Genomic DNA, 230,686 nt, shown 5'->3' with positions numbered 1-230,686 from the left:
ACACCGACACCCCCTGGGTGAACTTGGTGTTATCGGTCATCTGCCAGGCCCAGGTACCGGAAGCATAGCCCAGCGGCTGAGTATCATTATCGCCATCGGTATACTCGTCATAGCGCACGCCCGGACCAAATTCAAAGCGCAGGCTGTGAACCGGACCGTTCAGGATCTGACGACCATAACCCGCGGTTAAAACGTCGCGTTGTTGATAGCCATTATAGCGATCGGTCAACCAGCTGGCCTGGCCAAACACGTAGTTGCTGTCGGTCAGGTTGTAGCGACTACGGCCACCAACCGCGTATTTTTCGGAGGAGCGCTGATCGTTGGATGACGTGTTGCTGGCATTACCCCACAGCGACCATGCCGTCGTATCGCCGTACCAGGTCAACGTAGAATCCGCGGTCATTGAAGAACTTTTCGTATTTCCGGACTGCGCCAGATAACCGGCGTTAACCGCACCTTCGAAAGGTTTTTTGGCAGTGGAAGGGTCATCCATAACAGTAAAAACGGAATCATCGGCCAATGCGTGCGCAGACGCAAAGAGCCCCCCCGCCAGCAATGCCGCTGCGGGTACTGTCTTCAAAAGCTTCATTTAATTTAGAGTCCGTACAACAAAAAGAGAGACCCAGCTGGTCCCGGAAACTTTCGCAAGGATCGCTATACGCGTCATCCTTCAGGCTACTTCTTTGTTGGCGTCACTAAGACATCCCCCACACAGCATGAACTGTGCTTTCGTGGGATGGCTTCCCTCGCCGCCTCGACGCATCTTGAATGATTTTTGTATCTTGCAGGTCCAATGAAAGGCAAAGAATTATAAAAAAGCACGATTAACATAGCAATCAATTACTATTTCATTTTTTGAATAAGACAGCTCTTAGAACAATTTTTATTTCATAAAGATAAAAATAAAAAGCTCTTTACAAATCGCGACCGGCAATGGCTTCCCCTTCCCGCTAAGAAGTGCCATGCTTAAAAACAGAACAGCTTAACCCGTATCATGGAGGAAATTAGATGACCAAAATCTATACGCTAACGCTGGCTCCCTCACTCGATAGCGCAACGCTGACCCCGCAAATGTATCCCGAAGGAAAACTCCGCTGCAGCGCACCGATTTTCGAACCCGGCGGCGGCGGTATCAACGTCGCACGTGCCATCACCTTTCTCGGTGGTGAAGCAACGGCCATTTACCCGGCCGGTGGCGCCACCGGCGAACATCTTACGGCGCTGCTCACCGCAGAACAGGTCCCGGTTGAGCCTGTCGAGGCGCAAGACTGGACGCGACAAAATCTGCATGTCCACGTAGGCGCCAGCGGCGAACAATATCGCTTCGTGATGCCTGGTGCCGCCTTAACGGAAGAGGAGTTCCGTCGCCTCGAAGAAAAGGTTCTGGCGATCGAGACCGGCTCACTGCTGGTCGTAAGCGGCAGCCTGCCGCCTGGCATCGGCGTTGACAACCTGACTCAGTTAGTCAAAAGCGCACAGCGTCACGGACTTCGCTGCATCATTGATAGTTCGGGCGAGGCGCTGGCCGCCGCTCTTGATGTCGGGAATATTGAGCTCGTCAAGCCTAACCAAAAAGAGCTGAGTGCTCTGGTGGGGCGCGATCTGAGCCAGCCGGATGACGTTCGACGCGCGGCGGAGGAGCTGATTCGTTCGGGTAAGGTCCGCCGGGTTGTGGTCTCACTCGGCCCGCAGGGTGCGCTGGGCGTTGATGCCAGCGGCAGTGTACAGGTCGTGCCGCCGCCGATGAAAAGCCAAAGTACCGTTGGCGCCGGCGACAGCATGGTCGGCGCAATGACCCTGCGCCTGGCGGAAGATGCCAGTCTGGAGGATATGGTCCGCTTCGGCGTCGCCGCCGGTAGCGCCGCCACCATTAACCAGGGTACCCGTCTGTGCTCGTTGGAAAACACGCACAAAATCTACACTTACCTGTGTGGTCGCTAGTTCTCCTTCCCTCTGCTGGCGCAGAGGGAGTCGCCAAATCATCATCATGGTCTATGCTGAAAATTCCATGGATTACAACAGGGTGAAAAATGAGCACAGAAATTGTTACCCGCGTCGTCACGGTTAACTTTCAGGAAGAGACGCTGACCGAAATTAACGAGCTAAGTAATCATCTCACCCGCGCAGGATTTACTCTTGTGCTGAATGATGAAAACGGCAAGGTCCATGAACTGGGTACCAATACCTTTGGCCTGATTTCCGCGCAAAGCGCCGACGAGGTCAAAGCGCTTAGCGCCGGATTGGCGGAAACGGCGCTGGGTCGCCCCGTCGACGTTACCGTCACCACATTTGCTGAGTGGTTGAAAGCTCAATAAGTGCGATTCGTGCAACGGAGCGCGCCAGTTGTGCGTCAGTTCGAATTTTACACCGGGGTTATGGGCTAACCTTATGAAATGGTGGAAAACAAGGGGAGAGACAGCATGTGGCAAGCTATCAGCACGTTGTTAAGCGACTGGCATTCCGAAGCAGCTGAAATCGAACTCCGCAACGAACTGCCCGGCGGTGAAATTCATGCGGCCTGGCATTTACGTTTCGGCGGTCGGGACTACTTTGTTAAATGTGATGAGCGTGAACTTCTGCCTATCTTTACCGCTGAAGCAGACCAGCTTGAGCTGCTGTCACGGAGTAAAACCGTTAGCGTTCCGCAGGTTTATGCGGTTGGCAGCGATCGCGACTACAGTTTCCTGGTAATGGAATATCTGCCCCCTCGCCCGCTGGACGCGCACAACGCCTTCTTACTCGGTCAGCATATTGCACATCTGCATCAGTGGAGCGATCAGCCGCAGTTTGGTCTGGATTTTGATAACGACCTTTCCACCACGCCGCAGCCCAACGCCTGGCAGCGCCGCTGGTCGACTTTCTTTGCCGAACAGCGTATCGGCTGGCAGCTGGAGCTGGCTGCCGAAAAAGGGCTCAGCTTCGGCGATATCGACAGCATCGTCGATAATGTGCAGCAGCGCCTGAGCAATCACCAGCCTCAACCGTCATTGCTGCATGGTGATTTGTGGTCGGGGAACTGCGCGCTAGGCCCGAACGGCCCCTATATCTTCGATCCCGCCTGTTACTGGGGAGACCGAGAGTGCGATCTGGCGATGCTGCCGCTGCACCCTGAACAGCCGCCGCAGATCTACGATGGCTACCAGTCGATATCGCCGCTGCCCTCTGGTTTCCTTGATCGTCAGCCGGTTTATCAGCTCTACACGTTGTTAAACCGGGCGATCTTGTTCGGCGGGCAGCATCTGGTGACGGCGCAGAAAGCGCTGGATGCGGTCTTAATGGAAAAGGCCCCATAAGGGGCCTGATGACAACACGGTTAGCTAATCTCTACGCCTTTCAGACGGAATTTGATCGTCATGGTGACGCCAGTTCCCGGCTTGCCCGCTTCGTAGCGCCATTTGCGCAGCGCATTTTTTACATCGCGTTCAAACATATTGGCGGGCTGCGCGGAGAGAATCTCGACGTTATCCACTCGCCCATCCGGCGTGACATCAAACTTGACGCGTACAGAACCTTCGATACGCAGCGCCTGGGCACGTGTCGGATACGCCGGCTGGTTGCGGCTTATCGCCCGCGGGCCGCTCGGCGCGGTCAGGGTCGGTTTTGCCGTTGCCGGTGCGGAGTTCGGCTGCGTACGTGCTGGCGCCGTATTGGTCGTTTCGAACGGTGAAGCCACGCGCGTTTCCGCCGGTTTCACATCCCGCTTCGGTTGCTCAACCTTCTTCTCCGGCTTCGGTTTAGGCTTAGGCTTAGGCTTCGGTTTGGGTTCGGGCTTGTGAATCACCACCGGCGCTTCTTTTGGTGGCTCCGGCTCCGGCACCACTTCCGGTTCAGGCTCCGGTTCAACAACGGGTTCCACTACCGGCTGTGCCGCCTGAGGCGGTTCGAGATCTGCCGGCGCAACCATCGTAATTTCGATCGGTTGCGAGGGAGAGGGCCGTTCAATAACCTGATGTACCGAGGTATAAAGCAACCCCGCCACAACGGCACCGTGGATAGCCACGGACAGCAGCGTCGGCCACGGGAAGCGGCGAGGTAAATCAAGGGTCATTGCGCTCATAGTCGTTTCTGTTGAAAAATGATGCCCCGATTTTAAATGCAAATAGCAATCATATTCAATAAGCCTTGTTATCTTGCATCAAAATTTGCCCCGTTTTGTGGGAAAAAACGTCTGAAGCATGGCATTTTAAGTCGGTACGCATCTTTACATTGCAGTCAACGGCGGATTCACTTAACGTGATTCGCCTGTTTATTGATAAGGAGCCTTGCCGTGCTTTACGTTATCTACGCTGAAGACATTGCCGATTCTCTGGAAAAGCGCTTGTCGGTACGTCCCGCCCACCTGGCACGTTTGCAGCTATTACAAGATGAAGGTCGCCTGTTGACCGCCGGGCCAATGCCTGCCGTCGACAGTAATGAGCCTGGCGCCGCCGGGTTTACTGGCTCAACGGTCATTGCGGAGTTCGAATCGCTGGAAGTCGCCAAAGCATGGGCAAATGATGACCCTTACATCGCGGCTGGCGTGTACCAGAACGTCTCCGTGAAGCCTTATAAGAAAGTATTCTGAGACCGTCCGACGCTAAAATAACAGAGGCACCGTAAACGGTGCCTTTTATATCAGTACTCAGTGAAGACAAACAGCAGGGAACCACGTTGTCGTTTCACCAGTTCCTTCCTGATGGAGAGGATGCGCATGTTGCGGCGCGATTGGGCTTCCAGCCAGCGGGACTTGCGGCGACTCACCTGTCTTAGCATGCGCCAGCGCCCTACTTCCGTTCTACTACGCTTCATTGCTACTACTCTACAAGTGAAAAACAGACCACATTATAAACCCATGAATCTGGCTGACCAACGCTTTCGCTGCGTTTTTATTTGCCAGATGGATGTTGATGCGTAAACTCATGACATAGAGTTATTCAAAAGGATTTTTCATCTATGACAACCTTTTACACGGTGGTGAACTGGCTGGTCATCCTCGGTTACTGGTTACTCATCGCCGGTGTAACATTACGCATTCTGATGAAACGGCGCGCCGTACCTTCAGCAATGGCGTGGTTGCTGATTATCTATATTCTTCCGCTGGTGGGGATTATCGCCTATCTCTCATTTGGCGAGCTGCATCTGGGTAAACGTCGTGCGGAACGGGCCCGGGCGATGTGGCCCTCCACCGCCAAATGGCTTAACGATCTCAAAGCCTGCAAACATATTTTTGCCGAGGATAACAGCCCGGTTGCCGAGTCGCTGTTTAAGCTCTGCGAACGGCGTCAGGGGATCGCCGGCGTTAAGGGCAATCAGCTTCAGCTGCTGACCGAGTCTGATGACGTGATGCAGGCGCTGATGCGCGATATCCAGCTGGCGCGGCACAATATTGAGATGGTGTTTTACATCTGGCAACCGGGCGGCATGGCCGATAAGGTCGCGGAATCCTTAATGGCGGCGGCGCGACGCGGCGTTCACTGCCGCCTGATGCTCGATTCCGCCGGCAGCGTCGCCTTTTTCCGCAGCCCGTGGGCAGCCATGATGCGGAACGCCGGCATCGAGGTGGTCGAAGCACTGAAGGTCAACCTGATGCGTGTTTTTCTGCGCCGCATGGATCTGCGCCAGCACCGCAAAATGGTGATGATTGATAACTATATTGCCTATACCGGCAGTATGAACATGGTCGACCCGCGCTTCTTTAAACAGGATTCCGGCGTCGGGCAGTGGATTGATCTGATGGCGCGTATGGAAGGCCCGGTCGCCACGGCGATGGGCATCGTCTACTCCTGCGACTGGGAGATTGAAACCGGCAAACGTATTTTACCGCCGCCGCCGGACCTCAATATTATGCCCTTTGAAGAAGCCAGCGGACACACGATTCATACCATTGCCTCTGGCCCCGGATTCCCGGAAGATCTGATTCATCAGGCGCTCCTCACCGCCGCCTATTCCGCCAAAGAACATCTGATCATGACCACCCCGTACTTCGTGCCCAGCGACGATCTGCTGCATGCGATCTGCACCGCGGCGCAACGCGGGGTCGACGTCAGCATTATCCTGCCGCGCAAGAATGATTCGCTGCTGGTTGGCTGGGCCAGTCGGGCCTTCTTTACCGAGCTGCTGGCGGCCGGGGTTAAAATTTATCAGTTTGAAGGCGGCCTGCTGCATACCAAAAGCGTACTGGTCGACGGCGAGCTCAGCCTGGTCGGTACCGTGAATCTCGATATGCGCAGCCTGTGGCTGAATTTCGAAATCACGCTGGTCATTGACGACGTCGGATTCGGCGGCGATCTAGCGGCCGTTCAGGACGATTATATTTCCCGTTCGCGCCTGCTGGACGCCCGGCTGTGGTTAAAACGACCGCTCTGGCAGCGGATCACCGAGCGACTGTTTTACTTCTTCAGTCCGTTGCTGTAAAACGTGCCAATCAGATGTTTAACGGGTAGCAATCATGGATATGGATTTAAACAATCGCCTGACCGAAGACGAAACGCTTGAACAAGCTTATGACATCTTCCTGGAGCTGGCTGTCGACAACCTCGATCCGGCGGATGTCATTCTGTTTAACCTGCAGTTTGAAGAACGCGGCGGCGCCGAGCTGTTTGACCCTGCGCCGGACTGGGAAGAGCATGTCGATTATGACCTCAACCCGGACTTTTTCGCCGAAGTCGTGATTGGTCTTGCCGATACCGATGGCGGCGAAATTAACGATATCTTTGCGCGCATTCTGCTGTGCCGCGAAAAAGACCATAAGCTGTGCCATATTCTGTGGCGTGAATAAGCGTCCCCCATACTGAACCACAAAAAAACGGCAGAGGGTCACCACACCGCCTGCCGTTTTATTTTTGTTCCCTGACTATTCCGCTAATTCACTGCCGCAGGCGTTGCAAAAACGCGCATTTTTATCATGAGCGGCGTGCTGACAGTTTGGACACGCGCGCGCGCGGCGATGTTGTAATGCGCTGGTCATATGCGTGGTGATAAGTCCGGTCGGAATGGCGATAATGGAATAACCGATTAAGATCAGAACCGAGGCCAGAATTCTGCCAATCGGCGTATGCGGCGTAATATCGCCATACCCGACCGTCGTAATAGTCACAATCGCCCAGTAGACCGACGCATTTAAGGTGGTAAACCCATATTGCGGCCCTTCAATCAGGTACATCAGCGATCCAAAGATAACCATCACGATGGCAATAAAGGAATAAAAGAGGATCAGCTGATGGCGGGCGCTGACGATAGCCGCCCAGAAAATATTCAATGACGGCATAAAGCGCAGCAGTTTAAGAATACGCAGGCAGCGAATCGCCCGCATCGCCCGCCACGCAAAGACATAATTAAGCCCCATCTCCGGCCACATCCACATCACATAGAGCGGCAGGATGGTGGCTAAATCTATCACCCCCCAAAAGCTGAAAATATAGCTAAGGGGTTTCGGCCAGCTGATAATACGCAGGAAATATTCGAGGGTAAAAACAGCGGTGACAAACAGCTCCAGCCAGACAAAAACATGCCATTCATCAAACGTCAGGTGATATTGCGTGCCAAGACCGGACTCAATAAAAATCACCAGCACGCTCAAGAGCGCAAAAATACCGCACAGACCTTCAAATCGTCGTCCGGAACGACGAGTTTGATCGAAGAGTAGATGATACAGCCGCTGGCGAGCGGCGTGAAAATGAACAGCCACGTTTAACCTCGCAAAAAAAAGGGCTGACCTACGTCAGCCCCAGAGATTATAACGGGTCTACCTTCAGGCAGGAAACCGCATGTCGGAAACTCCCCTCCAGCACCGGCCGCGTTTTCGCACATTCTGGCCCGGCGATGGGACAACGCGTACGGAAAACGCACCCCGACGGCGGGTTAATCGGCGACGGCAGCTCCCCTTCCAGCAGCTGTATGGTTTTGTTCTTTTCCAGATCCGGGTCTGGAATCGGCACCGCGGACATCAGCGCTTTGGTATAGGGGTGCAGCGGATTATGGTACACCTCATCATAAGTGCCCAGCTCCACCGCATGGCCCAGATACATCACCAGAACGCGATCGGAAATATGCTTCACCACCGCCAGATCGTGAGCGATAAAGATCAGCGACAGCCCCATTTCGCGCTGCAGCTGCTGCAGCAGGTTAACAACCTGCGCCTGAATCGATACGTCCAGCGCCGAGACCGGCTCATCGCAGATGATCAGCTTCGGCTCAAGGATCAGCGCACGGGCGATACCGATACGCTGGCACTGGCCGCCGGAAAACTCGTGCGGATAGCGGTTAATCAGGTTCGGCAGCAGCCCCACTTTCATCATCATCGCTTTCACGCGGTCACGCACTTCCTGACGCGACATTTTTGGATGATAGGTGCGCAGTGGCTCGGCAATAATTTCGCCGATAGTCATACGCGGATTGAGCGAAGCCAGCGGATCCTGGAAAATCATCTGGATATCGCTGCGAACATCGCGCCACTCTTCCTGCTTCATGCCTAACAGATCTTTGCCAAGCCAGGCGACTTTGCCGTCGGTCGCCTTCACCAGACCAATAATCGCCCGGGCAAAAGTCGATTTGCCGCAGCCGGATTCCCCGACCACGCCCAGCGTTTCGCCCTCGTAGAGACGCAGCGTGACGCCATCCACCGCTTTCAGCGTTTTGGCCGGCTGCCAGAACCACTGCTTGCCATCTTTAATATCAAAGTGGACTTTCAGATCGGCAATTTCGAGCAGGACTTTTCTTTGTTCCGTAACGGCGTTCATAGCAGATCCCCTACCGGTTGAAAGCAGGCGCGCAGGCGGCCCGGTGCAAACTCCTCCAGAGGTGGAGCACTATGACAAATCTCCATCGCGTGCGGGCAACGCGGCTGGAACGGGCAGCCTTTCGGCAGACGCAGCAGGTTTGGCGGATTACCCGGGATGGTCAACAGCGACTCGCCCTCGGCGTCCAGACGCGGAACCGCGTTCAGCAAGCCTATCGAGTACGGATGCGAAGGATGATAAAAGACATCCCGCGCCATGCCGTATTCCATGGTTCGCCCGGCATACATCACCAGCACTTTGTCGCAGATCCCGGCGACGACCCCAAGATCGTGGGTAATCATAATGATCGCCGTATTGAACTCGCGCTTAAGCTCATTCAACAGGGTCATGATTTGCGCCTGAACCGTGACATCCAGTGCGGTTGTCGGCTCATCGGCAATCAGCAGTTTAGGCCGGCACAGCAGCGCCATCGCAATCATCACGCGCTGGCGCATCCCGCCGGAGAATTCGTGAGGATACATTTTCATGCGCTTACGCGCTTCCGGCATTTTAACCGCATCCAGCATCTTCACCGACTCTTCAAAGGCTTCGGCTTTTCCCAGACCTTTATGCAGCATCAGGACTTCCATCAGCTGTTCACCCACCCGCATATACGGGTTCAGGGAGGTCATCGGGTCCTGGAATATCATTGAAATTTGTTCGGCGCGAAGCTTATTCAGATCGCGCTCCGGCAGATTGAGAATCTGGCGGCCGTTAAACAGAGCCGACCCGCCAATCTGACCGTTGGAGGCCAACAGGCCCATCAAAGCAAACGCGGTTTGCGACTTACCGGAACCCGATTCGCCGACGATACCCAGCGTTTCCCCGGCACGCAGGTTAAAATTGAGGTCGTTCACCGCCGTGACATCGCCATCCGGCGTTTTGAACGTGACGCGGAGATCTTTGACATCCAGCAGCAGGCCGGATTGTTGCTGTGCCTGCGGCGCTTTTGCCGTTTCAATTGTGCTCATGACGGCGCTCCTTAGCGATCTTTCGGGTCGAGGGCATCACGCAGGCCATCGCCGATAAAGTTAAAACAGAACAGCGTAATCACCAGGAACCCCGCTGGAAACAGCAGCAGCCACGGCGACACTTCCATAGAGTTCGCGCCATCGCTGAGCAGTGCACCCCAGCTGCTCAGGGGTTCCTGAGTCCCCAGGCCAAGGAAGCTTAAGAAGGATTCAAACAGGATCATGCTCGGCACCAGCAGAGAGGCGTACACCACCACCACGCCCAGTACGTTAGGCACGATATGCCGAACCACAATACTGAATGTTGAGACGCCGCCGACCTGCGCCGCTTCGATAAACTCTTTGCGCTTCAGGCTCAGCGTCTGGCCGCGAACAATACGCGCCATATCCAGCCAGGAGACCATACCGATGGCAACGAAAATCAGCAGGATGTTCTGGCCAAAGAAGGTGACGAGCAGGATAACGAAGAACATGAACGGGAAGGAGTTGAGGATCTCCAGCAGACGCATCATCACGGAGTCGATTTTGCCGCCCAGGTAGCCGGAAAGTGAACCGTAGAGTGTCCCAAGAACCACCGCCACCAGCGCCGCAGCCACCCCGACCATCAGCGAGATACGCCCGCCGATAGCGACACGCACCAGCAGGTCGCGGCCGGAAGAGTCAGTACCAAAATAGTGGCCGGACGTCATGTCCGGCGCACTGGACATCATGCCCCAGTCGGTATCGAAGTAGGAGAACTGCGAAACCATCGGCGCAATAGTCACGAACAGCGCGATAATCACCAGCACAATCAGGCTGGCAACAGCGGCACGGTTATGCATAAAGCGACGGCGGGCGTCCTGCCATAAACTACGTCCTTCGACTTCCAGCTTTTCACTGAAGTTTTCCAACGCCTCGTTGCTTTTCTTACTTAACATCATGGCGAACTCCAGCCTCAATAGCGAATCTTCGGATCGATAACGGCGTACAGCACGTCAACAATCGCGTTAAACAGAATAGTCAGCGCACCGACCAGAATGGTCAGGCTCAGCACCAGCGAATAGTCGCGGTTAAGCGCGCCATTCACAAACAGCTGACCAATACCCGGAAGACCGTAGATCGTTTCGATAACCATTGAGCCGGTGATAATCCCCACGAATGCTGGCCCCATATAAGAAAGAACCGGCAGCAGCGCGGGTTTCAGCGCATGACGTAAAATGATGCGCCGCATCGGCAGCCCTTTGGCTCGCGCGGTGCGGATAAAGTTAGAATGCAGGACCTCAATCATTGAACCGCGGGTAATACGCGCGATACTGGCGATATAGGCTAACGATAAGGCCACCATCGGCAGAATCATAAATTTCAGCGCCCCGCCGTTCCAGCCGCCGCCGGGCAGCCAGTGCAGCGTGATGGCGAATATCATCACCAGCAGCGGCGCAACCACGAAACTGGGTATCACCACGCCGGTCATTGCCACCCCCATGACCGCATAATCCCATTTCGTATTCTGCTTCAGGGCCGCAATAACCCCTGCCGTCACGCCGAGAACTACCGCCAACAGGAAGGCGGCCAGCCCTAATTTAGCGGAGACCGGGAAGCTCGACGCCACCAGATCGTTTACCGAATAGTCTTTATATTTAAAAGAGGGACCGAAATCACCGTGCGCCAGCTGCTTCAGATAATTGAAGTACTGGGTCATGATGGGGTCGTTTAAATGGTATTTGGCTTCAATATTCGCCATCACTTCTGGCGGCAGCGTGCGTTCACCGGTAAATGGACTTCCCGGCGCAAGACGCATCATGAAGAAAGAGATCGTAATAAGAATAAATAGCGTCGGAATCGCTTCCAGACAGCGACGAAAAATAAATTTTAACATTGCCCGTACCTTCTGGCCTGTGCCTATCGAGTGCGATGAATTCAGACACGGTGGGGCAAGCGTCGCCTGCCCCACGTATTGCCATTAATGTTTGATAATATAAAGGTTTTTAACGTAGATATTATCTAACGGGTCTTTACCGGTATAGCCACCCACCCACGGTTTAACCAGACGGGCGTTGACGTAATAGAAGACCGGCACGATCACAGAATCTTTATCGAGCTGCTGTTCTGCTTGCGCATACAGATCGGCACGCTTCGCGTCATCATTCGTTTGTAATGTTTCGGCGATGATTTTATCGAAAGCCGGGCTCTTATAATGAGAGGTGTTATTTGAGCTGTCGCTCAGCATCGTATTCAGGAATGAGGTCGGTTCGTTGTAATCCGCACACCAGCCGGCACGCGCCACGTCGAAGGTCCCCTGATGACGATTATCGAGGAAGGTTTTCCATTCCTGATTTTCCAGCTTGACGTTAGCACCCAGGTTTTTCTTCCAGATGGACGCCACGGCAATAGCCAGTTTTTTATGCAGATCGGAAGTGTTATACAGTAAATTAAAGGTCAGCGGTTTATCGGCGGTATATCCGGCTTCCGCCAGCAGTTTTTTCGCTTCTTCGTTACGCTTGTCCTGAGACCAGGTAAACCACTCTGGTTTGACAACCTTCATGCCATCGGTATACGGCGGTGTATAGCTATAGGCCGGCAGGTCGCCCTGATTCTTCACTTTATTAACGATAATATCGCGATCCAGCGCCATTTTCAGCGCGGTACGAACGCGGGCGTCGGTAAACGGTGCTTTCTGGTTATTAATTTCGTAGTAATAGGTGCAGAGATACGGGTCAACATGGACTTCTTGCGGGATCTCTTTTTTCAGCTTCTGGAACAGTTCAATCGGCATGTTGTTATAGGTCATGTCGATTTCGCCGCTGCGGTAGCGGTTAACGTCAGTCACTTCGGAAGAAATCGGCAGGTAGGTCACCTGATTAATGACGGTCTTCGCGTTATCCCAGTATTGCGGATTGCGCTCAAGCACAATACGTTCGTTAACGACCCAGTCTTTCAGCTTATAAGCGCCGTTGGTCACGATATTGGCAGGCTGGGTCCATTTCTCGCCGTATTTTTCGATAGCGGCTTTTGGCACCGGAGAAACGGATGGGTGAACGAGGAGTTTATAGAAATAAGGAACCGGTTCGCTCAGCGTCACTTCGAAGGTTTTATCATCAATCGCTTTGACGCCCAGATCGGTGATCGGCTTTTTGCCCGCGATAATGTCATCAACGTTCAGCAGGTGGCCATATTGCAGGTAGCTTGCGTAAGGTGAAGCGGTTTTCGGATCCGCCAGACGCTGCCAGCTATAAACGAAATCTTGCGCGGTAACCGGCGTGCCATCGGACCATTTGGCATCTTTGCGCAGATGGAAGGTCCAGACTTTAAAATCTTTATTATCCCAGGATTCTGCGGCCCCAGGGATCGGATGGCCTTGAATATCGCCAATCACTAACCCTTCAAACAAATCGCGGTTAATGTTGGATTCCGGAACGCCTTCAATTTTATGCGGGTCCAGGGATTGCACTTCTGCGCCGTTATTACGTACCAGCGATTGTTTATCCGCCAGCTGCACCCCTGCAGGTACATCCGCTGCCATGGCAACATTCGCGGTAATTAGCGCAGACAAAATCCCCGCGGCTACCAGACTTTTTTTGGTGATGATGGTCATTGTGTTGTTACTCCATTCATTATAATTACTGGCTATTTAACCAGCCTGTTTTTTTCCCCTTACGGGATTCTGTACAGTGCAGGAGTTTATGCTGCTGTCAGACGTTACTGCTTGCTATCACCGACTTATTTATTACGGCCGCTCAAACGGCGACCTTGGCGTCGATTCTTTTATCCCCTGTGGCGGGGCGTTTTCAGCCGTAATGAGTTATTTAATAATAATTCTCATTTACGTGTATTATTCAGTTAGCGATCACGGCGGAAAGTACCAAAAGGCCATCTCATCCGCCAATGCAATTTGCAAATATGTTACCGGATTCTCTTTTATGGTTTTCTCTGCGCCGCTATCTTGCCCTGTCTTTCGGCGTGAAAATCATTAAAGAATTTAGTTTTCATACAGATACTGTCAACAGCCCGTTATGGGTGTCCCATAACCACGCGAAGATGCATTTTTGTACGAAAATTTAACAATCGGTTATTATTTAGCACATTCATCTGCCCCGGTTATGAAATTACTAATATCATTTCAATTATGCGACGGCAAGCACCAGAGAATGATGTGAAGAAAATAACAGTGGCGGAGGGGGGATAAAAAGAGAGGAGACGTTCGATAATTTGCACAACAATTTGATAAATAAGAATATTTAAAGGTATTACAGAAAGCTATCTTGTACCGCCTTTTCCGCTTTATGGATATGTTTTGCTAATAATGAAGCAAACGCGGAGCGCTGGGCTCCGCATCGCGCAGGCTCGTTTAACTCACCAGGCCGGGAAACAGCGCTTTTATTCCGGTGACGATAAACTCAATCCCCAGCGCCATCAGCAACAGCCCCATAATACGCGTGATGACGTTGATGCCGGTCTGCCCTAACAGGCGCACCAGCCATGGCGCCATGCGGAAAATCCCCCAGCAGCATAAGGCAAACAGGGCAATGGCAAGGGAGAACCCTAAAAGGTAGGTTACCGTGTGGTAGCGCGTTCCCCAGACGATAGTCGAGCTGATTGCGCCCGGCCCTGCCATCAGCGGCAGCGCCAACGGCACGACGCCAATACTTTCACGAATTGCGGTTTCCGATTTTTCCTGCTTGTTTTGTTTGTCCTCGCCGAGTTTGCCGCTGATCATCGACATCGCAATCGTCACGACCAGGATCCCGCCGGCAATACGGAATGAATCAATAGAGATGCCGAAAATTTGCAAAATCGAGTCACCGAGAAACAGCGACGTCAGCAGAATGATGGCGACCGAAAGATTCGCCGTCAGGTTGGTCTTATTGCGGATCACCGCCGTCTGATAACTGGTCATACTAATGAAGACCGGGATGATGCCTACCGGGTTAACCAGCGCAAATAACCCGATGAAAAACTTGAAGTAGGTTGAAAAATCAAACAACGGTAGAGTCACAGTGCGCTCCGCAGCATCATTAAAAATGGCTGTTGACAGTTAGCCACATAAAATATTCGCGCAGAAGATACGCTTTTTAGCAGCATAATTCATCTCAAATATACGTATAGCGGCGACAAAATGGCATGTTATATATTTGTTTCCCCCGGTTACTTATTCACTTAGTTTGCATACCAATTATTACACTTGATTTGACCGGTCAAAAAACAGACTGCTGAAAGGTGTCAGCTTCGCGCAAACTTGATCTAAATCACGTAAATTATACTCAGAAGTGAGTAACCTTGTTGACACCAAAAGAGTGCAGCATAGCGGTACCTGAGAATCAAAAAGATCAAGCTTCTTTAGTAAATCAATGAAGCCAGCGGCGCCAGAAACGGCACCTTAACATTTAGATGCAAGCTGTTAACAGCCTGTCTATACTGTCGAATCGAGCTACTGATTTACTAAAAAAGTTTAACATTATCAGGAGAGCATTATGGCTGTTACTAATGTCGCTGAACTTAACGCACTCGTAGAGCGCGTAAAAAAAGCCCAGCGTGAATATGCCAGTTTCACTCAAGAACAAGTTGATAAGATCTTCCGTGCCGCCGCTTTGGCCGCCGCAGATGCTCGAATCCCTCTCGCAAAAATGGCCGTAGCCGAATCTGGCATGGGCATTGTCGAAGACAAGGTTATCAAAAACCACTTCGCTTCCGAATATATCTATAACGCATATAAAGATGAAAAGACCTGCGGTGTTCTCTCTGAAGACGACACTTTCGGGACTATCACCATCGCCGAACCTATCGGTATTATCTGCGGTATCGTTCCGACGACTAACCCGACTTCCACAGCAATCTTCAAATCACTGATCAGCCTGAAGACGCGTAACGCGATCATCTTCTCTCCACATCCGCGTGCGAAAGATGCGACCAACAAAGCGGCAGATATCGTGCTGCAGGCCGCTATCGCTGCAGGCGCACCGAAAGATCTGATCGGTTGGATCGACCAGCCTTCCGTTGAGCTGTCTAACGCGCTGATGCATCACCCTGACATTAACCTGATCCTCGCGACCGGCGGTCCAGGCATGGTTAAAGCAGCCTATAGCTCCGGTAAACCGGCTATCGGCGTGGGTGCAGGTAACACTCCGGTTGTTATTGATGAAACTGCAGACGTTAAGCGCGCGGTCGCTTCCGTACTGATGTCTAAAACCTTTGATAACGGCGTTATCTGTGCGTCTGAGCAGTCAGTCGTTGTTGTTGACTCTGTCTATGACGCCGTTCGCGAGCGTTTCGCCAGCCACGGCGGCTACCTGCTGCAGGGCAAAGAGCTGAAAGCCGTTCAGGACATCATCCTGAAAAATGGCGCACTGAACGCGGCAATCGTAGGTCAGCCGGCATACAAAATTGCTGAACTGGCAGGCTTCACCGTTCCGGCTACCACCAAGATTCTGATTGGTGAAGTGACCGACGTTGATGAAAGCGAGCCGTTTGCTCACGAAAAACTGTCTCCGACGCTGGCGATGTACCGCGCGAAGAACTTCGAAGATGCTGTTGATAAAGCTGAAAAACTGGTTGCGATGGGCGGTATCGGTCATACCTCTTGCCTGTACACCGACCAGGACAACCAGCCGGCTCGCGTTGCCTACTTCGGCCAGATGATGAAAACCGCACGTATCCTGATTAACACCCCGGCTTCTCAGGGTGGTATCGGTGACCTGTACAACTTTAAACTCGCGCCTTCCCTGACTCTGGGTTGTGGTTCCTGGGGTGGTAACTCCATCTCTGAAAACGTTGGTCCGAAACACCTGATCAACAAGAAAACCGTTGCTAAGCGAGCTGAAAACATGTTGTGGCACAAACTTCCGAAATCTATCTACTTCCGTCGTGGCTCACTGCCAATCGCACTGGATGAAGTGATTACTGATGGTCACAAACGCGCGCTGATTGTGACTGACCGCTTCCTGTTCAACAACGGTTATGCAGACCAGATCACCTCCGTGCTGAAGGCATCCGGCGTTGAGACTGAAGTCTTCTTCGAAGTTGAAGCTGACCCGACCCTGAGCGTAGTACGTAAAGGTGCGGATCTGGCTAACTCCTTCAAGCCGGACGTTATCATCGCCCTGGGCGGTGGTTCCCCGATGGATGCCGCGAAAATCATGTGGGTAATGTACGAACATCCGGAAACCCACTTCGAAGACCTGGCGCTGCGCTTTATGGACATCCGTAAACGTATCTACAAGTTCCCGAAAATGGGCGTGAAAGCGAAGATGATCGCCGTCACCACCACTTCCGGTACCGGTTCTGAAGTTACGCCATTCGCCGTTGTTACCGACGATGCAACGGGTCAGAAATATCCGCTGGCTGACTACGCGCTGACTCCGGATGTCGCGATTGTTGATGCTAACCTCGTGATGGATATGCCGAAGTCCCTGTGTGCTTTCGGTGGTCTTGACGCCGTGACTCACGCCCTGGAAGCCTATGTTTCCGTACTGGCATCTGAGTTCTCCGACGGCCAGGCTCTGCAGGCGCTGAAACTGCTGAAAGAGTACCTGCCAGCGTCCTACCACGAAGGTTCTAAGAACCCGGTAGCACGTGAACGTGTGCACAGTGCAGCAACTATCGCCGGTATCGCGTTTGCTAACGCCTTCCTCGGCGTATGTCACTCCATGGCGCACAAACTGGGTTCTCAGTTCCACATTCCGCACGGCCTGGCTAACGCCCTGCTGATTTGTAACGTGATTCGTTACAACGCGAATGACAACCCGACCAAGCAGACTGCATTCAGCCAGTACGACCGTCCGCAGGCACGCCGTCGCTACGCTGAAATCGCGGACCACCTGGGTCTGAGCGCACCGGGCGACCGTACCGCAGCGAAAATTGAAAAACTGCTGGCATGGCTGGAAAGCCTGAAGGCTGAACTGGGTATTCCTAAGTCTATCCGTGAAGCCGGCGTACAGGAAGCTGACTTCCTGGCCCACGTTGACAAGCTGTCTGAAGATGCATTCGATGACCAGTGCACCGGCGCTAACCCGCGCTATCCGCTGATTGCCGAGCTGAAACAGATTCTGCTGGATACCTTCTACGGTAACGAGTTCAGCGAAGGTGAAACTGCCGCGAAGAAAGAGACCGCAGCAGCGCCAAAAGCCGATAAAAAAGCGAAGAAATCTGCTTAATCGACTCTGATAACGCTGGTAAAAGCCCCATCTCCGGATGGGGCTTTTTTTTATCTCATTCCGGTAGAGCATGACCGGATAAGCGATCGCAAACGCTTTTTCCTGACGCGCATTGCGGCCTGGATATCTACGCTAACGCTGTTGGCGGTTTGTTTTCGGCGGCACGGCAGCCTGGTCAGGCTCATTACGCCCTCATGCCGTTGATACCCGGTCAGGAGAAGCCCGTCGCGGAGAATCGTCAGCAGCAGGCGTGCCAGGCATAACCCGTTCCGGGGAAAGGTCAGGACATCGGTTCACAGTAAAGAGACGCAGCAGGCGCCATACAGGCGCCTGGGTGGGGAATGATGTGGACGATTAGCAGGGGCGATGTTTACTCTGCACCCGGGTCAGCGAGCCTTCACTTAACGCCTCTTTATAATGTTTACGGCAGACGGAAACATAGCGCTCATTCCCGCCAATCACGACCTGCTCGCCTTCATTATATGGCCGACCTTCCTGATCGAGACGCAGCACCATGCTCGCTTTACGTCCGCAGAAGCAGATCGTTTTTAATTCAACCAGCTTATCGGACCACGCTAATAAATATTGACTGCCAATAAACAACTCGCCACGGAAATCCGTACGCAGGCCGTAACACAACACCGGAATATCCAGCCGATCGACGACTTCAGACAATTCATGTACCTGCTCGCGGGTCAGAAACTGACTCTCATCCACCAGGACACAATGAACAGGCTGTTGCGCATGCTCGGCCGCAATATCGCTAAAGAGCGAGGTCTGAGGGTTAAACAGGCGGGCTGGCGAGGAGAGACCAATTCTTGAACTGACCTTACCTGAACCAAAGCGGTCATCAATCTCGGCGGTATAAACCAGGGCACGCATGCCTCGCTCTTGGTAATTGTATGACGACTGTAACAAAGCGGTCGACTTACCTGCATTCATTGCAGAATAGTAGAAATAAAGTTGAGCCATCGGCTGCATCACCCCAATCAATGTGTTTTATCGCGGCAAAATTGTAGCATATTTTCCCGTGCTATCCCCCCTTTCAGCATGGGTATAGCGGCATACGCTATGTCCGTCCCCCCTGCTGATAGATTACGCTTTTTTAATTGAATGCAGGTGCCGGCAATTTGTACAGCCCCCCTGGCTGGCGCCCGGCGATTGTCCTTTTGTGCGAATCGTAGCATGAGCCAACCCGCTATAACGTTTTTTGCTCACCAGATTATATTAAAGATTGCCGTTACTAATACGCTAATACTCAAGAGGGATATTTATCCCTGCAAAGTATAATTTTACTCCCGGCCAGCAGAGAAAAGCATACTATCTCAGGGTTTTAGCGCAGGATTCGGGTCAGGCTATAAGCAAAAAAGATGTGAAGTCGCACGTAGAATTTAACTTAAATTAATTAATTGCTGCGACAAATAACAAGTAATTTTGAATTCCTTACATTCTCCCCTATTGCACATCCGATTATATCGCTCTATTATTAGTCCAACAAACCACCCCACAATATAAGTTTGAGATTACTACAATGAGCGAAGCACTTAAAATTTTGAACAACATCCGTACTCTTCGTGCGCAGGCAAGAGAATGCACCCTTGAAACGCTAGAAGAAATGCTGGAAAAATTAGAAGTTGTCGTTAACGAACGTCGCGAAGAAGAAAGCGCTGCAGCTGCAGAAATTGAAGAGCGTACTCGTAAACTGCAACAATACCGTGAAATGCTGATTGCAGATGGTATTGACCCGAACGAACTGCTGAGCACCATGGCGGCAGTCAAAGCGGGTACTAAAGCTAAACGCGCTGCGCGTCCGGCTAAATACAGCTACGTTGATGAAAACGGCGAAACCAAAACCTGGACAGGTCAAGGTCGCACCCCGGCAGTGATCAAAAAAGCCATGGACGAGCAGGGTAAAACCCTGGACGATTTCCTGCTGTAATCGAGCATCTGTATTTGAAAAATCCCGCTTCGGCGGGATTTTTTTTATCTGCCGCCCGGCGATATAAAAAAACCGGGAAACGAAATTCGCTCCCGGTTTATCATTAAGCAGAAAACGATTACTTAGCTACTGCTTTTTCCAGCCAGGCTTTAAAATCTGCGCCGAGGGATTTATGGCGCACGCCATATTCCACAAACGCCTGCATATAGCCCAGTTTATTACCGCAGTCGTGGCTCTTACCTTTCATATGATAGGCTTCAACGGTCTCTTTCTCGATCAGCATGTCGATCGCATCGGTCAGCTGGATTTCATCCCCGGCTCCCGGAGGTGTTTTTGCCAGCAGCGGCCAAATGTCTGCGCTCAGCACATAGCGACCGACGACAGCAAGGTTAGACGGCGCCACATCGGCTTTCGGCTTCTCAACCACACCCACCATCGGGACGCTTTCGCCCGGCTGCAGGGATTCGCCTTTGCAGTCGACAACGCCATAGGCGGTAACATCAGCAACCGGCTCAACCATAATCTGGCTGGATCCTGTTTCATCAAAACGGGCGATCATTTCGGCCAGGTTATCACGGGAAAGATCCGACTCAAATTCATCCAGAATAACGTCTGGCAGAATAACCGCGACCGGCTCGTCACCCACCACCGGATGCGCGCACAGTACCGCATGACCCAGACCTTTAGCCAGCCCCTGACGGACCTGCATAATGGTGACATGCGGCGGACAAATAGACTGAACCTCTTCCAGAAGCTGACGTTTAACACGTTTTTCCAGCATCGCTTCCAGTTCAAAACTGGTATCGAAATGGTTTTCGATAGAGTTTTTAGACGAATGGGTCACCAGAACAATTTCAGTAATTCCGGCTGCGATGCATTCGTTAACAACGTACTGAATTAAAGGCTTATCTACCAGTGGCAGCATTTCTTTCGGAATAGCCTTGGTGGCGGGTAGCATCCTGGTACCTAATCCCGCAACCGGGATAACAGCTTTTCTTACTTTAGAATTAAGGGCAGCCATTGAAATCTCCTGGACTGTTCGTTTTTTAAACTTTTCGTTAATAATAACGTGTCGAGTATATCAGTCCACTCAGGCAAACCTGGTCTGAAAAGGTTTGTGTTCCCTCGAATTAGGACTTTACTTATAAAACGCAATGATAGTACCACCGCAAAAGATTACCCGGTAATCCTACCAGCTTAAAAAAACCGGTAATTGTTCATTCCGCAGACAACATCAGTCGCAAACGCCCTCCGGCCCCCCAAATTTGGCACTGCCATGATGCGCAGCGCTGGCTAATTTGGTTGAGATAAGCGTTACCCAATGTCCCTAACGGAACGCCATTGCTAATCTGAATTTGATGTTCTCCGGTATTGAGTGTGCCATTCAGACCTGCGGATACCAATATCAAATTTTTCAGACCGCTATGGTAATAACCCACCAGCAATGGAAACTGCCCAGGTAAATTGGCCTGACGGAGTAATTGGTTAACCTGTTTTAACAGGCTCCCCATTTCCGGCAGGCGCTGCCCCTGATGGGCCAGCTGCTCCTGAAGCAATCCATTAAACAAAGCCCGCAGCAACAGCGCCGCAAGCACCCCATTATCTCCTGCTCGTGTGACATCCAGACAATAGAATGCCAGATCATTTTCCGATAATGGCGCAATATCGAGCACCAGACCGGGTTTATCCGCCGACACCAGCTGACGATAATGGATACGGCACTTCGAAATTTCTTGCTGTACGGGAGGCTGAAGCTCCTGCAGTAGCCTTGACGCTGCGGTAGGGTCGCTAACCAGCGCATCCCAGTCCTCAAACAACCGCTCTTCTTCCTCAACCCGCGAGTTGAACATATTGGGATACAGACAGGCATACACCGTTTCCCGCAGGCGGTTGAAATCTTTTACCGGCTTTAGCAACACATCCTGGACGCCAAGGCGCAACGCTTTGGCAATGTCGGCCATATTTTCCGTTGCCGAAATCATCAGAATCGGCAGCTTTTCGCCCCGGTTGCGCAGCTGCTCCACCAGCTCAAGACCATTCATTCGCGGCATAGAGATGTCGCAAATCATCAGGTCGGGTTTGGACTCGGCCATTTTCTGGAGTGCTTCCACGCCATCCCCCGCCTGAACCGTTGTCGCGCCCAGTGAGGTTAGCCAGGAGTGCAAGAGCGAGCGGAAAACGGCTTCGTCTTCAACTATCAGAATCAGTTTTCCCGCCAATGGCTGCGTCATGATCTCTCCTCTGGCTGACGATAGTTAAATAGTGGCATGCAATTCACACTATCGCCTGTCAGAATTTACTTAAGTCCTGGTTAAATGGCGTCACACCGCGGTGCGCACCAAGGGTAGTAGCTCATCCATCTTCTTTTCAACCGCCTGATGTCCGGCAGCAATCGCCTCCCCGGCACGATGAAAATCAAGCGTGGATATTTGTGGGCAAAAAGGCTGTAGCAGAATATCGGGAGGATCGCCCGCCATACGATTGCGTTTCAGGCGATTTTCCAGCACCTGAATAGAGGTCGACATAATCTCCATCGCCGTTGGCGTCGCCGCGCGGCGGGAGGTCATTCCGCTCAGACGCGCGCGAATCCTCGCATGCCAGGAAAAATCTTTGTCTTCTTCAGGCTGAGGTTTTTCAATTGACCACAAATCCTGCTGCATCAGGTGCGCATCGTGCTGTAAGTCGACGGCAATCACGATATCCGCCCCCAGCGCGCGCGCCAGGGAAACCGGAACGGGGTTGACCACCGCGCCATCGACCAGCCAGTAGCCATTATGCATAACCGGTGACATCAGGCCCGGCATGCTGCAGGAGGCGCGCACGGCCTGGTGCAGATCGCCCTCGGTAAACCACAGTTCGCGCCCGGTGCTTAAATTAGTCGCCACCGCAGCAAAGCGACGGTCGCAGCGCTCAATATCGGAGACGGGCAATACCTGTCGAAAGCGGTTGAATACGCGCTCACCGCGCAGCAGTCCACCGCGACGCCAGGAAAGATCCATCAATCGCAGCACGTCCCAGTTGCTAAAAGAGGAGACCCATTTCTCAAGGACCGGAAGCCGGTTGCAGGCAAAGGCGGCCCCCACCAGCGCACCGATTGAACATCCTGCGACGATATCAATTTCAATGCCCGCGCGCTGTAGCGCTTTAATCGTCCCGATATGCGACCATCCGCGGGCAGCTCCCGCCCCTAACGCCAGACCAATTTTAAGCTTTCTCATTATGACCGGTATACTTCCTTCCACTCCGAGCATGGCATCATTGCCACAGCTCAGTTAACATAAAACACTTTGGCGCCGATGCGCCGTGATTCTTTTTCCATGGAGGCCGATTTGTCGCCATTATGCCCTTGTGGCAGCGCTCTGGAGTATAGCTCATGTTGTCAGCGATATCTGAGCGGCTCGCTGCCCGCACCGGATCCCTCACAGCTGATGCGATCCCGCTACAGCGCGTTTGTCATGAAGGATGCCGATTACCTGATCGCCACCTGGCACCCTTCCTGCCAGCCGCAGCACTTCCGGGACGATCTGGAACAGGGGTTCGCTAAAACGCAATGGCAAGGCTTAACCGTATTTGCTACCGATGAAGGCCGTCACCCCGACGAGGGTTTCGTCAGTTTCATCGCGCGATATCACGACGATAACCGCCCCGGCGCGATTATTGAACGTTCCAGATTCTTAAAAGAAAATGGACGGTGGTATTATATCGACGGCACACGACCGCTGATTGGTCGTAACGACCCCTGCCCTTGCGGTTCAGGTAAAAAATTTAAAAAATGCTGCGGCCAGTAAAGCTGACGCCGGCAATAGCAAACACTACAGGATTTTCCTCGCGATGCATTCATTACAACGTAAAGTACTACGCACCATTTGCCCTGACCAGAAAGGACTCATCGCGCGTATCACGAATATTTGTTACAAGCACGAGCTGAATATCGTGCAGAACAACGAGTTTGTCGATCACCGTACCGGTCGCTTCTTTATGCGTACCGAACTGGAAGGTATTTTTAATGATGCCATTCTGCTCGCCGACCTTGATAGCGCGCTGCCGGAAGGCTCTATACGCGAACTGACGCCCGCCGGCCGCCGTCGCGTGGTGATCCTGGTCACCAAAGAAGCGCACTGTCTGGGCGATCTGCTGATGAAAGCCAACTATGGCGGCCTGGATGTTGAGATTGCGGCCGTCATCGGCAATCATGAAACCCTGCGCTCGCTGGTCGAACGTTTTGATATCCCGTTCCAGCTGGTCAGTCACGAAGGGCTGACGCGCGAAGAACACGACAAGCTGATGGGCGATGCCATTGAATCTTACGCGCCGGATTATGTGGTGCTGGCGAAGTATATGCGCGTTCTGACGCCGGAATTCGTTTCCCGCTTCCCGAACCAGATTATCAACATTCATCACTCCTTCCTGCCAGCCTTTATTGGCGCCCGTCCTTATCATCAGGCCTATGAGCGCGGCGTGAAGATCATCGGCGCTACCGCCCACTACGTTAATGACAACCTGGATGAAGGCCCGATCATTATGCAGGATGTTATTCATGTCGATCACACCTATACGGCGGAAGATATGATGCGAGCGGGCCGCGATGTGGAAAAGAATGTGCTGAGCCGCGCGCTGTATCAGGTTCTGGCCCAGCGCGTGTTTGTTTACGGCAACCGAACGATTATTCTTTAATCGATAATGAAATGAACTGGTTAGCATTGCGTCTTTACGCGTAAATTTCAGGCAACCAGTTTAATTTTATCAACGGAAAGCTTTACAGGGGCGCATCATTTGATATGATGCGCCCCGCTTCCCCAGAAGGAAGCAGGCCAGTATTAAGCATTGCCCCGTGGTGGGGTTCCCGAGCGGCCAAAGGGAGCAGACTGTAAATCTGCCGTCATCGACTTCGAAGGTTCGAATCCTTCCCCCACCACCATTATTCACCACAGCAACGTGGTAACCCCGGTAGGCCTTTGCGAGGTTTGCACTTATCGGGAAGGGTGAGGCGCGAAGCGATAAATAATCCTTCAACCACCATCAAAAGTATTACGCTCAAGTAGTTCATACCCCTGGCGGGGTTCCCGAGCGGCCAAAGGGAGCAGACTGTAAATCTGCCGTCATCGACTTCGAAGGTTCGAATCCTTCCCCCGCCACCATCGCTTTCCTGCGACTTATTCATTATATCCATCTCGTTTGCACCATATTCTGCCCGTGCAGGGAAGGATGAGAAGCTTCGACCAGGTTCGATTCGAGCGCAGCGAGAAAGCGTTGCCGCAGGCAACGACCCGAAGGGTGAGGCGCGAAGCGACGAATAATCCTTCCCCCGCCACCATCGCTTTCCTGCGACTTATTCATTATATCCCTCTCGTTTGCACCATATTCTGCCCGTGCAGGGAAGGATGAGAAGCTTCGACCAGGTTCGATTCGAGCGCAGCGAGAAAGCGTTGCCGCAGGCAACGACCCGAAGGGTGAGGCGCGAAGCGACGAATAATCCTTCCCCCGCCACCATCACTTTCCTGCGACTTATTCATTATATCCATCTCGTTTGCACCATATTCTGCCCGTGCAGGGAAGGATGAGAAGCTTCGACCAGGTTCGATTCGAGCGCAGCGAGAAAGCGTTGCCGCAGGCAACGACCCGAAGGGTGAGGCGCGAAGCGACGAATAATCCTTCCCCCGCCACCATCGCTTTCCTGAGACTTATTCATTATATCCCTCTCGTTTGCACCATATTCTGCTCTGCAGGGAAGGATGAGAAGCTTCGACCAGGTTCGATTCGAGCGCAGCGAGAAAGCGTTGCCGCAGGCAACGACCCGAAGGGTGAGGCGCGAAGCGACGAATAATCCTTCCCCCGCCACCATCACTTTCCTGCGACTTCTTCGTTATACCCATCTCGTTTGCACTATATTCTGCCCGTATGGGAATTAGCTCCGCATCAAGCGAAACGGTTAACACATTGATGCTGCTATTCAGGTGACGTTACATCGGCGGCAGACGGCGGGTTACCGGCGAGCTTTTTACTATCGAAGTATTACACTGGGCATGCTCGGCCAGACCATCCAGCAGGGTATCAAGCTGCGCAATATCCCGCACCACCAGGCGCATCACAAAGCAATCCTCGCCCGTGACCTTGTCACATTCAATGCATTCTGGCATTGCCTGGATATATTTATCGACCTTCTGCAGCAAGCCCGGTAGCGGTCTGACGCGAACCAGCGCCTGTAGGGTATAACCGAGCGCCGCAAGGTTAACCCGGGCGCCGTATCCCTGAATCACCCCGCGCTCCTCCAGTCGCTTCACCCGCTCTGCGGTACTGGGTGACGTCAATCCCACCCGCGCGCTCAACACCTTGAGCGATATACGCGCATCTTCTGCCAGACAGGCCAGAATGGCGCGATCGATATTATCAATTAAGTGTTCCATTCGTTTTACCTGATAAATAAAAGCAATACTCGTCTTTTACCTTAGATCATGCATGTCAACCTGTCAGCAGATTAACGACAATATCGGCATCATCACGGAGGTAGAAAAATGGCACATACAGTAACGGGCGTCTGGCAAATGAGTCTGGCGATGATCATTTCGGGTTCGATCGGCGCCTTCGTTTTACTCTCCGGCTTGCCGGTTATCGATGTGGTCTTCTGGCGTTGCCTGATTGGCGCCCTGACCTTACTGGGGTTTATCTCTTTCAGCCGACAGCCGTTCAGCCAGCTCACGCGGCTAACGCTACTGCTGGCGATCCTCGGTGGCATCGCGCTGGTCATTAACTGGCTGCTGCTGTTTGCCGCTTACGCCCGAATTTCGATTGGCATGGCTACCGTGGTGTATAACACTCAGCCGTTTATGCTGGTACTGATGGGAATGCTGACAGGCGAGCGGGTGACGCTGATTAAATGGGGCTGGCTAACGTTGGCTTTTTTCGGCGTGGTCGTCCTGCTCTCCAGCGAGCTGATGCAGGCTCATGGTAGCCAGCTGGCTACGGGTATTGCGCTGGCCCTTGGCGCCGCCTTTTTCTACGCCTTGACTGCGATGATCGCCCGCAAGCTGCGTCCGCTTCCGCCTCAGCATATCGCCTTTATTCAGGTTATCGTCGGGACAATCATGCTGCTACCGCTGGTTCACGCCCCCGATTTCACCGCCGCGTTCCCCTGGCATTACCTGCTGATTCTGGGCATTGTGCATACCGGCATTATGTACCAGCTGCTCTATAGCGCGATTCAGAAACTGCCGACGCCCATAACCGGTACGCTCTCCTTTATCTATCCGCTTGTGGCGATGGTTGTCGATTATCTGCTCTTCCATCATGCGCTGACGCCGGTGCAGTTGGTCGGAGGCCTGCTGATTCTGTTTGCGGCGGCGGGAAATAATCTCGGCTGGGGCGACAGGCTGGCGTCTGGCCACAAAAAACCCCGCCAGAGCGGGGTATAATTCTGCCGGACCGGGCGATCAGCGGCGGGCGCGGACTATCTGATATCTGCGCGTCAGGTATTCTACCGGCACGCTCCAGATATGTACCAGACGGGAGAACGGGAACAGCAGGAACAGCGTCATCCCCAGCACCAGGTGCATACGGAAAATAAAGGCGACGCCGTCCAGGTGTGCGGACGCCCCGCCGTGGAACGTCACCACGGACTGTGCCCAGTTCACCAGCTTCATCATTTCGCTGCCATCCATATGCTGGGCGGAGAACGGAATAGTCAGCAGGCCCAGCGCACACTGGAGAATCAGCACGGAGAGCACCAGAATATCGGCACCGGTCGTGGTTGCCCGTACGCGCGGGCTGAACAGACGACGTTTCAGCAACAGCACGCCCCCCACCAGACACATCACGCCGGAGGCGCCGCCGGCAAACATCGCCATTTTCTGCTTCACTTCCAGCGGCAGCCACGCTTCATACATCCAGTGCGGCGTCAGCATCCCAAGGAAGTGTCCGGCGAAAATCCCCAGAATCCCGATGTGGAACAGGTTAGACGCCAGATTCATCCCTTTGCGATCCAGCATCTGACTGGAGGCGGCGCGCCAGGTGTACTGTCCGTAATCGTAGCGCAGCCAGCTCCCAATCAGGAACACCGCTCCGGCAATGTAGGGATAGATGTCAAAGAAGAACATATTCAGGAAGTGCATTATTGCTGTCCTCCGTTAGAGATATTCAAATATTGCGGGGCCACGGCTCCGGCAAAACGACGCTGGTGAGCGGCGATATCGGACTCACCGCAGCCTTGATCGGCAAAGAATTTCACCTGTTCTTCTTCCCAGACGGCATCCAGCGCCTGCGGCGTATCGTCACGCGCTTCATCAGCGATTTTTTCCGCAACTTTCGCTTCATCTAGCGCACTGTTTGCCAGCTTCAGCAGCTGTTCAAACAGAACGGCATAGCGGCTTTCACGCTGCTGCAGACGCGCGCAAAGCAGCGCCAGAATCGGCGCGATATCCTGCAGACCGCCAATGGCTTCGCTCTCCGGCAGCTGCGCGAGATATTCCAGATACAGCGGCAGATGATCGGGCAGCTCGCGGCTGTCGAGCACCAGACCGTGCTGCTCATACTGGTTCAGCAGATCGACCATCGCCTGCCCGCGGTCGCGAGATTCGCCGTGCACGTGCTCAAACAGCAGCAGCGAGGTTGCGCGCCCCCGGTCAAACAGTTCGCTGTAGGCGGCCTGGGCATCCAGCAGATCCTGCGCGGTTAAATCACGCAGGAAGACGCCCAGGGCCTGGGCATCCGCTTTTTCCAGTTTCTCTGACGTAGCCAGAACGTCGAAGAGTTCATTTTGATGCTGCCATAAGTCCGCATCCGGGTACTCAAGCAGACGTGAAACAACCACGAGTTCGATCATGCGTGCGGCTCCGTTTTGCTGGTCACATCCACGGCATCGATGCGGCGGCTGTTGAACAGGTTGAAGGACGAATCAGACCCGTGACAGCCGTCACCGAAGCTAAAGCCACAGCCGCTTTTCTCCGGGAAGGCTTCGCGCGCCAGCTCACGATGGCTGCTCGGCACCACGAAACGGTCTTCGTAGTTGGCAATCGCCAGATAGCGGTACATCTCCTGCGCCTGCGCTTCGGTCAGCCCGACCTCTTCCAGCGCCCGCGTATCGATAACCCCATCGACGGTTTCCGTACGTTTGAAGTGACGCATCGCCAGCATGCGTTTCAGCGCCAACAGCACCGGCTGGGTATCGCCTGCGGTCAGCAGGTTGGCCAGATACTGGACCGGGATACGCAGGCTTTCGACATCCGGCAGGATGCCGTTGCTGCCCAGTTCCCCCGCATCGGCGGCGGACTGGATCGGCGACAGAGGCGGCACATACCAGACCATCGGCAGCGTGCGATATTCCGGGTGCAGCGGCAGAGCCAGCTTCCAGTCCATCGCCATTTTATAGACCGGCGATTTTTGCGCCGCATCAATGACGCTCAGCGGAATGCCGTCTTTCTGCGCCTGCTCAATCACTTTCGGATCGTGCGGATCGAGGAACACGTCCAGCTGACGCTGGTACAGGTCTTTCTCGTTCTCGGTGCTGGCCGCCTGCTCAATCGCATCCGCGTCGTACAGCAGCACGCCAAGGTAACGAATACGCCCGACGCACGTCTCAGAGCAGACCGTCGGCTGACCCGCTTCAATACGCGGGTAGCAGAAGATACATTTCTCGGATTTGCCGCTCTTCCAGTTGAAGTAGATCTTCTTGTACGGGCAGCCGGTAATACACATCCGCCAGCCGCGGCATTTGTCCTGATCGATCAGCACAATGCCGTCTTCTTCACGTTTGTAGATAGCGCCGCTCGGGCACGTTGCCACGCACGCCGGGTTGAGGCAGTGCTCGCACAGGCGCGGCAGATACATCATGAAGGTGTTTTCGAACTGGCCGTACATCGCTTTCTGCATGTTCTCGAAGTTTTTGTCTTTCGACAGCTTCTCGAACTCACCGCCCAGATCGTCTTCCCAGTTCGGGCCTTTCTCGATCTTGTCCATCCGCTGACCGGTAATCAGCGAGCGCGGACGCGCGATGGGCTGCGCCTTGCTGTCTGCCGGCGCGTTGTGCAGCGTCTGGTAGTCAAAATCAAACGGCTCGTAGTAATCGTCCAGACCCGGCAGATGCGGGTTAGCAAAGATTTTACCCAGCAGCAGCGCTTTGTTACCCATGCGCGGCACCAGCTTGCCGTTGATCTTACGGATCCAGCCGCCCTTCCATTTTTCCTGATCTTCCCAGTTGGTCGGGAAGCCGGTACCGGGCTTGGTTTCAACGTTGTTGAACCACGCGTACTCGGTTCCTTCACGGCTGGTCCAGACGTTTTTGCAGGTCACTGAGCAGGTATGACAGCCGATGCATTTATCGAGATTCAGCACCATGCCGACTTGTGAACGAATTTTCATTTTACGCTCTCCTGTACCTGGTCATTGCCTTCGCCATCCAGCCAGTTAATGTTCTTCATCTTACGGACTACTACGAACTCATCGCGGTTAGAACCGACGGTGCCATAGTAGTTAAAGCCATATGCCAGGTGCGCATAGCCACCGATCATATGGGTCGGTTTCGGCGTAATACGCGTCACCGAGTTATGAATACCGCCGCGCTGCCCGGTAATTTCTGACCCCGGCAGGTTTACGATACGTTCCTGCGCGTGGTACATCATGGTCATCCCGGCCGGCACACGCTGGCTCACTACCGCTCGTGCGGTCAGCGCGCCGTTGTTGTTGAAAACTTCAATCCAGTCGTTGTCTTCAACCCCAATCTCTTTGGCATCTTCTTCGCTCATCCAGACGACCGGCCCACCGCGACCTAAAGTCAGCATCAGCAGGTTGTCGCTGTAGGTGGAGTGAATGCCCCATTTCTGGTGCGGCGTGAGGAAGTTCAGCGCCTTCTCCGGGTTGCCGTTGGACTTCTCTCCCATCACCGATTTCACCGAGCGGGTGTCGATCGGCGGACGGTACACCAGCAGGCTTTCACCGAAGTCGCGCATCCACTGATGATCCTGATAGAGGGACTGGCGACCAGAAAGCGTACGCCACGGAATCAGCTCATGAACGTTGGTATAACCGGCGTTGTAGGAGACATGCTCGTCTTCCAGGCCAGACCAGGTCGGGCTGGAGATAATCTTGCGCGGCTGCGCCTGAATATCACGGAAGCGGATCTTCTCGTCTTCTTTGTTGAGCGCCAGGTGAGTATGGTCGCGACCGGTAAATTCGCTCAGCGCCGCCCAGGCTTTCACCGCCACCTGGCCATTGGTTTCCGGCGCCAGCGTGAGGATCATTTCTGCCGCGTCAATCGCCGTATCCAGCATCGGCTGGCCTTTTGCCGGGCCGTCCGCCTTGGTGTAGTTGAGCTTACGCAGCAGGTCCATTTCACTCTGGGTGTTCCAGGCGATACCTTTGCCCCCGTTACCGATTTTCTCCATCAGCGGACCGATAGAGGTGAAGCGTTCATAGGTCGCCGGGTAGTCGCGCTCAACCGGAATGATATGCGGCGCGGTTTTACCGGGAATCAAGTCGCACTCGCCTTTTTTCCAGTCCTTGACGTCCAGCGGCTGCGCCAGTTCGGCGGCGGAGTCGTGCTGAATAGGCAGCGTAACCACGTCGGTTTCTTTACCCAGATGACCGACGCAGACTTCGGAGAATTTCCTCGCGATGCCTTTGTAGATTTCCCAATCGCTTTTCGATTCCCAGGCCGGGTCGACGGCGGCAGACAGCGGGTGAATAAACGGATGCATATCCGAGGTATTCATGTCGTCTTTTTCGTACCAGGTGGCGGTCGGCAGCACGATGTCAGAATAGAGACAGGTGCTCGACAGACGGAAGTCCAGCGTCACCACCAGATCCAGTTTGCCGTCGAGGCCGTTATCCCGCCACTCCACCTCTTCCGGCTTCACGCCGCCCTGCTTGCCCAGATCCAGCCCCTGAATACCGTGCTCGGTACCCAGCAGGTACTTCAGCATGTACTCGTGGCCTTTACCGGAGGAGCCCAGCAGGTTGGAACGCCAGATAAACAGGTTGCGCGGATGGTTTTTGCCGTTTTCCGGCTGCTCCGCCGCAAAGCGAATCGAGCCTTCTTTCAGGGATTTAACGGTGTAATCCACCGCGCTCATGCCAGCTTTTTTCGCCGCATCGGCAATGCGCAGCGGGTTGGTGCCCAGCTGAGGCGCCGACGGTAACCAGCCCATGCGTTCCGCGCGTACGTTGAAGTCCAGCATGTGGCCGCTGTAGCGCGACTTGTCCGCCAGCGGCGACAGCAGCTCCTGCGCGGTGACGGTTTCATAACGCCACTGGCTGGAGTGGTTATAGAAGTAAGAGGTGCTGTTCATGTGACGCGCCGGACGCTGCCAGTCGAGTGCAAACGCCAGCGGCTGCCAGCCGGTCTGCGGACGCAGTTTTTCCTGGCCCACGTAGTGCGCCCAACCGCCGCCGCTCTGGCCGACGCAGCCGCAGAAGACCAGCATGTTGATCAGACCACGATAATTCATATCGAGGTGGTACCAGTGGTTCAGACCGGCACCGACAATGATCATCGAACGACCGTGGGTCTTATCAGCGTTATCGGCAAATTCACGCGCGGTACGAATGATGTGCGCGCGGGAGACGCCGGTAATTTTTTCAGCCCACGCCGGGGTATACGCTTTAAGATCGTCGTAGCTGGTTGCGCAGTTTTCATCGTTGAGGCCGCGATCCAGACCGTAGTTGGCCATGGTCAGATCGTAGACGGTAGTCACCAGCGCGGTGGTGCCATCCGCCAGCTGCAGGCGTTTCACCGGCAGCTTGTGCAGCAGAATGTTTTCCAGTTCAACGCTGGCGAAGTGTTCGGTGCCGTCACCGCCGAAGTACGGGAAGCCAACCTGCGCCACATCGTCGTGGCTGCCGAGCAGGCTCAGGCGCAGTTCAACCTCTTCGCCGGTGGTACCGTTACGCTGCTCAAGGTTCCATTTCCCTTTTTCACCCCAGCGATAGCCGATAGAGCCGTTCGGCGCCATCATTTCACCTTTTTCATCAAAGGCGACGGTTTTCCATTCCGGATGTTCTTCCTGGCCCAGACCATCCACCAGGTCGGCCGCGCGCAGCATGCGGCCCGCGGCGTAATAGCCGTCTCGCTCTTCCAGCATCACCAACATCGGCATATCGCTGTAACGGCGAACGTAGTCGGTGAAATACTGGCTCGGTTTATCGAGGTGGAATTCGCGGAGCATGACGTGGCCCATCGCCAGCGCCATCGCCGCATCGGTGCCCTGCTTCGGCGCCAGCCACAGGTCGCACAGCTTGGCGATCTCGGCGTAGTCCGGAGTAATCGCCACGGTCTTGGTGCCTTTATAGCGAACTTCGGTGAAGAAGTGCGCGTCCGGCGTACGGGTCTGCGGTACGTTGGAGCCCCAGGCGATAATGTAGCTGGAGTTATACCAGTCGGCTGATTCAGGGACGTCGGTCTGCTCGCCCCAGGTCTGCGGGGAGGCCGGCGGCAGATCGCAGTACCAGTCATAGAAGCTGAGACAGGTGCCGCCAATCAGCGACAGATAGCGCGCGCCGGAGGCATAGGAGACCATCGACATCGCCGGGATTGGCGAGAAGCCGGCCACGCGGTCCGGGCCGTAGGTTTTGACGGTGTAGACGTTAGAAGCCGCGATCAGCTCATTCACTTCCTGCCAGGAGGAACGAACGAAACCGCCGCGCCCACGCGCCTGTTTGAAGCTTTTGGCTTTATCGGCGTCTTCAATAATGGATGCCCAGGCATGCACCGGATCTGAATGCTGCGCTTTCGCTTCGCGCCACATTTTCATCAGCCGTTTGCGCATCAGCGGATACTTCAGACGGTTGGCGCTGTAGAGATACCAGGAGTAGCTGGCGCCACGCGGGCAGCCGCGAGGCTCGTGGTTTGGCATATCCGGGCGAGTACGCGGATAGTCGGTCTGCTGGGTTTCCCAGGTGACGAGACCGTTTTTAACGTAAATCTTCCAGCTGCATGAGCCGGTGCAGTTTACCCCGTGAGTGGAGCGCACAATTTTGTCATGCTGCCAGCGCTGGCGGTATCCATCCTCCCAGTCCCGGTTGGTTTTTAGAAGCTGGCCATGCCCATCGGCAAAGGTTTCACCCTTCTGTTTGAAGTAGCGAAACCGGTCCAGGAATTTACTCATCGGGTTTCTCCTGTTTGGAGCCTGACGGCTCTCTGATAAATCGACATTGCTGGATTTGCAGCGAAGGTAACGCTATGAAAGAGGGAGAGAATTGATAACGATCAATGCGATAGGGCTTATAAATAGCCCCTCAAGCGACAAATACCTCCGAAGTGGTAGCATTTTCTATTTTTTATCTTTATGTTTTTTAAGGAATTTAATGAAAAATGAGCGATTGTTGTACGCCTGTGGCGTGCGCCAGGGTATTAAGGGGTAGATACCCCTGTCGGCGGGTTGAATTCAGTCCTGACGACATAAAAAAGGGGCGCAATATACATTGCGCCCCGTGAGCAAACAGAGATGGCTTAAGACTTCTGCTTACGACCGTAAACCGCCCAGGTAATCAGAACGCAGGCGACATAGAAGACGAAAAAGATCTTCATGGCGCCAGCCGGAGAACCGGTTAGTTCCAGAGAAATACCAAACGCTTTCGGGATAAAGAACCCGCCGATAGCGCCGATGGCAGAGATAAAGCCCAGCGCTGCCGCCGTATCCGTTGCGGCTTCACGCATCGCCTGCTCTTCATTACCGCCCTGCGCTTTTACGCGTTCCATCGTCATTTTACGGAAGATAACCGAAATCATCTGGAAGGTAGACGCGCTGCCCAGACCGGCGGTCAGGAACAGCACCATAAACACGCCGAAGAAGGCAATGAAGCTGCCGCCGACGCCATTCGTTGGCAGCGTCAGGAACAGCAGGCCGCTGAAGATAGCCATCACCACAAAGTTCACCAGCGTGACGCGGGTACCGCCCAGACGGTCAGAGATAGCCCCGCCCATCGAACGCGCCAGCGCGCCGATAAACGGCCCGAAGAAGGCAAAGTGCAGAATCTGAACATCCGGGAACTGGGTTTTCGACAGCATCGCAAAGCCCGCCGAGAAGCCGATGAATGAGCCAAAAGTGGCCAGATAGAGCAGCGCCATAACCCACAGATGGGCGCGCTTCAGTACCGGCAGCTGCTCGCTCAACGATGCCTTCGACGCCGACAGATCGTTCATAAAGAACCACGCCGCCAGGGTGAAGATAATCAGGAACGGCACCCAGATCCACGCCGCGTTTTCCAGATACAGCATGGAACCGTCCGGCTGCTCGCTGCCCGTACCGCCAAAGACGGCGAAAATAGACAGTGAAACCACCAGCGGGGCAACCAGCTGCATCACGCTGACGCCCATATTGCCAAGGCCGCCGTTAAGACCGAGGGCGCCGCCCTGCTTCTGTTTCGGGAAGAAGAAGCTGATGTTGGCCATGCTGGAAGCAAAGTTCGCCCCGGCAAAACCGCAAAGCAGAGAGATGATCACAAAGACGCTGAACGGCGTAGAGGTATCCTGCACCGCGAAGCCCAGCCACACGCAGGGGACGATCATGATCCCGGTACTGAAGGCGGTCCAGCGACGGCCACCAAACAGCGGAACCATAAAGGCATAGGGAACACGCAATAACGCCCCGGAGAGCGCCGGCAGCGCGGTCAACATAAACAGCTGGTCGGTCGAGAACTGGAAGCCGACCTTATTCAGATTGACCGCCACCGCGCTGAACAACATCCAGACGCAAAACGCCAGCAGCAGACAGGGAACGGAGATCCACAAATTCCGGCTTGCAACGCGGTGGCCGCGCTGCTGCCAGAACTCGGGATCTTCAGGACGCCAGTCGGTGATGACTGAAGTACTGGCCTTCTCCGGTAGGGAAGATTGACTCATAAATACCTCTGATTATTCATATATCCTGCCGCTACCTTAGGGGTTACAGAGGGCGGTAAGTTGATATAAATCAAAGGAAAAGTGGTCATTAAATTGTTTAAAAAAAGCCCATCACCCGAAGTGAGTAGCCATTTTCGCTAAAAAAAGTGTGGTTTTTCACATGGCTGCCGGGTTTAAGCCATCGTCTCCCGCAAACCTACCCACCACCGACAATTAAGGGGTAATCCCTTATGGGTATGGGTATACTCCATGGGATATCCGAGAATAGACGCCACTCCCGGATGGTTTGCCGGTCAGGAGCCACGCACGCTATGTTAAAACGTCTTTTTACCCCGCTTACGTTAGTGAATCAACTGGCGTTAATCGTGCTGCTATCGACAGCGATTGGCGTCGCAGGAATCGGTATCTCTGCCCGTCTGGTACACGGCGTACAGGGCAGCGCACACGCGATCAATAAAGCCGGTTCGCTGAGAATGCAAAGCTATCGTCTGCTGGCGGCAATCCCGCTCACCGAGGGCGATAGCAAGCTGCTCGACGACATGAACGCCACCGTCTTCAGCGAAGAGCTGCAGAATGCCGCCCTCAGAGACGGCCAGGATAGCCAGCTTAAAGCGCTACAGCAGTACTGGCAGCTGGAACTGGCGCCGGGGATGAAACATGCGCAGAATCAGGCTACCGTCGCCACGGATGTCGCCAGCTTTGTCGACCGGATAGACCACCTGGTCACCTCTTTTGATCACACCACCGAGCAGCGCATCCGCTACGTCGTCTGGCTGCAGCGGGTGATGGCTATCGGCATGGCGCTGCTGTTTCTGTTCACTATCGTCTGGCTGCGGGCCCGTCTGCTGCGCCCGTGGAAACAGCTGCTGGCCATGGCCCGGGCGGTCAGCCATCGTGATTTTACCCAACGCGTCCATATCAGCGGCCGCAATGAGATGGCCAGCCTCGGTATGGCGCTTAACAACATGTCAAAAGAGCTGGCGGAAAGCTATTCGGTACTCGAACGACGAGTACAGGAAAAAACCGCCGGCCTGGAGCAGAAAAATGAAATCCTCGCCTTTTTGTGGCAGGCCAACCGTCGTCTGCACTCCAGCGCCCCGCTTTGTGAACGTATTTCACCGGTGCTCAACGGCCTGCAGGGGCTGACGCTGCTGCGTGATATTGAGGTGCGGGTGTACGACTTCGAAGATGAGGACAATCATCAGGAGTTCGCCTGTCACTCAGACTTAGAGTGCGATGACAAAGGCTGCTATTTATGTCCGCGCGATCTGCCGCCGCTGCCGGATGCCGGCACCACGCTGAAATGGCGGCTGTCCGATGCCCACAACCAGTACGGGATCCTGCTGGCGACGTTGCCCGTAGGCCGTCACCTGAGTCACGATCAGCAGCAGCTGGTCGATACGTTAGTCGAGCAGCTAACCTCCACGCTGGCGCTCGACAGACACCAGGAGCATCAGCAGCAGCTGATCGTGATGGAGGAGCGCGCCACCATCGCCCGCGAGCTGCACGACTCCATCGCCCAATCGCTCTCCTGTATGAAAATGCAGGTCAGCTGTTTACAAATGCAGGGCGAAAACCTGCCGGAAGAGAGCCGCCAGCTGCTGGGCCAGATTCGCAATGAGCTGAATACGTCGTGGGCACAGCTGCGTGAACTGCTGACGACCTTCCGCCTGCAATTAACCGAACCAGGACTGCGCCCGGCGCTGGAGTCCAGCTGCCAGGAGTATAGCGCCCATTTTGGCTTTACCGTCCAGCTTGATTACCAGCTACCGCCGCGCTTTGTCCCGTCTCATCAGGCTATTCACGTCCTGCAAATCGCTCGTGAGGCGCTGAGCAATGCGCTGAAGCACGCGCAGGCGACCGAAGTGACCGTGACCGTTTCGCTACGGGACAACCAGGTACGGCTGGTGGTTGCAGACAACGGCCGCGGCGTGCCCGATCAGGCGGAACGAAGCAACCATTACGGCTTAATTATCATGCGGGATCGCGCCCAGAGTTTGCGCGGAGACTGTCAGGTTCGTCGCCGGGAAAACGGCGGTACCGAAGTGGTCGTCACTTTTATCCCGGAAAAATCGTTTTCAATCCAATAAGGAGAACCCTATGAGTCAACAGGAACGGGCCACCATCCTTCTCATTGACGATCATCCGATGCTGCGCACCGGCGTCAAACAGCTGGTCAGTATGGCCAGCGATATTCAGGTTATTGGCGAGGCCAGCAACGGTGAACAAGGTATCGCCCTCGCGGAGACGCTGGACCCCGATCTGATCCTGCTGGATCTCAACATGCCCGGCATGAACGGTCTGGAAACCCTCGATAAGCTGCGTGAAAAGTCGCTCTCCGGCCGAATCGTGGTATTCAGCGTCTCTAACCACGAAGAAGATGTGGTCACCGCCCTCAAACGCGGCGCTGACGGCTACCTGCTGAAAGACATGGAGCCAGAAGATCTCTTAAAAGCATTGCAGCAGGCCGCGGCAGGCGAGATGGTCCTCAGCGAAGCGCTCACGCCGGTGCTGGCAGCCAGCCTGCGCGCCAACCGCGCCACCTCAGACCGCGATATCAGCCAGCTGACGCCGCGCGAGCGGGATATTCTCAAGCTCATCGCCCAGGGGCTGCCGAACAAAATGATCGCCCGTCGTCTGGAGATAACCGAGAGTACCGTGAAGGTGCACGTTAAGCATATGCTGAAGAAAATGAAGCTGAAATCACGTGTTGAAGCGGCGGTATGGGTACACCAGGAGCGGATTTTCTAAGGAGTATCCCGCCAGGTGACGCCGTCGGCCGAGAATTTGACCAGCGGCTCGGTCAGCGCCAGCGCGATCTCATTGGATGAAACGCGCTGACCCGTTTTGTCTTCCACGACCACCGACAGATGCCACAGATTGGTCGCTCCCGGCTCGCTGTTCCAGGCCGGAAGAATCACGCTCCAGCCGTCCGGGCTGCGGGTATCCACGGGAGACGTTAAGCTCAGCGACTGCGTATCGCCTTGCCATTTCAGCGACTTTATCCCATGCAGGCTACGAATTTGCAGCTTCAGCTGAACCGTCTCCCCCGGCTGTAAATCCCACGGCGGCGTCGCCAGGTAGACCGACAGCGATTTACGCTGACGATACTCGACCACCGGTAAATGATCGCGCTCCGGGCTGTCGTAACGACTGCCGCGCAAGGAGCGGCTGACCGCCACCTCATCGGCCGCCAGCTGCTGTTTAAGCGGCACGCCAAAACGGTAGTTCAGATTCAGTCCGACGTTGTTTTGACTGAGCCCGCTTTCGCCCTGCTTATGTTTTGCGGTCATAGTCACTAACGGCACGGGGGTATAGTTCAGCCCCACCGACACCGCCACCGGGTTACGGTAGCCGGTACCGGAATGGAACAGGTCGACGCTATCGCCAAAGTACTGCTCGACGCTGACGCTGGTATTAATATGCTGATAGAACGGTAGCCGCGCCTGGGCGGTGACATCGTAGCCGCTTGCCATCCGCTGTTCCTGGGTCAGGCTTTCGCCCTGCTGCCAGCTCCCGACGGGATGGTAATAGTTGGCCGACAGGCGCAAATATTCGCCCCAGGCTTCGGCACCAAGGCTGCCTCGCGCCATGTTTTCACCCAGCACTTTGTCGTAGAACGAGTTATAGCCCAGCAGCCAGTCGCCCGTTCGCCAGCGCTGTCCCAGACCGATGTTCCCCACCAGATCGTTTTCCCGCCGGGTGACGGAATACTGATTCCAGGTCAGGTAATCGCCGTTATCCTGCAGCGGGATAAACCAGCTGCCCTGACTGCCGGTGAAGTTGCCTTCTTTATCCACCCGCAGATCGACATTGGCATTGCCCCACGGCGAGAGCCAGTTTTCCAGCTGATGACTCAGCTCATTGCCAAGCTTGCCGATGGCCATCATTCGCGCCTGTTCGCCGGTCGTCAGGCCATTATCGCTCATGCTGGCCTCACCAAACTTTTTCGCGACTTCGGCAAAATGGCGGGCGTCGTCATCCACCTGCGGCGCAATCCCCAGATCCGGCAGCGCCGCCTGTTTTTCACTGAACGCCGTATTTCCCTGCAGGGCACGAGCAGGAACGCCTGCCAGCAGCAGGAGTATTGAAAGGAGTGGGGTCACGCGGTACGACACAGGCATTAAATCGGTTACATTGGCTCACGTAGGATAATGACAGTCTTTAAGTTTACCGTTTTTTTCCCTCTCCCGTAGCCCCAAAGGCAATTCCAGGAATAACCCGAACCTCATGCCCGTATCTGCTCCTCTGCCAGCAGCGCTTTGAGCTCGGGAATACAAGAGCCGCAGTTGGTACCGCATTTCAGCACCTTGCCCAGTTCGCCGACCGTGCGGCAACCGCTGGCGATGGCCTCACCAATCGCGCGTTCACCAATGCTCATGCAGCTGCAGACAATCCGCCCCGCAGGGGCTGCTTCGCCGCTTTTTCTCCCGCCGAGCAGCGCGTGCCGCTGCTCGGGCGTCTGCGGCGGAGAGTGAAACGCATCGGCGATCCACCCGGCATCGATTTGCGGCTCGCCAGGATTGCTCCACCAGCCCAACATCAGCCTTCCCTCATGCCAGGCCAGCAGGCTCCATACTGCCCCGGCCTGCGCGGTTTGTATCTGCCACTCCTGCTGACGACACCAGTCGGTTAGCCATCCCTGCGGAGGGTGTTCTCCGGCTAAAGAGAGATGGTTTACCGCCAGCGCGGCCCGCCGACGCCAGTGGACCGCGACCGGCAGCGGAACCGGCTGGCGACAAAATAGTTCACCGTGCCAGGCGGGACGCCAGGGTGCAATCGCCACCGCCACCTGTTTGCTTTCCGGCTGTCCGGACCAGGGATCCGTTACCGCCGACAGCAGGTCGTTGACCCGCCCCCGTCGGGCAAACTGATTATTCCAGTGCATCGGCACAAACAGCGAGCCGGGACGCTGCCCGCGGCTGACCACCGTTTTGGCTACCATCACTCCATTGCGCGACCAGATTCGCGCCAGTTCTCCCTCGCGCAGCTGCAGGCGTCGGGCATCCGCTGGCGCGATCTCCACGATCGGTTCGGCAATATGCTGCATCAGGCGCGGCACGCTACCGGTACGGGTCATAGTGTGCCACTGATCGCGAATGCGGCCGCTATTGAGGATCAGCGGATAAAAGGCGTCGGTCGCGGCACGCGTGGCCTGGGGCGTCACCGGCACCATGCGCAATTTGCCATCGCCGTGCCAGCCCTGCTGTAAATCAAGACCGCTGCCGCTGCGGCTGACCGGCCAGCGAACCGGCGCCAGGTTGTCCCACGCCTCACGGCTGAGATCCGCCAGCCCACCGATATCGAACGCCCGCTGGCCGTTATTTTCAAACCCCGAAAGCGCGGCATGCTCGCTAAAGACTTCGTGCGGATGGCGCCAGGCAAAGGCGGCGCCAAAGCCGAGCTGTTCGGCCATGCGCGCGATTATCCACCAATCGGCTTTGGCTTCCCCCGGGGGCGGCAGAAAGCTGCGCTGACGGGAAATACGGCGTTCCGAGTTGGTGACGGTGCCATTTTTTTCTCCCCACGCCAGCGCCGGGAAACGGATATGGGCAAACGCTGCCGTATCCGTCCGGGCGCTCACTTCGGAAACGATCACCAGCGGACAGCCGGCCAGCGCCTGGCTGACGGCAAGGCTGTCCGGCAGCGACACCACCGGATTGGTGCCCATAATCCACACCGCTTTCACCTCACCGCGGCCAATGGCGGCAAACAGGTCCACCGCCGTCAGTCCCGGCGTCTGCGCCAGCCGTTCGCTGCCCCAAAAGCGCGACAGCCGGTGCAGATCCTGCGGCTCAAAATTCATATGGGCGGCCAGCATCGTCGCCAGGCCGCCCACCTCGCGGCCGCCCATCGCATTTGGCTGTCCGGTCAGCGAAAACGGCCCGCAGCCCGAACGCCCGTACTTCCCGCTGGCGAGGTGGACGTTAATAATGGCATTACACTTGTCGCTACCGCTGGCCGACTGATTGATCCCCATGGTGTAGAGCGTTATCGCCCGCGGCGCAGCGATGAAATCACGATAGAACCCGGCGACCTGCTCCATGTCCAGCCCGCAGAATTCGGCCACCTGTGCCGTGTCCCAGGCTGCAGCGGCGGCCAGCGCCTGCGCCTGGTCGCGAAAATCGCCCGTCAGCGCACCGGCCTCGGCAATGGCGTTCAGTAAACCGACAAACAGCCCGCCATCGCTGCCGGGCGCAACCGCCAGGTGGCTATCGGCGATATCGCAGGTGGCGGTTCGACGCGGATCAATCACCACCACTTTCATCCGCGGATTATCACGTTTCGCCTGAACCAGCCGCTGATAGAGCACCGGATGCGCCCAGGCGGCGTTCGAGCCCACCAGCACCACCAGATCGCTGCTTTCCACGTCCTCATAGCTGCACGGCACCACGTCGGCGCCAAAGGCGCGCTTATATCCGGTCACCGCCGAGGACATACAGAGCCGGGAATTGGTATCGATATTGGCGGCGCCGATAAATCCCTTCATCAGTTTATTCGCCGCGTAGTAGTCCTCGGTGAGCAGCTGTCCGGAGGCGTAAAACGCCACCGCCTGCGGCCCGTGTTGCTCAATGATTTGCCGCAGCCGGCTACCGGCAACCGTCAGCGCCCGTGACCAGCTGACAGGTTCCCCCTCCAGCTCAGGCCTCAGCAATCGCCCCTCCAGGCCAGTGGTTTCGCCGAGCGCCGCGCCCTTTACGCACAGGCGTCCCAGGTTTGCCGGATGGTGCTCATCGCCGCGCACGCTGACCTGGCCATTTTCCTCCCTTCGTGCCAGCACGCCGCAGCCGACGCCGCAATAGGGACAGGTGGTGCGTATTTCATCCATCAGGAGGCCTCCGCACGCGCCAGCAGAAGCTGGTTCCCGACCCACACCGTGCCGTTTTCGATCTTCACCGGCCAGGCGCGGACCATCGGTTCACCGCCATCGCAGGGACGCCCGTCGCGCAGCCGGATACGATGTTTATACAGCGGCGAAATGACCATCGGCTCCCCGCCGGCATCGCCCAGCATACCGCGCGACAGCACGTTGGCGTCGCTACCGGGCTCCAGGTTGTCGAGGGCATAAACCTGTTCGCCAAAACGAAACAGCGCAATCTGCCGTTCGCCCAGCCGCGCGCCGATCCCGGCCTGGGCGGGAATCGCCGCCAGTTCGCAAATGGCCTGCCATGGCCGGGTCGACACCTCACCTTCGCGGCGTACCGGCGCGATGACCGGCTGAGGCTGACCGCGCAACATTTGCCGCTGCACGGCCTCATCCGGCCGATCGCTGTTAACATAGGAACGGAACAGCGCCAGCCGCTGCGGATCGTTCAGAGTGGTCTGCCATTCACACTGGTAGCTCGCCACCACCCGCGCCATCTCCTGCTCCAGCTCTTCGCCAATCCCGAGGCTGTCTTCCAGGATCACCTCGCGCAGGTAGTCGATTCCGCCTTCGAGGTTATCCATCCAGGTGCTGGTTCGCTGCAGCCGGTCGGCAGTGCGAATATAGAACATCAGCAGCCGATCAACCGTGCGGATCAGCGTCGCGCCGTCGAGGTCGCTGGCAAACAGATCGCCATGTCGCGGCTTCATCCCGCCGTTGCCGCAGACGTAAAGATTCCAGCCTTTTTCCGTGGCAATCACCCCGATATCTTTCCCCTGCGCCTCGGCGCATTCGCGAGTACAACCGGAGACCGCCATTTTGATCTTGTGCGGCGCACGCAATCCTTTGTAACGATGTTCAAGGGTGACCGCCAGCGCCGTCGAGTCCTGAACGCCGTAGCGACACCAGGTCGAGCCGACGCAGGATTTCACCGTTCGCAGCGACTTGCCGTAGGCGTGACCGGTTTCAAAGCCGGCCTCCGCCAGCTCGCGCCAGATAGCCGGCAGCTCTTCGAGCCGGGCGCCAAACAGATCGATACGCTGGCCACCGGTAATTTTGCTGTACAGCTGGTAGCGTTTGGCAATTTGTCCGATGGCAATCAGTCCGTCCGGCGTCACTTCGCCTGCCGCCATACGCGGGACCACTGAATAGGTGCCATCTTTCTGAATATTGGCGAAGTAGCGGTCATTGGTATCCTGCAGCGGTAAATGCGCCGGTTTCAGCAGATACTCATTCCAGCAGGAGGCCAGAACTGAAGCCACCAGCGGCTTACAGATTTCGCAGCCGTGTCCCTGACCGTAACGACTAATCAGCTGATCAAAGGTGTGGATATGATTCACGCGCACGAGGTGATAGATCTCCTGACGCGACCACGGAAAGTGTTCGCAGATATCTTTTTTCACTTCCACGCCCTGCGCCGAGAGCTGATATTCCATCACCTGCTTGACCAGCGCGCTGCATCCACCGCAACCGGTCGCCGCCCGGGTACAGCTTTTTATCGCCGGGATATCGCTGGCGCCCGCGCTGACCGCCCGGCAGATATCACCTTTAGTGACGTTGTGGCACGAGCAGATCTGCGCGCTGTCCGGCAGCGCCGCTACCCCCAGCGCTTTTGGCGCGCTCCCCTCCTGCACCGGCAGAATCAGGCTTTCCGGGCGCGCGGGCAGCGCCATCGCGTTCAACATCATTTGCAGCAGCGTGGCGTAATCGCTGGCATCGCCCACCAGCACGCCGCCCAGCAGCGTTTTGTTCTGCTGGCAGACGACAATTTTCTTGTAGATTTGCCCCGGACCATCCGTCCACTGGTAGCTCTGGCTACCGGGCGTGCGTCCCTGGGCGTCGCCGAAAGAGGCTACATCGATGCCCAGCAGCTTCAGTTTGGTGCTCATATCGGCGCCGCTGAAGCTCGCCTCTTCTCCAGCCAACATTGCCGCCGCCGTTCTCGCCATCTGGTAGCCCGGCGCCACCAGGCCATAGATTTTGTCCTGCCACAGGGCACATTCGCCAATCGCCAGCACCTGCGGATCGGAGGTGCGGCACTGATTGTCGATGACGATCCCGCCGCGCTCTCCTACCGTCAGTCCGCTGCCGCGCGCCAGCGTATCCTGCGGACGAATCCCGGCGGAAAAGACCACCATGTCGGTAGCCAGCGATCCGCCATCGGCAAAGTTCAGCACCAGGCCATTATCACCGCGCGCAATACTCTGAGTCGTCTTGCTGGTATGGACACCGACGCCAATATCATTGATTTTCTCCCGCAGCATCGCGGCGCCCGGGCTATCCAGCTGGACCGCCATCAGATTCGGCGCAAACTCCACCACGTGGGTTTCCAGCCCCAGCTGTCTGAGCGCGTTGGCGGCCTCCAGCCCCAGCAGCCCGCCGCCAATCACCACCCCGCGTTTTGCGCTGCTGGCGCAGGCGGCAATACGGTCGAGGTCGTCGAGGGTGCGGTAGACGAAACAGCCCTCCAGATCGTGGCCCGGCACCGGCGGAACGAATGGATATGAGCCGGTCGCCAGCACCAGTTTATCCCAGTGGGTTTCATGGCCGCAGGTATCGCGTACCACCCGCGCTTCACGGTCAATGGCCGTAATCGTCTCGGACAGCCGCAGTTCAATTCCGTGCCGGGCGAAGAAATCGCCGTCCACCAGCGACAGCGATTCCGCGCTACGACCGGCAAAATATTCTGATAAATGCACCCGGTCGTAGGCGGCGTAACGCTCTTCGCCAAACACCACGATCCGAAACTGTTGATGCAGGTTACGGCTGACGCATTGCTCGAGAAAATGGTGGCCGACCATGCCGTGTCCGACCAGCACCAAAACAGGTTTTGTCATAGAAAATTCACCTGCAGCGCGCGGCTGCGTTGAAGAAGGATCAAAAAGCCAGTCTGGCTGCGCGGGGGTAGCCAGCAGCGCGGTGAGCGGCGCGGCATTTGCGCAGTCGCCCAGCAGCAAAACAGCCTGAAGTTTGCCGTCGCGGACCAGCAGACGGCGGTAGTGGCGGGCCAGCGGGTCCCAGCTGGTCCAGATCTCATCGTGGTCGCTGGCCTGCGGATCGCCGGCGCTGAACAGCGCGATGCCGGTGACTTTCAGGCGGGTACCGCTATCCTGCCAGTGAAAATCCGCCTCCGGCGTGCCGCATAGCCGCCCGGCCAGCACCTCAGCCTGGCGCAGACAGGGCGCCACCAGTCCCCAGGTCTGGCCGTCAATTTCGCAGCATTCGCCAAGAGCGCTAACCCCCGGCAGCGCGGTCGCCAGCTGACGGTCCACGATAATGCCGCGCCGACAGGCCAGGCCGCTTCGCTGCGCCAGCTGAATGTTGGGGCGCACGCCGGTCGCCAGCACTACGCGACTGGCGGCAAACGCCCGGCCATCCTCCAGCACAACCTCATGCTCGCGAATCGCGGCAATCCCGCAGCCGGTGACGCACTGGATCCCTCGCTCCTCGAGCTGTTGCTGTAGCTGCTGACCGGCAAAGGCATCGGTTTGCTGTTCCATCAGTCGGTCGCCGCGATGCAGCAAAGTGACATTGTCACCATGACGTCGTAACGCAGCCGCAGCCTCGACGCCGAGCACCCCACCGCCGATCACGACCGCCGGGCCGCCGGTTGCCAGAATGGCGGCCACATCGGCAAAGGTGCGAAATGCGTAGACGTGCGGCAGCGCCACACCGGGCAGCGGCGGGATGAAAGCCTGTGAACCGGTGGCGAAAATCAGCTCATCCCAGGAGAGCTCGCCGCGGGTGGTGCGTAGCGTTCGCGTCGTCATCTCCACCGCCAGCACCGATTCATCGCTGCGTACCGTCACGCCGTGCTGGTGATACCACTCCTCTGGCAGCAGCCGCGTTTGCGCCAGCGTTTTTTCCCCACCCAGTACCGGTGACAGCTGGATACGGTTATAGGCCTGCCAGGGTTCATCCCCGATAATCACTATCTGAAATTTGTCGCCCCCCCGCGCCACCAGCGTCTCCGCCAGCCGGGTGGCCGCCATACCATTGCCGATAATCACCAGTCGCCGCTTCATCGCCGCCCCTTACGCCGCCTTCGGCTGTTTTTCGTAGAGGAAATGGAGAATCTGCTGACGCAGGTGGTGATAACGGCTGTCATCCGCCAGCTGAACACGATTACGCGGCCGGGGCAGGTCGATAGCGAGAATCTCGCCCACCGTCGCCGCCGGGCCGTTGGTCATCATCATGACGCGGTCAGAGAGCAGCACCGCCTCATCAACATCATGGGTAATCATCACGATGGTGGTGTTCAGCGCCTGCTGAATCTGCATCACCGCATCCTGCAAATGGGCGCGGGTCAAGGCATCGAGCGCGCCAAACGGTTCATCCAGCAGCAGCACCTTCGGCTTCATCGCCAGCGCTCTGGCAATCCCTACCCGCTGCTTCATGCCGCCGGAGATCTCCCCCGGACGCTTGTGCAGCGCATGACCCATTTGCACCCGCTCAAGGTTGTGTTCGATCCACGCCTTGCGCTCGGCTTTGCTCATGGTGCGGCGAAAAACCTGGTCGACCGCCAGCGCCACGTTGTCAAAGCAGGTCAGCCACGGCAGCAGGGAGTGGTTCTGGAAGACTACCGCGCGCTCGGGACCCGGCCCGGCGATTTCGCGGTTATCACACAGCAGTCCGCCTTCCGTGGGTAAGGTAATGCCGGCAATCAGGTTCAGCAGCGTGGATTTACCGCATCCTGAGTGGCCAATCAGGCTCACGGTCTCCCCTTCATAAATGTCGAAAGAGACGTTTTGCAGGGCCAGAAATTCGCCGCTGGCGGTATGGAAGCGCTGGCTGACGGCCTGCACCTGAATTAATGGTTTCATAGCGATTCTCCTATTTTTCTTGCCAGCTGAAGCGACGAGCGATCAACATCAGCCCCTGCTCCAGCAGCAGGCCGACGACGCCGATAATGACGATGGCGATGATGATGTTTTCCACGTTGAGATTGTTCCATTCATTCCAGATCCAGAAGCCGATCCCCAGGCCGCCGGTCAGCATTTCAGCAGCGACGATCACCAGCCAGGCAATGCCAATAGAGAGACGCACGCCGGTCAGCACCGCGGGCAGCACGGCCGGGAAGAGAATGCGCCGCATCACCGTCCACTCCGACAGCTGTAAAACGCGAGCCACGTTGAGATAATCCTGCGGAATGCGGCGTACCCCTTCGGCAGTGTTAATCACCATTGGCCAGATAGAGCAGATAAAAATGGTCCAGCTCGACGCCGGCTCCGCCTTCTGGAACAGCAGCAGGCCAATAGGCAGCCACGCCAGCGGACTGACCGGGCGCAGCAGCGCAATCAGCGGATTAAACATGCGGGCAAAGAACAGCGAGCGGCCAATCAAAAAGCCCAGCGGGATCCCCACCAGCGCCGCCAGCCCAAAGCCCACCGCCACCCGCTGCAGTGACGCCAACACGTTCCAGCCGATGCCCATGTCGTTCGGCCCGTCCTGATAGAAAGGATCGGCAAACAGGGTCAGCGCGGAATCGAGCGTACTCAGCGGCGTCGGAAAGCCCTTGCCGTTGATCGCCGCCAGCTGCCAGCAGAGCAACAGCAGCCCCAGCCCGAGCAGGGGTGGCAGGAGCCGCTGTACGGTTTCACGTAGCCAGCGCCTGAGGGGCGGCGTCGGACGTCGGACCTGTACCGGTGGCAGGACAATCACTTCGCCCGGCGTTTTTTCTGTGGCAATAACAGGTTGCGTACTGTGCGCGTGTTTCATTTCATGCCCCCTTACGTTGAATCGCGAAGCCGCGGGCGTAACCTTCCGGATCGGCCCCCGTCCAGACCGTACCGTCTATTAATGTGCTGCTGCGCATGAGCGCAGCCGGCGTAGAGATGCCGCCCACCGCCTGCGCCGCCTCTTTCCAGACGTCAATGCGGTTGATGCGCCCGGCCACCGCCTGATAATCCGGGGCCGTTTTTAGTAATCCCCAGCGGCGGAACTGGGTTAAAAACCACATTCCGTCCGACAGCCAGGGAAAACTCACCTCTCCCTGGTCGTAAAAGCGAATCGGGTGTGCGTCCTGCCAGCGCTGTCCCAGCCCGTTGTCGTACTCCCCGAGCATTCGTCCGGTGAGATACTGCTCTTTGGTATTCAGCCAGGCGCGTTTTGCCAGAATGCGCGCCGTCTCTCGTTTGTTCTCTTCCGAGGCGTCAATCCAGCGCGCCGCATCCAGCACCGCCGCGACCAGCGCGCGGGCGGTGTTCGGATTGCGTTCGACCCATTCGCTGCGGGTGCCGAGAATTTTTTCCGGGTGTTCCGGCCAGATGGCCTGCGAAGTGGCTGCGGTAAAACCGATACGGTCGTTGATCGCCCGCGCGTTCCACGGTTCGCCGACGCAAAAACCAACCATGTTGCCGATACGCATGTTCATCACCATTTGCGGCGGCGGCACCACCACGGTGCGTACGTCCGTAAACGGGTCGATGCCACCGCTGGCCAGCCAGTAATAGAGCCACATCGCGTGCGTCCCGGTGGGAAAGGTGTGGGCAAAGGTGTAGCTGCCCGGCGCGCGCTGGCCGATCAGCCGTTTCACCCCCCCGAGGTCGGTCACCCCTTTCTCCCGCAGGTCGCTGGAGAGCGTAATCGCCTGGCCATTGCGGTTGAGGGTCATCAGGTTTGCCATTGCGTGCGGCTTGCCGGCGATCCCCAGTTCGAGGCCATACAGCAGGCCGTAGAGAATGTGTGCCGCATCGAGTTCACCGGCGATCAGTTTGTCGCGCACCGCCGCCCAGCTGGCTTCTTTGGTCGGTACCAGGGTAATGCCATATTTTTTATCGAACCCTTTCAGCGACGCGATCGCGATCGGCGCGCAGTCCGTCAGCGGAATAAATCCGACTCGTACGGTAGATTGCTCCGGCTTATCGGATCCTGCCGCCCATGCGCTCTGCATCACGCCGGGCAACAACATCGCCCCGCCCAGCGCGGCGCCTGCCTGTAAAAAATGCCGTCGTGAAATCGAAAATTTATCGCCCATACCCGCTCCAGAACACGCAAAAAAAAAGCGCCCGACAGTGCTGATGCACTGCAGGACGCCTTTATCCATGGACACACAAACCGCCGTTGGCCTGTTGCCCAAAATTGTTTACTGAACGATTTAACGCATTAACCGTTGTCTGCAGGATATTGCAAAACAGATGCCAATGTTCACAGAGGCGGTGTCAGGCCGTTTTCCGCTGTGCGCCGGGCGGCTTCCCGCCGCTCATTGCACCGCTGACAGGCAGCCGCTGCCCAACCATCGTGCATCTACTCCTTTGGGGTTATGGACCACAACGCCTTTACCGTCAGCAGCGCGCGGGCGATTTCCACCATCCTCTGATTCTTATCCATTGCCATTTTCCGCAACGCCTGCCAGGCCTGCTCTTCCTGCATTCCCTGATGAACCATCAGCACGCTTTTCGCTTTTTCAATCAGCTTGCGCTCTTCGAGCGTATCTTTTAGCGAGGCCAGTTGCCCGGAGAGCTGCTGGAGTTCAAAGGCCTGCTGGCGAACCAGCGGCAGCAGCTGTTTATCGAGACGGCGCGCGATGCCGTCGTCACCCTCTTCCTCCGGCCAGCTGGCGGGCGGCGCTTCGCCGCTGAGCAGGTTATCGGCGACGCTCAGCAGGTCGTCAATCAGCCGCTCTTCCAGACCTCGCATCTGCTCCAGACGCTGCGTCTGGGCGCAAAACCAACGCAGCGCCGTCTCCCCCTCATCTGCCGGGGGCTGTCGGGTACAGGCGATCCGCCGCAGCTGCTCAATTTCCAGACTGGCCTGGCACTGGGTCATAAACAGCGCAGTCTGCGGCGCCTCCGCCAGCGCCTGGAAGCTGTCAAAACAGGGCTGCTGACCATCGATTCTGTCCACCAGCAGCTGGCGGAGCTCATCGCTAAACTGGCCGCGGGCAAAGCCGGATGCCCCCAGCGCGCGCTCCTGCCCCACCAGCTCTTTCCCCTGCATAAAGCTGTAGAGCGCCACCATGCGCCCGGCAATTTGCGGGTCGTCAATGCTGTCGTTGAGCTGCGGGACAATATTTAATAAGTGGCGGATAATGCGACTAAACTGGTTTGTCGCCTCTTCGGCGATGATAGCGCGGCCGCGCACAGCGTGGCGCAGCGTCAGCAACTGCTCCAGGTACCAGAGCGCGCTGGCAATCCGCCAGCATAGCGCGCCGCTGGCGCACTCCCGCACCGCTTCCAGCGCCTCGCGAAAGGCGATAAGCTGCTCATCCACCAGTGCCGAGCCCGCCCGGCACTCCGCGGCATAGAGCCGTCCAGCGGAGCAGAGCCAAAGGTTGGACGCACCGCGTTCGCACTGTAGCATGTGTACCAGCGCGCTTATCCGGCTTGCCAGCGTACCCTGCTGCGCCAGCTGGCGTAGCTGCTCTTTTTGCAGCTGCCGCGCGCGGTGAAACCACCTGTTGGCCTCAGGCGTGATGCCAGCCGTATTATTCATACCCCCTCCCGGGTCAACGCTTTATACTTTAACCACAAGCAATAACCGTGCCTTATACCAAGGAGTCCTTATGCAAAGTATTGTGATTATCGCCAACGGTGCTGCCTACGGTAGCGAATCGCTGTTTAATAGCCTGCGCCTGGCGATTGCCCTGCGCGAACAGCAGTCTGAACTCGATCTGAAGCTGTTTTTAATGTCTGACGCGGTGACGGCAGGCCTGCGCGGACAAAAGCCGGCGGAAGGCTATAACATTCAGCAAATGCTGGAGATCCTCACCGCCCAGAATGTCCCGGTGAAATTGTGCAAAACCTGCGCCGACGGCCGCGGGATCACCGCGCTGCCGCTGATTGACGGCGTGGAGATTGGCACTCTGGTGGAGCTGGCGCAGTGGACGCTGGCGGCCGATAAAATCCTGACCTTCTGAAGAAAGGGCCTCTGGCGGGATTTAATATCACCGAGGCAGCGTTTGTTAATCAAAAAACTAAGTCAGCTGAATGCTTTCAGGCACAACATCATTTTTGTTTAATCTTTATCCCTTTTTTTGATCAAAATCAGCATTCGTCTGCTCCCCATTTGGTGTTATGCCATGAGTAAAGTGTGAACAATATCACGCGCGGGATTGAGCAGGCAGGATGCTGTAGACAGACAACAACGGGGTAGATAAATGGCGATGGTTAAAGCAAGTTTGATGTTGTTTGGCGGTGATACGCTGGTGGTTCGTTGTTCTGAACGCTGCCATATTCACCTGATGAGCGCGAAGGCTGCCGGCGACAGCCATGCGGATATTCTGAGCGTCCAGGATCGCGACAGCGCCTATCTGACCGTGCCGTATAACGGCACCTGGAACGTACTGATCGATAGCCACAGCCAGTCACTGGAGCACTCCATTAGCTACGTTCCCGCCTGATATCACCTGCCCGGGATAGCCCGGGCATTTTTCAGGCCAGCCCCGGCTGGCTGTTTTCTCCCAGCAGCGTCCGTACCGTCCCGACCAGATCGTCAAGACAATCATCGTGCATACCGAGTTTGCGTAGCTCCTGATCCAGAGAGAACAGGTACTGGGCATTGGTGCCGAGCGGCCCGCTGGCTTTAGCGATCAGCGGCGCAATGACCTGGGCGCGGGTATCCGGTTCGAACAGCGGATGACGAGGATCCATAATAAACACCAGCGCGTTCACCGTCCGCCCGTCATCGAGCTCCAGCTTACACCAGGTCGGCAGATAGCACCCGGTGATCATCTCCCGCTTCCACAGCAGCGTCAGCTCCTCTTCCAGCGTCTCATCAGGGAGTCGATAGGCCACGCCGGTGGTACGCCCGCCCTCTTTCAGCGCCAGCATGCGCCCCGGCTGGCAGGCGCTGCCGCGCCCGGCGGTCAGCCGCAGGCAGAAGGCGCGGTGCCAGCCCGGAAGCGTACCGGTACAGGTTTCGCGATACTCAAGAGCCGGGTTCCACATCAGCGAACCGTAGCCAAAAATCCATACTGAGCCAGCATCCGGACGACAGGCCAGCGTTGCCGCCAGGGAAGCGGCCCGTTGCTCTGCCGACCAGAGAAGCGATTCCTCAATAGCACCAAACGCCGTCTTACAATCCGCATTGATTAAGAAATCACGAGTTAACACTTTCTACTACCTCCGCCACTGCCCGCTTCCCGGCGATTATCTGATGGCATCCGTGAAATATTGCCGAATTATTATCCAGCTTTCATCGACAATAAGCAATGAACGACACGCTGGCAAGGCGCGGAGCAGCAGATGAGGCAGCAGAAACGATTATTTTTTCTTATGCCACTTATCATCGTCTCCTTTTTGATAGTCATTCTTGACCGCCGCCCAGGCGACCTTATGCGCCGTCTCTTCACGGCTGGCGTCGTCCCGCCGGTCCGCCTGGTGCTTATACTGCTCCCAGGCGCTATTAAACGCTTCTTTATAGATCTCCTGGGCATGCGCCGGCAACACGTGCCGGACGCTATCGGGTAGCGCTTGTTTACTGCGATAAGGCATATGCACCTCCGGATGGTGGTAAAAAGATAAGTCTGGGACGCTAATTCCGGGTTTTCAAGGCGGGATATAATCCAGAAGCATTTTTAGTAATTGTCTGAATAATAAATACAAAATCGCAATAATGATAAGTTATGACAATCTCAAGGCATTAGTTACCAATAGCCGTAAATTTAAGTAAAAAAACAATTCAGATAGCAAAATGTCTGTTATTTTATCTACTTACGGTATCTATAATTATAACACCTGCATAAATGGAGATGGTTCATGACGCATGTACATGAGGCGGTGAAAACCCGCCACAAGGAGACATCGCTTGTTTTCCCGATTCTGGCGCTGGCGGTGCTTATCTTCTTCGGAAGTAGTCAGTCACTGCCAGCGGTCATTGGCATTAACATTCTGGCCTTAGTGGGTATTCTGTGTAGCGCATTCAGCGTTGTACGCCACGCGGACGTTCTCGCCCACCGCCTCGGCGAGCCGTACGGTTCGTTAATTTTAAGTCTTTCCGTGGTGATTCTTGAAGTCAGCCTGATTTCTGCATTAATGGCCACCGGCGACGCAGCCCCGACGCTGATGCGCGATACGCTCTATTCAATCATTATGATTGTCACCGGTGGCCTGGTCGGCTTTGCTCTGCTACTGGGCGGACGTAAATTCGCCACCCAGTACATGAATTTGTTTGGTATTAAGCAGTATCTCATCGCCCTGTTTCCGCTGGCGATTATTGTGCTGGTCTTTCCGATGGCGCTACCGGGCGCGAATTTCAGCACCGGGCAGGCGCTGCTGGTTGCGCTGATTTCCGCCGCCATGTACGGCGTATTTCTGTTGATTCAGACCAAAACGCACCAGAGCCTGTTTATTTATGAGCATGAAGACGACGGCGACGACGACGACCCGCATCACGGCAAACCGTCCGCCCACAGCAGCGCCTGGCACACCGCGTGGCTGTTAATTCACCTGGTCGCGGTTATCGCGGTCACTAAGATGAACGCGAACCCGCTGGAGACGCTGCTGACCAGCATGAACGCGCCGGTGGCCTTTACCGGTTTCCTGGTCGCGCTGCTGATTCTCTCGCCGGAAGGACTCGGTGCATTGAAAGCGGTACTCAACAATCAGGTGCAGCGCGCGATGAACCTGTTCTTCGGTTCGGTGCTGGCGACGATTTCGCTGACCGTGCCGGTGGTCACCTTAATCGCCTTCTTAACCGGCAATGAGCTGCAATTCGGGCTTGGCGCACCGGAAATGATTGTGATGGTCGCCTCGCTGCTGTTGTGCCAGATCTCCTTCTCTACCGGGCGCACCAATGTGCTGAACGGCGCCGCGCACCTGGCGCTCTTCGCCGCTTATCTGATGACCATTTTTGCCTGACCGCTCTTCCCCGGCGTCGACCGGGGAGAGTTCTGCGCCGTTACTGGCGCATAAAAAAAGCCTGCCGGTTTTACAACGGGCAGGCTTTTCGCGTTCAGAAGCGATGAATTAGTTGCTGGTATCCAGCTCTTCAAAGTTCTTCACCAGATCGTCAATTGCTTTGATCTGCTTCAGGAATGGCTCCAGTTTAGCCAGCGGCAGCGCGGACGGGCCGTCGCATTTCGCATGTTCCGGGTCCGGATGCGCTTCGAGGAACAGGCCTGCCAGGCCCGTTGCCATACCGGCGCGCGCCAGCTCGGTCACCTGAGCACGACGACCGCTGGACGCGGCGCCAAACGGGTCGCGGCACTGCAGCGCGTGGGTCACGTCGAAGATAACCGGCGAGTTGTTAGACACTTTCTTCATCACCCCAAAGCCCAGCATGTCGACAACCAGGTTGTCATAGCCGAAGTTCGCCCCGCGATCGCAGAGGATAACTTTGTCGTTACCGCCTTCGATAAACTTGTCGACGATGTTACCCATCTGGCCCGGGCTGACAAACTGCGGTTTCTTCACGTTGATCACCGCGCCGGTTTTTGCCATCGCTTCGACCAGGTCGGTCTGGCGCGCCAGGAATGCCGGCAGCTGGATAACGTCAACCACGTCGGCAACCGGCTGCGCCTGGCTTGCTTCATGAACGTCGGTGATGATTTTCACGCCGAAGGTCTGCTTCAGCTCCTGGAAAATTTTCATCCCTTCTTCCAGACCCGGACCACGATAGGAGTGAATGGAAGAACGGTTGGCTTTATCAAAAGAGGCTTTGAACACGTAAGGAATGCCCAGCTTCTGCGTGACGGTCACATAGTGTTCGCAGATGCGCATCGCGAGATCGCGGGATTCCAGCACGTTCATCCCACCAAACAGGACGAAAGGCAGGTCGTTTGCTACGTTGATATCACCAATGCTAACCACTTTTTGTTTCATAAGATCGCCTTATCAGGGTGTAACCGGATTCATTCCAGATTAGTGAAGAGTAATTTGTTTATGCGAAATGGTGTTAATTTGCGCGCGGATCATTTCGCTGATCGGGTCCTCCGGACACTGTTCGACGAAATAGTTCAGGTCCAGCAGCGCAACATGATCGCACTCAAGCTGGGCGTAGATCAGCCCGCGATCGCGGATCTCATACGGATCCTCCGGATTAAACTGCAGCAGCGCTTCGCTGGCGCGCAGGGCCAGCTCCATCTGCCGCTCTTCCATCAGCGCCGATTTTAAGGTGTCGAGCAGCTTGTGGATCACTTCGGCGTTATCCGCCTCGTCGAGATCCTCGTTGAACAGCTCGGCAACCGGGCTAATATTGCCCTTCAGCCAGACTTCCAGCGTGTGTTCGTTGAGCGTTTCACCGTTGAACGGGTTAATCAGCCACATCTCTTCGCTGGTTTCCGGGTCGGCGCGCAGCAGCAGCTGCGTCGGGAAGATAACCGGGACCAGCGGCAGCGACAGGCGCTGAGCAATCCACAGGACGATAGCGCCTAATGACGCCGCGCTCCCCTGACGATTAATCAGGACTTTGTCGATCCACAAAGCATCAGACAGCCGGTAAACGCCGTGGGAATCGCGAAAGCCCCACTCATGGTAGAACAGCTCCAGCAGCCGCTCCAGCTGACGCTCCTGATCCCAGGAAGAGGCAATTTCCTCCTGCGCCAGACCCAGCAGCCGCTCCAGTTCATCCTGCACATAGTGCGTCGGAAAATCGTCGCGGATTAATTCAGAAATGAGGACCATGCCATCGCACAATGGCGCTTTATTAAATTCGAAATCAGCTAATGACCTCATGACTTACCCCAGTAACGGTGTTCTTGTAATGGCGAGTTGTATGATGATGAACAACACCACCAAAGCCAGCAGAAAGGCAATAAACCGGCTCTGCTGGCTGCGCGGGCGACGACGGCCCAGCGCGATAAAACCCAATGCGATGTAAATAATAACGCCAAACAGCTTTTCAGTCAGCCATGAGCCGTCTTCAGTGAAAGGCAGATAGTGCGTTATGGCCATTAATCCTGCGCCGCTCAGAAATAACAGCGTGTCGCTGCAGTGCGGCGCAATGCGCACCCAGCGCTGGTTCAGCCGGGCATTGCCGCTGTAGGTCCACCAGTAGCGTAAGGTAAATAAACTGACGGAAACCACCACACACGCTATATGCAGATACAGCACCGCGCTAAACAGATTCATATGCCCGCTTTCTCCATGCCGGAAAATCGCCCTGTCGTCAGGCGATCGTTATCGCCGTAGTCACGGCAGGTCGTCACATCGTGGTAACCCGCTTCCCGGAACAGCGCCCGTACCGCGTCCCCCTGCTTCCAGCCGTGTTCCAGCAGCATCACGCCGTCGGAGGTCAGGAAACGGCGCCCTTCCCGGATGATATGCGCGAGGTCGGCAAGGCCGTTATCGGCAGCAACCAGCGCCGTTTTTGGCTCAAAACGAACATCGCCCTGCTCAAGATGCGGATCGGTTTCGTCGATATAGGGCGGGTTGCTGACAATCATGGTGAACCGCTGCCCGGCCAGCGCGCTGAACCAGTGGCTTTGCAGGACGCTAACGTTCGTGATGGCAAGGCGCTCGGCGTTACGCGCGGCTAATGCCGCCGCATCGGGCATGAAATCCACCGCCGTGACCTGGCAGTCCGGGCGTTCACTGGCCAACGCCAGGGCGATCGCGCCGGTGCCGGTACCTAAATCCAGAATCCGGCACGGCGTGGCCGGCAGCCGCGCCAGCGCCTGCTCGACGAGGCATTCGGTATCCGGGCGCGGAATGAGCGTTGCGGGGGAAACCAGCAGCGGCAGCGACCAGAACTCACGCTCGCCCACCAGATGGGCCACCGGCTCGCCGCGCTGGCGGCGGCTCAGCAGCGCCTCCAGCTGCGCCTGCTGTTCCAGCGTCAGCACCGTCTCACCGAAGGCGAGGAGCCAGGTCCGCGCCCTGCCGGTGACGTGCCCTAACAGGATCTCGGCGTCGCGTCGCGGGCTTTCACTCGCGCTCAGTCGGGCAATCGCCTGCGCCAGCCACTGTTGAAAGGTCATCATTCCTGCTCGGAAAGCGCTGCCAGCTGATCGGCCTGATATTCCTGAACAATCGGCTCAATCAGCATATCCAGTTTCCCTTCCATCGCTTCGTCCAGACGGTAGAGGGTCAGGTTGATGCGGTGGTCGGTCACGCGGCCCTGCGGGAAGTTATAGGTGCGGTTGCGATCGCTGCGATCGCCGCTGCCCAGCAGGTTACGACGGGTTGACGCTTCCGCCTGCTGACGCTTAGCGATTTCCGCCGCGCGAATACGCGCGCCGAGCACCGACAGCGCTTTGGCTTTGTTTTTGTGCTGCGAACGCTCGTCCTGGCACTCCACCACTATCCCGGTCGGTAAGTGGGTAATACGGATCGCCGAATCGGTGGTGTTAACGTGCTGACCGCCGGCCCCGGAGGAGCGGAAAGTATCAATACGCAAATCGCCCGGGTTGATATCCGGCATTTCGGCTTCCGGCAGCTCCGGCATCACCGCCACGGTACAGGCGGAGGTGTGAATACGCCCCTGGGATTCGGTGGCCGGCACGCGCTGTACGCGATGACCGCCGGACTCAAATTTCAGACGACCATACACGCCATCGCCGCTGATTTTGGCAATCACCTCTTTATAACCGCCATGTTCGCCTTCGTTGGCGCTCATGATCTCCACGCGCCAGCGGCGGGATTCGGCGTAACGGCTGTACATACGGAACAGATCGCCGGCAAACAGCGCCGCTTCATCACCGCCGGTACCGGCGCGGACTTCGACAAAGGCGTTGCGTTCATCATCCGGATCCTTCGGCAGCAGCAGCACCTGCAGCTGTTGCTCCATCTCCTCGCTTTTCGCTTTCGCGTCGCGCAGTTCTTCCTGCGCCATTTCGCGCATTTCCGCATCGTCGAGCATCATCTGTGCAGTTTCGATATCGTCCTGCACCTGGCGCCATTCGGTATAGCAGCGCGCCACGTCGCTCAGCTGCGCATATTCCCGCGACAGCGCGCGGAATCGATCCTGATCGGCGATGGTCGCAGCATCACCCAGCAGCGCCTGAACTTCCTCATGGCGTTCGTACAGAGCTTCCAGTTTGGCAACAATAGAAGGCTTCATAGGCGTGAATTCACCCTGTCCTGAAAAAAGAGAAATGTGCGCTATTCCAGCCCGAGGCTGTTGCGCAGAATATGCAGGCGTTCATCATCCCCGTCACGGGCTGCCTGCTGAAGAGATTTGGTTGGTGCGTGGATCAGGCGATTGGTCAGTTTACGCGCCAGATCCTGCATGATTTCCTGCGCATCGCCGCCCTGCTCCAGCGCAGCCAGCGCTTTCGCCGTCAGCTCCTCACGGACCTGCTCGGACTGGGAACGATATTCGCGGATAGTCTCGCTGGCGCTCTGGGCACGCAGCCAGGCCATAAATTCGCTGGTTTCCTGCTCGACGATCGTTTCCGCCTGTACCGCCGCGGCTTTACGCTGCGCCAGGTTATGCTGAATGATGTTTTGCAGGTCGTCCACGCTGTACAGATAGGCGTTCGCCAGCTTACCCACTTCGGGTTCGACATCGCGAGGCACCGCGATATCAACCAGCAGCATCGGCTGATTACGCCGCGCCTTCAGCGCACGCTCCACCATCCCCTTGCCGATAATCGGCAGCGGGCTGGCGGTCGAACTAATAATAATGTCGGCCTCTTTCAGCCGCTCGTCGATATCGCTCAGGGCGATAACCTCGGCACCGACCTCCTCGGCCAGAGCCTGCGCGCGCTCGCGGGTACGGTTAGCAATCACCATGTTGCGCACGTTGTGTTCACGCAGATGACGCGCCACCAGTTCGATGGTTTCCCCGGCGCCGACCAGCAGCACCGTCACGCTTGAAAGGGATTCGAAGATTTGTCGCGCCAGGGTACAGGCGGCGAAAGCCACGGAAACCGCGCTGGCGCCGATATCGGTTTCGGTCCGCACGCGTTTTGCCACCGAGAACGACTTCTGGAACATCCGCTCCAGTTCGCTGACGTTGAGGTGACCGCGGCTGGAATCGGCGAAGGCTTTTTTGACCTGCCCCAGAATCTGCGGTTCGCCGAGCACCAGCGAATCGAGGCCGCTGGCGACGCGCATCAGGTGGCTGACCGCATCATTATCCTGGTGCCAGTACAGGCTTTTACGCAGGTCTTCTTCATTAAGATGGTGGTAATCACACAGCCAGCGGATGAGCGCTTCCTGCAGATTATCCTGTTCTTCAACGCTGAGATACAGCTCCGTGCGGTTACAGGTCGACAGCACCACACCGCCCTGCACCATTGGCTGAGCCAGCAAGCTCTCCAGCGCCTTATCGAGCGTGTCCGGCGAAAACGTTACGCGTTCTCGCAGCGCGACCGGGGCTGTTTTGTGATTAATGCCAAGAGCTAAAAGGGTCATTGTGAGGGAGTAGTACCAGCGTTGCTAAGGTTAGTCTGAGCGCATCATACAGGATGCGCGGAATCAATAAAAGAGACGCTCCCCTTTTGGAGTAATAGGCATCGGGCTTAAAAGCCATTAACGGTAATTTTTTGATTTCAGACAATTTGAACGTAGACGCTATCGCCGGGCAACGCTAGCATTAAGGGTTATAATTGTAACCCGCTACACAAATCGTGTGCGTACCACCCCGTCGCCGGATTTCACTGTAGACATCAAGGATTTGTCATCATTATGAATCGACTGCTCCGCCTGTTACCGCTGGCAAGCCTGGTCCTGACCGCCTGTACACTCACCGCCCCGAAAGGCCCTGGCAAAAGCCCTGACTCTCCTCAGTGGCGTCAGCACCAGCAGGATGTCCGCAATCTGAGCCAGTACCAGACCCGCGGCGCCTTCGCTTACCTCTCCGATGAACAAAAAGTTTACGCCCGCTTCTTCTGGCAGCAAACCGGCCAGGATCGCTATCGCCTGCTGCTGACCAACCCGTTAGGCAGCACCGAACTGTCGCTGACCGCCCAGCCGGGCAGCGTGACGCTGATCGATAACAAGGGCCAGACCTATACGGCGACCGATGCCGAAGAGATGATTGGCCGCCTGACCGGGATGCCGATTCCGCTAAACAGCCTGCGCCAGTGGATCGTCGGCCTGCCGGGCGATGCCACCGACTACTCGCTTGACGATAAATACCGCCTGAGCGAACTGAACTATACCCAGAACGGCAAAACCTGGCACGTCACCTACGGCGGCTATACCAGCGATACCCAGCCATCGCTGCCGGCCAACATGGAGCTGAATAACGGCAGTCAGCGTATCAAGCTGAAAATGGATAACTGGATTGTGAAATGATGACCCGCTGGCCCTCTCCTGCAAAGCTGAACCTGTTTTTGTACATCACTGGACAGCGCGCCGATGGTTATCACACCCTGCAGACGCTGTTTCAGTTCCTTGACTATGGCGATACCTTAACGATCGAACCGCGTCATGACGGCGCGCTGCGCCTGCTGACGCCGGTTGTCGGCGTAGCCGATGAAGAGAATCTGATTATTCGCGCCGCAAGGCTGCTGATGCAGGCGGCGACGGCATCCGGACAGCTTCCTCCCGGTAGCGGCGCCGATATCAGCATCGACAAGCGTCTGCCGATGGGCGGCGGTCTGGGCGGCGGCTCGTCCAACGCCGCGACGGTACTGGTGGCGCTGAATCATCTGTGGGGCTGTGGTTTGTCGGAAGAGCAACTGGCGACGCTGGGGCTGAGTCTTGGCGCCGATGTGCCGGTATTCGTGCGCGGCCACGCCGCCTTTGCCGAGGGCATTGGTGAGATCCTGACGCCGGTCGAACCGCCAGAAAAGTGGTACCTGGTCGCTCATCCCGGAGTCAGTATTCCGACGCCGACCATTTTCCGCGACCCCGAGCTACCACGAAACACCCCGGTAAGGTCAATAAGTACGTTACTAAAATGTGAATTTCGCAATGATTGCGAGGTTATCGCAAGAAAACGTTTTCGCGAGGTTGATGCGGCGCTTTCCTGGCTGTTAGAATATGCGCCGTCGCGCCTGACAGGCACAGGAGCCTGTGTCTTTGCTGAATTTGACACCGAATCTGCCGCTCGTCAGGTGCTGGAGCAAGCCCCGGAATGGCTACAAGGCTTTGTAGCGCGAGGAGTTAATATCTCCCCGCTCAAGCTAGCCCTACCCAGGTAGTTCTGCTTTTTTGCACGAATTACCTTAGTACGCCGGGCAAATTGAGTAACGGTGACAACGTCACCCTGTTCCAGACGTTGCATCGTTCTCTTTAAATACACCGCCTGGATAGAAGAGTGCCGCCCGCACGGTTTCTGGCGCTTTTCATCCACCACTGGACGCATGCCTGAGGTTCTTCTCGTGCCTGATATGAAGCTTTTTGCTGGTAACGCCACCCCGGAACTAGCACAACGTATTGCCAACCGCCTGTACACTTCTCTTGGCGACGCCGCTGTAGGTCGTTTTAGCGACGGCGAAGTCAGCGTACAAATCAATGAAAACGTACGCGGTGGTGATATTTTCATCATCCAGTCCACTTGTGCTCCCACCAACGACAACCTGATGGAACTGGTTGTTATGGTTGATGCTCTGCGTCGCGCTTCGGCGGGTCGTATCACCGCTGTTATCCCTTATTTCGGCTATGCTCGTCAGGACCGTCGTGTGCGTTCTGCGCGTGTGCCGATTACCGCGAAAGTGGTTGCCGATTTCCTGTCCAGCGTTGGCGTTGACCGCGTACTGACCGTTGACCTGCATGCAGAACAGATCCAGGGCTTCTTCGACGTTCCGGTTGATAACGTATTCGGCAGCCCTATTCTGCTGGAAGATATGCTGCAGCTGAACCTGGATAACCCGATCGTGGTTTCTCCGGACATCGGCGGCGTGGTGCGTGCTCGCGCTATCGCCAAACTGCTGAACGATACCGATATGGCTATCATCGACAAACGCCGTCCGCGCGCTAACGTTTCTCAGGTGATGCACATCATCGGTGACGTTGCCGGCCGCGACTGCGTGATGGTTGACGATATGATCGATACCGGCGGCACGCTGTGTAAAGCAGCTGAAGCGCTGAAAGAGCGTGGTGCGAAACGCGTATTTGCCTACGCCACTCACCCGATCTTCTCCGGCAATGCTATCCAGAACATTAAAAACTCTGTGATTGATGAATTCGTCGTCTGCGATACTATTCCGCTGGCGCCGGAAATCAAAGCGCTGGAAAAAGTGCGTACGCTGACGCTGTCTGGCATGCTGGCAGAAGCGATTCGTCGTATCAGCAACGAAGAATCTATCTCTGCTATGTTCGAACATTAATCGAGCCCGGCCAAAAAACCCGCTGCGGCGGGTTTTTTTGTCTCTTAAACCAATTTGTATGACCATTGCCTCCTTCACCTGCCATTTAGTTGACAGATGATGCGCTCATGGATGAAACATTATTGTGAACAGATTATTTTCCTCACATGTGATGCCTTTCCGCGCCCTCATCGATGCTTGCTGGAAAGAAAAATACACGCTAGCCCGTTTCACCCGCGATCTGATCGCCGGGATCACGGTCGGGATTATTGCCATTCCTCTGGCAATGGCGTTGGCTATTGGCAGCGGTGTCGCGCCGCAGTATGGACTTTATACTGCCGCCGTCGCCGGGATTATTATCGCCCTCACCGGCGGCTCGCGCTTTAGCGTATCCGGGCCAACCGCCGCCTTTGTGGTGATCCTCTATCCGGTGTCACAGCAGTTTGGCCTGGCCGGACTGCTGGTGGCGACGTTGATGTCCGGGGTCTTTTTAATTCTTTTCGGCCTCGCCCGCTTTGGCCGGTTAATTGAATATATTCCGCTATCCGTTACCCTCGGGTTTACCTCCGGTATTGGTATCACTATCGGTACCATGCAGATAAAAGATTTTCTTGGTCTGCAGATGGCGCACGTTCCCGAGCACTATCTGCAGAAAGTCGCCGCCCTGGTCATGGCGCTGCCGACGGCTAATCCTGGCGATGCGGCGATTGGCGTTGTCACCCTTGGCACGCTGATCCTGTGGCCGCGTCTGGGGATCCGCCTGCCCGGCCACCTGCCTGCGCTGCTGGCGGGCTGTGCGGTGATGGCAATCGTCAATCTTATGGGGGGCCACGTCGCGACTATCGGCTCTCAGTTCCACTATATTCTGGCTGACGGTAGCCAGGGTAACGGGATCCCGCAGCTGCTGCCGCAGCTGGTGCTGCCGTGGGATATGCCTGGCTCCGATTTTACGCTCAGCTGGGCGTCACTACAGGCGCTGCTGCCGGCGGCCTTCTCGATGGCGATGCTCGGCGCGATTGAATCACTGCTGTGTGCGGTGGTCCTCGACGGGATGACCGGCACGAAGCACAAAGCCAACAGCGAACTGATAGGCCAGGGTCTCGGCAATATCATCGCCCCTTTCTTTGGCGGTATTACTGCCACCGCCGCCATTGCCCGTTCAGCGGCTAACGTCCGCGCCGGCGCAACATCGCCGGTATCCGCCGTGATTCATGCGCTGCTGGTCATTATGGCGCTGCTGGTGCTGGCGCCGCTGCTCTCCTGGCTTCCGCTGTCTGCGATGGCGGCGCTGCTGCTGATGGTAGCGTGGAATATGAGCGAAGCGCACAAGGTGGTGAATTTGCTGCGCTACGCGCCGAAGGACGACATCGTGGTGATGCTGATGTGCATGTCGCTGACCGTACTGTTTGATATGGTCATCGCTATCAGCGTCGGTATCGTGCTGGCCTCGCTGCTATTTATGCGCCGCATTGCGCGCATGACCCATCTGGCGCCGGTCAATGTTGATGTGCCCGACGACGTGCTGGTCCTGCGGGTTATCGGCCCCCTCTTCTTTGCCGCTGCCGAAGGGCTGTTTAACGATCTGGAGACGCGGATTGCCGGTAAGCGGATCGTGGTCCTGAAGTGTGATGCGGTGCCGGTACTGGATGCCGGCGGACTGGATGCCTTCCAGCGTTTCGTCAACAAACTGCCGGAAGGCTGTGAACTGCGCGTCTCGAATCTCGAGTTTCAGCCGCTGCGCACCCTGGCACGGGCGGGCGTTCAGCCGATTCCAGGGCGCCTGAGCTTCTATCCCGACCGTGCTGCCGCTCTGGCAGACATTTAACTTAACTACCGTGACGCGGGCGAGCTCGCCTGCGTCATCATCACGCCAATCGCCTGCTGGAGCCAGCCGAGCACCTCAGGCGTCATCCAGGTCCCTTTCATCAGATGCGGTTCGCGCTCCATCGCCAGGCGGAATTTCTGCTGGGTGTGAGGATGGGTTCCGGCATAGGACTGAAACAACGCCAGCCACTGCCTGGCCAGCGCCTGCCCCGCTGGAGAAGCCGGGTCGCAATGCTCGCGACAGGCCTCGTGCAGCGCCGTCACCAGCGCAGGCCACTCCATCAGTCGATCAAAATAGTGCGCGCGAGTGAAAGCCAGCTCATCAGCATTCAGATAACGCGCCCAGATAGCCAGCTTACTCTCGGCAAAAGCGCGGGTAATGTAGTCCACAACATCCACGGTGATTCCGGTTTGCTCGCGCATTTGCGGTTCAGCGACGTGCATTTCATTCAGGCGGGTGAGAAACTCCGGCCGCCCGGCCGTATCCAGCTCCAGGCGCGCCATCCAGCGGGTCGCCAGCGCCATGGCCCGCGGATCGTCCGCCGGACACGCCTCGGCAAGCAACTGGCGAACTTCCGTCACCAGCGCCAGCCAGATCTGGTTGCGCTGCTGATCCTGCTCCGCAAACGGCAGCGCCTGTAATTCCTGGGGACTAAACCAACGATCGTACATTTTCATTAACTCCAGCGTCTGTAGCCAGGACTCCAGGTCAGGCTCGTTACCGCATGCCAGCTCATCGCGCAGCTGAACCAGCCGTTCGCGCAGCGTGGAGACCGCGCGCAGCTGTTTATCCAGCGTCGAGATCTGCTGTACCAGCAGGTCCGACAGGGAAAACGAGTCCTGGTCAAGGTAGTCCTTGATAGTAGCGAGCTCCAGCCCGGTCTGCGTCAGCGCCTTAATCATATGCAGACGCTGAACCGCCGCCAGGTTATAGAGCCGGTAACCCGCCGTGCTTCTGGCCGACGGCATCAGCAGCCCCGTTTGTTCATAGTGATGTAGCGTGCGGACGGTCATTCCGGCACGTCTCGCCAGTTCACCCACCTGAATTAACATAACTGCTCCTGTTGTTCGACCATAGCGCCACTCTGCCGCCTGACGTTACGTCAGGGTCAAGTGTTAAAGAGAGGGTATTTTATCGTGAAGGCGTAACCCGGGCAGCAAATGCGTTGTTCTGAAGAAAAGAGGCGACGCGATAATAAAACAGCCAGCTACCGGGTGGGCAGCTGGCTGCAGATGAACAGTTTATGTAAGCGCACCCGCCGCGAGACGGCCGGGGCGAGGAACCGGTTTAGCTATGGCGGTGCTGATCGCGACGGCAGCGTTTATCGTAATGGCGGACCCACCAGTATCTGTCGCTAACCTGTTCATGCCCGCCAACGCGCGCCCCTGCGAGCCAGAGAACGGCGCCGACAAAAATACTTAATATCGCGCCATGAGCGAAGAACTGCGGCAGGTCAAGCTGCGGAAGCTGGTTTAAAATAGAGTAACCAACGCCAACAACCATGACGACCAATCCTAAACCCATCAGTACATTACCGAGTAACGAAGCGTTTCTGCGTTTCATATGTCACCTCCGGAACCTTGGGCTACCTGGGAATATCCCCAAAACTTATAGGTCTAGTATAGACAATGGGGATAAGGTTGATTGCGTCGGTGATCACATTAGTTAATATCAAATCAACAAAAACTTACAAATAACTTACTGAACAACATCAAATTCTAATGGTTCATAAGGGTAATTATCTCTTTCCCCGCCGTTGTGGCGGCAGAATTTTGTCAACCGCCTCGGCAAACAGTACACTACGCGCCAGAGAACGACCCAAGCAGGATAGAAAAGTGACGATAAAACTGATTGTCGGCCTGGCAAACCCCGGCGCAGAATACGCGGCGACCCGGCACAATGCTGGCGCCTGGTACGTAGATTTACTGGCTGACCGCCATCGCGCCCCGCTGCGCGAAGAGAGCAAATTCTTCGGCTACACTTCACGGATTAACCTTGCCGGCGAAGATGTCCGCCTGTTGGTCCCGACCACCTTTATGAACCTCAGCGGCAAAGCCGTGGCGGCCATTGCCACCTTCTACCGCATTAATCCGGATGAGATTCTGGTGGCGCACGATGAGCTGGATCTGCCGCCCGGGGTGGCAAAATTTAAGCTCGGCGGCGGCCACGGCGGCCACAACGGTCTGAAAGATATCATCAGCAAGCTGGGCAATAACCCCAACTTTCATCGCTTACGTGTCGGAATCGGCCATCCGGGCGATAAAAACAAAGTTGTCGGCTTTGTGCTGGGTAAACCGCCGGCGAGCGAACAGAAACTGATTGATGAAGCCGTGGACGAAGCGGCGCGTTGCACCGAGGTGTGGCTGAAAGAAGGTCTCACCAAAGCGACCAACCGTTTACACGCTTTTAAAGCGCAATAACCGGTCGACGTGCGGAATTTTTGCCGCGCACCGTGTATAATAGGCAAAGCTATTTACTTTTCTGCAATCTGTTCACTGTAACGGGTTGATTATCCAAAGATTAAGGTGATTTAAATCATGGGATTCAAATGCGGTATCGTCGGTTTGCCCAACGTCGGCAAATCCACCCTGTTCAATGCGCTCACCAAAGCGGGTATTGAAGCGGCCAACTTCCCCTTCTGTACCATTGAGCCGAACACCGGTGTCGTGCCGATGCCCGATCCGCGTCTGGACAAGCTGGCTGAAATCGTCAAACCACAGCGCATTCTGCCGACCACCATGGAATTCGTCGACATCGCGGGCCTGGTGAAAGGCGCGTCCAAAGGCGAAGGTCTGGGTAACCAGTTCCTGACCAACATCCGTGAAACCGAAGCTATCGGTCACGTGGTGCGCTGCTTCGAGAACGACAACATCATCCACGTGAATAACAAAGTGGATCCGGCAGACGACATCGATGTGATCAACACCGAGCTGGCGCTTTCCGACCTCGATACCTGCGAACGCGCGATTCACCGCGTACAGAAGAAAGCTAAAGGCGGCGATAAAGACGCGAAAGCCGAGCTGGCGGCGCTGGAAAAATGCCTGCCGCAGCTGGAAAACGCCGGCATGCTGCGCGCGCTGAAAAACCTGACCGAAGAAGACAAGGCCGCTATCAAATACCTGAGCTTCCTGACGCTGAAGCCGACCATGTACATCGCTAACGTCAATGAAGACGGTTTTGAGAACAACCCGTACCTCGATAAAGTTCGTGAGATCGCCGCAGCTGAAGGCTCCGTAGTGGTCGCCGTGTGCGCTGCTGTCGAGTCTGATATCGCTGAACTGGACGATGCCGACCGCGATGAGTTCATGGCCGAGCTGGGTCTTGAAGAGCCGGGCCTGAACCGCGTGATCCGTGCCGGTTACGAGCTGCTGAACCTGCAGACCTACTTTACCGCGGGCGTCAAAGAAGTTCGCGCGTGGACTATCCCTGTGGGCGCGACCGCTCCGCAGGCGGCAGGTAAAATCCACACCGACTTCGAAAAAGGCTTTATCCGCGCCCAGACCATCGCCTATGAAGACTTTATCACTTACAAAGGTGAGCAAGGGGCAAAAGAAGCCGGCAAGATGCGCGCCGAAGGGAAAGACTACATCGTTAAAGATGGCGACGTCATGAACTTCCTGTTCAACGTCTAATCGTTTTTGTTGTCTCGTGAGATTTCATTGAATCTCATAGCGATTAAAAAACCTTATAAAATCCACGCCATTGCGTGGATTTTTTTATTTTCATCGCACCGGCACATTACATGAAAGCGCGGCAGAAATATGAGCATACGCGCAAGCCAGTCGTGGTGGGAGCCAACCCGATTCAAGCCAGCGTTGACTGAGATAATCCGGCTCTGTCGTCTGGAAAGCGTCACCACGCCGCAGGTGAAAACCCCCGATCCTGCCCTGCCGCTGGAGCGGAGGCCCGGAATACGGGAGCATATCGGTGACTATCAACACAGGCATCAGTTAAACAAAGGGGTAGCCCCGAACAGGGGCCACCCCGGCTATGGCCGGTCCGGAACTATCTCCGGATGAAATTAGTAAGTGTGAAAATATTGCTGAATGAGCTGCGGATTTTTAGTTTGGGTCAGTGCCGTCATCAGCAAAATTCGCGCTTTTGCCGGGTTAAGCGAATCGGACACCAGTCCAGGCTGGCCGTCATCAACCGGAACAACACCGCTCCCCGTACGTGAGGCGCGAACAACCACGATACCGGCTTTTTCCGCCTTTTTGATTCCCGCAGCACTGCGTACAGAGACCGACCCCGCGCCGGTGCCTGCATAAATAATACCGTCTACATGATGCGCAATCGCCGCGTCGTACATATATTCAGGGTCGTCCTGATAGCCGTAGATAATGACCACTTTTGGCAATGCGTTAAGGTTACGCACATCAAATACCGAGCGTACAGTGTGAATTTTATCAACACGGGTTTCAAACTGCGGTTTACCGCTCACCATCACCCCGAGATACCCCTCTTCCGGCGCTTTGAAGGTATCCAGTGTCGTGGCATTGGTTTTGGTGACAAAACGGGCGGCGCCGATGCGATCGTTAAGAACCACCATCACTCCGCGTCCTTTCGCCTCCGGGTCAGCCGCTACAGTCACCGCTTCCAGCAGATTCATCGGGCCATCCGCGCTGATTGCCGTTGCCGGACGCATCGCGGCCGTAAACACCACCGGCTTGTTGCTTTTTACGGTCAGGTTAAGGAAGTAAGGCGTCTCATCAAGGGTGTCCGTTCCGTGGGTAATCACGACCCCATCCACATCATCGCGGGCCAACAGCTCGTTGACGCGTTTTGATAGCTTGAGGATTATCTCGCTGGTCATATTTTCACTGCCAATGTTTGCCAGCTGCTCTCCATCAACGCGAGCCACTTTACTCATCTCAGGCACGGCATTAATCAACGTCTGTACGCCAATTGCTCCGGCTTTATATCCTGTAGTCTGAGTATTACTCGCCGCCGAGCCGGCGATGGTACCGCCAGTAGCAAGGATTACAATATGCGGCAGATGCGTCTCACTTAACGCGAAAGTACTTATTGTCAGCAATGCCATTGCCAGTAATGCGCTAAATTTCATATTTACTCATCCCAAAAAGATAAAATTAAAATTCACCAGGTACTATTGCAAAAGGCTTGCCAGGAGGAATTTTCTTTTTATCTGCAGATATGATTAACTTTCAGGCAAAAAAAGGGATTTTAATCATTTTGCGCACACTGCTGGTGCAGCGATGAACGAAAAGCGGGCATAAAAACTCACCATCCGGCCCAATTCACTTATCTCATCGTACAGCGCTTACCTTTACCAGCAGGTTAGCTGCGGCAGCTAAGATTTCAGCGGCAGATCGGTTGTTTTCAGTAAAGACCAAACGAAATAAAAATGCTCGCTCCTGCTTCTTTGCAGGTGGTGTGTATATTACCCACGGACAATCACGCATCTTTATCCACACTTAGCGCCAGCGCGCGGGTATCCTCCAGCACCTGTAACCGACTGTTCAGCGCCTCGTTGATAGATCGGTACGCCTTACTGCCCAGCGCCAGGCGAAACGGCGGCGCTTCCCCACTCGCGGCATCGATGATGGCAGCGACGGTTTTTGACGCATCGCCGTTAATAGCGAGAGTTCCCTGCGCCAGACCGCGACGCACTTCGCCGGCGGGCGTGTTGTCATAACAAGCCATCGGCGAAGCCGTATCCAGTCCGCCCGCAAAATTCGTCGCCGTCGGGCCGGGCTCGGCAATCATAAAATCGATGCCAAAAGGCGCCACTTCCTGGGCGACGGATTCAATAAATCCTTCAATCCCCCATTTGGTAGCGTGATAAAGGCTGAAATTCGGCCAGGCAATCTGCCCGCCTTCTGACGATATCTGCACAATACGTCCGCCTCCCTGCCGACGCAGAGCGGGTAACGCGGCCCGAATAAGCTGAATCGGGCCGATGAGATTGGTGGCAATCTGCCGGTCAATCTGGGCATCGCTCACCTCTTCCGCCGCGCCGAAGAGCCCGTATCCCGCATTACTGACCAGCACATCGATACGCCCGGCGAAGTCGAATGCCTGCTGCACCGTCCGGCGTACAGCGTCAGTATCCGTAACGTCCAGCAGCAGGATATGAAGCCGCCCATTGTATTGCGCCTGCAGATCATCCAGCGCGCCGGATTTGCGTAGGGTAGCAATCACTTTGTCGCCCCGTGCCAGCAGGCGCTCCGTCATCAGGCGTCCGAGACCGGTTGAAGTACCGGTAATTAACCAGGTTTTGCTGCTCATCGTTATCCTCCAGAAAAGTCTTTAACTCGCCGATACAGGATATGGCATGATGATTAGCACGATAAGACTCAACAAATGGCATGAAGAGGTGAAATGAAATCACCAGTTAAAACCCCGACGCTTTCCGATCTGAAAGCCTTTATCGCCGTAGCGGAACAGCGTAGTTTTCGTCGTGCAGCCGATTTTTCCGGCGTGACTCGTTCCACGTTAAGCCATGCCATTCGCGGGCTGGAATCGCGTCTGGGCGTCCGTCTGTTACATCGCACCACCCGCAGCGTGGCGCTGACCGAGGCCGGAGAGGCGCTGCTGCGGCGCATTTCACCGCACCTCAACGGGCTGGAACAAGCGCTGGAAGAGATCGCCGATACCCAAGGACAGGCCGTGGGCACGCTGCGTATCAATGGCGGAGAGGAAGCTATTCACCTGCTGCTGCAGACAATTGTGCCGGACTATATGACACGGTATCCCGGCGTGTCGCTGGATCTGGTGGTAGATGGCCGGCTGGTAGATATTGTCGCCGAAGGTTTTGATGCGGGGATCCGTCTGGCGGAAGACGTCCCTGCGGATATGGTGGCCGTGCGTTTTGGCGAAGATGTGCGGTTTCTGGCGGTGGCGTCGCCGTCGTACCTGCGCCAGCATCCTGCTCCCGCGAGCCCGGACGATCTGGCCCACCATCAGTGCATTCGCCAGCGTTTACCCAGCGGTAAACGCTACCGCTGGGAGTTTTCCCGCCACGGTCAAAGCATCCTGCTGGATGTGCCCGGAACGCTGACGCTAAACAGTTCGCCGCTGATGGTAGACGCCGCGATCAACGGTCTGGGGATCGCGTATGTCCCGGATGTACACGCCCGCGCAGCGCTGGCGGATGGCCGACTGGTCACCGTACTTGAGCCATGGTGCCCGCCGATTCCGGGTTTGTGCCTCTGGTTTCCGGCCAACCGACATATGCCCGCCAGCCTGCGCGCACTGATCGATCTCATTAAAGAGCGGAACCGATTTTCATTGCCGCGAGGGCAAGCGGGCGGTGACCTTGATTTCAAAACGGAAGCCATATAGCCAGCTCACGCCGACGCCCGTCAGCGTCGGCCAGGGGGCATCTCCCCAGTATTCCGGCAACACCTTCCAGAGCGTGTCGAGAGTCGATTGCGCATCGACCAGATAGATGGTGACATCAACCACATCGGCAAACGTACAATCTGCGGCCGCCAGCACCGCATTAAGGTTATCGAACGCCCGGCGGATCTCCTGCTCCAGCCCGGGTTCCGCTGAACCATCTTCCCGACTTCCTACCTGACCGGAAACAAACAGAAAATCGCCGGATTTAACCGCCGGAGAGTAACGGTTCTGCTCATACAGCGCCTGCTGCCCGGCGGGGAATACGATATCTTCTGGCTTTCTCATCTTTTATCCTGCTCTGACCTGTAAGGGTTCAGGGATGATAAGCGCCAGCATCTGCTGGCGCTATGCCCGCAAACTGGCATGAGCCGGTGAATATTTTTCACCTGGAGAGGGTAACGGTGGCTCATTGCGGAATGGCAACAAAACCCATGCCGGGCAGACAGGATAAGTTGAAACCGCTCATCTGACCGCAACAACGCCGGGCAGTGGCAGGACGTTAACCCGCAACGGCGGAGCGAACAGATCGGGAACACATGCCGCGACAGCACAGTAGGGGCACGCAATGCCTTCAGCGTAGAAACTATCACCTGGCCTCAGCACCGCCAGCGCCTCACGCATACCAGAATTCCGGTCCCGACCCGTATCAGGGTCAGAGACCATCGCTGGCGCGATGCCCCCCTGCACTTTTTTGTCCGCAATAAAAGAGTACCGCAACGAAATCCTGACTTAGCACAAGCATAGCCAGCTTCTTATTCACCCCCCCATGACACAATACGCTCTCTTTTTACATCCGGCATTTGCCTCCCCGCAATCCGCCCAACGGATAAGGTAATCGAAAGATGGCGAGCTATTTCTTTTCTCTTCCTGACGTCTATTTTGGTGAAAACGCAATTCAAACCTTGCGTCGGCTGAACCATAAAAAGGTGGCGATTGTGACCGACAGCTTTATGGTGAGCTCCGGTAAAACACGCGACCTGATTAATGAAATGCCGCAGGCCTGCGTCTCTATTTTTAGCGAGGTGAAACCCGACCCGAGCGTGGAGATCCTGCACGCCGGCGCCGCACAGTTTAAAAGTTTTAAACCGCAGGTCATTATCGCGCTGGGCGGCGGCTCCGCTCTTGATGCCGCTAAAGGGATCAAGGTTACGCTGGAAGAGTTCCTCCCCGGCCACGCCATAGAACTTATCGCCATTCCGACCACCAGCGGTTCCGGTTCCGAAGTCACCTCCTACGCCATCATCTCCGATCCGCAAAACGGCCGAAAATATCCGCTGATTGCCGATGAACTGATCCCGGACTGCGCCATCCTTGACCCAAACCTGGTTCTCTCGGTTCCTCGTCAGGTCGCGGTGGATACCGGCATGGACGTCCTGACCCACGCCATTGAGGCGCTGGTTTCGACGGGGGCCAATGATTTTAGCGACGCGCTCGCCGAGAAAGCCATTGCGCTGGTCTGGCAACACCTGCCCGACGTTTTTAGCGATGAGAATAATATTGCGGCGCGGGGCCATATGCACAACGCCTCCTGCATGGCCGGCATGGCGTTTAATTCGGCGGGGCTGGGATTAGTGCACGGTATGGCGCACGCTATCGGCGGGATGTTGCATATCCCACACGGCAAAATTAACGCTATGCTGCTGCCGTTGATTATTGAGCACAATGCCCGCCACGCCCCGCACGCGCGGATGAGATACCTGAAATGCGCCGCCATTATGGGCATCCAGGCCGCCACGCCGGAGCAAACTCTGCGCGCGCTAATCGGCAGCATTCGCGATATGAATCACCATTTTGGTATTCCCGCCACACTGCAGGCGCTGGGAAAAGACCGGACGGCTGTGGAATCCCTGCGTCAGGCGCTGATCGCGGCGACCTTAGGGGATGGCTGCACGCAAACCAATCCCTGCCAGCCCCGCGCCGCTGATGTAGACCGCTTGCTGACCGCCATCGCCGGCTAAATCTGGACAAGATTGTCCTGCGCCCGGCGGACCGTCAAAAAAGTCCTGCGCAACAGCAAAAAGGCCAACGCGGGACTGAATATGCTTGTATCGCTCCTTTCATCACTTTCAGGTTGTTGACGCTATGAATGACACCCAGCAGCAAGCCGAATTAATCACCCGGGAAATTCTTCAGGAACTCAAGTCCCGTGGCCCCGGGGCGGCGGCCGGTGCCCCACTCGCCGCACAGACGTTGCGTATCCCCGTTGGCATCTCTAACCGCCACGTTCATCTGAGCCGGGAAGATATGGACATTCTGTTTGGCTATGGCACCACCCTCACCCGCATGAAGGCGGTCAAACAGCCGGGCCAGTATGCCGCCGAAGAGACGGTGACTCTGCGCGGACCAAAAGGGGAGCTGACCAGAGTACGCGTCCTTGGCCCGCTGCGCAGCGCCACCCAGGTTGAAATCTCCGTCTCCGACAGCTTTATCCTCGGCGTCAAAGCCCCCTTAAGAATGTCCGGCGATCTACAGGACTCGCCGGGGATCGAGATTATTGGCCCGCGCGGACGGGTCAGCAAAACGGATGGCGCTATTGTCGCCTGGCGCCATATTCATATTTCGCCCGCCGACGCCGAGCGCCACGCCCTGCGCGACGGGATGGAGATTGACGTGCGTATCGACGGCTATCGCGGCGGCATTCTCAGCCACGTGGTGGTCCGGGTGAGCGCGGATGCGGTGCTGGAAATGCATGTTGATGTTGAGGAGGCCAACGGCTTTGGCTTGCGTAACGGCGACTGCGTCCAGCGCGCGTTTGCGGAACGCCACCATGACTAACAGCACAGCAACCAGGCGGCTGAACGCATTGGCGGAGCTGGTCAGCCTGGGCGGATGCCGCGCCTGGGCAGGCGCGCTGAAAGTGGGTGTCGATCCGGGCACGGCCAATATCGCCGTGGTTGTGCTGGATGAAAACGATAACCCCGTCGCCGGCATCAGCCATCCTTCACGGGCGGTGAAAGACGGCGTGGTGGTGGATTTCCTGACCGCCAGCCGGGTGGTGAGCGGGCTGAAAACAGCGCTCGAAGAGCGCCTCGGATGCCCCCTCACCCGCGCGGCGACGGCCATCCCGCCGGGAATCACCGCCGGGAACACCAAAGTGATCGTCAATATGGTGGAGGCCGCCGGACTGGAGGTGACCGACGTGGTTGATGAACCGGTAGCCGCCGCGCTGGCCTTAAACATTCGCCACGGCGCAGTGGTTGATGTGGGCGGCGGGACAACCGGGATCAGCATTCTGCGCGACGGCAACGTGATTTTCAGCGCCGATGAGCCGACCGGAGGCAACCATATGACCCTGGTACTCGCGGGCGCCCTGGGCATGCCTTTTGCCGAAGCGGAAGCGTTGAAAAAGTGTCCGGAGGAGGAAGAACAGATCTTTACCGTGGTCCGTCCGGTGGCTGAAAAGATGGCTCATCTGGTCGCCGGCTGGCTGGCGGGCTATCCGGTCGAAGACATTTACCTGGTCGGAGGCGCCAGCAGCTTCCGCCAGTTTGCCGACGTTTTTCGCCACGCCACCGGCAAACGGGTCATTCAGGCGCAGCAGCCGCTGCTGGTGACGCCGCTTGGCATCGCCATGCGCAGCCGCTGAGGAGAACCACAATGGATGCACAGCAACTCTCACACCGGCTCGACAGCCTCATTGCAGACCTGCTGGCTCAACGCCGGCGGCGCCTGCAAGACCACGGCAAGGTTATGCGCGTGGTATTAAGCGGCGAGGATCTCGCCACGCTCCCGACGACGCTGGATTGTCTGACGGCGCTGAACCGGCGCGGCTATCTCCTGGTGATGACCTTTTCCCATAGCGCCATCCAGGCGTCGTTGCACTCCACCTGCATGGAGGCTCTGGCGCATCGCGATGTTGAGGCGCTGTGCGACGACCGGGATCCCTGCCCGACAGAAGAGACGTTCAGCGGCCTGTATCTGCCCTCGCTGTCCACCAACAGCCTGAGCAAAATCGCCTTAGGTATTCGCGATAACCGGGTGTGTCGCTGGGTTTTTCACGCCCTGAGTCTGGCCAGGCCCATCATCGTCACGCTCAATACCGAATGCCGGGATGACGCCGCCAGCCAGCTCCCCCCGGCATTGCGGGCACGGCTGGCCGGTTACGCCGCCACTCTCGGGGAGTATGGCATCACGATTATCGGCCGCCCCACGGCGAACCCGGCACAGAGGCCGACGGCGCCCGGCGGTAAACCGCTGATCACGCTCAGCGATGTGCGCCAGCACCCCGCAGGCGCGGTCCTGTCCGTTGGACACCGGACGCTCATCACTCCCGCCGCACGCGATGAAATTCGCGACCGCGGTATTGTCATGGTGCAGAGCCACCAGGAGGAAATATGTATCTGGCAAAAGTAACCGGGGCACTGGTGTCGACGACCAAACATGCTTCGCTCAATGGCGCAAAGCTGCTGATTGTCGCCCGCCTGGATGAACACTATCAGCCCACCGGCACGGCGCAGGTCGCCGTCGATTTTGTCGGCGCCGGAAACGGGGAAACGGTCATCGTCACCACCGGTAGCTCCGCGCGGATGACCACCAGCAAAGAGCACTCGGTGATTGATGCTGCCGTAGTCGGCATTGTTGACTCGCTCGATCTTAACGGCCAGTAAGCGCCACGGAGGAAAAACATGCACACCCCCCCGAACGCCGAACTGGATCGCCGTATCAACGCGGCCATTTCGCGTCAGTTAGCGCCGTCTCCGGCCTCGCTGACGCTGACGGACGCGGCATTACTGGCGCACTGTGCCATCGATGCCGCGAACAACGCGAATGTGCCCATTGTTTTTAGCCTGGTGGATACCCACGGCCTGCAGCGCTACTTCGTTAGTCAGGATAACGCCCTGCTCATCAGCCATACGCTGGCCACGCAAAAAGCATGGACCGCCGTGGCGCTCAGGATGCCGACCCACCGACTCGCGGCCGACGTATTACCTGGCGCCAGCCTGTACGGCTTGTCGCATACGCAAGGTCTTTGCTGCTTTGGCGGTGGGCTGCCCTGCTGGTCGGCCGGCGTGCTGCTCGGCGGTATCGGCATCAGCGGCGGGAGCGTCGAGGAAGATATCGCGATTGCCACGCAGACTCTGGCGCGCTTCAGCCGCGAGCGATTTTTGCTCACACCATTCAATGAATCTCTCTAAAAAACGGATACAGACAGGGGTCATCATGTCGTCAGCATCACTGGTTCTGGTTATTAACTGTGGTTCATCTTCTCTCAAGTTCTCCGTCATCCCGCGCAATCAGGAGACCCCGGTGCTCTCCGGGCTGGCCGAAAAGCTGGGGCTACACCAGGCCTGCATTACCTTTAACGATGCGCAAGGGAAGACGACCAGCGGGTTGCCTGACGGTGCCAGCCATACCTGCGCGCTGGAGGCGCTGTTCGCCCGGCTCGCAGAGCAGGGGCTGCTGCCGCAGGTCTGCGCCATCGGTCATCGGGTGGCGCACGGCGGGAATGATTTCAAACATTCGGTGCGGCTCACGGCGTCGGTCATCGAGCGTATCCGTGAACTGTCGGCGCTGGCGCCGCTGCACAATCCCGCCAACCTGATTGGCATTGAAGCCGCCATGGCGCTGTTACCCGCGCTGCCGCAGGTGGCGGTGTTTGATACCGCCTTTCATCAGACGCTACCGCCGGAAGCCTATACCTATGCCATCCCGCTGGAGTATTTACACCAGCATCAGGTCAGACGCTATGGCTTCCACGGCACCTCCCATCGCTTTATCGCCGCCGAAGCCGTCGCGCGCCTGGGTCTCAACCCCGCTAACCACGGCCTGCTTATTGCCCATCTCGGCAATGGCTCGTCAGTCTGCGCGGTGAAAAACGGGCAGAGTGTCGACACTTCGATGGGCATGACGCCGCTTGAAGGGCTGGTGATGGGAACGCGCTGCGGCGATCTGGATTTTGGCGCCGCGGCCTATATTGCCCGCTGCACCGGACAGACTATCGAATCACTTTACAAGATGGTCAATAACGAGGCGGGATTGTTCGGTCTGTCGGGTCTTTCCAGCGATTGCCGCACGTTACAAGAGGCGCGCGACAACGGCGATCCCCGGGCCACCCTCGCGATTGATGTCATGGTTCACCGGCTTGCCCGCCACCTTGGCGCCCATCTCGCTTCGCTGCATCGCTTTGACGCGCTGATCTTTACCGGCGGCATCGGGGAAAACTCGGCGCTGATCCGCGAGCTGACCGCCGAACGGCTGGCGATATTTGGCGTGCAGCTTGACGCCGCGCGCAATGCGCAAATGTTTGCCGGCCGGCAGGGCATTATCTCGCGCCCCGGCTCACCGATTGTGGCGGTCATTCCCACCAATGAAGAGCGGATGATTGCCGAGGATGCGGCCGCGCTTGCCCCCTTGCTGGAAGGCGCGGCCTGAGCGCGTCCTGAAAGTAGTCATACGGGGAGGATTTTATTGTCCAGCTGAAAACGGGAAAACAAGAAAGTCTCTCTGCCGGGCAAAACATTTTGTCTCTGACGCAATAACATCGTAGTGCATGAATTTATTAAGTCTATGAACTCAACCTTTATCGGTTAATTCATAACTTGCTTTTACTCTCACCTGGAAATATTGAGGTCGTTATGCAACAAGAAGCATTAGGTATGGTTGAAACAAAAGGTCTGGTTTCCGCAATTGAAGCCGCAGATACCATGGTTAAATCCGCTAACGTCACCCTGGTCGGTTATGAAAAAATTGGTTCCGGGTTGGTTACCGTCATGGTGCGCGGCGACGTCGGCGCAGTCAAAGCGGCAACGGACGCAGGCTCAGCGGCGGCAGGTAAAGTCGGTGAACTGGTCTCCGTACATGTGATTCCGCGCCCACATATTGAAGTGGAAAAAATCCTGCCGAAAGCTGTCAGTTAATAAAGCCAGAGGATACCGACCATGAGAGATAATCTTGTTGAGCAGATTATATCTGAAGTAATGCACAAACAGACTGATGATCGCGCAAATAATAAAACGCCGGCCAGCTTTATCGGTTGCGGTTTAACTGAATTTGTCGGAACGGCCCTCGGGCATACCATTGGATTAGTTATTGCCAATGTTGATCATCAATTACATGAAGTCATGAATATCGACAAGAAATATCGCTCCATCGGTATTCTTGGCGCCCGGACCGGGGCCGGTCCGCATATATTTGCCGCGGATGAGGCCATTAAAGCCACCAACAGTGAAATTCTCTCTATTGAGCTGGCTCGCGATACCGAGGGCGGCGGTGGGCATGGTTGCCTGATCATTTTCGGCGCCTCCGATGTCTCCGATGTTCGTCGCGCGGTTGAAGTCGCGTTGGGCGAAATTCAACGCACCATGGGCGATGTTTATGGCTCGCCGGCCGGTCATCTGGAGTTCCAGTACACCGCCCGCGCCAGCAGCGCGCTCAATAAAGCCTTCGGTGCCCCGCTGGGTAAATCTTTCGGCATGACCTGCGCTTCACCGGCGGCGATTGGCGTGGTAGTCGCCGACGCCGCAGCCAAAGCCGCCGTCATCGAGCCGGTGGGTTACGCCAGCCCGGCGCACGGCACCAGCTTCAGTAACGAAGTGATCTTCACGTTTGCCGGTGATTCCGGCGCGGTACGCCAGGCGGTCATCGCCGCCAGAGACGTCGGGAAACAGCTGCTGGCTACGCTCGATCCGGCGCCGATCAAATCGACCACGACGCCGTACATTTGATGGTGGCACCCACGAGCGAAGCGAAGTAAGGAAGATACAGCATGAACGATCTTGATATTACTCAGGCCGTCTCCCGCGTGCTGAGTAAATATACCAAAACGACGGCACCAGCGCCCGAACAGCCTGCGCCGGCAGCCGCCACACCGTTCGATCGCGGCAGCATCGACGCGATTGTGGCCAGCGTACTGGCAAGCCAGGCCGGAGCCGCTCCCGCAGCGCCTGTCGACGGGAGCGCCGGTGACGGTGTTTTTGCCACCATGGATGCCGCGATTACCGCGGCACAGCAGGCGTACATCCAGTATCGCCACTGCTCAATGCAGGATCGCGCCCGCTTTGTTGACGGCATTCGCCAGTTTTTCCTGCAGGAAGAGATTTTGCACGCGCTCTCGACCATGGCGGTGGAAGAGACCGGAATGGGAAATTATGCCGACAAGATGGTGAAAAACCGCGTTGCCGCGCAAAAAACCCCAGGAGTTGAAGATCTCATCACCGCCGCAATCAGCGGAGATGGCGGCCTGACGCTGACCGAATACTCCGCCTATGGCGTCATTGGTTCGATCACCCCGACCACCAATCCGACCGAGACCATTATCAACAATACTCTCGGTATGCTGGCCGCCGGCAACGCCGTGGTCTTTAGCCCGCATCCGCGTTCGCGCCAGGTGTCGTTGTACTGTGTCACGCTAATCAATCAACAGCTGGCCCGACTTGGCGCCCCCGCCAGTCTGGTGGTCACGGTCGCCAGCCCGTCGATTGACAACACCAATGCCTTAATCGGCGACGCGCGTATCAATATGCTGGTCGCCACCGGCGGGCCGGCGATAGTGAAAACCGTGATGTCGTCCGGTAAGAAAGCGATTGGCGCCGGCGCGGGCAATCCTCCCGTTGTGGTTGATGAAACCGCCAATATCGAGAAAGCCGCCCGCGATATCATCAACGGCTGCAGCTTCGATAACAACCTCCCCTGCGTGGCGGAAAAAGAGGTCATTGTCGTCAATGAAGTGGCGGACTATCTCATCCACTGCATGAAAAAAAGCGGCGCCTGGCTGCTGTGCGACAAACAACATATTCAGCAGTTACAGGCGCTGGTGCTGAATGAAAAAGGAAACGGCCCGAGTACCGCATTGGTGGGGAAAGATGCGCGCTACATTCTGCAGCAAATCGGTATCAGCGTGCCGGAGGAGATCAAAGTTATCCTGATTGAAACCGAACGTGACCATCCATTCGTGCTGCACGAACTTATGATGCCGGTTTTGCCGGTGGTCAGAGTGGAGAACGTCGATGAAGCGATCGATCTGGCGGTGAAAGTTGAACATGGTCATCGTCACACGGCCATGATGCACTCTACCAACGTTGAAAAACTGACCAAAATGGCGCGGCTGATCCAGACCACTATTTTTGTCAAAAATGGCCCGTCATATGCCGGGTTGGGCGTTGGCGGCGAAGGACATGCGACATTTACCATTGCCGGTCCGACCGGTGAAGGCCTGACCTCAGCACGCTCCTACGCCAGGCACCGTCGCTGCGTGATGGTTGAAGCGCTCAATATTCGTTGACTGAAGCAGGATGGCTGACTCGATCATGAAAAAACGCATTATCAACGCGCCGACGCCGGAAACGCTCGCCATGCTGAAAAGGCGGATGCCTTCGGAATCTCGCAACCGGCTGGAAAGTATCCGCATCGACGCTATCGGGTTGATTATGTTGCCGGTACCGGATCTGTACTTTTACGCCGATCTGGCAAGTAAAAGCGCACATGTTGCGGTATCGGAGATCTTTGGCAGCTGTCCGCAGCATATCACGACGCTGGCGCTGTTCGGCGAGATCGCCGCAGTGAATGAAGCCATGCGTATTATTGAGGATGATGACAGTACGTTCTGAGAGTTCGCTTATGAAAAGAATTTTGCTTCTGGCAGGCGATTTCTCTGAAGACTATGAAGTCATGGTGCCATGGCAGGCATTAAGCATGTTAGGTTTCAGAGTGGATGTGGTGTGCCCCGGGAAACGCTGTGGGGAATATATAAAGACCGCGATTCATGATTTTGAGGGCGATCAAACCTATAGCGAAAAACCGGGCCATCTGTTCCGCTTAACCGCCTCTTTTGATGAAGTCAGGATACAGGAATATTGTGGAATATATCTTGCCGGCGGCCGCGCTCCGGAATATTTACGTCTCAACCGGATGGTATTAAATATCATCCACTGCGCCAATAATATTGCGCTACCGATTGCCGCTATATGTCATGGACCACAAATTCTGGTTGCTGCCGGCATATTAAAAGGCAAAACGCTGACGGGATATTTCACCTTAAAGCCTGAAGTTGAAATGGCTGGCGGCATCTGGGTGAGCGCCGCAGACCACGAGGCGGTACATGACGGCAATCTTGTCACCGCGACGACCTGGATGGCGCACCCGGAAATATTACGTCAATTTATTAGTTTAATCGGCAGCAACACTATTAGCTAGCGTACCCGGCCCTACCGTCAGGTAAAAAAACTCAGGTGTGGAAAAACCCCACGCTTATATCATTTCGGGAGTTATTGTATGTTAGAGAAAGGCTTTACTCATCCGACCGATCGTGTAGTAAGACTCAAAAATATGATTCTGCATGCTAAACCGTATGTAGAATCTGAACGTGCGGTGCTGGCAACCGAGGCATATAAAGAAAATGAGCAGCTTCCCGCTATTATGCGGCGGGCAAAAGTCGTTGAGAAAATATTTAACGAACTGCCGGTCACTATTCGCCCTGACGAGTTAATCGTCGGCGCCGTCACGATTAATCCACGTTCGACAGAAATTTGTCCTGAATTCTCTTATGACTGGGTCGAAAAAGAGTTCGACACCATGGCGCACCGCGTTGCCGACCCGTTCATCATTGAGAAAAAAACCGCCGATGAGCTCCACCAGGCCTTTAAATACTGGCCGGGTAAAACCACCAGTTCGCTCGCCGCCTCCTATATGTCCGAAGGGACAAAAGAGAGCATGGGCAACGGCGTTTTCACCGTCGGCAACTACTTCTTCGGCGGTGTCGGACACGTCAGCGTCGACTATGGCAAGGTACTGAAAATCGGCTTTCGCGGGATCATCGATGAAGTCACCCGCGCGCTGGAGAAACTCGATCGCAGCACCCCCGATTACATCAAAAAAGAGCAGTTCTACAACGCCGTTATTCTGAGCTATCAGGCGGCAATCAATTTCGCCCATCGCTACGCGCAGGAAGCCTCGCGCCTTGCCCGTGAAGAACGCGACCCAACCCGTCAGCGCGAGCTGGAACAGATTGCCAGCAACTGTACCCGCGTGCCGGAATATGGCGCGACAACCTTCTGGGAAGCCTGCCAGACCTTCTGGTTTATTCAGAGCATGCTGCAGATTGAATCCAGCGGCCACTCAATTTCTCCCGGCCGTTTCGATCAGTACATGTATCCGTATCTGGCGGCAGATACCGCCATCAGCAGCGAATTTGCCCAGGAGCTGGTGGACTGCTGCTGGATCAAGCTAAACGATATCAACAAAACCCGCGATGAGGTTTCTGCCCAGGCCTTCGCCGGCTACGCCGTGTTCCAGAACCTGTGCGTCGGCGGTCAGACGGAAGACGGCCGTGATGCCACCAACCCGTTAACCTACATGTGCATGGAAGCCACGGCCCACGTGCGTTTGCCGCAGCCCTCTTTCTCGATTCGCGTCTGGCAAGGCACGCCGGATGAGTTTCTCTATCGCGCCTGCGAGCTGGTCCGTCTGGGACTTGGCGTACCGGCCATGTACAACGATGAAGTGATTATCCCGGCGCTGCAAAACCGCGGCGTCTCGCTGCATGATGCCCGCGACTATTGCATCATTGGCTGCGTGGAGCCGCAGGCGCCACATCGCACCGAAGGCTGGCACGACGCGGCGTTCTTCAACGTCGCGAAGGTCCTGGAGATTACCCTTAACAACGGCCGCTCAGGAAACAAACAGCTTGGCCCGATGACCGGTGAGATGACCCAGTACACCGGCATGGATGACTTCTATGCGGCCTTCAAAAAACAGATGGCGCACTTTGTGCACCAGCTGGTCGAAGCGTGCAACAGCGTCGACATCGCCCACGGCGAACGCTGCCCTCTGCCGTTCCTGTCCGCTCTGGTCGATGACTGCATTGGCCGTGGTAAATCCCTGCAGGAAGGCGGCGCGATTTACAACTTTACCGGCCCGCAGGCGTTCGGCATTGCCGATACCGGCGACTCCGTCTACGCCATCCAAAAACAGGTGTTTGAGGATCGCCGCCTGACGCTCCAGGAACTGAAGGGCGCGCTGGATGCCAACTTCGGCTACCCGGTCGGCGGCACCGCGCATAGCGCGGCGGCAAAATCCTCTCTCGGCGAGCAGGATATTTACGAAGTGGTCAAACGCATTATCGACCGGCACGGCTCGCTGAACCCGGCAGAGATAAAAAACGAAGTCTATCGTCAGCTCGCCAGCGCCAGTCCGGCCCCATCGGCAGGCAATCCGCGTTATGAAGAGATTCGCCATATTCTGGAAAATACGCCGTGTTTCGGTAACGACATCGACGACGTGGATCTTGTCGCCCGTCAATGCGCGCTGATCTACTGTCAGGAAGTGGAGAAGTACACCAACCCACGCGGCGGACGTTTCCAGGCCGGTATCTATCCGGTGTCGGCGAACGTGCTGTTTGGTAAAGATGTGAGCGCCCTGCCGGACGGTCGCCTGGCGAAAGAGCCGCTTGCCGACGGCGTATCGCCGCGCCAGGGGAAAGATACCCTCGGCCCGACCGCCGCAGCCAACTCGGTAGCCAAACTGGATCACTTTATCGCCTCGAACGGAACGCTCTACAACCAGAAATTCCTGCCCTCCTCGCTGGCGGGGGAAAAGGGTCTGCGAAACTTTGGCGGTCTGGTGCGTAACTACTTCGATAAGAAAGGGATGCACGTACAGTTTAACGTTATCGATCGCAACACGTTGCTGGAGGCGCAGAAAAATCCGCAGCAGCATCAGGACCTGGTGGTTCGCGTTGCGGGCTATAGCGCGCAGTTCGTGGTACTGGCGAAAGAAGTCCAGGATGACATCATCAGCCGCACCGAACAGCAATTCTGATTTTGCCTGACCTGCCAGGGCCATACGGCAACGTATGGCCCTTTATCAGACCCGATTTTAGCGGCTGACTTGCTGTTGCCTGGTGGTCGCTTTGTTGACGAGTGATGTTATGAACAGAGTCGAATACGATACCGAAGGCGTGTTATTCAATATTCAACGCTACTCCCTGCATGATGGCCCCGGCATCCGCACGATCCCCTTTTTTAAAGGCTGTCCGCTGGCCTGTAAGTGGTGCAGCAACCCGGAATCACAGCGCCCGCAGCCCGAGTTAATCTATAAAAAAAGCGACTGTATCCGCTGCGGAAAATGCGTGGAGGTCTGTCCGCAGCGGGCGCTCTCTCCGGGCAATCCGTTCTTTATCGACCGCGAACGCTGTATTCAGTGCGGCCAATGCACCGCGGTTTGCCCGACTCAGGCGCTGGAAATGAAAGGCAAACGCATGACCGTCAGCGAGGTGATCCGTGAGCTGCAGAAAGAGGAGAACTTATTTCGGCGCTCCGGCGGCGGAATTACCCTCTCAGGCGGTGAACCGCTGGCGCAGCCGGTGTTTGCTCGCGAGCTCCTGAAAGCCTGTAAGGCCAAAGGCTGGCACACGGCGATGGAAACGACGGGAATGACCAGCAAAGCGGTGATTGAGGACGTCTTTCCGTGGGTCGATCTGGCATTAACGGATATTAAGGCCGTGAACCCAACTATTCATCAACTTAATACGGGTGTTGATAACCGTACGATTCTGGAAAACCTGATTCGGATCTCCTTTATCACTCACGTTATTGTGCGCATCCCGGTGATTCCCGGCGTTAACGACAGCCCGGAGGAGATTCGCAGCATTGCTGAATTTGCCCGCCTGATGTCTGGAGTGGACACGATTCATCTACTGCCTTATCACACCTTTGGCGAAAATAAATATACCCTGCTGGGCCGTATTTATCCCATGGGCGATGCCGGTTCGCACTCCGAAGACAAAATGGCCAGCCTGAAAAAAATCGTTGAATCGATGGGATTTCATTGCCATATCGGCGGCTAATCCTGACAACACAAAAAAAAGATTTCGCGCTCTTATCCCTTGTACCCCAATCGTTAAGAGATGGCATAGCGCATCGCTTAATACAGGAAAAAAACTATGAGTGACTCTCGTGAATCAGTAACCGGACAGTGTATTGCAGAATTTCTTGGTACCGGATTGTTTATGTTTTTCGGCACCAGCGTGCTGTGTGCGGCAAAACTGGCCGGCGCCAGCTTCGGTCTTTGGGAAATCTGCATTGTGTGGGGGCTGGGTATTGCGCTGGCGGTCTACCTGACGGCAGGGATCTCCGGCGCTCATCTTAACCCGGCGGTCACCATCGCCTTATGGATGTTCGCCCGCTTTGAGGCGAAGAAAGTGGCGCCTTATATCCTGGCGCAAATGGCCGGCGCATTTTGCGGTGCCGCTCTGACCTATCTGCTGTACCACAATCTGTTCGCCGACTATGAACAGGCCCACCAGATGGTGCGCGGCAGCCAGGACAGCCTGTATCTGGCCAGCATCTTTTCGACCTATCCGGCGGCAAGCATCAGCGTCTGGCTCGCGGCGCTGGTGGAAATTGTCATTACTTCGATGCTGATTGGCTTGATTATGGCGCTGACCGACGATGGCAACGGGGTGCCAAAAGGGCCGCTTGCGCCGCTGCTGATCGGCCTGCTGGTGGCAGTCATCGGCGCGGCGACCGCCCCGCTAACCGGATTTGCCATGAACCCGGCTCGCGATTTTGGTCCAAAACTGTTTACGTTTCTGAACGGCTGGGGCTCCGTCGCCATGACCGGTGGCAGAGAGATTCCCTACTTCCTCGTACCTTTGATTGCGCCGGTCATCGGTGGAATCCTGGGCGCGGCGATCTACCGCTACGGTATCGGGCGCCATCTCCCCGCCGCCAAAGCCGCCGCGGAGACGGTGAGTCATCCGCTATCCTGATTGACCCGACGCGCCCGCACTCCGCCAGCGCAACACATTGTGGCGGAGTGCTCCACAAACGCCCCTTTTCTGCTCGTGTCACCTGCTGCTCCTCCCCCCAGGCACCTCATCCGATTCTTAGCCGCGCATCCGGGCAGAGCCCGGTTGCTCATCTCTCGCTCGCGTCATCTCCTGGCGCGCAGCAACAAAAAAGCCACCTGCAGGTTAATGCCGATCGTTTAAGGGTCAGCTGACCGATCCGGCAGAGGGGTAAGTATCCGCCATTTCAAAGAGATGGCCGGTTTTTTATGCGGCGCTGTCAGGTTTTCAACACGTCTGCAGGCGAGGCAGCCCTCAAGGTCGCGGTTAAGCCAGAGGTTTCGTATTTTCGCGCCAGCCACCGTTTACCGGTATCGTCCTGGCCTGCGATAAAGCAAAAAAATGCGGGTCACCTTGACGTGACCCGCATTAACCCGCAGGTGGCTTAACTGAAATGACAGCGGCTAGCGCCGGGTGTTCTTCGCCCGGGTCCGTGCCGTTTTTTTCTCCTCCTGAGTAGCCTGAACCGCCGACTCATTCTGAGGTTCAGCCTCTGCGCCCACCGGCTGAACCAGCGCCGGGTCAGGTTCCGCCGCCAGCGACGCCGGCAACTCAACGCCCGGGCTCTCCTCAAAAGCCAGGCAGGAGGCGGACTGTGCGGGAGACGTAATATTGACCACCGCTATCGTCGCGTCAGGAACTTCCGCGGCGGCAGGGAGGCATTCGGCGGCAGGCGCTGTCGGTTCAGGAGGCGTGCCGCACGTTTGTGATGAGGCAATCAGGCTATCAATCCCGGTTGCGGTACGCGCAATGACTTTCCAGGCGTAGACCTGCCCGACCCGGCTAGCGGCGGCAACCCCGGCGGAGACGGCGGCGTTCATGGCGCCAACCTCACCGGTTAATTTGATGGTCACCAGCCCGCTGCCCTTGGTCAGCTCATAGCCAACCAGTTCGACATTCGCCGATTTTATTGCGGCATCAGCGGCCTCTACCGCCACCGTTAAGCCAACGGTTTCAATTAAGCCTAAGCTCTGCCCGGACATATCTCTCTCCTGTTATTTTTCATGCAAGGGGGTACACACCGACGCGCACAGCTGACCGGCGGCATCGTCACGCAACCGCGGCGCCTTATCAGTGCGTTCCCAGGGGAAGACTTCCCGACCAAAATGGCCGTAGCAGGCCGTCTGGCGATAGCGCGGCGCCAGCAAATCAAGCTGGCGGATAATGCCATAAACGCTGAGGTCAAAATGACGGTCGACCAGCTGCGTCAGCTGGTTCGCCGACAGACGGGAAGTCCCAAAAGTATTGATGGCGACCGAAACCGGTCGGGAAAGGCCGATGGCCCAGGCCAGCTGGACTTCGCATCGCGTCGCCAGCCCGGCGGCAACGATATTTTTTGCCACGTAGCGCGCGGCATAGGCCGCCGAACGATCGACCTTCGACGGATCTTTACCGGAAAACGCCCCGCCGCCGTGGCGCGCTGCGCCGCCATAGGTATCGACAATGATTTTGCGCCCGGTCAGGCCGCAATCCGCAGCGGGTCCACCGTTGATAAACGGCCCCGCTGGATTAATCAGCAGCCGGGTAGCGGAGGTCAGCCAGCGTGCCGGAATAACCGGTTTAATCATCTCTTCCATCACCGCTTCCCGCAGCGTCGCCAGCGGAAGGTCGGCGCGATGCTGCGTGGAGACCACGATGGTGTCAGCATAATGGATCCGTCCGCCGCCATAACGCAGCGTCACCTGGCTCTTGGCATCCGGTAATAGCCCATCCAGCTGGCGCGTTTTACGCAGCTGCGCCTGGCGCGCCATCAGCCGATGGGCATAGAGAACAGGAGCAGGCATGAGCTGCGGCGTTTCATCGCACGCATAGCCGAAGGTTATTCCCTGATCGCCGGCCCCCAGCGAGGCCGGATCGCGGGCGCGGATCCCGTTAGCAATATCGTCAGATTGCCGGCCCAGCATGCTGATAACCGCACAGGTTGCGCCATCAAAGCCTTTCGATGAATGGTCGTAGCCGACAGATTTCACCGTCGCCCGCACAATCTGCTCAAGATCGATACAGGCATCGGTCGATATCTCCCCGGCCACAATCACCGCCCCGGTTTTGACCAGGCACTCGCAGGCCACTTTGGCCCACGGATCTTTGAGTAAACAGGCATCGAGAATGGCGTCAGAAATCTGGTCCGCCATCTTATCCGGATGCCCTTCGGCAACGGATTCAGAAGTAAAGAGGTATTCATCCACGGCAGCGCCACTGTATAAAGAATCGTGTCCCATCTTAGCGGCGCGCGGCGCGGCGACGAGTAAACAATCTTGCCGGGATAGCGGACTTTCTTGCGCTTACGCTGGGGCAAGCGCAAAAAAGACCGGGTGACAATCAGCCCGCCTCGGGCGAGGCGATACGGCGATAATCGGATGGCGCAATGCCGGTCTCTTTCTTGAAGATCCGACAAAAATAGTTCGCATCCTGCCAGGAGAGTTCCAGCGCAATAGTATTCACTTTGAGATCGCTGTAGTGCAGAAGAGATTTGGCGATATTGATTTTTCGGCTGGTAATGTAACTGGAGAACCCGCTGCCGGTACTCTTTTTAAACGCCCGACTCAGATAGCACGGACTGACGAAGGACTCCGCGGCAATATCATCCAGCGTCATGTTGTTAAGCATGTTTTTTTCAATATGGAAACGGGCTCTGGCGACGAAATCCATGCTGCCGCTGGCGCTTTTAAACAGTTGCTCAAAGATCGCGTGGCTGAGATTGAATAACCCTACCATCACCGGCCAGTAGCGGCCGGTGCCCAGACCGTGCTGATGAATGCTGTGGATCAGATCGCTATTTTTTTGCCGACACGGGATATATTTATCACCGAGCCCGGCAAGATGCTGCTGGAGCAATTCCAGGACATCGGTCAGCCTTTTCGCCCCATCGTTATCAGACATGTGTTGCGCGCAGGCCGCATCAAGAATACCGAACAACCAGGTGTGCCAGCCGGGATAATCACAGTTGCCCATCAGATCGCTTATCGTCTGCCGCTGCTCCCGCGTCGCGACAGCCCCCTGTTCGTCCACCAGCAAGGTTTTGCGGATCGTATCGCTGAGAATACTCTGCTTAACCGGTTTTAGCAGATAGTCATCCACTTTCAGGCTCAGCATATGGCGCACAATGTCAAAGTCGTCGTTTGCCGTCGTGACGATCACTTTGGTTTGCGTGTTTTTCTGCTTGAGATACTCAATAACCTGATTGCCATTGGGCAGCGGAATGTTGATATCCACCAGCATCATATCGATTTGATTCAGTTCATCGATAAGCTGAATAGCCTTTTTCCCCGTCGACGCCTCATGAATGACAGAATTCTCCACGCAGCGAGAGACGATCCGCTTGAGCGATTCCGACTCAATATACTCATCTTCGACAATAACAATGTTATACATTCTCACACTCCAGACTCAGCTGGCGCCATCGGGAACCGGAGTTTTACCGTGGTGCCGAGCATCGGCTTATCGGGACTGGCAATCTGCAAACCATAGCTTTCACCAAATAACAGCTGCAGGCGATTGTTGATATTATTAATGCCGATCCCGCCTTTCTGTCGATTCTGGTTGCCAGAGAGAATATGTTCAATATCCTCGGGTGAAATGCCATCTCCGTTATCGGCTATCTCGATAATGACATCTTTACCATCATCGGTAGCCCGGAGAATGATGTGGCTTTTGGTTTCACGCGGCTCGACAACATAATTAAAAAAGTTCTCCACCAGCGGCTGAAGAATTAAAAAAGGACAAACCGTTTCATTATATTTTTCAGGAATATCGCAAACATAGTCAAAACGTTCATTCATTCTGACTTTTTGAATGGCCATATAGCAATTGACATAATTCATTTCGCGGCCAAGGGTAATCAGACCATTATTATTTTTGCGCAGTAAATAGCGCATCATATCGGAAAAGTCATGCACCATCGTTTCCGTACGGCTGGCATCTTCGAGAAACGCCAGCCGACCGATCGTATTCAGCACATTAAACAAAAAGTGGGGGTTAATCTGGTAAGACAGCGCCTTGAACTCGGCCTCATGTAATGAACGTTCGATCTCCACGCGTTTACGCAGTTCGCTGGTTAGCTCCTGCTCTTTTTGCCGCAGCTCACGCTGGATGTTGTTGGCATGGGCCTGCTCGACCAGATAAGAGGCAACGTGCAGCAGCGTGTAGGCCGTCGATTCAAAGCGATCGTAGGGCATCCGCGGCGTATTTTCATGCAGATTGATAAGCCAGGGATTCTCTTGCCACAGATGATTATTGTCGAGGATATAGGGGATCGTTTGCTCTTTCTCCGCCTCGACCTTGACCTGCCCTGAAATAAACGCGCCGAGGTAATGACCATTAATCATAATGGGTACCGCAAATTCGACAAAACCGCAGTAGCAGCGATAGACCACCGGTTCGCCGGCGAGCATTGCCGCCCGCCCTCCGGCGCTGTCGCTGTCATAGCAGTGGCGGGCCAGGGTGGCATTCATTCTTGATCGGGCGCAAAAATCAGAGAAACCGCTCGCCTGGGTGACCGGAATACCGTCCTGGTCGACCACCACCAGCGCAATCATCATCGATTGACTAAAATTGTCCTGCAGCGTTTGCAAACGGTCAACATCAAGAAATTCGTGTAATTTGTATTTATTTTTCATGATATCCACCACCTCAAGTCAAATGCCGTTAAACCATACCCTATTTAGCATTTTAAAATGATGAAACCGCTCACAAACAAAAAATGAGTTGTATGAGAATTGTTAATGTGGTGATTACGTTGCTTCTGTTTTTATTATATTAATTAACATTCATCGGCATGCGATAATATAACCCGGGTACAACGATGGCCAAATAAAAGAGAGGCACTCACTAACCGGCTACTGTTCAGACGATTAAATTGAACAGCGCTATGAAATTGTTCTTTTGCGAATATCCGCTATTGATGACCGTAAAATCCCATGCCGCGGCGTGGGATTTTACGGGATGCCCGTTTCAGAAAAAGCCGCGCAACGCCAGCCGTCGGGAAAGCCTATCCTTTGGCAAAATTGGCCTGGATACGCTGCTGCAGATAGGCCTCTGCGGTAATCGGCGGGTATTTCGCCTGCGGCCCGAGGATCTCGACATCTTTATTGGCCTGACAGAAAAACGCCAGGCTATAGCGCGGTCCCTGATACTCATGGGCAAGCGGGCTTCTCACGCGGTGGAAGTTCGAGGGGAGCTGGTCGTCGCTCCAGCGCATCAGCATATCGCCGATATTACAGGTGATCACCTCCTCGCGAGGCTCAATGCTGGTCCACTGCTGGCTCTCGCGGTCCTTACCCGGACACACCTGCAGCCCGCCCTGCCCCGGACGCTGGAACAACAGCGTCAGGCAGTCAAAATCCGTATGGGCGCCGGCGCGCCACATCCCCTGCTGCGCCCGCTCGCTGGCGTAGTAGTGCAGCATACGCAATGTGCTCTGGTAGGTCTCACGATCCGGATCGTGAGCGGTGGTGAAAAACGACTCCGCAAATCCCAGCTTAAGGGCAAAGCATGACAGCAGCTTCATCCCCAGCTGCCAGCACCGGGATTCAAACTCCAGCATCGTCTTTCTGAACGCCGGGAGCTGCTGGTCGCTGGGCCACAGCCCCGCCATCAGCGGACGGGTAATCTGGTACGACTCTTTTTGATCCGGGGTCTTCGTCGATGGCCGGACCTGCGCCTTGCTTTCCCAACCGGCATTGCGGGCCAGCGGATACTGCCCTTTCACCTCATCGGGCAGGGCGAAAAACGCCTCGGTCATGCTGAATGCCTGGCGAATTTCCGCCAGCGGAATACCGTGATGACTGACCTGAAAGAAGCCAATCTCCACTGCCGCCTCCCATAGCCGATCGGCAATCTCACTTTTCCTCTCCTCAAAATTTGAGAGATCGATACAGCGCACTTCGCGGGTAAACGTCTCTTCCCCCGGCGCGCCCATCAGCGCCTCTTTCTCCAGTTCCTGTAATGCATAGCCCTGATTTTGAACAGATTGCGTCATTATGATTGTCCTGTATTGGGTTTAAACAGCCGCCCGCTGTTGTAGGGTTCGTACCGCCGCCAGCGCGTCGCGACGCATGGCGTCAAGATCCACGCCGGGGATCACATCCTCCTCAACGATCGGCCGGCCATTGAGCAGCAGCGCTTTCAGGGAGGCCCGACCGCCGCAGGCCACCGGGCCAATCGCGATATCGTGCAGCCCGAAGTAGCGCGGATCGTCGAGGCGATAAATCGCTAAATCCGCCTGCATCCCGACGCTGATGGTGCCGCACTGCGGCAAGCCGAGGATGTGTGCGCCGCCCGCGCTTCCCCAGCGCACCACATCCTCCACCGTGGCGGCGTCAGCACCGCCCTCAAAGGTACCGCCAGCGTAGCGCGGCTGCGCCAGCATGCCCTTACGCGCTCGTTGCAACAGCCATGCAGCATGGGCTTCGCTTTGCATATCCGCCGCTTCATTGGAGGCGGCGCCGTCCACGCCCAGCGATACCGGCACCCCGGCCTTTTCCAGCGCCAGCAAATCCGCGATCCCGCTTCCCAACCGCCCGTTGCTTTGCGGACAATGGGCGATGCCGGTGCCGGTTTGCCCAAGTAGCGCGATCTCTTCCGGCAGCAGCTTCACCAGATGAGCAAACCACACGTCATTCCCCAGCCAGTCGTGTTCGGCGCAGAACTGGACCGGCGTCATCGCGAACTTCTCCCGCGCGGCATCCAGATAATCCACGGTTTCCGACAAATGGCTGTGCAGCCGAATGCCCAGGTGACGAGCCAGTTTGGCCATCTCCCGCAGCTGGGCGCCCGGTGCAGAATGCAGCACGGTGGTGGGCGCCATCACCACCCTCCGCAGGGAACCGGCGTCAGGGCGGTGATAGCGTTTGACTAGCCGTTCAATATCCGCCATATAGCCATCGAAGGTTTCAGGACGCAGCGCGACCGGCAGATCCTGCTCAACGGCCCGCCCCTGGGTTGCGCCTCCGCGACACAGAACAATGCGCATGCCCAGCGCCTCGCCTTCGCTAAATACAATCTCCGAGGTATCGAAGGGCATATCGGGCCAGTATAAATAGTTGTGATCCGCGACGGTGGCGCATCCCGATCGCAGCAGCTCCACCAGCCCGACGCGTACCGCCAGACGGAAAGTGTGCTCATCGAACGCGGCGCGAAACCGGTACGGCGTGGCGCTCAGCCATGCCGTCAGGCTCTGATTCAGCCCCTGAGGCTCGCCCTTTAACAGCGACTGGAACAGATGGTGATGCGTATTCACCCATGCCGGATAGACCACGCAGTCCCGGGCATCGATCTGTCGCTCCTCCGGCAGCGCCGCCAGCGAACCGATGGCGGCGATAACGCCATCGTGGATACGGATATCCGGCCCGGCCAGCCGCGCGGCATCCCCCGGGAGACCGCTGAGAATGGCATGCGCGTTTTTAATCACTAATGACATAGCGTCACTCCTCAGGGTTTAATCTGCATAGTCTGCACAAACTCGGTGGTATAGGCCTGCTTCCAGTCGGTAGCGGCATCCAGCAGGTTGGCGCTGACCATAAAATCACGGGTCTTCCGCCAGCGCGTTTCCGTCATCGTCCCCCAGCCCTCGCTGGCGGCGTCGCCGCCATCAATCAGATGATGCTGGCGGATTTGCGTGACGGCCCAGGCCAGCAGATCGTCGGTCATTTTGGGGTTATCTTTTTTAATCAACGCATTTCCCGGGGCCGGGTTGTTCAGGTAGCTCACCCAGCCTTCCATCGACGCGCGGACAAACTTTGCCAGCGCCGCGTTACGGTCGGCGATGGTTTCCGGACGGGCAATCAGAATGCCGCCGTAGGGGGGATAGCCGTGTTCGGAAAACAGGAAGAAGTTTGATTTCACCCCCGCCTTTTGCACCTGGAAAACCTCGGAACTGACGTAGGCCTGCTGGGCGACGTTGTCATCCGCGACAAAGGGTTGAATATTGAAGGTATAGGGTCGGGCCTGGGCATCATTCAGTTGATACTGCCCCTTCAGCCACGGCCACCACGTTGCCTGACCGGAGCTGGAGACCAGAATGGTTTTCCCTTTCAGTCCCTCCAGTGAAGCGACATCGGTATGGGTCAGCAGTCCCTGGGGATCATACTGAAAGGGAGCAGCAATGGCTTTGGCCTGGAATCCCCGCTGAATGCCTTCCAGCAGCTGCAGATCGTAGCCGATAATAACGTCCGCCCGTTTTGATAGCAGCAGCTGCATGCCGTTAACCTGGGGGCCGCCGGAGCGAATGTCGACCTCCAGGCCATATTTTTTGTAGATCCCCGTCGCCTGCGCCTGATAATAGCCGCCCTGCTCCGCCTGGGCGTACCAGGAGGTCAGCAAAACAATTTTCTCCTCGGCCTCAACGGCCAGAGACATACCGCTCAGGGCCACCAGACCCAGCACACGGTAGCCCCAGGGAGTGCGTGAACGTATTTTCATTGCCCCTCTCCTCATAACGCCGGGAAAGAGGACGAGCGGACAACGGCTCAGCCTCCCACCCCGGTCAACGTTGAACCGCGAAATGGTTACTGAGCAATGTCCCGTACGGATAAATCGTACTGACCGCTTCTACTCATATTCCGTTATACAAAAACGATGCCAGGTACGATCGGCATCCGTCATCTCACGACGCCCCCGCAGGAATGCGCTGTTCCAGCGACCCGCTTATGCAACCTTTGATTCATCAACACACAAAGCGCACCATAATGGTGCATTAGTGGATTGTTTTAGTGCCGGGTATCAAATCTGACTGAAGAGAATTTCCAGCTGCTTGAGCATCATGGAGGCAGCCAGCGACAGCTGCCGGGCGGGGGATACGCACAGCGCCAGCGTGAAGGGTTTAAGCTGCGGATCGGTCAACGGAATAAACGCCAGCTGGCCGGACTGAATCTCATCCAGAATATCAAGACGACACAAAATGCCGATTCCCATCTGCTCTTTTATCAGGGTTCTTATCATATGAATGTTATTAGAAACAGCCACTTCCCTAACCTCATTGCCGCTGATATTCACCAGCGCTTCCACCGGCTCGCTGATCATCAGCGGCGCGGAAGGAATGATAAACGGGTACTCGATGCACTGATTAAATCGTACGGTGCTGCGGCTTTCCAACGGGTGGCCTTTGGGCACCACGATCCCGATATTCATTTCGGCAAAAGCCCGGACCTGCAGTTCGCGGGAACTTTGGGGGTTGAGCATGATACCAAAATCCGCCTCGCCCGAGATCAGCGCCTGCTGGATGTTGATATTGTTCATGGTGGTTAATGTAAACGAAATGTTGGGATAATGGTTATGCACCTCCTTCAGCATCGCCGAAAAGAAATGCCGGTTAATGGCATCGATAGTGGCGATGCGCACATGCCCGCGCCGCAGCCCGCGCAGGTCATCCAGCTGCTCGCACACCCGGGTAAAGTCCTTTTTCCAGTTATTTGCCGCGTGCAGGAGCAGCTCCCCGGCGGCCGTCAGGCGCAGTCCCGTCGGATGGCGCTCGAATAGCGGCATCGCCAGCTCATTTTCGACGCGCAAAATCTGACGATCGATGGAAGACGCCGAGACATGCAGCGCCTCTGACGCTTTACGAAACGACCCCTGACGGGCCACTTCGGTGAAATACAGCAGAAAACGGGAGAATGCAAACATGGTCTGGGTGCTCTCTTTTTTGCAACGGGTTGTGCGAATCAAAGCTCTGGACGCAACAGTTTTATCACAATACCGTAGCATTCATAGCGGAGAAACAATCGTTTCACCAATTAACTCACCTGGCGGACAGCCTACGGCGCAGGGCATTTTCTCCCTTCGCTGACTCAGGCCGCCCTGCAGACAGCTTAATATGGGATGGTAAACGTTAATGAAAGACGGCGATCTGATTCCTGTATCGGTCAAGGAAATAAGCCTGAACGGGCAGAGTAATCTGTCATTAAAATTTATTCCCGAAGGCGGGAAAATATTACCCGGCTATTCTGCGGGAGCCCATATCGATATTATGATTCCGGGCGTCGGCCCGCGGCAATATTCCCTCTGCGGGATGCCTGACCACCGCCAGAGTTATGAAGTCTGCGTCAAGCTGGGAGATATCTCCTCCGGCGGCTCCCGCTATTTGCATCATGCGCTTAAGCCCGGCGACCGACTCACCATCTCCCGTCCACGCAACCATTTTCCACTGCCGGCAGCCGGACGTTACCTGCTGCTGGCCGGCGGCATCGGTATCACTCCTCTGCTGGCGATGGCTGAAGAGATAGCACGGCAACATATTGATTTTGAAATACATTATTATGTCTCCACCGCCCGTCACGTGGCCTTTGCCGCGCGGCTGGAGCGGCTCTCTGCGACGGGAAAGATCGTTATCCATTGCAGCGACGAGGGTGACTCTTTGCGCCGGGAGATCCCCGCCTGTTTAACCGCGCCTGACGTCGATACGGCGGTCATTGCCTGCGGCCCGGACGGCTTTATTCAGCGGCTACAGGATATGATGCCAATATATGGCTGGCAGGCCTCGCAATTCTCATTTGAACGTTTTACCTCCGGCGGGCTGAATCATGATGCGGAGAATAAAGGTTTTTATATTGAGCTGGCGTCAACCGGCCAGCGCCTGCAGGTTGCGCCGGAACAAACCATCGCCGAGGTATTATTGCACGCCAACGTCGAGGTCATGCTCTCCTGCGAGCAGGGGATCTGCGGCTCCTGTATTACCGACGTTATCGACGGCATTCCTGAGCACCGGGATAGCGTCCTGACGGCGGAAGAAAAAGCCGGGAACCGTCAGATTACCCTGTGCTGCTCGCGGGCGAAAACGCCGGTTCTGGTTCTCGACCTGTGAGGAGAGCGACGATGCACATTCCCTCCCCCCACACGCCGCTTGCCGGCGTCAGCAACGCCCGTCTCCCGGCATGGGCGCTACCTGCGGGTTGGCCAACGGAGCATAACGGCACGCCGCTGACCGCGGACCTGACCTTTGCCGACGGGCAGATCGCGACGATAGCGCCATCCGGCCAGGCGAATCACGGCTTATGGGATCTCGGTGGAGCGCTGACGCTGCCCGGCCTTGTTGAACCCCATGCCCATCTGGATAAGACCTATACCATTGAACGCTGCCGTCCGTCGGAACCCGGTCTACTGGCCGCTATTCGCGCCATGCACGAGGATCGCCGGCACTGGACCGCACAGGATCTCCAGCGCCGTGCGTCCGCCGCACTGGCCCGGGCGGCGGCCAATGGCGTCACTCATCTGCGCACCCATATTGACTGGTTCACCGCCGCCGCGCCTGACGCCTGGCAGGAGATCGCCCGCCTGGACCATCCCGGCATCAGCGTCGAGCGGGTGGCTTTGGTGCCGCTGGGACTGTTTGCCGATCCGGCCGCCGCGGAGGCCATCGCGCAGACGGTGGCCGAAGGCGGCGAGGGCTGCTTGCTCGGCGGGTTTGTCCACTCCTCTAACTGGGATCCCGCGGCGATGGAAAACCTGCTGCGCAGCGCGACGCGCTGGCGGTTGGATCTGGATCTGCATATCGATGAGGAGCTCAGCGACAATCCGCGGGGGCTGGCCTGGCTGGCGGAGTACCTCTCCCGCCACGCTTTTCCGGGACGCCTCTGCTGCAGCCACGGCTGCGCCCTGGCCTGCGGCAGCGAAGAGCAGGCGGAGAAGATCCTGCGCCAGCTGGCGGCCCACTCCGTCACCCTTATCGCCCTGCCGATGACCAACCTGCTGCTACAGGATGCGGTTACTGGCCGCACGCCGCGCCAGCGGGGGATCACGTTGCTTCAGGAGGCCCGCTGCGCCGGCGTTGCCACCCTCCTCGGCTGCGACAATGTGCAGGACGCTTTCTGCCCGGCGGGGAGCTATGACCCGCTGGATACCCTGGCCTGCGGCCTGTTCAGCGCCCAGCTCAGCGACGTTTTCGACCGTCAGTCGCAGCTGATTTGCGATCGGGCGGCGTTAACCGGTGCGCCGGCAGACGCTGCGCCTTTCGCCGTCGGCAACGCGGCCAGCGTGGTGATTTTCCCGGGTAGCGACAGGTTTACCTGGCCTTTAAACAGTGCAGCTCGTCTGGTGATTAACCGCGGCAGGTTAACCCACCAGCGGGTGTGGCGACAGGAGATGACGTATGAGTCTTGAAGCAGGCGCGGGCGCTCCGCTGGCGCGGTATGCCGCCTGGCGCAGAGCCGGCGAGTTTATTTTTCTCTCCGGCATTATTCCGGTCAATCCGCTGAACGGCACCATCGTCAACGGCTTTCAGGATGTGCCGGAGGAGGTGCGGGAGCTGCTGGGGCAAACGGGCGAGTTTTCGACGGATGCCAAACAGGGCCCGATTCTGGCCCAGAGCTGGTACGTGCTGGAAAGCATCCGCCGGACCGTGGAGTCCGCGGGCGGGCAGATGAGCGACGTCATCAAGCTGGTGCAGTACTTTCGCAACCTCGACCATTTTCCCTATTACAGCCGGGTAAGAAAGCTGTTTTACCCCGACCAGCCGCCGGTGTCGACCGTGGTACAGGTCAGCGAAATGCTGCCCGACGCCACGGTGCTGATTGAAGTCGAAGCGACGGTCTGGTTACCCCAATAATTCTCGACCCAGAGGCACAGCGATGATCAACGGTTATATTCCTGCAGAGCGCTTTCTCCCTTTTCTGAGCTGGACGGCGATTGCCGCCCTGCCGGACAAAAGCAATACGGTTATCGTGCTCCCCACCGGAGCCATCGAGCAACACGGTCCGCATCTGCCCTGTTCCGTGGACAGCGTGATCTCTTCCGGCGTGGCGGGACATGCCCTCGCCCGGCTGCCGGCGGATATCCCGGCCTACGCCATCCCGCCGATTACCTACGGAAAGTCCGACGAGCATCTGCATTTTCCCGGTACCCTGACCCTGAGCGGCGACACGCTGCTGCATACCCTCCTTGAGATAGCCGAATCCCTGTATCGCGCCGGCTTTCGCAAGCTACTGATGATCAACGGTCACGGCGGACAGCCGCAGGTGCTGCAGATGGCCTCCCGGGAAATGCGCCTGCGTCATGGCGATATGATCATCATCGCGCACGACGTGTTCAACGTCCCCAATAGCGAAAAGCAGTTTCTCAGCTCTCAGGAACAAAAAATGGCGATGCACGCGGGCCATAGCGAGACGGCGCTAATGCTGGCCCTTGCGCCGGAGTGCGTTCATATGGAGCGCGCCGTCGCCAACTTTCCGCCGCCGTTCCCCTGCCCGACCCTGTCAAAAGGCCGCCCCGCGGCGGCCTGGGCTTCCTTCGATTTTGGCCCCAGCGGCGTTATCGGCGACCCGACCCCGGCGACTCTGGAGCAGGGCCAGGGGTTACTCGAATCCCTGGCCGTCAGCTGGGCGCAGGCGATTAGCGAAATCCACCGCATGGAGTGGGTCGTACGTCACGAAGCGAGCTGGGGAAAACACCACTGGAACGGCTTTGTGCAGTCCGCCCCCTCCTCTTCCGTTGCTGAGTAAAAGGAACTCTGATGAAAAATATGCGTACTCCGGCTTACACGATGCTGGCCCTTACGGCCATCGCCGCCTCTGCATCCTGCCTCGCGGCGGAAAAATTTACTTTCCTGACCAACTGGTATGCCCAGGCGGAACACGGTGGTTTCTATCAGGCCCAGGCCAAGGGGCTGTATAAAAACGCCGGCCTCGATGTCGAGATTAAAATGGGCGGCCCGCAGATCAACGTCATGCAACTGATGGCGGCGGGTCAGGCGGACTGCACCCTCGGCGATAACGGCCAGGCGCTGGAGACCTGGCAGGCCGGCGTGCACGCCGTCACCGTCGCCACCGTTTTCCAGCATTCGCCGACGGTATTTATCACCCATGATAAGGTGAATAACCCGGCAGAATTAAAAGATAAAACCTTCTTGCTCGCTACCGAAGCCTATACCTCTTTCTGGCCGTGGGCGAAGAGCGAACTGGGGCTGGGCAACACCAAAGTGCGCCCCTATACCTTCAACGTTCAGCCGTTCCTGGCGGATAAAAATCTGGTGCAGCAGGGCTACGTAACCTCCGAGCCGTTCTCCGTCGCCAAAGGGGGGCAGCCGTTCTACGTCTATCCGCTCAGCGACTGGGGCTACCCTCCCTACGGCAACTCGATTATCTGTATGGCCGACACCATCAAGAAGCGCCCGGCGGCCGTAGCGGCATTCGTCAAAGCCTCGATGGAAGGCTGGAAAAGCTATCTTCAGGATCCCATTGCCGGTAATCAACTGATTAGCAAAGCGAACCCGCAAATGGGCGCCGAGCAGATCGCCTTTGGCATAGCCCAGATGAAGAAATATCAGCTGGTCACCGGCGGCGATGCGATGACCGACGGCATCGGTATCATCACCCAACCGCGGCTGAAAAAAACCTGGGACATGCTGGTGAAAAACAAGCTGATCGACGCCAGCAAAGTACCTTTTGAGCAGACCTATACCCTGGATATGGTCAAAGATGCCGGAGTCATGCCATGAATACCGCCCCTAAACTCACCGTCATGAGCGACAGTCGCTTCGCCCAGGCGCCCGCGACGCCGGCCATCGAAGTACTCTCGGCGGAAAAAATTTACAGCAACGGCACCCGGGCGCTGCTGCCCGTCAATCTGACCATCAATCAGGGCGAGTTTGTGACCCTGCTCGGTCCCTCCGGCTGCGGGAAGAGCACCTTGTTGAAGATGGTCGCCGGTCTGGTGGAACCCAGCGACGGTAAGCTGATGCTGTGGCGTCGCGACAGCCGGGAAAAAGCCCAGCTTCCCCTCTCTTTCGTCTTCCAGGAAGCCACGTTGATGCCCTGGAGCAGCGTCCATAGCAACGTCCGGCTGCCCCTGGATCTTGCCGGCGTCCCACGAGCAGAAGCCAACACCCGGGTGAGCGAAGCCCTTGAGCTGGTGGGGCTGGGCAAGTTCGCCAACGTCCTGCCGCGCGAACTCTCCGGCGGCATGCAGATGCGCGTCTCCATCGCCCGTGGTCTGGTGACGCGGCCAAAACTGCTGCTGATGGATGAACCCTTCGGCGCGCTGGATGAAATTACGCGCAATAAGCTCGATAGCGATCTGCTGCGTCTCTGGCAAGAGCAAAACCTGACGGTGGTGTTCGTCACCCATTCGATCCATGAAGCGGTATTCCTCTCTCAGCGGGTGATTATGATGGCGGCCCGCCCCGGCCGGGTGGTCGAAGATATCGCCATCCGGGAGCCGTTCCCACGCAGCGAGGAGTTCCGCGTCAGCCCGACATTTTCCCACTATGCCCGGCAGTTGCAGGACAGCCTCTTACAGGCAAGCCAATCCGGTATGGAGCCATAATATGAAAGCCGCTAAATCAACACCGTGGATTAATCATCCCCGCTTTCTCAAAATTCTCTACCCGACCCTCGTCGCGGTCCTGGTGATTATGCTGTGGCAGGGGGCGGTCAGCTATTTCCGCATCCCGCAATTTCTGGTGCCTTCCCCGCTCGTGATGGTGGAAAGCCTGTGGACGCATCTGACGCCGCTGCTGCTGTCGCTGCTGTTCACGCTGAAGATCACCCTGATCTCGTTTCTCCTGTCGATCGTCATCGGCACCGCCATTGCGTTTATCCTGGTGCAGAACCGTTTTGTGGAAACCGCGCTGTTTCCGTACATCGTCTTCTTGCAGGTAACGCCGATTGTCGCTATCGCGCCGCTGATCATTATCTGGGTGAAGGACGCCACCCTCTCGCTGGTAGTGTGCTCCACCCTGATGGCGGTGTTTCCGATTATCTCCAATACCACCCAGGGATTGCGCAGCGTGTCGCCCGGCCTGCTGAGCTATTTCAGGCTCAACCATGCCAGCCGCTTGCAAACCCTGGTGCGACTGCGCATTCCCTCCGCGCTGCCCTATTTCTTCGGCGCCCTGCGTATTTCCAGCGGCCTGTCGCTGATCGGCGCCGTGGTGGCGGAGTTTGTCGCCGGGACCGGAGGCACCAATACCGGCCTTGCCTATCAGATCCTGCAGGCGGGTTACCAGCTGGACATCCCGCTGATGTTTGCCGCTCTGCTGTTAATTTCCCTCGCCGGTATCGCGCTGTTTGGCGTGATGTCGTGGGTATCGCGCCGGGCGCTCAGCGCATGGCATGAAAGCGAAGCGGTGCAATCTCATTAACGTATTGATGATTAACAGGTAGAAACATGATGACTCGTGAGCAACGTCAACAGGCGGTCGCGCTGATCCAGCAGGCATTACCGGAACTGGAGTGGACCTTACAGCCAGCGAAGATCAAACGTCTTTCCCGCGATTTCCACTGGTTCAGCCCGGTGCTCAACCAGCAGCTGGAAGGAAAGCAGGCGGACGCGGTGGTCCGTCCGCGCGACCAGGAAGAGCTGCGGCAGCTGGTTGCCGCCTGCGTAGCGCAGCAGCTGCCGCTGACCCTGCGCGGTAGCGCCACCGGTAATTATGGCCAGTTGGTGCCCCTTGAGGGCGGAGTGCTGATCGATATGACCGCCCTGAACCGGATCTGCGAACTCAAGAACGGCACGGTGCGCGCCCAGGCTGGCATTCGCCTGGCGGAGATTGAAGCCGCCACTCACCCGACCGGATGGGAGCTGCGCTGCATGCCGTCAACCTTCCGTCTGGCCAGCTTAGGCGGCCTCTACTGCGGCGGCTTTGGCGGCATCGGCTCCATTAACTACGGCCCCCTGGCTGCCCCCGGCAACGTGCTCAGCGTCAAAGTGATGACCGTTGAAGCGTCCCCCCGGGTGTTGACTATTCCGGCTCCGCAGGCGCTGCTGCTACACCACGCCTACGGCAGCAACGGCATTATTCTTGAAGTCGAACTGGCGCTGGCCCCCGTCCATCGCTGGATCGAACGCCTGGATGTGTTTGACGACTTCGCCGATGCTCTGAATTATGCCAACGAGTGCCTCCGTTCTCCCGGTTTCGTCAAGCGCCAGCTGGCGCTGCTTGCCGCGCCAATCCCCGACTATTTTAGCCACCTTAACGGCCATTATCGGGCCGGGCAACACGCGGTCATCAGCGTTATCGCCGAGGAGAGCGAAGGACTCTGTACCGGTCTGATGCTGAAGCATCGGGGAGAAAATGCCATCCGCCAGAGTAGCGATGAGGCCCGGGAGAGCCATACCTCATTAATGGAATATTGCTGGAACCACACCACGCTACATGCGCTCAAAGTCGACAATACGCTGACTTACTTACAAACGGCGTTTAATTATCAGCACTTCCCGAAGCAAATTTTGCAGATGGAACAGCGCTTCGCCGGGGAAGTTATATCGCATATTGAATTCCTCCGCGATAATGATGGCAATATTACCGCCAGCGGCCTGCAACTGGTGCGTTATTCAACAGAAGAGCGACTCAATGAGATTATGCAGATATTTCGCGATAACGATATCAAGATTAATAACCCGCATGTTTTTCAGGTTGAAGATGGCAAGCAGGGAATTATTCGCCCGGATGTCGTGGCCGTTAAACAATATATCGACCCCGATGGTTTGCTAAATCCGGGCAAGCTGCGCGGCTGGGCACTGCGCGACCAGTTAGTCTTAGACCGCAACCCGTTGTCATTAACCGATAAATAAAATTCAGGCCATCTACCTGGCGCCCTACAAAATAAAAGCACAAGGTGATTATCCGCCATATTCGTGGCCGGTATTTTTCTTTCCGAAATTGCAGTGATATTTAACAGGGTGATGTCAATGAAACGCAAAACCATATACCGTGGAGCGACGCTGGGCGCCTTGCTCATTTCCCAGGGGGTATTTATCCATGCCAGCCATGCCGCTATTCCATTAACCCACGACTGTGAATCCGGTATCGCCGGTTCACTCACCGAATTCTTTACCTGCGGTAGCGTCAGCGGCAGCCTGCGCACATTATATTATTCAACCCATAACGCCTATTTTGTTTCAGGGCTATCGCAGGACACGGTCAGCTACGGCGGCAGCGTAAAATATGCCACGGCGGAATATTATGGCGTCAGCCTCGGCGTCAGCGGCATTCTCCAGCGCGGGATTTCCCATAACGATGACCATCTGGTTAACGAACTCGGCCCCAATCAAACCGGCGTCGGCGAAGCCTGGCTCAGCTGGCATTATGACCAGTTCAGGATCACCGCCGGCGACCAGCGGATTAATATTCCTTTCATCGGCGACTATGACTGGCGCATTACGCCAATACTTTTTCGGGCGATTGATGCCAGCTATGGCGATAGCGACAATTTCCTGCATGCCACGAAAATCACTCGCTATAAACCCTGGGGCGACGACCAGTTTCTGGATACCACCGCCTATACCGACATTGAGCAAAGTACCAACGGGATGTGGGGCGTCGGCGGCGGGCGATCCATACCGTTTGGCGATCGCAAAGTTAACGCCCAGATGTGGTACGAAAACTATGACGACTATACGCGGATCGTCTATGCCGACAGTTTTCTCTCGTGGAACGAATATGCCACGGCGCCCAAAATTGGCCTCCAGTTCATTCGCGGCCTGAGCGAAGGTAAAGCGCTGGCCGGCGAAGTGAACAGCACCAGCTATGGCGCGCAGTTCAGTATGAAGCTGCTCCCGTCTCTGGCGTGGACGCTGAATTATAACCACATCGCCGCCAACGGTAATGCTTATGGCAACGGCGCCCTGGTGACGCCGTACGCACACAATACCTCTTCCGGACCCTACTTCGCTCAGCCCTTCTTTACCAGTACCCAGGACCTGGGCAGCGGCAACGCCTACTCCACCGATCTGAACTGGGCCGCCACGGAGCAGGTTTCTCTCGGCAGCCGCTACTCGTTTATGGATTTAACCCCGACGGCAGGCGCTTCCAGCAGCCACCAGTCTGAATACCTGATCTACGGCACCTATCGTTTCGGAGGGCTGCTGAACGGGCTGAGTCTGACGGACTTTGCCGGCGTACAGACCAACTCCACCTCGGATAAAAATTTCTGGCAAAATCGTCTGGCCCTCCAGTATGACTTTTAACTGCCTGACGGCAGGCCCCCTCCCTGTGCGCCAGCGGGGTTAACGCCCGGGCATCAATGGACAATGGTCGCTTTGATGCCCTTTTTCTTCTTCCAGAGCCGCGCCTGAATGTGCCGGCAGCCTGCCCTCGTCCTTACGAAGTAACCCCCACCTTGCCTGTTGACTTATTTTGTTAAAGGTTTACTTTTCAGGACATGAGGAAAATACTGATTATCGTCCCCGATGGCGGCATGTTGTTTGAGTCCGCCGGTATTGCCGACATTCTGATGCAGGCAAACCGGCTGCATGCCGACGGCGCTCTGGCGCCGCGTTATCGTGTCGCCGTCGCCACCACCCAGCCCCACCAGGTGATCCACGGTCAGTCCGGGCTGAATCTGCTTGCCGACCACCGCCTTCACGAAGTGGATCCGCGCGAACCGCTCGATACCATCATCATCACCGGCAGAGGGCAAAACGAGCAGGAAGGTACCGCCGTTGTCGACTGGCTGCGTCTTGCCGCGCCCCACGCCCGGCGCATCGCCTCCGTATGCGGCGGCGCGATGTTGCTGGCGCAAAGCGGTCTGCTGAACGGCCGGCGGGCCACCACCCACTGGAAGCTGCTGGACGCTATGCAGTCGGCCTTCCCGGCGGTGCGGGTGGAAGGCGGGCCGCTGTATATTCAGGACGGTCCGATCTGGACCTCCGGCGGCGTCAGCTCCGGTTTCGACCTGACGCTGGCCCTGGTGGAAGACGATTACGGCTTTAGCCTCGCCCGCGATATCGCCCAGGATATGGTGATGTACCTGCGTCGCCCCGGCGGCCAGCTGCAGTTTAGCCGCTATAACCTGCGGCAAATCAACAGCCCTGGGCCGATTGGCGATCTGCTGAAGTGGATGCTCGACAACCTCACCGGCAACCTGTGTGTGGAGAACCTGGCGGAAAAGGTCGCCATGAGCCCGCGCAATTTCACCCGCGTGTTTACCCGCGAAACCGGGGTCTCTCCGGCGCGCTACGTCGCCGAAGCGCGCCTTGCCGCCGCCAGAGAGCGGCTCGAGCAGAGTTACGACACGCTGGAACGCGTTGCTGAGCAAACGGGATTTGGTAGCGCTATCAACCTGCGGCGGGTCTTTGAAAAGCAGCTGCATCTGACGCCGGGAGAATATCGTCAGCGCTTTCACTGCCGAAAAATGGCGTAAAGTGATCGTTATTCGTCATTTACGCCGAAATGCCGAAAACCTAAAGTACCACCAGAGACAACAAATAAGGAGTTGATCATGGTTAAGGTCGGTATTAATGGTTTCGGCAGAATCGGGCGTAACGTCCTGCGCGCGGCGCTGGGCAATCCGGATATTCAGATTGTGGCAATCAACGATCTGACTGACAGCAAAACGCTGGCCCACCTGTTGAAATATGACTCGCTGCTGGGCACCCTGCCGGTGGCCGTGGAGGCGGCCGACGGAGAGCTTAGCGTCGATGGCCAACCCGTCATCGTCTATAGCGAACGTGACCCGGCGCGTATTCCGTGGCGAGATGCGGGGGTGGACATCGTCATCGAAGCCACCGGGTTCTTTACCGAACGTGAAAAAGCGGCGGTTCACATTCACAGCGGCGGGGCGAAACGGGTGATTATCTCGGCGCCCGGCAAGAATGACGATTTAACCATCGTGATGGGGGTTAACCACGCGCTTTACGATCCGCAGCAGCATTCGGTCGTCAGCAACGGCAGCTGCACCACCAACGGCCTTGCCCCGGCCGCTCAGGTTCTGCATCAGCATTTCGGGATCAAGCATGGCCTGATGAATACCACCCACGCCTACACCAACAGCCAGGCGCTACATGACCAGCCGGAAAAAGATCTGCGCGGCGCCCGGGCGGCAGCGTTATCCATCGTTCCCTACTCCAGCGGCGCGGCCAAAGCGTTGGGTAAAGTGATTCCGGCACTCGATGGTCGTCTGACCGGCTACTCGCTGCGCGTTCCGGTGCCGGTGGTGTCGATTGTCGATCTTACCGTCACGCTGGAGCGCGACGTGACGGCAGAAGAGGTGAATGAGGCATTCCGCCAGGCCGCTGCCGCTGGCCCCTTGCAGGGTATTCTCGGCTACAGCGACGAGCCGCTGGTCTCCAGCGACTATCAGGGCGACCCGCGTTCTTCCATTATTGATGGCCTGTCGACGCTGGTGATTGGCGGGAATATGGTCAAGATCCTCGCGTGGTATGACAACGAATGGGGCTTCTCAAATCGTCTGGTCGATTTGGCGCAGTTTATGGCCCGACGCGAGCAGTAACAACGTTGGCTGCGGCGACCCGGCGAGTCCGGGCCGCTTCAGCCGGCAACCCCGAGTCGTGCCGCAGCAATCGCCAGCGGGCGGAAAATTCGCTATTATCCGCCCCCACCCTTTTCAGGCACCTGCTCATGTCCACCATCGTCGATACGTTTATTGCGCCCCCCTGCCACGAAGCCATCGACATCCTGTATCAGGACGAGCACCTGCTGCTGATCAATAAGCCCAGCGGGCTGCTCAGCCTGTCGGGGAAAAATCCGCAGAATCTCGACTCGGTGCACCATCGGCTGGAGCAGCAATTTCCCGGCTGTACCCTCGTTCACCGTCTCGATTTTGGTACGTCCGGGCTGATGGTGGTGGCAAAGAATAAAACCATTAATGCGGCGCTAAGCCATCAGTTCAGCCAACGTTCGGTGACTAAGGTATACAGCGCCCTGCTGTGCGGGCATCTGCGTGAGGATGAAGGCGCAATCGATGCCGCCATTGCCAAAGATCCGGCCCGCTTTCCGCGCATGGCCATTTGCGCCATCACCGGCAAGCCCGCCCGTTCCCGCTACCGGGTGACAGAACGCCTTACCCGTGAAGGCGCAGAGGGTAGCCTGCTGCCGCTGAGCCGGGTACAGCTATTCCCGGAAACCGGACGCACCCACCAGCTGCGTATCCATTGTCAACTGTTGGGGCACCCGATCCTGGGCTGCGATCTCTACGGTGGTCTGACGTGGCCGGGCAGCGCACACGCGCCGCGGCTCATGTTGCATGCCAGCGAACTGCATTTTGTTCACCCTGTCAGCGGCGAGCCCGTCACCGCGCGCAATGACAGTCCGTTCTGAATCTCCCGATGCCGGACGGTCGCCGCGGCGCTTTAAAACCGGCTTCATTATTATGTAGCAATATAATAAAAATGAATCATATTTCTGACGATAGCTTTTAAGCGGAACCCCCATCGGTTACGGGCGTGGAGCCACAGGCTAATTACATGAATATTCAAGTAATTAGCCGTATCAGCTCTCTTCGCAACTGCACATAACCTCTCTGTTTCCTCGTCCCTGTCACGCCCTGCCTCTCTGCACCTGGTCAGCAACCGCGCTTTTTTTGCCTCACCGTGAGTGCGAATCTACCGAGATCCGCCGACTGAACATGCCAGCCCTGGCGTATTATTCCCAGGCGATCTGGCTCTCATTATGATTCCAATATGTCGATTAAGTAACAATTCTGTATCATTTATTGAACATTAAATTGACGTTATCCCTGTCTGTTTCCTATACGTTTAGCCGACCTGTTGACCAATACTAATAATCACAATGTGGAGCTTTTGATGAACAATAGTCCTTCAATGGAACAGACCCGCTCCGAGGTACTGGTCCCGCCCTCCTCGGAGGCGAGACCTTTGGATGCCCGTCAGCAATCCGTCATCAATAAATTATTTCGTCGCTTAATCGTTTTTCTTTTTATTCTGTTCGTATTCTCCTACCTCGACCGCATCAACATTGGCTTTGCCGGCCTGACCATGGGCAAAGATCTGGGGCTCACCAGCACCATGTTCGGCCTGGCCACCACCCTGTTTTACGTGATGTACGTGATCTGCGGCATCCCCAGCAACATCATGCTCAGTATCGTCGGCGCCCGCCGCTGGATCGCTATTTTGATGGTGGTCTGGGGAATAGCCTCCACCGCCACCATGTTCGCCACCGGCCCGAACAGTCTTTACGCGCTGAGAATGCTGGTGGGGATTGCCGAAGCCGGCTTCCTGCCGGGGCTGTTGCTGTACTTAACCTTCTGGTTCCCGGCGCAATACCGCGCCCGCGCCAATGCCCTGTTTATGATTGCGATGCCCGTCACCATGGCGCTTGGCTCGCTGGCTTCCGGGTATATTCTGAATCTCGACGGCGTGCTGAATCTGAAAGGCTGGCAGTGGCTCTTTTTGCTGGAAGGGTTTCCGTCGGTGCTGCTCGGACTGGTCGTGTGGTTCTGGCTTGATGACAGCCCGGATAAAGCCAAATGGCTGACTGCCGATGATAAAGCCTGTTTAAAAGAGATGCTGGATGCCGACCGCGCGGCGGTACAGCAATCGCGACTCAGCGAAGCCAGCCTGCCGCTGTCTCAGCGCAGCATGCTGCGGGAGCTGTTTACCCCGGTTATCATGCTCTACACGCTGGCCTATTTCTGCCTGACCAATACCCTGAGCGCCCTCAGCGTCTGGACGCCGCTGATTCTGCGCAGCTTCAACGAGCAGAGCAGTAATATCACCATCGGGATCCTGAGTGCGATTCCGCAAATCTGTACCATCGTCGGGATGATCTGGTGGAGTAAGCGTTCCGACCGCCTGAAGGAGCGTAAGCTGCATACGCTGCTGCCCTATCTGTTCGCGGCGGCGGGCTGGATGCTCACCGCCTCCAGCAGCAACCCGCTGCTGCAGTTCACCGGGATCGTAATGGCTTCTGCCGGCGCCTTTGCCGCGATGGTCATTTTCTGGACTACCCCTGACCAGTCCATTTCTCTGCGTGCGCGGGCGCTGGGGATTGCGGTCATCAATGCGACCGGCATGACCGGCGCGGCGCTGGGGCCGCTGTTGATGGGTTGGCTGAAAGACGTCACGGGGAATTTCAACGCCGGTATCTTTATGGTCGCCGGGTTCCTCGTGCTGGGCGCGGCGGTGATTGCCTTGATTCCGATGAAAACGGCGGTGAAACAACGCGCTTTGTAAGCGCTGACCGTCTGATTTTCCCGCCAATAAGATATCAGGGGGCGGTAATCTGCCGCCTCCTGATATTCTCCCCACCGGGCCTCGCCCTCCCCCGCGATTGCAGCACGGCCTACACGCAGAGCACTTTTATCGCCAGCCCGCCCCGGGAGGTTTCGCGGTATTTATCATTCATATCCTTGCCGGTTTCGTACATCGTTTCGATAACCTTATCCAACGAAACATGTGGCTCGGAGGTGCGGCGCAGCGCCATACGTGCCGCATTGACGGCCTTAACCGCATTAATCGCATTCCGCTCAATACAGGGAATTTGCACCTGGCCGGCAACCGGGTCACAGGTGAGGCCGAGGTTATGCTCCATGGCGATTTCCGCCGCAATGCAAACCTGCGCCGGGCTGCCGCCAAGCAGTTCGGTCAACCCCGCCGCCGCCATCGAGCAGGCGACGCCAATCTCCCCCTGACAGCCAACTTCAGCCCCCGAAATCGACGCATTCATTTTATACAGCGCGCCAATCGCCCCCGCCGCCAGCAGATAGCGCGCCAGCGAGCCGGCGTTAACCGGACGGCGGAATTTATCGTAATAGGCCAGCACGGCGGGAATAATTCCGCAGGCGCCGTTGGTGGGCGCGGTCACCACTCGCCCGCCCGCGGCATTCTCTTCGCTGACCGCCAGGGCGAACATATTGATCCAGTCAATGACGTTCATCGGGTCGCTGGAGAGGCTATCGCTGGAAACCAGCCGACGCCTTAACGCCGCCGCGCGACGCGGGACATTCAGCGGACCGGGCAACACCCCTTCGGTATTCATCCCGCGCTCGATACCATCGCGCATCACCGCGTGGATATGCATAAAACCCGCGTCAATCTCCGCCTTACTGCGCAGCGCCAGCTCGTTTTGCAGCATCAGTCCGGAGACCGACAGGCCGTTGTGTTCGCAAAGCCGCAGCAGTTCGCTGGCGGAGCGAAAATCATAGGGCACCGGGACGTCGGCATCCTGCGTTCCCCCGCAGGCCCCCTCTTCGACGATAAAACCGCCGCCGACCGAATAGTAGGTCTGGCTCGCCCACGCCTGCGCGCCACTCCAGGCGGTAATACGCATCCCGTTTTCGTGATACGGAAGGGTTTGCGCGTGGAACACGATGTCGTCCGCCATCTGAAAGTCTACGCTCTGCACGCCGTTAGCGACCGGCAGACGCCCGCTGTGCATCACCTGCTGAATAAATGCCGGCATGGCGTCAATATCAACATTTTGCGGGCTGTTTCCCGCCAGTCCCATAACAATCGCGACATCGGTCGCATGACCTTTACCGGTCAGCGACAGAGAACCATAGAGGTCGACCACGATACGCGTGATATGCGCGATATCGCCCATGTTCACCAGTTGGTCGATAAAACGTTTTCCGGCATTCATCGGCCCTACGGTGTGCGAACTGGAAGGACCAATACCGGGTTTAAAAATATCGAATGCGCTAATCATATCCCCATCCTCGGGTTGCCGTTGCGTGGAGAGCAGGAGCCACCGGTGTTGGGCGGCAGGGCAAAAACAGGCTTGCCCCGCCGCCGCTGCCTCAGAGGTCGCGTACCGCGATGGCCTCAATTTCCAGCTTTACATCCTTTGGCAGGCGGGCAACCTGCACGCAGCTGCGCGTCGGGTAGGTCGCCTGATGCTCATCAAAGAAGTGCTGATAGACCTGATTGATAGTGGCAAAGTCATTAAGGTCGGTAATAAAGACGGTGGTCTTCACGATACTGCCCACCTCCAGCCCCGCCGCCGTCACGATCGCCTTAACGTTTTCCAGGCTTTGACGCGCCTGATCGGCCACGTTGTCGGCAATCTTTCCCGTCTGCGGGCAGACCGGAATCTGTCCCGAGGTCATGACCTGATAGCCGAGGTCGACGCCCTGAATATAGGGGCCAATGGCCGCCGGCGCGTGTGGGGTTGCAATGATCTTTCTCATCGTTCCTCCGGCGCTACAGCGCCTGGGTAAAGGTGCGTGAAATGACATCCTGCTGCTGTTCGCGAGTCAGCGCATTGAAGCGCACGGCATAGCCGGAGACGCGAATCGTCAGGTTCGGGTAGTTTTCCGGGTGTTCGATGGCATCGAGCAGCATATCCCGGTTCATCACGTTGACGTTCAGGTGCTGTCCGCCTTCAACGTGTGCTTCGTGGTGGAAGTAGCCGTCCAGCAGCCCCACCAGGTTGGTTTTGCGCGTGGTCTCCTCTTTGCCCAGCGCGGCGGGAACAATAGAGAAGGTGTAGGAGATACCGTCTTTGGCATAGGTGAACGGCAGCTTAGCGACAGAGGTTAATGACGCCACCGCCCCTTTGCGATCGCGACCGTGCATCGGGTTCGCCCCCGGCGCGAACGGCGTACCGGCCCGGCGACCGTCCGGGGTATTGCCCGTTTTCTGCCCATAGACCACGTTGGAGGTGATGGTCAGAATCGACTGGGTTGGTACAGCGTTGCGGTAGGTCGGCAGCACTTTAATCTTCTTCATAAAGCGTTCGACCAGATCGCAGGCGATACTGTCGACCCGCTGATCGTTGTTGCCATACTGCGGGTAGTCGCCTTCGATGACAAAATCAACCGCCAGCCCGGTATGGTCGCGGACCGGTTTCACCTTCGCGTACTTGATCGCCGACAACGAATCGGTCGCCACCGACAGCCCGGCGATGCCGCAGGCCATGGTGCGATACACGTCGCGGTCATGCAGCGCCATCAGCGAAGCTTCATAACTGTACTTGTCGTGCATATAGTGGATGATGTTGAGCGCGCTGATGTACTGCACCGCCAGCCAGTCCATAAAGTGATCGAGGCTGTCCATCACCGTGTCATAGTCGAGCACCTCATCCATCAGCGGCGCCGTTTTCGGCCCGACCTGAATTTTCAGCTTCTCATCCACGCCGCCGTTAATCGCGTACAGCAGGGTTTTCGCCAGATTGGCGCGCGCGCCGAAGAACTGCATCTGCTTGCCGATAATCATCGGACTGACGCAGCAGGCAATGGCGTAGTCGTCGCTGTTAAAATCGACCCGCATTAAGTCATCGTTTTCATACTGCAATGAGGAGGTGACGATGGAGACCTGGGCCGCATATTTCTTGAAGGCGATCGGCAACGCTTCGGACCAGAGAACGGTAAGGTTTGGTTCCGGGGCCGGCCCCATGGTATGCAGCGTATGCAGATAGCGATAGGCGTTTTTGGTCACCAGCGTCCGCCCGTCGAGCCCCATGCCACCGATCACTTCGGTCGCCCAGATAGGGTCGCCGGAGAAGAGCGTGTCGAACTCCGGCGTACGCAGGAAACGCACCATGCGGATCTTCATAATGAAGTGGTCGATCAGCTCCTGAGCCTGCTGCTCGGTTAAGCGCCCGGTGTTGAAATCGCGCTCAATGTAGATATCGAGGAAAGTGGCGGTGCGGCCCAGCGACATGGCGCCGCCGTTTTGCGATTTGACCGCCGCCAGATAGGCAAAATAGACCCACTGTACCGCTTCCTGAGCATTACGCGCCGGGCGGGAGATATCGCAACCGTACTTCGCCGCCATCTCCTGCATTTGCAGCAGCGCGCGGCGGTGTTCCGCCAGCTCTTCGCGCAGGCGAATCGTCGCTTCCAGATTCTGCCCGTACTCCAGGTTGGACTGCAGATCGGCAAACTGCAGCTCGCGTTCGCGCACCAGATAACGGATACCGTACAACGCCACGCGGCGATAGTCGCCGATAATGCGTCCGCGGCCGTAGCCATCCGGCAGCCCGGTCAGTACGCCAGATTTACGACAGCGCAGCATATCCGGCGAATAGGCATCGAACACCCCCTGATTGTGCGTTTTACGCAAGTCGGTAAACAGATATTCAAAGTGCGGATCCATTTCACGACCGTAGGCCTCGAAAGAACTTTTGATCATGTTGATACCGCCGAACGGATGCAGCGCGCGCTTCAGCGGTTGCTCCGTTTGCAGTCCAACGATCTTTTCCAGTTCCTGTTCAATATAGCCGGCATCATGCGCGGTAATCGAAGTGGCAATATTCGTATCGAAATCGACCGGGGCGTGAGTCGCATTTTCAATATGTATTCCCGCCATCACTTTTTGCCACAGTGCGGTGGTTGCCGGCGTGGCCTCGGCAAGAAAGGATTCGTCCCCTTCATAAGGCGTATAGTTGTGCTGAATAAAATCACGGACATTAATTTCTGCTTGCCAGTCCGTCCCTTTAAAACCTTGCCACGCTTCGGCATACAGCATATCGCTGGTATCGATATCTACCTTCATGAAAAATAGTCTCTCTACAGAACAAAAAATAAATTATGCAAATTCCACTTGTGCGCTAATTTTTCCTAAGTGAATCGCATCGAGGGCAATCATTTTCTCTTCATTAGTCGGAATAACCGCGCAAATAACCCGGGCGGAATCGGTGGAAATAATTCTTTCGCCGTGGGAATTGGGCAGACTATTCATATCAGGATCCAGGGTAACCCCCAGTACCGCCAGATGTTCAATCACCAGGCGACGAATTAACAACGAGTTCTCACCGATGCCGCCGGTAAAAATAATCCCGTCGAGACGATGCAGCGACGCGGCATGACCGGCAATATGGCGGGCAATCCGATGGACAAAGGTTTTAATCGCCAGCCGGGCGCGGTCATGACCGGCGTGCCAGGCCTTCTCCAGCACCCGCAGATCGGAAGAGAGGCCGGAAATGCCAAGCAGCCCGGACTCCTTGTTCACCACCCGCTCAAGGTCGCTGAGGGTCTGGTTGGTTTCGCGGGCGACCCATGCCATGGCGCCGAAGTCGACATCGCCACAGCGGGTGCCCATCATGAGCCCTTCCAGCGGCGTCATCCCCATTGAGGTATCCACGCTCTGTCCGTTGCGCACGGCGCAGATAGAGGCCCCGTTGCCCAGATGGGCGATAACCAGCCCGCAATCCGCTTCCGGCAGCGCCAGCAAGCTCTGCGCCCGCTGAGAAACATAGCGATGCGAGGTGCCGTGAAAACCGTAGCGGCGCACGCCGAGCTCCTCAAAATACTTCCACGGCAGCCCATAGAGATAGGCCTCTGGCGCCAGCGTCTGGTGGAAGCTGGTATCAAACACCGCCACCTGCCTGACCCCCGGGAAGAGCTGTTGCGCGGAGGCAATGCCGCTGAGGTTAGCGTAATTATGCAACGGCGCTAACGGCGACACCCGACGGATATTGTCAATAACCTCCTCGGTAATTACCACGGACTCCGTAAATATATTTCCGCCGTGGGCAATACGGTGGCCAATTAAGGCCACGCTGTCGATTAACGACCGTTTTTCCAGTTCAAAGGCAATGGCCTTTAATGCCCCCTCGTAGCTACGGTGAGCCAGCTTAACTGGCTCTCCATCGTTAATGGATAAAAAAGCGTTTTCAGAATTAATCCCGTCGGCAATTCCCGCCATTAAAACATCACAGCTGCTTGCATCAAGGACTGAAAATTTAATTGAAGACGATCCACAGTTAATGACCAGTACTACCGGGAATTCATTCATTTCATCACTCCGCTCATCCTGAGCTTAATTAAAACAGTTTGTAGACGATATTCAGAATGGTCAGTAAACCCACCGCGGTGACGAACAGGTTATCCAGCCGGCCACGATATTTCGCCAGCGACGGCGCTTTACGGATGGCATACATCGGTAACAGACACAGCAGTGAGGCAATAATTGGCGCGCCCATCGCTTCAATCAGGTCGAGGATATTGGGGTTGGCATAAGCCACCACCCAGGTGGAACCCATAATGAAGACCATGCTGATGGTGTTGAGCTTGCGGGTAGAGACTTTGGTTTTATCACCTTTATAGCCGAACTTGAGAACCAGTCCATTCAACCCTTCAAGGGTACCGAGATAGTGGCCGAAGAACGATTTGAAGATGGCGACCAGGGCGATAATCGATGCGCCGTACTCCAGTACCGTTGCAAAGGTCGATTTGCTGCCGGACATGGAGGCAAAGTGGTTTGCCAGGTAAGAGAGCACCGGAATGTTCTGCGCTTTCGCATCCGCCATGTTTTCCGGCGACAGCGTGAACAGGCAGCTGAAGGCGAAGAACATCACCACCGCGACCATCAACATACTGGCACGGGAGATAATCTGCGAACATTTGCGCTCGGTAAAATCGCGGCCGTAATCCTTTTCATACTCTTCCCGCTTCGAGACCACAAACGAGGAGACAATCGGCGAAAAGTTAAAGGAGAAAACCATGATAGAAATCCCCAGCCACACGGTCACGAGGATGCCATCGTGCCCGGTTAAGGCGATATCGCTGAGGTTCACCTGATCGATAACCGCAGAGTTCCAGTAGGGAATCAGCGACAGCGAAATCAGCACCAGGCTGGCGATGAACGGAAAGACCAGGAAGCTCATCACTTTGACCATCAGATCCTTACCGAACCAGATGACAAACGCCATCAGCAGCAGCAGGAACAGCGCGACAAAACCGCGGTTCAGCGCCGGCATCTGCAGCTGGTTTTCCCAGAAGGTCATGAAGGTGTTGGTAATGGTGACGCCGTAAATCCACAGCAGCGGGCAAATGGCGAAGAAGTAGAGGAGCGTGATGACCACGCCACCCGTTTTCCCGAAATGCTCTTCCACCGTCTCAGTGATGTTACCGGAGGCATTCGAACCGGACAGACAGAGCCGGGCCAGCGCCCGGTGGCAATAAAAGGCGATGGGGTAAGCTAAAACCAGCATCAAAAGAATCGGGATTAAACCACCAAACCCGGCGCGAATGGGGAAAAAGAGCACCCCGGCGCCGATGGCAGTACCAAATAATCCCAGGGTCCACGTGGTGTCCGATTTACGCCAGGATGACTGTCTTGTCTCGCTGGATACAATGCTATCAGTAGTACTCATATCCTGTCCTCAACATAAGATTAAGCGTCAACTAAACCAGTAATTTGCGAAACGCGAGAAAGATCGATATTGCCACCAGAAATAATGCTGACGGTTTTCCGGTTCTGAATATAGCTATCTAACTTTCCGCTTAATAATGCGGCGCAGGCTAACGCCCCGGCGCCCTCGGTAATAACTTTATTGCGCTGAATTAATGCGATCATGCTATTGCGAATTTCATCCTCACTGACCAGAACAATATCATCGACGAGTTCGCGAACGATTTCGTAAGTGAGATTTCCCGGGCGTGAAACATCGCAGCCATCGGCCAGAGTAGCGGTCGTTCGGTGACTGGTAATAGCGCCGGCATAATAAGACGCGGCCATACCGTGGACATTTTCTGATTGCACGCCAATAATTCGAATGGTCGGGTTAATAGATTTAATCGCTACCGCGATGCCGGCAATCAGACCACCGCCGCCGATTGGCACAATGACATTATCGACATCATAAAGATCTTCCATGATTTCCAGGCCAATGGTCCCCTGCCCGGCAATAACTTTGGCATCGTCATACGGAGGAATAAATATGCGACCTTCCATTTCGACAATTTCGCTGACTTTAGCAATAGTGTCATTGAAATTATCGCCGTGCAGAATCACTTCCGCCGAATAATCGCAGGTGGCGGCGACCTTGGATTTCGGCGCCCCTTTCGGCATCACCACTTTGCCGTCGATTCCCAGCATGGCGCAGGAGAGCGAGACCCCCTGTGCATGATTGCCGGCAGAACATGCCACCACGCCCTTACGCTTTTCAGCTTCGCTTAGTGAACTGAGTTTGTTAAAGGCGCCGCGGATTTTAAACGACCCGGTGCGTTGCATATTCTCAAACTTGAGGAATATTTCACCTTTACAGCGCTCGCTAAAATAATTAGAGCGCGGCATACCTGTTTTATAAATCTTACCTGCCAGTCTTTTCTTTGCTTCGAGGATATCGTCAATGGCAACCGGGAGATCGTATGTAATGTGCATTATAGCCTCTTAACTGGATATCAAATAATAGTCCCGTCATGTTTCAAAGCGTATCTTTCCCGGCAGGATTATTTCCCCACCGACGCTACGGTTTGAATTATTCAGGGTATAGTTAGCCGGTACCAACGGCTGATAATCAGCGCGATGATATGAATTTATAACCAAGAATAAATCTGTTTAACTACTCAACTTCGATTAATTGTCTTTTTCTGCAACCACCAGATGCTGAATATTCTTTTGCTAATTCCACCAATACCGAGGCGGCATTTTTAATGCGATAATTCTTTGACCAAATTGCCGCATAGCGGGCAACTGGTAATGCTTCGGTAATCGGGATGGTAATAAACTGGTTGGATCCAAAGGGCGTTGTCATATCGCAAGGAATAACGGTCAGGAAATCAGCATTGAGAACAAGATTATAAATTGTGACGACGGAGTCGGTTTTAACGATGTTTTCACTGTTGATGCCGCTGCGCTGTAGCGTGGTGAGGAGTTCACTGTAGTAACCCATGTTGGTTTGCGGCAACACCCACTGTTCGTTCTGCAACGACGCCAGCGTGGTGGTGCCGATGCATGTTCGTGACTTGCTGGCCACCAGCACAAACTCCGACTCAAACAGCGGTTCCACGTGCAGATCGTGGAGCTTCATTTCATCACTCAGCGTGCCAATGGCGAAGTCGAGACGCCCGTCGCGAATGGCCGGCAGGAACGAGGAGAGCTGCGCTTCGTACATCGATACCTGGGCTTTAGGAAACACCTTCTTGAACTTGTGAATCATGTCAGACATAAAGGTGAAGCCAATCAGCGAAGGAAAACCGAACGAGACATCGACGACCGTGTTACAGGTCATGCTGTGCATTTCATTGACCATATTCTTCATTTCACGGGTAATCGATTCCGACCAGGACAGCAGTACCTGACCGGTATTGGTCAAGGTGACGCCGGTATTTTTACGGACCACCAGTTCGGTGCCAAAATAGGCTTCAATGTCATTAATGATCTTACTCACTGCCGGTTGAGTTAATCCTAATTCTTTTGCTGCCGAGCCGATCGAACCGCTTCTGATAACTTCCTGGAAAACGACCAGGTGCTGTGTTTTTGGCAGAGGAATGGTATTCATAGCAACCTGCTTTAATTATCTTTTCGACGCGGTGAAGTGTACCAAATGGCGATCGCAGGGTTATGTGAGACCACTCACAAACACCTCTGACAGCTATTTTCCCCACCGTTTAATATGTAAATAAAACCAACAATATCAATGTAATACAAATTAAAAGTCGATTTTTTGCATGACTTTTGTCAAAAAAAGATGCGGGGATAACAATATTTTATGGGGATAACAAAGGCTATTTTTTGAGCTATTTTAAGGGGGGTTAAACATGATATTTCAACCTTCACCGTGCAATTATTCAGCGATATTGTTATTCAACTGTTAGTTGAAACAATAAAATATAATGAGAAATCAGGTTTTTCTTTTATTAAAAATCGTATGGGGTCACACTTTTCCGCCCCGGTTGTTTGTAAAAGTATGTTTTATTCATTATTGCGCAAAATACCAGATACAATACATTATCATTTCCCATACAATTTTAACTCTGCATTTTTCACCATTTTCAGCACGTAATTTCTTGATTAAAATCAAATGTAACTTTTCATACGACAAAAACTTTACCATCCAGACGTTTGTGCCATACATCACAAATTCTGAAATCAATATTCTGCGTCTCCCCCTTTCCGCGCGCAAAACGGCAGCAGAATCGTCGTTTTCGCCACGCCTGCAGCACAAAAACGCGCTCTGCGCGGCCGGATCAGATAAAAACTGCGTTTTGGGCGGGACAGAGTTGAACAGATTCCAACTATGCAATTGCGAATAACGTATTTGCCCTCCCCATGGCCGCTCTGTAATTTGTATTTTATTCGTGCCGCCGTAAAAGCCATAAATTCTCAATATATTCAGAGTGCTACAATTCCCGATGATCAGATTAGAAAACATCAATAAGACCTACCCCGGCAGCGCGCATGCGGCAATACGCGGCCTGAACCTGATAATTAATGACGGTGAATTCTGCACGTTTGTCGGTCCCAGCGGATGCGGCAAAACCACAATCCTGCGCATGATTAATCAGCTCGATAAACCGGACTCCGGCAGCGTCTATGTCCAGGGCGTTAACATCGCGCAGGTCGATATCATTCAGGTGCGACGCAAAATTGGCTTTGTCATGCAAAGCGCCGCGCTGTTTCCCCATCGCACGGTGGCGCAAAATATCGCCACCGTCCCTCGTCTGCTGGGCTGGCGTAAAGCGCAGATTCGCACCCGTATCGATGAACTGGTGGACTTAATGTCACTGGACCGTCACCTGCTGACGCGCTACCCGCACCAGCTCTCCGGCGGGCAGCAGGGACGCGTCGCGATTGCCCGGGCGTTAGCCGCCGATCCGCCGATTCTGCTGATGGACGAACCCTTCGCCGCCATTGACCCGGTAGTCCGCGAGCGTCTGCAGGATGAGCTATTGCTTATTCAGCAGCGCCTGCATAAAACCATCGTGCTGGTAACACATGACATTAATGAGGCCATCCGGCTGGGAGATAAGATCGCCATCTTCCAGGAAGGGGGCGTGCTGGCGCAGTGTGATACGCCGGACCGGCTTCTCGCCCACCCGGCGAGCGAGTTTGTCCAACGCTTTATCGGTCCCGAACCCAACCTGAAACGGCTGGGGATGATTCAGGTCGGCCAGCTACCGCGACATGATGTCACGCTGGTTGACGAAGGTTTATCCCCGATAGCCACCGCGCATCCGACGGTCGCCAGCCCGCTGCGGCTGGTGCTGGATAAAGAACTACGTCCCGTTCACTGGTTCGACCCGGATAAACGCGTCACGCTGCCGATTGTTCAGCCGCTGCAGGCCCTGAATACGCTGCGTTTTGCCTACAGCGCGCTGTTGGATGCGCCGGGGGGCGTGCTGGTGCACGTGGACAGCAATGGCCAGTATCAGGGCACCATTTCTCATGCCCTGCTCCAGCATGTGCTGGATGGCCACGTGGAAATTCGCCGCTATGATTGACTGGCAGTGGATAGTTGACAATAAAATCCTGATTGGCGACCTGCTGTGGCAGCATACGCAGCTGGTCTGCATCTCGCTGTTTTTTGGTACGCTGTTAACGGGCGCGCTGCTGGTCGTAACGCTACGCTGGCCCGCCACCGCTCAGCCGTTGATTTATCTTTGCGGGGTCATCTTTACTATCCCGTCGCTGGCGTTATTTATTCTGTTACTGCCCTTTACCGGCCTGTCGCTGACGACCTCGGTCATCGGGTTAACCATCTATTCACTGTTGATCCTGCTGCGTAACGTTATCGCCGGAATCGAAAAGCTGCCTGCCGCCGTGCTGGAGTCGGCGCGCGCGCTCGGCTACACACGCCGATACCGGTTTATGGATATTGAGTTACCTCTGCTGGCGCCCTCTCTGTTTGCCGGTCTGCGGATTGCCTCCGTGACGCTGGTGGGGCTGGTGACCGTCACCGCGCTGATTGGCCAGGGCGGTCTGGGGCAATTGCTGCTGGCGGGCTTTAATCAGGATTTTCTCACCCCGATTGTTGTCAGCCTGGCATTAAGCCTCGTGCTGTCGTTTTTACTGGATTCGCTGATTGCCCACATCGGCTATTGGCTAACGCCCTGGGCACGCTAATGGATATATTACTGGCTACCGTCCACTGGTTTTCACAACCCGAACACTGGTTCGGCGATGCGGGTATTTTACTGCGCCTGCGCGAGCATATTTATTATGTGCTGATCAGCATCGCTATCGCATCGGCAATCGCTTTGCCGCTGGGCATTGCCCTCGGCTACTGGCGGAAAGGCGCCTTCCTTATTATTAATCTGTTTAATATTGGCCGCGCTATTCCCTCATTAGGGCTTATTTTGCTGTGCATTATTTTATTTGGTTTTAATGATCTGCCGGTGTTTGCCGCGCTGGTGGCCATGTCGATCCCCCCCGTGCTGACTAATACCTGGGTCGGGATTTATCATGCCGATCGCCCGCTTTGCGACGCCGCTACCGCGCTGGGAATGACGCCATGGCAAAGCCTGTGGCAACTGCGTATTCCGCTGGCGGCGCCGCTGATTATCGCCGGGCTGCGCACCGCGCTGGTCCAGCTGATCGCCACCGCCGTGGTCGCCGCCTACGCCGGCCTGGGTGGGCTGGGGCGTTTCCTGATTGACGGTCTTGGCCAGCGCGATATTCCACAGGTTATTGCCGGATCGCTGGTGGTCTCGCTACTGGCTATCGGCAGTGAACTGCTGTTCAGCTGTTGTAGCCGCAGATGGCGTCATACCGCTATCGCACCAGAGTATTAAACAACGACCACAACCATAAATCACCTGCATATAAAGAGGCACTATGAAGCATATTTTGGGGTTCCCTGTTAACGCCCGACGGTTCCGTTTATCTCTCCTCGCCGCCGGATTATTCAGTTTGAGTTTTAGCGTACTGGCAGAAAGCGTGACTATCGGCGGAGCCAATTTTACCGAGAGCTCTATTCTCGCCAATATTTACGCCAGCGCACTGAAGAAAAAGAATATTGAGGTCAAAACCCGGCTTAATCTCGGCAACCGCGAGATTATTCTGCCGGCGCTAAAGAGCGGCGAGATCGATATTGTGCCGGAATATCTTGGCGCCCTGCTTAACTATTATGACGGGAAAACCCAGGCGACTCGCCAGAGCGACGTGAGCGCCGAGCTGGCGAAAGTACTGCCCGCCGATTTCACACTGCTTGACCCTTCGCCGGCCACGTCGATTACCGCCTGGGCGGTACGCGCGGAGACGGCGAAAAAATACCAGTTGACGAAACTCTCCGATCTTCAACCCATCGCCCATCAACTGACCATCGGCGGGCCGCCGGAGCTGGCGGTGCGCGCGCTGGGGTTACCGGGGCTCAAGCGCGTCTACGGTCTTGAGTTTAAAGCGGTGAAATCGCTGGATATGGGCGGGCCGCTGACCCGTCTGGCGCTAAATTCCGGCAAAATCGACGTCGCCACGGTGGTCTCGACCCAGGGCAATCTGGCGAAAGAGGATTGGGTGGTCTTAGCCGACGATAAGCATGAACAGCCCAGCCAGAACGTCGTGCCGCTGGTGCGCAAGGCCAGCCTGTCGCCAAACGTCAGCAGCGTGCTCAATGCGGTCTCCGCCAGACTCGACAATGCCTCGCTGATTGCGCTGAACCAGCAGGTGGATCTTCAGCATAAAGACCCGGCGGCCGTGGCCGAACAATGGGTTAATGCCAACCTGACGACCCCTTAATCATCCGGCCAGGGAGTGGCCATCAGTTGAATGAGTGCGACGATGTCTAAAAACCCGATGATTCTGAATCTGTTCTTCTTCAATCCCCAGGGAGATTATCGCTTCTCCTGGCGCCACCCGCAGGCGCCGGGAAAAGAAATTTTTACCCTCAGTTATTATGCCGAACTGGCCAGGAAAGCCGAGGCGGCCACGCTCGATGCTATTTTTATTGCCGATCATATCGCTATCTGGGATACGGTGCCCAGCGGTCTGACCCACTACGCCAACGCCCGGCTGGAACCCATTACCCTGCTCGCCGCGCTGGCGGCCGTCACCGAGCATATTGGCCTGATGGGGACGGCATCGACGTCGTATAACGAGCCCTACAACCTTGCACGCTACTTTGCCTCACTCGATTTTCTGAGCAACGGCCGGGCAAGCTGGAATATCGTCACCTCGTGGCTGGAGGAAGAGGCGGCAAACTTCGGCCTCCGACAGCTGCCCCAACACGGCAACCGCTATCAGCGCGCCGGTGAATTTATTGACGTAGTCACCCGGCTTTGGGACTCCTGGGAAGAGGATGCCGTCCTGTACGACAAGGCGAGCGGCCTGTTTGCCGACAAACAGAAAGTCCATCACCTCGACCATCACGGCGAATTCTTTAACGTTCGCGGACCGCTGAACGTGCCGCGCCCGCCGCAGGGCCATCCGCTGCTGGTACAGGCCGGATCGTCGGAGGCAGGGAAAGCGCTGGCGGCCACCTGGTCAGATATGCACTTCGTGTTTATTAAATCCATTGAAGAGGGGCTGCGCTATCGCCAGGAGATGAACCAGCGGCTGCTGGCGAACGGACGCGACCCGGCACACTTTAAAATCATCGCCGGCGTGCTGCCGGTGGTGGTGAACTCCAGTGATGAAAAAGAGCAGCGCCAGCAGCTAAACAACCGGTTGATGAGCGATCGGATGGCTATCGACCTGCTCTCTTCCTACCTGCGTATGGACCTCTCGACCTGTGCTGTCGACCAGCCGCTGCCGCCGCTACCGGATGAAGAGACGTTTGACGGCATTCGCACCGCGCTGCGGCTGATCCGCGACTACGACCCGGCGCTGACCATACTGGAACTGGGCCGTTTGCTGCTGCAAAGCTCCGATAGCTGGCTGCTGATTGGCAGCGCAGAAGAGGTCGCCAACGAGCTTACCGCGATCTGGCGCGCCGGCGCGGCCGATGGGTTTAACTTGATGTTCCCGCTCTTGCCGGGCGATTTCGATCGTTTTGTCGAGCAGGTGGTGCCGATCCTTCAACGCAGCGGCGCCATGAAAAAGCGCTATCTGCCGGGTACCCTGCGGGAAAAACTGGGCTTACCGCAGGTAGATAACCGCTTTACCCGATAGCAGGCGGCAACGCATGCGCCGCCTTACCCGGAGGAGGTCAGCCCTTCTCCGGTCTTTCAGAGTTGCGTCACGCCCTGTTGACGCGCCTCTTCGCGCCACGCCAGCAATCGGGAATAGGGTTCCCGGGTCACCGGGCTGAAACCGCAGATAAACTGCGCCTCGCAGCGCTCCCGATATCGCGCATCGCTGACCAGCTGCCGCAGCGCCGATCGCAAACCGGCGAGGGTTTGCGCTGACGTTTGTGGCCCGGTAATCAGCGGTAGCCCTGGCGCCGACGGCGTTTGGCCGATAACGCACAAGCCCTCCAGTACGGCAGGCTCGTGACGCGCCAGCAGCGCCCAGCTAACGCAGTCGATGGCGGCCATATCGCCCGTCCCCTGCTGTAAGCCGAGCAGCGACTGCCGGTGGCTGCCGCTGAAATTAACCCCGGCAAAAAAACGCCCCTCGCGGGCGAGCGGAGCCACCATTTTCAGTAACACGTTGTAACCTGACTGCGAATCGGGCGAATTGCAGATAGCCCGCCGCCCACGGAAATCGGCGAGCGACCGCGCGTTATCCGCCGCACGGGCCACCAGCAGGCTGCGATAATCAATGCCTTCACAGCCGGGCGCCGAATAGTGAAAACAGCCCACCGTCTGAACCTCCGGCAACAGAGTCACCAGCGGGTAGCCGCAGGTCTGGCTCAGCAGCAGGTCCGGCTGACGCCAGTGCGAAAGTAGGTCCGCCGGCGGCGGCGTTGGCGAACTCACGGCAATGCCTTGGGCGAGCAGCAGTTCCCGCACCGCACCTTCTAACGCCTGGTTCTCAGGCGGACGCACCGCATACATCGGCAAATTCACGTTATGACTCATCGCGCTCACCTGTCTGCTCTCCTGCCCGGGAGGCTTTTCCGATACCCGGATGGGCGTTAACCGCCACCGCGCGGAAGAAAAAGGCGCGCAGCCACTCGCCATAGCCGCGCACCACGAACCCGTGATTACGCTGCTGGTAGCGATCTCGCTCCAGCAGATAGATTTTTCTCAGCCCGTACCACGGTACGCCGGGCAGGTCATGATGCACGGAGTGGTAGTTCAGATTCAGAAACAGCACCCGCCACAACAGCCCGGCCTCATTGATGACCGAGCGCGCCAGCGGATCGTCAGCGGCCCGATGTTCGAGGAAGGAGCGAATTTTGGTCAGCGCCAGCGCCGGATAGCTGATGACCACCACGAAATAGAGCGGTGAAAAATCACAGCGCGCCATCCACGTCAGGAGCGCGGCCAGCAATCCGCCGTGCACCAGCCACATTAGCATCGCTTTCCCCTGCCGATAGCGAAAGGCGTTCGCCGCGCTGACCAGCGTCTGCACAATATCCAGCAGCGGGGCCAGCAACAGTCGGCCGAAAAACGTATTGCGCAGATGTATCACTTTACGCTGCCAGGGCGAGAAACGGCGCCAGCTTTCGGCACTAAAATAGTAGGATTCGGGGTCATCCACCGGCAGCGTCAGCCGGTCGTTATTGTGGTGCGCCAGATGCGAGTCGCGATAAAGCCCGTAGGGATACCACACCGCCAGCGGTAGCGTACCCAGCAGCTGATTACACCACCGCCAGGGCGTCGGATGGCCGTGGATCAGCTCATGCTGCAACGACATATACCAGGCGGTAAACCAGATGAGCAGCACGGTCGCCGGGAAAAGCCCCAGCGTCTGCCAGTAGGCCAGGGTCATAAACCAGCCGCTGTAGACCACAATTATTAATATCCAGGTGGGTAATTCACTGCGCCACAGCCAGCGGCGGGAAAGCTGGCGAATCAGATCGCGCTGCTGCTGATGCAGATACTTCGACGAGTGCTGTGTCATCACTACCGGTACTCTCTCCGCGTTACTTTTTGCCTCCAGAAGATGTGAGAAAATGCGGAAAATAACAAAGAATTTAAATCACTTAGCTTTGCCAGAAAATGGTGATGCGCGCACTTTTCTGTCCGGCGGGACAGCGCGCCCTGTCCCCAGGCGACGGCCGCGCCGCCCGCCGAACCGGAACCCGGTATTGCGCGGCGCGCGGCGGATAAAAACGGCTATCGTCTCTTGACATAACAGTATAATGTTAACGCCCGGATCACGTCCGAACCGCGGCTGAATGCGCTAGCGCGTTGGGATAATGAGATCGGACCTGAGCTCCGTGTGAACGCGCGTGAACCGAGCAATTGACAGCATCGCCCGGTGGTCGCCTGAAACGGCTCGCGGAGTATAAGACCTGAAGATCAACATTCTTTGACTCGCCTGATGCGGTCATTTTACAGGAGTATGCCATGCCATCGTTAAACGTCGCCTTTATCAAAGCCAACTGGCACAGTGACATCGTCAGCCAGGCGCAGACCGGTTTTCAGCAGGAGCTGGAACGTCAGCAGGTTGATTATTCGCTCGACAGCTGGGATGTCCCTGGCGCATTTGAAATGCCGCTTCTGGCCCAGAAGCTGGCAAAAAGCGGACGCTATGATGCCATCGTGTGCGCCGCGCTGGTGGTCGATGGCGGTATCTATCGCCATGACTTTGTCGCCCAGGCCGTGGTCAGCGGTCTGATGCAGGCCCAGCTGGCTACCGAAGTCCCGATGTTCTCGGTATCTCTGACGCCGCACAACTTCCAGCCTGCCGACGAGTTCATCGATTTTTACAGCCAGCATTTCATCAAAAAAGGTCAGGAAGCCGCCAGAGCGGTACTGCAGATCCACAACTTGCCGCTGGCGAAAGCGTGAATCAACGCCTTTAACCGCGTGGTCCGCTCGCGATGAGTCCCCGCCGGCGGTCCTTTCGCGGGCTCATCCGCGACGCGCGGCCCGACCGTTGCTGTACTGAACCGCGGCGGGCCTACTTCATCAAGGCCTGAAACTGCGGATTAAACTCATCGAAGATCGGCAGTGCGGCAGCGCCGAGGGCGGCGGTGTCGGTGCCCGTCATCCCCATTTTCACCCGCATGGCCGGGAGATAGCGCCCGCGCACCGACTGATACAGCGGCGGCAGACGGGCCAGCACTTTCTCCAGTAGCGGCGCGGGCATCATGCCGCCGACCACCACCGTTTCCGCATCGAAAACGCACTCCAGCAAATTAATGGCCTGGCGCAGCGAGGGTAACGCCGTCTCCACCCACCGATCGAACAGCGACGCCTCCACCGCCAGCAGATCCTCGGGCAGCGCCCGGTAGGGGTCGAGGCCGCAAAACTCATAGGCCGCCTGCAGGGAAACGTAGCGCTCAAGGCAACCCTGGTTGCCGCAGTAGCAGGCGCGTCCTCCCGGTTGCACCACGATATGCCCGACCTCTCCGGCGTTATGGGCGTGGCCGGTATAAATATGACCGTCGGTGAAGATCCCGGTGCCAAGCCCGGTGCCGATATACAGATAAACAAACGAATTCAGCTGGCGCGCCACCCCGTGGAAGCGCTCGCCGATAGCCGCCACCGTCGCGTCATTTTCGAGGGTGACCGGCAGACCGCTTATCCGCCCAAGCTCCGACGCCACATCCACCCCTTCCCAGCCGTTGAGGGTGGTCGGCCCGGTCGATGAAATGCCCTCCACGCCAAACGGCCCCGGCATCACCACGCCAATGCCCAGCACCCGGCTCCAGTCGAGCCCGGGTAGCGCTTTGATCTCCTGCACCACCTCGGCAATGCGGGCAAAGGTGGCACCAGGTTGGGGCTTTTGCACCAGAATGAGCCGGCGGAAATGGATCTCGCCGGTGAGATCCACCAGCACGATAATCAAGGTTTGATGGTCGAGATGGATCCCGATGGACCACGCGCTGGCGGGGTTGAGACTCACCGGCACCGCCGGCTGGCCACGCCCTGCGGCGCGGCGCGGTTCATGGCTGGTGAGCAGCGCCATCTGCTGTAGCTCGGCGACAATATTGGAGACCGTTTGCGGCGTCAGCGCGGTCATTCGCGCCAGCTCCGCCCGGGTCAGGGTACCGTGCAGACGCACGGCCTCAATCACCACCCGCCGGTTGTGTACTCGCGCATGTTCAAGGTTCGTTCCCGAGGTTTTCATTCCGTCCCTTCCTGGTCGCATCATGCTGCAATTTTAGCCAGCGTCACAATTCGCGCAACGACATTCTCCGCCCGCCTTTCGGGTGGCATAAGCTTTGCTACGCTTATGCTAAGGGCCACGAATGACGTTTGGGCCGTATTGTCGCCCCGATTAAGTCAATCAAATTGATTTAATAAATCATATCCCTCTTTTCAGTACCGCGGAGAGCAACATGAACGACTACAGTGCATTTCGGGTTAAAGCCGGTCTGCTGGCTATGCTGGTCATCAGCGGGAGTGCGGCGGCGGCAGCCACCCAGGTTAACGCCCTGTTTATGACCCAGGCGGCATACAGCGAAAATGACATTCGTGCCATGACCGCCGACTTCGAAAAACAAAACCCGGATATCAAAATCAACCTTGAGTTCGTCCCCTACGAAGCGTTGCATGACAAAATCGTGGCCGCACGCGGGGCCGGCGGCAACGGCTACGACGTGGTGCTCTTCGATGCCATCTGGCCTGCCGAATTTAGCCACTTCGATCTCCTGCAGGATGTCTCGGCACGTATTCCCGCCGCCGAACGGGAGAAGGTCTTCCCCGGCGCCATGAATACCGTGGTTTACAAAGGCAAAACGCTGGGCATGCCGTGGATCCTCGACACCAAGTATCTTTACTACAACAAAGCGATGCTGGACAAAGCCGGGATCAAGCAGCTGCCGACCACCTGGCAACAGGTAATGGATGACGCCAAAATCATCAAGGATAAAGGTATCGTTAAATACCCGCTGGTGTGGAGCTGGTCGCAGGCAGAAGCGCTGGTGTGCGACTACACCACCCTCGTCTCCGGGTTTGGCGGGCAGTTTTATCAGAACGGTAAACTGGATTTCTCCACTCCGGCGTCGTTGAAAGCGGTCACGCTGATGAAGAAATCGCTGGATGACGGGTTGAGCAATCCGGCCTCCCGCGAATATCTCGAAGAGGATGTGCGCAAGGCCTTCTCCAACGGCGACGCGGCATTCGCCCTGAACTGGACCTATATGTACAACATGGCCAACGACCCGAAACAAAGTAAGGTCGCGGGCGATGTCGGCATTATGCCGGCACCCGGTGATACGCCGGACAAACCCGGCGCGGTGAACGGGTCAATGGGGCTGGGCATTGCCAAAGCCAGCCAGCATCCGGAACAGGCGTGGCAGTATATCCATTATCTGACCTCCCAACCGGTGCAGGATAAGTATGCGAAGCTGAGCCTGCCGGTATGGAAATCCTCCTACCAGGACCCGGCCGTGGCGAAAGGTCAGGAGAGCCTGATCGCCGCAGCGGATAAATCGCTGAACGTGATGCTGTCGCGTCCGGAAACCGCGGACTACTCGCGCCTCTCCAACGCGTTACAGCAGCAGCTTCAGGCCGTCCTGCAGGACAAGGCCGCCCCGGATGCCGCGATGCAAGCCGTCGACAAAAGCGCGGCGCGCCTGCGTTAAGGACATTTGATGCTGAGTTTGCAACAACGCGAGCGGCGTCAGGCATGGGTGCTTCTGGCACCCATGCTCATCGTGATGTTTCTGCTGACGGCCTGGCCGCTGGCGCGCACGCTATGGCTGAGCTTTACCGATACCGCGCTGGTGGGCAATGGCGATGCGACCAATTACCTCTGGCTGGATAACTATCTGTATGCGTTAACCGATCCGGATTTTCGCGCCGCCTTCGCCCGCACGCTCTATTTCACCGTGGTCTCCGTCGCTATTGAAGGGGTTATCGGCGTGCTGGTGGCGCTGTTGCTCAATCAGAAATTTGTCGGACGCAATATCCTGCGGGTGTTGGTCATTTTGCCCTGGGCGCTGCCGACTATCGTTAACGCGATGATGTGGCGGCTCAACTTCAACCCGGACTACGGCAGTATTAACGCCTTGCTCAGTCAATGGGGCATTATCGACGGTTACCGCAGCTGGCTGGGGTCGCCGGACTCGGCGCTCAACGCGGTGATGCTGGCGGATATCTGGAAAAACTATCCGCTGGTCACCCTGCTGGTGCTGGCCGCGCTGCAATCCATTCCGGAGGATTTATACGAAGCAGCCCGCCTTGACGACGCCTCGTCATGGCGGCGTTTTCGCGCCATTACTTTCCCGGCGATCGTCGCCCCGCTCGGCGTGGCCCTGGTCCTGCGCACCATCGACGCGTTTAAAGTCTTCGATATCATCTACGTGATGACCCGCGGCGGGCCGCTGGACAGTACCCGCACGCTGAGTTTCTTCGTCTACCAGGAGTCCTTTAGCTATCTGCGGGCGGGCAGCGGCGCGGCGTACGCCATCCTGATGACCCTGATGTGCGCCCTGCTGATCGTCCTGTATCTGTTTATGCTGCTTCGTCAGCGTCGCCGGAGCACTGATTATGAAGCGTAAACTGCGTATTCTGCTGCGCTACCTGGCGGCCCTGCTGGTCGCGCTGTCGATACTTGCCCCGATGACGTGGCTCTTTTTGATGAGCGTCAGCGCCACGGCCGATCTGACCCGGGTACCGCTGGAGTGGCTGCCGCGCCAGTGGGACTTCAGCCGCTACGCCCGTCTGCTGTCACTGCAGCCCGGCGAGCCCGGCGCGCTGTTTCTCCCCGCTCTGCGCAACAGCCTGCTGGTTGCCGCGGGGGCGACGCTGGTGTCGCTGCTGCTGGCGGTGCCCGCTGCCTTCAGCTTCTCGCGCTACCCCGGACGCGACGGCTGGCTGTACGCCGGACTCGGCATCTATATGGTGCCGCCGGTGGCCTTCGTGCTGCCGCTCTATTTTATTCTCGAACATTTCGGGCTGCTGAATACCCGCAGCGGGCTAGTGCTGGTCTACTGTTCGCTGATTATGCCGTTTCTCACCTGGATGGTGAAAAATCAGTTCGACGCGCTGCCGCAGGATATTGAGCAGGCCGCCCGACTCGACGGTCTGCGGGTCTGGCAGGTACTGCTGCGCATCACCCTTCCCCTGGCAAAACCGATGCTGGGGGCGTCGGCGCTGTTCGGCTGGCTGCTGGCCTGGGACGAGTTTTTCTATGCGCTGCTGTTTACCAGCAACATTACCGCCCAGACGCTGCCGGTCACCATTGCCGGATTCACCGCCGGGCGCGCCACCGACGATGGACTGGTGGCGGCGGTCGGTATCCTCGCCTCGGTCCCGCCGCTGTTTATCGCCATCTGGTTACAAAAAACGTTGGTCAGCGGTCTCACTCACGGTGGAAGTAAAGGATAACTATGCAAACGCTCACCGCGCCTGTGCTCTATATCGCAGGTAATTACAATATTGACTTAATTATGGGGACCCTCGCGCACTGGCCGCTCCCCGGCACCGAGGTGATGCTGGAACACAGCGCGCTGCGCCCCGGCGGCTCCGCGGGCAACTGCGCACTGGCGGCGGCGGCCATGCAGATCCCCCACTGCACCGTCGGCTGCCAGGGAGACGACGCCTTTACCGCCTGGCTGGCGGCGCAGTTCCCCGGCAGCGCCGAACGCTGGCCGCAGTACCCCTGCGAGACCTCGCTGACGGTGGCGGTGACGCATCCCGACAAAGAACGCTCGTTTCTCAGCAACTATGGACATATCACCCGCCTGTCCGCCGACGACATTCTGACCCAGCTCCCGACCCGGGCGACGCCCGGCGATATTGTGCTGCTCTGCGGCACCTTCTTATGCACCGCGCTGTTACCGGACTATCCGCGTCTGCTGACGACCCTGCGCGACCGCGGTTTTCAGGTGGCGGTCGATACCGGCTGGCCGCCGCACAGCTGGGACAGCGCGCTGCGTGAGGCGACCCACCGCTGGCTGGGCGATTGCGACTGGCTGCTGCTCAATGAGGTTGAAACGCTCGGCCTTGCAGATATGGACGTACTCCCGGCGGCGGCCCGCACGCTGGCGACGCGTCTCAGCGGCCGGGGCGGCTGCATTGTCAAATGCGGCGCCGATGGCGCCTGGTGGTGGACGGCAGACCAGGGGCATCACGCGCCGGCGAAACCGGTCGAGGTCATCGACACCATCGGCGCCGGAGACAGTTTTAATGCCGGGTTTCTTGCCGGTTTGTTAAACGGCCAGTCGGCCTCACAGGCGTTACGTTGGGGCAACGCCGTGGCCGCATACGCGATCGGTTCATCCCCGCGTCGCTATCCCGACTGGCGAACCTTGCAACACCATATCGAGGAGGTCGACTATGGCCAGCGTTGAACTGGTAAACGTCGCCAAGCAGTACGGTAAACAGACGGTGCTGCATCCGCTGGATCTGACCATTCCGGACGGCAGCTTTACGGTGCTGGTCGGGCCATCCGGCTGCGGAAAGTCAACGCTGCTGCGCCTGCTGGCCGGGCTGGAAAGCCTGTCGGCGGGAACGATATTGATGAACAGCCGCCCAATCAACGATCTCGATCCCGCGGACCGCGATGTCGCCATGGTTTTTCAGAGCTACGCGCTCTACCCCCATCTGACGGTGGCGGAAAACCTCGCCTTTCATATGCAGGTCAAAAAAGTCGACAAGGCGACACAGAAAAACAAGGTTCAGCACATCGCCAGCATGCTGGGTATCGATAAGCTGCTCGGCCGCTATCCGCGAGCGCTCTCCGGCGGCCAGCGTCAGCGCGTGGCCATGGGCCGGGCGATGGTACGCAACCCGCAGGTTTTTCTGTTCGATGAGCCGCTCTCCAACCTCGATGCCCAGCTGCGCATGGAGCTGCGGGCCGAGATCAAATCCCTGCACCAGCGCTTCAACACCACCATGATTTACGTCACCCACGATCAGGTTGAAGCCATGACGCTTGCCGACCAGATCGTGGTGATGCGCGATGGCGTGATCGTGCAGCAGGGAGCGCCGCTGGAGATTTACGATCGCCCCTGCAACACCTTCGTGGCGCGCTTTATCGGCTCCCCGCCGATGAATCTGCTGGAGGGGCAGATTCAGCAGCGCGATGGCCAGCCCGGCGTGCAGTGCGGCGAACTGTGGCTGGCTCTACCTGAACGCTGGTATCCGGCGGCGGCACGGCAGGGTCAGGCGCCGGTGATTGTCGGTCTGCGTCCGCAGGATATTCAGCCGGCTGACGAAGGGCTGCCGGGGGTCGTCAATATTGTCGAGATCACCGGCGAGTCCACGCTGCTGCATCTCGACTGGCAGGGCTTCCCAATCCATGTCCAGGTCGCCGGGCGTCTCGAAGCGACTATCCGTCAGCCCTTATCGCTGGCGGTACGGCGCGAGAAAATCCATCTTTTCGACGCCGCCAGCGGCGAACGGCTGGTATCCGCACGCTGAACCTCGCGGGCGGGTCAGGTCGCCCCCGCCCGCATGTCGCGCAAACAGCAGCCATAGCGTAGCCCGGCGATGCAGCTTACGCTGGCGCTCACGATCAGCGTTCCACCCAGCGATTGCCCCCATCCCACCGCCGCCAGCCCGAGGCCAATCAGCACATAATAGGCCAGGCCGAAGATAGCCCCGGCGGTTCCCCGACAGTAGCCATAAGCGCCCAGCGCCGTGCCGAGTAGTAGCGGGATCGCCATGGCGTAGGCGCAGGTGATCCCCATCATCGGCAGCAGGAACAGCAGCGTATCCGCCAGGCAGAACACCGCTACGCTGCTGATCAGCTGTATCAGACAGGCGAGCAGCAATATTCCCGCTTCCGCAACGGCTTTGCGGAGCAGCCAACGATTGAACAGCGCCCCGGCCAACGACCCGACGGCCAAGGCGATGCCGCTGTAGCCAAAAGCCACGCTCCCCTGACGCAGCTGCGCGAAAATGAACGGCGCCAGGCTGTAATAGCTGAACAGACTGACGTTGAAGGCCGCCACCAGCAGGACCGCCAGCGCCAGCGACTTATCCGTCGCCATCCGGCGTAACAGCGGTAAAAACGCGGTGTGAACATGCTGCGGCGGACGAGTTTCCGGCAGCAGCCAGCAGCACAGCAGCAGCAAAACCGCGGCCAGCAGCGCGAGGGCCGTCAACACACCGTGCATTCCCCAGCCGGCAACGATGGCGCCGCCGAGGTAGACGCCTGCCGCCGGGCTGACTGCCAGCACGAGGCCCATCATCGAGAAGAGAGCGGCAAGCTGGCGGCCGTTAAAGCGGTCGCGAAGGATAGTCTGGCTCACCACAGACCCCGTTGCCGCACCGAACGCCGACAGTATCCGGGCGACCAGCAGTAATGTGAAATCACGCGCCGCCAGCGCCAGCACGCAGCCCAGGGCATAGGTCGCGAGACCCGCCAGTAGCGCCGGACGCCGGCCATAGCGGTCGCTGAATCGGCCCCAGTACAGAACCCCGACGGCGAAGCCGATAAAGTAAACCGACAGAGTCTGCGCCGCCTCTGCCGCGCTGATGGAAAAATAGCGGCTGATATCGGTCAGCGCCGGACTGTAAATCGTCTCCACGATCTGCGGGAACATCAATAATGCGGTGACCAGCACCATGGCCGAACGCCCGAACATCATCACCTCCTGAACCATTAAGAGGCGCTATTGTAGGCGGACCATAAATCGCACATTATAAACATAATGACTTTTTATATCGGAAATCAGACATCATGGCGTGGCTCGAGGCGAATGCGCTATTTAATCCGGACGATCTGCATAACAGGGTGATTGGCGTCTGCTCGGCGCTGGGCCAGCATGATTCCGGCAGCCACCTGCACCGGATGGGACAGCTGCTGTTTACCCGTCAGGGCTGCGTACGCCTGACCCTCAACAACGGCGCGCTGCTGTGCCTGCTGCCGCCCACCCGGGCAGCCTGGATACCGGCCGGTATAGACCATCGTGCGGAGATGAAAAGCATTGTCGACTATCGCTCGATCTGGTTTCATCCGACCCACTATCCTGCTCTCCCACGTCATCCGGCGATCCTTAACGTCGGCCCGCTGCTGCGCGAACTGCTGGAGCGAATCGCCGCCAGCCCGTGGGATAGTGACTGGCAGAACGGCATCGGCTGGCACCTCGCCGCGCTTTGCGAGGCGGAAATGTGCAGCGCGGCGCAGGAGCCGATGATGCTCGCCCTGCCTCAGGATAAGCGTCTGGCGCTGCTCGCCGGCGACGCCCTGCCGCCGCCGCTGCAGCAGCTGGCGATCCGCTGCGGAGCCAGCGAAAAGACCATCAGCCGGATTTTCCGTCGCGATACCGGGATGACTTATCAGCAGTGGCGCCAGCAGTGGCGCCTGATGAAAGCGGTGGAGCTGCTGGCCACCGGGGCGCGTATTACCGATACCGCGCAGGCGCTGGATTTCGCCAGCGACAGCGCCTTTATCTACTTTTTCCGCACCATGACCGGCATGACGCCGGGACGCTATTTCTTACCGCAGACCACGCGTTAACGATCGCCGCCCGGCGCATAGGGCGGCAAGGTCAGGAACGTGTTTTGCAGTCCTTCCGACCACGCCTTGCGAATGGTGTTGAAGTACGGGTCGCTTTCGGTGATGCGATGCTGGCCGGCGCTGCTCAAACTGCCGCTGCGGTACAGCAGCGTGTCCAGCGGCAGGCCCACGGAGAGATTGCTGCGCAAGGTGGAGTCAATCGAGATCAGCGCACAGCACATCGCCTGCTCCAGCGGTGTCTCCCGGCTGAGCACCCGGTCGATAATCGGCTTGCCGTATTTGCTCTCGCCAATCTGGAAATAAGGGGTGTCGTACGAGGCTTCAATAAAATTGCCTTCCGGGTAGATATGGAAAAGGCGATGCGTTTCCCCGGCAATCTGCCCGCCCAGCAGCAGATTACAGTTGAAATTGGTGTTGCCACAGTGCTGCTGATTGCTGCTGTCGCGCTGAATCACCTCCTGCAGCGTTTTGCCGATCAGCATCGCCGCGTCATACAGCGAACTCACCTGCATCAAATTAGGCTCCTGCTGAGTCGCAATCCGCGTACTCAGCAGGCTTATGACGCTCTGGGTGGTGGCCAGATTGCCGGCGGACTGTAGCACCATGACGCGTTCACCGTCCTCGGCGAAAACATGGAGCTTTTTAAAGGTCGCAATATGATCCACTCCCGCGTTGGTACGGGAATCTGAGGCGAAAACCAGTCCATCCGCTAAACACATGGCCACACAGTAGGTCATCGTTAATTGTTCCTGCTTTTATTGCTGCTGTGCCTGTTGCGAATGCTCGCGCACTTCAGCGTTGGTTAGCATTATTTCCCCGCCGCCGCCCAGCCGGGTGCCGCGCACCGGGCAGGCGTCAAGATAGTCCAGCCCGGTCGCCAGCCGCAGATGCTGGTTGAGGTGACGGGTATTATTGGTGATATCAAAAGATTGCCAGCGTCCGTTGAGCCACACCTCTGCCCATGCGTGCATCGCGACATGCTGGGCATTATCGCTGTAAACGTAGCCGCTGACGTAGCGCGCCGGGATCTCCAGCGCGCGACAACAGGCGAGGAAGACGTGCGTGTGATCCTGGCAGACGCCTTTTGCCCTGGCAAAGGCATCCGCGGCAGAGTCCTGTACCTGCGTGGCTCCCGGTGAGTATGGCATTCTCAGCAGCAGGTCCGCCATCAGTTGATTCAGGCTCTCCTCCGGCTCGTCGTGGCGATACAGGCGCCGGGCAAACTCGCGGATCCGATCGTCGGCACGGGTCAACGGCGTACAGCGTAAATAGACCAGCGGAGAGAGCAGCTCCTCTTCCGCCACATCGCTCTGTTCGCTGTCCTCGGCAATATCCACGATCCCGCTGGCGCGGATGGCAATCTCTTTGTGAGGATTGTCGAGCGTTAACACATGCAGGACATTTCCCCACGCGTCGGTGGTCGTCACCGCCGCGCCTTCCGGCAAGGTCAGCGTCCAGGCGGTAATGGTTTGCCGCCCGGTGCTGCGCGGCGTCAGGCGCAGATACTGGGTCGAAAACTTCACTTCTTCATCGTAGCCGTAGCGGGTCAGGTGATCGATGACCAGTTTCATAGCGCCTCCAGATAAGTTTGTCTGATGCTGTCGGACAGAGCATTAATACGCGCCAGCAGTCCGTTGAGGTAACTTTGTAAATCGGCGCCCGCCAGATCGTCGCGGGTGCTGAAGCGCAGATCGACATTCAGCTGATGCGCCAGGCGCAGCGGCAGGTGCGAGCGGTCGTTGGCGATATGCTCCAGCTGACCAATCAGATCGGAGATACAGGCCCGCAGGGATCGCGGCACGTCGTTGCGCAAAATCAGTAGCTCCATCACCGTCTCTCGGGTGACCGGCTGGCGAAAGATACTGTTGTAGGCTTCCCGGGCGCTGACCGCGTTAAGCAGAGTATCCAGCCGGTAGTATTCACGCACCGGATCCGGATCGCTGCTCAGCTGCTGATCCTTGATCAGCAGCAGTTGCGTGGTGGCGTAGGCCCGTTCAATCAAGGTGCCGATACCGATAAAACTCAGCGCGTCATTGCGCAGCAGCGTACCCAGCACCGCGCCGCGAAACAGGTGCACCCGCTCCTTTACCCACTCGAAAAAACCATCGGTGCCCAGTTCGCTAATCCCTCGCTGGCGGAGCTGGCGCAGTTCAATGCGCGTCGCGTTGATACACTCCCACACCTCGGCGGACAGGCTGCCGCGAACCGCGTGCGCGTTGTTCCAGGCCATCTCCACGCAGCTGTAAATGCTGCAGGGGTTGTTGCCGTCGAGGGCGAAGAAGTTGAGCAAATTGCTCATGGTGAAGCGCGCATGTCGCGCCTGAAACAGTTCATGGGTTAAGGACAAATTCAGCGGCAGGGCCAGGTCCCGCGACTGCTGGCTGTGACGCGGGATCATCGACAGCTTCCACGTCACATCGAGCACCCGGGCATAGCTTTCCGCGCGCTCCAGGTAGCGCGCCATCCAGAATAGTTCACTCGCAGTCCGACTCAGCATGATTCACCATCCTCCATCACCCAGGTATCTTTGGTGCCCCCGCCCTGCGATGAGTTCACCACCAGCGAGCCTTCGGTAAGCGCCACCCGCGTCAGACCGCCTGGCACCAGACGAATCTCCTGGCCGGAGAGGACAAAAGGACGTAAATCGATATGCCTCGGTGACAGCCCCCCTTCCACGAAGGTCGGACAGGTTGACAGCGCCAGGGTCTCCTGTCCGATATAGTTAGCCGGATTGGCCAACAGACGCTGGCGAAACATCTCCCGCTCTTCTTTGGTTGAACGCGGCCCCACCAGCATGCCGTATCCCCCGGCGCCATGAACTTCCTTGACCACCATCCTCTCGAGATTGCCCAGCACGTACTGCAGATCCTCCGGCTTACGACACTGCCAGGTGGGAATGTTGTTCAGAATCGGCTGCTCGCCAAGATAGAACCGGATCATCTCCGGCACAAAGGGGTAGATCGACTTATCGTCCGCCACGCCGGTGCCAATCGCATTAGCCAGCACCACGCCGCCCGCGCGATATACCGACAGCAGGCCGGGCACGCCGAGCATTGAGTCGGCGCGAAACGCCAGCGGGTCGAGATAGGCATCATCAACACGCCGGTAAATCACGTCCACCCGCCGCGGCCCTTCGGTGGTGCGCATATAGACCGCGCCCGATTTAATAAACAGATCGGCGCTTTCTACCAGCTCAACCCCCATCTGCTGGGCGAGGAAACTGTGTTCGAAATAGGCGCTGTTAAAACGCCCGGGCGTCATCACGACCACACAGGGATCGTCCACCGGGGAGCTTTCACGCAGGGTTTGCAGCAGGTAGCCCGGATAGCGCTCGACCGGCGCAATATGGTGATTTTCAAACATCTCCGGGTAGAGACGCATCATCATTTTGCGGTTTTCCAGCATATACGAGACCCCTGAAGGGGTCCGCAGGTTATCCTCCAGCACGTAATACTGGCCGTCGCTGTTGCGCACCATATCGACGCCGGTAATGTGGGCATAGGTATTATTGGGCAGATTTATCCCCTGCATGCAGGGCTGATATTGCTCATTGGCCAGTACCTGCTCCGCCGGAATAAGGCCCGCGCGCAGGATATTTTGCTCGTGGTAGATATCGTACAAAAAGGCGTTCAGCGCTTTGACCCGCTGACGAATACCGCGATCGATCTTTTTCCACTCTCCGCCGGGAATGATGCGCGGGACGCTATCAAACGGAATCAAACGCTCGGTACCTTCATCTTCCCCATACACATTAAAAGTGATGCCGATGCGGTGAAAAAGTAGCTCCGCCTGCTCTTTCTTTTGCCGGATAGAGAATTGATCGGTGTTGTGAAACCATTGCCACCAGGCGTTATAGTGGTGACGCTGCTGTCCCTGCGCGGTAAGCATCTCATCATAATAATGCCCGTCAGGAAGCGTTATTTTTATCATGGCCGTCTCCTCCGGTTATACTCACGTTGGGGTAACCCCGCAAAGAGATAAGCATTTATTATGCCAGGTAGCAGACGGCATGAGACGAGTGCAATTCCCCGCAGCGCGCCGCTTTATTGTGCAAAAAACCATCACCCCGATAGCCGATGCCACGCCGGTTGTGCACCACCATGAGGCAAATATCGTGCGCCTGCGCCATCAGGGTTAGCCTCCGTTCAGCCAGCGCGCGTAATGCTCCGGCCATTCGACGGTCGGCGTACCGGGACGCCCCATGGCAAAACCATGTCCGCCGCGGGCATAGCGATAGAGGCTGACCGGTATCTGATGCTGCCGACAGGCGGCGGCCATGATCAGGGTGTTATGCGGATCGGACACCGAATCGTCCTCCGCCTGGGCCAGAAAGCAGGGCGGCGTCTGTGCATTGACGTAGGTCTGGACCGACCAGGCGCGGTCAACCGCCTCTGAGGCATGGGCTCCTGCCAGCATCCGGTGCGTCGCGGTATGGCTATAGGGCGACATCAGCGAAATAATCGGATAAATCAGCGCGGCTTTATCGGCACGAGCCGGGCGATCATCGAGGGCATCCTGCGGCGAATAAGCGGCAAAATCGGCCCGGCAGGCCGCCATACCCAGCAAATGCCCGCCGGCGGAAAACCCCAGCAGGCTGACCTGTTCTTCCCGCGCGCGAATCAGCCGCAGCGCCCGCTGGGCGTCCTGCAACGGCGCCAGCGCGCCGGCGCCCCACCCTTCGCCGGGTAAGCGGTAGCTCAGGATATAGGCGGTATAACCGCGTGCGGTCAGCCAGCGTGCGGCAGGCCAGGCTTCTTTCGCCATTTCGATGCGCCGGTAGCCGCCTCCGGCGGCAATCAGTACACCATGACCGCGGGATAGCGCCGGTCGCCACACCGTCAGCTGCGGCCGGGCAATATGAGTGAGCGCGCCGCGCGCAGAGAGCCGCGGCGCCCCGGATGGCCCGCCGCCGCCCGGCGGTTCGCCAGGCCATAAGCAGAGCGCCTCATCCCGGCGATCGCTGGCCCCGGCGCGTGCCGCAGCCCACAGCGACACGGCGCTTAACAGTAGAAAATGACGTCGATTCACCCGCAGTTCTCCTCAGACTTTAATCGACCGATAACAGCACACCGCCGCTCTCCCCCGGTCTTTTATTCTCGTTTCTCTGCCCGGACGGGCAGGTAAATTGTCTGTTTTCACGCAAAATGTTACCTGCAACACCCCGGATGGCGGATATTCGTCTAAGGTTTTCTGATGGTCAAATGCAGTGGCAAGACCGTCTGAAATGATAAGGAGAATTCCCCATGACGAGATCGGTTTCACGTCGTCCCGCAACGTTGCCTTACGCTTTATCTCTGGCGCTCGGAGGCGCGATTTTCGCTTTATCGACGCTGGCCGCCCAGGCCGTGGAAACCAAACCCGTGCCGCCATCCCCGGATGTGATGCTCGGCCCGCTGTTTAATGATGTACAAAATGCCAGACTCTTCCCCGACCAGAAAACCTTTGCCGATGCCATCCCCAATAGCGATCCGCTGATGATCCTGGCCGACTATCGCATGCAAAAAAACCAGACCAGCTTCGACCTGCGCCATTTCGTCGAGCTGAACTTCACCCTGCCGAAAGACAATGACCGCTACGTTCCGCCGAAGGGTCAGACGCTGCGTCAGCATATCGACGGCCTGTGGCCAGTGCTCACCCGCAGCACCGTTGAAGTCGAAAAGTGGGACTCTTTGCTGCCGCTGCCTAAACCCTACGTGGTGCCCGGCGGCCGCTTCCGGGAAGTGTATTACTGGGATAGCTACTTCACCATGCTGGGCCTGGCCGAGAGCGGGCACTGGGATAACGTTGAGGATATGGTGACCAACTTCGCGGCGGAGATCGATGCCTGGGGCCACATCCCCAACGGTAATCGTAGCTACTATTTAAGCCGCTCACAGCCGCCGTTTTTCTCATTTATGGTGGAGCTCCTCGCGACCCATGATGGCGATCGGGTGCTGAAAACCTGGCTGCCGCAGATGGAAAAAGAGTACCAGTACTGGATGCAAGGCGCCGATGCGCTGGAGCAGGGAAAAGCCAACCAACGGGTGGTGCGTATGGAGGATGGCGCGCTGCTGAACCGCTACTGGGATGATAACGATACGCCGCGTCCGGAATCGTGGCTCGATGATGTCACCACCGCGAAGAACAACCCGAATCGTCCGGCGACCGAGATCTATCGCGACCTGCGTTCTGCCGCCGCCTCGGGCTGGGATTTCAGCTCACGCTGGATGGATGACCCGAAAAAACTGGGCACCATCCGCACCACCAGCATCGTGCCGGTCGATCTCAACGCGCTGATGTTCCACATGGAGAAAACCCTCGCGCGCGCCAGCAAGGCCGCGGGCGACAGCGCCAAAGCGGCGCAGTACGATGCCCTGGCCAACGACCGCCAGAAGGCGCTGGAGAAATATCTGTGGAATGATAAAGCGGGCTGGTACGCCGATTATGACCTCAAGACTCATAAAGTACGTAATCAGCTCACCGCCGCGGCCCTGTTCCCACTGTACGTCAACGCCGCTTCCCGCGAGCGCGCGGCGAAGGTTGCTGCGGCGGCAGAATCGCAGCTACTGAAACCCGGTGGCTTAACCACGACTAACGTGAACAGCGGTCAGCAGTGGGATGCACCGAACGGCTGGGCGCCGCTGCAGTGGGTTGCCGCCCAGGGGCTACAAAACTACGGTCAGCAGAAAATAGCGATGGAGGTGAGCTGGCGTTTCCTCAGCAATGTCCAGCATACCTACGACAGTCAACAAAAGCTGGTCGAAAAGTATGATGTCAGCTCGACGGGCACCGGCGGTGGCGGCGGTGAATATCCGCTGCAGGACGGTTTCGGCTGGACCAACGGCGTCACGCTGAAAATGCTGGATCTGATCTGTCCGCAAGAGAAACCGTGCGATTCACTGCCGGCCTCGCGCCCGGTCGAGAATGTGGAAAAACCCGTTGCCGCCGTCAGCACCCAGCCGGCCGCCAACGATGCTGTCGCCGAGCCCGCTAAAAAATCGGCGCCGTAAACTTCGTACGCGGCGGGCTCACCGCCGCGTTTTTTGTCCAGACTCTCCTGCGTTCCCCCACTCCGGCCCTTGTTCTCATTCCTACCCTTACGGGGTAGTTCGTACACAAATCCAGCTCTCCTTGATCTCAAGCAATTCCAGCATCGTTATATATGTAAATATATAGCGATTTTTTCATCTTATTGTTTCAGGAAAGAAACTTATGCCTCTATCCCGCCGCACCTTTATCCAGGCGCTAAGCCTGCTCCTGTGTCTCCCCACCCTGGAGGGGACGGCGGCTACGCCGCTGGCTTTGCACGTAGGTGAACGCCCCGCTCCCGCTCATATTCGTCGGATTATCAGCGCCGGGGCACCTGCCGACATGTTGCTGCTTGCGGCAGCGCCGGAGAAGCTGCTGGGATTTTCCTCTTTTGATTTTTCTCAGTTCCCGGATGCCCCCGTCCCGGCGGACATCGCCCGACTTCCCAGACTGGGGAGACTTGCCGGACACGCCAGCACGCTATCGCTGGAGACGCTGCTCGCGCTTGAACCCGATCTGGTGGTGGACTGCGGCAATGTAGACGACAGCTGGGTCTCTCAGGCACAACGGGTCAGCGAACGTAGCAAGATTCCGTGGGTACTGATCGGCGGAAACCTGGCATCATCAGCCCAGCAGCTGCTTACGATTGGCGATATCGTTGAGACCGAAGCCCGTACGCGGCGGCAGGCGGCGCTGGCGCAGAGATTCATCGCCGACGCTCAGGCCTTTTCAAGCGGTTCCAGAGCACGGACGCGCTTTTATGCCGCCCGCGGGGCGAAGGGACTGGAGACAGGGTTAGCGGGATCGCTGCATACCGAGGCGGCAGAGCTACTGGGGCTGGAAAACGTTGCCCGCGTCGCCGGACGCAGCGGGCTCACCCAGGTCTCTCTGGAAAATCTGCTGGCCTGGCAACCGGATATCATCCTGACCCAAAATGTGACGACGCGAAACTACATTCTGCAGGATCCTGCATGGAAGGGAGTCAGCGCCGTTGCGAAACGGCAGGTGCTACTGCTTGATGGTTTGCCGTTTGGCTGGCTGGATGCGCCACCGGGCATTAACCGTCTTGCCGGGATGCGCCGGCTTCATGCCTGGCTCGACCCACGGATCCAGACTTCGCTGCAGGATGATTTAACTCGCTATAGCTCGCTCTTCTGGCATGCAGCGTTAACGCCTGCCCGCTATGCTACATTGATGCATTCAGCATGAAACTATCTACGCTAAGTCTCATACTGCTGCTGGCTGCGCTACTGACTATCTCCGGCGCCTTGTTGACTGGCCCGTGGAATCTCACCGTCGGGCGTTTGTTCGAGCTCTTATTCACTCCCCATAGCGCGTCGCTTCCTCCCCAGGCAACTATCGTCTTCTGGCAAATCCGCCTGCCGCGAATTATCGCCGCCCTTGCCATCGGCGCGTCGCTCTCCGCTGCGGGAGCGGCCTATCAGGGCATGTTTCGTAACCCCCTGGTCTCGCCGGATATTCTGGGCGTGGCCGCCGGAGCCGGTCTGGGCGCCTGTCTCGCCATCTGGCTGGGCTTGTCGATATTCTATATCCAGCTGTTGGCCTTTTGCGGTGGCCTGCTGGTCGTTCTGAGTGCCGGCATACTGGCCCGCGCCATCACGCGCCACGATCCGGCGCTGACGCTGGTATTGGTAGGCATTGCGCTCGGCACGCTATGCGGGGCGGGCATTTCACTGATTAAAACCCTGGCCGATCCTTATACTCAGCTTCCCTCTATTACGTTCTGGCTGTTGGGCGGCTTAGCGGATATTACCCTGCGCGATCTGGCCTTTGCCGCTCCGCTGATGATTATCGGTTGCCTGCCTCTATGGCTGCTACGCTGGCGCCTTAACCTGCTGACGCTGTCCGATGATGAAGCTCGTTCTCTGGGCATTGATGTCGCACGCTTACGGTTGATTGTGGTGGTCTGCGCGACTCTGGCCACCGCCAGCGCGGTAGCCATTGCCGGTATTATTGGCTGGATTGGACTGATTGTTCCGCATACCGGACGCCTGCTGACCGGCAGTAATCACCAGCGTTTGCTGCCGGTGGCAATGGGGATCGGCGCAATCTTGCTGCTCTTCACCGATACCCTGGCTCGCGGGCTGAGTGCAACCGAGATCCCGCTGGGAATTCTGACCTCATTTGTCGGCGCGCCGTTCTTTCTGGCGCTGCTGCTGCGAGGAAACCGCCCATGACACGGCTTACGATTCAGCATGCCAGCGTGGGTTACCCGGGACGCCCGGTTCTTCGCGAAGTGTCATTTTCTCTGACGTCTGGCTCGGTATGCTGTCTGCTGGGCGCCAATGGCAGCGGCAAAACCACGCTGATGCGCAGTATTCTCGGGCTCCTTCCCCTGCTCTCTGGTCAGATTCTGATAGACAGCATCGCCATCGCACAAATGACCCCTCGTGACCGTGCGCGCGCCGTCGCCTGGGTGCCACAGGCCCACGACGGAGCCTTCGCTTTTAGCGTGCTGGAGATGGTCCTGATGGGACGAAGCCCCTACATCGGCACCTTTTCCCAACCAATCAAGAGCGAACACCATATCGCCTTAGCCCAGCTGGAGACGCTCGGCATTGCCCATCTCGCAACCAGGAACTGGGCCACGCTGAGCGGTGGCGAACGCCAGTTGGCGCTTATCGCCCGCGCACTGGCGCAGCGGCCGCGGCTGTTGCTGTTGGATGAACCCGCCTCAAGCCTCGACTTTGGCCATCAGATTCGCCTGCTCGACACGCTACGTGAACTTCGCCAAAACGGCATGACCCTGCTGATGGCAACCCATCATCCGCTGCACGCTCTCGCCGTTGCCGACACGGTTATCCGGGTTGAAGCGGATGGGCTTGTCAGCCACGGACCACCGTCAACCCAGCTTCAACCAGATAACCTCGCCGGGCTCTATGGCGTTACCCCCGCCCAGATTCGTCACCACCTTGGCAACCCTCACTTTCAGGAATGATTATGCTTATTGATGATATTGATTTTGCAGAACTATACCGACAACAGCTCAGATTTGCCGGTCGCACGGAAAAATCCCCTGCCCACTGGGACGCCCGGGCAGAGAAAATGTCCATCAGTTGCAGCGATCCAGCGGACAGCTACCTTGTACAGCTGCTGGCAAAAATCGATCTCACCGGCGCAGAGACCTTATTCGATATGGGCTGCGGGCCGGGAACCGTGTCGCTGGCGCTGGCTGATAAACTTCACGCCGTGCACGGCGTCGATTACAGCCCGAAGATGCTCGACGTTGCCGCAAGGCGTGCCTCGCAAATGGGCATCACCCATGCTCACTGGCACTGCCGCGCATGGGAATCATCGTGGCACGATATTCCCCGCTGCGACATTGCCGTCGCCTCCCGCTCAACGCTAGTTGGCGATATGCAGGAAGCGATGACTAAACTCCACCAACAGGCACGACTACGCGTCTATACCACACATCTCGTCAGCCCGACATTTATGTCGCCGGCCATCCAACGCGCGCTGGGTCGCGCGGTTATCGAACTGCCAAATTACATTTACGCGCTGAACATCCTCTATCAGATGGGGATTCAGGCGCGGGTCGATTTTATCCGTGGCCGCAACTGTCAGCGCGATAACAGCACCTACGAACGCTTCGAAGAAAATGTTAAGTGGACGCTCGGCGTACTCAGTGATGAAGAGCGAGCACGGCTTCACCATTGGTACCAACAGCAGGCCCCGCAGGCCATCGCGCCCGCTACCCGTGACTGGGCGCTGATCTCCTGGGATTGCGGAGAAAGAGCATGATCTACATACCTCAGGCGCTAACCGATGCATGGTTGATGGAAGATATTCAAGGCGGAGACCTGACGACCCGCGCGCTGGGAACGGGAAACCAGGCGGGAATAATGGAGTTTCGCCATCGTCAGGGCGGCTGCGTGAGCGGCATTGCGCCGGCGGCGCAGATGCTGCGAAGCCTCGGGTTAACGGTCACCGCACGGTTGGAAGATGGCGCCCAGGCAAGGCCAGGCGAGGTGCTGCTGCGCGCAACCGGTCGCGCATGTGCGCTGCAACAGGGCTGGAAAGCCGTGCAAAATGTGCTGGAGTGGAGCTGCGGCGTATCGGCCTACGTTGCGCAGATGCTGGCCCTGCTGCATACCCGACTTCCCAACGCGCATATTGCCTGTACCCGCAAGGCCATCCCCGGCACGCGGCTGCTAGGCACCCAGGCGATCGTCGCCGCAGGCGGCTTAATCCATCGAGCTGGCAGCGCCGAAACGCTGCTGCTGTTCGCGAACCATCGTCGCTTCCTTACCGACGACGGCGACTGGGCTCACGCCATAGATCTGCTGCGTCGACGCTCACCCGAAAAAAAAGTGGCCGTGGAAGCCGATACGCCGGAAGAAGCGCTGGCTGCGCTGCGAGCACAACCCGACATTTTGCAACTTGATAAATTTACGCCTCAGCAGGCCCGCGAGGTCTCAGATCAAGCCCGCCATATCGCCCCGCTTTGCACGCTGGCACTGACCGGCGGAATGACCCTCGCCAGCCTTTGTCAGTACCTCGATTGTGGAATTGAATTGTTTATTACTTCGGCGCCGTGGTATGCGCCACCGGCTGATATTCAGGTTCGACTGAGGCCAGACAATTCAAAATAAAAATAACCAAAACAGGAATAATAAAAATGAGAGTCAGGAAACGTTATCTTTGCACATTGATAAGTTTGAGCTTAAGTCAGGTCGCGTGGGGGGATCGGCCGGAAGAATCGATGACCGTATGGTCCAGTTCCGTACCCGCTGCGACAACGAATATCCTCGGGACAGACACCATCCAGAGTCTGGATAAGCAGGATGTGGCGCACGCGTTGTCCGTCATGCCCGGTGTTGTTTTACAAAAATCAGGTGGGCGGAATGAACTCCAGGTCAAAGTTCGCGGGTTTGACGGTCGCCAGGTCCCGGTATTTTTCGACGGCGTGCCAATCTATGTCCCCTACGACGGTAATCTCGACCTCGGGCGTTTTCTCACATCGGACATCGGGTCAGTGGAAGTGTCGAAGGGTTACTCCTCGCTGCTGCAGGGGCCAAACCAGATGGGCGGCGCCATCAATATTACCACGCCGCGCCCGAGCAAACCGCTGGAGGCCAGTATCGGTTATCGCCAGGGCTGGAGCCGTAGCGAGGATAGCGCCTATGATACGCATGCTTCTCTCGGGGCAAGCAACGAACTGGGCTATATCCAGCTCAGCGGTAGCCGCCTGAAACGGGATTTCCTTGCTCTGCCTCACGGGACAACAAATCCTCTCGCCGGTGAAGATGGCAAGATGACCAACTCGGCGAGCGATGATAAGCGCGGGATCTTCAAACTCGGTTTTACCCCTTGGGGAAACGATGAATATGCTTTTACCTGGATCAAGCAGGATGGCGAAAAGCAGAATCCACCTTATGCCGGGAACAGCTCGCAAAAATCACGCTACTGGCAGTGGCCAGAGTACGATAAAGAAAGCTATTACTATCAAGGGACAACTCACCTCGGCGACCGCTTCACGCTGAAAAGCCGCCTGTATCGCGATACCTTCAAAAACACCCTGATGATGTATAACTCGCTGGCCGATCTGCACAGCAAAAACGGCAACTATAGCCACTATAGCGATTACAGCACTGGCGCAGGTTTACAGCTTTCAGCAGACGTACGTCATCGCGACCAGCTCTCTTTCGGCGTGAACTGGAAAGATGATGTCCACAGAGAAAAAAGCAGCACCGACGGCCCTTACGATCGCTATCAAGATCGGACCTGGTCTCTCGCCAGTGAATATCAATGGGAAGCCGCAGATAATCTCGATATCGTCGCCGGTATGAGTTATGACTGGCGCAACAGTCTCGAAGGAATGAAACACGAGAAGAACGGCAGCGTGACCCGCTACGACGAAAACAGGCAGAACGCATTCAACTGGGAAACGATGGCCCGCTATCATTTCGCCAACGAAGATACGCTGGCCCTGTCCTGGTCCGACCGTACCCGTTTCCCGACGCTCAAAGAGCGCTACACGACCTCAAAACCCGCGAAAGACCAGATTGCCCTTGTGAATCCTTACCTGAAACCAGAGCGGGCCCGCAGCATCGACCTGACCTGGAATGGCCATATCACCGACAGTTGGGCCTATGAGATAAGCACGTACTATAACCGCGTCAGTGACGCCATTTTGTCGATTAATATCGATGCTGATACGGTCCAGAACCAGAACAGCGGCCGGGTCGACTATACCGGTCTGGATCTTGGGATCAAAGGGTCGCCGTTTGAAATGCTCGATGTCGGTCTGAGCTATGGCCTGATTCATGCCGATAGCAAAAGGCAAGAGGCGGGCAAAGTCACCGACCTGCCAAACCAGACGCTCAGCGCCTGGTTGACACTAAAACCGATTGCGCCGCTGCAGCTCACCCTCTCTGAAGAAGCGCGCTCCTCTAGCTACAGCAACAGCAATGGTTCGCAAAAAGCGCCAGGGTTTGCCATCACCCACCTGCGCGCCGATTACGCAATAGGCCACGGCTTTAGCGTCAATGCATCGGTCAATAACCTCTTCGATACGCGCTATTACTACAGCGAAGGTTTTATCGAAGAAGGTCGTAATTTCTGGGCCGGCGTGGAATACAAATTCTGATTCATTTCTCCACTCGGTGGAAAAATGAAGGAGATCCTTATGATCGTAGATTTTAAAGTGATACTGCATACAATCCTCGGCAATCAACGTCGGACGGACGGGTCAGTGCACAAAGTGCCGTTAAGCGGCAGCGTGTATTTCAATACGCATGGACTGGAAGCCGAGAACGGCATCCGGGAACATTTTCAGGATCCCGATTGCGCGCTCATGCATTATGCCCGGGAACATTACGATTTCTGGCGTGAGCGATATCCCGCGCAGGCCGGGCAGCGCCTCTGCGCCGGCCTGTTTGGGGAAAATTTGTCCACTTATGGCATGACGGAAGCTAACGTATGTCCGGGCGATGTCTTTCGTCTTGGCGCTGCCGAAGTACAGGTCTCCTGGGGGCGCGTTGCCTGTCAAACGATGGCAACCCGTTTGCAGGATCCTGATGCTCCAGAACTGATGCATCAACAGTCGCGCAACGGCTGGTTTTATCGGGTGATAGCGCCTGGCGAAGCCCGCTGCGGCGATACATTCCGACTGCTCGACCGCCCTGCCGTAGACTGGCCACTCAGCCGGGTGCAGGCGATTATCTTCAGTGATGGAGGGACGGAAGAGGAGCTGCAGGCTCTTTCTGCGATGCCGTTCCTTGCCACCCCCTGGAGAGCCATTGCCATGATGCGCTTAGACAGTCGCCGCTGATCCCCTCCCCCCTCAACCACTGGCTACCAAATCAGGTAGCCAGTTCAGGTTTCCATCGCCGCTTAATCCGCTGTTTATCACCGTCCTGTCAAATAAACATTATGTTTTTCATGGGTTTTCATTTTCATATTTACCAATCCTGCCTTGATAATCAAAAACAGAACGATAATAATTCGCATTACTTTTTTACGAGAGATGACACTTTCGTTTTTTATGCGTGGTGGCGTACAGGAGTACCAGGCTACGTCAACTCAGGATTATGTCATGACCGCTCGCGTCATTTTCAAACGCCCGGCGCTGCTGTACGCGCTGGCCACCGTCTTCCCGTTTGCCAGCCTGGCGGAAGAGACGGTTATCGTCACCGCACAACCCATCGACTCAGCCATCTCGCCAACGCAGGGCTATAGTGCCAAAACCTCCGCTGGCGCGACGAAAACCGATCAGCCGTTGATTACCACCGCGCAATCGGTCTCCGTCGTCACCCGTCAACAGATGAATGATCAGGGAGCCAATACCATCAGCCAGGCGCTGGAATACACCCCGGGGGTTTACTCCAGCTTCGGCGGCGGCGCGACCCGCTTTGATACGGTATCGCTACGCGGCTACCACGGCGGTGATGTTGATAACCTGTTTCTCGACGGCATGCGCTTGATGAGCGACGGCGGCAGCCACAACGTCCTGCAAATCGATCCCTGGTTTGTTGAACGGGTTGACGTCATCCGGGGCCCCTCTTCGGCGCTGTACGGTCAGAGCGTGCCGGGCGGGGTGGTGAATCTGACCTCGAAACGCCCGCAGTTTACCTCGGAAGGCCATTTCCGCCTCAGCGGCGGGACGCAGAACACCAAAGGGGCCGCCTTCGATTATACCGATGCCCTCAACGATCAATGGGCTTACCGGATTATCGGCATGACGCGCACCAGCGATACCCAGTACGATAATACCCGCGAAGAGCGCTACGCCATTTCACCTTCCCTGCTCTGGCAGCCGGATACCGACACCTCGCTGCTGCTGCGCGCCTACCTGCAAAAAGATCCGTCGGGCGGCTATCACGGCTCGCTGCCGCTGGACGGCACCCGCTATGCTCACAACGGACGTAAGCTCTCCACCAGCACCAACGAAGGCGATCCGTCAGACGGGTATCAGCGCCGCGAGCAGATCTACAGCTACGAGTTCACTCATCAGTTCGATGACGTCTGGTCCGCCTACTCCGCCGGAAGCTATACCCACACCAACGTATCGCTGGATCAGGTGTATCAGGTCGGCTGGATTGATGACAGCGATAGTCTGGCGCGCGGTTACAGCGGCTCGCGCGGCTCGCTGGATGCCTGGTCAACCGACAACCGCCTGCGCGCCGATTTCACCACCGGCGAACTGGCCCATACGCTGATCCTCGGCGGGGAATATCACCGTTTCCGCAACGATCTGTGGACCGGCGCCGGTAGCGCGTCGCCTCTCGATCCGTTCAGCGGCTATACCGCGCAGACCGGGCATACCGTGACCTACAGCGATAACAACAACCGCCGCTACTACCAGACCGGGCTCTATCTGCAGGACGAAATGGTCTGGGCGCGCTGGCATCTGGATGTCTCCGGCCGTTACGATCGCATTGTTTCGCAACAGGTCAGCGATACCTTCGGCACCTCCAGCCGCCGCTCCGATGACCATATCAGCGGCCGGGCATCGCTGCTGTATGCGCTGGAAAACGGCCTCTCGCCGTATCTGAGCTATAGCCAGGCGATTACCCCAGCGATGCTGCCGGGCGCCGATGGCACCCTGCTGAAACCGACCACGGCAGAACAGCTGGAGGCGGGCCTGAAGTTCCAGCCGCCGGGCTCCGCCGATATGTACAGCATCGCTATCTACGATTTAACGCAAAAAGATGTGGCGACGCGCGATCCAAACATCGCCACCGCGACCTTTATTCCCGCAGGAAAAGTTCACTCTCAGGGCGTGGAGCTGGAGATGCACAACCAGATTACGCCTGAGCTGAGCACCCTCGCCTCCTACACCTGGAACCGCCTGCGCTTCCAGGACACTAAAGATGGGACTAACGACAACACGCCGCAGCTGACGCCGGATCAGATGGCCTCTTTCTGGGCGCGCTATCAGTTCCCGGCAGGGATCAGCGCCGGGGCCGGCGTACGCTATATCGGGAAACAGTGGGCGGATGATGCGAATACCGAGCGCCTGCCGTCGGTCACCTTACTGGATGCGATGGTGCGCGCCGATCTCGGCGTCTGGTCGCCGTCGTTGAAAGGAGCTTTTGTGCAGGTTAATGCCAATAACCTCAGCGACCGGGAGTATCTCTCCGGCTGCTACGGAACCGGCAACTGCTACTGGGGAGCCGAACGCAGCGTGACCGCCACCGTCGGCTACGACTTCTAAGGATTGTCTGAAAAACGTTCCGCTCGCGCCGGGCTCTGCGAATGACACCCGATGTGTTACCGTGAAGCGCAGCGCGAGCGGAAGCGGCTACATGGCGTCCAGCGCCTGCTGCAGCTTCCAGATATAGCGCGGAGCCTGCGGAGCCGGATGTTTTTTCACCACGTGCTCAAAGAACTCATCGGCATCCATATCGTTAATCTCGTCAATCGCATCCTGACGATTCGAGGAGAAGGTGCGCAGGAGCGCCCCGGCGCCGTTGGCGTAGGAGACCACCACCGCATAGCGCATCACCTGCGGATCTTTAATCCCGGCAAGCGGGCCATTCTCAAGGATACTCAGATAGGCCGCGCCCATCGAAATATTACGTTCGGGGTTTTTCAGCTCGCTGACCGACGGCTCGCCGCGCCAGCCCATGCGCCGGTAGACATCGCGCCCGGACGTGGAAGGCTTCAGCTGCATCAGGCCTACTGCACCGGATTTGCTGATAACCGTCGGGTTGCCGCCGGATTCAATGGCGATAATCGCCGTCACCAGCTGCGGATCAACGCCCCACGCCGCGCCGGCTTTTTCACTGATCGGCATCCACTGCATCGCCCGCTTAACCGGAACTTCAGCGTTCCACGGCGGGTTACGATAATCCTGTTTTGAGCTACAACCGGCCAACAATACAACGATAAAAACAAACCATCTCAATTTCACACATCTATCCTTATTGGCTGAAGTTTGCCGCCTGGAGATGACAATAATCGCTCCAGGCGGCATGATAACCCTTTCATTCTTAGCAAGGAATTGTCATGTCTCAGTTTTATCTGGTCGCCCCTTCAGGTTACTGCCTCAACCAGGAGGCAGCGTACCGCGGCGTTCAACGTCTGCAGGAAGCCGGGCATCAGGTCCTGCACCAGGAAGTCATCCCTCGCCGCCAGCAGCGGTTTGCCGGAACTGAGCATCAGCGCCTGAACGACATCAACCAGCTGGCTACCCTCGAAGGCGCTAATCGTATCGTGCTGGCGGTACGCGGCGGCTACGGCGCCAGCCGCCTGCTGGCGCACATCGACTGGCAGGCCCTCGTTGCACGCCAGCGGCAGAACCCGCTAATCATTTGCGGACACAGCGATTTTACAGCGATTCAGATGGGCCTGCTGGCAAAGGGTAGCATAATCACCTTCAGCGGTCCGATGCTGGCCGGTAACTTTGGCGCCGAAGCGATGGATCCGTTTACTGAACGCCACTTCTGGCAAGCGCTGCGCAGCCCGGAATTTACCCTCGAGTGGCAGGGCGAAGGCCCGGATTGTCGGGCCCAGGGAACCCTGTGGGGCGGCAATCTGGCGATGATAACCTCGCTGATTGGCACGCCGTGGCTACCGCAAATCGCCAACGGTATTCTGGTGCTGGAAGATATTAATGAACATCCGTTCCGCGTCGAACGAATGCTGTTGCAGCTGCTCAATAGTGGTATCCTCGCGAATCAGCGCGCCATTGTCCTCGGCAGCTTTACCGGTGCCCGGCCTAACGATTACGACGCGGGCTATGATTTACCGCAGGTCTGTGACTATCTTCGCACCCAGCTCGATGTTCCGCTCATCAGCGGCCTGGACTTCGGCCACGAGCAGCAGACCGTGACTCTGCCCCTCGGCGCGGAGGCGCTGCTGGTGAACAACGCGGCCACCACCACCTTAACGCTCAGCGGACATCCGGTACTGACAGAATAAAAACTTCTGTTACACATTTTCGGATACTCTGCAGGTTGTTAAAATGATGTCACTTTCATAAAACCTTCACGCCAGTAAGGAGTACGTCAACTTTGGACGCCGGTGCGGTCATTAGTCTGTTTATTCTGGGTTCTGTATTAGTAACCTGTAGCATTTTATTGAGTTCCTTTTCCTCGCGCCTTGGCATCCCGATTCTGGTTATTTTCCTTGCCATCGGTATGCTGGCCGGCGTCGATGGTATCGGCGGCATCCCTTTTGACAACTACCCTTTCGCCTACATGGTGAGTAACCTGGCGCTGGCGGTGATCCTGCTGGACGGCGGCATGCGCACCCAGGCGAGCTCATTTCGCGTCGCGCTCTGGCCCGCCCTCTCGCTGGCGACCGTGGGCGTGCTGATCACCTCCTGTCTGACCGGGATGATGGCCGCGTGGCTGTTCCATCTCGATCTGATCGAGGGGATGTTGATCGGCGCGATTGTCGGCTCCACCGACGCCGCGGCGGTCTTCTCGTTGCTCGGCGGCAAAGGACTGAACGAACGCGTGGGCTCCACCCTGGAGATTGAATCCGGTAGCAATGATCCGATGGCGGTGTTCCTGACCATTACCCTTATCGAGATGATTCAGCAGCATGAAACCGGCCTGAGCTGGATGTTTGCCGTGCATATCGTGCAGCAGTTCGGCCTCGGTATTGCGATTGGTCTCGGCGGCGGTTATCTGCTGTTGCAGATGATTAACCGCATCGTGCTCCCAACGGGACTCTATCCGCTGCTGGCGCTGAGCGGCGGAATTATGATTTTTGCCGTCACCACGTCGCTGGACGGCAGCGGTATTCTGGCGGTGTATCTGTGCGGTTTCCTGCTCGGCAACCGGCCGATTCGCAACCGCCACGGGATCCTGCAGAACTTTGACGGACTGGCATGGCTGGCGCAAATCGCCATGTTCCTCGTGCTCGGTCTGCTGCTCACGCCGTCGGATCTGTGGCCTATCGCCATCCCGGCGCTGCTGCTGTCGATGTGGATGATTTTCGTCGCCCGCCCGCTGTCGGTCTTTGCCGGCCTGCTGCCGTTTCGCGGCTTTAACCTGCGCGAGCGGGTGTTTATCAGCTGGGTTGGCCTGCGCGGCGCGGTGCCAATTATTCTCGCCGTCTTCCCGATGATGGCCGGTCTTGATAACGCCCGCCTGTTCTTTAACGTCGCCTTCTTCGTGGTGCTGGTCTCGCTGCTGCTGCAGGGAACCTCCCTCTCCTGGGCGGCGAAAAAAGCCAAAGTGGTGGTTCCGCCGGTGGGCTGGCCTATTTCCCGCGTCGGGCTGGATATTCACCCGGAAAACCCCTGGGAGCAGTTTGTGTACCAGCTGAGCGCCGATAAATGGTGCGTCGGCGCGGCGCTGCGCGATCTGCATATGCCGCCGGAAACCCGCATTGCCGCCCTGTTCCGCGACAATGTTCTGCTGCACCCGACCGGCAGCACCCGCCTGCTCGAAGGCGATATTCTCTGCGTGATCGGCCGCGAGCACGATCTGCCGGCGCTGGGTAAAATGTTCAGCCAGTCGCCGCCGGTGGCGCTCGACCAGCGCTTCTTCGGCGACTTTATTCTCGACGCCAGCGCAAAATTCGCCGATGTGGCGCAAATTTACGGTCTTGACGGCGGGGAAGAGTTTCGCGAACGCCAGCAGTCGCTGGGGGACGTGATTCAGGACCTGCTCGGGGCCGCGCCGGTCGTCGGTGACCAGGTGGAGTTCGCCGGGATGCTGTGGACGGTGGCGGAGAAAGAGGAAGACCACGTGCTGAAGGTCGGGGTACGCGTGGCGGAAGACGAGGCGGAATGAACCGCCTCATCATCCTGGTTAAGATATTAATCTTGCATGCTTTTGCTCATTACAGAGCCGCATAAAGCCCCCCGATATCATCTCCGCAAACGCGCGACCGTGGCCTTCAAGGCCACGGTCGCTGCGGGAAAGCCCCCTCCCCGATGCCCGCCTACCTTTTACCTGAACGTTTTCACAGCAGGCATCCTCATGTCGACGTACATCAGGCGGTACGCCATTTCCGGGTTAACGGTTTTTCGATTTCCACAATCAGGAACATCACAAATCCGATGACAAAAGTGATTACCCAATAGCGGAACGGCAGCGCGGTGGTACCAAACAGCATTTGCATAAACGGCGCGTAGATAATCAGCAGCTGCAACGCCAGCAGGACGGCGCTGACGATCCAGATGCCTCTGTTTGCCAGCAGCCCTTTACTCAGAGAAAATCCGTCGGCGACGCGGCAGTTGAGCATATAGAACCACTGAGCGGTCACCAGCGTTTGCAGCAGGACGGTACGAATAAACTCTGGCGAATAGCCGCGTGGCTGGAGCCAGGCTTCCAGCACAAAGGCGCTCACGGCGATCATCGAACCAACAAAAATCACCCGCCAGATAGCGAAACCGTCCATAACATGCAGCTTAGGATCGCGCGGCGGGCGCTTCATAATGTTCTGCTCGCCGGCCTCAAACGCCAGGCCAAACGACAGCGTGGCCGAGGTCGCCATGTTCATCCACAGGATCAGCACCGGGGTCAGCGGAATTAAGTTCCCCGCCAGCAGGGCAATAATAATGAGCAGCCCCTGCGCCAGGTTGGTCGGCATAATAAAGAGAATGGTTTTCTTCAGGTTATCGTACACCCGCCGCCCTTCCCTGACCGCGCTGGCGATGGTGGCGAAGTTGTCATCAGTCAGCACCATATCGGCCGCCTCTTTGGTCACTTCGGTTCCCTTGATGCCCATCGCGATGCCAACGTCGGCCTGCTTCAGCGCCGGGGCATCGTTCACCCCGTCGCCGGTCATCCCCACCACCTCTTTTTTACTCTGCAGCGCCTGCACCAGACGGAATTTATCTTCCGGACTGGTACGGGCGAAAATATCAAATTTCTGCGCGGCTTCGCTGAGCTGCAGGTCGTCCATCACCTCCAGTTCACGCCCGGTGATGGCATTGCCGGCATTGCCAATGCCCAGCATTTTGCCGATACTCATCGCGGTTTGCGGGTGATCGCCGGTGATCATTTTCACGCGAATGCCCGCCTGCAGGCAGTCGCCAATCGCCGTAATCGCTTCCGGACGCGGCGGATCCATCATTCCGGCAATACCGAGGAGGATAACCCCCTGCTGCAGATCCTGATGGGTCAGCTCGCTTTGCCCGCTGGCCGCCGGTTTCCACGCCGCCGCGACCATGCGCAACCCTTCCCGCGCGTACTCTTCAATTTTTGCTTCCCAGTAAGGCTGATTCAGCGGCTGCAGGCCGTCCTCGGTCTGCTGCTGCTGGCAAAGCCGGAACAGCACATCCGGGGCACCGGTGATTAAGATCATCTCTTCATTACCGATCCGATAGAGCGTCGACATATATTTATATTGCGAATCAAAAGGGATCTTGCTGCGCAATTCGGTTGCCACCACCGGCAGCGCGACTTTCGCCGCCAGCACTTTCAGCGCCCCTTCCGTTGGACCGCCGGTAATTTTCCATAACCCGCTTTCATCCTTAATAAGCTGGCTGTCATTACATAAATCAATGGTCCTCAAATAGCGCTCAAGCAGCGTACCGGGCGCCACCACAACCGGCCCGGCCCCATCTACCGGGTGAATATTCCCGATCGGTTCATAGCTATCGCCTTCTACCCGATAGACGGTATCCGCCGTAATGACGGCTTTTACCGTCATCTCGTTCATGGTCAGCGTCCCGGTTTTATCCGAGCAGATCACCGTCATCGCCCCGAGGGTCTCAACCGTCGGCAGCTTGCGGATAATCGCCTTCTGCCGCGCCATGGTCTGCACGCCCAAAGAGAGAATGATCGAGATGATCGCCGGCAAACCTTCCGGCACCGAGGCCACCGCAAGACTTATCAGCGAGAGCATCAGCTCTGAAACCGGCATATCGCGGAACAGCAGGCTGAAGACGAACAGCGCGGCCATCATCACCAGAATGATAATAAAGATGGCTTTGCCGAGCTTATCCATCTGTACCAGCAGCGGCGTACGGTGCTTTTCAATATCCGCCATCATCTGGTTGATATGGCCCAGTTCGGTATCTCCGCCGGTCGCCACCACCAGGCCTTTACCGCCGCCGGAACTGACCGTGGTCCCCGAAAACAGCAGGTTCGTGCGATCGCCGAGAGGAAGATCGCCGCTCAGCGCCTCGGTGTTTTTTTCCACGACCGTCGACTCGCCGGTAAGAATCGCCTCTTCCACCCGCAGATTGTGGGCTTCAATAACCCGCAGGTCGGCAGGGATTCGGTCGCCCGCACGGATCACCACAATATCACCCGGCACCAGCGCGGTGGTCGGCACCGTTTCATGGTTCCCCTGGCGGATCACCACCGCTTCGCTGGAAAGCATATTGCGAATGCTCTGCAGCGATTTTTCCGCGTTACTTTCCTGGATATGGCCAATCAGGGCATTAATCACCGCGACGCCCAGAATCACCAGGGTATCGACCCAGTGCCCCATCACCGCAGTCAGCAGCGCGGCCGCCAGCAGGACGTAAATCAGGACATCGTTGAAATGGGCCAGGAAACGGAGCCATGCGGGCTTGCCCGGCTTTTGGGGGAGCGCATTCTCACCGTACTGCTGGAGCCGCGAGGCGGCTTCTGCGCTGCTAATACCTTCGGAGGAACTGTTGGTGCTGGTCAGGGTTTCATCGACGGAGAGCTTGTAGAACGGGCCAGCCGGTTTGTCTGTACTCATGGTTATCTCCTCACTCCTGTAACGGAAATCAGAACAGCATCAGGCCGCCCCTAACGCACAACGAAAACCGGAACGTGAGCATAACGAACGATGCTTGCCGCCTCGGAACCCAGCAAATGGGTCTGAATATTGGGGTTACGCGAGCCAATAATCACCACATCTGCCTGCAGTTCGTCGGCCAGTTTGATCACTTCATCACGAATATTGCCGCTGCGGACATGAATATGGATGTCGCTTTCCGGCAGACTGGACTTTTTGGCCAGCTCAGCAAGTTTTTCCTCTGAGTTTTTAACCAGATAGTCTTCCATTTTTCGCGCATCAGAAATAAATCCGCGCGTCAGCTGTGGGGAAAACAGCGGGTTTACGTGCACTAAATGAATTTGCCCGGAAGCGCTTTGCGCGAGAAACTGAGCATGGGATAACGCTTTGTCGGCGAGGCCGATTTCAAAGACATCAACCGGGACCAGGATATTTTTATACATACAGACAATCCTTTTATTACCAATAGAATAGTTGGCGATTAACGCCTGACGTGTCGTATTGAGGAAAGAATCTCAGAAACAAAAGCTGGCACAGAAGTCGCTATAATTAAACGTAGCACAGGACGGTTAACATTATTCAACCACCAATTATTATATTGAAAAATATCACAGAGCCCGCCCCCCTCAGACAAAACGGCTGGAAACCACGCTAAAACGTCGACATAAGGAAAATTTTTACTCTTTTTAACATTTCCGCCTTTCTACGACTATGCTCATAATCAGGAGCTATAGCACTTCCAAAAACCACTCCATAATTAGGCATATGAGAATTTACTTACTATATATCCAGTACTAAAGGAGGAGCGATGTTTGGCTATAGTCTGGTTCGTCTGAGCCTGTTTATCGCCCTGGCAATCATTGCCTGTACGGCGACAGGTTTATTCACTTATGTCGTTGTCTCCGCGTTGGCTGAATAATCATGGCGCTTGTAACAAACATGTAAAATAAATCTATTCACTCTGAGGGGAATACAGTGAAGCGTTATTTTTCTCTCATTCCTGTTGTTATTTTAATAACAACAGCTTGCGATCAGAAAGCACCTCAGGTCACGCCGCTGCCGCGGATGGTTAAAGCGGTGGAGGTGACCGCCGTCGGTGATTCACAGCAACGTATTTTTCCTGCACGCATCGAATCCGGGGATTCGACGGATCTGTCTTTTAAACGCGGTGGCCAGGTTGAATCGCTCGACGTTCGTCAGGGTGCGAACATTACGCAAGGACAGGTCCTCGCCCGCCTTAACGCCCGTGAAGCCCAACAGCGCGTCAATGAACGACAAACTGCCGCCACGCTCGCGCAGCGGCAGTTCGATCGCTTCCAGACCCTGGCCGGCCGCCAGGCTATTTCGAAAGCCGAAATGGACATCCAGCGCGCCAGCCGCGACTCGGCAAATGCGGCGCTGAAAATTGCCCGCGAAGAACTCGACCAGATGACGCTCAACGCGCCGTTCAGCGGGGTAGCGGCCAGCGTGCCGGTTCGCAATCACCAGGTGGTCGCCGCCGGCCAGACCATTGTGACCCTGACGCGTACCGATCTCCTCGATGTGGTCTTCAGTATTCCGGAAAACCTGTTTAGCGCCTTTGATATTCGCAACGCGCAGTACCGCCCGATAGTGAAAATCAACGCCCTGCCAGACCGCCAGTTCACCGCCCAGTACAAAGAGCATTCCGGCAGCAGCGACAATAGCACGCTCACCTGGCAGGTGATTTTGACCATGCCGCGCCCGGCTGATTTCCCTGCGGTGGGCGGCGTCAGCGGCACCGTGACGGTGAATCTGGCAAATCTGCCCGCTAACGCCGGTCGTGAAGCGCTGGTGGTGCCGGTTGAGGCGGTGTTCAATCCCGATAATCATCCGCGCAACGAGCCGCACGTGTGGGTGATTAAAGGCGATGGCGAGCAGCTGCATCTTGAGGATCGCAAAGTGAGCGTCGGGCAGGTGACAACCCAGGGGGTGGTTATTACCGACGGTCTCAGCGCCGGCGAGCGCGTTGTGGCGGCTGGCGTCAGCGAACTGCATGCCCAACAGCCGGTTCGAATCTGGACGCGTGAACGAGGCCTGTAATGGATATCTCTCGCCAGTTTATTAATAATCCCGTGCGCGTCTGGCTCACTATTCTGCTGCTGGGCATTGGCGGTATTTTCGCCCTGCTCAATATCGGCCGTCTGGAAGATCCGGCCTTTACCATTAAAACGGCGGTGGTCATTACCCACTACCCTGGCGCATCGGCGCAACAGGTCGAGGAAGAGGTCACCCTGCCGCTGGAAAACGCCCTGCAACAGCTGCCCTACCTGGATAACGTCAGCTCTATTTCGTCCAACGGGCTGTCGCAGATTACGGTGAATATCGCCTCGAATTACCACTCCAACGAGCTGCCGCAAATCTGGGACGAGCTGCGGCGCCGGGTGGGTGATGCGGCCCGCCTCTTTCCGCCGGGCGTGGTTTCCCCCTTCGTGAACGATGATTTCGGCGACGTGTTTGGCTTCTTCTTTGCCATTTCCGGCGACAGTTTTACCAATCCTGAGCTGGTCCGCTATGCCGAGCAGCTGCGCCGGGAGCTGGTGCTGGTGCCCGGCGTCGGCAAGGTAGCCATCGGCGGAGCGATCCCGCAGCAAATTAACATTGATATCTCGCTGCCTAAAATGGCGGCCCGCGGCATCACGCTTAACCAGCTTTCCGCTCTTCTCAGCCGCCTGAACGTCGTTTCCAGCGCCGGAGAGATAACATCCGGCAGCGAGTCCATTCGCCTGCATCCGACCGGGGAGTTTGAGAATATCGACGAACTGGGCGACCTGCCGATCAACCCGCACGGCACGGGAGCGGCGACCCGGCTGCGGGATATTGCGACGATCTCGCGCGGGCTGAGCGAATCCCCGTCCAGCATCTACCACGCCAACGGCCGCCAGGCGGTGACGATGGGCGTCTCGTTCATTCCCGGCGTCAACGTCATCGATGTTGGCCATGCGCTGGAGGCAAAGCTGGAACAAATGTCGGCGGAAAAACCCGCCGGGATTCACCTCGATCTGTTCTACGATCAGGCGGCTGAAGTTGGCCACTCGGTTAACGGCTTTATCACTAATTTTTTAATGGCGCTGGCCATTGTTGTCGGCGTGCTGCTGATCTTTATGGGCGTGCGCAGCGGCATTATTATCGCGTTCTCGCTGGCCCTCAACGTGCTGGGCACGCTGCTGATTATGTATCTGTGGGGTATTGAGCTACAGCGGATCTCGCTGGGGGCGCTCATTATCGCCCTTAGCATGCTGGTCGATAATGCCATCGTGATTGTCGAAGGGGTGCTGATTGCCCGTCAGCAGGGGTCAACGCTGCTGACCGCCATCAACTACGTTATCCGCCGTTCCGCCCTGCCCCTGCTGGGGGCAACGGTGATTGCGATCCTCGCCTTCGCGCCCATCGGCCTGTCGCAGGACTCGACGGGGGAGTATTGTAAATCGCTGTTCCAGGTGCTGTTAATCTCCCTGATGCTCAGCTGGTTCTCGGCGCTCACCATTACCCCGGTGCTGATCAAATGGTGGCTGTTTAAAGGCGCCGCCTCCCCGCCGCCGGCCGCTGAGGCCGATCCTTACCGCGGACGCTTTTACCGCAGCTATCAGCGGATCCTCAACGCTCTGTTGCGGCAAAAAACCGTCACCCTCGTGGTGATGGCCGCGCTACTGGCCGGTGCAGTCTGGGGATTTGGCTCGGTGCGGCAGAACTTTTTCCCGTCATCCAATACGCCGATCTTCTTTGTTGATCTGTGGCTGCCCTACGGCACCGACATTGCCTCCACGGAAAAAATGGCCAGCGATATCGAAACCGCGATTAACGGCCAGCCCGGCGTCGTCACCACCGTGGCGACCGTCGGTCAGGGCAGCATGCGCTTTATCCTCACCTATAGCGGCCAGCGCCAGTACAGCAACTATGCGCAGATCATGGTGCGCATGGACGACCAGCGTAGTATTGACGCCCTCACTCGCCACGTGGATGCCTATATTGCGCGCCACTATCCGCAGGTGAATGCCAGCAGCAAGCGGGTGATGTTTGGTCCATCCGGCGACAGCGCCATCGAGGTGCGAATTAAAGGCCCCGATCCCGACAGATTACGGCTGATAGCCAGCCAGGTAAGCACTATCCTCACGGCGGATCCGGCCGTCGGTAGCGTGCGCAACGACTGGCAAAACCGTAGTAAAACGATCCGCCCGCAGTATTCCCCGACCCTGGGGCGCGAGCTGGGGGTGGATAAGCAAGATATCGACAGTGCGCTGCAGATGAATTTCAACGGTAGCCGCGCCGGGTTGTACCGCGAAGGCGCCGATCTGCTGCCGGTGGTGGTGCGCCCGCCGGCCGCCGAACGTCAGGATGCCAACCATCTGAAAAACGTGCTGGTGTGGAGCCAAAGCCGTCAGCAGTACATTCCGCTGAGCAACGTGGTCAGCGGCTTTAACCTCGAATGGGAAGACCCGTTAATTCTGCGCCGCGACCGCAGTCGCGTGCTCACGGTGATGACCGACCCCGACCCGCTGAGCAATCAAACCCCGGGCGATATTCTGGCGCGGGTCCAGCCGCAGATTAACGCGCTCAGCCTGCCGCACGGCTACAGCATTGAGTGGGGAGGCGACGCGGAGAACTCCAGCGAAGCGCAGCAGGGGCTGTTCACCACCCTGCCATTGGGCTATCTGGTGATGTTCGTCATCACCGTCCTGATGTTCAGCTCGCTGAAAAATGCGGTCGCCATCTGGCTGACCGTGCCGCTGGCGCTGATTGGCGTGACCCCGGGATTTTTAATTACCGGCATCCCCTTCGGCTTTATGGCGCTTATCGGTTTACTCAGCCTGAGCGGCATGCTTATCCGTAACGGCATCGTGCTGGTCGAAGAGATTGAACAACAAAAACAGGAAAAACCGCAGCACGAGGCGATTATCTATGCGGCAACCTCGCGCTTACGCCCTATACTGCTCACGGCCTTCACCACCGTGCTCGGGCTGGCGCCGCTGTTGCTGGACGTCTTCTTCCAGAGTATGGCGGTGGTTATCATGTTCGGGCTGGGTTTTGCGACCATTCTGACGCTACTGGTTCTTCCGGTTATTTACGCCTGTTTCCACCCTAAGGATATGCAGCAACCACAATGAACACCACCGGGTTAAATATTATTAAAACGCTGGGATGCATGACGGCGGTAACGTTCTTTACCATCTATAACACCTGGGATCGGTATGATTACGATTACCACTGGATCCTCGGCTTTCTGACGTTTATCTCGACCATCGCCACGCCGCTGTTTTTTGTGGTGGCCGGCTATCTCGATGCCCAGTCCCGGCATAGTACGAGCTGGCAGATGGGGAAAATTAAAAGCGTGGTGATCGTCTTTCTTTTCTGGATGACGATTTACTATCTCTGGGAACCTTACCAGCGCGGCTATCTTATCCAGCCGTGGTTTGTCTTCGCCTTTATTGTGATTTATACCTTCCACCCGCTGATCGAGTGGCTAAGCCAGCGCAGAAGGATCTTCTTTGGCGTGGTGTTTGTATTGCTGCTTTTCTCCTATGGTTACGACCTGCTGGCAGCCCTCTATCCCAACGTGCATGCGCTGACGCTGGCGCCGCAGTATCGCCTGTGGACCTGGCTGTTGTTCTATCTAACCGGTCAGCTGTTTAGCGACCCGCTGGTGGTGCGCTGGCTTAATCGCGATAAGGTGGTCAAAGCCGCGATGTTTGCGATACCCTTTATTTATCTTTTCACCTGGTTTTACGAGCGCCATTTCTTTTTCGCTCTGTTCAAGGCCGACAGAAATGCATTCATTCTCACCGGTTCGCAAATTTATATTCTGGTGGTCGCGCTGGTTATTGCGGCCAACGGCGTCCGTTTCCGAAAAAACAGCGAGTTTAAAGAGAGTATTCTGGCGGCAATCAGCAAAACGATGACCGGGGTTTATATCCTCCATTACTCCATTTTTCATCTCCTGAGCACCCTTATCCCAATCGGTTCGCTGAGCACAAAATTAATGCTGATTGCCCTGACGTTTATCGTCTCGGTATTGATTTCAATGCTGGCGTTATCCAACTCCGTCGCTAAAAAAGTGATCACCCTTTAAATCACCGGCGCCCGGCCTGACGCCGGGTTTAAAAACCATAGCGCAGCCAGGCAAACAGGACGTTACCGTTATTGTAGGTGCCAGGAATATAGGTGAACTGTACGCTAAGTCGCCGATAGCTCGCGGAAAACAAGGGAAGAATAATCGGTAAGGGCACGTAATTGGCGAAATCATCGCGGGCGGTGATCCCGGCGGTCACGCCAAGGCCAAGGCGGAAATCCTGGCGGCTATCCAGATACCAGCCCTTCTCCCAGCCGTAGCCAACGATCGGCTGCCACTTGTTATGCGAATCCTTAAACATCATGGCGTACAGCGAGCTCCAGTCGCCGTCATCGTGATAGCGAGAGAGACCGAAGCCGCCGCCCCAGGGCATCTCGTTGTAGTTATCCGTTTTCTCTTTATCGTAGGTTAAACGGTTGTGCCAGCTAAGAAACGGCAGATACAGGTCATAATTTTGCGGCTGATTCCAGGTTTGCGAAACATCGTTTTTGAGCCAGTTCCACCAGCCGCTGATGCGCTGTTCGCCGTAAACATGGTCTTCAGCCTGTACCGCAGTGGCGAAAATCACCAGGGTTGCCCACACTATCAGCCGACAATGTTGCATAGATTTTTCCTTAAAAAATCACCGGTAACGATTTCGTCCGGGAAGAATAAACACCCTTTGCAAATATCACCGCCGCCATTTTTGCGGCTAACAGGCGTCCCTTATGACAGGTATATCGTTGCCGGCCGGGAAATAACAGAATGTCCTCTGCATTATAATCCCGATTCGGGGGAAGGCGGGAAAGCGCCGCGAATATGTTGCTGAATACGGTCCATCATAAACGGGAAGAACGGGTTGGAGGTGACGCGCATCAGCGTATCCAGCCCTACGCTGAGGGTTGAAGTCTCTCCGCGTAGCGAAATGGTGCCGATACTAATACCGTAACGGTTCTTCTCCGTCGGCTCGCGACCGTACAGGGAGTCGTTCATCGGGAATGGCACCGCGACGTGCGAGAGCGAATACATATCCTGCGGCCATGCAATGTTCAGCCGCGTCACCTGCTCCTCTTGCGCGCCTGCTGGCGTGGTACGTGCGACGGTCTCGTAGGTGGTAGGCGAAGCATTAGTAATCACCGTTGTGCGATAGCGGCGCGGCGCTGGCGGCAATAGCGTGCTGAGCGCAGAGTAGACCGCAGGCCGAAACAGCGCGCGTAAATTCGCCGCCTGGTTGATATCAAAAATCACCAGCTCACTGCCGTTGTCCGGCAAATAGCGATACAGCGAATCCACCACGGCCCGGGTGCTGACCGTGGAGTCCATCACCGACTGAAAAGTCAGCACCGGAGCAAGCGCAGCAAGCCGCTGGCTGCGGGAATCCTGGACAATTTTCTCCTGCAGCGCCTGGGTTAACAACCACGACTGTCGGGCCGCCTTCACCGGAAATGAGTTGTATTTATAAGGATTAAACTCGGGCACCACGTTCAGCCATGCCGCCCGGGCAAAAGCAGGAAACACCGCCGGTAATCCCGTCAGTCCGGCAAAGCGGGCAAACGCGGTCACCCCAATCATCGGCGACAGCAGGACTATCTGCTGCGGCGGAGGCAAGGCCTTATCATCCAGCGCGTCGAGCGCATATTTCAGCGCCAGCGCGCCGCCGTTGGAATAGCCGATAACATGCAGCGGGACGTTCGCCCCGGCCAGTCGGGTCGCTTCGCGTACCGCCAGTCGCGTGGTCGCCATCCACTGCTGCCAGTCAACGGCGGTCAGCAAACCCGGCGCTGTACCGTGCCCCGGCAGCCTCGGTACCACGGCAACGAACCCCTGCTGCTGGTAGGCTTTTGCCAGATAGCGCACGCTGTACGGCGAGTCCGTCAAGCCATGAAGCAACACCGCGGCGCCGCGCGGCGTTCCCTCCGGCAGTAGCACAAAGGAGCGATTCCAGTCAGGCTGAAACTGTTGCGGGTAGACCTGACTTTGGGCATAAAAACGATTAAGCGGCGTTTTTTGATCGTCAGGAAGCGTATCGATCAGCTCAAGTTTCATCTCGCGAAAAATCGCCTCTTCTCGCCCCAGATAGCCAGCGAAGGTTGTGCGGTCTATCTCTGCTGCCGACATTTCATCGGCAGACCAGGTATGCCACGGATGCAGTGCAGGCCCTCGCTGCGTTTCGTAAATACGCCCGGCAATAAAAACGGTAATAACGATAAGCAGGCCAATCGCTATTTTTTTCCCCAGCGAGGCCATTTTTAAACCAGCGTTAATCAGGGGGCGGGTAAATCTCATCATTGGCATATCGCTGTCCGTGTTGTGTTCTGTACATAACGACCGTTGGCTCGCCGGGGCATTGTAGTCATGTGATGGACGTTGTTTCCAGAAGTAGTCGGTTGCTGATTTTTATTGTCTGCGCTTATGACGACCGTCGATGACCGCGCCACCATCGGGAGGGGCGGTATTGATATTGCCAAATCTGTCGGGCACGCTGGAGGGCCCCGTCCCGTCGAACACCGTATCTCCGGGTTTGCAGTGCGTCATGTTCGGACCATCCGTGCTTATGGCGATGCCAGCCTGCGCTAAGCAGATCGTAGCAGGCAACAACATCGAATCAAGGCGCCAGGTGGCTATCAAGCGGCACGTTGTATTGCGGGCAGGCCTGCAGCGGTCGGGCCGGGGCGAGCAGGACGAGGATGAGCAGCGGGCCCGCGCCGCCAACGCACGGCTGACGCGGGTATTTCCCCGGCTTACAACGGCGTCGGTTTTCCTGACGAGCGTAAGCGGAAAACCAGAATCCCAGTAACTTACTGAAATTCTGGCTCATAAGAGCGGCGAATGGCGCCGTTCAGGCACGTTACCCGGTCACCACCGGAACGCGGGGCGCCAGCGCGCACATCAGCTCATAGCCGACGGTGCCGCAGACGCTGGCGACATCGTCAATTTTGATCTCTTTGCCCCACAGCTCCACCGGCGCACCGATCCCGGCCTGCGGGCAAGGCGTTAAATCGACCGCCAGCATATCCATCGAAACCCGGCCCACCGTGCGGGTCCGAACACCGTCAACCAGCACCGGCGTACCGTCCGGCGCCACGCGCGGATAGCCGTCGGCGTAACCGCAGGCCACAATCCCAATCCGCTGCTCGCCGGATGCCCGATACAGGCCGCCGTAACCCACCGCCTCTCCCGCCTTCAGGTTCTGCACGGCGATGATTTCGCTGCTGAGCGTCATTACCGGCTTGAGGCCGCTATTGGCGATATCCTGCCATTGGCCGGAAGGCGATGCGCCATACAGCACAATACCCGGCCTCACCCAGTCAAAATGGGCTTCAGGATGCCACAGCGTCGCCGCCGAGTTAGCGAGCGAGCGCCGGCAGTCCAGTCCTTCCGCCGCCTGCTCGATACGGCGCATCGGCTCAATGATGCCCTGCGGATTTTCCGCATCGGCAAAATGCGACATCAGCGTCATTTCGCTGACGTTGTTCAGCGCCCGCAGCTGCTGCCAGACGGTATGAATGCGATCCGGCATAAAGCCGAGGCGATTCATCCCGCTGTTGACCTTGACGTAGATATCCAGCGGCGCGTGGAGTTTTGCCTGCTGAAGCGCCTTAATCTGCCAGTTACTGTGCACGCTGGTGGTCAGGCGATACTTATCGAACAACGCCAGCTCATCGGCGTGGAAGAAACCCTCCAGCATCAAAATTGGCCCTTTCCAGCCGTGCTCACGCAGCAGGATCGCCTCTTCAAGGTTGAGCATCGCGAAGCCATCAGCGCCGCTCAGCGCGCTCCAGACGCGCGACAGGCCATGACCATAGGCGTTGGCTTTCACCACCGCCCACAGGCGCGAGGCGGGGGCCGCACGCCGGACAATCTGCAAATTCTGCCGCAAGGCCGGCAAATCAATGCTGGCCAATACAGGACGGGACATGAAGACTCCTTAGTTATGAACGCCGTGCAGATGCTGAGCGCGTGCCGGAGTAAAGCCGGGGCTATAGCGCGTGACGGCCAGATCATCATACGGAATGGCCGGTGTACGGCCTGAGATCAAATCACTGAGCAACTGCCCGGAACCGCAGGCCATGGTCCAGCCCAGCGTGCCGTGCCCGGTGTTCAGCCACAAATTCTTATACGCTGTACGGCCCACCACCGGCGTACCGTCCGGGGTCATCGGGCGCAGCCCGGTCCAGAAGGTGGCCTGCTCGACGTGGCCGCCGCGCGGGAACAGATCGCGGACCACCATCTCCAGGGTTTCCCGGCGTGGCTTCAGCAGATCTTTATTAAAGCCGACGATTTCCGCCATCCCCCCCACGCGGATGCGCTGGTCAAAGCGGGTAATGGCGATTTTGTAGGTTTCATCAAGAATAGTCGAAACCGGCGCGCCGTCCTCTTCGGCAATCGGAATGGTCAGCGAATAGCCCTTCAGCGGATAGACCGGAATGTCCACCAGCCCTTTCAGCATCGCGGTCGAGTAAGAACCAAAGGCCATCACATAGGCATCGCCTTTGATGATTTCCGCGCCGCATTTCACGCCGGCAATCTGTTCGCCTTCATACAGCAGCGCGTCCACCGACGTATTAAAGCGGAAGGTGACGCCCGCCTGCGCCGCCATCACCGCCAGGCGCGTGGTAAACAGCTGGCAATCGCCGGTTTCATCGTTGGGCAGACGCAGACCGCCGGTCAGCTTATGGCTGACCTCGGCCAGCGCGGGCTCCACTTCCAGCAGACGCTTCGCTTCCAGAAGCTGGTACGGAACGCCGGCATCTTCCAGCACGGCGATGTCGCGGGTGGCGTTTTCATACTGTTTTTCAGTACGGAACAGCTGCAATGTGCCGCCCTGACGGCCCTCATACTGGATTCCGGTGCTTTCACGCAGCGCTTTCAGGCAGTCGCGGCTGTATTCCGCCAGACGCACCATCCGCCCTTTGTTCTCCATATAATGGCGGGTATCGCAGTTGCGCAGCATTTGCCACATCCACTTCAACTGGAACTGAGTCCCGTCAAGACCGATAGCCAGCGGCGCGTGGCGCTGGAACATCCATTTGATGGCCTTCAGCGGCACGCCTGGCGCCGCCCACGGCGCAGCATAGCCCGGGGAAATCTGCCCGGCGTTAGCGGCACTGGTCTCTTCCGCCGCCCCGGGTTGACGGTCGATAACCGTCACTTCGTGACCCGCCTGGCTTAAATACCATGCACTCGCAACCCCAACTACCCCACTTCCCAGTATGACGACTCGCATAGCGACTCCGTAATAGTTAAAGAACAATCATCTGATTACAAATTGATAACTCAGCTGAAAATATTATTCAACATACGCTTTATTTATGGTGACTTAACTCACAGCAAACCGCACCAGCACTGACCCTATAGATTTACTATCTCCTGCTGCGCTTCATTTTTACTCAGAATAATATTCTGCATAATTGGGCAAATAAGGCCTTTAAGATTGCGAAATCGCGAAGAAAAGAAATTGTCGGGAGGCGCAGTTTGTCATCCCCTGTTCTATGCTTGATGAGAGGCTTTCCGTACAGAGAGAGCCACCTACAACGAGGGCGCGCTAATGGCTACGATTGATTCCATGAACAGGGACACCACTCGTTTAAGCGATGGACCCGACTGGACTTTTGAACTGCTGGAAACCTACCTTGCCGAGGTTGACCGGGTAGCGAAGCTGTACCGTCTCGACACCTATCCACACCAGATCGAAGTCATTACTTCCGAGCAGATGATGGATGCCTACTCCAGCGTCGGCATGCCCATCAACTACCCGCACTGGTCGTTCGGTAAAAAGTTTATCGAAACCGAGCAGGCGTATAAGCACGGTCAGCAGGGGCTGGCCTATGAGATTGTGATTAACTCCAATCCCTGCATCGCCTACCTGATGGAGGAGAACACGATCACCATGCAGGCGCTGGTCATGGCGCATGCCTGCTACGGTCACAACTCTTTTTTCAAAAACAACTATCTGTTCCGCAGCTGGACCGACGCCAGCTCGATCATTGATTATCTGATTTTCGCCCGGAAATACATTACCGACTGCGAAGAGCGCTACGGCGTTGATGAGGTTGAGAAGCTCCTCGATTCCTGTCATGCCCTGATGAACTACGGCGTCGATCGCTACAAACGCCCGCAAAAAATCTCGTTGCAGGAGGAGAAAGCGCGGCAGAAAAGCCGGGAAGAGTATCTGCAAAGCCAGGTGAATATGCTATGGCGCACCCTGCCGAAGCGGGAAGAAGAGAAGACCATTGAGTCGGCCCGCCGCTACCCTTCAGAGCCGCAGGAGAACCTGCTGTACTTTATGGAGAAGAACGCGCCGCTGCTGGAACCGTGGCAGCGCGAAATCCTGCGGATCGTGCGCAAGGTCAGCCAGTATTTTTATCCGCAGAAGCAGACCCAGGTGATGAACGAAGGGTGGGCCACCTTCTGGCATTACACGATCCTCAATCACCTTTATGACGAAGGGAAAGTGACGGAGCGCTTTATGCTGGAGTTTCTGCACAGCCACACCAACGTGGTATTCCAGCCGCCCTATAACAGCCAGTGGTATAACGGAATTAACCCGTACGCCCTGGGCTTCGCCATGTTCCAGGACATTAAGCGTATTTGCCAGTCGCCGACCGAAGAAGACCGCTACTGGTTCCCGGATATCGCCGGCTCTGACTGGCTGGAAACGCTGCATTTCGCGATGCGTGATTTCAAAGACGAGAGTTTTATCAGTCAGTTCCTGTCACCGAAGGTCATGCGCGATTTCCGCTTCTTTACGGTGCTGGATGACGATCATAACAACTACCTGGAGATTTCCGCTATCCATAACGAGGAGGGGTATCGGGAGATCCGCTCGAAGCTGTCCGCCCAATACAACCTCAGCAACCTTGAGCCGAATATTCAGGTGTGGAGCGTCGATCTACGCGGTGACCGCTCGTTGACGCTGCGCTATGTGCCGCACAACCGCGTCCCGCTGGATAAAGGGCGTCGCGAAGTGCTCAAGCACGTCCATCGTCTGTGGGGGTTTGATATCCTGCTGGAACAACAAAATGCCGATGGCAGTATCGAGCTGCTGGAGCGCAGCCCGCCGCGCCAGAACGCGCTGTAAAACGATAAAAAAATGCCCGACAGTCCACTTGCCGGGCATTTTTTATAACCTCAACATACCTTAACGCATGCCGATGACTAAATCACCCGACATGGTTTTCTGCATCCGGTGCCAGATCTCGCCGCTGTCGTGGCCGTAGCGACGGACAATCTCGTAAACCTTCTCGTGCAGCCCCTCTTCACACACTTTCGCCAGCTGATGATAGAAGCCCAGCGCCAGGCTGCGCGCTTCCGGGTTGGCGAAATAGTGACGACCGATGCGGGTGTACAGCCCTTTCATTCCGTTGAGGATCAGGCCGTAAATCGGGTTCCCGGAGGCGAACGCCAGGCCGCGGAAAATGTTGTAATCCAGCTCGGCAAACGCGTCGGCGTGATCTTCGACTTCCCGCGCGCTGGCAAGTACTTCCAGCGCATTGTCGGGATGCTGGCGGAACGCGGTGCGGATGAAGATGGTCGAGATATTGGTACGTACCGACAGCAGGTTATCGATCAGCTGCGGAACGCTGTCATGATCAAGACGCGCCAGAGTTTCGAGAATATTCAGCCCGGAGGTTTCCCAGAAATTATTCACCTTCGTCGGCTTGCCGTGCTGAATCGTCAACCAACCATCGCGGGCCAGACGTTGCAACACTTCGCGTAAGGTGGTGCGGGTTACACCAATGAGTTCAGAAAGTTCACGTTCGGCGGGGAGGATGGTGCCTGGGGGAAAACGATTATTCCAGATACTCTCGATGATGTACTCTTCCGCGAAACCCGCAGGGCTTTGCGCCTTAATGACCATAATTAGATTTCCATTACACAGCGTTGCATATTCCACTCATCATACCAGAGCCGCTATAGAGCAGATAGCGTCAGGAAGTAATTAAAAGGGGATCGGCGTTTCATTTTCAACTTTTCGTTCTCTCCGTCATTGCGCGAACGCGGGGCGAAGTAAGTTGCTTCCCGTTTTGCTCAACTGGTAATCTTGTGAATAGTTACACGTAAAATTATGTCATTAATTTGACGGGAAGGAAGTCTGTCGTGGAAATGTCTTATGGCCGCGCTCTGTGGCGCAATTTTCTTGGCCAGTCCCCTGACTGGTATAAACTCACTCTCATCATTGTTTTAATCGTTAACCCTCTGGTTTTTCACCTCAATCCGTTTATTGCCGGCTGGATGCTGGTGGTGGAATTTATCTTTACCCTCGCCATGGCACTCAAGTGTTATCCGCTCCTGCCGGGAGGCCTGCTGGCGATTGAGGCGGTGATGATCGGCATGACCAGCCCGGAACATGTCCGTGAAGAGATTGCCAGCAATCTGGAAGTGCTCCTGCTGCTGATGTTCATGGTGGCGGGGATCTATTTTATGAAGCAGCTGCTGCTGTTTATCTTTACCCGCCTGCTGCTGGGGATTCGCAGTAAGATGCTGCTGTCGCTCTCTTTTTGTCTCGCCGCGGCCTTCCTCTCCGCCTTCCTCGATGCGCTGACCGTTGTGGCGGTCGTGATCAGCGTCGCCGTTGGCTTCTACGGCATTTATCACCGCGTCGCCTCCACGCGCCCGGATGATAACGATATCCTCGACGATAGCCACATCGACCAGCATTATCGTGAAGTGCTGGAACAGTTCCGCGGCTTTCTGCGCAGCCTGATGATGCATGCGGGCGTCGGGACGGCGCTGGGCGGCGTGATGACCATGGTGGGCGAGCCGCAAAACCTGATTATTGCCAAGGCGGCGGGCTGGCACTTCGGCGAGTTCTTTTTGCGGATGGCGCCGGTGACGCTACCGGTCATGATCTGCGGCCTGCTGACCTGCCTGCTGCTGGAGAAAACCAAACGGTTCGGCTACGGCGAGCCGTTGCCGCCAGCCGTACGTAAAGTGTTACAAGAGTTCGACGATCGCAGCCGCCAGCAGCGCAGCCGTCAGGATCGCCTGCGGCTGATTGCTCAGGGGATTATCGGCATCTGGCTGGTGACCGCGCTGGCGATGCACCTCGCTGAAGTCGGGCTGATTGGCCTGTCGGTGATTATTCTGGCCACCACCTTTTCCGGCGTCACCGATGAACACGCCATTGGTAAAGCCTTTACCGAAGCGCTGCCGTTCACGGCCCTGCTGACCGTATTTTTCGCCGTGGTTGCGGTGATCATCGACCAGCACCTGTTTACGCCGGTGATTCAGTTTGTCCTCCAGGCCTCACCGCACGCCCAGCTGTCGTTGTTCTATCTGTTTAACGGGTTGCTGTCGTCGATTTCCGACAACGTCTTCGTCGGCACGGTGTATATCAACGAAGCCCGCACGGCGCTGCACAACGGCGTTATCAGCCTGCCGCAGTTTGAACTGCTGGCGGTGGCGATCAATACCGGCACCAACCTGCCTTCCGTCGCCACGCCTAACGGCCAGGCAGCGTTTCTTTTCCTGCTGACCTCCGCGCTGGCGCCGCTGATTCGCCTTTCCTATGGCCGCATGGTGTGGATGGCGCTGCCCTACACCATCGTCATGACCCTGGTGGGGCTGCTGTGCGTTGAATTCACATTGATGCCTGTTACCCAGTGGATGCTCGATCATCAGTGGATCGTAACGCCGCTGCTCCCCTGAATACGAAAGCGACCTTCCGCCGCCGATCGGCGGAAGGTCAAAATTCTTTTACGTAATATTTTCGGGCTTGCTGCTGGCGTCGGTTCGGTTTTCGTTTACACTGCCATGATTTAGCATGTTCCAGGGAAATGACTATGTTGCGATATTTAAACCAGTGCTCGAGGGGACGCGGAGCCTGGCTCCTGATGGCGTTAACCGCTTTTATCCTTGAATTAGTCGCACTGTGGTTCCAGCACGTGATGTTGCTGCAACCCTGTGTGATGTGTATTTATGAACGTTGTGCATTATTAGGCATCATGGGCGCCGGTATTGTCGGAGCCATCGCGCCAAAAACGCCGTTACGCTATGTGGCGCTGGTCATCTGGCTGTACAGCGCGCTGCGCGGTCTGCAGCTGGCGTGGGAACACACCATGATTCAGCTGCACCCTTCCCCGTTCCAGACCTGCGATTTCGCCGCCCGTTTTCCGACGTGGCTCCCGCTGGATAAATGGATCCCGCAGATGTTCGTCGCCAGCGGCGACTGCTCCGTTCGTCAGTGGGAGTTTCTGACGCTGGAGATGCCGCAGTGGCTGGTGGGGATCTTCGCCGCCTATCTGATCGTGGCGCTGCTGGTGCTGATTGCCCAGCCTTTCAAACCGAAAAAACGCGATCTCTTCGGCCGCTAAGTTCGTGGTAGTAAAAACGCTCCTTCAGGGGCGTTTTTTTTTGCCTGTCGATTGACGACGCCACCTTAAAAGATGCATATTAAATACATCTTTTAAGTATCCACTAAGGAGCCGACGATGTCACACCTGCGTATTCCTGCTCACTGGAAAGTTAAACGCTCCACGCCATTTTTCACCAAACAGAACGTCCCCGCCGCCCTGCTCAGCCACCACAATACCGCCGCCGGCGTTTTCGGCCAGCTGTGCGTGATGGAAGGAACCGTCACCTATTATGGCTTTGCTGACGAACAGGCAAGCGAACCGGAAGTCAAAGTGGTGATTAACGCCGGCCAGTTTGCCACCAGCCCGCCGCAGTACTGGCACCGCATCGAGATGAGCGATGATGCCCAGTTCAATATCAACTTCTGGGTTGAAGAAGAGAGCCATGGCGAAAACGGCCTGTTTCATGCTAAGAAAGCCTGACCCCGCCGCTCAGAGAGCCTGAAACACAAAACCCGCCTCGCGGCGGGTTTTAGCAAACGTTAGCAAGCGGTAACGCTTTACTGCGCCCAGTCGGGCTTATTGAGGATATGATCCTGCCAGTCGCGCACCGTCTCTTCTTTAACCGCAATATGGCGTACGGAGATGCGTTCGCCATGCATCGCCGCTTTCGAGCCGCTGAGCAGCGGGTGCCAGTGCGGCAGAGGCTTCCCTTCCGCCAGCAGGCGATAGGCGCAGGTCGGCGGCAGCCATTCGAACGTTGGCAGATTATCGCGGGTCAGCTTGATGCAGTCCGGCTCATACTCGAAACGTCGCTCATAGTTCCGGCACTGGCAGGTTTTAATATTTAACTGACGACAGGCGACGTTGGTGAAATAGATCTCATCCGTATCCTCATCCATCAGCTTATGCAGGCAGCACTGTCCGCAGCCGTCGCACAGTGATTCCCACTCCGCGTCGGTCATTTCATCAAGTGTTTTTTGCTGCCAGAAAAGTTGTTCGCTCATAGGGGATGTCCGTCATTGCCATTCAGGGTGCACCTTATAACCAGTCTGGCACGCTGATGCAAGTTTTGCCGCCCGCAAAGGCGGCAAAAGGACGTTACAGTACGCGGGTGGAGAGCGTCAGACCATTAAAGCCGACTTCCAGCTCATCGCCGCTACTCAGCGGCCCGACGCCTTCTGGCGTGCCGGTCAGGATGATATCGCCGGCTTTGAGCGTAAAGAAACGCGACATATAGGCAATCAGCGGAACGATTTTATGGATCATATCGGCCGTCGTTCCCTGCTGGCGAACATCGCCGTTCACTTTCAGGCTCAGCGGCGTATTTTGCGGGTCGCTATGAAATTCTGCCGCCGGAATAAAACCGGAAACCGGGCAAGAATTATCAAAGCCCTTGGCTTTTTCCCACGGCTGGCCGGCTTTTTTCATCTTACCCTGCAGATCGCGCAGGGTAAGATCCAGCGCCACGCCGTAGCCCGCAATCGCTTTTAGCACGTGCTCTTCCGTCGCCTGACGCAGCGTGCTGCCAATCAGCACCGCCAGTTCAACTTCGTGATGCACCGAACCCAATCCTTCGGGGAGCACCAACGGCTGGCGGATATCGCATAGCGCCGTCTCAGGTTTAATAAACAGCACCGGTTCTTCCGGCATTGCACTGCCCATTTCCTTAATGTGGTTTGCATAATTGCTGCCCACGCAAACGACTTTACTTACCGGATAATCCAGTAATGCTCCCTGCCAGTTATGATGTTGGTACATTATTTCCCCTCGGTGGGTTAATCAGATTTATTCCCCTGTTCCGCCAGGTGTTTCTTAAGTAGATTCTCAGTCGGAGGAGGAAGTTGGAGATAATAGCCCTGATCAATCAGCGACTGTTTGACTTTTTCCAGATCGGCACCGGCAAGCTTTTTCCGTCCGTCGAGCGGTAAAAGCATGGTCATCTGCGGCGTGCCGAAGCTTGCCATCAGTTCGACAGGAACGCGTGAGAAATCGTCCCTTTTTTCGACATATAAATAGGTTTGCTCACGTTTAGTACTTCGATAGATCACACAAAACATAGTTTTACTCGGAATTAGACCCGTGGTCACTTGCCTCAATATATGAGTGACTATAACATGCCTTTTAGTCTTCGGAATATCACCGCACTTCGGCGGGTGATAAACAGCAAATTGAGTAAGGCCAGGATGTCAAATACGCCAATCGAACTTAAGGGCAGTAGCTTCACCTTATCTGTCGTTCATTTGCACGACGCAAATCCCGAGGTTATTCGTCAGGCGTTAGAAGACAAGATCGCCCAGGCTCCCGCTTTTTTACGTCACGCTCCGGTCGTTGTGAATATCAGCAATGTCGAAAACGACGTTGACTGGCGCCCTATGCATGAAGCCATTGCGAGCACCGGTTTACGGATTATGGGCGTGAGTGGTTGCAAAATCCCGCGGCTGAAAACGGAAATCGACCGCACCGGGATTCCTTTACTGACGGAAGGGAAAGAGAAAATCCCCCGCCAGGCGACGCCAGAGCCGGTCGTGCCGCCGCCAGTTGTTAATCCGATCACAAAAACGCGTTTAATTGATCTGCCGGTACGTTCCGGTCAGCGCATTTATGCACCAAACTGTGATCTGATTGTTACAAATCATGTGAGTGCCGGTGCGGAACTTATTGCCGATGGTAACATCCATGTTTATGGCATGATGCGGGGACGCGCACTCGCGGGCGCAGGCGGCGACAGAGAAGCACAAATATTTTGTTCACACCTCACGGCGGAACTGGTTTCCATCGCAGGGGAATACTGGCTGAGTGATAATATCCCGGCCGAATTTTATGGCAAAGCGGCCCGCCTGCGTCTGGGTGATACCGCTTTGACTATTCAACCGTTGAGTTAGTCCCTTTTTAACAAGGAATTTCTATGGCACGCATTATTGTTGTGACTTCGGGTAAAGGGGGCGTTGGCAAGACCACCTCCAGCGCGGCCATCGCTACCGGTTTGGCCCAGAAGGGAAAGAAAACTGTCGTTATCGACTTTGATATCGGTCTGCGTAACCTCGACCTGATTATGGGCTGCGAGCGTCGGGTCGTTTATGACTTCGTCAACGTGATTCAGGGCGATGCCACGCTGAATCAGGCGTTAATCAAAGATAAACGCACCGACAATCTCTATATCCTCCCCGCCTCCCAGACGCGTGATAAAGATGCGCTGACCCGCGAAGGTGTAGATAAAGTTCTCGAAGAACTGAAAAAGATGAATTTCGATTTTGTGGTCTGCGACTCCCCTGCAGGCATCGAAACCGGTGCGCTGATGGCGCTCTATTTTGCCGATGAAGCCATCATCACCACCAACCCGGAAGTCTCCTCCGTTCGTGACTCCGACCGTATCCTCGGTATCCTCGCCTCCAAATCCCGCCGCGCGGAAAATGGCGATGAGCCGATCAAAGAACACCTGCTGCTGACCCGCTACAACCCAGGTCGTGTCAACAAAGGCGACATGCTGAGCATGGAAGATGTTCTGGAAATCCTGCGTATCAATCTGGTAGGCGTAATCCCGGAAGATCAGTCCGTGCTGCGGGCATCAAACCAGGGTGAGCCGGTTATCCTGGATGACGCGTCAGACGCAGGCAAGGCCTATGCCGATACGGTTGAACGTCTGCTCGGAGAAGAACGTCCTTTCCGCTTCATTGAAGAAGAGAAGAAAGGTTTCCTCAAACGCCTGTTCGGAGGATAAATTATGGCATTACTCGACTTTTTTCTCTCGCGGAAAAAGAACACGGCCAACATTGCGAAAGAGCGCCTGCAAATCATCGTCGCGGAGCGTCGTCGCGGCGACGCTGAACCGCATTATCTGCCGCAGTTACGCAAAGATATTCTGGAAGTGATTTGTAAGTATGTACAGATCGACCCGGAAATGGTCAGCGTTCAGCTGGAACAACGGGATGGCGATATTTCGATTCTGGAGTTGAACGTGACTTTGCCAGAAACGGAAGAGTCGAAGTCCTGAGCCAAATAAACCCGACAGCCTTGCGCTATCGGGTTGGTCGACTTAGTGGCCCGGAGAGTCTGTCCGGGCTTTTTGCTGTGGCTTAGCGCGGGTATTCGCTTAACAACGCCTGCAGACGATCGGCCATCAGCTCGCTTCGCCAGCCGGAAATCAGCTCAGGTCGCCCGTTTCCGCTTTTCAACTGCCAGTGCCAGTTCAGCAGCTGATTAATCTGTCGTCTTGACGCCAGCAGCTCAGCGCTCAGCCCCTTCTCGGTACTCACTTCCTGCACCAGCGCTTTAATCTCTTTAAAGACTTTGCGGTAGCCCGGCATATCGATCAGGTTTTGCAGCGGCTCCGGCAGCGCCTCTTCAGGCAACTCCTGGGCTTTCGCCACCAGACTGATCAGCGTCTTACCGTGAAAACGAATTTCGCTGCCGGACAGGCCGAGGCTATCAAGTTCACCGAGACTCCCCGGCATATAGCGCGCCACGTTCCACAGATGCTCTTCACGAACGACAAAATTGACCGCCATATCGCGATCGCGCGCCTTACGTAAACGCCACTCCGCCAGCAGCTGCAGACAGCCCAGTTGACGGGTGCGCAGCTGCCAGGCGTTGCCGATATCACGCCACGCCTGCGCCGGGTCCTGCACTTCCTGACGGCGTTGCTGCATCAGACGGCACTCGTCCAGCGCGGCATCCAGCCAGCCAGCTGCCTCGGTTTCCGCCATCAGCTTGCTGGCGATCGGCAGAAGATACCAGACATCTGCCGCCGCATAGTCGCACTGACGCTGGGTCAGCGGACGAGCCAGCCAGTCGGTGCGCGACTCGCTCTTATCCAGCGCAATGCCGGTATACTCTTCCACCATTGACGCAAATCCCCAGGACATCGGGCGCCCGCAAAAAGCGGCCAGAATCTGGGTATCAATCAACGGCTGCGGCATCAGGTTAAAGGTGTTGAGGAACACTTCCAGATCTTCACTGCCAGCGTGCAGGTACTTGGTGACGTCTTTGTTCAGCAGCAGCTCACGCATCGGCGCCCAGTCGGTTATCTCCAGCGGGTCAATCAGCGAAACCTGTTCCCCGTCAAACAGCTGCAGCAGGCCCAGCTGCGGATAGTAGGTGCGGGTGCGGACAAATTCTGTATCCAGCGCAATCGCGGGTGCCGCGTTTGCCGCTTCACAGATGGCGCGAAGACCATCGTCGGTGGTGATCATCTGATAGTTCAAATCATGCTCTCTTAACTTGCGCCCATAAAAAACGCCGGCTTAGCCGGCGTCTGGCGACTCTCGTATACCTTAGGCTTTATTGTCTACTTTAGCGCGGGCTTCGTCACGCAGTTCTCGCCGTAAAATTTTTCCAACATTGGATTTCGGCAGTTCATCACGGAATTCAACCAGTTTCGGTACTTTGTATCCGGTCAGCTGGCGGCGGCAGAAGGTGATCAGCGCCTCTTCGGTCAGCGACGCGTCTTTCTTGACGACGAAAATCTTCACCGCTTCACCGCTGCTGCCAGACGGTACGCCAACGGCAGCCACCTCCTGAACGCCCGAATGCTGCATCACCACATCTTCGATTTCGTTCGGATAGACGTTAAACCCGGAGACCAGAATCATATCTTTTTTGCGATCGACGATGCGCAAAAAGCCTTCATCGTCCATCACCGCAATATCGCCGGTATGCAGCCAGCCGTTTTTGATGATTTCAGCGGTCGCATCGGGGCGCTGCCAGTAGCCCAGCATCACCTGCGGGCCTTTCACGCACAGCTCGCCCGGTTGGCCCGGCGCGACCTCATTATCGTCATCGTCCACCAGCTTCGCTTCGGTCGACGGAACCGGCAGCCCGATACTGCCACTGTGGTAGTCAATATCGTGTGGGTTCACGCTGACCAGCGGCGCGCACTCCGTCAGGCCATAGCCCTCCAGCAGATACTGACCGGTGAGCTTAACCCACCGCTCGGCCACCACCTGCTGCACCGGCATTCCGCCGCCGGCGGAAAGATGCAGAGAAGAGAAATCGAGCTGCTGAAACTCTTTGTTGTTAAGCAAGGCGTTGAACAGCGTATTGACCCCGGTCATTGCGGTGAACGGGTATTTTGCCAGCTCTTTGACCAGCCCCGGGATATCACGCGGGTTGGTAATCAGCAGGTTCTGGCCGCCGAGCTCAATGAACAGCAGGCAGTTCATGGTCAGCGCAAAAATGTGGTACAGCGGCAGCGCCGTCACGACAAACTCTTTCCCACGATGTAGCAGCGGCCCGTAAGTCGCATTCACCTGCTCGAGGTTAGCCAGCATATTGCGGTGGGTGAGCATTGCCCCTTTCGCCACGCCGGTAGTGCCACCGGTGTACTGCAGGAAAGCCAGATCGGCACAGACAATGTCGGGTTTAACGTACTGCATGCGATAACCGGCATGCAGCGCGCTGCGGAAAGAGATCGCATCGGGGAGGTGATACTTCGGCACCAGGCGCTTGATGTACTTCACCACGAAATTCACCAGGGTGCCTTTCGCTGTCGAGAGCTGATCGCCCATCCGGGTCAGGATCACATGTTTAACCTGAGTTTTCTCGACCACTTTCTCCAGGGTATGGGCAAAGTTGGAGACGATCACAATCGCCGCCGCTCCGCTGTCATTCAGCTGATGTTCAAGCTCACGCGGCGTATACAGCGGATTGACGTTCACCACAATCATCCCCGCGCGCAGAATACCGAAGAGCGCAATGGGGTATTGCAACAGGTTAGGCATCATCAGCGCGACGCGATCGCCCTTTTGCAGCCCCAGCCCCTGCTGAAGATAAGCGGCGAACGCCCGGCTGCGCTCCTCCAGCTTACGGTAGGTCATCACCTCGCCCATGTTGATAAACGCCGGTTGGTCGGCGTAGCGCGTGGCGGCATGTTCAAATAATTCAACCAGGGATTGGTAGCGGTCAGGATTTATCTCCGCCGGAACATCGGCGGGATAGCGGTTTAGCCAAACCTTTTTCACTGCATCACCTCTGAAATAGTTATTCGTCGTCATCACAGCCCCTGATCAACAAACATTCTGTTAACATTATATTAACTCAGCGTACCAGTTTATTAATTAGGCGTTTTACAGGTTGCGAAGCGCGTCACTATTTATTTTTCTTATTAGTCCAAAAATAAAGAAACAGCGGACAAGCCGCTGTTTCTTTTAGCTTACAAAAACCACAAAATCATTCAGTTACAACATTTCTGACTTCCGCAGGGCCCGGATTGTACCAGCCCCAGCCGCCATAACCGTAAGCCCAGGGGCGCGGACCGATCATCCACGGATCGATGGGCTGCGGCGGCATCACCACCTGCTGCACCACGTTCCAGCGCTTATAGCCGGTCGCATTCATCAGCATAAATTTGTACGGTGTGCTGCCGACTTTTCCGTCAACGACGCCGGTAATCGGGCCAACGACGGTCACCAGCTGGCCGCGGAAATCAACCGGATCAAGGAAGCCGTTCACATCGGCGAAGATGCGCCCGCGTGATGCTTCATTCAGCTCAGGCCGGGCACCGCTGTCCAGCGGAACCGTGGCAATTTCCAGACGGGTTTTACCCTGTTGATTCTGGACGTTGACGACTTTACCGCCAAAACGGGCTTCCTGACCAACGTAGAGCTGTGGCGCGGCCATGACCCGGACTAAATCTTGCTGTGGCGTCGGGCTGGAGCCTTTAATCACGTCCGGCACCGACACGCATCCACTTAACGCGACGGCAACGGCGCCCGCTAATAACCAACGTACTGCTTTGTTTTGACCCGCCATGATGCGACTCCTTCTCTCAGTCTTATACCTACTGAGATTCATCCTCGGCCAGGAAGTTTCTTCCACGCCACGTCGTTACGCAAATAAACCGGTTCGGCTTTGTCTACAGCAACGGTTTTCCCGGCAGCGAGCAGGTAGCAGGCCAGCGGCAGCATATCTTCCGCCGCCGGTAGCGTCATATCACCGTCGGTTAAGACCAGCGAAGTCTCCTTCGCCAGATCGGGCCAGGCCTGCCAGCCGGTCCCTACCGTCGCCCAGCTACCGTCAAGCTGTTGCAGACGTTCGCGAACGGCATCAGGTTTCAGCACCGCTTCGCTCTCTTCGCCGTGCCAGACGCCCTGCTCATCGCGCTGATATTCGGCCCAGTACACTTCACCCATTCGGGCATCGATGGCCGCCAGAACGCGGGTGGCCCCGGTTTTACGCCATGCGCCCTGCGCCATGGTCGCCAGGGTCGATACGCCAATCATCGGCAGTTCAGCCCCCAGCGCCAGCCCCTGAGCAATGCCTATACCAATGCGCACGCCGGTAAAGCTGCCTGGCCCGCGGCCAAAGGCCAGAGCGTCCAGCTCGGTCAGTGAGACATTGCTTTCATTCAGGACATCCTGCACCAGCGGCAGAATACGTTGGGTATGTTCACGGGGACAAATTTCGAAATGAGCACAAAGGGTGCCATCATTCCACAGCGCCGCGGAGCAGGCCTCCGTGGCGGTATCGATAGCCAAAATTCGCATGAGTTGTCGCGCTCTCGCTCTAGCAGATTGACAAAATGGCGCGCAGCTTACCACATTTTGCGACAGATTACCTCGCCGGCGGCACGGCGAGGAAACGCACCGCCCGGCGGATATCGCGGGTTCGCGGCGCTGGCGGCAGGCTGGCGAGGAAAACGGCGCCATAGGGGCGCATCACCAGCCGGTTGTCGCAAATGACCAGCACCCCGCGATCGTCGATATCGCGGATCAGACGCCCGACCCCTTGTTTCAGCGTAATGACCGCATCCGGCAGCTGGACTTCGTCAAACGGATCGCCGCCGCGCAGGCGACAGTCTTCCATTCGCGCTTTCAGCAGCGGATCGTCCGGTGAGGTAAACGGCAGCTTATCGATAATCACCAGCGATAGCGCGTCGCCGCGCACATCCACCCCTTCCCAAAAGCTGCTGGTCGCCACCAGCAGAGCGTTGCCGGCGCTGACAAACTGCTGCAACAGCTGCCCTTTACTGGTTTCCCCCTGTAACAAAACCGGTAACGTCATGGTGGCGCGGAACTGCTCCGCCAGATCGCGCATCATCGCGTGCGAGGTGCACAGCATAAAGCAGCGGCCGTCGTTAGCTTCAATCAACGGCTTGAGCATCGCGGCGAGATGTCGCGCGGCACCGGGCTGATTTGGCAGAGGAAGGTTGCGCGGCACGCAGAGCAGCGTCTGATGCGCGTAATCAAACGGGCTGGGCAGCAGCAGCGATTCCGCCTCTTCGATGCCAAGCCGCGCGGTGAAATGACGAAGATCGTCATTAACCGACAGCGTCGCGGAGGTAAAAATCCAGCTCCCCGCTTTCTGCGCCATCACCTCTTTAAATTTTTCGGCCACGGTCAACGGCGTCAACGCCAGGGTAAAGTGGCGGGAAGTGCATTCGTACCAGTAGCTGAAGCCCGGCTGGTTGATCTCTTTCAGTCGCTTGAGCCGCGCACGATAGATCGTCGCTCGTTCAAAGGCGGCATCCAGCAGCGCCGAACGACCCAGAGACAGTTTTGCCACGTCATAGCACAGCTCCAGCGCATCATCGAGCAGCAGCAGCGCCCGCTGAATGTTGCTGTCCGCCAGCAGGTCGCGCAAATTGCCGCGATAGCCGGGCTCGCCGAGCTGCAGGCGGAAATCCTGCGCGCTCTGGGCCAGCCGGTCGGCGCACTTTTGCAGCTGCTGGGTATCTTTCAGCTCGGTGCGGTAGGCAATGGTGATATCTTTCGCCAGATCCAGCAGCTGACGACTGGAGAGCGACTGGCCAAAATACTGGCTGGCGATATCCGGAAGCTGATGAGCTTCATCGAAGATCATCACCTCCGCTTCGGGGATGAGCTCGGCGAAACCGCTCTCCTTCACCACCATATCGGCAAGGAAAAGGTGGTGGTTAACCACCACCACATCGGCATCCATCGCCTTTTTACGCGCTTTAACGACGAAGCAATCTTTGTACAGCGGGCAGTCGCTGCCGAGACAGTTGTCATTGGTACTGGTCACCAGCGGCCAGGCCTGAGAGTCTTCGGCGACGCTGACGCAGGTGCTGATATCGCCATCTATGGTTTGATTAGACCAGGATCGCAGCAAAATGACGTCGCTCAGGGTTTGCACCGGCAGATCGCCGCCGGCCAGAGTCTGCTGCTCAAGACGCTCAAGGCACAGGTAATTTGACCGCCCCTTCAGCAGCGCCAGCCTGCCGGTGAAGTTCAACGCTTTTGCCACCGTTGGCAGGTCGCGACTGTAGAGCTGATCCTGCAGCGCTTTCGAACCGGTGGAGATGATCACCTTTTTGTTGGCCCGCAGTGCCGGCGCCAGATAGGCATAGGTCTTCCCGGTCCCGGTCCCGGCTTCAACCACCAGCGGCCGCGCCTCTTTTATGGCGTGGGCCACCGCCACCGCCATCTGGCGCTGCGGTTCGCGCGGTTTAAATCCCGGAATGGCGCTGGCCAGCTGGCCGTCTGCTGCAAAATCGTCGATCACATTGCCCCCTGGTTATTTGGACAGTGATTATGTCAGGGAGGGCGTCGTTTCACCAGCCCGGGTAGTGACGTGGGCAGAACATTATGGCAGTCTTGCCGCTGTCTGATGGAATAAAACCGAAGGAAATGAAAATGACAATTACGCGTATCGATGCGGAAGCCCGCTGGTCTGATGTCGTCATCCACAACCAGACCCTTTACTACACCGGCGTACCGGCCAACCTTGACGCGGACGCCTGTGAGCAAACCGCGAACACCCTGGCGCAGATTGACGCGGTGCTGGAAAAACAGGGCAGCAACAAGTCACGTATTCTTGATGCCACCATTTTCCTGGCGGACAAAAGCGATTTTGCCGCCATGAATAAAGCCTGGGACGCCTGGGTGGTTGCCGGTCACGCCCCGGTACGCTGCACCGTTCAGGCCGCGTTAATGAAGCCTGAATACAAAGTCGAAATTAAAATTATCGCCGCGGTGTAATTACTCGTCTTCGTCTTCATCTTCAAAGCGCGCTACGATCCGGTCGCCGGTATGCGTGGCGCGCAGTTCGCTCGCCACCAGCGCAATGGCTTCACCGCTACTCATCCCGTTAGCCATCAGCTCCTGAATACGTTCTACCGCTTTTTGCTGCTGCTCGTGGCTCAGCGAAGGTAAACCTGCAAACATGACTCACTCCTGCTACATTGTGTGGCGTAATTATTTCATGCCGCCCGCCTGATTTTCCAGAGGACGGTGACGATTAGGATCGAGGAAGATGTTGTCCCCCGCTATTATTACCCTGCCATGGCACCCGGATGCTGCCGAGCGTTACTTTACTCCTTTAAGCACAACCCCGTGGGCGATGCTGCTGCATTCTGGTTTTGCTGACCATCCGCATAACCGTTTTGACATTATCGTCGCCGATCCGCTCACGACGCTGCTGACCCGCGGTGAAATAACCGCGGTGGATGACGGTCAGACGCAGAGCAGCTCAACGGCCGATCCCCTGACGCTGCTGCAGACGCAGCTGGATCGCTGCGGATTAAAGCCACAGGCGCATCCTCATCTGCCGTTCCTCGGCGGCGCGCTGGGGTTATTCGGCTATGATTTAGGACGCCGTTTTGAATCTCTGCCCGCGCACGCCGTCGCGGATATAGCGCTGCCGGATATGGCCGTCGGTATTTATGACTGGGCGCTGATTGTCGATCACCAGCGCCGCGAAGTGTCGCTGCTCAGCTATGGCGATCCGCACGCCCGCCTGCGTTGGCTGGAGGCGCAGTCCGCCGCGCCAACGACCCCGTTTGCGCTGACGTCCGCCTGGCGCTCCAATATGAGCCGCGAACAGTACGGAGAAAAATTTCGTCAGATTCAGACCTGGCTGCACAGCGGCGACTGCTATCAGGTCAACCTGGCTCAGCGCTTTCAGGCCAGCTATCGCGGCGATGAGTGGCAGGCATTTTGCCAGTTGAACCGCGTCAATCGCGCGCCGTTCAGCGCCTTTATTCGTCTGCAGGACGGCGCCGTACTCAGCCTTTCGCCGGAACGCTTTATCCAGCTTCGCCAGGGCGAAATTCAGACCCGCCCGATTAAGGGTACGCTGCCGCGTCTGGCCGATCCGCAGCAGGACGCCCGTCAGGCGGAGAAGCTGGCCAGCTCGCCTAAAGATCGGGCGGAGAATTTGATGATTGTCGATCTGATGCGTAATGACATCGGTCGGGTTGCCGAAGCCGGTAGCGTACGGGTTCCGGAGCTGTTTGTGGTTGAGCCGTTCCCGGCGGTGCACCACCTGGTGAGCACCATTACCGCCCGGTTGCCGGCTCATCTGCATGCCAGCGACCTGCTGCGTGCGGCCTTCCCCGGCGGGTCGATTACCGGCGCGCCCAAAGTGCGGGCGATGCAGATCATCGATGAGCTCGAACCGCAGCGCCGCAATGCGTGGTGCGGCAGTATCGGCTATCTGAGCCTGTGTGGCAATATGGATACCAGTATTACTATTCGTACGCTGACGGCCTGGCACGGTCAACTGTACTGTTCCGCCGGCGGCGGCATCGTGGCGGACAGCGAAGAAGCGGCCGAATATCAGGAAACGTTTGATAAAGTTAATCGTATTTTGCAACAACTGGAGAGCTAGAACATGGCGGATGGCGCCCTTGAGCTGGACGACTTTCTTTCGCGTTTTCAATTACTGCGCCCGCAGCCCTCGCGCAATGCGCTGAATCAGCGCCAGGCTGCGGTGCTGGTGCCTATCGTTCGTCGTCCGCAGCCGGGACTGCTGTTAACCCAACGCTCGCCGCGGCTACGTAAACACGCCGGTCAGGTTGCCTTCCCCGGCGGCGCCGTGGATGCCACCGATGCCACGCTGATTGCCGCCGCGCTGCGCGAAGCGCAGGAAGAGGTCGCCATTCCCCCCGGGTCGGTCGAGATTATCGGCGTGCTGCCGCCGGTAGACAGCGTGACCGGTTTCCAGGTCACGCCGGTGGTCGGCATCATTCCGCCGAATCTCCACTATCACGCCAGTCAGGATGAGGTCGCTGCGGTGTTCGAGATGCCGCTCGCTGAAGCGCTGCGTCTGGGACGCTACCACCCGCTGGATATTCACCGCCGCGGTAACTCGCATCGCGTCTGGCTGTCGTGGTATCAGCACTATTTCGTCTGGGGAATGACCGCCGGTATTATTCGCGAACTGGCGCTGCAAATCGGGACTAAACCTTAGTTTTCTTCATCATGCCTGACGCGGCTGAAATTCCGGCCGCCTTCCTCGCTTCGGACCCGTCGCTATCCCCGTCGTCGGGGTATCTGTTTCGGGTATATACTCAAAATGAGAATGCGCTCTCACCATTAGTAAATTCACCGTTATCCATTAGTTTAATTCATGTGAATAGTTAAGCTGATGGTGCGGTTCCCTCTTACACTATGCGCAGTTATCACATCGTTACCGCCGCTGCGGTAACCCTGTCAGGAGTATTATCGTGATTAGTATATTCGACATGTTCAAGGTGGGGATTGGTCCCTCATCTTCCCATACTGTAGGCCCGATGAAGGCCGGTAAACAGTTCGTCGATGACCTGGTCGAAAAGGGATTGCTTAATGAAGTGACCCGCGTGGCAGTCGATGTCTACGGCTCACTTTCATTAACCGGCAAAGGCCACCATACGGATATCGCCATCATTATGGGACTGGCGGGTAATCAGCCCGATACGGTCGATATTGACGCGATACCGGCATTTATCCGCGACGTTGAAACCCGCGGACGTCTGCTGCTGGCACAAGGGCAGCATGAAGTTGACTTCCCGGCGGATGACGGCATGCGCTTTCGTAGCGACAACCTGCCGCTGCACGAGAACGGCATGACGATTCATGCCTGGGCGGGCGACAAAGAGATCTACAGCAAAACGTACTACTCTATTGGCGGCGGTTTTATCGTCGACGAAGAGCACTTCGGTAAAGAAAGTGCCAACGAACTGTGCGTGCCTTACCCGTACAAATCGGCGCAGGAGATGCTGGCCTATTGCAAAGAGACCGGGCTGTCGCTCTCCGGCATGGTGATGCAAAACGAGCTGGCTCTCCACAGCAAAAAAGAGATTGAAGACTATTTTGCTCACGTCTGGCAGACCATGCGCGCCTGTATCGATCGCGGGATGAATACCGAAGGCGTGCTGCCTGGCCCGCTGCGAGTTCCTCGTCGCGCCTCTGCGCTGCGTCGTCTGCTGGTAGCCAGCGATAAGCTGTCAAACGACCCGATGAACGTCGTTGACTGGGTGAATATGTTCGCCCTGGCCGTAAACGAAGAGAACGCTGCCGGCGGACGCGTGGTGACGGCCCCCACAAACGGCGCCTGCGGAATCGTACCGGCGGTACTCGCCTACTACGATCATTTTATCGAATCGGTCAGCCCGGATATTTATATTCGCTACTTTATGGCCTCCGGCGCCGTTGGCACCCTGTACAAGATGAACGCCTCTATTTCTGGCGCGGAAGTCGGCTGTCAGGGTGAAGTTGGCGTGGCCTGCTCCATGGCGGCAGCCGGTCTTGCCGAACTTCTTGGCGCCAGCCCGGAACAGGTTTGTGTCGCGGCAGAAATCGGGATGGAGCATAACCTGGGCCTCACCTGCGACCCGGTTGCCGGCCAGGTACAGGTTCCGTGCATCGAACGTAACGCGATTGCATCCGTGAAGGCGATCAACGCCGCGCGTATGGCCATGCGTCGCACCAGCGAACCGCGCGTCTCTCTCGATAAAGTTATTGAGACCATGTATGAGACCGGTAAAGACATGAACGCCAAGTATCGCGAAACCTCTCGCGGTGGTCTGGCAATCAAAGTTCAGTGTGACTAAACTCTCCCCATCAAATGCGCCCTTCCGGGCGCATTTTTCTCGGTTATTTATTTACACCCACTACACTTGCTGAATGGCGGTTGTTATTCTACTCCACACAAAGAGTCGACAGGGTGTCGCGCATGCAAAATGCACAAAAGGTCATTTCGACATACCGTCGTAAGCGGATTGTCATTTGTTTGATTGTTGCGCTCCTGACGTTGACGACCACGTTGGCGATCCGATTTATTTCGCAGCGTAGTTTAAATCAGCAGCGTGTCCAGATGACCACCAATAAAATGGTGGTGGCGATGGATAAAATTTTACGCCCGTTATCGGAACAACACCTTTCGCTGCTTCAGCTGGTGGGGAAACCCTGCGAGGATGTGCGTCTGCCGCTGCGCAAACTGGCGGCCTCGCTACAGACCGTGCGTTCGATCGTGCTGGTTAAGTCGAATATTCTCTACTGCTCCAGCATCTTTGGCGATCGCAACGTCTCTATTCATCAGCTGCAACCCGACCTGCCAGTCCAGCGGGAGCTGCTGGCTTTTTCAACCGATAACACGCTGCTGGTCGGCTCGCCCATCTTAATTCAATGGTATCCCTCGGCGTTCAATAGCGCCGACGGCGTGATGATGATCATCAATATTGAGCTGCTGGGAGAGTTAATTCTCAACGCAAAATCATCGTTGATTACCGGTATTGGACTGAGCGTCGGCCCCCGCAACTTTATCAGCGGGACCGGGGTGGTTGATCATCCGGTGCTTCCCGGCGAGTCTGTGATATACCGTCAACATTCGACCCAGTTCCCGTTTGCCATCAACGTCAGCGGTCCCGGCGCTTCCGCTATCGCCCTCCACGAACTGCCGGGCGAACTGCCGCTGGCGCTGATCCTGAGTCTACTGATGACCGGAATAGCCTGGCTGGCTACCGCGGGCAGGATGAGTTTTTCCCGGGAAATCAGCCTCGGCATCGCCGCCCGCGAATTCAAGCTGTGGTGCCAACCGTTGAAGGATCTGCATTCGGGAAAATGTACCGGCGTCGAGATTTTACTCCGCTGGAACAATCCGCGACGGGGAAACATATCGCCGGATGTGTTCATTCCTATCGCCGAAGGCTACAACCTGATCATTCCCCTCACCCGCTATGTCATTGCAGAAACCGCACGCCAGCTTTCGCTATTCCCCCACGATAAACATTTTCACATTTCGATTAATGTCGCCGCTCGCCATTTTGCCGAGGGTGAACTGCTGCGCGATCTGCATAAACTCTGGTTCAGCGCCTACCCGGTGCAGCAGCTGGTGGTTGAACTCACCGAGCGGGACGTGCTTCAGGACGGCGATCACCACATGGCGGAACATCTGCATTTCAGAGGCGTGCACCTGGCTATCGATGACTTTGGCACCGGCAACAGCTCGCTCTCCTGGCTGGAAAAACTGCGGCCTGACGTGCTGAAAATTGATAAATCCTTTACCAGCGCTATCGGTATCGACAGCGTGAATGCGACGGTAACGGATATCATTATTGCGCTGGCGCACCGGCTGAATATTGTGACGGTGGCAGAAGGTGTGGAGACCCGGCAGCAGGACGAATATTTGCGGCGCCACGGCGTTGATATCCTGCAGGGATTTTACTATGCCAGGCCGATGCCGGTTGAAGACTTTCCGCAGTGGCTGGCGGCCCGACGTCAGGTCGAGGCGATGGCAGATAATAAAACCGGCCGGCCTCCAGCGGAGACCGGCCGATCAGTTTGACGACACCGGAGGATTATTCTTCTTCCTGGCTGTCATGCACCGTTTTGACTACGCGCACCAGATCGACACGATAGTCGTTCGCTTCGAGAACGGTAAACTGCAGCGGCGCCCGCTCAACAATATCGCCGGTACGCGGTATATGGCCGTTCACGGCAATGACCAGTCCGGCTACCGTCGCAATATCCTCATCTTCATCGACGATGTCATCGAGCCCGACCGCCTGCTGTAAGGCATGCAGATCGGTTGATCCTTTAATCAGCCAACCGTCGCCATCCGCGACGATTTCCGGCGTCTCATCGGCATCAGGGAACTCCCCGGCGATGGCTTCAAGGACATCCAGCGGCGTCACCAGCCCCTGCACCACGCCAAACTCGTTGGTCACGATGACGAAGCTTCCGCGAGCGCGACGCAGCACCCCCAGCAGATTGATAGGATCCAGCGTTTCCGGGACCACAATCGCCGGCGAAGCCGAGGCTAATGCGGCGACGTTCTCACCGGCCTCCAGCGCCACCAGCATCTCTTTGGCCCGTACGATACCAATGATTTCATCCAGTTCGCCCCGGCATACCGGGAACAGACTGTGCGGCGAAGAGAGCAGCTGACGGCGAATTTCTTCTTCGCTTTGTTCCGCATTCACCCAGCTGATTTCACCGCGCGGCGTCATGATGCTGCGCAATGAACGCTGTGCCAGGGTCAGGACGCCGTTAATCATATAGCGCTCTTCTTCCGCAAACGCCCCTTCCGGCACCGGAACCGGCGCCGGGCTCTCGCCATCGTGGCTCACGGCGTGCTGTTTGCGCCCGCCCATCATACGCAGGATAGCGTCAGCCGTGCGTGCGCGTAACGGCAGCGTCGACTGGTGACGAATAAAGTTGCGTCGTGCCACCTGGTTGAAGAACTCAATGGTGATCGAGAAGCCGATAGCGGCGTACAGGTACCCTTTCGGAATATGGAAACCGAAGCCTTCAGCCACCAGGCTCAGGCCGATCATCAGCAGGAAGCTCAGACAGAGCACCACGACCGTCGGATGCTGGTTCACGAAGCGGGTCAGCGGCTTCGAGGCCAGCAGCATCACCATCATCGCAATGACCACCGCGGCCATCATCACCGGCAGATGGTTGACCATCCCGACGGCGGTAATGACTGCATCCAGCGAGAAGACCGCATCCAGCACGACGATTTGTAACACCACCACCCAGAAACTGGCATAACCTTTACCATGACCGGCATCGTGCTGGCGGTTCTCCAGCCGTTCATGCAGTTCCGTCGTCGCTTTAAACAGCAGGAATATCCCCCCGAGCAGCATGATGAGATCGCGCCCGGAAAAAGAGAAATCCGCAATGCTGAACAGCGGTTTGGTTAAGGTCACCATCCACGAGATGACTGACAGCAGCCCCAGACGCATAAACAGCGCCAGCGACAGACCGATCAGCCGCGCTTTGTCACGCTGTTTCGGCGGCAGTTTATCCGCGAGGATAGCGATAAAGACCAGGTTGTCGATACCGAGGACGATTTCAAGGACGACCAGCGTCAATAAACCGACCCAGATAGAGGGATCCATTAAGAATTCCATGAGTTGCTCCAGTTCACGACAGACGGAGTCATCGCGATGTCACGCACGGCAGAGACAATCGTTGCTGGTAAAAAAGCGTAACAGGTAGCGGTGGCAGAAAAATGCCAGAAGGTGAAAAGACGTCGATGAGGGTCCATACAGCGGGCTATGCCCTATACTCCTGAGTAATTAAACGGAAGCTAAACATAGCAAAAAATGGAGGAAGATTGGAAAAAATTTTACCAGTCTTTGCAATAGGTAAGCCTATTTTTTGCGCTGCGAAATTATTAATCGCAGATGCGTGATTAACGGATCTTCATCACATTAATTATTTTTTCACTATCTAAAATAATTCGCGGTAGTAATTATTTTAGATCTTACACCCTCACTGAATCGATTTTGTTCGCAAGAGTGATTCAGGATGTATCACCACAGATGATGCATTCACGATAATAAAGGAGGTAGCAAGTGACGATTGCTATTGTAATAGGCACACATGGTTGGGCTGCAGAACAACTGCTGAAAACCGCAGAAATGCTGTTGGGCGAGCAGGAAAACGTTGGCTGGATCGATTTCGTTCCCGGTGAAAATGCCGAAACGTTAATTGAGAAATACAACGCACAGCTGGCAAAGCTGGACACAACTAAGGGCGTGTTATTTCTCGTCGATACGTGGGGAGGTAGTCCATTTAATGCCGCCAGCCGCATTGTCGTCGATAAAGAACATTACGAAGTGATTGCTGGCGTCAACATTCCGATGCTGGTCGAAACGCTGATGGCGCGCGACGACGATCCGTCGTTCGACGAGCTGGTGGCTCTGGCGGTAGAAACCGGTCGTGAAGGCGTGAAGGCGCTGAAAGCGAAAGCGGTGGAAAAAGTCGCTCCGGCGCCGGTTAAGGCAGCAGCCAAAGCGGCAGCCCCGGCAAAACCAATGGGTCCGAACGACTACATGGTCATCGGCCTGGCGCGTATTGATGACCGTCTCATTCATGGTCAGGTGGCCACCCGCTGGACCAAAGAAACCAACGTTACCCGTATTATTGTCGTGAGTGATGAAGTGGCGGCGGATACCGTGCGCAAAACGTTACTGACTCAGGTTGCTCCTCCGGGCGTGACGGCCCACGTTGTCGACGTTGCGAAGATGATTCGCGTCTACAACAACCCGAAATACGCAGGCGATCGCGTCATGCTGCTGTTTACCAACCCTACCGACGTCGAACGTGTCGTTGAAGGCGGCGTGAAAATCACCACCGTCAATATTGGTGGTATGGCTTTCCGTCAGGGTAAAACGCAGGTGAACAACGCCGTTTCGGTCGATGAAAAAGATATTGAAGCATTTAAAAAGCTAAATGCCCGCGGTATCGAGCTGGAAGTCCGCAAAGTTTCCACCGACCAGAAACTGAAAATGATGGACCTGATTGGCAAGGTAACGAAATAACCTTGCGGGTCGCGCCCCAGTTTTCAACTTAAGACTTAATCAACAGGAGAAGTACAATGGAGATTACCCTTCTTCAGATTGTGCTGGTGTTCATCGTCGCGTGTATTGCGGGTATGGAGTCGGTACTTGATGAATTTCAGTTCCACCGTCCTCTGGTCGCGTGTACGTTGATCGGTGCCGTTCTCGGCGATATGAAAACCGGTATCATCATCGGTGGTACCCTGGAAATGATCGCCCTGGGCTGGATGAACATCGGTGCGGCGGTTGCGCCGGATGCCGCGCTGGCATCCATCATTTCTACCGTTCTGGTTATTGCCGGTCATCAGGGTATCGGCGCCGGTATCGCACTGGCTATCCCGCTGGCAGCAGCAGGCCAGGTTCTGACCATCATCGTGCGTACCATTACCGTAGCCTTCCAGCATGCGGCGGATAAAGCGGCGGAAAATGGCAACCTGACGGCGATTTCGTGGCTCCACGTCTCTTCGTTGTTCCTGCAGGCTATGCGTATCGCTATCCCGGCGGTCATCGTGGCTATCTCCGTCGGAACCAGCGAAGTTCAGGGCATGCTGAATGCGATTCCTGAAGTGGTCACCAGCGGTCTGAACATCGCCGGCGGCATGATCGTGGTCGTTGGTTACGCGATGGTCATCAACATGATGCGCGCAGGCTACCTGATGCCGTTCTTCTACCTTGGCTTCGTCACCGCTGCGTTCACTAACTTCAACCTGGTTGCGCTGGGGGTGATTGGCGCGGTAATGGCTATCCTCTACATCCAGCTGAGCCCGAAATACAACCGCGTAGCGGGTGCGCCAGCGCAGGCTGCTGGTAATAACGATCTCGATAACGAACTGGACTAACAGGTGAGCGAAATGGTTGATATGACTAAAAATACCACCGAGAAAAAACTCACTCCGAGTGACATTCGTGGCGTGTTCATTCGTTCTAACCTGTTCCAGGGGTCATGGAACTTCGAACGTATGCAGGCGCTGGGCTTCTGCTTCTCTATGGTACCGGCTATTCGTCGCCTGTATCCGGAGAACAACGATGCGCGTAAGCAGGCAATTAAGCGTCACCTGGAGTTCTTTAACACTCACCCGTACGTCGCAGCGCCCGTTCTGGGCGTAACGCTGGCGATGGAAGAGCAGCGTGCAAACGGTGCCGAGATCGATGATGGTGCCATCAACGGTATCAAAGTCGGTCTGATGGGGCCGCTGGCTGGCGTCGGCGACCCGATCTTCTGGGGTACCGTGCGTCCGGTATTTGCGGCATTGGGCGCCGGTATCGCGATGAGCGGCAGCCTGTTAGGCCCGCTGTTGTTCTTTATTCTGTTCAACGCCGTCCGTCTGCTGACCCGTTACTACGGCGTGGCATACGGTTACAGCAAAGGTGTCGATATCGTTAAGGATATGGGCGGCGGCTTCCTGCAGAAACTGACCGAGGGGGCGTCAATTCTCGGCCTGTTTGTCATGGGGGCGTTGGTTAACAAGTGGACGCATGTGAACATTCCGCTGGTGGTGTCAAAAATCACCGGTTCAGATGGTCAGGTTCACGTAACGACCGTACAGACTATCCTTGACCAGCTGATGCCGGGCCTGGTGCCTCTGCTGCTGACTTTCGCCTGTATGTGGCTGCTGCGTAAGAAAGTTAACGCCCTATGGATTATCGTCGGCTTCTTCGTCATCGGTATCGTCGGCTACGCTATCGGCCTGCTGGGCCTGTAATAATCCTGTTGTCCGCCGGGGGCTTGCCCCCGGCTTTTTTTTCACTGGAGGATAGATGACAATCACGGATCTGGTGCTGATTCTGTTTATTGTTGTTCTGCTGGCGTTTGCCATTTATGACCAGTTTATTATGCCCCGTCGCAACGGCCCGTTACTCCTGGCCATCCCCCTGCTCCGCCGCAGTCGCGTTGACGGGATCATCTTCGTCGGCCTGATCGCCATTCTGATTTATAACAATATCATCAGTCACGGTGCGCTAATCACCACATGGTTATTATCTGCGCTGGCGTTAATGGGGTTGTTTCTGTTCTGGATCCGGACGCCGAAAATCATCTTCAAACCAACTGGTTTTTTCTTCGCCAATATCTGGATTGAATATAAGCGAATTAAAGCGATGAATTTATCGGAAGATGGCGTACTGGTGATGCAATTAGAACAGCGGCGCCTGCTTATTCGTGTACGAAACATCGACGATCTGGAAAAGATATACAAACTTCTCGTTTCAACTCAGTAAGTTACTAATATAGCCAACGCTATATTTCAGCGATTTCCGGCAGATGGATATATAGCCATGGCTATATTCCGTCTGCGCACTTTACTTATATTTATTAACGAATTATTTACCCATAAATTCAAATGAAAATCGTTATCATTTGGTTATCGAAATAAATAAATCCTGTTATTGTTTTATATTCTAAAAATATGTTAAGGTTGCGCCCGTCGTTGGGGAGTAGCCGGTTTCCTGCCTGCCAGGAAATGTGCGTGTCAACATACTCGTTGCAAAACGTGGCACGTACGGGTTGAAGAAGGTGTTCAATCAGGCGAGACCATAGACACATCACCGCTGTACGCATACCTGAATCGCGGGCTGCGTATATCTACTGGGGGCTGTGATGTGTCATATGGATTTTCCCCGGTCAGGACGCAATCATGAACATCTCCGCTACGATTCTTCTTGCCTTTGGCATGTCCATGGACGCCTTCGCGGCCTCTATCGGTAAAGGCGCCACCTTACACAAACCTAAGTTCTCCGAAGCGCTGCGCACCGGGTTAATTTTCGGCGCCATCGAAACACTCACCCCGCTTGTCGGCTGGGGGATGGGGATGCTCGCCAGCCAGTTCGTGCTGGAGTGGAATCACTGGATCGCGTTCGTGCTGCTGGTCTTTCTCGGCGGACGTATGGTCATCGAAGGTTTTCGTACAACCGAAGATGAGGCGTGTGAAGCGCCTCGTCGCCATGGTTTCTGGCTGCTGGTCACCACCGCCTTCGCCACCAGTCTCGATGCGATGGCCGTCGGCGTCGGCCTGGCATTCCTGCAGGTAAATATTATCGCCACCGCGCTGGCTATCGGCTGCGCAACGCTGGTGATGTCGACGCTGGGGATAATGGTCGGACGGTTTATCGGCCCGCTGCTGGGCAAACGAGCCGAAATTCTTGGTGGTATTGTCCTGATGGGTATCGGCGCCCAGATTCTCTGGAGCCATTTCGCCGGTTAGTTCTCAGGCCTCACGCTGCCAGCAGTGAATCATAAAATCGGTCTGGCAGCGGAAAGTCGCCTGCGCGCGCAGCGTTTCACGCACCGCTGGCTTCGCCCGCCACGCGAATGGCGTCATCTGCAGCAGCGCTTCAGCCTCGGCCCCGGTCAGCTGCATCGGATAGGCCAGCTGCTGCTGCTGGCTTAATGTAAAACCGGCCATCTGTTCATGATTTTGCTCATGCAGACGCACCTCATCGTAAATCAACCCTTTCAGCTCCAGCAAATGACGCGGCCCCGGCGTGGCGGTAATGACCCAGCCGCCGGGTCTGACCACCCGCGCCAGCTCCTGCGCATTACAAGGGGCATAAATTCGCACCACCGCATCCAGGCTGGCGTCGTCGAACGGCAGACGCTGGCTCGATGCGACGCAAAAGTTAACCTGCGGATAGCGTCTGGCCGCCGCGCGAATGGCCGACTTTGAGACGTCCAGCCCCCAACAATGAGCGGCGATGGCGGCAAACGCATGGGTGTAATACCCTTCCCCGCAGCCGATATCAAGCAGGCGCTCAGGGGCAGCGACGGACAGAAAGTCGCTAATGGCATCACGCAGAGGTTGATAGTGGCCCGCGTCGAGAAACGCCCGCCGCGCCTGCATCATCTCCGCGCTATCGCCCGGATCGCGAGACCGCTTAAACTGCACCGGCAGTAAATTGACATACCCCTCTTTCGCCAGATCGAACTGGTGCCGCTGCGGGCAGATATAGCTATTATCGCGGCGGGAAAGCGGCGCGTGGCAAAGTGGGCAACTGTATGACATGACAACTCCGGTGTCGCTGAAAGGGCGAAAGTGTAGCGCTATTCGCCCTTTCAGACCACTGTTACAACGCCGGCGGAACGGCATCCCCGCTATGCATCACAATCAGATTTTCCGAACCTTGTGGCATACCGTCCGGCATCACATTTTCCAGCCGCAGCACATCTCCCATGATCTGGCTAAAGACCGGTGCAGAAACCGCCCCACCATAATAGGCGCCATTGCTGGGATCGTTAATCACCACCACCAGCGCAAACTGCGGACGACTGGCGGGCGCCACGCCTGCGGTATACGCCACATATTTATCGATATATTTACCGTCAGGACCGATTTTTTTCGCGGTCCCGGTTTTCACCGCAATGCGATAATCGCGCACCGCCGCTTTGGTTCCGCCGCCGCCCGGCAACGCCACGCTCTCCATCATATGCTCCACTTCATGCACTATCGGTTCTGGCATAACCCGCGTGCCGATAACCGGCGGGTCGATACGGGTAATCGAGAGCGGTCGTTCGATACCGAAGCCGCCGATAGTGGCATAAACGTGCGCCAGCTGCAGCGGAGTCACCATCAGACCATATCCGAAGGCAAAGGTCGCGCGGTCCAGCTGACCCCAATAGCGCCGTTGCGGCATCAGTCCGGCGCTTTCACCGGTCAGCCCCAGCCCGGTCGGGTCGCCAAAACCGAACGCTTTATAGGTATCGATCAGGTGTTGAACCGGCATGGCCAGCGACAGATGCGAAACGCCGGTATCGCTGGATTTTTGCAAAATGCCGGTCAATGACAGTTCGGGATAATAGCCAACGTCACGAATGCGGTGACCATCAAGCACAAAGGGATGGGTATCCACTACGCTGTCCGGCTGCACAATCCCCTGCTGTAACGCCGTCATCACTACCAGCGGTTTTACCGTCGAGCCTGGCTCAAAGGTGTCACTGATGGCGCGGTTGCGAAAATCATCGAGCCTGGCGTTGTCACGATTATTGGGATTGAAGTCCGGATAGCTGGCCATCGCCAGTATCTCGCCGGTATCAATCTTAATCAGTACCGCCGCCCCTGATTCCGCCTTATTCCAGTTCACGGCGTTATCCAGCGCATCTTCAGTCACCGTCTGCAGACGTTCGTCGATACTCAGCTGAATATTATGCGCAGGCACCGCCGGCATCTCGGTGATATTTTCAATCACGTGGCCATGACGATCTTTACGCACCAGCCGGCGCCCCGGCTTTCCGGTAAGCTGGGCATTAAAGCTTTTCTCAATCCCCTCAATGCCCTGGTTATCGATATTAGTAAACCCCAACAGGTTAGCCGCCACGTGCCCCGCGGGATAGAAGCGGCGCGACTCATCGCGCAGGTTGATCCCTGGCAGGTGCAGTTTGTCGATCCATTCGGCCTGCTCCGGGTTAACCTGACGGGCCAGATAGATGAACCGCATATGCGGATGGCTCTCAACGCGTTTGGCCAGTTCGCTCAGATTGAGGTGCAGCGCCTCCGCCATCGCCTGCCAGCGCGGGCCATAGCCGACGCCGCCCTTTTGCATAATGGTTTGCGGGTCGGCCCAGATAGCGCTCACCGGCACGCTGACCGCCAGCGGGCGGTTCTCGCGGTCGCTGATGGTTCCACGCTGTACATCGATGGGTTCTTCGCGCAACGAACGCATATCTTCTTGTTTCACCAGGTTATCTGGAGAAACGATTTGCAGCCAGGCTACCCGCCCCAACAGTATTCCGAGACACCCGAGAATTGCCACGCACAACAGCCCAAAACGAAGAGGGGTGAAATGAGCAACTGACTTATTTTTGTACTTTAGCACCGTAGCTCCAGCATTATATTGCAACCCTCTGATTTAACAGAAAATCGGCACAACAGGATGCGAAACTATGCGAATAAGGATGTTGTTTTGCAACAAAGCGCGACGGAGGGGGAAAAATGGAAATGTTTTGCAATAAAGACTAAAAAGCCCCGCAGAGGCGAGGCTTTTCTTACAAGATGAGTGGTCTTGAATCAGATAGCAGTAACGTTAACTGCTGCCGGACCTTTCTGGCCGTCCTGAATTTCGAACTCAACGTTCTGGCCTTCAGCCAGAGTTTTGAAGCCATTACCCTGGATAGCGGAGAAGTGTACGAACACATCTTTGCTGCCATCAGCCGGAGTAATGAAACCAAAACCTTTAGACTCGTTGAACCACTTAACTTGACCTTTAATCTTTGCCATTTGCAAAATTCCTTAGACTGTTTTCTTCGCCCACAGGCGCTTACATAGATAAAACTGACACATTACTGCATGAGGCACTAATATAAGGTTCGGCAGAGAAGCGGTATTCAACGACAACGTGTTTACTCAGGACTTCTTTACTGAAAATGCCACACATAAACAGAACTGTACCTCGTTTAACCCGAAAGGTGTTATCACATACAACGTAAATAATGGCAAGCCATTTTTAAACGTGTCTCGATCCTTCGCACAAATTATAAGGTAATCATTTGATCGCCTGCACATTTATGCGTCTTTGCCGCCCAGGGTTGCCCTCGCTGCTACCGCGGGATTCGCAATATAGCCAACCCCATGATTGCAACTTTTTTACCATAGCTCAACAACTTCGGTTCGTCCAGGTACCTGGCTATTCAAACACCACATTTTCAGCAAGCACCGTCAGGAGCGGTGCATAATGATGCGTATAAAAGGTCATATCTATAGTTGAAATTTCGCTTAAATTCTGCGGAGGTAAAGATATAAAATCGTCACCCGCTCACGTTATAAATATTATTTATAATACAATTTAAACATGAAGCATTAATGACGATATTTTTCATCAGACAATTAAAACAGATTGTTATTATTTAATTTGATTAACTAAAAAATCAATGGCGTCAATAGCCAGAATTGGGAGCGGGAACACACTCAGGGCGCGAGGAAGTGTAACAAAACGATCGGGAAGGATAAGAAAAAGTTATAGCCTCTCCGTGATCCAGGTGCACACCGACGCGGTGCACACCTGTCAGTCAGTTACCGTTCGGCGACGAGACGGATAAAGTCGTCATCGTCTTTCTCTCCCGCCGAAGTCTTAGTAACCTCTTCTTTCTCAGGCTCATTGGCTTCACAGAGACGGCGCAGCAGCGCATTTTGCCGCTTTTGCTGGTCCAGTAACGCCTGCAGCAGTTCAATCTGCTGATTGGTGCGCGAACTTGCGCGATTAACAAAAAACCATAACAACAAACCGACAAGCAGCAGCACAACGGACAGTGCCAGCGATGCCAGATTTAAGATCCCAGGATTCAGTAACTCACTCATTTCACCACCTCAAAGAGAAGGCGTCCATTCTACCACTCGCGCAGCAGAAGGAAATCGGTCGTCATAAAAATGTCTTACCAGGGGATAAACTTGTTGATTGTGCAGATGCCGCTGAAAAACTGTACATCTTGATCGCACATTACGTTAAGCATCTGAGTCCACAGCAACAAACAGCCCGCTATGATGACTATCAGCAAAACCCAGCGTACTTTTTTCACTCCATTCTCCGCATCAGTATCAGATGTTTCCAGGATAACATGAGCATCTTAAACCGTGGCTAACTGTAATACGAAAGACAAGTTTAGGAATCATAGACTTGTTTCAATACGTGTAGCTGTCAAAATAGGCGCAGGGATAATGTAAACCATGAGGCAACAATGCGATTAATCATTCGTTCCATTGTAGTACTGGCTATCGTATGGATTGGGATATTATTGAGCGGCTATGGCATTCTTATTGGCAGCAATGAGAATGCTGCGGGACTGGGGCTTCAGTGTAAATATCTGACCGCTCGCGGCACCAGTACCGCACAATACGTTCATTCTGATAGCGGTATTATCGGTGTTACCGACTGCCCGATTTTACGCAAAAGCGAAACCGTTATCGACAAAGGTTAATGCGTAAAAGCGACAGCGGGAAACGTATTCCCGCTGTCGCTTAACTGACCAGGCTGCCCTTCGGATCAGAATGGATAGTCGTTATAGCCCATCTGTTCAGAAATCTTACGCGCCGCCGTGTGCAGCATCTCCACGTATTCACTCAGACGCTCTTCCGAGAAACGCAGAGTCGGGAAAGAGATACTCAGACCTGCAATCACCACGCCAAAGCGGTCGAAAACCGGTACGCCGATGCAGCGCAGTCCCTCTTCCTGTTCTTCATTATCTTCACCGTAGCCCTGCTGACGAACCTGATCCAGGACGCCAAGCAGCGCTTCCGTACTGGTAATGGTCCGCTCGGTGCTGCGTTTGTATTCGACGCCTTCAAGAATTTGCTCAACTTCAGCGCGATCGCGCCACGCCAGCAGCACTTTACCGATAGCGGTACTGTACAACGGGTTGCGGCGACCGATTCGTGAGTACATCCGCAGGTTGTACATCGAGTCGATTTTGTGGATATAGACGATGCTGTCTTCATCCAGCGCCCCCAGGTGGATCGTCTCTTTCGTCAGCCGCGAAAGTTCACGCATCTGGATATCGGCACTGCGGACCAGATCGACATTCTGTAGCGCACGCGCGCCCAGTTCGAACAGCTTGAGCGTCAGGGAGTATTTCTCGGATTCACCTTCCTGCGCCACATAGCCCAGCGATTTCATGGTTTGCAAAAAGCGATAAACGGTGCTTTTTGACATCATGACGCGCTGGGACAGTTCGGTTATGCCAATTTCACGCTCTTCACCAAGCGCCTGCAGAATGCCAAAAACCTTCAATACCGAAGAGACAGAATCTGGCTGCTTATCCAAATCTGCAACTGCCATTTATCACCTCATCGTAACTGTTTTATAAAAATCAGAACCGGTTTTTATTATAAATTCGCATCGCGCCCCCCGCAATCGTTCTTCTGCTCATTCGTTACAAATCTGCGACATACAGCCGAATAATCAATGCTAAAATCATTACTCAGAGAATAATTACCCTAAAGACATACATTCAACATGGATAAAAACATTTCCGATGGCCTGCCTTTGCCGCAGCGCTACGGCGCAATTCTGACCATCGTTTTAGGGTTAGCCATGGCGGTGCTCGACGGCGCAATCGCTAACGTGGCCCTGCCGACTATTGCCACCGATTTAAACGCCTCGCCGGCGGCGTCAATCTGGATTGTCAACGCCTACCAGATAGCTATCGTGATTGCCCTTCTGCCGCTCTCTTTTCTCGGCGATATGTTTGGCTATCGGCGTATCTATAAAATCGGCCTTGCGCTGTTTACTCTGACCTCGCTCGCCTGCGCACTTTCCCATAGTCTGGAGATGCTGACCCTTGCCCGCGTCGCGCAGGGCCTTGGCGGCGCCGCCCTGATGAGCGTCAATACGGCGCTGATCCGGCTTATTTTCCCGCAGCGTTTTCTCGGACGCGGGATGGGGATTAACTCCTTCGTGGTGGCGGTTTCATCGGCCGCTGGCCCCACTATTGCGGCAGCGATTCTCTCGGTGGCCTCCTGGCAATGGCTGTTTTTTATTAATATTCCGCTCGGGATTGTTTCGCTTATCCTCGCCATGCGTTACCTGCCGGCGAACGTTGGCCGGAGCAAAATCACCCGTTTCGATCTTCCCAGCGCCATAATGAATGCGCTGACGTTTGGCCTGTTGATTACCGCTCTCGGCGGTTTTGCCCAGGGTCAGTCGGGACGACTCGTGCTTGCAGAAGTGGCCGCGATGCTGGTTATCGGTTTCTTCTTTGTGCGCCGCCAGCTGCAGATGCCGGTACCGCTGTTGCCGATTGACCTGCTGCGCATCCCGCTGTTTTCCCTGTCTATCTGTACCTCTGTTTGCTCGTTCTGCGCGCAAATGCTGGCGCTGGTTTCCCTGCCCTTCTTCCTGCAGTCGGTGATGGGCCGTAGCGAAGTCGAAACCGGCTTACTGCTGACGCCGTGGCCTCTGGCTACCATGGTGATGGCGCCGCTGGCGGGTTATATGATTGAGAAAGTGCACGCGGGATTACTGGGGGCAATCGGTCTGCTGGTGATGGCCTGCGGCCTGTTTGGCCTCGCGCTGTTGCCCTCCTCGCCTTCCGATCTGGATATTATCTGGCGCATGGCGCTGTGCGGCGCCGGTTTTGGCCTGTTCCAGTCGCCGAACAACCATACCATTGTCTCTTCCGCACCGGCCCAGCGCAGCGGCGGCGCCAGCGGAATGCTGGGGACCGCGCGACTGCTCGGTCAAAGTACCGGTGCGGCGCTGGTTGCCCTGCTACTTAACCTGCAGGGCAACGGCGGCACCCACAGCGCACTGCTGCTGGCCGGTGGGCTGGCGGTGATTGCCGCAACCGTCAGCGGGCTTCGCGTAACCCAGCCCCGTCCGGGACAATAGCCGCTCTCCTCAGGCTTCAGCCAAAAAAAATCCGCAGCCCGGGGGCCGCGGATTTTTTTAGCTATTCTGCAACAACGTTACTTCAGGTATTCGCCACTGCGCAGCGCTTCAATACGCTTATCCAGCGGCGGGTGAGTCATGAACAGTTCGCTCATTGACTTCGCCTTACCGTTAATGCAGAACGCCATCATGCTGCTGGCTTCCTGCGGTTCATAGCTGGTTTTCAGGCGCTGCAGCGCGGCAATCATTTTCTCACGCCCAACCAGTCTGGCAGACCCGGCATCGGCGTGGAATTCACGATAGCGCGAGAACCACATGGTAATAATGCTGGCCAGAATACCGAACACCAGTTCCAGCACGGTCGCTACGGCAAAGTAAATCAGCGGGTTACCGTTGCTGCTTTCACTGTCATCCCGGTTCCCGCCCAGGAAGCCGGCGGCAATCTGCGCGATAACACGCGAGATAAAGATAACGAAGGTGTTCACCACCCCCTGAATCAGCGTCATAGTGACCATGTCACCGTTGGCGATGTGGCTGATTTCGTGGGCGATGACCGCTTCGGCTTCGTCACGACTCATGTTTTGCAGCAGCCCGGTGCTCACGGCGACCAGAGAAGCATCGCGGCGGGCGCCGGTGGCAAACGCGTTGATATCCGGCGCATGGTAGATGGCGACCTGCGGCATGCCAATACCCGCCTGCTGCGCCTGCTGTGCGACGGTGTTCATCAGCCAGCGTTCTGTTTCATTGCGCGGCTGCTCAATCACTTCCCCACCCACGGATTTCAGTGCCATCCATTTCGACATCATCAGCGAAACGATCGATCCACCAAAACCAAAAAGCAGCGCCATGATCAGTAACCCGGTCATGCTGCTTGACTGAATTCCCGTCAGGCTTAACACCAGCCCGAATACCACCATCACTGCCAGGTTGGTCAACAGGAAAAGCGCGATTCGCATCATAATTTTCTTTTAACCTCGATTTAACAAAACGCACTATGCGATTACCCATATCGTATGGGTAGAACGCCAATTTTCAACGATCAGGCCCCGCTAAGTCACGAGAAAAACACAACTTTACATTTTGTCACAGCGAACTGACATCTGCGTAAGTTGTTGACATTTTGTATGTCTAAGAGAGGCCGGTCGGGAGGATGACGGAAAGAAAAACGGGCACAATCATTGTGCCCGTTGGGTGCTTATTTGCTGACCGGCGGTTCTACCGCGGGCATCTCTTTCTCAAGATGCGCAAGGTCTACCGCAATGTGGACCGTCTCATCAAGATACGGATCCGGCTCCTGGTAGTCCTTCGGCAGATCGTCCAGTTTCTTCAGCGGCGGTTTACCTTCGCGCTTCAGACGATCGTTAATCCGTGCCAGGCGCGTCGCATCGTCTTCTTCGTTCTCTTTTTCACGCTGAGCGTAGTTGAGAGAAACGATATAACGCTTATCTTTCATTGCGTTATAACGAGCGATGTCCTTCATGATGTACTGGAACTCGGGATCTTTGGCGATGCGCTCATTATGCAGCTTCAGCAGCTGCGGATCGAACGGTTTCAAATCACCGGATTTCACGTAGGTCGCCGCATTGACGCTATCCCACGGCAGCGCGTTATCTTCATACTGCTCACCGGTTTCACGATCTTCGCTACCGGTCGGCATCATGATATCCGGCGTGACGCCTTTACGTTGGGTACTGCCGCCGTTAATGCGGTAGAACTTCTGAATGGTGTACTGTACAGAGCCCAGCGCCGGCCAGTCAGGGCGCAGCATCTGATCGTAAATCCGGTTCAGCGAGCGATACTGCTGAACGGTGCCTTTACCAAAGGTCGGCTCGCCAACAATTAAGCCGCGACCGTAATCCTGCATGGCGGCAGCGAAGATTTCAGAGGCCGAAGCACTGAAACGATCGACCAACACCACCAGCGGGCCTTTATAGTACACCACGCCATCGGTATCGCTGTCTTCACGCACTTTGCCGTTGTTGTCACGGACCTGAACCACCGGGCCAGACGGGATAAACAGACCGGAGAGTGAAACGGCTTCGGTCAGCGCCCCGCCGCCATTGCTGCGCAGGTCGATAACAATGCTGCTGACGTTCTGTTTCTCCAGCTTCTGCAGCTGCACCTTGACGTCGTCCGTCAGGCCAACGTAGAAGCCCGGGATATCCAGCACGCCGACTTTCTCTTTGCCGACGGTTTTCACCGACATCTTCACCGCGCGGTCTTCGAGACGAATACGCTCTCGGGTTAGCGTGACGATGCGGGTTTTCGCGCCCTTACCAGCAGGCAGAACTTCGAGACGCACTTTGCTGCCCTTCGGCCCTTTAATCAGCGCAACAACGTCATCCAGACGCCAGCCGATAACGTCAACCATGCCTTTACCGGACTGGCCGACGCCGACGATACGATCGCCGACGGCGATCGATTTGCTCTTCGCCGCCGGACCACCGGCTACCAGCGAATTGATGACCGTATAGTCGTCATCCATCTGCAGTACCGCGCCGATGCCCTCTAACGACAGGCTCATTTCGGTATTGAACTGTTCGGTATTGCGCGGGGACAGATAGTTGGTGTGCGGGTCAATCTCGCGAGCAAAAGCGGTCATCACCATCGAGAACACATCTTCGCTGTTGGACTGCGCCAGGCGACGAATGGCGAACTTGTAGCGACGCGTTAAGGTATCGCGAATTTCTTTGTCATCTTTGCCAGTAAGCTTGAGGCTCAGCTGGTCAAACTTAACCTTGGCATCCCACAGCGCGTTGAGCTCGGCTTCGTCTTTCGGCCAGGGGGCTTTGCTGCGGTCAAGGTTGAAGTTGTCGTTGCCGGTAAAGTCCATCGGACGTTCCAGCACCTTCAATGCATACTGATAGCGCTCAAAACGACGCTTCTGCGCCAGGTTATACAGGTCGTAAAAAACGTCCAGCTTTCCGGTACGCAGCTCATCGCCGATTTGATTCTTCTTCGCCGAGAACTGAGCGATATCGCTGGCCAACAGCACATTGTGGCTGTAGTCCAGCAGATTCAGATAGCGGTCGAAAATTTTTGCCGAGAAGGCGTTGTCGAGATCAAATTGCCGGTAGTGAGAACGGGTAAAGCGCGAGGTAACGCGCTCACTCACCGTCGCGTGCTGCGGCTCTTCTTTCAGCACGGGAATTTGATCGACTCGAGTAATATCGTCCACGGCGAACGCATGGCCTGCTATTGCTAGCAGGCCCGCAAGCGCGGTGAGCTTAAAGAATGTGTTCATGCCTGGCCCGGCCTCCGTTTCAGAACACCAGGTGTTCTGCGCGTACAATCATTGACATACCAGAAGTCAGCTGTACACGAACGCCATCTTTGGTGATTTCCAGAACGGTGGCGTCCATTGCGTTGTTGCCTGCTTTCACCTTCAGAGCCTGGCCAACGCTTAACGCGGTCAGATCTGATACAGGGGTATGACGCTCTTCACGCGGTGCTTTTGCAACGGCTGGACGCGGCTTACGCTGTTCGGTGCCTTCTTTGCGACGAACCTGAGGACGTGGCTTACGCTCACGACGAGCACCGTCTTCCTGCTGACCCGCAGCGGCGGCGGCTTCGCGCTTTTTAGCCTGCTGGCTTGCGCGCTGCGCCTGAACGCGAGCTTTTGCTTCTTCGAGCTGCTGACGAGCGTGAGCAACATGCTGCTCTTCCAGTTCGCCGCACGGGTTGCCGTCAAGGTCAACGCGAACTGCGCCTGGCTTAACGCCGTACAGATAGCGCCAGCTCGAAGTATAAAGACGTAAAGCGGCACGAAGTTGGGTTTTGCTGAGATTCATCTCCCCCCCAACACGCTCCACGAGATCCTGAAAAATACCGACTTTCAGGGGGCGAGCTTCACCTTCAGCGCTGAAGCACTGAGGGAAACGTTCGGCCAGAAACGCGATAACTTCTTTACTGCTATTCAACTTAGGTTGATTTTCCATGAAATTTCCTGATTACAACGGACGTAGCCAACAAGCCGCAGGCATGAACAGGCGTCATTATAATGACGCCATCGCTAAATGCTACGTTATCCGTTGATTATCCTGCGACGTGGGCGAATATTTTTTGATAGTCAGTCGCAGAAATGAGTTTTTCCAGATGCGCGACCAGTTCAGCCAGCCCCTGCTCATCCTCAGCGGTGAAGCGGGAGAAGGCGGTGCTGTCGATATCCAGAACGCCAATAATCTGATTGTTCACCTGCAGCGGAAAGACGATTTCCGAATTGCTGGCGGCATCACACGCGATATGTCCATCGAAGGCATGAACATCTTCCACCCGCTGAACGCGATTTTGCGCAACGGCCGCACCGCATACGCCTCGCCCAACCGGAATCCGTACGCAGGCCAGTTTGCCCTGGAATGGTCCTAAAACCAGCGTGTCCCCTTCAAGCAGATAGAAACCTGCCCAGTTAACCTCGGTCAGGCGCTCAAACAGCAGCGCGCTGGTATTAGAGATCATCGCCAAAAAACTGGTTTCACCTGCCATTAAAGCCTGAAAATCACGGTTCAAATCCGCGTAAAATTCTATTTTGTTCATTATCTGGTCACTTAGTTGTCTTACTGCGAAACACGCATTGCCTAATAAAATAAGCATTAAATGCGTTCAGGCTCAAGATGAATTCAATCCTGGGTTAAGATAGTGAGATACATTCATTCCTGTACGTAATAAATGCCACTAAAAACACAACCGATAACACCGGCAAAAAAGATGGTCGTGCATGCGGTCAGCCGTCCGCTCCCTCAGGCACATTATCACCGCTGCCCGCAGTGTGACGTTCTTTTTCGTTTGCCGGTGCTTAAGCGTTATCAAAGTGCCTGGTGCCCGCGCTGCAATGCGAAAGTGCGTGATGGCCGCGACTGGTCTCTTTCGCGACTGGGTAGTATGGCCATTACCATGATGCTCCTGATGCCCTTTGCGTGGACCGAACCCTTACTGCGTCTGCATCTGCTCGGTGTACGTATCGATGCGAACGTAATCCAGGGGATCTGGCAAATGACCGGTCAGGGCGATCCGCTTACTGCCGCGATGGTGCTGTTTTGTGCGATTGGCGCACCGGCGCTGCTGGTCATCTCGATCGCCTATCTCTGGCTGGGGAACGTTCTGGGGATGAATTTACGCCCGGTGCTGCTGATGCTGGAAAAACTCAAAGAGTGGGTGATGCTGGATATCTATCTGGTCGGTATCGGCGTGGCCTCCATCAAAGTACAGGATTACGCCTTCCTGCAGCCGGGCGTCGGGCTTGTGGCCTTTATCTCGCTCACCCTGCTCAGCATTCTGACGATCATTCATATGAACGTTGAAGAGCTATGGGAGCGATTTTATCCCCAGCGTCCAGCGTTTCGGGCCGACCCGGCGCTACAGGTTTGCACCGGCTGTCATTACACCGGCTTTCGCGATGCCCGCGGACGCTGCCGACGCTGCCATACGCCGCTCCACCATCGACGGCCGCAGAGTCTGCAGCGAAGCTGGGCCGGGCTGATTGCGTCGGTGGTGTTCCTGCTTCCCGCAAACCTGCTGCCGATCTCCATTATTTACGTCAACGGCGCACGACAGGATGATACGATTCTGTCGGGGATTATGTCGTTGGCCAATAGCAATGTGGCGATTGCCGGCGTGGTGTTTATCGCCAGTATTCTGGTGCCATTTACCAAAGTTATTGTCTTGTTTACGCTGTTAGTGAGCATACAATTCAAGTGCGAACAGGGGCTGCGTACCCGCATCATCCTGCTGCGGCTGATTACCTGGATCGGCCGTTGGTCAATGTTGGATCTTTTTGTTATCTCATTAACCATGTCACTGATTAATCGCGACCAACTCCTCGCTTTCACGATGGGGCCTGCTGCGGTATATTTCGGCGCCGCGGTAATATTAACTATCCTTGCTGTTGAATGGCTGGACAGCCGCTTACTTTGGGACGCACATGAGTCAGGAAACGCCCGCTTCACCGACTGAAGCCAGAATTAAAACTAAACGTCGCATCTCGCCATTCTGGCTGCTGCCGGTAATAGCCCTGCTGATCGCCAGCTGGCTGATCTGGACCAGCTATAACGATCGCGGGACGACCATCACCATCGACTTCCAGTCGGCCAACGGGATTGTCCCGGGGCGCACGCCTATCCGCTATCAAGGGGTCGAGGTGGGCACCGTCGAGAATATCTCGCTGAGCAAAGACCTGAGCAAAATCGAAGTCTCTGCCAGTGTGAAGGGCGATATGAAAGACGCTCTGCGCAAAGATACCCAGTTCTGGCTGGTTACTCCGAAAGCCTCGCTGGCCGGCGTATCCGGTCTTGATGCGCTGGTTGGCGGTAACTACATCGGCATGATGCCGGGTAAAGGGGAGCCGCAGGACCATTTCGTCGCTCTCGATACCCAGCCGAAATACCATATCAACAACGGCGAGCTGATGATTCATCTGCAGGCGCCGGACCTCGGTTCGCTCACCAGCGGATCGCTGGTCTACTTCCGCAAAATTCCGGTGGGTCGGGTTTACGATTTTGCGCTCAATGATAACAATCAGGGCGTCACTATCGATGTGCTGATTGAACGCCGCTTTACAAACCTGGTGAAAAAAGGCAGCCGCTTCTGGAATGTGTCAGGCGTTAAGGCCGATGTCGGCCTCGGCGGCGCGAAAGTCCAGCTGGAAAGCCTCTCCGCGCTGGTCAATGGCGCTATTGCCTTTGACTCCCCTGCCGATTCTCAGGCCGCGCAACAAAACGATGAGTTTGGTCTGTACGAAGATTTGGCTCATAGCCAGCGCGGGGTTCTGGTCACGCTGGAGCTGCCTGACGGCGAAGGCCTGAAAGCCGGCTCCACCCCGCTGATGTACCAGGGGCTGGAAGTCGGGCAACTGACCAAACTCAACCTCAATCCCGGCAGTAAAGTGACCGGTGAGATGACGGTTGACCCAAGCGTGGTCACCCTGCTCAGAGATAAGACGCTTATTCAGATGAAAAAGCCGAAAATCTCGCTGGATAGCCCCAGCCTCAGCGCCCTGTTGACCGGGAATACGTTCGAACTGGTGCCCGGAGAGGGGGAGACGCGAAATCACTTTGTGGTGCTTCCGGCTGACAAATCCCTGCTCGATGAACCGGATGTGGCGACGGTGACGCTCACGGCAGCGGAGAGTTACGGCATTGATGCCGGGCAGCCGCTGGTGCTGCACGGCGTGAAAGTGGGTCAGGTTCTGGAGCGCAAGCTGACCGCTAAAGGCGTCACCTTCCAGGTGGCCATTACCCCTGAGTATCGCGACCTGGTGCGCGGCGACAGCAAATTTGTCGTTAACAGCCGTCTTGACGTGAAAGTGGGTTTTGATGGCATCAAAGTGCTGGGCGCCAGCGCCAGCGAGTGGGTCGAAGGCGGTATTCGTATTATCCCTGGCGAGAAAGGGGCAATACAGGCCAGCTATCCGCTGTATGCCAATATGGAGAAGGCGGAAGAAAACAGCCTCAGCGAAGTGCCCACCACCACTCTGAGCCTGACGGCAGAGACCCTGCCGGATGTTCAGGAAGGCTCGGTGGTGCTGTATCGTAAGTTTGCCGTCGGCGAGATCATTTCGGTTAAACCCCGCCGCAACGCATTTGATATCGATCTGCATATTAAGCCGGAATATCGCAATCTGTTGACCAACAATAGCGTCTTCTGGGCCGAGGGCGGCGCCAAAGTCCAGCTCGATGGCAATGGTCTGACCGTGCAGGCATCACCGCTGTCACGGGCATTGAAAGGCGCAATCAGCTTTGACGATCTCAGCGGCAGTAGCGCCGGCGCGCGAATTGGCAACAAACACATTCTCTATGCTTCTGAAACCGCTGCCCGGGCAGTCGGTGGCCAGATTACGCTGCATGCCTTTGATGCCGGTAAAATTTCCGAAGGGATGCCGATTCGCTACCTGGGCATTAATATCGGCCAGATCCAGTCCCTGAATCTGATTACCGCGAAAAACGAAGTCCAGGCGAAAGCCGTGCTTTACCCGGAGTACGTCGAGACCTTCGCCCGCAGCGGGACCCGTTTCTCGGTGATCACCCCGCAGATTTCTGCGGCGGGCGTCGAACACCTGGATACCATTTTCCAGCCCTACATCAACGTTGAACCCGGCCGCGGCACGCCACGCCGTGATTTCGAAATTCAGGAAACGACAATTAGCGACTCCCGCTACATTGACGGTCTGAGCATCGTTGTCGAAGTGCCGGAAGCCGGTTCGCTGGATATCGGAACGCCGGTACTGTTCCGCGGCCTGGAAGTCGGTACGGTGACCGGCTTGACGCTGGGCTCGATGTCGGATCGCGTGATGGTCAAATTGCGTATCAGCAAACGCTATCAGTATCTGGTGCGTAACAATTCGGTCTTCTGGCTCTCTTCCGGCTATAACCTCGACTTTGGCCTGATTGGCGGCGTCGTGAAAACCGGGACCTTTAACCAGTTCATTCGCGGCGGTATCTCCTTTGCCACGCCGCCGGGCACGCCGCTGGCGCCGAAGGCACAGGATGGTAAACACTTCCTGCTGCTGGAAAGCGAACCGAAAGAGTGGCGGGAATGGGGCACGGCCCTGCCACAGTAAGCAAAACGCTCCGGTGTCCCCCGCCGGAGCGTTTATGATAAACTGCGCACCCTTTTTTCTTGTGGTGCGCACCAGTGGCTCAAAACGCAGTCTATTTTCCTGACCAATTCCTCGCTCAAATGCGTGACGCGATGCCCACGCATCTCTCTTTCGATGCCTTTATCGCGGCCTGCCAGCGCCCGTTACGCCGCAGCCTGCGCGTGAATACGCTGAAAATTTCCGTCGCCGACTTTCTGCAGCAGGTGGCGCCCTATGGCTGGCAGCTGACGCCGATCCCGTGGTGCGAAGAGGGCTTTTGGATCGAACGCGATGATGAGGACTCCCTGCCGCTGGGCAGCACCGCCGAACATCTCAGCGGCCTGTTTTACATCCAGGAAGCCAGTTCTATGCTGCCGGTTGCGGCGCTGTTTGCCGATGGCGACATCCCGCAGCGGGTCATGGATGTGGCCGCCGCCCCTGGTTCCAAAACCACACAGATTGCTGCGCGCATGGGAAATAAGGGCGGAATTCTCGCCAACGAGTTTTCCGCCAGTCGGGTTAAAGTCCTGCATGCCAATATCAGCCGCTGCGGCATCAGCAACGTCGCCTTGACCCACTTCGATGGTCGGGTGTTTGGCGCCGCGCTGCCGGAACGCTTTGACGCCATCCTGCTGGATGCCCCCTGCTCCGGCGAGGGGGTGGTGCGCAAAGATCCCGATGCGTTGAAAAACTGGTCGCCTGAGAGTAATCAGCAGATCGCCGAAACTCAGCGGGAGCTCATCGACAGCGCATTTCACGCGCTGCGCCCCGGCGGCACGCTGGTGTACTCGACCTGCACCCTGAACCGGGAAGAGAACGAAGAGGTCGTGCAGTGGCTGTTAGCCCGCTATCCGCAGGCGGTCGAGGTGCTACCGCTCGGCACGCTGTTCCCGCAGGCTATGGAGGCCTTAACCGCAGAGGGATTTCTCCACGTCTTTCCGCAGATTTTTGACTGCGAAGGTTTTTTTGTTGCCCGCCTCAAGAAAACCGCAGCGATCGAGGCGCTACCGGCGCCGGGTTACAAAGTCGGAAAATTTCCTTTTACGCCGCTTAAAAGCCGGGAAGCCGCAGCGATTTCCGCCGCCGCGGCCGCCGTCGGACTACACTGGGATGACCATCATACGCTCTGGCAGCGTGATAAAGAGATTTGGCTGTTCCCGCAAGCGCTGGAATCATTTATCGGCCAGGTCCGTTTTTCGCGGATTGGCATTCGCCTGGCGGAAACCCATAACAAAGGCTTTCGCTGGCAGCACGAAGCGGTCATTGCGCTCGCCGTCCCGGATGCTCCTTTTGAACTGACGCAGGATGAAGCGGAAGAGTGGTATCGTGGCCGCGACGTCTACCCTGAAACGACGCCGCAGCAGGATGAAGTCATCGTCACGTTCCAGGGGGCAACGCTGGGCCTGGCGAAAAAAGTCGGCTCCCGTTTGAAAAACAGCTACCCGCGTGAGCTGGTTCGCGACGGTAAACTATTTGCCGGTAAGGCGTGATCGACTGCAAAAAAACCGCATTTTTTTACTGGCGGTTTGTCCCCCGTTGTCTACGCTGAAAAATGACGGCCTAACTGGTCGTACCACAACTCAGCAGACCAACGGGGTGAATTTATGAGTAAAACCAGCATTCGAATCGGCGCGTTTGAGATAGACGACGCCGAGCTGCACGGTGAACAGCAGGGAGAGCGAACGTTAAGCATTCCTTGCAAATCCGATCCGGACTTATGCATGCAGCTGGATGGCTGGGATGCGGAAACCAGCGTCCCTGCCATTCTTGATGGTCAACATTCCGTCCTCTACCGTAAGCACTACGATCAACAATCCGATGCCTGGATCATGCGCGTTGCCTGATTCAAAAAGAACCCGTCGCCTGAGACGGGTTATTTATTCCCCCCGTTTATGAGCTACCCTATACTGATTAACAAACCCAAACATGAGGCCAGGATGTTCGCCTTAGTTTTGTTTATTTGTTACCTGGACGGTGGTTGCGAAGATATTGTCGTCGACGTTTACGATAACGAACGACGGTGCCTTGTGGCGATGAACGATCAGCGGATACGCCAGGGCGGCTGTTTTCCGGTTGAAGATTTTATTGATGGTTTCTGGCAGCCTGCCAGCGAATACAGCGATTTTTAAGCGGCTTACTGCAGCTGCACCAGGGTGAGTGCACCGCCGAATACCGCCCCCGTATCAATATAATGTTGATTATCGCTATCATAACGTTGCTTCAACGGCGTGTGGCCAAACCAGAAGTGGTCCGCTCCGCCTATCGCGCCATGTCGACCGGCCAGATGGTCCATCAGGCGCTGTCTGCTCCAGAGCACCTGTTGTTCATCCACCGGCTGCTGCCAACGATAGGTCGCCGCCGGGTAGTCGGCATGGGCCACAATATGGCGCAGCGATCCGGCGCTGAGCTCCACAATCAGCGGCAGCTGGCGACAGCGATCCAGGCGTTCGTCAATCTGCAGCCGCTCGCCGCGCGTGCTCTCCTGATACCAGTGGCCTCCGTTCATGACCCATAGCGTCAACGCCCCGCTCTCTTGCGCATCCAGCGCCATCTGTTCATGGTTACCTCGCACCGCACAGAACCAGCGGCAGTCGAGAAGCGCGAGACATTTCGCGCTTTGCGGCCCGCGATCGATCAAATCGCCCACGGAGATGAGAAGATCCTGGTATGGGTCGAATTTTATCTGCCGGAGATGGCTCATCAATACGGCAAAGCAGCCGTGGAGATCGCCAACCAGCCAGATATTGCGCCAGGCCGAACCCTCAATACGCTGATACATATTTTGCCCCCCTGATACAATTATAGTTAATTCTCTCTTCACCACCCCAAAGATACCCACCTCAATCAAATATAAACGAAACAGAAATATAGTCCGCCAGGATATTAATCTCGCCTCACCAAGCCCTTAAAATAGAGGCTAAATAACAACGAGGTATTTTATCGTGACGGACAATAGCCTGCACTCAGCCTTCGCACAACAGCCCCGCACAAATCTTATTGCCGATCTGGTGATGGGCAGACTTATTCCCGCTCCGATTTGGCAAAAGCGTAATTACCGGCTGAAATTTTTATTGCGTACGGCCTTATTTTATACGCCCACTCGCGCAATGCTGGATAATCTTTCCGTGCGTCCTGACTTTAATCAGTTGCTTGCCGCACAGGTTACCCTGCCGGGTAAAGTTCACCGCCAGTATCTGACGCGTGGGTTAAACGCCAGCCAACGCGCCCAGGCGATTATCAGCCACTATCAGTTCATCGACTCACTGTCAGGCACGCAGCTGGCTGCTGCCATGACCGCCGCTAAAGAGACGATCCTGCTGGAATTGCAGGGTAAAGATGAAGCCCGCTTCACTCTCTCGGCCTCCTCCGCGGGTAAAGCCGAGCGCGAAGGCGAAACCACATTGTGGTTGCGCGATGGTAACCAGACGCTGCTGGCCAGCGCCACCTTCAGCGTCGTGCGCCAGCAGGAGCAATGGCAGCTGGTTATCGGCGGGCTGCAGGGGCCGCGACGTAACGTGCCGCATGAAGTGATTAAACTCGCTACCCGCGCCTGCCATGGTCTGTTTCCTAAACGCCTGCTGATCGAGTTTATCTGGGCGTTGGCCGCCAGAAGCCACATTCAGGCCATTTATGGCGTAAGCGATAATGGCCACGTTTTCCGCGCGCTGCGCTATCGTCTCAGCAAGGGGCGCCATTTCCACGCCAGCTATGATGAGTTCTGGCAGTCTATTGATGGCGTAGCCGATGGCGCCTGGCGCTGGCGCTTGCCGCGACAGATGGAAAGGAAATCGCTGGATGCCATCGCCAGTAAAAAGCGGGCGGAATACCGCCGCCGCTTCCAGCTGCTGGACGACCTGATCGCGCAGGTCGCGCAGCTGACTCCCCAGCCCTGACGGATTAACGCCTGTCCATATCAAACAAACGCCGTTTTTAAATCACGGCGTTTGCATCTTATCCTGTGGTTTCGTTACTATCATCTCTTCATCGTTTCCTTTCTGGTAGCCAGTGAAGTTATGAGTAAAAGTGAAATTGCCCTTCTGGTTATCGTGATAATAATTCTGCTCGGTGCGCTTTGGTTTATTTTCAGCGGTGAGATTTGGACCCTGGTCTGCTACCTTGAATCCCAGCTGTATCCGTCAATCGTCGCGCCTGAATAATACGTTGTTTTTATTACTCCATCTTCATCCCGGCAGCCCTTCATTTCCTGGCAACGCGCGGCCAAATAGATCGCACTAAAATAATATGCCCGCGTATCTTCAGGGCATGGATATCCCGCGGCGATGAAGACCTTGTCTGCGGGCGCGCGGCGCGCCATCGCCCTGACCTTGACCCGCAGTATCCGGCTCAGATTTTCTGTAAAGAGAATGTTAAGGCGTTTTTTGTTGTGGTATAAGGGAAAAAGACCGTAACGGGAAATGAGGGATGATTTCCGGTCTTTTTATGTAACGAGTTGATAAGCTTCAGATAAAAAGAGACCGAACACGATTCCTGTATTCGGTCCAGGGAAATGGCTCTTGGGAGAGAGCCGTGCGCTAAAAGTTGGCATTAATGCAGGCTAAGTCGCCTTGCCTTATAAGAATAGTTTACCGCGTCAGGTTTTCCAGTCCGCAACAAAAGTGGTCGAATAATTCCTGACAAAATGGCCGGTGCCAACAAAAAACCGCCGCTTCCTGAAAGGAATGCAGGCGGTTTTTTATATGTTAATACAGTAAGATAGGTTCGGGTATCAACAAAGCTTCTGCGCGCGCTCAATAAATGGCGCGAGGCTCATTTTTTGTCCCGGATGTTGCGGATCGTCGACCAGGATCACTGAGATCGGCTGAGCGCTGGTTTTCCCCGCTTTCACCTGCTGCTCAGCAACATCATTCAACGGATACTGCACCAGCGTGCTGGGGTTAATGGCAAACAGCGCATTCCCCGGGCGACAGGTCAACATCACCTCTTCGCGATTGAACGCCCAATTATCTTTCCCCACTTCGAAGCGGCTAACGGTGATAATCTGCGGTGCTGCCAGCGCGACGCCAGAGCTTGCCAGTAACAACATAGTTAAAAGAGTTTTTTTCATGATTTAGCCAGTTAATTCAGTAAGGTTCCCAGGTCGCAAACAGGCTGACGGCCAGCAGCGCCAATGCTCCGAGCGCCATTTCAACCTGCGTGGTGCGCAAAATGAGCTGCTCCGCTCGCGTTCCGTTCACCGACATACGTGGCACCAGAACATACCTGTTCACCAGCGCAATTGCTACCATCCCTGCGACCAGGGCACATTTGATCAATAGCATCTCTCCCCACAGCGAATCACGGAATAATCCGCCCTGGATCAGCAGCGCATTTATCACACCGCTGGCGATCGCGCCCGCAACCGCCAGATGTCCGTAGCGAGAAAAGCGCATCATGGTGCCGATAGCGGCCTGACGCCAGCGCCCGCGCGCCAGGCGCAGGCAGTAGATGAACGGCAGCAGCCCGCCAAACCAGCCGGCGACACAGAACAGATGCACAGCATGGTTAGTCCGCTGCACCACGCCCCGTCCCCCCTCGCTCATTGCCGCATGGCCAACGCCCGCCATCAGCAAGATCTGCGCGCACAGCAGCACCAGCAGCAGACGCGCCGGACGACGAGGTTTGAGCCACGCGATCGCCAGCGCAATCCACGCCAGCAGAATCTGCCAGACCCAGACGCTGCCAAAGCGAGTACCGGCAACGGCTTGCCAGATAGCAGGCTGCCAGAGATCCGCCCAACCATTCCCCATCAGACCGCCCTGTATCATCAGCATCAGCAGCGCAGAAACCGCGCTGAGCAGCAGAAGGTGGCGCAGTAGCGGGAAGAAACGCTGCATCAGCAAACGCCGCAGCGTCAGCGGCGCCCACCACGCGCCATACAGCACGCAGCCAAACGCCACCATCAGCGAGAGAAAGTGGACGAAGCGCAGACCGATATAGATTCCCGTGAGCATGCGTTATTTCACGGTAAAGTGATATTGCCCTTTGGTTTTGTGGCCATCAACGGAGACCACGTGCCAGTCAACGGTATACTCCCCCGCCGCCAGCGGCTGCGTCAGCGGAACAATCAGCTGGGCTTTATTGCTGTCGCTGCGGGTAAGCTTACCGGTCGCAACGGCTTTCTGCTGCGGGCCGGTCAGGGTCACGGCGCTAAAGGCCGTTTCGATACCTTCAGAAAAGCTCAAGGTCAGTGATTCGGGAGAGGCGGCGACAGTCGAATCTGCGGCTGGCGTTTGCTGTTGAAGATGCGCATGGGCAAAGGCCGCGGTGCTGACGAGGAAACCGGCGAAAAAAGCAGAGGCGCGCAGCGCGCGCCCGGCGATGGTACGCATAATCGTCATTCCTTTTCGTTATGTATGTAGCACAGAGAATAACCCTGTATAATGGCGTAGTCGAGCGATGCGTCCCGGTCCGACGTCGCGCCCGATCGGTTTTCAGCATCATGAAGGAGAAACCATATGGAAAAAAATCTGGCCAAAATTTCGCAGGACGAGATGGACAAAGTGAACGTCGACCTTGCCGCGGCCGGTGTCGCCTTTAAAGAACGCTACAATATGCCCGTTGTCGCCGATTTAGTGGAGCGGGAGCAACCGTCACACCTGCGTGACTGGTTCCGTGAACGCCTGATCGCCCATCGACTGGCGTCTGTTTCGCTGTCGCGCCTGCCCTATGAACCCAAAGCGAAATAATTCTCGTCCCTTACGGACGTCCCGGTTGGCAAGCGCTGCGCATTCATTTACGCTGGTTTCTTTGGGCCGGAGTGAGCCATGCTACGCGTAATCGATACGGAAACCTGCGGACTGCAGGGAGGCATTGTGGAAATCGCCTCTGTTGATATTGTCGATGGTCAGATAACCAATCCCATGAGTCATCTGGTTCGTCCCGACCGACCTATCAGCCCCCAGGCCATGGCAATTCACCGTATCACCGAAGAGATGGTCGCCGACAAGCCGTGGATTGAAGAGGTTCTGCCGCATTACATCGGCAGCCGGTGGTATGTCGCCCACAACGCCAGCTTCGATCGCCGGGTGTTACCGGAAATGCACGGGGAGTGGATCTGCACCATGAAGATGGCCCGCCGTCTGTGGCCAGGCATTAAATACAGCAATATGGGGCTGTATAAATCGCGTAAGCTCAGTGTCGCAACGCCTGCCGGACTGCATCAACACCGCGCGCTGTACGACTGCTATATCACCGCCGCACTGCTTCTCGATATTATCAACGTTTCCGGCTGGCAGCCTGAGGAGATGGCGACCATTACCGGTCGTCCGGCGCTGCTGACCACCTTTACCTTCGGTAAATATCGCGGCAAGGCGGTGGCCGAAATCGCAGAAAACGACCCGGGCTATTTACGCTGGCTGTTCAATAACCTGGATCGGATGAGCCCCGAGCTGCGCTTAACGCTCAAGCACTATCTCGGGGAGTAGCGACGCTAAACGTCAGCCTGGCCGGGTAACGTCCCCTGCGCCAGGCCAATCAGAAAGGCATACTCCAGCGCAACCCCTTCATAGCTTTTAAAACGCCCCGACTTACCGCCGTGCCCTGAATCCATATCGGTGCACAGCAGTAACAGGTTATCGTCCGTTTTCAGCTCGCGCAGCCTGGCCACCCATTTTGCCGGTTCCCAGTATTGCACCTGGGAATCGTGCAGGCCGGTGGTAACCAGCAGATGGGGATAGGCCTGCGCCGTGACGCCATCGTAAGGACTGTAGCTCTTCATATAGCGATAGTACTCTTCGTCCTGCGGATTTCCCCACTCTTCAAATTCCCCGGTCGTCAGCGGAATCGACTCGTCGAGCATGGTGGTCAGGACATCGACAAACGGAACCTGAGCCACTACGCCGTGAAACAGCTCCGGCCGCTCATTAATAGCGACGCCCATTAACATGCCGCCCGCGCTGCCGCCCATGCCGTAGCACAGGCGAGGATCGCCATATCCCTGCGCCAGCAGCGCATCGCAGACATCAAGATAATCATTAAAGGTATTCTTTTTACACAGGAACTTGCCGTCTTCGTACCACTGCTGCCCTAATTCACCGCCGCCGCGAACGTGGGCGATCGCAAACACGAAACCACGATCGAGCAGGCTCAACCGGCTGGCGCTGAAATCAGCATCTTCGCTGGCGCCGTACGACCCGTAGGCATAGACCAGCAGCGGACTGACGCCCTTGCGGAAATGCTCACGCCGATAAACCAGCGAAACAGGAACCTCCACACCATCCCGAGCCTTAATCCACAGATGTTCACTGCGATAATGGCTGGCCTCAAACCCTTTCACTTCCTGCTGTTTCAGTACCCGCCGCTCACCGGTATCCATATCCAGCTCAAAGAGCGTATCCGGCGTGGTCATGGATGAGTATCCGTAGCGTAAGCGCGAAGTTTCCGGCTCCGGATTATAGGCAAGCCAGGTCACGTAGGCCGGGTCATCAAAGGCAATGCCAACCGCTTCCCGGGTCTTGCGGTTAATCTGGCGCAGGCTGGTTAACCCGCGCTGGCGCTCTTCAACCACCAACCAGTCGGTAAACAGGGTGAATCCCTCGAGCATCACATCCTGGCGTGGCGCAATCAGCGTCTCCCACTGCTGTTCGTCGCGTTCATGGGTACGATAGAGACCAAAGTTTTTCCCCTCGCGGTTGGAGCGAAGATAAAAAGCATGCTGGTAATGATCGAGACTGTACTCGTGATCTTTACGTCGCGGCAGGAAACACACCGGTTCCGCATCCGGCATTTCGGTATTCAGCAGCCGCACTTCACTGGTTGTCGCGCTGGCAAGATAGATCACGGCGAATTGCCGGGAGGTGGTCGTATGGAGGCTGACGTAGAAGGTTTCATCCTTCTCCTCGTAGACCAGCACATCGGAACGCGGCGAAGCGCCCACGGTATGCCGCCAGACCTGGTAAGGCAGCAGCGTAGTCGGGTGCTTGCGGACATACCACAACGTTTGCGAATCATTGCTCCAGGCAAATTCCGGGGAGACGTTTTCCAGCACTTCAGGATACCATTCGCCAGTTTGCAGATTGCACAAACGCAGGCCATACTGCCGACGGGAGAGATAATCCTCCGCCAGCGCCATGATCATGTTATCCGGCGAAATGCCCAGCCCACCGAGAGTATAGAATTCACTCTGCGCCGCGCGCTGGTTGCTATCGAGCAGCACCTCCCATTCATCCCACTCCTCTTTCAGCACCGACTGACGCTGATAAATAGCGTATTCACAGCCCGGCTCATATACCTGACGATAGCGGTAGCCATTTTTGCTGTAGGGCGCGGAGACTTCGCGCGGCGGGATACGATCAATAATCTCTTTTAGCACCCGCTCCTGCAGGCTACGTTGAGTCGCCATGACCTGCCGGCCGTACTCATTTTCCTCGCGAAGATAATCAAGCACTTCCGGCCGCGAACGCTCATCGTCGCGCAGCCAGAAGTAATTATCGATACGGGTATCGCCATGAAGGGTCATGGCGTGGGGGATTCGTTTTGCTTTTGGTGGCATCTTTTGGTCTTCTGCATCCTGTATTTCATACACAAAATCATTCAAGAAGCGGCTTGAAGGATGGCGTGTGTATAAGGGTGGCAAAAGTGGCCCACGTTGCAAGCAAAACCTGCTGATTTAGGTAGAAAGCGCCTGTTTTTGTGCCTGAATATCCTGTTCGATGTCGGCACGCACTTCTGGCGGGAGGCCTAAAGCTTCGCCCAGAGCGTTGAGATAGCTACGCTCCATAAAATGGTCGATATCGATCGCCGCACAGCTGATGTAATAGATCTCCAGCGCCTCTTGCTCGCTGTTGAGGCCCTGCGCCAGACGCTGCGGATCGAGAGGCTGGGACAGCGCGCGATCGATCAGAACGCGCCCCTGCACGGCAATACCGGCCGCGCGCAGCTGCTCTTCAATGTTTGCCCGCTCGCTGTCATCAATGTGCCCGTCGCTTTTAGCGGCAAACACCAGCGCCAGAATGAGCCGTTCACTGCGGGCATCAAGCCCGGAGGCTGGCGAGGTTGACGCCCCGGTGGCTTGCCCCGGCGAAGCGACAGATTGCGCAGGGGAATTTTCCCGCATTTTCTGCTGATACTTGTTCCACAGTACGCTTCCCGCCACCGCCCCGCCGCCAACCAGCAGTGCGCTGGTGCCATATTTGGCCAGCAGCTTGCGCGATGATTTACTGGCCACCAGCAGCCCCGCCAGGCCGCCCAGCGCCCCGGGCAGAAGGAAGCTTTTACCATCCGGCCGCTCGCCTGATGAGGAAGACGGTCCCTGCTGGCCCAGCAGGGACTGGAGTTGATTAAGCCAGTTAGCCATGATTTCCCTCGTTGCTTATTAAGCGATGTCATCAGCCTAAACGACGAGATGTCAGGAAATGTTATGAGCAGCTAAAGATGCGCAAATTCGGCCGGACTCAGGCGGCCTTTACCTTGCGCGATTTTGCCGGCGCGGTTGCCGCGGGTTGTTCGCTTGCCCCCTCGGCTACGGCCTCTGAGATTTCAGCCGCGGAGCTCTCATCCTGAGAAGCCTGTCCGGTTGCCCCGTCTTCTGCTTCCGGGCGTTTTCCTGACCTCAGAATGTGGTGCAATGTCTCTTTGCGTTCCGCCAGCCACATTGCCATTTCATCACGCTGGGTTTCATCCAGCGTCAGCGGGCACTCTACCAGCCAGTCGTTGAGGACCTCGGCAAGATCGAGCATTTTGTCGTAAGCATCGGCCTCTTTTTTGCTGGTAAACGACATCTTTTCCTCACCTTCGCGGATCACCACATATTTAATTTCAACCGCCATTGTGCAGCCTCTTTATACTGTATTTTTATACAGTATAGCAAATTTTCACCCAGGACTCAACCAACGGTCATAAAGACAGACGCAAACGTTTTCGTTTATAATGTGGCGCATGTTTTTTTACTGTGGAAAAGAGTCATGACGTTATTAGGCACAGCGCTGCGTCCGGCAGCGACACGGGTGATGTTGTTAGGTTCCGGCGAACTGGGTAAAGAAGTCGCCATTGAGTGCCAACGGCTGGGTATTGAGACCATCGCAGTCGACCGCTACCCCGACGCGCCGGCGATGCAAGTGGCGCACCGTTCGCACGTCATCAACATGCTGCATGGTGAAACGCTGCGCGCGCTGATTGCGGAAGAAAAACCTGACTTTATCGTGCCGGAAATTGAAGCTATCGCCACGGATACGCTGGTGGAGCTGGAGCAGGCCGGGCAAAAAGTCGTTCCCACCGCTCGCGCGGCGAAACTGACCATGAATCGCGAAGGTATTCGCCGCCTGGCTGCGGAGGAGCTGCAGCTTCCCACCTCGGCATACCGCTTTGCCGACAGCGAAGCGGCCTTTCGCGAAGCCGTCGCGGAGATTGGCCTGCCCTGCATTGTGAAGCCGGTCATGAGCTCTTCTGGCAAAGGTCAGAGCTTTATTCGTCACGCTGATCAGCTGGCTGAGGCCTGGCGCTATGCGCAACAAGGTGGCCGCGCGGGCGCCGGTCGGGTTATCGTCGAGGGGGTGGTGAATTTCGATTTTGAAATTACCCTGCTTACCGTCAGCGCGGTCGATGGCGTCCATTTCTGCGCCCCGGTCGGCCATCGCCAGGAGGATGGCGATTATCGCGAATCCTGGCAGCCGCAGCAGATGAGCGAGCTGGCGTTGGCCCGCGCCCAGGAAATTGCCAGCAAAGTCGTGCTGGCGCTTGGCGGCTACGGTCTGTTTGGCGTAGAGCTGTTCGTCTGCGGCGATGAGGTGATTTTCAGTGAAGTCTCCCCTCGCCCACACGACACCGGGATGGTGACGCTGATTTCCCAGGACCTCTCGGAATTTGCTCTGCACGTTCGCGCCTTCCTCGGTCTGCCGGTTGGCGCGATTCGCCAGTATGGCCCGGCGGCCTCCGCGGTCATTCTGCCGCAGCTCACCAGCCAGAACGTCACCTTTAGCAATATCCAGGGCGCGGTAGGGGCGGGACTGCAGCTGCGCCTGTTCGGTAAGCCGGAGATTGACGGTTCTCGTCGACTGGGCGTCACGCTGGCCGTCGCCGATAGCGTCGAGGAGGCGGTGGCGCGCGCGAAAGCCGCCGCGTCGGCCGTGCTGGTTCAGGGATAAAAAAAACCCGGTCGCCTCAGCGCTACCGGGTCTGGATTTCGCTCGTTATCAGGGCGTGAAAATTACTTCGCGCCTTCCACCGCTTCGCGAGCAATTTTGGTAATACGGTCGTAATCGCCCGCTTCCAGCGCATCCGCCGGAACCAGCCAGGAACCACCGATGCACAGCACGCTGTTCAGTGCCAGGTAGTCGCGGTAGTTCGCCGGAGAGATGCCGCCAGTCGGGCAGAAACGGATATGGGCGAACGGACCGCCAATCGCCTGCAGCGCTTTCACGCCGCCGTTAGCTTCTGCCGGGAAGAATTTGAACTCTTTCAGGCCATACTGCATGCCCAGCATCAGTTCGGACACGGTGCTGATCCCCGGGATCAGCGGGATGGTCCCTTCTTCAGTCGCCGCTTTCAGCAGGGACTCGGTCAGACCCGGGCTGATAGCGAACTGCGCGCCAGCTTCGGTGACGGCTTTCAGCTGCTCAACGTTTGTTACGGTACCTGCGCCGACAATCGCCTCCGGCACTTCTTTCGCAATCGCGCGAATCGCATCAAGCGCGCATGCGGTACGCAGCGTGACTTCCAGTACGCGTACGCCGCCGGCAACCAGCGCTTTGGCCATCGGCACAGCGTGTTCCAGCTTTTTCACCACGATCACCGGGACAACCGGGCCGTTGGTGAGGATTGCTTCTGCAGTTGTTTTCCAGTTTTTCATCAGAGTTTCTCTCTCGCCAGATCTACAAATTGTATCGTCTTAAAAAGTGATGCAGGTTGCGCCCTGTTCGGCTCCGGAGAGTTTTTCACGCAGCGCTGCGAACATTTCCCGGCCGCTCCCGACGCGCGAACTGCTGAGGTCAGGAACATGCGGCTGGCGTGCAGCCAGTTCAGCGTCATCCACCAGCAGCGTCAGTTCGCCCGTCTGCCCGTTGACGCGGATGATATCGCCATCACGTACTTTTGCCAGCAGCCCGCCATCATACGCTTCCGGCGTAACGTGGATTGCTGACGGAACCTTGCCGGATGCGCCAGAGAGTCGACCATCGGTAACCAGCGCAATTTTGAAACGGCGGTCCAATAATACACCAAGTGGCGGCATAAGTTTATGTAATTCTGGCATGCCGTTCGCTTTTGGCCCCTGGTGGCGAACAACCACCACGCAATCCTTGTCCAGCATTCCGGCCTCGAAAGCAGGCAAAACGTCGTGCTGGCTTTCAAACACCACCGCCGGCGCTTCAATGATCTGGTTCTCAACCGGTACGGCCGAGGTTTTCATCACCGCACGCCCGAGGTTGCCGCTCAGCACTTTCGTCCCGCCATGGCGAGAGAATGGCTTGTCGAAAGTTGCAATAACCTGATCGTCCAATGGCGCCGTCGCCCCTTCACGCCAGTCCAGTTCGCCGTTATTCAGCCAGGGTTCCATGGTGTAACGCGAGAGACCAAAACCGGCTACGGTGTTGACATCTTCGTGCAGCAGGCCGCCTTTCAGCAGCTCACGGACCAGCACCGGTACGCCGCCCGCGGCCTGGAAGTGGTTTATATCCGCCGGACCGTTCGGGTAAAGGCGCGCCAGCAGCGGCACAACGTCGGAGAGATCGGAGAAATCATCCCAGTTAATGATAATGCCCGCCGCGCGAGCCATCGCCACCAGGTGCATCGTATGGTTGGTCGAACCGCCGGTTGCCAGCAGCGCCACGATCCCGTTGACCACCACTTTCTCATCAAACATTTTGCCTAACGGCATCCATTCATTACCGTTACCGGTCATGCGCGTCACCTGGCGTGCGGCGGCGGCGGTCAGCGCCTGGCGCAGTTCGGCATCCGGATGCACAAACGACGAGCCCGGAAGCTGCATGCCCATAAACTCCACCACCATCTGGTTGGTGTTCGCCGTACCGTAAAATGTGCAGGTACCCGGGGCGTGGTAGGACGCCGCTTCAGACTCCAGCAGCGCCATACGATCGACTTTACCCTCAGCATACAGCTGGCGGATGCGCACTTTTTCTTTATTTGGCAGGCCGCTGGCCATCGGGCCAGACGGTACGAAGACTGACGGCAGGTGGCCAAAGGAGAGCGCGGCCATCGTCAGTCCGGGGACGATTTTGTCACATACGCCCAGATACAGCGCGCCGTCGAACATGTTATGCGACAGGCCGATAGCGGCCGACATTGCAATCACTTCGCGGCTCAGGAGGGAGAGTTCCATCCCGTCCTGACCTTGGGTGACACCATCGCACATCGCCGGAACGCCCCCCGCGACCTGGCCTACCGCATTTACCGAATGCAGCGCTTTGCGAATGATATCCGGGTAATACTCATAGGGCTGGTGGGCGGACAGCATGTCGTTGTAAGAGGTAATAATGGCGATATTGTTACGCAACATGCTTTTCAGCGAGGCTTTATCGTCCGACTGACAGGCAGCAAAGCCGTGGGCGAGATTACCGCACGCCAGCTGCGCGCGATGGACGGTATCGGTCTTCGCCTGGTTAATCCGTGCGAGGTAGGCGGTGCGGGTATCGCGCGACCGTTCGATAATGCGATTTGTTACCCGTAACATTGTCGAATTCATAAAGGCTCCTGAATTTTTATCTGTCCGGCCACAGCATTTTAGCAACTTCTTAGAAGGTGAAAGGCACCAACACTGCAGCTCAGCGGCAAAATATCTATCCGCAGTGTAATAAAAAAAGCCCCGGGGGTGAATCCTCCCGGGGCTTAAAAGAGCAAAAATTATGCGACTTGCTGCGTCAGATCATGTTACCGGTAAAATAACTCCTCCGGATAACCCGCAAACTATTCAAATTCGTTCCAGGAACGACCGTCGCGGGTGATCATCGCCACAGAGGCGACCGGCCCCCAGGTACCTGCCTGATAGGGCTTCGGCGCATCGCGGTCGGCAGCCCAGGCTTCAGTAATGGAGTCAACCCACTTCCACGCCTCTTCGACTTCATCACGACGCACGAACAGCGCCTGGATACCGCGCATGGTTTCCAGCAGCAGACGTTCATAGGCATCCGCCAGGTGAGTCTGGTTGAAGGTCTCCGAATAGCTCAGATCCAGCTTGGTTATCTGCAGATTGTGTTTGTGGTCAAGGCCCGGCACTTTGTTGAGGACCTGAATATCCACGCCCTCATCCGGCTGCAGACGAATCGTCAGCTTGTTCTGCGGCAGCTCCTGCCAGTTCTCTTTAAACAGGTTCAGCTCCGGGGTTTTGAAATACACCACCACTTCAGAACATTTGGTCGGCAGGCGTTTACCGGTACGCAGGTAGAACGGCACGCCGGCCCAGCGCCAGTTATCGATATCGACGCGGATAGCCACAAAGGTCTCGGTATTGCTGGATTTGTTCGCCCCCTCTTCTTCGAGGTAGCCCGGGACTTTTTTACCCTGGGCGAAGCCGGCGGTGTACTGGCCGCGGACCGTTTTCTCACGCACGTTGGAGCGGTCGATACGGCGCAGCGACTTCAGCACTTTTACTTTTTCGTCACGAATACTGTCGGCACTGAGGTCTGACGGCGGCGACATCGCGATCATGCACAGGATCTGCAGCAGATGGTTCTGGATCATGTCGCGCATTTGCCCGGCCTGATCGAAGTAACCCCAGCGACCTTCGATACCCACTTCTTCCGCTACGGTGATTTCAACGTGGTCGATCGTGCGGCAGTCCCAGTTATTGACAAACAGGGAGTTCGCAAAGCGCAGCGCCAGCAGGTTGAGCACCGTCTCTTTGCCGAGGTAATGGTCGATACGGTAAACCTGGCACTCTTCGAAGAATTCGCCGACCTGATCGTTGATCTCGCGGGAGGTATCCAGAGAGGTACCCAGCGGTTTTTCCATCACCACGCGCGCAGGTTTGGCGTTCAGTTTCGCCTGGCCGAGGCCTTTGCAAATGGCGCCAAAAGTGCTCGGCGGCATGGCAAAGTAGTTGATGGTGACGCGGTTTTCCTGATCCAGCATTTTGCCCAAACGGGAAAACGCTTTGGTATCGTTCACATCGAGGTTACAAAAATCCAGACGTCCGCTCAGGGTTTCCCACAAACCTTCATCAATCTTTTCCTTCATGAAGGTTTCAAGCGCTTCACGGACGACTTTGGTGTAAGCATCTTTATCCCAGTCAGCACGTCCGACCCCGATAATCCGGGTCTCAGGGTTGATCTGGCCAGCTTTTTCGAGCTGATACAGGGAAGGCAACAATTTACGACGCGCCAGGTCACCCTTCGCGCCGAAAATGACCAGATCGCATGCCTGGGCCGTTTGCGTTACCGCCATGTCATTCTCCTCAGTTGATAGTCTGGTGCTTATGCCAGGCTATATTTGTAATTTTCTTACACTGCACTGTACTGTGTTTACGAACTTCCCGAAACCCTCAGGCCGCCATTCCCGACGCTAAACCGCACGCGGAGAAAAGTTCCGGCGACTATTTGGGCAAACGGCTAAACTTGTTCGTTCTTTCGACCGGTTTTAAGTTAATAAAATACGACTCT

209 protein-coding genes, 2 tRNA genes, 4 other RNA genes and 2 pseudogenes (1 of these 217 only partly in view) are annotated in these 230,686 nt (G+C 56.5%); 113 read left to right on the top strand and 104 right to left on the bottom strand.

Annotated elements, in window-relative coordinates:
* A protein-coding gene (locus AC236I_RS10180) for a DUF481 domain-containing protein (RefSeq protein ID WP_004863367.1) crosses the window boundary here: on the bottom strand, positions 1–589 show its 5' portion. 170 nt of this gene lie to the left of the window's left edge; 589 of the gene's 759 nt are visible here — the first part of the coding sequence; its start codon is at positions 587–589; its stop codon lies off the left edge, out of view.
* Positions 590–1,008: 419 nt separating this feature from the next.
* On the opposite strand from AC236I_RS10180, the gene pfkB reads away from it, so the two are divergent.
* The 3 genes from pfkB (at position 1,009) to AC236I_RS10165 (ending at position 3,293) form a co-directional block, all read left to right on the top strand.
* Positions 1,009–1,941 carry a 6-phosphofructokinase II gene (gene pfkB / locus AC236I_RS10175; RefSeq protein WP_004863368.1) on the top strand — a complete coding sequence of 311 codons (933 nt, stop codon included), beginning with the start codon at positions 1,009–1,011 and terminating at the stop codon, positions 1,939–1,941.
* An 89-nt stretch (positions 1,942–2,030) separates the two neighbouring features.
* Entirely contained in the window at positions 2,031–2,315 is a 285-nt protein-coding gene (ghoS, locus tag AC236I_RS10170; protein WP_004863372.1) for a type V toxin-antitoxin system endoribonuclease antitoxin GhoS, read from the top strand.
* A 105-nt stretch (positions 2,316–2,420) separates the two neighbouring features.
* Entirely contained in the window at positions 2,421–3,293 is an 873-nt protein-coding gene (locus AC236I_RS10165) for a fructosamine kinase family protein (RefSeq protein ID WP_004863375.1), read from the top strand.
* 20 nt (positions 3,294–3,313) lie between these two features.
* Here AC236I_RS10165 and tonB read toward each other — a convergent pair whose 3' ends face one another.
* Positions 3,314–4,057 (bottom strand): TonB system transport protein TonB, encoded by a 744-nt coding sequence (gene tonB, locus AC236I_RS10160; RefSeq protein WP_069475855.1) that lies wholly within the window; start codon positions 4,055–4,057, stop codon positions 3,314–3,316.
* A 210-nt stretch (positions 4,058–4,267) separates the two neighbouring features.
* Between tonB and AC236I_RS10155 the strand changes: the two genes are divergently transcribed.
* On the top strand, positions 4,268–4,564 hold the full coding sequence (locus AC236I_RS10155) for a YciI family protein (protein ID WP_004863379.1): 297 nt from the start codon (positions 4,268–4,270) through the stop codon (positions 4,562–4,564).
* Between the two features lie 50 nt (positions 4,565–4,614).
* Here the strand turns inward: AC236I_RS10155 and AC236I_RS10150 are convergent, their stop codons facing one another.
* On the bottom strand, positions 4,615–4,788 hold the full coding sequence (locus AC236I_RS10150) for a YciY family protein (protein WP_004863385.1): 174 nt from the start codon (positions 4,786–4,788) through the stop codon (positions 4,615–4,617).
* Between the two features lie 144 nt (positions 4,789–4,932).
* Between AC236I_RS10150 and cls the strand changes: the two genes are divergently transcribed.
* The gene (cls, locus tag AC236I_RS10145) at positions 4,933–6,393 is read left to right on the top strand and encodes a cardiolipin synthase (protein WP_004863387.1); all 1,461 of its coding nucleotides are present in this window, start codon (positions 4,933–4,935) and stop codon (positions 6,391–6,393) included.
* Between the two features lie 34 nt (positions 6,394–6,427).
* Positions 6,428–6,757: an HI1450 family dsDNA-mimic protein gene (locus tag AC236I_RS10140; protein WP_004863389.1), complete on the top strand. Its 330-nt coding sequence runs from the start codon at positions 6,428–6,430 to the stop codon at positions 6,755–6,757.
* A gap of 75 nt (positions 6,758–6,832) precedes the next feature.
* Here AC236I_RS10140 and AC236I_RS10135 read toward each other — a convergent pair whose 3' ends face one another.
* From AC236I_RS10135 to AC236I_RS10105, 7 genes are all read right to left on the bottom strand, one after another.
* Positions 6,833–7,666 (bottom strand): ion transporter, encoded by an 834-nt coding sequence (locus tag AC236I_RS10135; RefSeq protein ID WP_004863394.1) that lies wholly within the window; start codon positions 7,664–7,666, stop codon positions 6,833–6,835.
* A gap of 46 nt (positions 7,667–7,712) precedes the next feature.
* Positions 7,713–8,717 carry a murein tripeptide/oligopeptide ABC transporter ATP-binding protein OppF gene (gene oppF / locus AC236I_RS10130; protein ID WP_004863396.1) on the bottom strand — a complete coding sequence of 335 codons (1,005 nt, stop codon included), beginning with the start codon at positions 8,715–8,717 and terminating at the stop codon, positions 7,713–7,715.
* Positions 8,714–9,727 (bottom strand): ABC transporter ATP-binding protein, encoded by a 1,014-nt coding sequence (oppD, locus tag AC236I_RS10125; protein WP_004863400.1) that lies wholly within the window; start codon positions 9,725–9,727, stop codon positions 8,714–8,716. The genes oppF and oppD overlap by 4 nt, the downstream gene beginning before the upstream one ends.
* Positions 9,728–9,738: 11 nt before the next feature.
* Positions 9,739–10,647, bottom strand: coding sequence for an oligopeptide ABC transporter permease OppC (oppC, locus tag AC236I_RS10120; protein ID WP_004863402.1), 909 nt, complete (start codon positions 10,645–10,647; stop codon positions 9,739–9,741).
* A gap of 14 nt (positions 10,648–10,661) precedes the next feature.
* The gene (oppB, locus tag AC236I_RS10115; protein ID WP_004863406.1) at positions 10,662–11,582 is read right to left on the bottom strand and encodes an oligopeptide ABC transporter permease OppB; all 921 of its coding nucleotides are present in this window, start codon (positions 11,580–11,582) and stop codon (positions 10,662–10,664) included.
* Positions 11,583–11,666: 84 nt separating this feature from the next.
* Positions 11,667–13,298 (bottom strand): oligopeptide ABC transporter substrate-binding protein OppA, encoded by a 1,632-nt coding sequence (oppA, locus tag AC236I_RS10110; RefSeq protein WP_004863408.1) that lies wholly within the window; start codon positions 13,296–13,298, stop codon positions 11,667–11,669.
* 753 nt (positions 13,299–14,051) lie between these two features.
* A complete protein-coding gene (locus AC236I_RS10105) occupies positions 14,052–14,699 on the bottom strand; it encodes a YchE family NAAT transporter (protein ID WP_004863410.1) in 648 nt (215 codons plus the stop codon).
* 475 nt (positions 14,700–15,174) lie between these two features.
* Here AC236I_RS10105 and adhE point away from each other — a divergent pair, with 475 nt between their 5' ends.
* Positions 15,175–17,853 carry a bifunctional acetaldehyde-CoA/alcohol dehydrogenase gene (gene adhE, locus AC236I_RS10100; protein ID WP_004863415.1) on the top strand — a complete coding sequence of 893 codons (2,679 nt, stop codon included), beginning with the start codon at positions 15,175–15,177 and terminating at the stop codon, positions 17,851–17,853.
* A gap of 354 nt (positions 17,854–18,207) precedes the next feature.
* On the opposite strand, the gene tdk is transcribed toward adhE, so the two are convergent.
* Entirely contained in the window at positions 18,208–18,825 is a 618-nt protein-coding gene (gene tdk, locus AC236I_RS10095; RefSeq protein WP_015584099.1) for a thymidine kinase, read from the bottom strand.
* A 559-nt stretch (positions 18,826–19,384) separates the two neighbouring features.
* Here tdk and hns point away from each other — a divergent pair.
* Positions 19,385–19,792 (top strand): histone-like nucleoid-structuring protein H-NS, encoded by a 408-nt coding sequence (gene hns, locus AC236I_RS10090; protein ID WP_004863421.1) that lies wholly within the window; start codon positions 19,385–19,387, stop codon positions 19,790–19,792.
* Between the two features lie 118 nt (positions 19,793–19,910).
* On the opposite strand, the gene galU is transcribed toward hns, so the two are convergent.
* From galU to rssA, 3 genes are all read right to left on the bottom strand, one after another.
* Positions 19,911–20,813, bottom strand: a complete 903-nt coding sequence (gene galU, locus AC236I_RS10085) for a UTP--glucose-1-phosphate uridylyltransferase GalU (RefSeq protein WP_004863423.1) — start codon at positions 20,811–20,813, stop codon at positions 19,911–19,913.
* A 196-nt stretch (positions 20,814–21,009) separates the two neighbouring features.
* Complete coding sequence (gene rssB / locus AC236I_RS10080; protein ID WP_004863426.1) at positions 21,010–22,023, bottom strand: two-component system response regulator RssB; 1,014 nt, start codon at positions 22,021–22,023, stop codon at positions 21,010–21,012.
* A 90-nt stretch (positions 22,024–22,113) separates the two neighbouring features.
* Entirely contained in the window at positions 22,114–23,010 is an 897-nt protein-coding gene (gene rssA / locus AC236I_RS10075; protein WP_004863428.1) for a patatin-like phospholipase RssA, read from the bottom strand.
* 111 nt (positions 23,011–23,121) lie between these two features.
* On the opposite strand from rssA, the gene AC236I_RS10070 reads away from it, so the two are divergent.
* The 8 genes from AC236I_RS10070 (at position 23,122) to AC236I_RS10035 (ending at position 25,633) form a co-directional block, all read left to right on the top strand.
* Positions 23,122–23,580, top strand: coding sequence for a YchJ family protein (locus tag AC236I_RS10070; RefSeq protein WP_064357764.1), 459 nt, complete (start codon positions 23,122–23,124; stop codon positions 23,578–23,580).
* Positions 23,581–23,623: 43 nt separating this feature from the next.
* The gene (purU, locus tag AC236I_RS10065; RefSeq protein ID WP_004863432.1) at positions 23,624–24,466 is read left to right on the top strand and encodes a formyltetrahydrofolate deformylase; all 843 of its coding nucleotides are present in this window, start codon (positions 23,624–23,626) and stop codon (positions 24,464–24,466) included.
* Between the two features lie 159 nt (positions 24,467–24,625).
* Positions 24,626–24,710 (top strand) — tRNA-Tyr (locus AC236I_RS10060).
* A 135-nt stretch (positions 24,711–24,845) separates the two neighbouring features.
* Positions 24,846–24,930: transfer RNA gene (locus AC236I_RS10055), tRNA-Tyr, on the top strand.
* A gap of 46 nt (positions 24,931–24,976) precedes the next feature.
* Positions 24,977–25,106: non-coding RNA, RtT sRNA (locus tag AC236I_RS10050), on the top strand.
* A 46-nt stretch (positions 25,107–25,152) separates the two neighbouring features.
* Positions 25,153–25,282: non-coding RNA, RtT sRNA (locus tag AC236I_RS10045), on the top strand.
* 46 nt (positions 25,283–25,328) lie between these two features.
* Positions 25,329–25,458: non-coding RNA, RtT sRNA (locus tag AC236I_RS10040), on the top strand.
* A gap of 45 nt (positions 25,459–25,503) precedes the next feature.
* Positions 25,504–25,633, top strand: a non-coding RNA gene (locus tag AC236I_RS10035) — RtT sRNA.
* Between the two features lie 119 nt (positions 25,634–25,752).
* Here AC236I_RS10035 and AC236I_RS10030 read toward each other — a convergent pair.
* Positions 25,753–26,196, bottom strand: coding sequence for an Lrp/AsnC family transcriptional regulator (locus AC236I_RS10030; RefSeq protein WP_004863438.1), 444 nt, complete (start codon positions 26,194–26,196; stop codon positions 25,753–25,755).
* A gap of 108 nt (positions 26,197–26,304) precedes the next feature.
* Between AC236I_RS10030 and AC236I_RS10025 the strand changes: the two genes are divergently transcribed.
* Positions 26,305–27,201: a DMT family transporter gene (locus tag AC236I_RS10025; protein WP_004863441.1), complete on the top strand. Its 897-nt coding sequence runs from the start codon at positions 26,305–26,307 to the stop codon at positions 27,199–27,201.
* Between the two features lie 18 nt (positions 27,202–27,219).
* Here AC236I_RS10025 and narI read toward each other — a convergent pair whose 3' ends face one another.
* From narI to AC236I_RS10000, 5 genes are all read right to left on the bottom strand, one after another.
* A complete protein-coding gene (gene narI, locus AC236I_RS10020; protein WP_004863445.1) occupies positions 27,220–27,897 on the bottom strand; it encodes a respiratory nitrate reductase subunit gamma in 678 nt (225 codons plus the stop codon).
* Entirely contained in the window at positions 27,897–28,607 is a 711-nt protein-coding gene (gene narJ, locus AC236I_RS10015; RefSeq protein ID WP_004863449.1) for a nitrate reductase molybdenum cofactor assembly chaperone, read from the bottom strand. Before narJ ends, narI begins: the two co-directional genes overlap by 1 nt.
* Positions 28,604–30,142, bottom strand: coding sequence for a nitrate reductase subunit beta (narH, locus tag AC236I_RS10010; RefSeq protein WP_392529497.1), 1,539 nt, complete (start codon positions 30,140–30,142; stop codon positions 28,604–28,606). Before narH ends, narJ begins: the two co-directional genes overlap by 4 nt.
* Positions 30,139–33,882, bottom strand: coding sequence for a nitrate reductase subunit alpha (locus tag AC236I_RS10005; RefSeq protein ID WP_032717155.1), 3,744 nt, complete (start codon positions 33,880–33,882; stop codon positions 30,139–30,141). Before AC236I_RS10005 ends, narH begins: the two co-directional genes overlap by 4 nt.
* A gap of 344 nt (positions 33,883–34,226) precedes the next feature.
* Complete coding sequence (locus AC236I_RS10000) at positions 34,227–35,618, bottom strand: NarK family nitrate/nitrite MFS transporter (protein WP_004863461.1); 1,392 nt, start codon at positions 35,616–35,618, stop codon at positions 34,227–34,229.
* A gap of 311 nt (positions 35,619–35,929) precedes the next feature.
* On the opposite strand from AC236I_RS10000, the gene narX reads away from it, so the two are divergent.
* Positions 35,930–37,708, top strand: coding sequence for a nitrate/nitrite two-component system sensor histidine kinase NarX (narX, locus tag AC236I_RS09995; RefSeq protein WP_004863464.1), 1,779 nt, complete (start codon positions 35,930–35,932; stop codon positions 37,706–37,708).
* A 10-nt stretch (positions 37,709–37,718) separates the two neighbouring features.
* A complete protein-coding gene (narL, locus tag AC236I_RS09990) occupies positions 37,719–38,369 on the top strand; it encodes a two-component system response regulator NarL (RefSeq protein ID WP_004863467.1) in 651 nt (216 codons plus the stop codon).
* On the opposite strand, the gene AC236I_RS09985 is transcribed toward narL, so the two are convergent.
* The 7 genes from AC236I_RS09985 to nasR form a co-directional block, all read right to left on the bottom strand.
* Positions 38,366–39,742: a YchO/YchP family invasin gene (locus AC236I_RS09985; protein WP_162661061.1), complete on the bottom strand. Its 1,377-nt coding sequence runs from the start codon at positions 39,740–39,742 to the stop codon at positions 38,366–38,368. The genes narL and AC236I_RS09985 overlap by 4 nt on opposite strands.
* Positions 39,743–39,846: 104 nt before the next feature.
* On the bottom strand, positions 39,847–42,447 hold the full coding sequence (locus tag AC236I_RS09980) for a nitrate reductase (protein ID WP_487608782.1): 2,601 nt from the start codon (positions 42,445–42,447) through the stop codon (positions 39,847–39,849).
* Positions 42,447–46,508 carry a nitrite reductase large subunit NirB gene (gene nirB, locus AC236I_RS09975; protein WP_487608781.1) on the bottom strand — a complete coding sequence of 1,354 codons (4,062 nt, stop codon included), beginning with the start codon at positions 46,506–46,508 and terminating at the stop codon, positions 42,447–42,449. Before nirB ends, AC236I_RS09980 begins: the two co-directional genes overlap by 1 nt.
* Positions 46,509–46,517: 9 nt before the next feature.
* Entirely contained in the window at positions 46,518–47,306 is a 789-nt protein-coding gene (locus AC236I_RS09970; protein ID WP_004863483.1) for an ABC transporter ATP-binding protein, read from the bottom strand.
* A gap of 10 nt (positions 47,307–47,316) precedes the next feature.
* Positions 47,317–48,201 carry a nitrate ABC transporter permease gene (ntrB, locus tag AC236I_RS09965; RefSeq protein WP_064356955.1) on the bottom strand — a complete coding sequence of 295 codons (885 nt, stop codon included), beginning with the start codon at positions 48,199–48,201 and terminating at the stop codon, positions 47,317–47,319.
* A 1-nt stretch (position 48,202) separates the two neighbouring features.
* Entirely contained in the window at positions 48,203–49,459 is a 1,257-nt protein-coding gene (locus tag AC236I_RS09960) for an ABC transporter substrate-binding protein (protein ID WP_032717152.1), read from the bottom strand.
* 269 nt (positions 49,460–49,728) lie between these two features.
* Positions 49,729–50,916 (bottom strand): nitrate regulatory protein NasR, encoded by a 1,188-nt coding sequence (gene nasR / locus AC236I_RS09955; RefSeq protein ID WP_004863491.1) that lies wholly within the window; start codon positions 50,914–50,916, stop codon positions 49,729–49,731.
* 70 nt (positions 50,917–50,986) lie between these two features.
* Here nasR and AC236I_RS09950 point away from each other — a divergent pair, with 70 nt between their 5' ends.
* Together AC236I_RS09950 and AC236I_RS09945 are read left to right on the top strand one after the other, a co-directional pair.
* Positions 50,987–51,340 (top strand): DsrE/DsrF/TusD sulfur relay family protein, encoded by a 354-nt coding sequence (locus tag AC236I_RS09950; RefSeq protein WP_004863493.1) that lies wholly within the window; start codon positions 50,987–50,989, stop codon positions 51,338–51,340.
* 240 nt (positions 51,341–51,580) lie between these two features.
* Positions 51,581–51,823, top strand: a complete 243-nt coding sequence (locus AC236I_RS09945; protein WP_004863495.1) for a DUF1883 domain-containing protein — start codon at positions 51,581–51,583, stop codon at positions 51,821–51,823.
* Positions 51,824–51,854: 31 nt separating this feature from the next.
* Here AC236I_RS09945 and AC236I_RS09940 read toward each other — a convergent pair whose 3' ends face one another.
* Together AC236I_RS09940 and chaB are read right to left on the bottom strand one after the other, a co-directional pair.
* Positions 51,855–52,535, bottom strand: a complete 681-nt coding sequence (locus tag AC236I_RS09940) for a gamma-glutamylcyclotransferase (protein WP_004863506.1) — start codon at positions 52,533–52,535, stop codon at positions 51,855–51,857.
* A gap of 150 nt (positions 52,536–52,685) precedes the next feature.
* A complete protein-coding gene (gene chaB, locus AC236I_RS09935; protein ID WP_004863508.1) occupies positions 52,686–52,916 on the bottom strand; it encodes a putative cation transport regulator ChaB in 231 nt (76 codons plus the stop codon).
* 264 nt (positions 52,917–53,180) lie between these two features.
* Between chaB and chaA the strand changes: the two genes are divergently transcribed.
* The gene (gene chaA, locus AC236I_RS09930) at positions 53,181–54,281 is read left to right on the top strand and encodes a sodium-potassium/proton antiporter ChaA (protein WP_004863510.1); all 1,101 of its coding nucleotides are present in this window, start codon (positions 53,181–53,183) and stop codon (positions 54,279–54,281) included.
* Positions 54,282–54,389: 108 nt separating this feature from the next.
* Here the strand turns inward: chaA and kdsA are convergent, their stop codons facing one another.
* From kdsA to hemA, 6 genes are read right to left on the bottom strand one after another with little or no spacing between them, the layout of a single operon-like run.
* A complete protein-coding gene (kdsA, locus tag AC236I_RS09925) occupies positions 54,390–55,244 on the bottom strand; it encodes a 3-deoxy-8-phosphooctulonate synthase (protein ID WP_004863512.1) in 855 nt (284 codons plus the stop codon).
* 39 nt (positions 55,245–55,283) lie between these two features.
* A complete protein-coding gene (sirB1, locus tag AC236I_RS09920; protein ID WP_004863515.1) occupies positions 55,284–56,096 on the bottom strand; it encodes an invasion regulator SirB1 in 813 nt (270 codons plus the stop codon).
* A gap of 3 nt (positions 56,097–56,099) precedes the next feature.
* The gene (gene sirB2, locus AC236I_RS09915) at positions 56,100–56,492 is read right to left on the bottom strand and encodes an invasion regulator SirB2 (RefSeq protein WP_004863518.1); all 393 of its coding nucleotides are present in this window, start codon (positions 56,490–56,492) and stop codon (positions 56,100–56,102) included.
* A complete protein-coding gene (gene prmC / locus AC236I_RS09910; RefSeq protein ID WP_487608830.1) occupies positions 56,489–57,340 on the bottom strand; it encodes a peptide chain release factor N(5)-glutamine methyltransferase in 852 nt (283 codons plus the stop codon). The genes sirB2 and prmC overlap by 4 nt, the downstream gene beginning before the upstream one ends.
* Complete coding sequence (gene prfA / locus AC236I_RS09905; protein WP_004863527.1) at positions 57,340–58,422, bottom strand: peptide chain release factor 1; 1,083 nt, start codon at positions 58,420–58,422, stop codon at positions 57,340–57,342. The genes prmC and prfA overlap by 1 nt, the downstream gene beginning before the upstream one ends.
* Positions 58,423–58,463: 41 nt before the next feature.
* The gene (gene hemA / locus AC236I_RS09900; RefSeq protein WP_004863529.1) at positions 58,464–59,720 is read right to left on the bottom strand and encodes a glutamyl-tRNA reductase; all 1,257 of its coding nucleotides are present in this window, start codon (positions 59,718–59,720) and stop codon (positions 58,464–58,466) included.
* Positions 59,721–59,993: 273 nt separating this feature from the next.
* Between hemA and lolB the strand changes: the two genes are divergently transcribed.
* From lolB to dauA, 4 genes are all read left to right on the top strand, one after another.
* Positions 59,994–60,605: a lipoprotein insertase outer membrane protein LolB gene (lolB, locus tag AC236I_RS09895; RefSeq protein ID WP_004863531.1), complete on the top strand. Its 612-nt coding sequence runs from the start codon at positions 59,994–59,996 to the stop codon at positions 60,603–60,605.
* Positions 60,605–61,456 (top strand): 4-(cytidine 5'-diphospho)-2-C-methyl-D-erythritol kinase, encoded by an 852-nt coding sequence (gene ispE, locus AC236I_RS09890; RefSeq protein ID WP_160873332.1) that lies wholly within the window; start codon positions 60,605–60,607, stop codon positions 61,454–61,456. Before lolB ends, ispE begins: the two co-directional genes overlap by 1 nt.
* Before the next feature lie 180 nt (positions 61,457–61,636).
* Positions 61,637–62,584 carry a ribose-phosphate diphosphokinase gene (prs, locus tag AC236I_RS09885; protein ID WP_004863536.1) on the top strand — a complete coding sequence of 316 codons (948 nt, stop codon included), beginning with the start codon at positions 61,637–61,639 and terminating at the stop codon, positions 62,582–62,584.
* Between the two features lie 124 nt (positions 62,585–62,708).
* The gene (gene dauA / locus AC236I_RS09880) at positions 62,709–64,388 is read left to right on the top strand and encodes a C4-dicarboxylic acid transporter DauA (RefSeq protein WP_165458675.1); all 1,680 of its coding nucleotides are present in this window, start codon (positions 62,709–62,711) and stop codon (positions 64,386–64,388) included.
* A gap of 5 nt (positions 64,389–64,393) precedes the next feature.
* On the opposite strand, the gene AC236I_RS09875 is transcribed toward dauA, so the two are convergent.
* Both AC236I_RS09875 and ychH read right to left on the bottom strand, forming a co-directional pair.
* Positions 64,394–65,440, bottom strand: a complete 1,047-nt coding sequence (locus AC236I_RS09875) for a MerR family transcriptional regulator (RefSeq protein WP_048024779.1) — start codon at positions 65,438–65,440, stop codon at positions 64,394–64,396.
* A gap of 235 nt (positions 65,441–65,675) precedes the next feature.
* A complete protein-coding gene (ychH, locus tag AC236I_RS09870; protein ID WP_004121828.1) occupies positions 65,676–65,951 on the bottom strand; it encodes a stress-induced protein YchH in 276 nt (91 codons plus the stop codon).
* A 272-nt stretch (positions 65,952–66,223) separates the two neighbouring features.
* Between ychH and pth the strand changes: the two genes are divergently transcribed.
* Both pth and ychF read left to right on the top strand, forming a co-directional pair.
* Positions 66,224–66,808 carry an aminoacyl-tRNA hydrolase gene (gene pth / locus AC236I_RS09865; protein ID WP_004863551.1) on the top strand — a complete coding sequence of 195 codons (585 nt, stop codon included), beginning with the start codon at positions 66,224–66,226 and terminating at the stop codon, positions 66,806–66,808.
* A gap of 117 nt (positions 66,809–66,925) precedes the next feature.
* A complete protein-coding gene (gene ychF / locus AC236I_RS09860) occupies positions 66,926–68,020 on the top strand; it encodes a redox-regulated ATPase YchF (RefSeq protein WP_004863554.1) in 1,095 nt (364 codons plus the stop codon).
* Between the two features lie 389 nt (positions 68,021–68,409).
* Here the strand turns inward: ychF and fraE are convergent, their stop codons facing one another.
* Both fraE and AC236I_RS09850 read right to left on the bottom strand, forming a co-directional pair.
* On the bottom strand, positions 68,410–69,453 hold the full coding sequence (gene fraE / locus AC236I_RS09855; protein ID WP_004863557.1) for a fructose-asparagine asparaginase: 1,044 nt from the start codon (positions 69,451–69,453) through the stop codon (positions 68,410–68,412).
* Between the two features lie 350 nt (positions 69,454–69,803).
* Complete coding sequence (locus AC236I_RS09850) at positions 69,804–70,637, bottom strand: SDR family oxidoreductase (protein WP_004863560.1); 834 nt, start codon at positions 70,635–70,637, stop codon at positions 69,804–69,806.
* Positions 70,638–70,730: 93 nt separating this feature from the next.
* Between AC236I_RS09850 and AC236I_RS09845 the strand changes: the two genes are divergently transcribed.
* The gene (locus AC236I_RS09845; RefSeq protein WP_004863566.1) at positions 70,731–71,693 is read left to right on the top strand and encodes a LysR family transcriptional regulator; all 963 of its coding nucleotides are present in this window, start codon (positions 70,731–70,733) and stop codon (positions 71,691–71,693) included.
* Here AC236I_RS09845 and AC236I_RS09840 read toward each other — a convergent pair.
* Positions 71,637–72,038: a RidA family protein gene (locus AC236I_RS09840; protein WP_064356951.1), complete on the bottom strand. Its 402-nt coding sequence runs from the start codon at positions 72,036–72,038 to the stop codon at positions 71,637–71,639. The two genes, AC236I_RS09845 and AC236I_RS09840, sit on opposite strands and share 57 nt — an antisense overlap.
* 557 nt (positions 72,039–72,595) lie before the next feature.
* Between AC236I_RS09840 and AC236I_RS09835 the strand changes: the two genes are divergently transcribed.
* From AC236I_RS09835 to AC236I_RS09765, 15 genes are all read left to right on the top strand, one after another.
* On the top strand, positions 72,596–73,711 hold the full coding sequence (locus tag AC236I_RS09835) for a 1-propanol dehydrogenase PduQ (protein WP_064358972.1): 1,116 nt from the start codon (positions 72,596–72,598) through the stop codon (positions 73,709–73,711).
* 124 nt (positions 73,712–73,835) lie between these two features.
* Positions 73,836–74,528, top strand: coding sequence for a phosphate propanoyltransferase (gene pduL / locus AC236I_RS09830; RefSeq protein WP_004863576.1), 693 nt, complete (start codon positions 73,836–73,838; stop codon positions 74,526–74,528).
* Positions 74,521–75,339 (top strand): ethanolamine utilization protein EutJ, encoded by an 819-nt coding sequence (gene eutJ / locus AC236I_RS09825; protein ID WP_487608780.1) that lies wholly within the window; start codon positions 74,521–74,523, stop codon positions 75,337–75,339. Before pduL ends, eutJ begins: the two co-directional genes overlap by 8 nt.
* 11 nt (positions 75,340–75,350) lie before the next feature.
* On the top strand, positions 75,351–76,106 hold the full coding sequence (locus AC236I_RS09820; RefSeq protein ID WP_086816245.1) for a hypothetical protein: 756 nt from the start codon (positions 75,351–75,353) through the stop codon (positions 76,104–76,106).
* Positions 76,088–76,360: a EutN/CcmL family microcompartment protein gene (locus AC236I_RS09815; RefSeq protein WP_004863583.1), complete on the top strand. Its 273-nt coding sequence runs from the start codon at positions 76,088–76,090 to the stop codon at positions 76,358–76,360. Before AC236I_RS09820 ends, AC236I_RS09815 begins: the two co-directional genes overlap by 19 nt.
* Positions 76,361–76,378: 18 nt before the next feature.
* Complete coding sequence (locus AC236I_RS09810; protein ID WP_048025091.1) at positions 76,379–76,888, top strand: GlcG/HbpS family heme-binding protein; 510 nt, start codon at positions 76,379–76,381, stop codon at positions 76,886–76,888.
* 25 nt (positions 76,889–76,913) lie between these two features.
* The gene (gene tdcD / locus AC236I_RS09805) at positions 76,914–78,125 is read left to right on the top strand and encodes a propionate kinase (protein ID WP_004863591.1); all 1,212 of its coding nucleotides are present in this window, start codon (positions 76,914–76,916) and stop codon (positions 78,123–78,125) included.
* A gap of 203 nt (positions 78,126–78,328) precedes the next feature.
* The gene (gene grpH, locus AC236I_RS09800) at positions 78,329–78,610 is read left to right on the top strand and encodes a propanediol utilization system shell hexameric protein GrpH (protein ID WP_004863596.1); all 282 of its coding nucleotides are present in this window, start codon (positions 78,329–78,331) and stop codon (positions 78,608–78,610) included.
* 21 nt (positions 78,611–78,631) lie between these two features.
* Positions 78,632–79,417, top strand: a complete 786-nt coding sequence (gene pduB, locus AC236I_RS09795; protein WP_015584072.1) for a propanediol utilization microcompartment protein PduB — start codon at positions 78,632–78,634, stop codon at positions 79,415–79,417.
* A 41-nt stretch (positions 79,418–79,458) separates the two neighbouring features.
* Entirely contained in the window at positions 79,459–80,973 is a 1,515-nt protein-coding gene (locus tag AC236I_RS09790; protein ID WP_004863602.1) for an aldehyde dehydrogenase family protein, read from the top strand.
* 25 nt (positions 80,974–80,998) lie between these two features.
* The gene (locus tag AC236I_RS09785; protein ID WP_004863604.1) at positions 80,999–81,298 is read left to right on the top strand and encodes a hypothetical protein; all 300 of its coding nucleotides are present in this window, start codon (positions 80,999–81,001) and stop codon (positions 81,296–81,298) included.
* A gap of 10 nt (positions 81,299–81,308) precedes the next feature.
* Positions 81,309–81,884: a DJ-1/PfpI family protein gene (locus AC236I_RS09780; RefSeq protein WP_004863606.1), complete on the top strand. Its 576-nt coding sequence runs from the start codon at positions 81,309–81,311 to the stop codon at positions 81,882–81,884.
* Between the two features lie 78 nt (positions 81,885–81,962).
* Positions 81,963–84,506: a glycyl radical diol dehydratase GrpM gene (gene grpM / locus AC236I_RS09775; RefSeq protein ID WP_015584070.1), complete on the top strand. Its 2,544-nt coding sequence runs from the start codon at positions 81,963–81,965 to the stop codon at positions 84,504–84,506.
* Positions 84,507–84,615: 109 nt separating this feature from the next.
* Entirely contained in the window at positions 84,616–85,533 is a 918-nt protein-coding gene (locus AC236I_RS09770; RefSeq protein WP_004863616.1) for a glycyl-radical enzyme activating protein, read from the top strand.
* A 96-nt stretch (positions 85,534–85,629) separates the two neighbouring features.
* A complete protein-coding gene (locus AC236I_RS09765; protein WP_004863618.1) occupies positions 85,630–86,457 on the top strand; it encodes an MIP/aquaporin family protein in 828 nt (275 codons plus the stop codon).
* 794 nt (positions 86,458–87,251) lie between these two features.
* On the opposite strand, the pseudogene AC236I_RS09760 reads toward AC236I_RS09765, so the two are convergent.
* From AC236I_RS09760 to AC236I_RS09725, 8 genes and pseudogenes are all read right to left on the bottom strand, one after another.
* Positions 87,252–87,518 (bottom strand): annotated as a pseudogene (locus tag AC236I_RS09760) (BMC domain-containing protein); the annotation flags it as partial.
* Positions 87,519–87,530: 12 nt separating this feature from the next.
* Entirely contained in the window at positions 87,531–88,721 is a 1,191-nt protein-coding gene (gene metK, locus AC236I_RS09755) for a methionine adenosyltransferase (protein ID WP_048757503.1), read from the bottom strand.
* 133 nt (positions 88,722–88,854) lie between these two features.
* Positions 88,855–89,907: a response regulator gene (locus tag AC236I_RS09750; RefSeq protein WP_004863625.1), complete on the bottom strand. Its 1,053-nt coding sequence runs from the start codon at positions 89,905–89,907 to the stop codon at positions 88,855–88,857.
* Between the two features lie 2 nt (positions 89,908–89,909).
* Positions 89,910–91,151, bottom strand: a complete 1,242-nt coding sequence (locus AC236I_RS09745) for a sensor histidine kinase (protein ID WP_404655331.1) — start codon at positions 91,149–91,151, stop codon at positions 89,910–89,912.
* A gap of 371 nt (positions 91,152–91,522) precedes the next feature.
* Complete coding sequence (locus tag AC236I_RS09740) at positions 91,523–92,512, bottom strand: isopenicillin N synthase family dioxygenase (protein ID WP_004863630.1); 990 nt, start codon at positions 92,510–92,512, stop codon at positions 91,523–91,525.
* A 21-nt stretch (positions 92,513–92,533) separates the two neighbouring features.
* Entirely contained in the window at positions 92,534–93,952 is a 1,419-nt protein-coding gene (locus AC236I_RS09735; protein ID WP_048025098.1) for an amidohydrolase family protein, read from the bottom strand.
* 11 nt (positions 93,953–93,963) lie between these two features.
* A complete protein-coding gene (locus AC236I_RS09730; protein ID WP_004863635.1) occupies positions 93,964–94,953 on the bottom strand; it encodes an ABC transporter substrate-binding protein in 990 nt (329 codons plus the stop codon).
* A 300-nt stretch (positions 94,954–95,253) separates the two neighbouring features.
* A complete protein-coding gene (locus AC236I_RS09725; protein ID WP_004863639.1) occupies positions 95,254–96,153 on the bottom strand; it encodes a LysR family transcriptional regulator in 900 nt (299 codons plus the stop codon).
* Between the two features lie 208 nt (positions 96,154–96,361).
* Here AC236I_RS09725 and AC236I_RS09720 point away from each other — a divergent pair, with 208 nt between their 5' ends.
* The 13 genes from AC236I_RS09720 (at position 96,362) to hpaX (ending at position 110,394) form a co-directional block, all read left to right on the top strand.
* Positions 96,362–97,330 (top strand): PDR/VanB family oxidoreductase, encoded by a 969-nt coding sequence (locus tag AC236I_RS09720; protein ID WP_032717140.1) that lies wholly within the window; start codon positions 96,362–96,364, stop codon positions 97,328–97,330.
* 11 nt (positions 97,331–97,341) lie between these two features.
* Positions 97,342–98,625, top strand: a complete 1,284-nt coding sequence (locus AC236I_RS09715; protein ID WP_004863646.1) for an amidohydrolase family protein — start codon at positions 97,342–97,344, stop codon at positions 98,623–98,625.
* A complete protein-coding gene (locus AC236I_RS09710; RefSeq protein WP_004863650.1) occupies positions 98,615–99,070 on the top strand; it encodes a RidA family protein in 456 nt (151 codons plus the stop codon). Before AC236I_RS09715 ends, AC236I_RS09710 begins: the two co-directional genes overlap by 11 nt.
* A 22-nt stretch (positions 99,071–99,092) precedes the next feature.
* Complete coding sequence (locus AC236I_RS09705; protein ID WP_136342587.1) at positions 99,093–99,962, top strand: creatininase family protein; 870 nt, start codon at positions 99,093–99,095, stop codon at positions 99,960–99,962.
* An 11-nt stretch (positions 99,963–99,973) separates the two neighbouring features.
* On the top strand, positions 99,974–100,957 hold the full coding sequence (locus tag AC236I_RS09700) for an ABC transporter substrate-binding protein (RefSeq protein WP_004863655.1): 984 nt from the start codon (positions 99,974–99,976) through the stop codon (positions 100,955–100,957).
* Positions 100,954–101,784: an ABC transporter ATP-binding protein gene (locus AC236I_RS09695; protein WP_004863658.1), complete on the top strand. Its 831-nt coding sequence runs from the start codon at positions 100,954–100,956 to the stop codon at positions 101,782–101,784. The genes AC236I_RS09700 and AC236I_RS09695 overlap by 4 nt, the downstream gene beginning before the upstream one ends.
* A gap of 1 nt (position 101,785) precedes the next feature.
* Positions 101,786–102,601 carry an ABC transporter permease gene (locus AC236I_RS09690; protein WP_004863661.1) on the top strand — a complete coding sequence of 272 codons (816 nt, stop codon included), beginning with the start codon at positions 101,786–101,788 and terminating at the stop codon, positions 102,599–102,601.
* A 26-nt stretch (positions 102,602–102,627) separates the two neighbouring features.
* On the top strand, positions 102,628–104,034 hold the full coding sequence (locus AC236I_RS09685) for an FAD-binding oxidoreductase (protein WP_487608779.1): 1,407 nt from the start codon (positions 102,628–102,630) through the stop codon (positions 104,032–104,034).
* 117 nt (positions 104,035–104,151) lie between these two features.
* Positions 104,152–105,429, top strand: a complete 1,278-nt coding sequence (locus AC236I_RS09680) for a hypothetical protein (protein WP_004863666.1) — start codon at positions 104,152–104,154, stop codon at positions 105,427–105,429.
* Between the two features lie 194 nt (positions 105,430–105,623).
* The gene (locus AC236I_RS09675; protein WP_487608778.1) at positions 105,624–106,604 is read left to right on the top strand and encodes a GlxA family transcriptional regulator; all 981 of its coding nucleotides are present in this window, start codon (positions 105,624–105,626) and stop codon (positions 106,602–106,604) included.
* 78 nt (positions 106,605–106,682) lie between these two features.
* Complete coding sequence (gene gap, locus AC236I_RS09670) at positions 106,683–107,693, top strand: type I glyceraldehyde-3-phosphate dehydrogenase (protein ID WP_064358981.1); 1,011 nt, start codon at positions 106,683–106,685, stop codon at positions 107,691–107,693.
* A gap of 128 nt (positions 107,694–107,821) precedes the next feature.
* On the top strand, positions 107,822–108,520 hold the full coding sequence (locus AC236I_RS09665; protein WP_032717132.1) for an RluA family pseudouridine synthase: 699 nt from the start codon (positions 107,822–107,824) through the stop codon (positions 108,518–108,520).
* Positions 108,521–109,023: 503 nt separating this feature from the next.
* Positions 109,024–110,394, top strand: a complete 1,371-nt coding sequence (gene hpaX, locus AC236I_RS09660) for a 4-hydroxyphenylacetate permease (protein ID WP_032717131.1) — start codon at positions 109,024–109,026, stop codon at positions 110,392–110,394.
* 109 nt (positions 110,395–110,503) lie between these two features.
* Here hpaX and tdcG read toward each other — a convergent pair whose 3' ends face one another.
* From tdcG to tdcA, 7 genes are all read right to left on the bottom strand, one after another.
* Entirely contained in the window at positions 110,504–111,868 is a 1,365-nt protein-coding gene (tdcG, locus tag AC236I_RS09655; protein ID WP_071359568.1) for an L-serine ammonia-lyase, read from the bottom strand.
* A gap of 91 nt (positions 111,869–111,959) precedes the next feature.
* A complete protein-coding gene (locus AC236I_RS09650; RefSeq protein ID WP_004863682.1) occupies positions 111,960–112,349 on the bottom strand; it encodes an enamine/imine deaminase in 390 nt (129 codons plus the stop codon).
* Between the two features lie 13 nt (positions 112,350–112,362).
* Positions 112,363–114,657, bottom strand: a complete 2,295-nt coding sequence (pflB, locus tag AC236I_RS09645) for a formate C-acetyltransferase (protein WP_004863684.1) — start codon at positions 114,655–114,657, stop codon at positions 112,363–112,365.
* Positions 114,658–114,690: 33 nt separating this feature from the next.
* A complete protein-coding gene (tdcD, locus tag AC236I_RS09640; RefSeq protein ID WP_004863687.1) occupies positions 114,691–115,899 on the bottom strand; it encodes a propionate kinase in 1,209 nt (402 codons plus the stop codon).
* 28 nt (positions 115,900–115,927) lie between these two features.
* The gene (gene tdcC, locus AC236I_RS09635; protein WP_015584057.1) at positions 115,928–117,259 is read right to left on the bottom strand and encodes a threonine/serine transporter TdcC; all 1,332 of its coding nucleotides are present in this window, start codon (positions 117,257–117,259) and stop codon (positions 115,928–115,930) included.
* Positions 117,260–117,279: 20 nt separating this feature from the next.
* Positions 117,280–118,269: a bifunctional threonine ammonia-lyase/L-serine ammonia-lyase TdcB gene (gene tdcB, locus AC236I_RS09630; RefSeq protein ID WP_004863707.1), complete on the bottom strand. Its 990-nt coding sequence runs from the start codon at positions 118,267–118,269 to the stop codon at positions 117,280–117,282.
* A gap of 181 nt (positions 118,270–118,450) precedes the next feature.
* On the bottom strand, positions 118,451–119,389 hold the full coding sequence (tdcA, locus tag AC236I_RS09625; RefSeq protein ID WP_004863710.1) for a transcriptional regulator TdcA: 939 nt from the start codon (positions 119,387–119,389) through the stop codon (positions 118,451–118,453).
* An 853-nt stretch (positions 119,390–120,242) separates the two neighbouring features.
* On the opposite strand from tdcA, the gene AC236I_RS09620 reads away from it, so the two are divergent.
* The 5 genes from AC236I_RS09620 to AC236I_RS09600 are packed head-to-tail and all read left to right on the top strand — an operon-like array spanning position 120,243 to position 124,935.
* Positions 120,243–121,331 (top strand): ABC transporter ATP-binding protein, encoded by a 1,089-nt coding sequence (locus AC236I_RS09620; protein ID WP_234536961.1) that lies wholly within the window; start codon positions 120,243–120,245, stop codon positions 121,329–121,331.
* Positions 121,324–121,953, top strand: coding sequence for an ABC transporter permease (locus AC236I_RS09615; RefSeq protein WP_064356942.1), 630 nt, complete (start codon positions 121,324–121,326; stop codon positions 121,951–121,953). The genes AC236I_RS09620 and AC236I_RS09615 overlap by 8 nt, the downstream gene beginning before the upstream one ends.
* Positions 121,953–122,621, top strand: coding sequence for an ABC transporter permease (locus tag AC236I_RS09610; protein WP_004863718.1), 669 nt, complete (start codon positions 121,953–121,955; stop codon positions 122,619–122,621). Before AC236I_RS09615 ends, AC236I_RS09610 begins: the two co-directional genes overlap by 1 nt.
* A 43-nt stretch (positions 122,622–122,664) precedes the next feature.
* The gene (locus AC236I_RS09605; protein ID WP_044351577.1) at positions 122,665–123,564 is read left to right on the top strand and encodes an ABC transporter substrate-binding protein; all 900 of its coding nucleotides are present in this window, start codon (positions 122,665–122,667) and stop codon (positions 123,562–123,564) included.
* A 42-nt stretch (positions 123,565–123,606) separates the two neighbouring features.
* Positions 123,607–124,935 carry an LLM class flavin-dependent oxidoreductase gene (locus AC236I_RS09600; RefSeq protein WP_004863724.1) on the top strand — a complete coding sequence of 443 codons (1,329 nt, stop codon included), beginning with the start codon at positions 123,607–123,609 and terminating at the stop codon, positions 124,933–124,935.
* Positions 124,936–124,991: 56 nt separating this feature from the next.
* Here AC236I_RS09600 and AC236I_RS09595 read toward each other — a convergent pair whose 3' ends face one another.
* Positions 124,992–125,786 carry a phosphate/phosphite/phosphonate ABC transporter substrate-binding protein gene (locus AC236I_RS09595; RefSeq protein WP_416312344.1) on the bottom strand — a complete coding sequence of 265 codons (795 nt, stop codon included), beginning with the start codon at positions 125,784–125,786 and terminating at the stop codon, positions 124,992–124,994.
* A complete protein-coding gene (locus AC236I_RS09590; protein ID WP_004863727.1) occupies positions 125,776–126,774 on the bottom strand; it encodes a fatty acid desaturase in 999 nt (332 codons plus the stop codon). The genes AC236I_RS09595 and AC236I_RS09590 overlap by 11 nt, the downstream gene beginning before the upstream one ends.
* 449 nt (positions 126,775–127,223) lie before the next feature.
* Between AC236I_RS09590 and AC236I_RS09585 the strand changes: the two genes are divergently transcribed.
* On the top strand, positions 127,224–127,667 hold the full coding sequence (locus tag AC236I_RS09585) for a 6,7-dimethyl-8-ribityllumazine synthase (RefSeq protein ID WP_015584050.1): 444 nt from the start codon (positions 127,224–127,226) through the stop codon (positions 127,665–127,667).
* 112 nt (positions 127,668–127,779) lie between these two features.
* On the opposite strand, the gene AC236I_RS09580 is transcribed toward AC236I_RS09585, so the two are convergent.
* Positions 127,780–128,952: an ROK family transcriptional regulator gene (locus tag AC236I_RS09580; RefSeq protein ID WP_487608777.1), complete on the bottom strand. Its 1,173-nt coding sequence runs from the start codon at positions 128,950–128,952 to the stop codon at positions 127,780–127,782.
* A 211-nt stretch (positions 128,953–129,163) separates the two neighbouring features.
* Here AC236I_RS09580 and AC236I_RS09575 point away from each other — a divergent pair, with 211 nt between their 5' ends.
* From AC236I_RS09575 to AC236I_RS09555, 5 genes are read left to right on the top strand one after another with little or no spacing between them, the layout of a single operon-like run.
* Positions 129,164–130,411 (top strand): extracellular solute-binding protein, encoded by a 1,248-nt coding sequence (locus AC236I_RS09575; protein ID WP_004863736.1) that lies wholly within the window; start codon positions 129,164–129,166, stop codon positions 130,409–130,411.
* 9 nt (positions 130,412–130,420) lie between these two features.
* Positions 130,421–131,329: a carbohydrate ABC transporter permease gene (locus AC236I_RS09570; protein ID WP_404655322.1), complete on the top strand. Its 909-nt coding sequence runs from the start codon at positions 130,421–130,423 to the stop codon at positions 131,327–131,329.
* Positions 131,319–132,158, top strand: coding sequence for a carbohydrate ABC transporter permease (locus tag AC236I_RS09565; protein WP_004863742.1), 840 nt, complete (start codon positions 131,319–131,321; stop codon positions 132,156–132,158). Before AC236I_RS09570 ends, AC236I_RS09565 begins: the two co-directional genes overlap by 11 nt.
* Before the next feature lie 2 nt (positions 132,159–132,160).
* Positions 132,161–133,123, top strand: coding sequence for a carbohydrate kinase family protein (locus AC236I_RS09560; protein ID WP_004863745.1), 963 nt, complete (start codon positions 132,161–132,163; stop codon positions 133,121–133,123).
* The gene (locus tag AC236I_RS09555) at positions 133,110–134,195 is read left to right on the top strand and encodes an ABC transporter ATP-binding protein (RefSeq protein WP_015584048.1); all 1,086 of its coding nucleotides are present in this window, start codon (positions 133,110–133,112) and stop codon (positions 134,193–134,195) included. Before AC236I_RS09560 ends, AC236I_RS09555 begins: the two co-directional genes overlap by 14 nt.
* A gap of 14 nt (positions 134,196–134,209) precedes the next feature.
* Here the strand turns inward: AC236I_RS09555 and AC236I_RS09550 are convergent, their stop codons facing one another.
* Positions 134,210–135,364, bottom strand: a complete 1,155-nt coding sequence (locus tag AC236I_RS09550; RefSeq protein ID WP_099843990.1) for an MFS transporter — start codon at positions 135,362–135,364, stop codon at positions 134,210–134,212.
* A 95-nt stretch (positions 135,365–135,459) separates the two neighbouring features.
* On the opposite strand from AC236I_RS09550, the gene AC236I_RS09545 reads away from it, so the two are divergent.
* Positions 135,460–136,239 carry an AraC family transcriptional regulator gene (locus tag AC236I_RS09545; protein ID WP_004863753.1) on the top strand — a complete coding sequence of 260 codons (780 nt, stop codon included), beginning with the start codon at positions 135,460–135,462 and terminating at the stop codon, positions 136,237–136,239.
* Here AC236I_RS09545 and AC236I_RS09540 read toward each other — a convergent pair.
* From AC236I_RS09540 to AC236I_RS09525, 4 genes are read right to left on the bottom strand one after another with little or no spacing between them, the layout of a single operon-like run.
* Positions 136,236–136,976, bottom strand: coding sequence for a proteasome-type protease (locus tag AC236I_RS09540; RefSeq protein WP_004863757.1), 741 nt, complete (start codon positions 136,974–136,976; stop codon positions 136,236–136,238). The genes AC236I_RS09545 and AC236I_RS09540 overlap by 4 nt on opposite strands.
* An 18-nt stretch (positions 136,977–136,994) precedes the next feature.
* A complete protein-coding gene (locus tag AC236I_RS09535) occupies positions 136,995–137,810 on the bottom strand; it encodes a transglutaminase family protein (RefSeq protein WP_004863760.1) in 816 nt (271 codons plus the stop codon).
* Entirely contained in the window at positions 137,807–138,736 is a 930-nt protein-coding gene (locus tag AC236I_RS09530; RefSeq protein WP_004863763.1) for an alpha-E domain-containing protein, read from the bottom strand. Before AC236I_RS09530 ends, AC236I_RS09535 begins: the two co-directional genes overlap by 4 nt.
* Positions 138,730–140,169: a circularly permuted type 2 ATP-grasp protein gene (locus tag AC236I_RS09525; RefSeq protein WP_004863765.1), complete on the bottom strand. Its 1,440-nt coding sequence runs from the start codon at positions 140,167–140,169 to the stop codon at positions 138,730–138,732. Before AC236I_RS09525 ends, AC236I_RS09530 begins: the two co-directional genes overlap by 7 nt.
* Positions 140,170–140,248: 79 nt before the next feature.
* Between AC236I_RS09525 and AC236I_RS09520 the strand changes: the two genes are divergently transcribed.
* On the top strand, positions 140,249–140,377 hold the full coding sequence (locus tag AC236I_RS09520) for a hypothetical protein (RefSeq protein WP_255265535.1): 129 nt from the start codon (positions 140,249–140,251) through the stop codon (positions 140,375–140,377).
* Here the strand turns inward: AC236I_RS09520 and AC236I_RS09515 are convergent.
* Positions 140,374–141,267: an alpha/beta hydrolase gene (locus AC236I_RS09515; RefSeq protein WP_064356934.1), complete on the bottom strand. Its 894-nt coding sequence runs from the start codon at positions 141,265–141,267 to the stop codon at positions 140,374–140,376. The two genes, AC236I_RS09520 and AC236I_RS09515, sit on opposite strands and share 4 nt — an antisense overlap.
* A gap of 215 nt (positions 141,268–141,482) precedes the next feature.
* Between AC236I_RS09515 and AC236I_RS09510 the strand changes: the two genes are divergently transcribed.
* The 9 genes from AC236I_RS09510 to AC236I_RS09470 all read left to right on the top strand — a co-directional run bounded on the left by AC236I_RS09510 (position 141,483) and on the right by AC236I_RS09470 (position 152,929).
* Positions 141,483–143,228 carry an alpha,alpha-trehalase gene (locus tag AC236I_RS09510; protein WP_143722544.1) on the top strand — a complete coding sequence of 582 codons (1,746 nt, stop codon included), beginning with the start codon at positions 141,483–141,485 and terminating at the stop codon, positions 143,226–143,228.
* Positions 143,229–143,430: 202 nt separating this feature from the next.
* Entirely contained in the window at positions 143,431–144,456 is a 1,026-nt protein-coding gene (locus AC236I_RS09505) for an ABC transporter substrate-binding protein (RefSeq protein ID WP_354626344.1), read from the top strand.
* Positions 144,453–145,445 (top strand): FecCD family ABC transporter permease, encoded by a 993-nt coding sequence (locus AC236I_RS09500; RefSeq protein ID WP_015584042.1) that lies wholly within the window; start codon positions 144,453–144,455, stop codon positions 145,443–145,445. The genes AC236I_RS09505 and AC236I_RS09500 overlap by 4 nt, the downstream gene beginning before the upstream one ends.
* The gene (locus AC236I_RS09495; RefSeq protein WP_004863782.1) at positions 145,442–146,206 is read left to right on the top strand and encodes an ABC transporter ATP-binding protein; all 765 of its coding nucleotides are present in this window, start codon (positions 145,442–145,444) and stop codon (positions 146,204–146,206) included. The genes AC236I_RS09500 and AC236I_RS09495 overlap by 4 nt, the downstream gene beginning before the upstream one ends.
* Positions 146,207–146,208: 2 nt before the next feature.
* Positions 146,209–147,012, top strand: coding sequence for a class I SAM-dependent methyltransferase (locus AC236I_RS09490; RefSeq protein WP_015584041.1), 804 nt, complete (start codon positions 146,209–146,211; stop codon positions 147,010–147,012).
* Positions 147,009–147,863: a ModD protein gene (modD, locus tag AC236I_RS09485; RefSeq protein ID WP_411294079.1), complete on the top strand. Its 855-nt coding sequence runs from the start codon at positions 147,009–147,011 to the stop codon at positions 147,861–147,863. The genes AC236I_RS09490 and modD overlap by 4 nt, the downstream gene beginning before the upstream one ends.
* Before the next feature lie 26 nt (positions 147,864–147,889).
* Positions 147,890–149,860 carry a TonB-dependent receptor plug domain-containing protein gene (locus AC236I_RS09480; RefSeq protein WP_487608776.1) on the top strand — a complete coding sequence of 657 codons (1,971 nt, stop codon included), beginning with the start codon at positions 147,890–147,892 and terminating at the stop codon, positions 149,858–149,860.
* Positions 149,861–149,899: 39 nt separating this feature from the next.
* The gene (locus AC236I_RS09475) at positions 149,900–150,544 is read left to right on the top strand and encodes an MOSC domain-containing protein (RefSeq protein ID WP_032717117.1); all 645 of its coding nucleotides are present in this window, start codon (positions 149,900–149,902) and stop codon (positions 150,542–150,544) included.
* Between the two features lie 264 nt (positions 150,545–150,808).
* Positions 150,809–152,929 carry a TonB-dependent siderophore receptor gene (locus AC236I_RS09470; RefSeq protein WP_192226544.1) on the top strand — a complete coding sequence of 707 codons (2,121 nt, stop codon included), beginning with the start codon at positions 150,809–150,811 and terminating at the stop codon, positions 152,927–152,929.
* An 87-nt stretch (positions 152,930–153,016) separates the two neighbouring features.
* Here the strand turns inward: AC236I_RS09470 and emtA are convergent, their stop codons facing one another.
* Complete coding sequence (gene emtA / locus AC236I_RS09465; protein WP_015584038.1) at positions 153,017–153,628, bottom strand: membrane-bound lytic murein transglycosylase EmtA; 612 nt, start codon at positions 153,626–153,628, stop codon at positions 153,017–153,019.
* Positions 153,629–153,723: 95 nt separating this feature from the next.
* Here emtA and ldcA point away from each other — a divergent pair, with 95 nt between their 5' ends.
* Both ldcA and AC236I_RS09455 read left to right on the top strand, forming a co-directional pair.
* The gene (gene ldcA, locus AC236I_RS09460; protein ID WP_004863802.1) at positions 153,724–154,638 is read left to right on the top strand and encodes a muramoyltetrapeptide carboxypeptidase; all 915 of its coding nucleotides are present in this window, start codon (positions 153,724–153,726) and stop codon (positions 154,636–154,638) included.
* Between the two features lie 92 nt (positions 154,639–154,730).
* Positions 154,731–156,464 (top strand): potassium/proton antiporter, encoded by a 1,734-nt coding sequence (locus AC236I_RS09455; RefSeq protein ID WP_004863807.1) that lies wholly within the window; start codon positions 154,731–154,733, stop codon positions 156,462–156,464.
* A 202-nt stretch (positions 156,465–156,666) separates the two neighbouring features.
* On the opposite strand, the gene AC236I_RS09450 is transcribed toward AC236I_RS09455, so the two are convergent.
* Entirely contained in the window at positions 156,667–159,354 is a 2,688-nt protein-coding gene (locus tag AC236I_RS09450; RefSeq protein ID WP_004863810.1) for a cation-transporting P-type ATPase, read from the bottom strand.
* A gap of 50 nt (positions 159,355–159,404) precedes the next feature.
* Positions 159,405–159,836 (bottom strand): universal stress protein, encoded by a 432-nt coding sequence (locus AC236I_RS09445; RefSeq protein ID WP_004863814.1) that lies wholly within the window; start codon positions 159,834–159,836, stop codon positions 159,405–159,407.
* 532 nt (positions 159,837–160,368) lie between these two features.
* Between AC236I_RS09445 and AC236I_RS09440 the strand changes: the two genes are divergently transcribed.
* Genes AC236I_RS09440 through AC236I_RS09430 form a run of 3 tightly spaced genes read left to right on the top strand, consistent with a single transcriptional unit; the run spans position 160,369 to position 165,478 of the window.
* Positions 160,369–161,454: an efflux RND transporter periplasmic adaptor subunit gene (locus AC236I_RS09440; RefSeq protein ID WP_015584034.1), complete on the top strand. Its 1,086-nt coding sequence runs from the start codon at positions 160,369–160,371 to the stop codon at positions 161,452–161,454.
* Positions 161,454–164,516, top strand: a complete 3,063-nt coding sequence (locus AC236I_RS09435) for an efflux RND transporter permease subunit (RefSeq protein ID WP_088883855.1) — start codon at positions 161,454–161,456, stop codon at positions 164,514–164,516. Before AC236I_RS09440 ends, AC236I_RS09435 begins: the two co-directional genes overlap by 1 nt.
* 38 nt (positions 164,517–164,554) lie before the next feature.
* Positions 164,555–165,478 carry an acyltransferase gene (locus tag AC236I_RS09430; RefSeq protein WP_162098183.1) on the top strand — a complete coding sequence of 308 codons (924 nt, stop codon included), beginning with the start codon at positions 164,555–164,557 and terminating at the stop codon, positions 165,476–165,478.
* Positions 165,479–165,506: 28 nt separating this feature from the next.
* On the opposite strand, the gene pagP is transcribed toward AC236I_RS09430, so the two are convergent.
* The 5 genes from pagP to AC236I_RS09405 form a co-directional block, all read right to left on the bottom strand.
* Entirely contained in the window at positions 165,507–166,082 is a 576-nt protein-coding gene (gene pagP / locus AC236I_RS09425) for a lipid IV(A) palmitoyltransferase PagP (RefSeq protein ID WP_004863830.1), read from the bottom strand.
* 152 nt (positions 166,083–166,234) lie between these two features.
* Positions 166,235–167,752, bottom strand: coding sequence for an alpha/beta hydrolase (locus AC236I_RS09420; protein ID WP_487608775.1), 1,518 nt, complete (start codon positions 167,750–167,752; stop codon positions 166,235–166,237).
* Between the two features lie 310 nt (positions 167,753–168,062).
* A complete protein-coding gene (locus tag AC236I_RS09415) occupies positions 168,063–168,275 on the bottom strand; it encodes a hypothetical protein (protein WP_404655305.1) in 213 nt (70 codons plus the stop codon).
* Between the two features lie 30 nt (positions 168,276–168,305).
* Positions 168,306–169,376 carry a catabolic alanine racemase DadX gene (gene dadX, locus AC236I_RS09410; RefSeq protein ID WP_015584028.1) on the bottom strand — a complete coding sequence of 357 codons (1,071 nt, stop codon included), beginning with the start codon at positions 169,374–169,376 and terminating at the stop codon, positions 168,306–168,308.
* A 9-nt stretch (positions 169,377–169,385) separates the two neighbouring features.
* Complete coding sequence (locus AC236I_RS09405) at positions 169,386–170,684, bottom strand: D-amino acid dehydrogenase (protein WP_487608774.1); 1,299 nt, start codon at positions 170,682–170,684, stop codon at positions 169,386–169,388.
* 321 nt (positions 170,685–171,005) lie between these two features.
* On the opposite strand from AC236I_RS09405, the gene AC236I_RS09400 reads away from it, so the two are divergent.
* The gene (locus AC236I_RS09400; protein ID WP_004863842.1) at positions 171,006–172,538 is read left to right on the top strand and encodes a SpoVR family protein; all 1,533 of its coding nucleotides are present in this window, start codon (positions 171,006–171,008) and stop codon (positions 172,536–172,538) included.
* A gap of 60 nt (positions 172,539–172,598) precedes the next feature.
* Here AC236I_RS09400 and fadR read toward each other — a convergent pair whose 3' ends face one another.
* On the bottom strand, positions 172,599–173,318 hold the full coding sequence (fadR, locus tag AC236I_RS09395; protein WP_004863845.1) for a fatty acid metabolism transcriptional regulator FadR: 720 nt from the start codon (positions 173,316–173,318) through the stop codon (positions 172,599–172,601).
* A gap of 239 nt (positions 173,319–173,557) precedes the next feature.
* Between fadR and nhaB the strand changes: the two genes are divergently transcribed.
* From nhaB to AC236I_RS09380, 3 genes are all read left to right on the top strand, one after another.
* On the top strand, positions 173,558–175,108 hold the full coding sequence (gene nhaB / locus AC236I_RS09390) for a sodium/proton antiporter NhaB (RefSeq protein ID WP_088883853.1): 1,551 nt from the start codon (positions 173,558–173,560) through the stop codon (positions 175,106–175,108).
* Positions 175,109–175,242: 134 nt separating this feature from the next.
* Positions 175,243–175,773 carry a disulfide bond formation protein DsbB gene (gene dsbB / locus AC236I_RS09385; protein ID WP_004863849.1) on the top strand — a complete coding sequence of 177 codons (531 nt, stop codon included), beginning with the start codon at positions 175,243–175,245 and terminating at the stop codon, positions 175,771–175,773.
* A 117-nt stretch (positions 175,774–175,890) separates the two neighbouring features.
* Positions 175,891–176,235 carry a TehB family protein gene (locus tag AC236I_RS09380; protein WP_004863851.1) on the top strand — a complete coding sequence of 115 codons (345 nt, stop codon included), beginning with the start codon at positions 175,891–175,893 and terminating at the stop codon, positions 176,233–176,235.
* Positions 176,236–176,312: 77 nt separating this feature from the next.
* Here the strand turns inward: AC236I_RS09380 and ycgN are convergent, their stop codons facing one another.
* From ycgN to AC236I_RS09365, 3 genes are all read right to left on the bottom strand, one after another.
* On the bottom strand, positions 176,313–176,759 hold the full coding sequence (gene ycgN, locus AC236I_RS09375) for a cysteine cluster protein YcgN (protein WP_004863857.1): 447 nt from the start codon (positions 176,757–176,759) through the stop codon (positions 176,313–176,315).
* 94 nt (positions 176,760–176,853) lie between these two features.
* The gene (locus AC236I_RS09370; RefSeq protein ID WP_004863860.1) at positions 176,854–177,513 is read right to left on the bottom strand and encodes a fumarylacetoacetate hydrolase family protein; all 660 of its coding nucleotides are present in this window, start codon (positions 177,511–177,513) and stop codon (positions 176,854–176,856) included.
* A 17-nt stretch (positions 177,514–177,530) separates the two neighbouring features.
* Positions 177,531–177,812 (bottom strand): YcgL domain-containing protein, encoded by a 282-nt coding sequence (locus tag AC236I_RS09365; RefSeq protein WP_004863862.1) that lies wholly within the window; start codon positions 177,810–177,812, stop codon positions 177,531–177,533.
* A 126-nt stretch (positions 177,813–177,938) separates the two neighbouring features.
* Here AC236I_RS09365 and minC point away from each other — a divergent pair, with 126 nt between their 5' ends.
* The 3 genes from minC to minE are packed head-to-tail and all read left to right on the top strand — an operon-like array spanning position 177,939 to position 179,746.
* The gene (gene minC / locus AC236I_RS09360) at positions 177,939–178,637 is read left to right on the top strand and encodes a septum site-determining protein MinC (RefSeq protein ID WP_032717110.1); all 699 of its coding nucleotides are present in this window, start codon (positions 177,939–177,941) and stop codon (positions 178,635–178,637) included.
* A gap of 23 nt (positions 178,638–178,660) precedes the next feature.
* Positions 178,661–179,473, top strand: a complete 813-nt coding sequence (minD, locus tag AC236I_RS09355) for a septum site-determining protein MinD (protein ID WP_004863866.1) — start codon at positions 178,661–178,663, stop codon at positions 179,471–179,473.
* Between the two features lie 3 nt (positions 179,474–179,476).
* On the top strand, positions 179,477–179,746 hold the full coding sequence (gene minE / locus AC236I_RS09350) for a cell division topological specificity factor MinE (protein WP_002910902.1): 270 nt from the start codon (positions 179,477–179,479) through the stop codon (positions 179,744–179,746).
* A gap of 82 nt (positions 179,747–179,828) precedes the next feature.
* On the opposite strand, the gene rnd is transcribed toward minE, so the two are convergent.
* The 5 genes from rnd to yoaA form a co-directional block, all read right to left on the bottom strand.
* Positions 179,829–180,944, bottom strand: coding sequence for a ribonuclease D (gene rnd, locus AC236I_RS09345; RefSeq protein WP_004863868.1), 1,116 nt, complete (start codon positions 180,942–180,944; stop codon positions 179,829–179,831).
* A gap of 81 nt (positions 180,945–181,025) precedes the next feature.
* Positions 181,026–182,711 (bottom strand): long-chain-fatty-acid--CoA ligase FadD, encoded by a 1,686-nt coding sequence (fadD, locus tag AC236I_RS09340; RefSeq protein ID WP_086816208.1) that lies wholly within the window; start codon positions 182,709–182,711, stop codon positions 181,026–181,028.
* Between the two features lie 208 nt (positions 182,712–182,919).
* Complete coding sequence (locus AC236I_RS09335) at positions 182,920–183,501, bottom strand: Slp family lipoprotein (RefSeq protein ID WP_004863873.1); 582 nt, start codon at positions 183,499–183,501, stop codon at positions 182,920–182,922.
* 38 nt (positions 183,502–183,539) lie between these two features.
* On the bottom strand, positions 183,540–184,235 hold the full coding sequence (gene tsaB / locus AC236I_RS09330; RefSeq protein ID WP_004863876.1) for a tRNA (adenosine(37)-N6)-threonylcarbamoyltransferase complex dimerization subunit type 1 TsaB: 696 nt from the start codon (positions 184,233–184,235) through the stop codon (positions 183,540–183,542).
* 67 nt (positions 184,236–184,302) lie between these two features.
* Complete coding sequence (gene yoaA / locus AC236I_RS09325) at positions 184,303–186,213, bottom strand: DNA repair helicase YoaA (protein ID WP_004863879.1); 1,911 nt, start codon at positions 186,211–186,213, stop codon at positions 184,303–184,305.
* A gap of 131 nt (positions 186,214–186,344) precedes the next feature.
* Here yoaA and AC236I_RS09320 point away from each other — a divergent pair, with 131 nt between their 5' ends.
* Positions 186,345–186,689, top strand: a complete 345-nt coding sequence (locus AC236I_RS09320) for a RidA family protein (RefSeq protein ID WP_004863882.1) — start codon at positions 186,345–186,347, stop codon at positions 186,687–186,689.
* Here AC236I_RS09320 and AC236I_RS09315 read toward each other — a convergent pair whose 3' ends face one another.
* Complete coding sequence (locus AC236I_RS09315) at positions 186,690–186,875, bottom strand: YoaH family protein (RefSeq protein WP_004863886.1); 186 nt, start codon at positions 186,873–186,875, stop codon at positions 186,690–186,692. It lies immediately after the preceding gene.
* Positions 186,876–186,963: 88 nt separating this feature from the next.
* Here AC236I_RS09315 and pabB point away from each other — a divergent pair, with 88 nt between their 5' ends.
* The 4 genes from pabB to AC236I_RS09295 all read left to right on the top strand — a co-directional run bounded on the left by pabB (position 186,964) and on the right by AC236I_RS09295 (position 192,255).
* The gene (gene pabB, locus AC236I_RS09310; RefSeq protein ID WP_004863889.1) at positions 186,964–188,319 is read left to right on the top strand and encodes an aminodeoxychorismate synthase component 1; all 1,356 of its coding nucleotides are present in this window, start codon (positions 186,964–186,966) and stop codon (positions 188,317–188,319) included.
* 3 nt (positions 188,320–188,322) lie between these two features.
* A complete protein-coding gene (locus AC236I_RS09305) occupies positions 188,323–188,901 on the top strand; it encodes a CoA pyrophosphatase (RefSeq protein WP_004863892.1) in 579 nt (192 codons plus the stop codon).
* 256 nt (positions 188,902–189,157) lie between these two features.
* The gene (gene sdaA / locus AC236I_RS09300; protein WP_004863895.1) at positions 189,158–190,522 is read left to right on the top strand and encodes an L-serine ammonia-lyase; all 1,365 of its coding nucleotides are present in this window, start codon (positions 189,158–189,160) and stop codon (positions 190,520–190,522) included.
* A gap of 122 nt (positions 190,523–190,644) precedes the next feature.
* On the top strand, positions 190,645–192,255 hold the full coding sequence (locus AC236I_RS09295) for an EAL domain-containing protein (RefSeq protein WP_064367733.1): 1,611 nt from the start codon (positions 190,645–190,647) through the stop codon (positions 192,253–192,255).
* Between the two features lie 13 nt (positions 192,256–192,268).
* Here the strand turns inward: AC236I_RS09295 and yoaE are convergent, their stop codons facing one another.
* Entirely contained in the window at positions 192,269–193,828 is a 1,560-nt protein-coding gene (gene yoaE / locus AC236I_RS09290; RefSeq protein ID WP_004863902.1) for a CNNM family cation transport protein YoaE, read from the bottom strand.
* 447 nt (positions 193,829–194,275) lie between these two features.
* Here yoaE and manX point away from each other — a divergent pair, with 447 nt between their 5' ends.
* The 5 genes from manX (at position 194,276) to mntP (ending at position 198,462) form a co-directional block, all read left to right on the top strand.
* Positions 194,276–195,244: a PTS mannose transporter subunit IIAB gene (gene manX, locus AC236I_RS09285; RefSeq protein WP_004863905.1), complete on the top strand. Its 969-nt coding sequence runs from the start codon at positions 194,276–194,278 to the stop codon at positions 195,242–195,244.
* A 56-nt stretch (positions 195,245–195,300) separates the two neighbouring features.
* Positions 195,301–196,101: a PTS mannose/fructose/sorbose transporter subunit IIC gene (locus tag AC236I_RS09280; protein WP_004863908.1), complete on the top strand. Its 801-nt coding sequence runs from the start codon at positions 195,301–195,303 to the stop codon at positions 196,099–196,101.
* A 12-nt stretch (positions 196,102–196,113) separates the two neighbouring features.
* Positions 196,114–196,965: a PTS mannose transporter subunit IID gene (locus tag AC236I_RS09275; RefSeq protein ID WP_004863911.1), complete on the top strand. Its 852-nt coding sequence runs from the start codon at positions 196,114–196,116 to the stop codon at positions 196,963–196,965.
* 55 nt (positions 196,966–197,020) lie between these two features.
* Complete coding sequence (locus tag AC236I_RS09270; protein ID WP_004863915.1) at positions 197,021–197,479, top strand: DUF986 family protein; 459 nt, start codon at positions 197,021–197,023, stop codon at positions 197,477–197,479.
* A gap of 416 nt (positions 197,480–197,895) precedes the next feature.
* A complete protein-coding gene (mntP, locus tag AC236I_RS09265) occupies positions 197,896–198,462 on the top strand; it encodes a manganese efflux pump MntP (protein ID WP_004863916.1) in 567 nt (188 codons plus the stop codon).
* A gap of 3 nt (positions 198,463–198,465) precedes the next feature.
* Here mntP and rlmA read toward each other — a convergent pair whose 3' ends face one another.
* From rlmA to mgrB, 6 genes are all read right to left on the bottom strand, one after another.
* Positions 198,466–199,260, bottom strand: a complete 795-nt coding sequence (gene rlmA, locus AC236I_RS09260) for a 23S rRNA (guanine(745)-N(1))-methyltransferase (protein ID WP_032717106.1) — start codon at positions 199,258–199,260, stop codon at positions 198,466–198,468.
* Positions 199,261–199,321: 61 nt separating this feature from the next.
* The gene (ftsI, locus tag AC236I_RS09255) at positions 199,322–201,067 is read right to left on the bottom strand and encodes a peptidoglycan glycosyltransferase FtsI (protein ID WP_032717105.1); all 1,746 of its coding nucleotides are present in this window, start codon (positions 201,065–201,067) and stop codon (positions 199,322–199,324) included.
* Positions 201,068–201,258: 191 nt separating this feature from the next.
* Positions 201,259–201,468 (bottom strand): transcription antiterminator/RNA stability regulator CspE, encoded by a 210-nt coding sequence (gene cspE / locus AC236I_RS09250; RefSeq protein ID WP_001062678.1) that lies wholly within the window; start codon positions 201,466–201,468, stop codon positions 201,259–201,261.
* A 40-nt stretch (positions 201,469–201,508) separates the two neighbouring features.
* Entirely contained in the window at positions 201,509–201,625 is a 117-nt protein-coding gene (locus AC236I_RS09245) for a DUF2627 domain-containing protein (protein ID WP_049267871.1), read from the bottom strand.
* Between the two features lie 635 nt (positions 201,626–202,260).
* Positions 202,261–202,545, bottom strand: a complete 285-nt coding sequence (locus tag AC236I_RS09240; protein WP_004863926.1) for a YebO family protein — start codon at positions 202,543–202,545, stop codon at positions 202,261–202,263.
* Between the two features lie 74 nt (positions 202,546–202,619).
* Positions 202,620–202,763, bottom strand: a complete 144-nt coding sequence (gene mgrB, locus AC236I_RS09235; protein ID WP_015584020.1) for a PhoP/PhoQ regulatory lipoprotein MgrB — start codon at positions 202,761–202,763, stop codon at positions 202,620–202,622.
* A 159-nt stretch (positions 202,764–202,922) separates the two neighbouring features.
* On the opposite strand from mgrB, the gene AC236I_RS09230 reads away from it, so the two are divergent.
* Positions 202,923–203,162 (top strand): YobH family protein, encoded by a 240-nt coding sequence (locus tag AC236I_RS09230; RefSeq protein WP_004863927.1) that lies wholly within the window; start codon positions 202,923–202,925, stop codon positions 203,160–203,162.
* 65 nt (positions 203,163–203,227) lie between these two features.
* On the opposite strand, the gene kdgR is transcribed toward AC236I_RS09230, so the two are convergent.
* Positions 203,228–204,019, bottom strand: a complete 792-nt coding sequence (gene kdgR, locus AC236I_RS09225) for a DNA-binding transcriptional regulator KdgR (RefSeq protein WP_004863930.1) — start codon at positions 204,017–204,019, stop codon at positions 203,228–203,230.
* Between the two features lie 177 nt (positions 204,020–204,196).
* Here kdgR and AC236I_RS09220 point away from each other — a divergent pair, with 177 nt between their 5' ends.
* Complete coding sequence (locus AC236I_RS09220; RefSeq protein WP_015584019.1) at positions 204,197–205,570, top strand: MFS transporter; 1,374 nt, start codon at positions 204,197–204,199, stop codon at positions 205,568–205,570.
* 77 nt (positions 205,571–205,647) lie between these two features.
* Here the strand turns inward: AC236I_RS09220 and htpX are convergent, their stop codons facing one another.
* The 4 genes and pseudogenes from htpX to AC236I_RS09200 form a co-directional block, all read right to left on the bottom strand.
* Positions 205,648–206,529, bottom strand: coding sequence for a protease HtpX (htpX, locus tag AC236I_RS09215; RefSeq protein ID WP_004863936.1), 882 nt, complete (start codon positions 206,527–206,529; stop codon positions 205,648–205,650).
* 236 nt (positions 206,530–206,765) lie between these two features.
* Positions 206,766–208,814 (bottom strand): carboxy terminal-processing peptidase, encoded by a 2,049-nt coding sequence (gene prc, locus AC236I_RS09210; protein ID WP_004863939.1) that lies wholly within the window; start codon positions 208,812–208,814, stop codon positions 206,766–206,768.
* Positions 208,815–208,833: 19 nt separating this feature from the next.
* The gene (proQ, locus tag AC236I_RS09205) at positions 208,834–209,508 is read right to left on the bottom strand and encodes an RNA chaperone ProQ (protein WP_004863942.1); all 675 of its coding nucleotides are present in this window, start codon (positions 209,506–209,508) and stop codon (positions 208,834–208,836) included.
* Between the two features lie 81 nt (positions 209,509–209,589).
* Positions 209,590–210,103, bottom strand: a pseudogene (locus tag AC236I_RS09200) (GAF domain-containing protein).
* Positions 210,104–210,235: 132 nt separating this feature from the next.
* Here AC236I_RS09200 and yebS point away from each other — a divergent pair.
* The 5 genes from yebS to AC236I_RS09175 all read left to right on the top strand — a co-directional run bounded on the left by yebS (position 210,236) and on the right by AC236I_RS09175 (position 216,268).
* The gene (gene yebS, locus AC236I_RS09195) at positions 210,236–211,519 is read left to right on the top strand and encodes a membrane integrity lipid transport subunit YebS (RefSeq protein WP_015584017.1); all 1,284 of its coding nucleotides are present in this window, start codon (positions 210,236–210,238) and stop codon (positions 211,517–211,519) included.
* On the top strand, positions 211,488–214,121 hold the full coding sequence (locus AC236I_RS09190) for a PqiB family protein (protein WP_487608773.1): 2,634 nt from the start codon (positions 211,488–211,490) through the stop codon (positions 214,119–214,121). The genes yebS and AC236I_RS09190 overlap by 32 nt, the downstream gene beginning before the upstream one ends.
* A gap of 74 nt (positions 214,122–214,195) precedes the next feature.
* The gene (gene rsmF, locus AC236I_RS09185) at positions 214,196–215,629 is read left to right on the top strand and encodes a 16S rRNA (cytosine(1407)-C(5))-methyltransferase RsmF (protein WP_099144270.1); all 1,434 of its coding nucleotides are present in this window, start codon (positions 214,196–214,198) and stop codon (positions 215,627–215,629) included.
* Positions 215,630–215,743: 114 nt separating this feature from the next.
* Positions 215,744–215,983: a YebV family protein gene (locus AC236I_RS09180; protein WP_004863958.1), complete on the top strand. Its 240-nt coding sequence runs from the start codon at positions 215,744–215,746 to the stop codon at positions 215,981–215,983.
* A gap of 93 nt (positions 215,984–216,076) precedes the next feature.
* On the top strand, positions 216,077–216,268 hold the full coding sequence (locus AC236I_RS09175) for a YdfD/YebW family protein (RefSeq protein WP_004863962.1): 192 nt from the start codon (positions 216,077–216,079) through the stop codon (positions 216,266–216,268).
* Positions 216,269–216,273: 5 nt separating this feature from the next.
* On the opposite strand, the gene pphA is transcribed toward AC236I_RS09175, so the two are convergent.
* On the bottom strand, positions 216,274–216,918 hold the full coding sequence (pphA, locus tag AC236I_RS09170) for a protein-serine/threonine phosphatase (protein ID WP_004863967.1): 645 nt from the start codon (positions 216,916–216,918) through the stop codon (positions 216,274–216,276).
* A 142-nt stretch (positions 216,919–217,060) separates the two neighbouring features.
* On the opposite strand from pphA, the gene AC236I_RS09165 reads away from it, so the two are divergent.
* Together AC236I_RS09165 and AC236I_RS09160 are read left to right on the top strand one after the other, a co-directional pair.
* Positions 217,061–218,032: a VirK/YbjX family protein gene (locus tag AC236I_RS09165; RefSeq protein WP_172412537.1), complete on the top strand. Its 972-nt coding sequence runs from the start codon at positions 217,061–217,063 to the stop codon at positions 218,030–218,032.
* Positions 218,033–218,152: 120 nt separating this feature from the next.
* Complete coding sequence (locus AC236I_RS09160) at positions 218,153–218,296, top strand: Ecr family regulatory small membrane protein (protein WP_054828791.1); 144 nt, start codon at positions 218,153–218,155, stop codon at positions 218,294–218,296.
* A gap of 569 nt (positions 218,297–218,865) precedes the next feature.
* Here the strand turns inward: AC236I_RS09160 and AC236I_RS09155 are convergent.
* The 3 genes from AC236I_RS09155 to yobA are packed head-to-tail and all read right to left on the bottom strand — an operon-like array spanning position 218,866 to position 220,468.
* Positions 218,866–219,204 (bottom strand): YebY family protein, encoded by a 339-nt coding sequence (locus AC236I_RS09155; protein ID WP_015584012.1) that lies wholly within the window; start codon positions 219,202–219,204, stop codon positions 218,866–218,868.
* Between the two features lie 16 nt (positions 219,205–219,220).
* Entirely contained in the window at positions 219,221–220,090 is an 870-nt protein-coding gene (copD, locus tag AC236I_RS09150) for a copper homeostasis membrane protein CopD (protein ID WP_487608772.1), read from the bottom strand.
* Between the two features lie 3 nt (positions 220,091–220,093).
* Positions 220,094–220,468, bottom strand: a complete 375-nt coding sequence (gene yobA / locus AC236I_RS09145; protein WP_004863975.1) for a CopC domain-containing protein YobA — start codon at positions 220,466–220,468, stop codon at positions 220,094–220,096.
* A gap of 126 nt (positions 220,469–220,594) precedes the next feature.
* Here yobA and AC236I_RS09140 point away from each other — a divergent pair, with 126 nt between their 5' ends.
* On the top strand, positions 220,595–220,825 hold the full coding sequence (locus AC236I_RS09140) for a DNA polymerase III subunit theta (RefSeq protein ID WP_004863978.1): 231 nt from the start codon (positions 220,595–220,597) through the stop codon (positions 220,823–220,825).
* 78 nt (positions 220,826–220,903) lie between these two features.
* Positions 220,904–221,563 (top strand): exodeoxyribonuclease X, encoded by a 660-nt coding sequence (exoX, locus tag AC236I_RS09135; protein ID WP_004863981.1) that lies wholly within the window; start codon positions 220,904–220,906, stop codon positions 221,561–221,563.
* 5 nt (positions 221,564–221,568) lie between these two features.
* Here the strand turns inward: exoX and ptrB are convergent, their stop codons facing one another.
* From ptrB to AC236I_RS09120, 3 genes are all read right to left on the bottom strand, one after another.
* The gene (gene ptrB / locus AC236I_RS09130; protein ID WP_044350916.1) at positions 221,569–223,629 is read right to left on the bottom strand and encodes an oligopeptidase B; all 2,061 of its coding nucleotides are present in this window, start codon (positions 223,627–223,629) and stop codon (positions 221,569–221,571) included.
* A gap of 117 nt (positions 223,630–223,746) precedes the next feature.
* Complete coding sequence (locus AC236I_RS09125; protein WP_004863985.1) at positions 223,747–224,433, bottom strand: tellurite resistance TerB family protein; 687 nt, start codon at positions 224,431–224,433, stop codon at positions 223,747–223,749.
* Positions 224,434–224,530: 97 nt separating this feature from the next.
* Complete coding sequence (locus AC236I_RS09120) at positions 224,531–224,905, bottom strand: YebG family protein (protein WP_015584009.1); 375 nt, start codon at positions 224,903–224,905, stop codon at positions 224,531–224,533.
* Positions 224,906–225,040: 135 nt separating this feature from the next.
* Between AC236I_RS09120 and purT the strand changes: the two genes are divergently transcribed.
* Entirely contained in the window at positions 225,041–226,219 is a 1,179-nt protein-coding gene (gene purT, locus AC236I_RS09115) for a formate-dependent phosphoribosylglycinamide formyltransferase (protein ID WP_015584008.1), read from the top strand.
* A 62-nt stretch (positions 226,220–226,281) separates the two neighbouring features.
* Here the strand turns inward: purT and AC236I_RS09110 are convergent, their stop codons facing one another.
* The 3 genes from AC236I_RS09110 to zwf all read right to left on the bottom strand — a co-directional run bounded on the left by AC236I_RS09110 (position 226,282) and on the right by zwf (position 230,471).
* On the bottom strand, positions 226,282–226,923 hold the full coding sequence (locus AC236I_RS09110) for a bifunctional 4-hydroxy-2-oxoglutarate aldolase/2-dehydro-3-deoxy-phosphogluconate aldolase (RefSeq protein WP_004863992.1): 642 nt from the start codon (positions 226,921–226,923) through the stop codon (positions 226,282–226,284).
* A gap of 39 nt (positions 226,924–226,962) precedes the next feature.
* A complete protein-coding gene (gene edd, locus AC236I_RS09105) occupies positions 226,963–228,774 on the bottom strand; it encodes a phosphogluconate dehydratase (protein WP_004863996.1) in 1,812 nt (603 codons plus the stop codon).
* Between the two features lie 221 nt (positions 228,775–228,995).
* Positions 228,996–230,471 (bottom strand): glucose-6-phosphate dehydrogenase, encoded by a 1,476-nt coding sequence (gene zwf / locus AC236I_RS09100; RefSeq protein ID WP_004863999.1) that lies wholly within the window; start codon positions 230,469–230,471, stop codon positions 228,996–228,998.
* Between the last annotated feature and the right edge of the window lie 215 nt (positions 230,472–230,686).

Source organism: Klebsiella sp. Sb-30 (assembly GCF_057652795.1).
Note: the sequence above shows the minus strand (reverse complement) of the source record. Positions and strands in the feature narration are given on the sequence as shown.

Coding starts and splice junctions, on each gene's coding strand:
- pfkB (WP_004863368.1), top strand. CDS start 1,009: ATGACCAAAATCTATACGCTAACGCTGGCTCCCTCACTCGATAGCGCA.
- ghoS (WP_004863372.1), top strand. CDS start 2,031: ATGAGCACAGAAATTGTTACCCGCGTCGTCACGGTTAACTTTCAGGAA.
- AC236I_RS10165 (WP_004863375.1), top strand. CDS start 2,421: ATGTGGCAAGCTATCAGCACGTTGTTAAGCGACTGGCATTCCGAAGCA.
- tonB (WP_069475855.1), bottom strand. CDS start 4,057: ATGAGCGCAATGACCCTTGATTTACCTCGCCGCTTCCCGTGGCCGACG.
- AC236I_RS10150 (WP_004863385.1), bottom strand. CDS start 4,788: ATGAAGCGTAGTAGAACGGAAGTAGGGCGCTGGCGCATGCTAAGACAG.
- cls (WP_004863387.1), top strand. CDS start 4,933: ATGACAACCTTTTACACGGTGGTGAACTGGCTGGTCATCCTCGGTTAC.
- AC236I_RS10140 (WP_004863389.1), top strand. CDS start 6,428: ATGGATATGGATTTAAACAATCGCCTGACCGAAGACGAAACGCTTGAA.
- oppF (WP_004863396.1), bottom strand. CDS start 8,717: ATGAACGCCGTTACGGAACAAAGAAAAGTCCTGCTCGAAATTGCCGAT.
- oppD (WP_004863400.1), bottom strand. CDS start 9,727: ATGAGCACAATTGAAACGGCAAAAGCGCCGCAGGCACAGCAACAATCC.
- oppC (WP_004863402.1), bottom strand. CDS start 10,647: ATGATGTTAAGTAAGAAAAGCAACGAGGCGTTGGAAAACTTCAGTGAA.
- oppB (WP_004863406.1), bottom strand. CDS start 11,582: ATGTTAAAATTTATTTTTCGTCGCTGTCTGGAAGCGATTCCGACGCTA.
- oppA (WP_004863408.1), bottom strand. CDS start 13,298: ATGACCATCATCACCAAAAAAAGTCTGGTAGCCGCGGGGATTTTGTCT.
- adhE (WP_004863415.1), top strand. CDS start 15,175: ATGGCTGTTACTAATGTCGCTGAACTTAACGCACTCGTAGAGCGCGTA.
- tdk (WP_015584099.1), bottom strand. CDS start 18,825: ATGGCTCAACTTTATTTCTACTATTCTGCAATGAATGCAGGTAAGTCG.
- hns (WP_004863421.1), top strand. CDS start 19,385: ATGAGCGAAGCACTTAAAATTTTGAACAACATCCGTACTCTTCGTGCG.
- galU (WP_004863423.1), bottom strand. CDS start 20,813: ATGGCTGCCCTTAATTCTAAAGTAAGAAAAGCTGTTATCCCGGTTGCG.
- rssB (WP_004863426.1), bottom strand. CDS start 22,023: ATGACGCAGCCATTGGCGGGAAAACTGATTCTGATAGTTGAAGACGAA.
- rssA (WP_004863428.1), bottom strand. CDS start 23,010: ATGAGAAAGCTTAAAATTGGTCTGGCGTTAGGGGCGGGAGCTGCCCGC.
- purU (WP_004863432.1), top strand. CDS start 23,624: ATGCATTCATTACAACGTAAAGTACTACGCACCATTTGCCCTGACCAG.
- AC236I_RS10030 (WP_004863438.1), bottom strand. CDS start 26,196: ATGGAACACTTAATTGATAATATCGATCGCGCCATTCTGGCCTGTCTG.
- AC236I_RS10025 (WP_004863441.1), top strand. CDS start 26,305: ATGGCACATACAGTAACGGGCGTCTGGCAAATGAGTCTGGCGATGATC.
- narI (WP_004863445.1), bottom strand. CDS start 27,897: ATGCACTTCCTGAATATGTTCTTCTTTGACATCTATCCCTACATTGCC.
- narJ (WP_004863449.1), bottom strand. CDS start 28,607: ATGATCGAACTCGTGGTTGTTTCACGTCTGCTTGAGTACCCGGATGCG.
- narH (WP_392529497.1), bottom strand. CDS start 30,142: ATGAAAATTCGTTCACAAGTCGGCATGGTGCTGAATCTCGATAAATGC.
- AC236I_RS10005 (WP_032717155.1), bottom strand. CDS start 33,882: ATGAGTAAATTCCTGGACCGGTTTCGCTACTTCAAACAGAAGGGTGAA.
- AC236I_RS10000 (WP_004863461.1), bottom strand. CDS start 35,618: ATGAGTCAATCTTCCCTACCGGAGAAGGCCAGTACTTCAGTCATCACC.
- narX (WP_004863464.1), top strand. CDS start 35,930: ATGTTAAAACGTCTTTTTACCCCGCTTACGTTAGTGAATCAACTGGCG.
- narL (WP_004863467.1), top strand. CDS start 37,719: ATGAGTCAACAGGAACGGGCCACCATCCTTCTCATTGACGATCATCCG.
- AC236I_RS09985 (WP_162661061.1), bottom strand. CDS start 39,742: ATGCCTGTGTCGTACCGCGTGACCCCACTCCTTTCAATACTCCTGCTG.
- AC236I_RS09980 (WP_487608782.1), bottom strand. CDS start 42,447: ATGGATGAAATACGCACCACCTGTCCCTATTGCGGCGTCGGCTGCGGC.
- nirB (WP_487608781.1), bottom strand. CDS start 46,508: ATGAAGCGGCGACTGGTGATTATCGGCAATGGTATGGCGGCCACCCGG.
- AC236I_RS09970 (WP_004863483.1), bottom strand. CDS start 47,306: ATGAAACCATTAATTCAGGTGCAGGCCGTCAGCCAGCGCTTCCATACC.
- ntrB (WP_064356955.1), bottom strand. CDS start 48,201: ATGAAACACGCGCACAGTACGCAACCTGTTATTGCCACAGAAAAAACG.
- AC236I_RS09960 (WP_032717152.1), bottom strand. CDS start 49,459: ATGGGCGATAAATTTTCGATTTCACGACGGCATTTTTTACAGGCAGGC.
- nasR (WP_004863491.1), bottom strand. CDS start 50,916: ATGAATAATACGGCTGGCATCACGCCTGAGGCCAACAGGTGGTTTCAC.
- AC236I_RS09950 (WP_004863493.1), top strand. CDS start 50,987: ATGCAAAGTATTGTGATTATCGCCAACGGTGCTGCCTACGGTAGCGAA.
- AC236I_RS09945 (WP_004863495.1), top strand. CDS start 51,581: ATGGCGATGGTTAAAGCAAGTTTGATGTTGTTTGGCGGTGATACGCTG.
- chaB (WP_004863508.1), bottom strand. CDS start 52,916: ATGCCTTATCGCAGTAAACAAGCGCTACCCGATAGCGTCCGGCACGTG.
- chaA (WP_004863510.1), top strand. CDS start 53,181: ATGACGCATGTACATGAGGCGGTGAAAACCCGCCACAAGGAGACATCG.
- kdsA (WP_004863512.1), bottom strand. CDS start 55,244: ATGAAACAAAAAGTGGTTAGCATTGGTGATATCAACGTAGCAAACGAC.
- sirB1 (WP_004863515.1), bottom strand. CDS start 56,096: ATGAGGTCATTAGCTGATTTCGAATTTAATAAAGCGCCATTGTGCGAT.
- sirB2 (WP_004863518.1), bottom strand. CDS start 56,492: ATGAATCTGTTTAGCGCGGTGCTGTATCTGCATATAGCGTGTGTGGTG.
- prmC (WP_487608830.1), bottom strand. CDS start 57,340: ATGACCTTTCAACAGTGGCTGGCGCAGGCGATTGCCCGACTGAGCGCG.
- prfA (WP_004863527.1), bottom strand. CDS start 58,422: ATGAAGCCTTCTATTGTTGCCAAACTGGAAGCTCTGTACGAACGCCAT.
- hemA (WP_004863529.1), bottom strand. CDS start 59,720: ATGACCCTTTTAGCTCTTGGCATTAATCACAAAACAGCCCCGGTCGCG.
- lolB (WP_004863531.1), top strand. CDS start 59,994: ATGAATCGACTGCTCCGCCTGTTACCGCTGGCAAGCCTGGTCCTGACC.
- ispE (WP_160873332.1), top strand. CDS start 60,605: ATGACCCGCTGGCCCTCTCCTGCAAAGCTGAACCTGTTTTTGTACATC.
- AC236I_RS09875 (WP_048024779.1), bottom strand. CDS start 65,440: ATGTTAATTCAGGTGGGTGAACTGGCGAGACGTGCCGGAATGACCGTC.
- ychH (WP_004121828.1), bottom strand. CDS start 65,951: ATGAAACGCAGAAACGCTTCGTTACTCGGTAATGTACTGATGGGTTTA.
- ychF (WP_004863554.1), top strand. CDS start 66,926: ATGGGATTCAAATGCGGTATCGTCGGTTTGCCCAACGTCGGCAAATCC.
- fraE (WP_004863557.1), bottom strand. CDS start 69,453: ATGAAATTTAGCGCATTACTGGCAATGGCATTGCTGACAATAAGTACT.
- AC236I_RS09850 (WP_004863560.1), bottom strand. CDS start 70,637: ATGAGCAGCAAAACCTGGTTAATTACCGGTACTTCAACCGGTCTCGGA.
- AC236I_RS09845 (WP_004863566.1), top strand. CDS start 70,731: ATGAAATCACCAGTTAAAACCCCGACGCTTTCCGATCTGAAAGCCTTT.
- AC236I_RS09840 (WP_064356951.1), bottom strand. CDS start 72,038: ATGAGAAAGCCAGAAGATATCGTATTCCCCGCCGGGCAGCAGGCGCTG.
- AC236I_RS09835 (WP_064358972.1), top strand. CDS start 72,596: ATGGCGAGCTATTTCTTTTCTCTTCCTGACGTCTATTTTGGTGAAAAC.
- pduL (WP_004863576.1), top strand. CDS start 73,836: ATGAATGACACCCAGCAGCAAGCCGAATTAATCACCCGGGAAATTCTT.
- eutJ (WP_487608780.1), top strand. CDS start 74,521: ATGACTAACAGCACAGCAACCAGGCGGCTGAACGCATTGGCGGAGCTG.
- AC236I_RS09820 (WP_086816245.1), top strand. CDS start 75,351: ATGGATGCACAGCAACTCTCACACCGGCTCGACAGCCTCATTGCAGAC.
- AC236I_RS09815 (WP_004863583.1), top strand. CDS start 76,088: ATGTATCTGGCAAAAGTAACCGGGGCACTGGTGTCGACGACCAAACAT.
- AC236I_RS09810 (WP_048025091.1), top strand. CDS start 76,379: ATGCACACCCCCCCGAACGCCGAACTGGATCGCCGTATCAACGCGGCC.
- tdcD (WP_004863591.1), top strand. CDS start 76,914: ATGTCGTCAGCATCACTGGTTCTGGTTATTAACTGTGGTTCATCTTCT.
- grpH (WP_004863596.1), top strand. CDS start 78,329: ATGCAACAAGAAGCATTAGGTATGGTTGAAACAAAAGGTCTGGTTTCC.
- pduB (WP_015584072.1), top strand. CDS start 78,632: ATGAGAGATAATCTTGTTGAGCAGATTATATCTGAAGTAATGCACAAA.
- AC236I_RS09790 (WP_004863602.1), top strand. CDS start 79,459: ATGAACGATCTTGATATTACTCAGGCCGTCTCCCGCGTGCTGAGTAAA.
- AC236I_RS09785 (WP_004863604.1), top strand. CDS start 80,999: ATGAAAAAACGCATTATCAACGCGCCGACGCCGGAAACGCTCGCCATG.
- AC236I_RS09780 (WP_004863606.1), top strand. CDS start 81,309: ATGAAAAGAATTTTGCTTCTGGCAGGCGATTTCTCTGAAGACTATGAA.
- grpM (WP_015584070.1), top strand. CDS start 81,963: ATGTTAGAGAAAGGCTTTACTCATCCGACCGATCGTGTAGTAAGACTC.
- AC236I_RS09770 (WP_004863616.1), top strand. CDS start 84,616: ATGAACAGAGTCGAATACGATACCGAAGGCGTGTTATTCAATATTCAA.
- AC236I_RS09765 (WP_004863618.1), top strand. CDS start 85,630: ATGAGTGACTCTCGTGAATCAGTAACCGGACAGTGTATTGCAGAATTT.
- AC236I_RS09750 (WP_004863625.1), bottom strand. CDS start 89,907: ATGTATAACATTGTTATTGTCGAAGATGAGTATATTGAGTCGGAATCG.
- AC236I_RS09745 (WP_404655331.1), bottom strand. CDS start 91,151: ATGAAAAATAAATACAAATTACACGAATTTCTTGATGTTGACCGTTTG.
- AC236I_RS09740 (WP_004863630.1), bottom strand. CDS start 92,512: ATGACGCAATCTGTTCAAAATCAGGGCTATGCATTACAGGAACTGGAG.
- AC236I_RS09735 (WP_048025098.1), bottom strand. CDS start 93,952: ATGTCATTAGTGATTAAAAACGCGCATGCCATTCTCAGCGGTCTCCCG.
- AC236I_RS09730 (WP_004863635.1), bottom strand. CDS start 94,953: ATGAAAATACGTTCACGCACTCCCTGGGGCTACCGTGTGCTGGGTCTG.
- AC236I_RS09725 (WP_004863639.1), bottom strand. CDS start 96,153: ATGTTTGCATTCTCCCGTTTTCTGCTGTATTTCACCGAAGTGGCCCGT.
- AC236I_RS09720 (WP_032717140.1), top strand. CDS start 96,362: ATGAAAGACGGCGATCTGATTCCTGTATCGGTCAAGGAAATAAGCCTG.
- AC236I_RS09715 (WP_004863646.1), top strand. CDS start 97,342: ATGCACATTCCCTCCCCCCACACGCCGCTTGCCGGCGTCAGCAACGCC.
- AC236I_RS09710 (WP_004863650.1), top strand. CDS start 98,615: ATGAGTCTTGAAGCAGGCGCGGGCGCTCCGCTGGCGCGGTATGCCGCC.
- AC236I_RS09705 (WP_136342587.1), top strand. CDS start 99,093: ATGATCAACGGTTATATTCCTGCAGAGCGCTTTCTCCCTTTTCTGAGC.
- AC236I_RS09700 (WP_004863655.1), top strand. CDS start 99,974: ATGAAAAATATGCGTACTCCGGCTTACACGATGCTGGCCCTTACGGCC.
- AC236I_RS09695 (WP_004863658.1), top strand. CDS start 100,954: ATGAATACCGCCCCTAAACTCACCGTCATGAGCGACAGTCGCTTCGCC.
- AC236I_RS09690 (WP_004863661.1), top strand. CDS start 101,786: ATGAAAGCCGCTAAATCAACACCGTGGATTAATCATCCCCGCTTTCTC.
- AC236I_RS09685 (WP_487608779.1), top strand. CDS start 102,628: ATGATGACTCGTGAGCAACGTCAACAGGCGGTCGCGCTGATCCAGCAG.
- AC236I_RS09680 (WP_004863666.1), top strand. CDS start 104,152: ATGAAACGCAAAACCATATACCGTGGAGCGACGCTGGGCGCCTTGCTC.
- AC236I_RS09675 (WP_487608778.1), top strand. CDS start 105,624: ATGAGGAAAATACTGATTATCGTCCCCGATGGCGGCATGTTGTTTGAG.
- gap (WP_064358981.1), top strand. CDS start 106,683: ATGGTTAAGGTCGGTATTAATGGTTTCGGCAGAATCGGGCGTAACGTC.
- AC236I_RS09665 (WP_032717132.1), top strand. CDS start 107,822: ATGTCCACCATCGTCGATACGTTTATTGCGCCCCCCTGCCACGAAGCC.
- hpaX (WP_032717131.1), top strand. CDS start 109,024: ATGGAACAGACCCGCTCCGAGGTACTGGTCCCGCCCTCCTCGGAGGCG.
- tdcG (WP_071359568.1), bottom strand. CDS start 111,868: ATGATTAGCGCATTCGATATTTTTAAACCCGGTATTGGTCCTTCCAGT.
- AC236I_RS09650 (WP_004863682.1), bottom strand. CDS start 112,349: ATGAGAAAGATCATTGCAACCCCACACGCGCCGGCGGCCATTGGCCCC.
- pflB (WP_004863684.1), bottom strand. CDS start 114,657: ATGAAGGTAGATATCGATACCAGCGATATGCTGTATGCCGAAGCGTGG.
- tdcD (WP_004863687.1), bottom strand. CDS start 115,899: ATGAATGAATTCCCGGTAGTACTGGTCATTAACTGTGGATCGTCTTCA.
- tdcC (WP_015584057.1), bottom strand. CDS start 117,259: ATGAGTACTACTGATAGCATTGTATCCAGCGAGACAAGACAGTCATCC.
- tdcB (WP_004863707.1), bottom strand. CDS start 118,269: ATGCACATTACATACGATCTCCCGGTTGCCATTGACGATATCCTCGAA.
- tdcA (WP_004863710.1), bottom strand. CDS start 119,389: ATGAATACCATTCCTCTGCCAAAAACACAGCACCTGGTCGTTTTCCAG.
- AC236I_RS09620 (WP_234536961.1), top strand. CDS start 120,243: ATGATCAGATTAGAAAACATCAATAAGACCTACCCCGGCAGCGCGCAT.
- AC236I_RS09615 (WP_064356942.1), top strand. CDS start 121,324: ATGATTGACTGGCAGTGGATAGTTGACAATAAAATCCTGATTGGCGAC.
- AC236I_RS09610 (WP_004863718.1), top strand. CDS start 121,953: ATGGATATATTACTGGCTACCGTCCACTGGTTTTCACAACCCGAACAC.
- AC236I_RS09605 (WP_044351577.1), top strand. CDS start 122,665: ATGAAGCATATTTTGGGGTTCCCTGTTAACGCCCGACGGTTCCGTTTA.
- AC236I_RS09600 (WP_004863724.1), top strand. CDS start 123,607: ATGTCTAAAAACCCGATGATTCTGAATCTGTTCTTCTTCAATCCCCAG.
- AC236I_RS09595 (WP_416312344.1), bottom strand. CDS start 125,786: ATGAGTCATAACGTGAATTTGCCGATGTATGCGGTGCGTCCGCCTGAG.
- AC236I_RS09590 (WP_004863727.1), bottom strand. CDS start 126,774: ATGACACAGCACTCGTCGAAGTATCTGCATCAGCAGCAGCGCGATCTG.
- AC236I_RS09585 (WP_015584050.1), top strand. CDS start 127,224: ATGCCATCGTTAAACGTCGCCTTTATCAAAGCCAACTGGCACAGTGAC.
- AC236I_RS09580 (WP_487608777.1), bottom strand. CDS start 128,952: ATGAAAACCTCGGGAACGAACCTTGAACATGCGCGAGTACACAACCGG.
- AC236I_RS09575 (WP_004863736.1), top strand. CDS start 129,164: ATGAACGACTACAGTGCATTTCGGGTTAAAGCCGGTCTGCTGGCTATG.
- AC236I_RS09570 (WP_404655322.1), top strand. CDS start 130,421: ATGCTGAGTTTGCAACAACGCGAGCGGCGTCAGGCATGGGTGCTTCTG.
- AC236I_RS09565 (WP_004863742.1), top strand. CDS start 131,319: ATGAAGCGTAAACTGCGTATTCTGCTGCGCTACCTGGCGGCCCTGCTG.
- AC236I_RS09560 (WP_004863745.1), top strand. CDS start 132,161: ATGCAAACGCTCACCGCGCCTGTGCTCTATATCGCAGGTAATTACAAT.
- AC236I_RS09555 (WP_015584048.1), top strand. CDS start 133,110: ATGGCCAGCGTTGAACTGGTAAACGTCGCCAAGCAGTACGGTAAACAG.
- AC236I_RS09550 (WP_099843990.1), bottom strand. CDS start 135,364: ATGTTCGGGCGTTCGGCCATGGTGCTGGTCACCGCATTATTGATGTTC.
- AC236I_RS09545 (WP_004863753.1), top strand. CDS start 135,460: ATGGCGTGGCTCGAGGCGAATGCGCTATTTAATCCGGACGATCTGCAT.
- AC236I_RS09540 (WP_004863757.1), bottom strand. CDS start 136,976: ATGACCTACTGTGTGGCCATGTGTTTAGCGGATGGACTGGTTTTCGCC.
- AC236I_RS09535 (WP_004863760.1), bottom strand. CDS start 137,810: ATGAAACTGGTCATCGATCACCTGACCCGCTACGGCTACGATGAAGAA.
- AC236I_RS09530 (WP_004863763.1), bottom strand. CDS start 138,736: ATGCTGAGTCGGACTGCGAGTGAACTATTCTGGATGGCGCGCTACCTG.
- AC236I_RS09525 (WP_004863765.1), bottom strand. CDS start 140,169: ATGATAAAAATAACGCTTCCTGACGGGCATTATTATGATGAGATGCTT.
- AC236I_RS09520 (WP_255265535.1), top strand. CDS start 140,249: ATGAGACGAGTGCAATTCCCCGCAGCGCGCCGCTTTATTGTGCAAAAA.
- AC236I_RS09510 (WP_143722544.1), top strand. CDS start 141,483: ATGACGAGATCGGTTTCACGTCGTCCCGCAACGTTGCCTTACGCTTTA.
- AC236I_RS09505 (WP_354626344.1), top strand. CDS start 143,431: ATGCCTCTATCCCGCCGCACCTTTATCCAGGCGCTAAGCCTGCTCCTG.
- AC236I_RS09500 (WP_015584042.1), top strand. CDS start 144,453: ATGAAACTATCTACGCTAAGTCTCATACTGCTGCTGGCTGCGCTACTG.
- AC236I_RS09495 (WP_004863782.1), top strand. CDS start 145,442: ATGACACGGCTTACGATTCAGCATGCCAGCGTGGGTTACCCGGGACGC.
- AC236I_RS09490 (WP_015584041.1), top strand. CDS start 146,209: ATGCTTATTGATGATATTGATTTTGCAGAACTATACCGACAACAGCTC.
- modD (WP_411294079.1), top strand. CDS start 147,009: ATGATCTACATACCTCAGGCGCTAACCGATGCATGGTTGATGGAAGAT.
- AC236I_RS09480 (WP_487608776.1), top strand. CDS start 147,890: ATGAGAGTCAGGAAACGTTATCTTTGCACATTGATAAGTTTGAGCTTA.
- AC236I_RS09475 (WP_032717117.1), top strand. CDS start 149,900: ATGATCGTAGATTTTAAAGTGATACTGCATACAATCCTCGGCAATCAA.
- AC236I_RS09470 (WP_192226544.1), top strand. CDS start 150,809: ATGACCGCTCGCGTCATTTTCAAACGCCCGGCGCTGCTGTACGCGCTG.
- ldcA (WP_004863802.1), top strand. CDS start 153,724: ATGTCTCAGTTTTATCTGGTCGCCCCTTCAGGTTACTGCCTCAACCAG.
- AC236I_RS09450 (WP_004863810.1), bottom strand. CDS start 159,354: ATGAGTACAGACAAACCGGCTGGCCCGTTCTACAAGCTCTCCGTCGAT.
- AC236I_RS09445 (WP_004863814.1), bottom strand. CDS start 159,836: ATGTATAAAAATATCCTGGTCCCGGTTGATGTCTTTGAAATCGGCCTC.
- AC236I_RS09435 (WP_088883855.1), top strand. CDS start 161,454: ATGGATATCTCTCGCCAGTTTATTAATAATCCCGTGCGCGTCTGGCTC.
- AC236I_RS09430 (WP_162098183.1), top strand. CDS start 164,555: ATGACGGCGGTAACGTTCTTTACCATCTATAACACCTGGGATCGGTAT.
- pagP (WP_004863830.1), bottom strand. CDS start 166,082: ATGCAACATTGTCGGCTGATAGTGTGGGCAACCCTGGTGATTTTCGCC.
- AC236I_RS09420 (WP_487608775.1), bottom strand. CDS start 167,752: ATGCCAATGATGAGATTTACCCGCCCCCTGATTAACGCTGGTTTAAAA.
- AC236I_RS09415 (WP_404655305.1), bottom strand. CDS start 168,275: ATGAGCCAGAATTTCAGTAAGTTACTGGGATTCTGGTTTTCCGCTTAC.
- dadX (WP_015584028.1), bottom strand. CDS start 169,376: ATGTCCCGTCCTGTATTGGCCAGCATTGATTTGCCGGCCTTGCGGCAG.
- AC236I_RS09405 (WP_487608774.1), bottom strand. CDS start 170,684: ATGCGAGTCGTCATACTGGGAAGTGGGGTAGTTGGGGTTGCGAGTGCA.
- AC236I_RS09400 (WP_004863842.1), top strand. CDS start 171,006: ATGGCTACGATTGATTCCATGAACAGGGACACCACTCGTTTAAGCGAT.
- fadR (WP_004863845.1), bottom strand. CDS start 173,318: ATGGTCATTAAGGCGCAAAGCCCTGCGGGTTTCGCGGAAGAGTACATC.
- dsbB (WP_004863849.1), top strand. CDS start 175,243: ATGTTGCGATATTTAAACCAGTGCTCGAGGGGACGCGGAGCCTGGCTC.
- AC236I_RS09380 (WP_004863851.1), top strand. CDS start 175,891: ATGTCACACCTGCGTATTCCTGCTCACTGGAAAGTTAAACGCTCCACG.
- ycgN (WP_004863857.1), bottom strand. CDS start 176,759: ATGAGCGAACAACTTTTCTGGCAGCAAAAAACACTTGATGAAATGACC.
- AC236I_RS09370 (WP_004863860.1), bottom strand. CDS start 177,513: ATGTACCAACATCATAACTGGCAGGGAGCATTACTGGATTATCCGGTA.
- AC236I_RS09365 (WP_004863862.1), bottom strand. CDS start 177,812: ATGTTTTGTGTGATCTATCGAAGTACTAAACGTGAGCAAACCTATTTA.
- minC (WP_032717110.1), top strand. CDS start 177,939: ATGTCAAATACGCCAATCGAACTTAAGGGCAGTAGCTTCACCTTATCT.
- minD (WP_004863866.1), top strand. CDS start 178,661: ATGGCACGCATTATTGTTGTGACTTCGGGTAAAGGGGGCGTTGGCAAG.
- minE (WP_002910902.1), top strand. CDS start 179,477: ATGGCATTACTCGACTTTTTTCTCTCGCGGAAAAAGAACACGGCCAAC.
- rnd (WP_004863868.1), bottom strand. CDS start 180,944: ATGATCACCACCGACGATGGTCTTCGCGCCATCTGTGAAGCGGCAAAC.
- AC236I_RS09335 (WP_004863873.1), bottom strand. CDS start 183,501: ATGGCGGGTCAAAACAAAGCAGTACGTTGGTTATTAGCGGGCGCCGTT.
- tsaB (WP_004863876.1), bottom strand. CDS start 184,235: ATGCGAATTTTGGCTATCGATACCGCCACGGAGGCCTGCTCCGCGGCG.
- AC236I_RS09320 (WP_004863882.1), top strand. CDS start 186,345: ATGACAATTACGCGTATCGATGCGGAAGCCCGCTGGTCTGATGTCGTC.
- AC236I_RS09315 (WP_004863886.1), bottom strand. CDS start 186,875: ATGTTTGCAGGTTTACCTTCGCTGAGCCACGAGCAGCAGCAAAAAGCG.
- pabB (WP_004863889.1), top strand. CDS start 186,964: ATGTTGTCCCCCGCTATTATTACCCTGCCATGGCACCCGGATGCTGCC.
- AC236I_RS09305 (WP_004863892.1), top strand. CDS start 188,323: ATGGCGGATGGCGCCCTTGAGCTGGACGACTTTCTTTCGCGTTTTCAA.
- AC236I_RS09295 (WP_064367733.1), top strand. CDS start 190,645: ATGCAAAATGCACAAAAGGTCATTTCGACATACCGTCGTAAGCGGATT.
- yoaE (WP_004863902.1), bottom strand. CDS start 193,828: ATGGAATTCTTAATGGATCCCTCTATCTGGGTCGGTTTATTGACGCTG.
- AC236I_RS09280 (WP_004863908.1), top strand. CDS start 195,301: ATGGAGATTACCCTTCTTCAGATTGTGCTGGTGTTCATCGTCGCGTGT.
- AC236I_RS09275 (WP_004863911.1), top strand. CDS start 196,114: ATGGTTGATATGACTAAAAATACCACCGAGAAAAAACTCACTCCGAGT.
- AC236I_RS09270 (WP_004863915.1), top strand. CDS start 197,021: ATGACAATCACGGATCTGGTGCTGATTCTGTTTATTGTTGTTCTGCTG.
- mntP (WP_004863916.1), top strand. CDS start 197,896: ATGAACATCTCCGCTACGATTCTTCTTGCCTTTGGCATGTCCATGGAC.
- rlmA (WP_032717106.1), bottom strand. CDS start 199,260: ATGTCATACAGTTGCCCACTTTGCCACGCGCCGCTTTCCCGCCGCGAT.
- cspE (WP_001062678.1), bottom strand. CDS start 201,468: ATGGCAAAGATTAAAGGTCAAGTTAAGTGGTTCAACGAGTCTAAAGGT.
- AC236I_RS09245 (WP_049267871.1), bottom strand. CDS start 201,625: ATGTGTGGCATTTTCAGTAAAGAAGTCCTGAGTAAACACGTTGTCGTT.
- AC236I_RS09240 (WP_004863926.1), bottom strand. CDS start 202,545: ATGAGTGAGTTACTGAATCCTGGGATCTTAAATCTGGCATCGCTGGCA.
- AC236I_RS09230 (WP_004863927.1), top strand. CDS start 202,923: ATGCGATTAATCATTCGTTCCATTGTAGTACTGGCTATCGTATGGATT.
- kdgR (WP_004863930.1), bottom strand. CDS start 204,019: ATGGCAGTTGCAGATTTGGATAAGCAGCCAGATTCTGTCTCTTCGGTA.
- AC236I_RS09220 (WP_015584019.1), top strand. CDS start 204,197: ATGGATAAAAACATTTCCGATGGCCTGCCTTTGCCGCAGCGCTACGGC.
- htpX (WP_004863936.1), bottom strand. CDS start 206,529: ATGATGCGAATCGCGCTTTTCCTGTTGACCAACCTGGCAGTGATGGTG.
- prc (WP_004863939.1), bottom strand. CDS start 208,814: ATGAACACATTCTTTAAGCTCACCGCGCTTGCGGGCCTGCTAGCAATA.
- proQ (WP_004863942.1), bottom strand. CDS start 209,508: ATGGAAAATCAACCTAAGTTGAATAGCAGTAAAGAAGTTATCGCGTTT.
- yebS (WP_015584017.1), top strand. CDS start 210,236: ATGCCACTAAAAACACAACCGATAACACCGGCAAAAAAGATGGTCGTG.
- AC236I_RS09190 (WP_487608773.1), top strand. CDS start 211,488: ATGAGTCAGGAAACGCCCGCTTCACCGACTGAAGCCAGAATTAAAACT.
- AC236I_RS09180 (WP_004863958.1), top strand. CDS start 215,744: ATGAGTAAAACCAGCATTCGAATCGGCGCGTTTGAGATAGACGACGCC.
- AC236I_RS09175 (WP_004863962.1), top strand. CDS start 216,077: ATGTTCGCCTTAGTTTTGTTTATTTGTTACCTGGACGGTGGTTGCGAA.
- pphA (WP_004863967.1), bottom strand. CDS start 216,918: ATGTATCAGCGTATTGAGGGTTCGGCCTGGCGCAATATCTGGCTGGTT.
- AC236I_RS09160 (WP_054828791.1), top strand. CDS start 218,153: ATGAGTAAAAGTGAAATTGCCCTTCTGGTTATCGTGATAATAATTCTG.
- AC236I_RS09155 (WP_015584012.1), bottom strand. CDS start 219,204: ATGAAAAAAACTCTTTTAACTATGTTGTTACTGGCAAGCTCTGGCGTC.
- copD (WP_487608772.1), bottom strand. CDS start 220,090: ATGCTCACGGGAATCTATATCGGTCTGCGCTTCGTCCACTTTCTCTCG.
- yobA (WP_004863975.1), bottom strand. CDS start 220,468: ATGCGTACCATCGCCGGGCGCGCGCTGCGCGCCTCTGCTTTTTTCGCC.
- AC236I_RS09140 (WP_004863978.1), top strand. CDS start 220,595: ATGGAAAAAAATCTGGCCAAAATTTCGCAGGACGAGATGGACAAAGTG.
- exoX (WP_004863981.1), top strand. CDS start 220,904: ATGCTACGCGTAATCGATACGGAAACCTGCGGACTGCAGGGAGGCATT.
- ptrB (WP_044350916.1), bottom strand. CDS start 223,629: ATGCCACCAAAAGCAAAACGAATCCCCCACGCCATGACCCTTCATGGC.
- AC236I_RS09125 (WP_004863985.1), bottom strand. CDS start 224,433: ATGGCTAACTGGCTTAATCAACTCCAGTCCCTGCTGGGCCAGCAGGGA.
- AC236I_RS09120 (WP_015584009.1), bottom strand. CDS start 224,905: ATGGCGGTTGAAATTAAATATGTGGTGATCCGCGAAGGTGAGGAAAAG.
- purT (WP_015584008.1), top strand. CDS start 225,041: ATGACGTTATTAGGCACAGCGCTGCGTCCGGCAGCGACACGGGTGATG.
- AC236I_RS09110 (WP_004863992.1), bottom strand. CDS start 226,923: ATGAAAAACTGGAAAACAACTGCAGAAGCAATCCTCACCAACGGCCCG.
- edd (WP_004863996.1), bottom strand. CDS start 228,774: ATGAATTCGACAATGTTACGGGTAACAAATCGCATTATCGAACGGTCG.
- zwf (WP_004863999.1), bottom strand. CDS start 230,471: ATGGCGGTAACGCAAACGGCCCAGGCATGCGATCTGGTCATTTTCGGC.